Raw genomic sequence first — 230,686 nt, forward strand, 5'->3', positions numbered from 1 at the left:
GGCGGCGCGGTGGCCGTGCACTGGGTGCAGCGCGGCGGCGGACTGCTGCTCCAAGGCAGCGGCGACCCCGCGGTGAACGTCTACCTCAACACCGTGGGGAAGAACCTCGCGGCGCAGTCGGACCGTCCCACGTTGGAGTGGACCTTCGGCGTGCTGGCGGACTCGAAGAACTTCACCGCGCTGTCCTCGCCCGGTGGCTACGTCTTCGTCACGCACCGGCTCCTCGCAGGCGTGGAGAACGAGGCCGAGCTGGCCGGTGTGCTCGCGCACGAGATTGCTCACATCGTGCTCAAGCACGCCATCCACCAGTACACGGGCTCGAAGGTGAGCCTGTGCAAGACGCTCGCGGTGGGCAACGCGGTGGGCGGCACGGTGCTGTCGCCAGCCGCGGTGAACCTGCTGGTGTCCGGCGGCGACCACGGCACCCTGGACCTGGATGGGAACACGGGCCTCCTGGGCAAGCTGGCCGAGAAGACCATCGACGCGCTCGACAAGGGCAACAGCCGCGACGAGGAGCTGGAGGCGGACCGCATGGCCGCGCAGCTCATGATGTCCGCGGGCTATGACCCGCAGTCCTTCATGAGCCTCATCCGGCGCACGTCCGAGGCCGGCGGCGTCTTCGCCAACCACCCCAAGCGCGACGAGCGACTGAAGAACCTCGCCAGCTACCTGGAGACGGTCCGCGCGGCGGAAGGAAAGCAGGAGTTCGCGGGCCTCACCACGCAGGGGCTCAAGAGCCCGGCCCTGCCCCGCGAGGTCACCGCCCAGCAGGGCAGCGTCGCGCGGGATACGAAGTAGGACGGCCGCGTCGCCGGGCCGTCCTCGCGGACTTCAGCGCGAGGCGGCCTGGCTGAGCGCCCGGTGCACGGCCTCCAGCGCCTTGCGGGCCTCGAGCAGCTCGGCGCGCTCGGAGGTGAGCGAGGCCACCTGCTGCGCCAGCACGTCGCGCTCACCCTGGAGCGTCTCCACGGCGCGGCGCAGGGAAGCGGACTCGTCCTTGGCGCCCTCCAGCTCCGAGGCGAGGCGCTCCTCCTCCGCGAGGCTGTCCGCCAGGGCCTGCTTGCCGCGGACCACCTCGACCTCCAGGCTCTCGTGCTCCTTCGCCGCGGCCTGGAGCGCCTGACGCGACTCCTGGAGGGACAGCAGCGCCTCGTCGCGCTCGCCCTCCAGCGCCGCCAGCTCGCGCTCCAGGTCGGCCAGCAGCTTCACGCGGCCTTCCATCTCCGAGGACAGCCGGCGCGCCTCGTCCATGCGCAGGCGGGCTTCCTCGGTGGCCTTCTCGGCCTGACGCCGCGTGGCCTCCAGGTCCTGCGTGAGGGTGAGGTTGAGGGACTTCACCCGCGTCAGCTCGGCCTGGAGGGTGGTGATGCGCTCCACCGCGCGCTGGCCAGCCTCCGCCACCGTGGCGGGCAGCGGCTCCGGGCGCGGGTTCTCGCGCACCGCCTTGAGGCGGGCCTTGAGCCGCTCACGCCGGGAGTCCGCGTCCAGGGCCTCCTCGCGCGGCGCGGCGGGCTGCTGCACTTCCACCTCCGCGGGCGGCGCCTCCGTCCGGGCCACCGTCTCGACACGGGAGGTCACAGCGGTTTGCGCGGGAGCGAAGGTCATCATGGGCGCAACCTCGTGGACGGCGGGCGGGGCGGAGACGACCGGAAGCGCTTCAGCGGCGGCCCACGGCGGGGCGGGCGCGGCGAACGCCCTGGGAGCCGGCTCGGCGAACGCCATCGGAGCGGGCTCGGGCTCGGCCGCCATCGAGGGCGGCGGCGACGCGTACGTCACCGCCATCTCCCGTGCCGGCGCGGCCTCGCGCTCCCAGGTGGGCGCGACGGCGACGGGCTCCTGCCACGGCGTCTCGGGGACCTCCCACGACTCGGCGGGCGGGGACACCAGCGCGGACAGCGCGTGGGCCACGGGCGCGGGCATGGTCGGCGCGGGGGCGGGCTCGGCGGGCCGAGTCAGCAGGGCAGAGGGCACGGCCGGCGCGCGCAGGGCGGCCTCCATCGCCTCGGCGGCGGTGGGGCGCGGGGCGCGGTTGCGCTCGATGCGCGCGCGCACCTCGGCGGAGAGGTCCGGCGCCTCGGCCACGGGCGGCGGAAGGACCGCGGCGACCTCGGGCTCGGGCATCGCGGCCTGGGGCTCCACCGGGTCGAACGCGCCGGTCAGCGCCCCCAGGCGGAGGCGCGGCTTGGCGCGGGACACGTTCTGTTCGAAGGCTTTCTTCATCACGGGGTCTCAGCCTGCGTGGGTGGCGCCGTTCTTCGCGGCGGCGCCCGCTACCAGGCGGGGAAGGACATTGTCGAGCATGGCCTGGATATCAGTCGCGCCCTTGGAAGTGGGGTCCGCGACGAATACCGGCCGTCCCTCGCTGGAGGCCTGGGCGAACTTGGTGCACTGCCGGATGATGGTGGGCAGCAGGTACTCTGGGTAGTGCTTCTGGAGGGCCTCCAGCGCTTCCTTGGCCAGCTTGAAGGTCGCGTTGAAGGCATTGACCACGATGTAGACGTGGTCGAGCACGTGGTTCAGGTCCTCTTCCAGGCTCTGCACGGTCTCGAAGAGCAGCTTGAGGCCGTGGAAGGACAGGAAGTCCGCCAGCACGGGCACGAACAGGTCGTTCGCGGCCATCAGGGCGTTGAGGTTGAGCAGGCCGAAGGACGGCGGCGCGTCGAAGATGATGAAGTCGTACTGCGCCTCGACGTCCTTGAGCGCGTTGCGCAGCTTGAACTCGCGGCCGGCCATGGGCATCAGCGCGAGGTCCATGGTGGACATGCTGAGGTTGGACGGGACGAAGTCCAGGTTGGGCAGGGTGGACTTCTGGATGACCTGGACCAACGGCGTCTTTCTGACCAGCACGTCCAGCAGCGTCTTCTCGAAGTCCTCGCCCTCGTAGCCCAGGCACTTGGTGGCGTGCCCCTGGCTGTCGAGGTCGATGAGGAGGACCGCGTAGCCCAGCTCCGCGAGGCGCCAGGCGTAGGACGTGGAGAGGGACGTCTTGCCGGTGCCGCCCTTGAAGTTGAGGAAGAGCTGACGGCGGTGGCCCACCCGGGGCGGGAAGCGGTCCAGCGTGGTGCGCAGCTCCCAGATGTCGTCCGGACCGTACGCGTCCTTCCGCATCCCCTCGGGAATCTCCTTGGGGGACACGCCGAGCATCTCGGCCACCTGCTTCGAGCTGTACGTCGGCGCTTCCATGGACGACCCTTCGGATGAGGTGCGCGGCACCTGCAACTTGCCTCAAGCGGCGAAGTATTTGTGCCCCCTTCGCACAATGGCCCCCCGGGCCACCAGCAGGGCGAGAGCCTCCTGAGTCAACTCCGCGGGCGAGGACAGGCCGCCCGCCAGCTCCACCAGCGAGCGGCCCCGCACCGCCACGCGGACCTCCGACAGCATCGCGGCGCAGAGCGACTCCACCGGAGACGGGCCCGGGCGAGGCGCCACAGCACGCGCCTCGGGAGCACCTGCCTCGGGAGCGGGTGCGCGCACCACGGGAGGCGTGGCCCCCATCGCCACGAGGGCGGCCTGGACCGGGGACATCCGCGCGGCAGGCGGGCGCTGTACGCCACCTGACATTGGGACGGGCTGCGCATGCGCGGGCGGCATGGAGCTGCCAGCGACCGGCTGACGAGCACCGGCGTTCGCCTGCGGGGGAACCGCACCCGCCCGAGGAGCGCCCGGAGAAGCCTGAGCGGGCGCCTGCGCCACGACAGCGGGAGCGCCCTGACCGGGCATCGTTGCCCCGACCACCGGGCCCTGAACGCTTGAAGCCGGAGCCGCGCGCCCGCCCTGCGCCATCGCCACGGGAGCCTGCGCCACGACCGCATGAGCGCCCTGCGCCATCGCCACGGGAGCCTGAACCCCTACTGAGTTCGCGACCTGCGCCATCGCCACGGGAGCCTGCGCCACGACCGCGGGCGCGCCGACGGGCATCGCGACATTCGCCGGAGCCACCACCGCCTGCACGGCGACGGGCTGAGCAGCGCCACGCACCGCCTCGGCCTGCACGCTCCCAGGAGCATCGACGCTCGCGACGCCCACGCTCAGCGGTGCACGCTTCGCGACCAGCGGCGTTTCGAGACGCGCGCGCACCGGACGAATCGGCAGCGTCGCCAGCCGGCGAATCTCCCGACGACGGTGGGCATCGTCCAGCGCGACCACGAAGGACACGTCCTGGCCCAGGATGCGCGAGAGGCTCTGCGCGGCGGCCTTGCGCACGCGCGGCTCGGCGTCATCCAGCGCGCCCAGCAGGAGCACCCGGGCGTTCTCCCCTGCCCCAGCCCCCAGCGCCAGCGCGGCCAGCGAGCGCACTTCCGTGTCGGCGTCGTGGATTGCCTCTTCGCCCAGCCTCCGCGCCGTCTCGCCCTCCAGGCCCAGGGCCAGGAGCGACGCGCGACGACGCACCGAGCGATCCGGGTCCTTCATCGCCTGCGCCAGATGCGGCGCGGCATCCCGAGGCGCCAGCGTGAGCATCGCCTTGAGCGCCGCGATGCGAACCTCGGGCACCGGCGACGACATCAGCGGCGACACCACCGATGCGCCCTGCTCCTTGCATAGCCCCGCGAACGCCTGGAGCAATGCAACCTGAGCCGCGGGGTCCGTCTCCGCATGCAGCGCCGCGGCCAGCGCGGGCGCGGCGGCGGGCTGCGCCAGGGCCTTCAGGCGCTCGGCGGCGCGAACCCGGGCGGCTCCATCCGTCGCGGACAGCTCACGCACGGAGAAGCCAAAGAGCGTCTCATCCGACGAGCCCGCGAAGCCTCCATGCGCGCTCAGCTCCGCGAGCTGCTCCGCGCTCACGCGCAGCCGGCCTTCCTGCAACAACCGCTGTGCCTCACGCGCCACGGGCGACAGCGCCACCGCCCCATTGCCAGACGCCGACGCGGGCGCCACAGGCGTGGCAGCGGCATCAACGACCGGCCCCCACGGAACAGCCGCACCCTTCGCGACGGGCACCAGCACCGGCGCCGTCTCACCGCGCAGGATGGCCTCGCTGCGAAGCTGCGAGATGAACGACGCGAGATCAAACCCCAGCTCGTCGTCCACGTCCCGCGACATGCCCGAGGAGTGGATCCGGCTGGCATCCAGCAGCTTGCCCATGAGCTGATCGCGCTCCAGGCGCAGCGCCTGATTCAAGCGGGACAGCTCGTCGCGCTCGGCCTGCATGCGGCCGGTGCGCACCTCCACCTCGGCCAGCTCGCGGCGCATCTCCAGGTCACGCTGGCGCGCCTCGGACAGCTCGCGCTTGAGGTGCTCGATCTCCTCGCGCGTCCCGTCCAGCTCGCCGTGGAGCTGCTCCGCACGGGCCTCGAAGTAGACGATCTTTTCGAGTGCGCTCCTCAGCAGCGCGTCCGGACGCTCGTCACTCACGACCTGTGCTGGCCTCCCCGAGAAGCGCCTCACGCGCCCCCGGTTCGCGTTGCCGGATGGGGCTCCGGACACCCGGCACACACCGGGGTTGGGCACCTTACTTCAGGGGGACGTGCGACGTAAACCCCGGAAACACCAGGGGTTTTCCGTTCAGGTCCTCCGGAAAGATTGACAACGCGTCCCAGGCCGATTTTTCGGCCCCGCGCCGACTCGGTGGATCTCACGCCCCCCCTGCACATCCCGCGCGCGCCACCCCACGCGAGCCCGTCCACTCGGCACCCGCCGCCACGAGGCACGCCCGCTCGCGCGCCCCACGCGATGCCCCGCCGCACGTCCTCCGCGGGCCTCACCACGACTCAAGGAAGCCAAGAAACCCAGGTGCGACAGAAAGGGCCCGCGCACTGCGTTTTCACCGCGTTACGCACGCCTGCCCGCACGCGCCGAGATGTCAGACCCCGCTCGTAATGTCTGTGTCACGAGGTAGCGCATCACCTCCACTTCGCCCCGGAACCTCTCCGCTCTTTTCGCGGGGGGCGAAGGCCCTCTTTTCCCAGGTTTCCCAAGCCATGGAACAACGACTGGCAACCATCATTGGAAACGCTGTTCGCGCGGCCCGTCAGCGATTGGAGCTGACCCAGGCGGACGTCGCTGAGCGCGTCGGTATCGCGACCGAGGTGTATGGACGCCTCGAGCGCGGCCACATGCTGCCCAGCGTCCGCACGCTGCGGAAGCTGTGCCTCGTCCTCAACGCCTCTTCGGATGTGCTGCTCGGTCTGAGCGCGACGACGACGGTGGAAGGCAGCGCGCCCCAGCTCGCGGAGGATCCGCCCGAGTACCGCGAGCGCCCCGAGGTGCGTCGGCTGATGCGCACCGTGCGCAAGCTCGATTCCCCCCGGCTGCGGCTCTTGGGTCAGGTGGCGCACGCACTGGAGCGATGAGCCCGCCCGCCGCCTTGCGACGCCCTCGCCGCGTGCACGTCGTTCGCGCCGCAACAGCGCGAACAAGACACGCGCGGCGAGGGCAGGTCGTGAGCGCGGGAGGACGGTCTCCGGGCGAAAAGGAGGAGTTGCGCGCTGGCGCAATCGCTTGGCGTCCGGAGTGAAGCGAGCACCGCGGTGAGTCCGTACCCTGAGACGCATGCCGCGCGTCCGCTCGACCCCGCCTCGGTTTGACGTTCCCCAGCTCACGGCGCATGCGCTGTGGTGGCTGTGGTTCCTGGCCTTCACCGGAGGCTGGGCGCGGATGTCCGGGTCCCTGCGCGCGGGCCTGTGGCTCGTGGGCGTGGCGGTGACGTTCTGGAACTACGCCGTGCTGCACAATCACATGCATGTGGCCATCGCCCGTCCACGCGCGGCGCGCTGGCTGGTGAGCCGGACGTTGGGGCTGACGTGTGGCTTTCCGTACCGCGGCTACGTCATCCATCACCTCAACCATCATCGCTTCAGCGATGGCCCGGGTGACTGGGGCCAGCGTCGGCGCGGCGAGGGCGCGTTCGGCTATTGCGTGCGCTCGGTGCTGGCGCCGTGGCTGTGGCCGTTCGCGTTGATGAAAGAGGTGTGGCGCTCGGCCACGCGGCACGGACAGCGCGCGGAGCTGCTGCTGGATTTCGCGGTGGTGGATGGAACGCTGCTGGGGCTCATCATCTGGAGGCCAACGCTGGGCCTGTCCTTCTGGGCGCTGTTGCTCACGGGACAGATGTGTATTCACTGGCTCAACCTCGCGGCCCACTTCGGGACGGACCCCACCTGCCGAGACGCCTTGGCGGTGACCTCCACGTCCCGGCTCTACAACCATGTGTTCTTCAATGCGGGGCACCATCAGGCGCACCACGTGAGACCTCATGTGCCGTGGTTCGCGCTGCCGTCATTCACTCGTGAACTGGCGTCGCGAGGGCAGGTTCGTCCAGGACTGGTAAGCCCGTGGGCGCCCATCCATCCGCGCTGGGTGGCGCGCGTGGCAAAGCAGTATTCTGCTCGGCTGTGCGACGCGCGGACGGACTCGACGACTACTTCCGAAGCCCCCTCGGTCGATATCTCGTAGGGGACTGTTTCCTTCACTGGTATGCGGCGGCGGACCTCTGTGGGTTCGCGGTGTGGGGAAGGCCGGGAGAGCAACAAGCCCAGCGCATCGTCCAGGCGCTGGACGTGGAGCTGGAGCCCGCGCTGCCGCACGACTCGCTCGTCGACTTGCGCCGCGTGGAGGGAATCGACGCGGACGCCTTCGGCGTGATGAAGGACTACATGCAAGCCCACGCCGGCCAGTTCGCGCGCACGGTGCGCCGGCAGGTGCTGCTGCGTCCGGACGGGCTCGCGGGCGCCATCGTCGGAGGCTTCTACGAATTGGTGCAGGGCGGCTATCCCCACAAGGTCTTCACCGACGCGGCCGAGGGGCTGAGCTGGCTGGGTCGCGACGCGGACATGATTGGTCCGCTGGTGTCGCGGCTCAACACACTGGTGGCCGAGGCCACCGGTCAATCGCCGCTGCTGCGCGAGCTGCATCAGGTGCTGCGCGGGAAGCTGCCGGGCGCGAGCCTGGCGGACGTGGCCCGGACCATGGGCATGTCGGAGCGCACGCTCCAGCGCCGACTCAAGGAAGCGGACACGTCGTTCCAGACGGAGCTGAACACGGTGCAGGTGCGCACCGCGCAAGGACTCCTGCTGGAGACAGACATGAAGCTCACCGCCGTCGCGGTGGAGGTGGGCTGCGCTTCGCTCCAGCACTTCAGCAGCTTGTTTCGCAAGTGGGTGGGCGAGACGCCCAGCGGCTGGCGCGAGCGACACCGCGGAGGCACACCGACACCCGAGAGCAGCTCGGCCCCGCGCGCGGCGGAAGAGGCACCGCCGCAGGGAGAGCGCCCGCGCACGCCGTGACTCGCGCCACGGGCCTCACGCGTCCGCGCACGGGATGCCCGCGGGCGGAGTGGCCCGAGTCGGCACGGCGTGCGGCAGGTGGAGGATGAAGCACGCGCCACCTTCCGCGCGATTCTCCGCGTCGAGCGCGCCGCCCACGCGGGCCGCGTACTCGCGACACAGCGCGAGCCCCAGGCCCGTGCCCTTGCCCGGGGGCTTGGTGGTGAAGAACGGCTCGAACAAGCGCGCCCGCACGGACTCGGAGAGCCCAGGGCCGTTGTCCTGCACCTCCACGCGGACGGCCCCCGGCAACCCTCGCACACGGAGCAGCACACGCGCGGGGCGCGGCGGACTCGCGGACTCCATCGCATCGGCGGCGTTGAGCAGCAGGTTCACCAACACCTGGACCAGGTGACGCGGCGCCATGCGCACGCGCGGCAAGCCAGGCTCCACGTCCTGCGTCACCTCCCCCAAGCTGCGCAGCCGGACCGAGGCGAGCCGCCGCGCCTCGTCCACGCCCTCCGCCACCGAGCACGACTCTTCACCCGCCACCTCGTCGCGCGAGAAGCGCTTCAGGTCGGTGACGATCTGCTGGATGCGCAGCACGCCCTCCTGCGTCTCCTCCACCACCCGCCGAGCCTCCTCCGTGTCGAACTCGCCCGGCCGAAGCAGCTCCTGCTCCAGGTAGCCCAGGTTGGACTTCACATAGGCCAGCGGGTTGTTGACCTCGTGGGCCACGCCGGCCGCGAGCTGCCCCACCACCACGAGCCGCTCCATGTCGGCGCGCTGGCGCTCGGCACGGGCTCGGCGGCGCTCGCTCTCCGCGAGCTTCTGCATCGCCTCCACGCGCTCGTGATACGCGGCCTGCTGTGCGTCCCGCAACCGTCGGTACGTCTGCGCGCCGTATGCGGACACGAGCGCCACGATGGAGAACGACATCACCTGGGACACCAGCGTGCGCGTGTCCACGCGGCCCAGCACGCCAATGAGCCCCATGCAGGCCAGCGTCAGGACAATGGCCACCCAGACCGGGAGCCGGTCCTCCGGCGTGAACACCGCGACGATGAGCGGCAAGGTGTAGAGGACGGGGAAGAACGGGCTGGCGAGCCCACCGGTGAGATGAATCTCCAGCGTGAGCAAGACGAGGCTGCCCACCGTCGCCACCACGCCGCCCGCCGAGCCGCGCATCCAGGAGGCGCCCACCGCGATGCCGAGCGCGACGAAGACCGCGGCCCAGACGAACTCGAGGATGGTGAGTGGGAGCGAGAAGTGCCCGATGACCAACGGGTGCAGCAGCGGGCTCAGCGCGAGGATGCCACCACAGGAGAAGTAGATGCGCCGCTTGAGCCGGAGGGCAGCAGCGGACTCGCGCGGAGGAGAGACGGACAAGGGCACGGCGAACCAAGGCAGGTGCGGCGAGATGACCCACGGGGTGTGGGAACGGCCACCTCGGCTCAGGTCATCAGAACGGGGGCACCCGCGGGGACGAGGTGTCTCATGCACGGACTCCGGTCAGCGCCGCATGCGGCGGGACTTCCCCAGGCGGACGCCGTCTCGGGGTCTGCGCTTCTTCGCCTGTCCGACGCCAGCGGGCAAGATGGGGTCCGGGCACACCGACCGCAGCTTGCACGCCCTGCACTCAGCCCCGCTCCACACCGCCTCATACAGCGCCGTCACTCGGTCGATGACGTCGAAGTCCTCGGTGGCGAAGCCCAGCTCGAAGTTGCGCGAGTCCTCGCCCTTCGCTCCCAGTCCGGCTCCGGTGAGATTGGCGCTCCCCAGGTACGCCCACGCGCCGTCCACCAGCACGGTCTTGAAGTGAACCCGGGGACAGACCTTCAGCTCCAAGCCGCCCGACACCAGCCGCGCCCGCGCATCGAAGGCCGCACGGAACGGACGGCTCGGCAGCTCGGCATGCAAGAGGCGCAGGGCCACTCCGCGCGCCGCCAGTCCGTCCAGCACCTCCACCAGCGGTACGAACTTGCCCTTCTGCTCCACGAACATGGCCTTCACGTTGGCCGTGGCAATCCAGACGGACTCGCGCGCGTGGGCCAGCTTCTCCAGCACCACCTCCCGGTACAGCGCGCTGCCGGACAGCAACTCCGCGTCGATGGGGCGCATGGGGCCGAGGAGCGTCCCACACAATCCCACAGTCCGCCAGTGAGCGTTCCCCCAGAACTGACCTTGAGTCAGTTGACGACTGACCCGCGGTCACCTAGCAATATGACCCATGGTCAGCAAAGCGGCGGGCAAGGCGAGGCGGGCGGCGGTGCCCCAGCGGGCACGCAAGGCCTCGGACAAGGAGGCGCGCAGGCGGCGCATCCTGGATGAAGCGCTCGCGCTCTACCGGAGCACGACCTACGCGGCGGTGAAGATGGCCGATGTGGCCGAGCGCTCGCGGCTGGCCAAGGGCACGGTGTTCCTCTACTTCCCCACGAAGGAAGCGCTGTTCCTGGCGCTGCTGGAGGAGCAGCTCTTCTCCTGGTTCGAGCGACTGGACGCGCGGCTGATGCACGGCGAGGGGCGCTGGACGGGCCCGCGTGTGGCGCGCACCGTGGCGGAGTCGCTCGAGGGCGAAGAGACGCTGACCCGCTTGCTGGCGCTCCTCCAGACGGTGCTGGAGATGAACGTCACCGCGGAGCGCGTGCTCCAGTTCAAGGAGCGGCTGCTCGCGGCGATTGGACACACCGCGGAGCTGCTGTCGCGGCGCCTGCCCTTCCTCACGCTGACGGACAGTCAGCGCCTCATGCGTCACCTGTATGCGCTGGTGACCGGGTTGCGGCAGATGGCGGACCTGGCCCCCGTGGCGCGCGAGGTGCTGGCCCAGCCGCACCTGGCCCCGTTGCGCGTGGATTTCTCGGCCGAGCTGACGGCCTCGCTGACCCACCTGTTGCGCGGGCTCGAAGCCCGCTGAAGGAGACGTGCCATGTCGCCCCAGAGCAGCAGCGCGCCTGTGATTGAGTTTCCTGTCGCCCACGCGCCGGACCTCGCGCGGATGCGCGCGGTGTTCGACGCCCAGCGCGCCCACCGATGGACGATGTCCCGCACCACCGCGGCCGAGCGCATCACGCGACTGAAGAAGCTGCGCGAGGTCATCATGGCGCGCCGGGAGCAGCTCGCGGACGCCATCCACCGCGACTTCAAGAAGCCCGCCGTGGAGGTGGAGCTGACGGAGATCCACCCCACGCTGGAGGAGCTGAACCACACGGTTCGGCACCTCAAGGGCTGGATGAAGCCGACGCGCGTGAGCCAGCCGCTGCTGCTCGCGGGCGCGTCCAGCCACGTGCGCCATGAGGCGCGGGGCGTGGTGCTCATCCTGTCGCCGTGGAACTACCCGTTCCAGCTCCTGGCCGCGCCGCTCATCGCCGCCATCTCGGCGGGCAACTGCGTGGTGCTCAAGCCCAGTGAGAAGACGCCGAACACCTCGCGCTTCATCGCGCAGCTCGTCCGCGACCTGTTCCCTGAGAACGAGGTCGCGGTGTTCGAGGGCGGCGCCGAGGTGGCGGAAGGGTTGCTCCAGCTCCCGTTCGACCACTTCTTCTTCACGGGCAACCCGCGCATCGGCCGCAAGGTGATGGAGGCCGCGGCGAAGCACCTGGCCAGCGTGACGCTGGAGCTGGGTGGCAAGTCACCGGTCATCATCGACGAGTCGGCGGACCTGGCCGCCACCGCCGAGCGCGTGGCGTGGGGCAAGTTCATCAACGCGGGCCAGACGTGCGTCGCGCCGGACTACATCTTCGTGCACGCCTCGAAGGAGCGGGCGTTCCTGGACGCGCTCAAGGGCGTGCTCACGCGCTTCTACGGAGACACCGAGGCGGAGCGTCAGGCCAGCCCCGACCTCGCCCGGCTGGTGGATCCGGTCGCCTGGCGGCGGGTCAAGGATGTGCTCGACCGCTCGGTCGAGGCGGGAGCGAAGGTGGAGACGGGCGGGACGGGGGATGGGCCTTCGCGCTACCTGGCGCCCACGGTGCTGTCCGGGGTGAAGCCGGACATGCCCATCATGGAGGGCGAGATTTTCGGGCCGGTGCTGCCGGTGATGACGTACCAGCGCCGCGAGGAGGTGTACGCCCACATCAACGGGGGCGAGAAGCCGCTCGCGCTCTACGTGTTCAGCCAGGACAAGCGCGCCGTGGAGGAGGTGTTCCAGCACACGACCTCGGGCGGGGCCGTGGTGAACAACGTGCTCATCCACGTGGCGAACCCGAACCTGCCGTTCGGCGGGGTGGGAATGAGCGGGCTGGGGCACTACCACGGGCACTTCGGCTTCAAGACCTTCAGCCATGAGCGGGCCGTGTCGGTTCAATGGATGAAGTCGCTCGTGGCGGTGTTCTACCCGCCGTACCGCGGAAAGGCCCAGGAATGGGCCTCCCGCGCGACCCGGATGCTGGAGTAGGCAGGCAGCCGGACTGGGAGCGCGCGCCCACGGTGGGCGCGCCATCGCGGAGGAGCCGGCATGCGCGTGGTGAAGCAGGAAGAAGCCCTGGTTCCGAGCGGACTTCAGGAGGCGTTCGACCGCCTGAGGGCGCATCGCTGGGAGCTGGCGCGCACGGGCGCTCGGGAGCGGCTGGCCCGCCTGGACACGCTCAAGGCGCTCATCCTGGAGCGGCGCGAGGCCCTCGCGGACGCGCTGCACCAGGACTTCCGCAAGCCCGCCGCGGAGGTGGAGGCGACGGAGGTCCTCCCTGTCCTGTTGGAGCTGGCGCATGTGCGCAAGCACCTCAAGGGCTGGATGAAGCCGCGCCGCGTGGCCGCCCCCTTGCTGCTCGCGGGGACGGTGAGCGAGGTGCACCGCGAGCCCAAGGGCGTGGTGCTGGTGCTCTCGCCCTGGAACTCGCCCTTCCCGCTGCTCATGTCGCCCCTGGTGGCGGCGGTGGCGGCGGGCAACGCCGTCCTCTGCAAGCCGAGCGAGAAGACACCCCACACCTCGCGCTTCCTGGCCGAGCTGGTGCGCGATGCGTTTCCGCCCGAGGAAGTCACCCTGGTGGAGGGCGGCCCCGAGGTGGGCGAGGCACTGCTGCGCCTGCCGTTCGACCACTTCTTCTTCACGGGCGGGACGCGCGTGGGGCAGCGGGTGATGGCGGCGGCGGCGCGGCACCTCGCGGGCGTGACGCTGGAGTTGGGTGGCAAGTCACCGGCCGTGGTGGACGCGACCGCGGACGTGGAGACCGCGGCCGAGCGCATCATCTGGGGCAAGTTCCTCAACGGAGGCCAGACCTGCGTGGCGCCGGACCACGTGTTCGTGCACGCGTCGCGAGAGGAGGCGCTGCTGGACGCGATGAAGGCGGCGCTGGAGCGCTTCTACGGGAAGACCGAGGAGGCGCGCCGGATGTCGCCCGACCTCTGCCGGCTGGTGGATGACGCCGCGTTCACGCGCGTGCGCACGCTGTTGGACCAGGGCGTAGCGGCTGGGGCACGGGTGGTGACGGGCGGGGTCGCGGACGCGGAGGAACGCTATGTCTCGCCCACGCTGCTGACGGACGTGGCTCCGGACTCGCCGGTGATGGGTGAGGAGATATTGGGGCCCGTGCTGCCAGTGCTGCGCTTCGAGTCGCTCGACGAGGTGGTGTCGGAGGTGCGCGAGGGAGGCAAGCCGCTGGCTCTCTATGTCTTCAGCCAGGACGAGCAGGCAGTGCAGCGCTTGCTACAAGAGACGAGCGCGGGCGGCACGGTCATCAACAACGTGGCGCTGCACGCGGCGAATCCCAACCTCCCGTTCGGGGGCATCGGGCGCAGCGGCATTGGCGCGTACCACGGAGAGACAGGCTTCCTGACCTTCAGCCACGAGCGCGCGGTGGTTCGACAGGGGCGGACCACGTTCCTGCATCTGTTCTTTCCCCCCTACCGAGGCAAGGCGCAGAAGCTGGCGCGGCTCGCGAGCAGAATGTTCGAGTAACTCCAGACATTCCCGAACACAGCACCATCAGATTCGCGGAATCCGAGAGGCATTCACGGGGAAACTACTGGAGAGGATTCACTCTCAAGGCGTGGCCTTTCCCCTGGGGGGCGTGGTCACATCTGCCCCATGCGAAATCTTCTCGTGTGTCTTCTGGCGATTCCGATGTTGGCGGCCTGTGGTGGGGATGACTCCGACAAGCCCGATTCCTGCGGCAGCAACGCTGCGCCCACGACGTACAAGGGCGGCGCGATGAAGACCTGTTCCGGGACGGACAAGGATGCCTACGCGTGCTGTGTCTACGTGGCCGACAAGTGCGCGTACTCCGTCTGCCGTGAGAGCACCTGTGGCAAGTGGGAAGAGAAGGCCTGGAGCTGCGACTGATTGCAGTCTCGGATGAGCGCGGGAGCCGAAACTAGCGGCTCCCGCCGCTCTCCTGGAGCAGGGCGTCACATCCCAAGCGCGGAGAGCCAGTCATCCAGCCCTTGTGAGCCTCGAACATCGAGATCCACGGTCACAAAGCGACTGCGCTGGTCGCGAGTCATTGGCGAATCCTACTGTTTACTCTCGCATTTCCTGCTCGCGGATATCGACTCCAGTGTCTCGATTGCCTGAGAGGCTTCGTCGCTGACTGTCCCCACCCAACCAGGGACTGGCGTTTGGTCTGAGCACATTCGCTCAAGCGCCGGAAGGAGCGGTGGATAGCCGGTTGAGCCCAAGGCATTGACGGCACAGTACCGAACCTCGGGTGACGGATCCGTCAGTGATTCAAGCAACGCGTCCACTGCACTCTTGAAGTCGTCGGACGCGAAGGAGACGCGGTGGAAGAGATAGCTCAGATATTCCGCCGCCTGCCCTCTCACCTTCGAGGCCTCACTTCGGTCGGAAAGAATCCCGACCATCCGTTTCCATATCCCGAGATTGTCGTGCCAGGACAGTGCGTAGAGAATCGCGTGCCTCACGTCCGCACGCGACTCCCCGTCCAACAGGCCCAGCAGTTCGGGGGACGTCGCCGGGTCTGTCGATAGCAACCGTGAAGCCTGCACCCGGGCAACTCCCTCGCCCTGTGCGAGATCCCTCAAGGCATCGTCAACTTGGCTTTTCGACAGGACTCCCAACTGCCCCACAGTGCACCATCCATTCTCAATTGCCCCGCTGGAACGGTCCATCCCGTCCAAGTGCCTGCGCTACGAGTGGGTTTCTCAAGGCACCCCACGGGTCCTATGGTTGGTGGGGCTTCGACTATTCGCCCAACGGAGCATCCGCGTAGTCGCTGCCGATTTGAGCCTGTTCGCGGTACAGCGGCACGACCTCGACGGCGAGCAAGTCCTCGTAGAGCTGTCGGATGCCCGTAGTGTCCCCTGCCATCTTGAGCTTGGACTCCTCGCTCTGCGCCCGCATGAGTCGTCGGGAGCCCTCTCGGATGCGCCGGCTGGCCTCCACGAGCATGGCGAGGGTTGTCGCGGATGCTGCGAGAGCGGCAGTCGCATCAGGCTCGCTGACCCCGACCGTTGGAGCGACGCGCACAAGCAACGCGCGCACGGCATCCGTCACGTCGACCGCTTCGCCGCGCTCTAGTTGCCGCGCGACCGACCGCACCCCTTCCCAGTCATCCGCAAAGGGCATCATGGTTCACCGCCCTCGCCATGAACGAGGTCCTTCAACGCCTCATCAACTTGGCGTCTCGACAAGACTGCCCGCTTTCCCACAGCGCACCCACTCCTCTCAGATCGCGAGCGACTGTGCAGATAGGAACTACAGGACCGTGTTCACGGCGCGTACACCAGTACCCTAGGGGACAGTCCGAACTCTCGCTACAGGGTCGCTCACAGGTTCGATACGAACTGAAGAGCCCTTGGATTCCGCCCCCACTCCACTTCACACACTGCTCCCCTGTCCCGCAGTTCGAATCAAAAACACAATCAGAGGCCCCATCAACGCACGCTCCAGACAGGGCCAACGTCGCGCCCATTAGCCACCCAGACCACGAGCGGACCCTCCGGTCAGACATACGCTTCCCCCGCAATCGGTCGACGCCTCAACCTCGGCAGACCCAGACATTCGTCGGGTCCACGGTGGGCCGTCAACCCAGACGCTGCCGTGACTCTGGCGGCGGCTGCTTTGCGATTCTCGTCGGGAGGCTGGCCCCGGGGTGGGCCACTGGGTTCCGGAGACGGGCTCGGTGATTGGGGCCGAGCCCGCCTCGACGGAGGTCAATCTTAGCTGCGGAGGCCGGGGGCCTCGTGGCCCGTGCGCGCCACGTACTCCGTGTAGCCACCGCCGTACTTGTGGATGCCGTCCGGCGTCAGCTCCAACACCCGGTTCGACAACGCCGCCAGGAAGTGCCGGTCGTGCGAGACGAACAGCATCGTGCCCTCGTAGCGCGACAGCGCCGTGATGAGCATCTCCTTCGTCGCCATGTCCAAGTGGTTCGTCGGCTCGTCCAGCACCAGGAAGTTCGGCGGATCAAACAGCATCTGCGCCATCACCAGACGCGCCTTCTCACCGCCCGACAGCACCCGGCACTTCTTGTCCACCTCGTCACCGCTGAACCCGAAGCAGCCCGCCAACGCTCGCAACGAGCCCTGACCCGCGCGCGGGAACGAATCCGTCAGCGACTCGAACACCGTCCGCTCGCCGTTCAGGAGGTCCATGGCGTGCTGCGCGAAGTAACCCATCTTCACGCTGCCACCCAACGCCACCGAGCCCTCGTCCGCCTGCGTCGAGCCCGTCACCAGCTTCAACAGCGTGGACTTGCCCGCGCCGTTCACGCCCATCACGCACCAGCGCTCCGTGCGCCGCACGAGGAAGTCCAACCCCTCGTAGATGGTCCGCTTGCCGTAGCCCTTGTGCACGCCCTTCAGGCTCACCACGTCGTCACCCGAGCGCGGGGGCGGCTGGAACTCGAACAGCACCGTCTGGCGGCGCTTGGGCGGCTCCACCTTCTCGATCTTCTCCAGCTTCTTCACGCGGCTCTGCACCTGCGCCGCATGCGAGGCCCGGGCCTTGAACCGCTCGATGAACTTCAATTCCTTGGCGAGCATCGCCTGCTGGCGCTCGTACTGGGCCTGCTGCTGCGCCTCGTTCTGCGCGCGCTGCCCTTCGTAGAAGTCGTAGTTGCCCGAGTAGGTCGTCAGCGTTCCGCCGTCGATCTCCACCACCTTCGTCACGATGCGGTTCATGAACTCGCGATCGTGCGACGTCATCAGCAGCGCGCCCTCGTACCCCTTGAGGAAGCCTTCCAGCCAGATGAGCGACTCGAGGTCCAGGTGGTTGCTGGGCTCGTCCAGCAGCATCGCGTCCGGACGCATGAGCAGGATTCGCGCGAGCGCCACGCGCATCTTCCATCCACCGGAGAGCGCTCCGACGTCGCCGTCCATCATCTCCTCGGTGAACCCGAGGCCCGCGAGAATCTCCCGCGCCCGCCCCTCCAGGGCGTAGCCGCCCAGCTCCTCGAAGCGGCCCTGCACCAGGCCGTAGCGCTCGACGAGCTTCTCCATCTCGTCCGCCTTGTCCGGGTCGGCCATGTCGGCTTCGAGCGACTTCATCTCGGCGGCGACTTCGCTCACCGGACCCGCGCCGTTCATGACCTCGGCGACGGAGCTGCGGCCCTCCATCTCGCCCACGTCCTGGCTGAAGTAGCCAATGGTGACACCGCGATCGACGGCCACCTGGCCCTCGTCGGGGTGCTCCTGGCCGGTGATCATGCGGAAGACGGTCGTCTTGCCCGCGCCGTTCGGGCCCACCAACCCCACCTTCTCACCACGGTGGAGCGCGGCGGACGCCTCCACGAAGAGGAGCTGCTGACCGTGCTGCTTGCCGATGTTGTCGAGACGAATCATGTGGGTACGTGGGGCCTGGAGCGTTCGGGGGCGCCCTTATGCCACGGGCGGCGCTCAGGCGGGACTGTTCCGAACCCACGGCGCCTCCCGGTCCTTCCACCCGACCGGGCAGGCCGCCCCCTACCGCCCCTCTTGGAGGGCCGTCACGCGTCCCGGTGGACCGTCCCCGGCGAGAAGGCCGGCATGCAGATGGCGACGTACTCGGCGCCCTCCTCGTCCGGCGTGCTGTAGCGGACCCACTCCCCGGGCTCGCAGATGACGGCCTGCCCCGCCAGCACGTCGAGCGTCCCACCCTTGTGCTCCACCCGCAGGAGGCCATCCAGCACCAGGGTGATTTCACGGAACTCGGGCGTCTGGCCGGGCTCCTCCCACCCACCTGGGCTGCGCATGTGGGCCACGCTGAGGTGGGTCGTCTTCGAGTTCCGCCGACCGATGTATTCGTCGATGAGCTTCGGCTTGTTGCCCACCGCCGTGACACGGGTGGGGGCTGGAATCAGCGTCGGCATGACTCACTCCGGAGACGGGATGTCTCGTCCTCCGAGACCCTACCAGCGCCTCGCCTCGCCGAGCAGGGTGCGCCCGGCCCCGGCTCGGTGCGCATCGGGATGGCGTAGAGTGCCGCGCGTGCTGACCGTCGATCCCCATCCGCTCCTCGACCTCGTCGCCTTCACCTCCACGTTCCCCGCCCCGCTGAGCGCCCTGCCCTCTCCCGAGTGGCTCGCGGCCCTCCTCAAGGCGGACGCGTCCGCGCCGCTCGCGTCCGACGACGCCGTGCGAGGCGCCGTGCGAGACCTGCTGCGCCACGGCGGCTACAAGCCCACCGGCCGAGGCAAGCCCGCCTCCGAGTACCTGGTTCGCGCGGCGGGTGACGGCTCGCTGGGCACCATCAACGCCGCGGTGGACGCCTGCAACGCCGTGTCGCTGCACAGCGGATTGCCCATCAGCGTGGTGGACCTCGACCGCGCCCAGGCGCCCTTCCGAGTGGGCACCGCCATCACGGGCGACCAATACATCTTCAACGCCTCGGGCCAGACCATCGACCTGGAGGGTCTGCTGTGTCTGTTCGATGCCCAGGGTCCCTGCGCCAACGCCGTCAAGGACGCGCAGCGCACCAAGACGAACGCGGACACGCGCCGCACGATGACGCTGCTCTGGGGCTCGAAGGAGCTGGGGAGCCGCACCGAGCGCGCCTTCACGTGGTACCGCGAGCTGCTGGAGCGCCTGGGCGCCACCGTCGAGCGACTGCCCTGAAGCCCCTCGCTGTATGCCTTTGAGCCGGACCTGAGCCGAACCCCAGACAATCACCCGCTCGGCCCGGCACCAAGCCTTCCGCAATGACTGACAAGCTCGGGAGAGCGTCCGCGTGAGACTGCCGCGAACGCCCTCCCCGTTCCTTCACCGGCTCAGGCGCGCTCCACCCGGATACGCGCGGGCAGGCCGTTGAGGTTGAACTCCTCCTCCTGGCCCGTGAGGCCCTCGGGGCCCACGTGGATGTTCGCGGCGAGCGTCTCGGCGGCGATGAGGTCGTGGGACTCGCGCGTGACTCGCTTCACGCGCTCGTCGCCGTCCACCCACAGCCGGACCCGGTCCGCGTAGCCCAGGTTCATGTCCTTGCGCGCGGCCTGCACGCGGGCGAGCAGCTCGCGCACGAGCCCCTCGTCCACCAGGGCCTCGGTCAGCTCGGTGTGCAGCACCACCACGCCCACGCCCGCTCCCGCGGCGGCGTAGCCCGGGTTCGCCTCCACCAGCGTCTCCAGGTCGTCACCCGAGAACGACAGCGACTCGTCCCCGAGCTGGATGACCACCTTGCCCGTGGTCAGCAGCTCGCGGTGCAGCGCTCGCGCGTCGCCCGTGTCGAACGCCTTGCGCACCGGCGCCAGCTTGGGCCCGAGCCGTCCGCCCACCGCGCGCAGGTTGGGGCGCACCCGGAAGCGCACCACGTCCGCCTCCGCGCTCCCCGGCTCCACGAACTGCACCGCGTGCACGTTCAGCTCGTCCGCGATGAGGTCCCGGTACACCGCCACGCGCTCGCGCAGCTCGCTCCGCGCCAGGATGACGTCCGCGCGCCCCAGCGGCTGGCGCACCTTCAGCCGGTTGTCCGTGCGCACCTTCAAGCCCAACGACACCAGCTCGCGCACCGCGCCCATCTCCGAGGCGAGCGCCTCGTCGATGAGGCTCGCGTCCACCTCCGGGAAGCGGGCGAGGTGCACGCTCTCCGGCTGCGACGTGGGCCACGGCTTGCGCACCAGGTTCCCCCACATCTCGTCCGCGAAGAACGGGATGAAGGGCGCGGCCATGCCCGTAATCGTCGTCAGCGCCTCGTACAGCGTGAAGTACGCGTCGCGCTTGTCCTGCTCGAAGCCCGGCGCCCAGAAGCGCGAGCGACCGCGCCGCACGTACCAGTTGGACAGCGCATCCACCAACGCCACCATGCGCTGGGCCGCGTCGTAGACCTGATACGTGTCCAGCGCCTTCGTCACCTCGCGCAGCGTGAGGTGCACCTCGGAGAGGATCCAACGGTCCAGCACCGGCCGCGCCTTCACCTCGCGCCAGCCCTGGCTCCGAGCCAACGCCTTCCACGGCATGTCCGCCGCGTCCGCGTTGCCCGCCGCCGGGTTGAAGCCATCCAGGTTCGCGTAGATGGTGAAGAATGAATAGACATTGCGCAGTTTGACCTGGAAGTCCTTCTGCAACATGCGCACGTTCGACAGCGAGTGGCGCGTGTTCGACCACGTGGGGCTCGCCGCGTAGAAGAACCAGCGGAACGCGTCCGCGCCCGGCGCAGTGCTGGCCGGGTCCTGCATCGTCACGCGCTCCGAGGCCGCCAGCCGAGGCACCTCCACCGGCATGACGTCCGCCCCGCGCTTCGACGGCGCCACACCGAGCGTCGTCAGCTCGGCCGGGGCCAGCAACACCACGCGGCGCTTGAGCTTCTTGTGCACCTTCACCGTCACGGAGACCACGACGTCCGGCCGGTCCGGGCGGAACAACTTCACCCGCGCGCCCTCCTGGACGTCCAGGCCCTCCAGGTCCTCGCGCGCGATGAGCGCCACGCCCGCCTCGCCCTGCGCGCCGACCTCGGCGGCGGACAGCACCGCGAAGTCCATCCGCACGTCATCCAGGATGATTTCCGGCGGCGTGTAGTTGCCCTTGGACTTGGACTCCTTCTTGCCCTCCTTGTCCGAGACGTGGCCGAGCACGATGCAGCTCTTGTACGGCATCGGCAGGTCGCGCGGCGGCGTCACGCCCATGCGCTCCTGCGTCTCCTTGTCGAAGAGCAGCGTGCTGACCATGAGCAGCGAATAGAACCAGCCGCGCGTCTGGTCGATGGCCTCGGAGATGAAGTCCGCGGGGAACGCGCGATTGAACGCCTCGCGCGAGCCCGGCGCGTGAGGGAAGCCCCACTGCGCGAAAGGCATACAGCCCGAGTCAAACCAGACGTCCACCACCTCGGGCACGCGCTGGAAGCGCCCCGGCGTGCCCGGCTTCTCGTACGTCACCTTGTCGATCCACGGTTTGTGGACGATGAGGTGCTCGGCGTTGGACTCGTGCGGCTTGCCCTTGAGGAACGCGTGCAGCTCGGCCTCGACCGCCGCCAGGTTGTTGCCCGGCTTCGAGCGCAGCTCCTGGAGCGAGGGGATCGACTCCACCTCGCCCGTCTCCGAGTGGATCCACAGCGGCAGCGTGGTGCCCCAGTAGCGCTCGCGCGACAGGGCCCAGTCCACGTTGTGCGCCAGGAAGTCGCCGAAGCGGCCTTCCTTGATGTGCTCCGGAACCCAGTTCACCTCGCGGTTGTTGGCCTTGGCCTCCTCGATGACCGACGTGGTGCGGATGTACCAGGCGGGCCGCGCGTACTGGATGAGCGGATCCTCGTCCGCGCGCCAGCAGAACGGGTACTCGTGCCGGTACTGCTCGGCGAGCACCAGCAGGCCGCGCTCCTTCAGGTTGCGCTGCAGGTCCTTGTCCGCGTCCTTCACGAAGCGGCCCGTGACGAGCGGCACCTCCTCGGAGAAGGTGCCGTCCGGCTTCACCGCGCAGAACAGCTCCGCGTCATCCGGCTGGACGAAGCGCGCGCGGTCCTTGCGGAAGGCGTCGTAGTCGTCCTCACCGAACGCGGGCGCCGTGTGCACGATGCCCGTGCCGCTGCCCAGCGTGACGAAGTCCGCGCCCACCACGCGCCACGCCCGCGCATCCGAGCCCCCATCCTTCAGCGGCAACATCACGTCGCCGAAGCGCTGGAAGTACACGTCCGGGAACGGCGGCACGTAGCGCGTCCCCACCAGCGCGCTGCCCTTCTGCGTCGAGAGGATGGGCAGGTCCTTCTTCAGCTTCTTGGCCAGCTCCTCGCGTTGTCCCGCCGCCAGGATGAGCTTGCGGTCTCCCGCGTCCACCGTGACGTAGTCCAGCGACGGGTTGACGGCCGCGTACATGTTGGACGGCAGCGTCCAGGGCGTCGTCGTCCAGATGAGCAGCGCGGTGTCCGGCGTGTCGCGCAGCGAGAAGGCCACGTAGACGCTCGGGTCGTCCACCGTCTTGTAGCCCAGGCCCACCTCGGCGGCGCTGAGCGCGGTGCCGCCGCGCGGCCACCACCACACCACCTTGTGGCCCTGGTACAGCAGGCCCTTGCGGAACAGCTCCGCCAGCGCCCACCACACGCTCTCCACGAAGGTGCGGTGATAGGTGACGTAGGCCGTCTTCAGGTCCACCCAGAAGCCGATGCGCTCCGTCAGCCGCTCCCACTCCGTCGTGTAGCGGAAGACAGACTCGATGCAGCGCTCGGTGAACGGCTCCACGCCGTAGCGCTCGATCTCCGCCTTGCCGTGGATGCGCAGCTCCTTCTCGACCTCCACCTCCACCGGCAGACCGTGGGTGTCCCAGCCGGCCTTCCGAGGCACCTGGAAGCCGCGCATCGTCTGGAAGCGGGGGAACAGGTCCTTGATGACGCGGGTGAGGACGTGGCCGTTGTGCGGCAGGCCGTTCGCGGTGGGCGGGCCCTCGTAGAACACGAAGGAGGGGGCTCCCTGACGGGCCTCGAGCGAGCGCTCGAAGATGCGGCGGTCCTTCCAGAACGCGAGGATTCGGCGCTCCTCGGCGGGGAAGTCCATCTCCACGGGCACCGTGTTGAACAGGGGCGGGGACGAGTCAGGCATGGGGGCGTTGATACCACCCGGAGCACCCGTTTCCACCCTCTCCGAGCCCCCACGTCCACCAGTGCTCCTGTTGACGGTTGACAGGAGAGCCTACAGACTCCTGTCAGTGACTGACACCAAGAGCCGGCCCGACATCCCCATCGACCGCATCCCTGGCACGGTCGACATGCTCATCCTCCAGACGTTGACGGCGGGGGCGAAGCATGGCTGGGGCATCTCCCACCACATCCGAGAGACGTCGCGAGACATCCTCCAGCTCAACCAGGGGGCCCTCTACCCGGCGCTGCACCGGCTGGAGGACCGGGGGTGGATCCACGCGAAGTGGGGCGTGTCCGAGAACAACCGCCGCGCCCGCTTCTACACGCTGAGCGCCGAGGGGCGCCGGCAGCTCGAGCGAGAGACCGCGGGCTGGCTGGAGTTCGTGAAGGCCGTGCAGCGCGTGATGCAGCTCTCCCCCACCTGATTCGCCCCCCTCGCGAGCCCGCCATGTCCGACCTGTCCAATCTGAGACACCGACTGACGCGCCGCCTGCGTGCCCTCTTCGACCGGGGCGCGCTGGAGCGTGAGCTGGACGAAGAGCTGCGCTTCCACCTGGAGATGGAGGTGGAGCACCTGATGCGCCAGGGGCTGTCCGCCGAGGAGGCCCGCGCGCGGGCCCAGCGTGAGTTCGGCGGCGAGGCCCGCGCCAAGGAGGCGGCGCGCGACGCTCGCGGCCTTCGCGTGCTGGAGGACGCGGGCCGCGATGTGCGGCTGGCGCTCCGGTCGCTGCGGCGCAGTCCCGCGTATACGGCCGTGGCGCTCCTCACGCTCGCGCTGGGCATCGGGGCGACCGTGGCCGTGTTCTCCGGCGTGGACGCCGCGCTGCTGCGCCCCCTGCCCTTCCCGGATGCTGGACAGTTGGTGGTGCTCCACGAGACCAACCGGAAGTACGCCGAGATGCACTTCGCGGGCGCCAACTTCCACGAGGTGGAGGAGCACGGCACGGGGCTCGCGTCCGTGGCGACCTACGGGGAAGACACCGTCACGGTGCTGGGTGGCATGGAGCCACGGCGCTCGCCGTCCGCGCTGGTGAGCCCGCGCTTCTTCGATGTGATGGGCATCCGCCCGCTGTTGGGGCGCGGCTTCGCCTCCGACGAGGGCGCCAAAGGCCAGCCTCCCGCCGCCGTGGTGAGCCACCGCTTCTGGCAGCAGGTGCTCGGGGGAGATCCGAGCTGGGTGGGGCGCACGCTGCGGCTCGGCTCGGGCGAGACGCGCGTCGTGGGCGTGATGCCGCAGGGCTTCCAGTTCCCCGCGGGGGTGGACGTGTGGCTGGCCTACGTGGACACCAATCCACATCGCACCGCGCACAACTGGAGCGTGGTGGGCCGTCTGCGTCCTGGCGTCACTCCTGAGCGGCTGGGCGTGGAGCTGGCGCCGCGCTTCGCGAGCCTGAAGGCCGAGCTGGGGACGGAGATGGACGCGGAGGGCGTCACCGTCACGCCGCTCCAGACCTTCCTGTCCCGCGAGAGCCGCACGCCGCTGCTCGTGCTGCTGGGCTCGGTGGGGCTGGTGCTGCTCGTGGCTTGCGTCAACCTGACGAGCGCGGGGCTGGCTCGGGCGCAGGCTCGGCAACGCGAGCTGGCCATCCGCTCGGCGCTGGGCGCGGGACGAGGGCGGCTGCTGCGCCAGTTGTTGGTGGAGAGTCTGGTGTTGTCCTTCGCGGGCGGAGCGCTGGGCGTGGGGATCGCGGTGGCGCTGTTGCACCTGCTCGGCGCGGGTGTCTCTCCGCTGTCCACCTTGGCCGCGCCGACGCTGGATGGGCGCATGCTCGGCTTCGCGCTGGCGGTGTCGCTGCTGACGGGGCTCGCGGTGGGGAGCGCGCCCGCGCTGCACGTCACGCGCGACCTGCGCGGCGCCATGGCGCAGGGACCGTCCGGTACCGGGGGCGGCCGGCTGCGCGGGCGCGCGGTGCTCATCAGCGCGGAGGTGGCGCTGGCGCTGATGCTGCTCGTGGGCGCGGGGCTCCTGCTCAAGAGCCTGAATGCGCTGCTCGGCGAGGATCCGGGCTTCCGTCCCGAGCGCGTGCTCATGGCCGAGGTCTCCTTGCCCGAGTCCCGCTATGGCAAGGAGGGCAGCCCCTACGGTGACGGCGATCGCGTGCGTGACTTCTACGAGCGGCTGACGCGGGAGCTTCGCGCGCTGCCCGGTGTGGAGTCGGTGGGCGTCATCAACCAGGTTCCGCTCAGCGGAATGTCCATGACGTCGGGCTTCATGGTGGATGACGGAACGGCCGTCGCGGGCTCGGCGGGCTATCACATCGTGGACACGAACGCGTTCGCCACGCTGGGCGTGCCGCTCTTGCGCGGCCGGGCCTTGAGCGAGGAAGAGGACCGCCCGGGCTCCCCCCATGTCGCCCTCATCAACCGCGCCATGGCGGAGCGCTACTGGCCGGGCTCCGACCCGCTCGGGCACCGCATCCGCCTGCCCGGCATGGACGCGCACAAGACCGAGTGGATGACCGTGGTGGGCGTGGTCGGCGACATGCGCCAGGACGGGCTCGATGCCGCCCCCAAGCCGCAGCTCTTCGTCCCGCAGTCACAGCGCCCCGAGCGACTGATGGCCGGCGCCACCGTGCTCGTGCGCGCCGCGGGTCCGCTGGCCGAGCTGGGGCCTCGCGTGCGCGCCGTGGTGCGCGCGACCGACCCGGACGCGCCCGTGGAGGTGTCGTTCATGGCCGACCTGGTGACGGGCTCGGTGGCGTCGCGCCGGTTGCTCGCGGTGCTCATCACCGGCTTCGCCTCCCTGGCGCTGTTCCTCGCGGCCGTGGGCATCTACGGCGTGCTGGCCTACTCGGTGGCACAGCGTCAGCGTGAGCTGGGCATCCGCATGGCGTTGGGCGCGAGGCCTGGGGCCGTGCGCGCCATGGTGCTGCGCGACGCGATGCGGGCCGTCCTGCCGGGCGTGGGCGTGGGATTGGCGGGAGCACTGGCGCTGACGCGGCTCCTGCGCGGGCTGCTGTACGGCGTGAGTGAGACGGACCCGTCCACGTTCGTCGGCGTGGCGCTCGCGCTGACCACCGTCGCGCTGGCGGCGAGTTGGATTCCGTCTCGGCGCGCCACCCAGGTGGATCCGCTCCTCGCCATCAAGGGCGACTGACGTCCGGATGGGGCACGAGCCCCAGGCCATCGATGATGGCCTTCGCGACGTCGTCGGGCGGAGGCGTGACGTCGACGACCAGCGCGTCCGCGGGTGACTCGAGCAGCGCCAGCTGACTGTCCAGGAGCACGGGCGGCATGAAGTGGCCGGTGCGCTCGAACAACCGCTTCGCGATGACCTCGCGCGGCGCATACAGCGACACCCAACGCTGCTGGCCGGGGTCCACCGTGAGACGCGAGCGGTAGGAGGCACGCAGCGCCGAGCACGCCAGCACCAGGTCCTCTCCGCGGCTCAGCGCGTCCGTCACCCGGCCCATCACCCGGTCGAGCCAGGGCGCTCGGTCCTCGTCGGTCAGCGCCTGGCCCGAGGCCATCTTCCGCACATTCTCGGGGGGGTGCAGGTCATCCGCGTCCACGAAGCACCACCCGAGGCGCTCCGCGAGCAGGCGGCCCACCGTCGTCTTCCCCGAGCCCGAGACGCCCATGAGGGTGACCACCATGCCGGCATGCCTCCCGAAAGCCGCACCCGCGGCCCGCAAGGAGGGTGGCGCGCCTCGCCGTCCCGCGCCACCCCCGCGCACTCGGAGTGCCAGGGGAATGTCAGACGTGCTTGGTAATCTTTCTTCCATCGCCGCGAAGGACGCGGCACGGAGGGGAGACGCCATGGCCGACATCGCGGACGGTGAGCAGCACTTGATGCAGGGCTCGGGGTCGAAGCCGTATGTCCTGAAGAACACTGGCGGGGTGTACTCCTGCTCGTGTCCCGCGTGGCGCAACCAGTCCATCGCCATCGAGCGGCGCACCTGCAAGCATTTGCGGAAGCTGCGCGGTGACGCCGCGGAGGACGCTCGGGTGGGCTCGCCCGCGTCGCCCGCGCCCCGCGCGAGCACTGCTGCCTCGGGAGACGCGGAGGAGGCCGCGGACAAGGCCCCGCCCCTCCTGCTGGCCCACTCCTGGGAGAACGACGTGGACCTCACCGGCTGGTGGATGAGCGAGAAGCTCGACGGTGTGCGGGCATACTGGGACGGCAAGAAGTTCTGGTCGCGCCTGGGCAACGAGTTCCACGCCCCCGAGTGGTTCACCGCGAAGCTGCCGGACTTCCCGCTCGATGGAGAGCTGTTCGGCGGGCGCAAGCGCTTCCAGCGCACGGTGAGCATCGCGCGCCGGCAGGACAAGAGCGACGACTGGAAGGAATTGACCTTCGTCGTCTTCGACGCGCCCTCGGAGGAAGGGGTCTTCGAGGCCCGCCTGGAGCGCTGCCGCCAGTGGATGGAGAAGCACGCGCCGCCCTACGCCACGTGGCACAAGCACGAGCCGTGTCGGGGCACGGAGCAGCTTCGCCAGGAGCTGGCTCGCGTGGAGGGGTTGGGGGGTGAAGGGCTCATGCTGCGTCAGCCCGGCTCGCGCTACGAGGCGGGTCGCTCGCACACGCTGCTCAAGGTGAAGAGCTTCCACGACGACGAGGCGCGCGTGGTGGCGCACCTGCCCGGAGCCGGCCGACACAAGGGGCGGCTGGGCGCGCTGGACGTGGAGCTGCGCAATGGAAAGCGCTTCTCGGTGGGCACCGGCCTGTCCGATGCCGAGCGGCGCGAGCCGCCGCCCGTGGGCACCATCATCACGTTCCGCTACCAGGAGCTGTCCAACGACGGCGTGCCCCGCTTCCCGTCCTACGTGGGCGTGCGCATCGACGCGGCGCCCTTCCCCGCCAGCGCGGAGAAGGGCCGCAAGGCCTCGCGGGCCTGAGCACCGCCAGTTCGGGTGTGCGGTATCCGTCATCGCAATACCGCGAACTCTCGACTGCGACCGCCGTCCGGCCGCACTCGGCCCCGCGCGCGGTCTAGAGAACGACGGTACGGAGCCCGTGATGGCACCGGGGTTCACGTGTCCTGGTGTCTGCTCGGGGGGACCATGCACTGCGAACTGTGTCTGTCCGAGCACGCCGAGGACGTGGTGTGCAGCCATGTGGAGTGGCCCCAGGTCGGCGCGAGCGCACCCGCGTCCGCCGAGGCGCCTCCCGCATCCGCCTCGCCCGCGACCGCGCCCACGCCAGAGCCGGTGGACCTCACCGGCCGCACGCTCGGGCACTACCGGCTGGTGCGGCGACTGGGCGTGGGGGGAATGGGCGCGGTCTATCTGGGGGAGCAGACGCTCATCGGCGCGCGCGTGGCGGTGAAGGTGATGCACCCGCACCTGAGCTCGGACGAGTGGCTGTGCGCGCGCTTCTACGCGGAGGCGCGCACGGTCAACGTGGTGGGGCACCCCAACATCGTCCGCGTCTTCGACATCAGCGAGGAGCCGGGCGGCATCCACTACTTCGTCATGGAGTACCTGGAGGGCGTGCCGCTGTCCCAGTGCGCGCGGCCCATGCCGGCCTCGGCGCTGGTGCCGCTGCTGGCGCAGGCGTGTGATGCGCTGGACGCGGCCCATCGCCAGGGCGTGGTGCACCGCGACCTCAAGCCCGACAACCTCTTCGTCGTGACGCAGGCCCAGGCTCCGCCCGCGATGAAGGTGCTCGACTTCGGCGTGGCCAAGGCGCGGCGCGCGTCGGCGGGTGACGAGACGGCCGCGGGCATGGTGCTGGGGACGCCCGCGTACATGGCGCCGGAGCAGTGGGCGGGCCAGCCGGTGGACGGGCGCGCGGACATCTACGCGCTCGCGGTCACCGCCTACTACATGGCCACGGGCCAGCTCCCCTTCGAGCGCGGGCAGATGGCGGAGCTGATGCTGGCCACCGGCCCCGTGGCGCCGCTGGCCCCGCACGAGTTGGCGCCCCAGGTCTCCGAGGCGCTGTCCCACGCCCTGCTGCGCGCACTGGCGCGGCGTCCCGAGGACCGGTTCGACACGGCGCTCGACTTCAAGCACGCGCTGCTCGCCGCGGCCCAGGTCCCCGCATCCTCCACCCACGTCCCCGAGTCCGAGGCGCTCATGGAAACTCCCTCGCTGCAGACGCCGCCGCTCACCTGGAGCGCGAGGGTGAGCCGGCCCACCGGGCCCGGCTCGGTGGACGTGGACTGCACGGCGCTGAGCAAGGGCGGCCTCTTCATGTGCTGCGCCGAGCCCTTCCCGCTGCTCTTCACCCGCCTGGAGTTCACGCTCCTGCTGGAGGGTGAAGAGGTGCCCTGCGCCGGAGAGGTGGTGCGCCACGTGGACGCGCGGCAGGCGCGCGAGTGGGGCATGTCCTCGGGCGTGGGCGTGCAGTTCATCAACCCCTCCGAGCACCTGCGCATGCTCATCCACCGCGCGCGCACGCCTCGCCCCGGTTCCCTGGTGCGAGGCCGCCCACGCGAGGCGAGGCCCTGAGGCTCAGCGCACGGTGAAGGAGCGGGACGTGCCGGTGTAGGGCCGCACGCGCCCGTCCCATCCCGACTTCCAATCTCCCTCGTGCATGAGCCGGTAGATGCCCGGCACCGTGTCGAGGGGGATGCGCCAGCTCACCGCGACGCGAGAGCAGCCCAGCGTGGGCACGCAGTTCTCGCGTTCCCAGTGGTACTTCGTCTCCCAATCCCAGTCATAGGCCACGTCCACCCAGGTGCCGTCGTACATGCGGCGCTGCACCCGCATGAACGTGCCGCCGAGCTTGAGGTCGTTGCGCGGATGTCCGCCCCAGAAGGTGACGGTCACCGTGTCGCCCCGCGCCGCGGCGGGCTTCGCGTCGGTGATGACCTGACCAAAGTTCACCCACAGGAGCTTGTCGTCGAACATCACCCCGGGCTGGAGCCCCACCACCGCGCCACGCAGGTCGCGCGGCGCGGGCCCGGGCGCCAACGTCCGGCTGTCGCGCAGCGCGGAGGCCAGCCCATCGAAGCCCTGCTGCAAGGCCGCCAGCGTCCACGGACCGAAGTGCGTGGAGGCGCCCTCGTAGTCCTGCCGCGCGTACTCCTCCCGCGTGGCGACATAGCCCGCGTACGCGTTCGACAGCCCCGCGATGACGACCTCCGTCACCCCGGCCGGCGCCAGCCGCGCGGCCACGGTCTGGCGCAGCCGACGCCCCGACATGGTCGTCAGCTCGAAGGGCACCGCGACGAGCGCCACGTTGCCCAAGGTGACCAACTGCAAGGGCAACACCTCGGGCGTCCAGGGATAGGGGCGCATGCTGCCCATCTCCAGCACGATGGGCTTCTCCCCCTGACACGGCGTGGTGACGGCCGCGCAGGTGAACTGGCTCCACACCGCGTGCACGGAGGCGCAGGACGCGCCCTCGCTGCCAAAGCCCGGACCGTCCTCGGCGCCCGCGAGCATGGACAAGCCGATGGCGGCCGGACACGTGCGCCGGGGCACGCCATCCGTGAACGCCGGCGCCACGTCCACCGCGTCCATCTTCACGTACACGTGCCGGTAGTCCACGCCTCCCGTGACGGGCGTGCGCGCCTCCAGCCACAGCCGCAGGGCGAAGTCGTGCTGCTTGCGCGCGGACAGCTCCGTGTCCTCGAAGTCGTCGACGCCGCCACCGTTGGTGCCGCCCAGCACGTTGGGCGAGGAGTCCCCTTCATTGGCGTTGGCGAACGCGGCCACGAAGGCGTCCGAGTCCGGCGTGTAGCGCGTGCCTCGCGCCAGCTCGAAGAGGTACGCGGCGAGCCCCTTGTTGTCCCCGCTGATGAAGTGGTTCTCGTTGCCCATGGACGTGGCGTGCACGGCGAACCAGTCGATGAGCCCCACCTCCTTGCCGTCCGTCCGCGACAGGCGCAGCAGCGTCATGCGCGTGTCCACGTCCGTGGTGTAGCGCTCGCGCTCCTCGGGCGGGTTGAGCTGGTACGCCAGCGGTGAGCGGTTGCGACTGGCCCCGAGCAGCTCGCCCGCCGCCAGGCGCAGCGTGCCGGGTGCGAGCCGCGCGTGCGCTCGCGAGATGGAGTCCACGATGCCCGAGACGATGGCCTCGAAGTTCTGCGGCACGAAGCCGAACGTGGTGAGGTTGTAGAGCGTGTAGTGCGAGTAGCCGCCCGGCCCCGAATGCGTGTGCGTGGCGCTCAAGAGGACGTTGTCCTCCGTGTACAGGTCCCCGAAGCGCGCGCGCAGCCGCTCCACCACCTGCTGCTTCACCGCCTGGAACACCATCCCCAGGTCCGCGCTGACGAACACCACGCGCTTGCCATTGCACGGCGAGGCGATGACGAACGCGCGCGAGCGCAGCCGCAGGTGGATGCCCGCCGTCTTCTGGGCCACCTGCGCGTAGCCCATCATCCCCACCTCCGCCGCCGGGCCGGTGATGTCGGAGAGGGCGGCGCCCACGAGGAACTGGGTCGAGCCCACACATGGCGACTCCGCGAGTCCCGACGACGTGGGCGGCGCGGCGTGGCTCACGGTCGCCAGCCCGCAGAGCAGGAGACCGAGCGCCGGGCCGAGTCCGACGAGGTGTGTGCGCATGACATCCTCCGGGGCCAGGGGGACGGCCCCTTCGTCACGCGAGAAGGTGGCCACGGAGGATCTGCTCGGACAGGGGCGCGCGCGCCACGCGTCGTGAGCGTCACACTGACCCGGCCCCGGAGGGCGCGGCGGAATCGAGACCGAGGGTGCCGGCTACGCCACGCGCACAGCGCGAGACGGGCAGGACTCCAGCACCACGCGGAAGGTGGTGCCTACCCCGAGCGCGGACTCCACGGAGATGAGGCCGCCCAGCGCGCGGACGATGGTGTCGCAGATGGACAGGCCCAGGCCGGTGCCCAGCCCCGGAGCCTTGGTGGTGAAGAAGGGGTCGAAGATGCGGCGCAGGTGCTCGGGCGCGATGCCTCGGCCCGTGTCGCGCACGTCCACCAGCACGCGGCCCTGCGTGTCCTCGCGCGTGACGAGGCGAATCTCGTTCGCCTCCATCCGCCCCTCGTCGATGGAGTGCGCCGCGTTGATGACGAGGTTGAGGAACACCTGGAACAGCTTGCCCTCGTTGCCCCGCACGGGCGGCACCACGCCGTACTCCTTCACCAGCCGCGCGCGCGGGCGGATCTCGCTGGCCGCCATCTGCGTCACCGAGTCCAGCACGCGGTGCACGTCCACCGGCTCCTCGTGCGCGTCGTCCACGCGCGAGAAGACCTTGAGCTGGCGGACAATCTGCCGCATGCGCTCGGCGCCATCGCGCGCGTCGTCCAGCACCTGGCGGCACTCCACCAGGTCCTCCACCGCCAGCGCGCGGGGAAGTCCGCCGAGGGCCCGGTTGAGGAACTCCAGGTTGGAGAGCACGTAGGCCAGCGGGTTGTTCAGCTCGTGGGCGATGCCCGCCGCGAGCATGCCCATGGAGGCCATGCGGTCCCCCAGCATGAGCTGGGCCTGCACGCGCTTGCGCTCGGTGAAGTCGCGCGCGACGGTGACGCGAGCGGGCGCGCCGTCGAAGAGCACGCCCAACGTCACCAGGTCCGCCACCACCACCGAGCCATCCCGGCACTGCAGCGGCACCTCTTGCGCGCGGGCCGCCAGCGAGCCGTCCTGCGCCTCGCTCAAGTGGCGACGCGCCGCCTCGCGGTCCTCGGGGCGCACCAGCTCCAGCAGGTTGCGCCCGAGCAGCTCCGCTGGGTCCTGATAGCCCAGGTAGAGCACCATGGCCGGGTTGGCGGAGAGCAGCGTGCCTCCCGCCGCGTGCACCACCACGGGGTCCGGGAAGCCTTCGATGAGCAGGTGGAAGCCCGCCTCGGTGCGGCGCAGGGTGGCCTCGGTGCGCACGCGCAGCGCATCCGCGGTGCGCTGCTCCAGGGCCAGCGACAATGCGCCGGCCGCGCCCGACAGGAGGTTGACCTCCATGGGCGACCACGCGCGCGCGCCATCGCAGTTGTCGAAGCCGATGAAGCCGAACAGCTCGCCGTGCACCCACAGGGGCAGAATCAGCAGCGACTGGATGCCCTGCTCCGCCAGCACCGGCGCGATGCCGGGCGCGAAGTCCCAGGGCACGCCCTGCACCGCCTCGCCGCGCCACAGCCGCACGGACTGCTCGGCGCGGAAGGACTCGTCCACGGGGAAGTTCTGCGTGTCCGGGTTGTCCAGCTCGCGCGAGATGCCGGGGGCACACCACTCGGCGCGCTGGGACTGGAGCAGCCGGCCCTGACTGTCGCGGTGGAACTCGAAGACATACGCCCGGCTGGCGCCGGAGACCTGGCCCAGTGGCTCCAGGATGGCGTCGTAGAGCGCGCCAGAGGGCTCGGGCGCGAGCAGGCGCCGCTGCACCTCCACCACGGCCTCCAGGTAGCGCTCGCGCGTGGTGGCGGCATCCTCGGCGCGGCGGCGCGCGGTGACATCCACCAGGGTGCCCACCACGTCGCCCGCGCCTCCGGGCACGCCCGAGGCGGACAGCTCCACCCAGCGCACGCCCACGCCTCCGTCGAGGCGCAGCTCGCGGCGCACTGGCAGCGGGGCGCGCGTGCGGGCCGCCTCCAGCAGGGCGCGCGCCGTGTCGCGGTCCACCGGATCGAAAATCTCCACCAGCGGCCGGCCCTGCCACAGCGCCGCGGGCGCCCCCACCAGGTGCTCCCACGGCACGCCAACGAAGCCCAGGCGCCCGTCGCCATCCAGCTCGAAGATGACCTCGCGCAGCAGCGAGGAGGATAAGTGGGCGCGAACTCGAGCCGAGGGCGCGGCCGAGGCGTCGGGCGCGACGGCACGCGCACAGCCCGTGCAAAAAGGCTCCGGCTCGTCGCCGGACGAATCAAAGCGCCCTGTCTCGCGCTGCTCCTGCGACACCGCGGTCTCCTCCCCTGGGCCTGGGATGCGAAATCCCACTTCCGCCCGTCACCATCGGCCTACACAGGCCGTGTTCCCCGTCCCGAGAAACCTCGCCCGAAGCATAAGTCCCGCGAATGTTGCCAAGTCAATGGATGGGGGGGGAATCACTTGCTGTCCGGCGGTTCCCACCCACCCGGGGCTCCCGAGCGAGGCAGGTTTCTCCGGTCTCCCAGCACGCGCGCCGGAACGCCGCCCACGATGGCCCACTCCGGCACGTCCTTCGTGACGATGGCGCCCATGCCCACCACCGCGTGGTCTCCCACGGTGACGCCGTCCGTGATGCCCGCGTTCGCCCCCACCCAGACGTCCGAGCCGATCACGATGCCGCGCGACGTGACGGGCTGGTCGCGCACCGCGCGGTCCGGCGCCATGCCGTGGTCGAAGGCGTAGAGGGTCGCCCCGGTGGCGATGCGCGAGCCCGCGCCGATGCGGATGCCCGCCGCGCCGCCATCCACGCTCGCCCGCGCGTTGATGCTCACACCGGGGCCCAGCTCCACCGGCCCATGCACGAACGCCTCCGCCGCGATGCTGCACCCGGGGCCCAGGCGCACGGTGCGCCCCAGCTCGGCGAAGATGCGCGCCTGGGGGGCGATGAAGCAGCCCTCGGCGATCTCCACCGTCTCCAACTCGCGCAGGTTGTCCTGCACCTCGCGCTGCCACGCCGCGGCCCACTCGCGGTGGCGTGGCTTGAGGACGAAGTACAGCCACGGCATCCAGGACAGCCGCTGCTTGTGCTGCTCACGTCGGCGCGCATCGAGGTCCACGCCGCCTGCCTACCATGGCGCTCGCGGCGCTGGGGGCTCCGCCGTCACTCCCCGGCCTCCACTGTGAAGTGGCAGCGCTCGCGCTCCGCGGCGATGGTGGCGCTGTCGTCCTGCCCGGGCATGAGCCGAGACACCATGTCGTCTGGCTCCCAGCGGTACGGCTGGCCCAACAGGCGCACCCGTCCCTCCGCGAGCGCGCGCGTGGCCTCCACCAACGGCAGGGGTAGCAGGTCGCGCTGGAGCGCCTCGAAGCGCCCCTGGCGCGCGGGGTCCAGGAAGCGGAAGCGGGAGCGCGCCACCACGGCCAGGTGGAACCACATGGGCCGGAACGCCACGCCCGCCAGCCCCAGCCGCGTCGCCATGGTGGCCAGCATCTCCGTCGCCTCGCGGCCCAGCCCCAGGCCCGGCACTTCCTGGCCAGGGAGTTGTGGCCGCAGGTCGCTGAAGCGGGCGCGCGGGTGGCGCAGGCTGAGCCAGTTGACGAAGAGGAAGTCCTCGCCGCCCAGGCGACGGCGCTCCAGCACGCAGTCCGTCAGCAGGTGCTCCTGCCCCGCCGCATGCCCCAGCACCTTGATTCGGTCGCCCGCGCCTGTCGCGCTCACGTCCACGCGCAGCCGGCGGTAGCCCAGGCGCTCCACGTGCGACAAGAGGCCATAGCGGAACAGCGCGTACTCCACCGCCTGCGCCGTGTAGTAGCCCAGCACGCGGGGCCGCGTGTCCGTCGCGACGCCGAGCGAGCCCTCCAAATCCTCCAGCGTCAGCGGCTCCTCCATCGGCGTGCTCCCTTCCTGCGTCAGCAGGTGGGCGATGCGCTGGAAGCGCGCGCTCAGCGGGTCATACCGCGCGGTGATGCGCCGGCTCGCCAGCCCCGACAGCACCAGCACCGTCCCGGCGAACACCTTCCACGACTCGGCGTGGTAACCCCCTCCGGGCAACCACACGCTGGAGCGCCCTCGCAGCGCGGTGGCCAGCACCACGTCCCGCTTGCGCGCGCCGTCGAGCGTCAGCCCCACCCGCCCGAAGCGATCTCCCGCGAGCACGTCGCCGCCCGCGATGACGAACGTCAGGTCCGAGCGCGGCATGCGCGACAGCAGCCGCTCCACCAGCGAGACATACGTCGCGTCGTCACACGGCTCGGGCACCCGTGTCTCGTCCACGCCAGCGGGCAGCGCGCCCCAGTCACTGCCCGACACCGAGCCGAGCCACACGCGCTCGTGTCCCGCCAGGCACGCGGCCGTTCCATCCGGCGGGTGCGCGTCCAGGTCCAGCACCGCCACGCGTCCGTCGAAGCCCTCCGCGCGCAGCTCCGCGAGCGCCACCGCGATGTCATTGACCGCGCAGAAGCCCCCGCCGCGGTCCGGGCCCGCGTGGTGGAAGCCGCCCGCCATGTTCACCGCGGGGCCTCGGCGCAAGAGCGCCAGCCGCGCGGCGCCCAGCGTGCCGCCACACACCCGGCGCACGTTGTCGAGCAGCGTGTCCACCGGCACCTCGGACGGGTCCGCCGCGTAGATGCGCGCCAGCGTCTCCGGCTGCCCGAGCGACTCCAGGTACCGCGCCTCGTGCACCCGCGCGAGCTGCCCATAGGACACCGGCTCCGGATGGTGCACGTCCGATGCCCGCACCACGCCGGACTCCAGGAGGTACCACGTGGTGAAGTCCACGCCGCGCGGCTCGATGCCCACGGTGGACTCCACCGCGGACAACGGCAGCCGGTAGGCCTCGTCGTAGAAGACAGGCACCCGCTCGCGTCCCACGCCCAGCCGCGCCAGCCAATCCCGAATCATTCAGGCCTCGTCCCTGGCGAGGCTGCCGGACCCGAACGAGACGAACCAGGAGAAACACCGCAAACGGATGAGAGGGGCACGCGGCTCGATGTCCTGTCCTGAGAAAGCGGAATGGAGGGTTCTTTACAGATTTTCAGGCTGTTCCGTTGATTTCTAAGTCAAACCCAGAGTAACCCATGCGCCCGGCGGGACCGCCCTGCTGGCGGCCTGCACACCCAGGAGGTAGCCATGCACGCCGTTCGCAGCCTTTGTGTTGCCGTCGCCGCGTTGCTGTTCGTCTCCTTCCCGGCGCACGCCGCGGATACGTACACGAAGACCCGGTACCCCATCGTGCTCGCGCACGGCATGGCGGGCTTCGATTCGCTGTTCGGAGTGGTGGACTACTTCTACGGCATCAACCCGGGGCTCGCCTCGGGTGGGGCGCGCGTCTACGTGACGCACGTGCCGTCGTTCAACTCGAGCGAGGCGCGCGGCGAGGCGCTGCTGGCGCAGGTGCAGGACATCGTGGCCCGCACGGGCTGCGGCAAGGTGAACCTGATTGGCCACAGCCACGGCGGCCTGGACGTGCGCTACGTGGCGGCGGTGCGCCCGGACCTGGTGGCGTCCGTGACGACGGTGGGCACGCCGCACAAGGGCGCGGACCTGGCCACGTACCTGCGGTCCAACGTGAAGGGCGGCAGCTTCAGCGAGTCCGTGCTGGCCTACTTCGCCAACAGCCTGGGCACGGTGCTGGGGCTGCTGTCGGGCCACACGTCGCCGCAGGACGCGGTGAAGGGGCTGGATGCGCTGACCCAGGCGGGCACCGCGGCGTACAACGCGAAGTTCCCCGCGGGCGTCCCGGCCGCTTCGTGCGGACAGGGCGCGGCCACCGGCACCAACGGCCAGCGCTATTACTCGTGGTCCGGCACGTCCGTGCTGACCAACGTGCTGGACGTGGGTGACGGCTCGCTGGGGCTCTCGGCGTTCTTCTACAGCGAGAGCAACGACGGCCTCGTGGGCCGGTGCAGCTCGCACTTCGGCACGGTGCTGCGCGACAACTACGGCATGAACCACCTGGACGAGGTGAACCAGGTGCTCGGGCTCACCAACCTCTTCGAGTCGAGCCCGGTGTCCGTGTTCCGCGCGCACGCCAACCGCCTGAAGGCCGCGGGCCTCTAGGCCGTTTCGCTCCGGGGCGCGGCGCGGGAGGATGTGCCCGCCGCGCCCGCCTTCTCTTCCGCGCAGCCCGGGGAGCGACCACCGTGAAGCCTCGCGCCATCCTCGTGGGAGGCGTGCTCGTCGTCCTCGTGGGCGCCGCCACGCTGGTCCTGCGCACCGCGACTCCTGTGCAGGAGCGCGAGGCTGTCGCGACCGCGCCCCTTCCGAGCGGGCCCCCACCCTCGACCGCGCCGCTTCCGTCACGTCCTGGCGTCGCCGCGCCGATGGGCGCGACGGCGGGAACGGGAGAGCCCTCGACGGCGCCGGTCCCCGGCTCGCTGCAGGACACCACGGAGGACGGGGCGCTGCGCGTGGATGCAGCGGGCCACCTGGTGATGTCCGCGGACGTGCGGCGGCTGTTCGACTACTACCTCTCCGCCACCGGAGAGGAGTCTCCCGAGTCGCTGCGCGCGCGCATCCTCGCGTCGATGCGGGCGAAGCTGCCGGCCAGCGCCCTGGATGAGGCCATGCGGGTGCTGGACGATTATCTGGCGTATCGGCAGGCCGCGCGCACGCTGGAGGTCCCCGCGGGCAGCGGGCCGGAGGATGTCGCCGGACGACTCGAAGCCGTGCGCCGCTTGCGCCGCGAACAGCTGGGCACCGAGGTCGCGGACGCGTTCTTCGCCGAGGACGAGCAGCACGACGCCGTGGCGCTCCAGCGCATGCGACTGGAGAAGGACGCGACGCTGTCTCCCGAGGAGCGCGCGCGTCGCATCGAGGCCCTGGAGGAGACACTTCCCCCCGACATGCGCGCGCTCCGCCAGGAGGCCCTGCATCCCTTGAAGCAGCAGGCCGCGGAGCGCGAGCTGGTCGCCTCGGGCGCCAGCGCCGAGGACCTGCATCAGTACCGGCTCTCCACCGAGGGACCGGAGGCCACCGCGCGCTTGGAGGCGCTCGACCAGGAGCGCGCGCAGTGGCAACGAAAGCTGACGGCGTTTCGAGCCAGGCGGCAGGCGCTGACGGCGAGCATCGCGGATCCCTCCGAGCGGGCCGCCGCCGCCCAGCGACTCCTGGTCGACTCGTTCAGTCCCGAGGAGCGCGTGCGTGTTCAGGCCCTGGATGCGATGGACGCCGCGCAGGCCCAGCAGCCCACGCCCTGAGCACCCGCATCCACGCGAGTCCGGCCAGCCAGCCGCCCAGCACGTCCGAGGGGTAGTGCACGCCCAGGTACACGCGCGTGACGCCGATGAGCAGACACAGCATGAGCGCCACACCGCGGAGATAGGCGCGCGGACGTGAGTCCTCGGCGCGAGGGACCAGGACCCAGGCCAGCGTCAGGTACACGATGACGGACATCATCGCGTGGCCGCTCGGGAAGCTGAAGGACATCACCGCCGCGAGGTGCGGCACCACGGAGGGACGGGGTCGGCCCACCGCGAACTTGAACAGCGTGTTGAGGCCCCAGCCCAGCAACACCCCGCTGCCGAGCCACACCGCGTCGCGCCGTCGCCGCGAGCTCCACAGGAAGCCGCACGCGCCCACCGTGACGAGCGTCAGGACCGGCGCGCCCCCGAGGGACGTGACGTCGCGGGCGGCCTCCGCCATCCAGCGCGGGCCCCGAGGAACCGACACATCCTCCGGGCGACGCAAGGCCCGGACCGCGCGCTCATCGAGCGACTGCGTCGCACCCAGCGACACCGAGGTCGCCGCGGCCAGGAACCCCAGCGCGCTGACGATGATTCCGGTCCATCCCGCGATGCGCCGTGCTCGTTTCTCGCTGCCACCGGACACACCCTGCCGCTGCTCCATGCGCGAGGACACTGGCGCCCGCGAGGCCTGTCTGTCCATCCGAACGGCGCACGACCGTGCCCCGCACACGGCGCCAGACACAGGACGGCCTTGGCAGCCGGCGCACGAACAGTCGTTCCACTCCGTGCCCCGACTGGCACTGTTCGAGACGCGAGGCTCAGTGCGTGGGTGACGGCTCCAGCAACAGGCCGTCCACGACGCCGTAGGCATAGGCGGCCAGAAAGGCATAGGCCCCCGCGACCCAGGCCACGTTGAGCGCTCGGGCCGTGCCTGCATCGGCCGCGCTGTAGCGACCATCCGGACCGCGCATCGCCATCGCCGTCCCCAACGAGGCCCCCGACACCGCCAGACACACGCCCTGCGTCACCGCCAAGGCCGTGCCCACCGCAGGCCGCCCATGCCGGAAGTGCCCCACGCCCAACGGCGCCAGGTACCACGCTCGCGAAGGTCCCGGCATCGCGGCGGGCGTGACAGCCTTCGGACTCGTGGCTCCACCCATCGCGCTCACGACAGGGCGCGCGTCGGGAATGAGGCGAGGATGGCGCTCCATCGCGAGCGCTGCGATGCGTTCAGCCTGGGCTGTCCGCACGCGCTCGACGAAGGCGATGAAGTCGGGCGGATACTGGAGCGGATCCAAGCGCGCGGTCCCGTCAACGGCGGCCAGTCCGCGCACCACCTCGGTCTCCGCGCGCGTCGGATCCTCCTGCGCGTGATACGTCGCGGCCAGGAGCAGATGCGCCTCGGACTCCAACGCATCGCCATCCAGGCGCATGGGATAGAGCAGGGCCTCCAGCGACGTGCGCGCCTGAGCGAGGTCTCCGGATTCGTAGGCCGCTCGCGCCGGGTCGAGCACCGACGCGGCCAGGAGCACCGCCACCACGGGCAGCCCCATCATGGCGCGTCCTCCAACACCACCTCGATGCGCTGCCCCGCCACGCCCTCCACCTCGCGCTGCACCGGTGCCTCTCCCGAGCTGCGCGCCGTGATGAGGTGACGGCCATGCTCGACTCGGAGTGGCGCGGACAGGGGCGCGGTTCCCACCTCCACGCCGTCCACGAACACGCGCGCGCCCGGGCGGGCCTTCACGAGCACCTCCGCCTTGCGCACCGGCAGCACCACTTCCCGCGCGACCGTCTCGCCCGCGCCAAGCGTGACCGACAGTTCCACCGCGTCGCAGAGCGGATTGACGAGCCGGAGGTGGTGCGTGCCTGGAGGCAACGACAGCTCTCGAACGCGCGGCGTGTAGCCTCGGCTTTGACCTTCCACGAAGACTTCGGCCCAGGGGCGCGTCGTCACTCGCAAGGTGGCTCGGGCTGCCTCCGCTGTCGGCACCTCCGTGGGGGAAGGGCTTCCAGCGTTGGGGTTCGCGGGCGCGGCATCATGCGCATTCGCGCGAACCGCGTCGTTCGCGCTCACCGGCTGCACATCTCGCGCGCCGGCCATGCTCCCTCCCGCGCGCGAACCACCGATGGCCGCCGTCTCCACGGTTCCGGACGACGTTGAATCGGGTGCAGCGCCTCGCCCACTGGGAGCGCGCTCGGGCGATGCCGGACCTCGGCCATCGCGCGTACCCGTCCGAACCGGGTTCGCGGGCGGCACGGTGGATGTTCCATCCGCCGGGAGCGGCGCGGCCCCATTCGCACCGCCACCTTGCACCGCGTGGGAACCGGCTCGCGTCTCGTCAGCACCTTCGCCCGTGCTCGGGGACCCTGCCTTCACGCCGTCACGCGGAGCCGTGGCCCCTTCCACCCCGTCACTCCCCGGGACTGGCGGGGCGCGCGAACCTCTCGGCGCGGTGGGGGGATGGACTGCCTCCGTGGATGCCATGTCGCGTCCGGACGGCGCCGGCGCCGAGACATTCAGCGCGGCGTCATGAACCGACGACGCGACCACCCACCCGCCCACGCCCACCACGCACACGCCCGCCCCGAGCGCCACGCCCTTCCACGGGCCCCACGCTCGGCGCGTCCCTCGCCGTCCTCGCAGCAGGGACACCACCTCGGGCGAGCCGGGACGCAGGGCCATCGCCGCGTTCAGGACCCTCGCGGCCTTCGCGCCCTCGCCTCGGTCCAGGAGCGCGCGGCCCTCGGCCAGCAGGGAATCAAAGCGCGCGTGCCTCCACTCCTGGGCGCGTTGGGCCGGCGCCAGGAAGAACGACCGCGACATCTCCGCCGGCGGGCCCACCTGACGCGCGAGAACCTCCGCCAGCGCTTCCGCCAACGCGCCACCGTCCACCGGGCGCGCTCGCGCATCACGCGCCAGACACCTCGCCACCAGCTCCACCACCGAAGCAGGTGTCCCCGGCGCGACCTCCGCGAGCGACGGCGCGTCCTTCGTCATCACCGTCGCCACGAGCTGCGCCGTGCCCTGGCCCGCGTGCGGCAGCGTCCCCGCGCACAGCTCGAACAGGATGACGCCCACCGCATACACGTCCGAGGCTGGCGAGAACGCCCCCGTGTCGATGCGCTCCGGCGCCATGTACGGCAGCGAGCCGGTGATTCCTCCCGTGCTGGTCAGCCGCTCCTGGTCCGCCAGCGCGGCGATGCCGAAGTCCGCCAGCTTCAGCGGGCCTCCCTCCGCCACCAGCACGTTCTCCGGCTTCACGTCCCGGTGGACGATGTCTCGCGCGTGCGCCGCCCCCAGGGCCCGTGACAGCTCCCAGGCCAGGACCAGCGCGGCCTCCACGGGGACGGGCGCCAGGGACTCGGCCAGGGCGCGCAGGTGCTGACCTTGCACCCACTCGCAGACGAGGTACGGGCCGTGCGCCGCGTCCTCGCCGTAGTCGTGGACCTCCAGGACGTTGGGGTGCTTGAGCGAGGCCGCCAGCTCCGCCTCGCGACGGAAGCGCTCCGCGCGCCGTCCGTCGCCTCCGGGATGCATCCGCTTGACCGCCACGGGTCGAGACAGGCGCAGGTCGGTGGCCAGATACACCGTCGCCATGCCGCCCCGGCCCAGCTCACGCTCCAGGCGGTAGCGGCCCGCCAGCACTTCACCCGTCATCGCGGCGCCATTCTCCGGGAGCGCCCCCCGCCAGGCAACCCGGGACGGCTACAGCTTGCAGGCCTTGGTGGTCCCCACCACCTCACAGGCCCCCAGCGCCCCTCCCGGGCAGTCCCGGTCGAGCGCGCACCGCTGCCGGCACCGCAAGACGCCCCCGGCCTCCCCCGACGGCAAGCACGACCCGCACCGCGCGCAGTCCAGCGAACTCTCGCACGTCAGCCCCAGCGTCTCCGGGACCTCCATGCAGTTCTCCACGCAGACCTCGTCCGCCGCGCAGCGGTACCCCGCGGAGCACGTGGACGCGTTGGGGTTGCAGGTCTGCTCGCACCGCTCCCGCTCGGGGTTGCAGAACACGTGGAGCGGACAGTCGAACGTGTCCGTGCAGTGACCGCCAATGCGCTTTCCCGGCTCGCAGAAGCCTTGCTGCCCGCAGCGCTCGTCCAACGCGCACGTGAAGTCCGTGGTGCAGCGCTCCTCCTCGCCTCCATCGACCTCCGTGCCCCCGTCCGTCGTCGAGCCCCCATCGGTCCCCGTCCCCCCGTCCGTCCGGGCCACGGGCAGACACGCGAACAGCGGCCCCGTGCGATTGGGCACCTGGCCACACGCATAGCCCGCGCGCGTGCACTCCGAGCCGCATGCGCGCAAGCACTGCCCCAAATCCAGCGCGCACACGCTCCCCGCTGGGCAGCCCTGAGTCGCCGAGCAGCGCATCAGGCAATAGCCCCCGGGGAAGCCCCCGCCGCAGTCCATTCCCGGGCCACAGTCCTCGTCCACGCCGCACGCGGACCCCACGCGCTCGGCGCGCACCGCGACGCAGCCCCCCTGCACGCACGCCTCCCCTTCCGAGCAGGGAGCGTCATCATCACAGCGGACGCGGATGTCGAGCGGACAGCCCACCGCCAGGAGCAGCGCGGGGACCAGGACGAGGAGCGGAGCGAGACGAGGCATCGGAGCAGGGACCGACTCTACGCGGGCAGATGAGGAAGGGCAGCCTCGCGACGCGAGACCGCCCTCCCCCATTCACGCGTCGCGGTGAGCGTGCGTTACATGCACACGCCGGGCATGTTCGGCATGCCCTGCATGCACTGCTTGCTGAGGCACTGGTCGTTGTTCATGCACGGGAAGCCCGTCGAGCCCATGCTGCACATGCCCAGCACCTGGTTCGCCACGAACTTCACGCAGCTCCACTTGGAGGGGCAGTTCGCGTCCGTCTTGCAGACGCCCGGCATGCAGAAGCGGCCCTTGGCGGGGATGAAGCCATCGTTGCACACCGAACCGGCCAGGCCCGTGGGGCACACGCCGTCCGCCGGGCACGCCGGGAAGCTGGCGCAGTAGGGCTTCTTGGAGCCCTCGTCGTCCGGGTCCGTGCAGACGGAGTACTTGTCACAGCCGTCGTTGAACGTGTTCGTGTCCACGGTGCAAGAGGCGGGGGCCTCGGGCGGCTTCAGGCTGCACAGGCCCTCCATGCAGAACTGGTTGGACTGGCACTGGCTGTCGGAGGTGCACGTCGGCACCACCTTGTTCTTGCAGTAGGACACGCCGCCCCCATCCGACGTGTCGCAGTACTGGTCCGCCGCGCAGTTGGCGTTGGACTGACAGCCAATGGCGCACAGGCCGTTGAAACAGAACTGGCCGGAGGGGCACGCATTGCTCGCGCTGCACAGCCCGCCGCCATGCTGCGCGTTGTTGTCCTTGTCCCCACCACCGCCCTTGTCTCCACCATCGGAGCTGTCCCCGCAACCCACGACCGCCAACGCCAGGAACAGGCTCACCACCATGTGCTTCATGACCGGACTCTCCTTGAGAAATCGTTCGTGATGCGGCCGGCGCGATGCCGTCGCATGCCGAGGCACCCCCTTCGCAACCCGCGTGCCCACCGCGCCGCAGGGCCAGGCCGCGTGCGATATCGCGGAGTTACGCGAGCAGACGTGCGCGCTGAGGCCTCCGGCTCGGGGGAAACGTGCCAGGGTTGGCACGCGCGCGAGCGCTCCCTGTGGGCGGCGTGTCAGTCCCCCTCACCCAGGTAGCGGAACAGCGAGCGCAGGCCGATGCCCAGCGCCGCCGCCGCGTCCTTCTTGCTGCCGCCGCTGCGGGCAATGGCCTCGCGCACGTAGCGCTGCACGAAGGCGTCGCGCGCGTCCTCCAGCGGGACCATGGGCGCGCCGTCCGCCCCCAGCTCCAGGTCCTCGGGCCCCAGCAGCTCCCCCGAGGCGAGCACCGCCGCGCGCCGCACCCGCGAGATGAGCTCGCGCACGTTGCCGGGGAAGGGGTGGCCTCGCAGCGCCTCGGTGGCCTTCTGCGTGAAGCCCCGCGCCTTGCGCCCCTCCTGGCCCAGCACATGGTGCGCGAGCAGCAACACGTCCTCCCCCCGCTCGCGCAGGGGCGGCACGTCCACGCGCACTTCCTCCAAGCGGAAGAGGAGGTCCGCGCGGAAGGCGCCTCGCTCCACGGCGGCCTTCAAGGGCGCGTGGGTGGCGGACACCACGCGCATGTCCACGGGCCTCGGCTTGTGCTCCCCCAGCCGCGTCACCTCGCGCTCCTGCACCACGCGCAAGAGCCGCGACTGGAGCGCCAGCGGCATGTCCCCGATTTCATCCAGGAAGAGCGTGCCCCCGTCCGCCGCTTCCACCAGTCCAGCCCGGTCCGCGCCCGCTCCGGAGAAGGCGCCGCGCGCGTGGCCGAACAGCTCGCGCTCGATGAGCGTCTCCGGCAGCGCCGCGCAGTTGACCGCCACCAGCCGCCCGCGACGTCCGCTGTGGCGATGGAGCGCGCGCGCCACCAGCTCCTTGCCCGTGCCCGTCTCACCTTGAATGAGCACGTGCAGCGACGTGGGCCCCAGCCGCTCCACCTGCCGGTACAGCGCGCGCATGGCGGGGGACTCGCCGATGATTCCCTCGAAGGTGGCCGCCGCGATGCGCCGCGTGAGTCCCTCCACCTGCGCCCGCAGCTCGGTGAGTTCGCGCGAGGTGGCCAGGAGCATTGCCGCCAACGAGGAGACCGCGAGCGCCTCCTCCAGCTCCTCGGCCGTGAAGGCAGGAGCGCCCACGCATCGCCCCAGGTAGACCACGGCCTGGGGCGCGGACTCGGCGCGCAAGGGCAGCACCAGCGCGGACACCAATCGCAGCGCCACCACGCTGGGGGCTCCCGCCAACACCGCGTCCGCCGCGATGTCCGCCACCCGCACCGGCGCACCGGACGCCAGCACGCGATCCACCAGGCCGTCCGCCACGGCGGCCTCGGGCACCGGCCCCGTGGCGCACAGCACGCGGCGCTCGCGCCCCTCGGGGACCACCAGGAACGCGACGTCCGCGCTCACCGCATCCGCGAGGCCCCGCATCACCGCGTCGAGCAGCTCGCCCGCCGGACGACGCGCCAGGAGCAGCGACGCGAACCCCGCCATCACCTCCACGAGCCGCGCGCGCGAGCGGACCGGCGGACTCATCGCGACGGGCGCGGCCTCCGCCAGCTCCACCGTCACCGGGCCCACCGTGAAGCTGTCTCCGCTCGCGAGCTGCGCCACGTCCACGCGGCGCCCCCGCACCTTCACCTCGCAGCCCTTGCCCGCGGGCGACACGCTCCACCCGCGCGCCTCGCGGAACAGGAGCGCATGACTGGGCTTCACCCCCGGCGCGTCGAGCACCACGTCGCACGCGGCATCCGCGCCCACCGAGAGCACCGACTTGTCCAAAGGGAGACGGCGACCGTCGGGCAGGACGAGGACGAGGGACATGCCGCTCCACGTATAGAAGATGTGACACCTCCGGGGCGAGGCGTGCGCGCCTGGACTTCCGGCCTCACGCGGCGTTGTCTCGCGCGCCGGGACTGCTATCACCCGGCTCCCCCCTTTTCCCAAGGCCCGAGGACGCCTCCATGGCCATCGCCACCATCGACCCGACGACGGGCCAGACGCTGCGCACCTTCGCCCCCCATACGGACGCCGAGGTGGAGCAGCGCCTGCGGCTCGCGGCGGAGACGTTCCCCTCCTACCGGCGCACGTCCGTGGTCGAGCGCGCGAGCTGGCTGAAGCGCGCGGCGGAACTGCTGGAGGAGAACGCGGACCGCTACGGCCGGCTGATGACGCTGGAGATGGGCAAGCCGCTGGAGTCCGCGCGCGCCGAGGCCCGCAAGTGCGCTACCGCCTGCCGCTACTACGTCACGCGCGGCGAGGCCCTGCTGCGCGACGAACCCATCGACATGGGGAGTGGACAGGCCTTCATCCACTACCAGCCGCTGGGCGCCGTGCTGGCCGTCATGCCGTGGAACTTCCCCTTCTGGCAGGTGGTGCGCTTCGCCGCGCCCGCGCTCATGGCGGGCAACGTGGCGCTGCTCAAGCACGCGGACAGCGTGCCCCAGTGCGCGCAGGCGCTGGAGGAGCTGTTCCACGAAGCGGGCTTCCCGCGCGGCGCGTTCCAGGTGCTGCGCGTGGAGGTGCCGCAAGTGGCGGGCATCATCGAGGACCCACGCGTGGCGGCGGTCACCCTCACCGGCAGCGAGCGCGCTGGACGCTCCGTGGGCGGCACCGCGGGCCGAGCCATCAAGAAGGTCGTGCTGGAGCTGGGCGGAAGCGACCCGTTCATCGTCATGCCGAGCGCGGACCTGGACCGCGCGGTGGAGACCGCCGTCACCGCCCGCCTCATCAACAACGGCCAGTCCTGCATCGCGGCCAAGCGCTTCATCGTCGCCGAGTCGATCGCCGCGGAGTTCGAGCGCCGCTTCCTCGAGCGCATGGCCCGCATCGTGGTGGGAGACCCGACGGATCCGCAGGTGGAGGTGGGGCCGCTGGCCACGCTCTCCATCCTCGAGGGGCTGCGCGCGCAGGTGGACGCGAGCGTGAAGGCCGGCGCGCGGCTGTTGCTCGGCGGTGCGCCGCTGGAGCGCCCTGGATACTTCTACCCGCCCACCGTCCTGGCGGATCCACCGCCCACCTCGCCCGCCTTCCGCGAGGAGCTGTTCGGCCCGGTGGCCACGCTGCTGCGCGCGAGAGATGTCGACCACGCCATCCAGCTCGCCAACGCGACGCCCTTCGGATTGGGCGCCAGCGTGTGGACACGTGACGCGGCGGAGCAGCAGCAGCTCATCGACGGCATCGAGGCGGGCCTCGTGTTCGTCAACGAGATGGTGGCCTCGGATCCGCGCCTGCCCTTCGGCGGGGTGAAGCACTCCGGCCACGGGCGCGAGCTGGCCGCGCTGGGCCTGCGCGAGTTCATGAACGCCAAGTCGGTGCGCATCGGAGGGGGCACGGCGCGGGGGCCCTCGGCGGGCGCCGCCACCGAGTAGCCTCGCCGTCAGCGCGTGCGGACCCGACCACCCGAGGGTCCGCCGTGGACATCCTCCAGGGCCTCGGTGACGGCCTGCACTTCCGCGCCGAGCTGCTCCACGCTCTGGCGCAGACCCGCGCCCGCCACGTCCGCGCCGGACGCATCCGCCGAGCGCACGCGCAGCACCTGCGCGTAGAGGTTCTCCAGCGTGTACGACAGCCGCGTGTACTCGGCCTCCAGCCGGTCCGCGTCGACGCGCAGGTCCTCGCGCTGGCGACGCTGCGCATCCAGCGCGTTCAGCGCGCCCTGGAGCCGCGCGCGCACCACCTCGTCCGTCTCGGCGGCGAGCCGCGTGGTCAGCCGCTCGCGGTCCGCCGCCAGACGCTCGGCGTCCTCGGTCGTGAGGAGGGCGCGCAGCTCGTGCTCGCGGCGCACCAGCGCGTGGCAGCCCTCGCGCAGCGCCTGCACCGTGCGCTCGGGCGCGTGGACCACCTCGCGCAGCACCTCGGGCGCCGCGCGCAGCTCACCGAGCAGCTTGTCGCAGGTGGCATCCACGCGCGCCAGCCGAGGGTCCGCGGCCTTCGGCTCGGCCGGGCGCGGCGTGGCGACAGGAGCCGCGGCGGGCGTGGCGACTGGCGTGGGCTTTGTGACGACGGGCGCGGGCGGCGCGGCGACGGGCTCCTGGGTCTGCGCGGGCAGCGCGTCCCGCGTCGACTCGGGCGTGGTCTCTCCCGTGGGCTCGGGCACGGGGTCCGGCAGGTGCCGCGCGGCGCGGAGGAACAGGCCGAGCGCCACGAAGATGAGCCAGAACATGTCCCGGTCGCGCACCGCCATCAGCACGCACGCCACCGCGACGACCGTCAGCGCGCCCGCGACCAGCGGCTCGCGCTTCACGGGCGTGGACAGCGCGTTGCGCTCGGCGCGGCGCGCATCGCGCTTGGCCTGATGCCGCCACTTCTTGTCCCAGTGACGGCGCTCCTTGGCGGTGGGCAACCGGCCCATCTGCCGCACCCACGCCTCCAGGGCCGCGTCCTGCCGGGCCTGCCCCTCCCGCAGCGCCGTTTCCAGGCGGGTCAGCCGCTCATCCGTTGTCGTCGTGGGAGGGTTGGAAGAAGGCTCGGACGGAGAAGACGGAGGCACGTGGTGACGCTAACAACTCTCCGAGGTGTTGAGGGAGTGATTCGCTCGGAGCCCCGCCCGCCCGGCATGCATGTCCATTCGTTTGCAATCCCGAGGGGGCAGACACATTGAAGGGCGCGCGGCCGGGGGACGCGCAAGGGGACTGCCGTGGAGACCATGGACAAGCGGGAAGCGGGGCTGGCTCCGGCGGCCATTCGCACATTGCGGGGCGAGCTGAGCCGCGCGGCCTTTGCCCGCCGCCTGGGCGTCACCCCCCTCACCGTCTATCGCTGGGAACTCCCGGCCGAGGCCCCCCAGGCCCGCCGACCGCGCGGGCAGGTGGCCCGGGCCCTGCGACGTCTCGCCGAGGGAGGTGCGCCTGAGCCCCACCTCGGATCCATCCGCCCGCCCCTGAGCGACGAAGAGTCCGCGCGCCTGGCGCCGTGCCTGCTGCGGCTGACCCGAGCGGAGTGGCGCCCCGCCGAAGAGGAACTGCTCGCCCTGCTCGCCTCGGGCACGCTCGTGACAGCGGGGGCCCGCGCACAGGCGGCGGTCGCGCTGGCGTACCTTCAGCGCTGGGGACGCGAGGACAGCCGGGGCGCCTTCGCCACGCTGCTGCCCCATCTGGCGGAGGCCCACGCGGGCGTGCTGCCCGAAGCCGTGGAGGCGCAGGTCCACGCGCTCGCGGCGACCCTGTACGCCTCACCGGACGGGAAGCTGTTCGACGCGGACAAGGTCCAGGCACACGTGGCGCGCGCCGAGGCGCTCTTGTCACCGCAGGGTGACGCGGAGCTGCGGTGCCAGCTGCGCATGGCGGAGCTGGCGTGCGCCTTCTACCTGGGCGAGGCCGAGCGCGTGGCCCAGCAGTCCGGCCGCGTCGCCGAGTGCCTGCCAGAGCTGGCGGACCCCACGCTGCGCCTCATCGCGGCGGACGCCTGCGGACATGAGTCCCAGATTCACGGCGAGGGCTCGCACGCCACGCGGCGCTTCCGCGAGACGGCGCAGGGTGCCGCGCGCCTGGGCTATGCCTTCTTGGAGGCGCGCAACCTCGCCTTCCTCGCGCAGCGCCGCTTGGAAGAAGCCGGCGCTCCGGACGAGGCCCTCCGCATGGTGGGCCGCGCGCGCGACACGGCTTACGGCGGACGCATGGCGCGGGGCTTCTCGTTCGTCTTCTGCGGACGCGCGGAGGCCGAGGCCCTGCTGCGACTGGCGCGCTTCCCTGAAGCACGCGCGGTGCTCGACGAAGCGGACGCGGTGCTGGAGGAGCTGAGCTGGACGCCGTCGCTCCTCGCGGTGCAGCGCGCGCGCCTGGGCTGCCTCACCGGGCGAGCCTCGGACGTGCGGCGGCTGGCGGGGCGGCTGGCGGCCTACGCGGGCACCATCCAGCGACCGCTCACCGCCGCGTATGCGCGCTACGTGGAGGCGCTGGCGGATGAAGCCGAAGGACACGCGGCCCGCGCCGCCGAGGGCTTCCAGGTCGCGGGCGCCCGCGTGATGGAGCTGGGCGGCTGGCCCTTCCTCCGGCGCGAGTGCCTGGTGGCCGAGACGGGCGCGCGCGTGGACGCGGACCAACTGGTCGAGGCCCGCGTGGCGCTGCGGCGTGCCCAGGCCTTCCTGGAGCGGCTGCCCTCGGCCTGGTACACGGCGCTGCTCACCCGCCACGAGGGACTCCTGCTCGCTCGGGAGGGACGCGCTCGCGAGGCGCGCGAGAAGCTGGAAGCGTCCCTGGGCACCTTCCGGCTCGCGGGCGACCTGCCTGAATCCACCCTCACCCGGCTCGCGCTCGCGAGGCTGGCGCGCGCGGAGGGCGACCTCGCGGCCTCTGAGCAGTCCTCGACGTGTGAAGCAGAGCTGCGCCGCTTGGGCGTGGCGATTCCTCCCGAGCCTCCGGACGCGGGGACCCCGACTGCGCTCGCCGCCGAGCCACGCGCGCAGGCCGCCGGACCGCGACTGGGCGCCGAAGCGCTGGTGGTTCCGTTCGAGCGCCTGAGCGTGCGCGGCATGGGCGCGCCGCTGCTCCAGCGCGAGCTGCTCTCCATCCTGGAGGGCCTGTTCCCCGGCCGCGCGCCGCGCCTGGAGGAGCTGGACTCGCAGGGGGGCGCCACGCTGCTCCTGGGCGACAACACGACGGCCGCCACCGAGTGGGTGGAGTTCGGGGACGGCTGTGGCCGTCGCCTGCGGGTGGGGCTGGTGGGGCCCCTGCCCGTGGACGGCCGCGCGCTGCTCACGACGCTGTCTCGGCTGGCGGGCTTCGCGCTGGAGGTGGCGGCGCTGCGCGGCTTCGCCGAGGCCCCCTTGCCCGAGGCCCCCGCTGAAGCCGACGCCGAGGTCCCAGGCTTCATCGCGGCCTCGCCTCCCATGAAGCGACTGCGCGCGGAGCTGGCGCGCCTGTCCCCCAGCCGCGCCACCGTCATCGTCACGGGCGAGTCCGGCTCCGGAAAGGAGCTGGTCGCGAGAGCGCTGCACACGCTGTCCACCCGCGCGGATCATCCCTACGTGGCCTTCAACTGCGCCGCGGTGCCGCGCGATCTCTTCGAGGGACAGCTCTTCGGTCATCGGCGCGGGGCCTACACGGGCGCGGCCACGGACCATCCGGGTGTCATCCGCGCCGCGCACGGCGGCACCCTCTTCCTGGATGAGATTGGCGAGCTGCCGCTGGACGTGCAGCCCAAGCTGCTGCGCTTCCTGGAGAACGGCGAGGTCTTTCCGCTGGGCGAGACACGCCCCACGCACGTGGACGTGCGCGTGGTGGCGGCCACGCACCGAGACCTGGGGCAGCTCGTGCGCGAGGGGCGCTTCCGCGAGGACCTCTACTACCGGCTCCAGGTGGTGCCCGTGCGCGTGCCGCCCTTGCGCGAGCGCCGCGAGGACATCATCGCCCTGGCTCGGCACTTCGTGCGCCACCTCACGCCCGAGGGCAGCGAGGCGCCGCAACTGGGCCCGGATGCGCTGGCCGCGCTGGTGGCGCACCCGTGGCCCGGCAACGTGCGCGAGCTGCGCAACGTCATCGAGCGCTCCATGGCCTTCGGGCCGCTGCCTGCGGTCCTGGGGACCGAGCAGATGCGCATCGCGGGCTAGGCCCGGAGCCCGGCCCGCGATGCGCTCCACCCTTTTCCCCACACCCCTGTGGGAAGCCTCGGGCCGAGGAACACCCCAGGTCGGACAGGGGGGGAACCTCCGACCCGGGGTGCAACGACTGCTGCGTTCACGGCCTCGAAAAGACGCCCGCGGGTCGGCGAGGGGGGGGCACCGGCCCGGGGCAAGGAGGCGTCCAACATGACGCCTCCGAAATCCGTCACGAAGCCAACACAGAGCATCTCGCGTGCCAGCGCGCGGAGCCCGCTTCCTCGCGTTTGGAAATCATCCCGTGCATCCAAACGCGGTCTCGGGAGCATCCGACCGGGCGTATCCGGATACGGTGGACCGTTCGCGGGGAGCAGGCGGGCTGATGGACGGCCCATCGCGAACGTGGCGGCACGCGGCGCGGGCATGCGTTAGTGCGGGCCCCATGACGTTTCCCGCCTCGTCGCGTCGGTTCCGAGTCTTCAGCCATGCGGTGCTCGCCTACACCCTGGGCGTCATCCTCTGGGGCGCGTTCGTTCGGGCCACGGGCTCGGGGGCGGGCTGCGGCGCCCACTGGCCGGTGTGCAACGGCGAGGTGCTTCCTCGCGCGCCCACCCTGGCCACCGTCATCGAGTACACCCACCGACTGACGAGCGGCCTGGCCACCGTGCTGGCCGTGGCGCTGTGTGTCTGGGGCCTGCGCGCCCACGCCAAGGGCCACCCGGTGCGCCGCGCGGCGGTGATGTCGCTGGTGTTCATGCTGACCGAGGGCCTGGTGGGCGCGGGCCTCGTGCTGCTCGAGTACGTGGCGGACAACAAGTCCATGGGCCGCGCGGTGTGGATGGGCATCCACCTGGTCAACACGTTCCTCCTGGTGGGCGCGCAGACGCTGGTGGTGTGGTGGTCGGCGGGGCGCGCGCGCGCGACGTGGCGCGGACAGGGTTGGACGGGTGTGCTGTTGGCCGCGAGCGTGGTGGGGCTCCTGGTGCTCGGCGTGAGCGGCGCCGTGGCCGCCCTGGGCGACACCCTCTTCCCCGCGTCCAGCCTGGCCGAGGGCATTCGCCAGGACATGTCCGACACGGCGCACGTGCTGGTGCGGCGGCGGGTGCTGCATCCGTTGCTCGCGGTGGGCATGGGCGCGCTGCTCGTGCTGGCCAGTCGCGTGGTCGCGCGGCTGCGGCCGTCGGCGGAGGTGCGGCGCGCGTCGATGCTGCTCGTCATCGTCTACGCGGCGCAGCTCTGCGCGGGCATGGTCAATCTGGTGTTGCTGGCGCCGGTGTGGATGCAGCTCGTGCACCTGCTGCTCGCGGACTTCGTGTGGATTGGCGTGGTGCGGCTGTGCGCGTCCGGGCTCGCGGTGGATGCGCCGGGCTACGACGCGAAGCAAGCGCCGGTGCTATCGGGCGTCGCCTCGCAGGCGTAGTCCTCGGGGCACCACCCCGCGCTCCACGAGTTCGAACACGCCACTGACGAGCAGGGCCAGCAGGGCCGCGGGCACCGCGCCCTCCAGAATCAACCCCACGTCATCCAGGCGGATGCCTGTGAGGATGGGCTGGCCATAGCCACCCGCGCCCACCAGCGCGCCCAGCGTGGCGGTGCCCACGTTGATGACCGCCGCGGTCTGGATGCCCGCGAGGATGGAAGGCGCGGCCAACGGCAGCTCGATGCGCCACAGCCTCGCGCGCGGCGGCAGGCCCAGCGCCTCGGCGGACTCGCGCAGCTCCCCCGGGATGCCCGAGAGCCCCGCGGTGGTGTTCCGCACGATGGGCAAGAGGCTGTAGAGGAACAGCGCCGCGATGGCCGGCCGCGAGCCGATGCCCAGCAGCGGAATCATGAACACCAGCAGCGCCAGCGAGGGCACCGTCTGCACGATGCTGGTGAAGCCCAGCACGCCCTGCCCCAGCCGAGGCCGCCGCGACGCGAGCACCCCCAGCGGCACCGCGAGCGCGATGGCCGCCGCGAGCGACACCCCCACCAGGGACAAGTGCTCGCGAGTCCGCCGCCACACGCGCGAAACAGTCCCCTCATCGCGAACCTTCGCCGCCACGCCCAGTCGGCTCGCGAGGAAGTCGGCGGACACGCGCGCCTCGGGCACGCGCTCCAATCGCGCACGGGCGTTGAGCGCCACCATGTCCTGCTCGGACAGGCGGCCTTCGAGCCGCAGCACCGCGTCCGCCACCCGCGGCTCCCGCTCCGCCCAGTCCGCGCGGTACACGAGCACGGCGTCGTAGGCCGGGAAGTGATGCAGGTCATCCTCCAGCACGCGCAGCCCGTACGCGGCGATCTCCGCGTCGGTCGAGTACAGGTCCGTCACGTCGATGGCGCCCGAGTCCATGCCCCGGTACGCGAGGTCATGGTCGAGCCCGCGCACGTCGCGCTGCGGGAGCTGATAGCGCGTGCGCAACGCGGGCCAACCATCCGCGCGGTCCATGAACTCGTTGCTGAAGCCCACCTTCAGCTCGGGGTGCTGGCGCAAGTCCGAGATGCGGCGGATGCCCAACCGCTCGGCCTCCGCCTCCTTCATGCCCAGGGCGTAGGTGTTGTTGAAGCCCAGCGGGCGGCTCATGCGCAGCCCCTCCTCGGCGAGCGCCTTCGCCAGCGCCGCGTCGTCCGCGAGGTGGCGGCGCGAGAAGAGCTCCTGCCGCAGCGTGCCGGTGTACTCCGGATAGATATCCAGTTCGCCTCGGCGCAGGGCCTCCCAGAGGACGGTGGTGCCGCCCAGCTCGCGCCGGTGCACGGCGTTGGCTCCCGCACCGCGCGCGAGCTGCGTCACCATCTCGCCCAGGAGCACGGACTCGGTGAACTTCTTCGAGCCCACTCGCACCGGAGGCCCGCCGCCCTCCGTCACCGACGCCTCCGTGCACGCCACGAGCACCAGCGCGGTGAGCAGTCCGCACCACACCGCCCTCACGACGCCACCTCGCCCCCAGGGAGCGGCAAGGGTCGCTGCGCCTGGATGAACCGCGTGACGAACGGATCCGCGGGCCGAGCCTCCAGCTCACGCAATGCCCCCTGCTGCACCACCTGCCCCTCGCGCATGAGCACGAGGTCGTCTCCCAGGAACGCCGCCTCCGCGAGGTCGTGCGTCACCAGCACCACCGTCTTGCGCAGGCGCGCGAAGATGCCGCGCAGGTCCGCTTGCAGCTCGTGGCGCACCAGCGGATCCAACGCCCCCAGCGGCTCATCCAACAGCAGCACGTCCGGATCCAACATCAGTGCGCGCATGAGCGCCACGCGCTGCCGCTGTCCTCCCGAGAGCTGCGCCGGGTAGCGCGCCAGCGCCTCGGCGGGAAAGCGCGTCAGCTCCAAGAGCACGTCCAGGCGCTCACGCGTGCGCGCCGCGGGCCAGCGCAGGTGCTGAGCCATCAGCGTGACGTTGTGCGTGCCCGTGAGGTGAGGAAACAGCCCGCCGCCCTGGAGCGCGTAGCCCACGCGACGACGCAAGGCGAGCAGCGCCTCGCCGTCTTGGGGCAAAGGCTGACCCTCGAAGAGGACGCGACCTGTGTCCGGGCGCGACAGGCCGTTGAGCAAGCGCAGCAACGTGGACTTGCCGCAGCCACTGGGACCGAGGAGCACCGTGGTGCGGCCGGACGGCAGCCTCAGTGACAGCGGATGCAGTGCCCAGGTGGAGCCGAAGCGCTTGGACACGTCCTCCAGCTCGTACACGGGCACCGTCCTTCAGCGAGGGGTGAACACACCATTGCACGCAGCCGGAAAGCCCGGCGCGCTCGACGGGAAATCGCAGGCCGCGAAGAGCGCGCCGCCCTGCCACGTCACCTCGGCGGCCCACAGCACGCGCGCGCCCTGCGGCCCTGGCGTGGTGAAGCGGAAGCAGCGCGTGGGCCGCACCTCCAGCCGACAGTCCACCTCCTCCACGGGCCCCGAGCCGGGCAGCGCATCGTGCAGCTCCGCCACGCTCTGGTCGCGCCAGCGCGCGAGCCCCGTGGTGTTCTCGGTCGGAGCGAAGACGCTCCACGAGAACGTCGCATCCTCGCAGCGAATGCGCCCGGAGCGACTGGTGGAGCTGGCCAGACGACAGCCGGGCGGCACCGTCAGCACGCGCCACGGCAGGCGCGGCGGCATCAGCAGCGCGGCGGGGTCCAACACATCGCCCTCGGGGTTGCCATGCGCGGCGAGGAACTCGAAGCGCTCCAGGCAGCGCGCCAGCTCCGCGCGGTCCGCCCCCGGAACGATGCAGCCGAGCTGACGACGCCGTCCCGCCAAGGGAGACACCACCGTGACGTAGCCAGACGCGCGGCACGCACCATTCGGAGCACACGCGGCGAAGCGCAGCGCGGGCCACGACTCCCCTGCGAGCGGCAGCGACTCGCGCGACTCCGTCAGCCCCGAGGCGCCGAGTCGCGCGATGACCCGAGAGCGAGCCTCCGCGAGCGCCTGCGCGGGCTCCAGGTCCTGACGCTCCTCCAACCACAGGGACATCCCCGCGCAGCGCCAGGTGCGGGACGTGGGACTGTCCGGCAGCGGCGTGCAGCCCGCGAACAGGTCGCGCGCACCAGGGACGAAGGGGCCCTCGGACGTGGCGCCGACGAGCGGCACCGCCGGGGGCGGAGGCGCGGGGGTGGCACAGGAGAGGAACAGCGCCGTCGCCAGCACTGCCCCCGTCATCCAGGCCCCGGTCCGCATAAAGCCGGGATAGGCGCCGGGCCCGGGCCGCGTCAACCAGCCCGAGCCCCGGACGCCCACCGGACTACATCGCGAGGGCTACCGCATCATCGAGCCCTTCATCTGCTTCTCGAGCTGCTTCGCCGTGCTCTCGTGGCTGTCCACCACGGTCTCGGTCTTGTTGAGCAGCGCGAGGAACGTGGCGTCGTTCTTGTACTCACGACGGCCGTCGTTCAGCAGCTCGCGCCCGTCCTTCTGGTCGTCCGCGATGCGCGACAAGAAGGCCTTGTCGAACTCCTTGCCCTGCTTGGCCTTCAGCTCGTTGATTTCCTTGCGGTCCTCGTCGATCTGCTTGCCCAGCTTCTCGCCGACGTTCTTCATCTTGTCGTTGTAGCCCTGCTGAGCGCCGGAGCCACCCACGCCCTCCTGATTGCCGGAGAGGTCCACCGTGTCGATTTCGATCTGCTTGCTCTGTGCCCAGGCCTTCAGGTCCGACTGATTGCTCTGGTGGTCCTGGAGCAATTGGCTGGCGAAGGCCTTCACTTGTGGATCCGTCGCCTGTTTCTCGGCCAGCTGTGCCAAGGCGATCTGCTTGGCGTTGAAGAGGGCCAGCTTGCCCACGTACTTCTCTCGCTTGGCGGCGGCTTCGCCCACTTGCTTGTCCTGCTTCATCATCTTGTCTTTGTCGTCCGCGTGCGCGACGACGCCGACACCGAGCACCCCCGTCATCATCGTGGCCAGGACGGCTCGCTTGCTCCACGTGTTCTTGCGCATGTCTGCCTCCCATCGAGTGACGCCGAGGGAAGCTGGGAATGAGTGACGAGCCGCGGCAATCCGAGCCCGCCTGCCCGTCCCTCCCCACGGGGCAACGGAGCACCCGTGGGGAGACGCGCCCGGACACCACACCTCGGCGTTACAGCGCCTTGCGAGGCTCACCCGCCGACACGGCCGGTGGGCGAGCGGCCGGCGCGCCGTTCTTCACCGGCTCCTTCGCGGTCATCGGCAGGCCCTGCGTCGCCGCGAACATGCGCGCGAGCATCGCCTCGGCCAACCCGGACTGCCCGCCCTGGCCACCGCCCACCGCGATGTCCGGCACCAGCTTCACGCCGTGCTCGGCCAGCACCGTGGCGATCTGCATCGCGGTGTACGCCGCCGAGCCCAGCGCCTCCTGTCCCATGCGATACGCCTCCGCCTTCGCCAGACCCACCTGACGCACGGCCTCCGCCTCCGCATGAGCCCGCGCGGCGCCCACGCGGCCCACCTGCTCGGCCTCCGCCTCCGCCTTCGCCAGGCCCACGCACTTGAGCGACTCGGCCTCCGCCTCCGAGCGGGCTCGCACGGACGCGGCCTCACCCTTGGCCGTCTCCACCTGCGCGCGCGCGTTCTGCTCGCAGATGCGCACCTGCTGCTCGCTGCGCACCACCTCCGACTGGATGTTCGCGATGGCCAGCTCGCGCTGGAGGTCCTGCCGCTTCACCTCCGCCTCGCGCTGCACCTCGTACGTGCGCTGAAGCTCCTCGGCGATCTTCCGGTCCGTCTGCGTCTTCATCAGCTCCGCGGGCGGCACGATGTCGCCAATCAGCGTGTCGATGCACTCGACGTCGTACTCCTGCAACGCCACCTGGATGGCGTCATAGGCCTGCTGCTGCCGAGCGCTGCGCGCCGACAGGAAGTCCAGCACCGTCACCTCCTGCGCCGAGTTGCGGAAGTAGTTGCCCACCACCGGCTGGAGCACGTGGTCCACCAGGTTCTGCATGCTGCCCACGCGCGAAATCACGCGCGGCGCGTTCTTGGCGCCAATGTGGATGATTTGGGACACGTCCAGGCTGAACCCGAAGCCATCCTTGCTGCGCACCAGGATGCTGGACAGCTGCGAGTCGTAGTGGTGCGCCTCCGTGCGGTTGGCCCAGTTGAGGACGATGTTCGTCGTGGGCACCAACTCCACCTTCATCACCCGCGTGTTGAGCGGATGCTTGCCGGGCAACAGCGGCTCCACCCAGACACCCTTGCGCCCGCGCTCCACCAGGTCGCCGTGCGTGAACGTGTCACCCGACACGTCCAGGTGCTCGCGCCCCACGTAGGACACCACGACGCCCACGTAGCCGATGGGAATCTCCGTGAGCGAAATCAGCTCCACCTTCACGAACCACGGGTTGAGGTTCCACGCGCCCGCGAGCAGCACCTCCTCCTGCAAGCCTCGGCAACCGCCCGCGTCGATGAACGCCTGCGGACGCTGGAAGCTGTCGTGGTCCGGGATGATGGGACCGGCCATGTCACCCGCCGGCACCGGCCGACCATCGTTCGCCGTCACGATGCCCACGCGGTCCGGCGGCACGTGGAACACGCGCAGCTCCGTGGGGTCCACGCCGTGCCGCTTGGCGTTGGCCACGGTCACCACGTCGAACAGCGCGGGGTTGATGCGGTACGTGCCCGCCGTGAGGATGGAGAGCTGACGGCCGCGCTCACCGCCGTGGTCGAGGAACGCCTCGGCGTCCTGGAAGCCATCGGACTCCACCGCGCGCCCCAGGAGCCGCTCGCCGGGCAGCGGCTGGCCGTCATTGGCCACCACCAGAGCGACCTCGCCCGGCGGCACCACGATGAGCGGCACGCGCGTCACCTTGTAGCGCCAGCGCCACAGCCCGAGGTGCCAACCCGGAGACAAGAGTCGCGCCTGATAACCCGCCTCGCCGCTGCGCGCGATGAGGCGCCCGGGAGGGAGCGCCGCGCCGAAGCGCTTGATGACCAGTCCGGACTCACCCTCGCCGATGACGACGCAGCCCACCTTGAACACGAGCCAGAGCAGCACCACTGGCACGCCCACCACCAGCCCGAGCAGCACCCCGTGGGACTCCATGAAGTCCAACATCCGATGTGACCTTCCTTTCGAAGTCGCTTGCTCGTCACTGCATCCACCAGGCCACACGCCAACCTGCTGGAATCACTCGAAATGGGTGGTAGGGCCTCGGGACGAAACCGAATTGGATTTCCGCGCGACCGGTGGTTGATTTCGGTGCATGGCCAACATCCGGTGGGAGGGCCCGCCCCCTCCGTCGTCGCTGTCCGCGCGGCTGACGTCGGCGGGACACCAGCTCGTCTCGCGAGGCACGGTGGACGTGGTCGTGCTGCACACGGCGAGCGGCGCACGCGTTCCGTCCGCGCCCCCGGGAGGACGGCCCTGGGTCTGGGCGTCGCGAGCGAAGCTCTCACCCCAAGCCGCCACCGAGGCCGCGCTGGTGGGCGCCTACGACGCCCTGTGGCTGGGTGCGCCCACGGGGCCCGAGCGATTGATGGCGCGGCTCGCGGAGCTGGCGGTGCCGGTGACCGCGCCCACCGAGGCGAGCACCTTCGTGGCGCGAAGCGCGGCGGCTCGCGCGGTGCTGGAGCAGATGGCGCGCGCCGCACGCACGTCGATGCCCGTGCTGATCACCGGCGAGACGGGAACGGGCAAGGAGGTGACCGCGCGACTGCTGCACGTCTGGAGCGCGCGGCGCGAGGGCCGCTTCGTGCCCATCAACTGCGCGGCCATTCCCAATGAGCTGATGGAGGGAGAGCTGTTCGGCTACGCGAAGGGCGCGTTCTCCGGCGCGACGCACGGCTTCGATGGGCAGCTCATGGCGGCCGAGCACGGCACGGTGTTCCTGGATGAAATCGACGACACGCCGCTGTCGCTCCAGATGAAGCTCTTGCGCGTGCTGGAGGACCGCGTGGTGACGCGCCTGGGAGAGTCCGAGCCGCGCAAGGTGGACTTCCGCATCCTCGCGGCGACCAACCGAGACTTGCGCGAGCTCATCGCGAAGGGAGCGTTTGGCGCGGACCTGTACGAGCGACTGGCCATCGTGAGCATTCACCTGCCACCGCTGCGCGAGCGCGCGGAGGACCTGCCCGCGCTGGCGGAGCACTTCATCGCGCGCTTCCAGCGAGAGGAGCCCACCGCGCCGCAAGGCCCCTTGCACGTCACGCCCGAGGCACTGGCCGCGCTCCAGGCGTATCCCTGGCCAGGCAACATCCGAGAACTGCGCAACGTGCTGTTCGAGGTGCTCGTCTACAAGCGAGCGGGCGCGGAGATCCTCCCGTCGGACTTGCCACGCCGCGTGTTGAAGCGGGGCCTGGAGCACACGGCGCGAGGCTGCGTGGACGCAAGCGCGCTGTCACGCGCCATGGAGGCGGGCAGCTTCAACCTGCGCGAGGAAGTGGAGACACTGGAGCGACTGGCCTTGTCGGTGGCGCTGGAGCGCGCGGGAGGCAACGCCGTGCGAGCCGCGACCCTGCTGGGCGAAGTAGGCCGAGGCCGCAGCACGGACCCAGGAGCCACGGTGCGAGCCATGATGCGCCGGCTCACCGTGAACCGCGCCGACTGACACCGAGTCAGTGGGACGCTGCTCCCGCATCCGTGCTTCATCGAACCGGATGCGAATGCGTCGAGCGACCACACTCTGTCCACGAGCGTTGATTACTCAACCGTGCGGCGGGAGTGACTCAGCGCGCTTCGGGCTTCCCATAGGCGCGCTTGAGCAGCGCGTCGTTGGACAGGCCACTGGCCTTGGCCGCCTCCACGTCCAGGCCCTCACCGTGGCCTTGGCCTTGGCCCTCGAACACCACGCGCTCGCCGTCGAACGAGGCGCGCCGAGGGCACGCCAGCAACTTCAGCGCCGAGCGCAACAACTCACACGGCAGCGTGCGTGCGTCCTCGTATGGCGTCCCTGATTCCACCACGCCGCGAAGGTACAGCACGCGCCCTGCCTCGAAGCGCAGGGACACCAGCCCCTTCCCCAGCACCGCCTCCACCTGCTCGCGCCGGCGCTCCTCTCTCCACGGCTCATCGCCGCCCTGGGAGAACGGCAACCACGCATCCCAAGGCAGCGCCGGCAGCGACAACGCGCGCGTCTCTTCCTTCTTCGCCCGCACGGTGCCTCGGAAGGCCTGACAGTGCGTGGTGTCACAGATAGCGCGGTCTGGATGTCGACTGTGCCGCTCGTTGTGCGCCACCACGCGCGCCAGCGCCACGCGCGCCTCGCCCGACAGCGATGCGTCCTCCGCCGTCACCACGCCCGCGACGTACTGGAGCCGTGTCGTGCGGAAGACGAAGTCCGAGCCCCGCCGCGCCTTCAAGGCCCGAGGCGTCGTCGGCACTCCTGGCGGCGGTCGATACGCTGGCGGCACGTCCCACGTGAACACCCCCGCGTAGTCGCGCCCCTCCTCCGCTCCGTCAGGGAAACGCACGCGCCACGGCATCCCCAGACATACCGCCGACCCCTTCTCCACCAGGCCCGCCAGCGAGGAGAACTCTCCCGGCACCGCGCGCGGAACCCCGGCCTCCAGCGCGAACCCGAGCCCCGGACACCGCGCCTCGATGACATTCGGAGCCACCAACCCCAGCACCTGCACGCGCGCGGCCTCCGTGCCTCCGTGCCCCTTCCCTCGCGCCAGGACCTTCGAGACCTCATCCGCGAACTGCCGAGGCATCTTCCCGGGCCGCAGCAGCACCGCCACCACGTCCGCGTCCACCGCGACAATCCACCCGAGCTGCGGCCGGCTCGCCGCGTCGCGCACCGTGCCCGTCTTGGTCGCCACGCCCACCAGCGCCGAGGACGCGGGCAAGTCACTCAACGTCCCTCGCGCGGCATTGTCCGCCAGCAACGCCATGACGTCCGGACGCGCCTCGGCCAGCAGCCGGTACGCCTGAGCCATTCCCCACGGAGACACTGCCCGCGTCGAGCGCAGCCCGATGGCCTCGGCCATGTCCACCGAGCCCCCCACAAGCCCCAGCGCGGACAGCACCGGCCCCCACGCCCCGAACGACCGGGGCGCCGAGCCCGCTGCCTCCCAATCCAGGAAGTACCCATTGCACGAGCGCAGGAGCGCCGTGCGCGCATCCAGCGCGTCGGGCAAGCCCGGCCCACACGCCCACTCCTGCACGCCGTCGCGACGCGGCAGCACCGGATGCTCACGCGCCGCCGCATACACGAAGGGCTTCAACGTCGAGCCATACGGCAGCGCTCGCCGCACGTCGCCCTCCGCCACCAGCACCTCGCCCGAGTGACGACTGAGCACCAGCGTCGCGGGCGCGGCCTCGCGCACCGCCACGTCCGCCAGCTCCTCCAACGACAGCGGCACCAGCCACCGCGCCCCGTCCTGACACTGGCGCAGCCGGCGCGTCAGCGCCGCGGGGAAGCCCTGGCTCTCTCCCAGGATTCGCGCCAGCGCGCGCCGAGCCCGGAGCGTGTCCACGGAGGGCGCGCTCGCCACCTCCGCCGCCGCGCGCGACAGCGACTGATACGGCGCCTCGCGCCACGCGGACAGCTCGCCGCTCGTCATCAGCGCGAACGCTTCATGGAAGAGCCGGTCCTCACTGGACGCGGGACAGGCCCACCACAGGAGCTGATGCGCCAGCTCGTGGCGCAGCGCCACGCGCAGCCGCTCCTCCAGCACGCCCGGCGTGTTCTGCCGCAGCTCCACCAGCCCTGGGCGCCCCTGCGCGTTGCGCTCGGGGGCCATCACGCTGCCCTTCTGGAGCACCACCGTGCCGGGAGCCCGCGAGGGCGCGCTCCCGGCCTGGGCGACGTACACCGCCTCCACGGACGCCCAAGCGGCCTCCGCCTCGCGACGAAGGTCCGCCTCGGGCGTCACGTCGCCCCGCGTGACGAAGGTGGGAGAGGCCGCCAGCAGCGTGGCGACCACGGCGGCCCACCCCATGAACTACAGGTCGCCCTGGGGCTTCTGCGAGGGCGCCACCTTCAGCACATCCGCGGCCGTGCGACCGTGGATGCGCGCCGCGTACATGTCCTCGATGGTCGCCGGCGGCGCCGAGAACGTGCCAGCGAACTGCGCACGCATCACGTAGCCCATGACGCGCGGCGTGTTGCTCCACCACGCGGGCTCCTCGAAGAAGAACGTGGCCCGCTCCGGGCTGAGCTGCCGGCGCTTGAGCGCCTCGGGAGCCAGCGGCAGCGCGTGCGGCGGACCGCGGAAGGCCTTGTCCTCCTGGAGCGGCACGAAGCCCGCGGGCACCGCGTCCTCCACCACGTAGTACGCCGACCGCGCCCGGTTCTCCCCGCGCGCATCCAGCGTCAGCTCCACGTAGACCTCCTCGCCTTGGGACACGGCGGTGCCGGACTCCAGCTTCACCTTCCCGCCCTCGCGCAGCACGTAGTACGCGCGCTGGATGGACATGCCCTCGGACTTCGCCTGCACCGAGGACAGCGGCGTCAGCGCGGACGCCCGCAGCGTGGCCACGCCATCGAAGCCGCCCACGTCCACCGTGCGAGTCCCCGGCGCCAGGGTGGCCACCAGGCCCATGCCGCGCGGCGAGAACTTCACCGCGCCCTTCGCGCCCTTCACCTCGGGCGGCGTCATCCCGCGGAACGCCTTCGCATCCCGCTCGATGAGCCACAGCGAGTGCAGCAGCGCGGTGCTCCGGTCGAACGTCGACAGGTCCGGCTCGCTCAGCAGCTCCAGGATGCGCTTGCGAGCGCGCGTGACATCCAGCGTGCCGAACGACGCCGCGTGCGCGGTGATGGCCGTCAGGCCCACGCGCCGCAGCGGATAGCGGAAGAACGCCTCGGACAGCTGCGGCTCCTGGCCCTGCTTCAGGCTGGCCAGGGTGGCGAAGCCCTCCGTGCTCCGAGCCACCAGCGCGTTGATGCGCTCCTGGAGGGCCGCCTCCTTCATCACGCCCGCCTTCTCCGCCGCGAGCACCGCGAGGGCCAGCGAGTACAGGTCGCCCGGCTGCGCGCCCTGCACGAGCGCACGGACCCGCGCCGCCTGTCGCGGCCCCTGCAACCGAGCCAGCACGTAGGCACGGGTGGCCTCGTACTCCGGCGGCAGGTTCTGCTGTCCATCGAGCCACGTCGCCGTCTCGGTGATGCGCGGGTCATCGCGGTCCGCCAGCCCCGCGTCGACCGCGTACGCCAGACCATCCATGGCGATGAGGGTGAGCGGCAGGCTCGGCTCGCTGTAGCCACCGAACCACGTGAAGCCGCCACCACGGACCTCCAGCGCCAGGATGCGCGCGGTGCCTTGCACGGCGCGGCTGCGCGCCTCCGCCAGGAGCGCCTGCGTGTCCGTGTCCAGCTTGTCCAACGTGCCCGCCTTCTGGAGCACCTGGTAGAGCGCCACGTTGGGCACCGTGGTGGAGACGAGCTGCTCCAGGCACCCGTACGGATACGTGAGCAGCTCCCGCACGTTGGTGAGCGCCGCGTCCACCACCGAGGGCTGGAGCACGAGCTGCACGCCCGTCAGCGTCGCCGAGTCCGCCGCGGGGAGCGCCAGCGCGCCACCGCCCCACGCGCTCACCTGCACCTCGTCCTCCACCGCGGCGGGCCGCACATCGAAGCCCTTCGTGTCCCGCAGCGGATCCTTCCCACCCGTCACCGCGACCGCGAGCTGCGCGGCGCCCGTGGCCGAGGCCTTCAGCGTCACCGGCACCACCTTCTCGCCGCCCTTGGCCAGCTCCACCTTGACCTGCGACTGCTCCGCCTTGAGCGCGCCCGCCGACGCCAGCTTCACGTCGAGCACCTGACTGCCCTCGGACTTCTCGCCCGCCGACAGCCGCACGGACGCGAGCGCCTCGTCACCCTCGCGGAGGAACTGCGGCAACGCGGCGTACAGGTTGACGCCCCCCCGCGTGGCGAACTCGGACGTGCCTTCGCCGAAGCGACCGGACGTGTCCGCGGCCACCGCCGTAATCACCCACAGCGTCTGGTTGGACGGCAGCGTGAAGCGCACCGTCGCGCGCCCATCCCGGTCCGTCACCACCGCCGGGTCCCAGTGCGCGGTGTCCTTCTCCAGGTCGCGCGCCTGACGACTGGGCGGCTTGATGGACGCGAAGGCGTGGTCCGGCAGTCCGGACAGCTTGCGCGCCAGCGCCTCGCCGTAGCCGTAGCCCTGGAACTCGGACGAGTAGAAGTTCGACACGTTGTTGCGCGCGGGCGGATAGAAGAAGTCCAGCACCTTGGGCCGGAACTCGCTCTGGATGGCGTAGACCGCCTTGTCCACCACGCCCACGGACACCTGCGCCACCACGCCTCGGCCCTCGCTGTCGGTGACGCGCAACTCGAGCGACTGGTCGCTCAGCGGCGCCGTCTCCGCGCGCTGCGGCTGCACCGACACCGTGAGCGTGCGCTCGCGCGGCACCACGCGGAACGCCACCGTGCGCTCCTCCCAACGGCCCGAGGCCGTGGGGTACGCAACGGACGCGTACACCGCGCTGCCGAAGCGCTTCTCCACGTCGAAGGCGTGCACCAGCGTGCGGCCCTTGAGCGACACGAGCTGCGTGCCGTACAGACCCGCGCCCGTCAGCGTCACCCACACCGAGCCCGCGTCACGGCCATCCGGACCCCAACCGTCCGGCAGCAGCGCCACCAGCCGAGCTGTGTCCCCCGGTTCCAGCGCGCCCGAGAGCGACGCCAGCGTGAGGTTGGGCACCTGCGCCACCGGCTCATCCTCGGCGCCGATGACGAGCAGGGACTCCTCGCCCGTCCACGCCTCGCCGCGCTTGTCCTTCAACGTCACGCGCGCCAGCACCGCGCCCACGTCACCGGTGGGCACCTTCTCGCGGTGCGTCCCGTCCGCCGCCGTGGTGAACGAGCGCTTGCCCAGGCTCTTCTCCTTGCCGTCCGCGCGCCGCAGCACGAACTCCACCTCGCCCTGCGTGGCGCCGTAGGCCTTGCCCGACAGCGTGGTGGCGCGCAGCGACAGCATCGCCTCGCCACCCTTGGACACCACCGGCTCCGAGTAGCGCGCCGTGCCCAGCACCTCCACCTTCGACAGGAAGAAGGCCGCGGTGGCGTTGGCGAACGTCTCCTGGTCGTCCCGCGCGCGCACGGTCAGCGTGTAGCGGTACGGCAGGCGCTCCTCGCCCGGCTTCAGCTCGGGGACGGCGATCTCGATGGAGGCATCGCCATTCGCGTCGAACGCGCTCGCGCTCGACCACGGGTCCTCCGTGGCGCTGCGCTCCGCGACCGACGAGTACAGCCGCTCGGGGACGCTCAGCTTGCCCTCCGTGGTGGAGGCGGTGCCGTACGTCACCGCGCTGCCCTGGCCACCCTTGCCCGCGTCATCCACCCAGGCCGGCGCGTCCAGCAGGCTGCGGTAGAGGAACACCTCGTACTTCGCGCCCGCCGGGATGCCGCCCGCGTAACGGCGCGCGTGCACCTTCGCGCGCAGCGTCTTTCCGGGTGTCACCGTCTCCGAGTCGGGCTCCACCTCCAGGTAGAACGTGGGCTTCACGTAGTCCTGCACCCGGGCCTCGCCCTGGTACGGATGCGTGTCCAGCTCCGCCTCCACGCGCAGCACGCCCGTGCCCAGGTCCTCCGGCACCTTCAGCGTGCCGTTGAACGCACCGAAATCGTCCACCGTCGCGCGCGTGGTGAGGGCACGCCCCTCCTGGGACACCAGCTTCACCAGCACGTCGCGCTTCTTCGGCGTGAACAGGCGCGCCAGGAAGGTGTCCGGCTGCCGCACGAGCCCGCGGAACTTCACCTCGTTGCCCGGCTTGTAGATGGGCCGGTCGCTGTAGATGAACACGTCCGGCGCCACCGCCAGCGCGGAGTAGAAGTCCGTGTCCACGATGGCCGTGTCCCCGTCCACCGTCGCGGTGGCGATGAGGCGCGGCTCATCCACCGCCAGCGTCACCTCCCCCTTCGCGTCCGTCGTGCCCGTGGGCCCCTTGCCCTTGGCCAGGTACACCTGCACGTTCGCGCCCTCGCGCGGCTTCTGGTCCCGACCCGCCACGCGCACCAGCACCTGTCCGTCCGTCTGCTTGAGCTGCACGGACAGGTCGCTGACCACGAGCACCACCTGTCCCTCCACCCGCCCCTGCACGAGTTGGAGGACGTAGGTGCCCGGCGGCAGCGGCGCGAGCACCACGCGGCGCTCCTGGAAGCCGCCGCTGTAGCCACTGGTGTCGAAGCCGGGGACGTTGAAGTCCCGCTCCGCGCCGCCCAGGTCCAGGTTCAGCCACTGGCTGCGCACCACGGAGAAGCCCGGAGGCGTGCCCACCAACTTCTCGGGCCCCTCGGACACCTTCGCGAGCTGCTCGCCCGAGGACGAGGCCGCAGGAGCCTGGGGCAGCACGCCCACCAGGTCCTCGCGGATGGGCAGCGACATCGAGTTGAGCAGCCACCGCCCCGGCGAGTGCACCGCGTTGAGGCCCCGGCTGAGCGCGCGGCCCGGGTTCACCAGGGTGGGCGGCGCCTGATACGCGCGCCGCAGGTCCGTCTGCGCGCGGATGAACGCGTCCACGTTCTCCGGCTTGAGGACGCGCAGCTCCACGGGGCCCTTGTCCTCGAAGGCCACGTCCACGCCCACGGGCTCCTGGCTGCCATAGGAGCGCGGCACGGTGATGTAGAGCGGCTTGGCCGCGGCCACGCCGGACAGCGCGAGCGCGACGAGCGCCACGATGCGATGAGCAATCTTCATGACCCGAAACCTCCAGGAACCAGCGCGTCGCCCTTCACCGTGCCGTGCAGGCCCAGGTACGGAAGCGACTCCAAGTCACGGCGGGCCGCCTCGATTTCGGGCGGCACGGCCTTGGGAAGAGGCGCGTCGCGACCCGCGCGCACCTCGGATGCATAGCCATCTCGCGTCAGGCCGCTGAGCAGCCGTCCCAGGTTGACACCCAGGGACACGGACGCGGGCGTCCGCAGGCCCGCCACCACCGGGCCCGCGGCGTTGAGCAGGTTGGGGCTCTTGCCCTCACAGGCGCGGCGCAGGCGCTCCAGCTCCTCCGCCGTGCTGGCCAGCGCCACGTGGTTGCACAGCGTGGCGCGCTGAAGCGTGTGCGAGCCACCCGTGAAGAGCTTCTCCAGCGCGGGCGCGTCCTCCTTGCGCCCCCAGAGCAGCGACAGCGCCATGGGCAGCGACGAGTCTCCGCGCGGCGTCCACACCACCGCCACCTGCCGCGTGACGGTGGGGCCCTTGCCGCCACCGTCCACCTTCCAGAAGGTCTTGAGCGCGTCGGGCTCCAGGGACGCGGGCAGCTTGAGCTGGAGCGTCAGCAGCACCGGCGCGTCCTCGGGAATCAGCCGCAGCAGGTCATCCGACAGGGGCGCGCTGTCCAGCCGCGCGGGCCCATCCATCAGCTCGCCCGCGATGCCCTTGCCCACCAGACGGTCGCCCTCGACGGCGAACTGGAGGCGCGTGTGCTCGCCCAGGCCCAGCACGTGGCCGAGCAGCTGCGCCTCGCGGCCGTAGGACTTCGCGTCGAAGCCCACCTCCACGTCCACGCCCGAATCACCGTCGAGCTTGGGCAGCCCCGTGCACAGGCCCTGGAGCACCACCACCGGGTGCCGCGCGAGCACCAGCCGGTCCTCCGACCGCGCCGCCCACAGCGTCTGCTCCGCCACCAGCCAGCGCGACAGGTGGAAGCCGCCCGCGGGGGCCTGGCCCTCACCGCCCGGGCAGCCCTCCGCGGTCATCTCGCTGCGACGCGCCACCTTGTCCAACGCCTGCCAGGCCGACGCGGAAGCCGAGTCCGGGCGCGGCAGGATGAACGCCGGAGTGCCCGCGCGCGCATCGCCGCTGAACCACACGGCCCGGAAGGGCACGTCCAGCAGCCGGCCCGCCACCACATCCAGCACGGCGCCCTTGAAGTCCGCCTTCAGGTCCTCGCCGGTCGTGCCGAAGAAGGCCGCCCACCCGCCGATGAAGCCCTTGCCCACGGGCTGGGAGAGCGTCTGCTTCAGCCACGCGTTGCGCGCCATCGCGTCGCGCACCTTTCCGGGCGCGTACACGTCCACCCAGACCGCGGCGGGGGCGGCGCTGCCCGGGACGTCCATCTTCACGGCCTCGGTGGGGACCTCCGGCATGCCCTCCACGGTGGCTCCCGCGGTGGGAGGCCCCTGGCGCTCGCCCGTCGAGAACGACGAGCCCGAGCCGCTCCCTGTCCCGCTGCGGCGGCCCATCACGAAGGCGCCCGCGACCAGGGCGCCGATGAGCACCGCGCCCGCGGCAATGAACACGCCCTTGGGAGGTCCACCGGCCTTGCGGGGACCCGAGGGCGGCGCCGCGGGAGGCGGCGTGCCCGAAGGGCTCGTGGGAGATGTCATGGCATCCACTCCTTGAATCGGAAGAAGCCCAGGAACGCAGCGTTCTGGGGCACCGGGCGCCACTCCAGGGGCGCCTCGGCAGAAAGGGTGTCGAGCACGCCGGTGCGCACCGCGGCGCCCGGCTCGCCCGGGTGATAGACGACGCGCGCGGGCGCGTGGGCCCGGTCCTCCGGGCGCACCACCAGCATGAGGTGGAACACAGGGCCCGCGTCGTGCTCCTGGCGGAAGGCGAGGATGTCGCCCGTGCGCAGCGACTCGCGCGCGGCGGCATCACGGCCCAGCGTCGCGAAGCTGTGCGTCAGCAGCGTCTCCGCATCCGCGAAGTCCGCGGGCGCCCCCCGCATGTCTCGCCACAGCGGCGAGCCGAGCCGCCCCGCGTCCACGCGCTTGTAGGCGACGCGATAGGCGAAGCGGATCAGGCCCGCGCAGTCCCGCTGTTCCGGGTGCCACGTCGCGTCCATCCGCTGCACCTGCGCCAGCGCGACGCGCGCCACTTCCTGACGCAGGCGCGCGGCCCGCGACTCGACTGGAGTCAGCGGCACCGGAGGCGGCGCTGCGGCCACCGGTTCGGCGGCCATCAGGGACAGCAGCAGGGACAGGGCAAGCATGGGGAGCGCGACCGGGACGGTGGGGCCCAGGTTCAGTAGTCGCCCTCGCCGCCGGAGTCGCCGTTCGCCTGGAGCGCCTTGAGCGCCGCATCCAGATTCGTGGGCCAGCCGGAGCCCCGAGGCTTCGGGTCCTGCGAGGGCACGTAGGTCTCCGCCTGTCCGTCGCCCAGGATGTTCACCCACGCGAGCACGCGGGTGGTGCCGGGCGTGGCCAGCGGGATGCGCACCATGCGGCGGATCTCGTGCGGCGTGCCCTCGAACAGGACGAGGTTCAGCGTCGCCACGGTGTGCGCCTTGTCACCGCTGGGCCAGTAGTTGGTGGCGATGAGGTAGACGCCCTTGGGCGGCGCGCGGTGGACGTAGAGGTACGGGCCGTAGGCGGGCTGGTCGAAGTCACCGCCCTGCTCGTTGAGGAAGAAGGTGCCGCCCGAGGGGCTCGCCGTGTTGGCCCAGTACACGTGGGCCATCGTCTTCACATCGAGCGTGCTGCCCGACTCGCTCTTGTCCGTGGGCTCGTAGATGTGGAGGTCCGTGTACACGCCATCCGTGTCGCTCGTGAGGATGGCCTTGAGCGGCACCGAGGGGACCTGCGCGTAGCTGGTGGCCTGCGTGCGCGCCGTGCCGGCCTGATTCGTCGCCATCACCGTGACGATGTTCTTGCCGCTGGCCGCGGGGAACTTGCGGCTGAAGCGCCCGTTGTACGTGCGCATCAAGTAGCGGTCGCCGTTGATGGAGACGACCACCGGATCAATGGTGGTGTCGCTGAGCGTGCCCTCCACCAACATCATCCGGTCCACCGTCCAGCCCCCAGACGGGGCGGACAGCCGCACGGTGGGCAAGGTCTTGCCCTTGCCAATGGGCACCCCGTGCTGACGAGAGGGGGCCTCAGGCGCGGCTTGCGACAGGAGCACGGCGAGAAGAACAGGAAGCATCGCGGGGCTCATCCAGGTAGGCAAAAGGGCGACAGGAGCGTCGTCGAACGGACAGCGTGGGGCAGCACCGTCGCCCATTTCAAGCCGTCTGCCAACTGACTCCCGGCGGGCCGCGCGCGCCAGGTGAGTCCCGGACCGCACGGACCGAGGTCGCCCAGCCACGCCCACATCCAGGTGCGTGGCTGGAGCCCCACGGGCCGTGGCGGTGCACGGCGGGTCTACGCGGGCGGACGCTCCCAGTCCTGTCCCTGGACCAGGCCCGCCACCATCGCGGCGATCTGATCGCGAATCTTCTGCACCTCATCCTGGGACTTGCCGGCGGGGTCCTCGAGCGGCCAGTCCACGCGCTGGAGCGCGGGCGGCGCGTTCGGGACGGGACCGAACGTGCCCAGGGCGATGAGCATCAGCGCCTCGCGCGTCATCGCCTCGGTGAGCTTCTGGGGCTTCACGCTCGACAGGTCCACGCCGATGTCCGCCATGGCCGCGAGCACTTCCGGGCGCACCTTCTGGCCAGGCTCCGACCCCGCCGAGAGCGCACGAGCCTTCGAAGGGTCCGCCAGCAGATTGAAGAAGGCCGCCGCCATCTGGGAGCGACCCTCGTTGTGCACACACGCGAAGATGACAGTCTTCATCCGTACCGCCTCCAGAGGAGCGTTGGCAGTCATTGCGTCCCGCCCGTCCGTTCGAACTAGCACATCCAGCGCGAGTCCGGGCGTCGAAGGCAACGGAGCGTGAAACAACGTTTCAGAGCGCCGCTCCGACCATGAGTGCGTCATGCCCCACGGGGTGGGTGATGGTTCCAGGTGGACACTGCCCCGCTGAACATCCGACCAGGACGGGCCCCGTCGGATCCTCGTGGTGCCTAGCTTCGTGGCGGACATGGCGCACACGCCGGCATGGATGTGGTGGGTCTTCTGGGCGCTGCTGCTGACGCTGCTCGGCGTGGATCTGCTCGCTCACCGGGGGAGCCGGGGACAATCTCGCGGGGCGGCACTCGCGTGGACGGGGGTCTGGGTGGCCGTGGGGCTGGCCTTCGGTGGCTTCGTGTGGGCCGCGCGGGGCGGCGAGGCGGCCAGCACATACCTGGCGGCGTGGCTCATCGAGAAGAGTCTCAGTCTGGACAACCTCTTCGTGTTCCTCGTCATCTTCCGAGGGCTCGGCGTGCCCCCCTCCCTGCAGCACCCGGTGCTCTTCCTGGGCATCTTCGGCGCGCTGGTGCTGCGCGCGGGCTTCATCTTCGCGGGCGCGGCGGCGCTGGAGCGCTGGTCCTGGGTGTCCTACGTCTTCGGCGCCATCCTGCTCGTCACCGCGTGGCGCGTGCTGCGCGAGGACCCCGCGAAGCAGGGCGACAGCCGCGTGGTGCAATGGCTGTCACGGCGCCTGCCCGTGACGCGGGAGCTGGACGGCGCCCGCTTCGTGGTGAAGCACGAGGGTCGCAGGCTGGCCACGCCGCTCCTCCTCGCGGTGGTGGGGCTGGAGGTGACGGACATCCTCTTCGCGGTGGACTCCGTGCCGGCCGCGTTCTCCGTCACGCACGACACGTTCCTGCTCTACAGCTCCAACGCCTTCGCCATCCTCGGCCTGCGCGCGCTCTACCTCGTCATCGCCGAGGCGGTGGGCTCGCTCGAGTACCTGCACTACGGGCTCGCGGGGGTGCTCGGCTTCGCGGGCCTGAAGATGGTGGTGGCCCGCTGGGTGGAGATTCCCCCGCTGCTCTCCGTGGGCATCATCCTCGCGCTCCTCGGCGCCGCGGTGGGGGCCAGCCTTCGCCACGCGCGGCGCCATCGCCCCACGCCACCCACGCGGCGTGAGGCGGAGGCGTAAGCCGACCTACTCCTTGTGCTCGGCGGTCGAGTCCTCGTTGGCGTCGTCAGCGTCGTCCGAGTCCGAGTCAGCCTCGGTGGCCTCCTCGTTGCCCGGCATCGCGCCCGCGCCGTTCGCGGTGAACAGGTCGAAGGCCGGGTTGGCCACCTTGGCGATGCGCGCCTCCAGCGGCTTCATGAGCGCGAGGTTGGCGGCCATCGTCGCGCGCTGCTCGGGGGACGCGCCGTTCTCCTGGGCCTCGTGCAAGTCATTGAGCTGTTCCTGGAGGCCCGCGCGAAGCTGCTCCGCCTGGGTGCGCGCCTCGCCAGTGAGCGCATCACCCGCCAGCTCCTTGTCGAGCTTGGCCACCTGCTGCTCCAGGGCGGCGCGGCCCTGACGAGCCGCCTCCTCCTGCGCCGTGCCCATCGCGGTCACCACGGTGGACAGGTAGATGGCCTGGGTGATGGTGGTGAACTCAGCGGGGGACATCTTCTGCTGCGTCAGGCCGGTCAAGTAGGCCTCGCGGCAATCCGCCACCAGCCCCGACATGGCGTTGGCCATCTGGAGCAGCTCGGTCACGCCGGGCCGGTGTCCCTGGTCGCGCTTCGCCTCCAGCTCGTGGCTCTTCTCGGAGAAGGCCGTGTAGGCCGGCAGCGCGCCCTCGCGCACGGCGAGGTAGGCCTCGAGCCGGGCGGCGTCCAGCTTCATGACCTGCCCGTCCGCTGGCGCGGTGAACGCGTACGTCGTCTGGAGGCGGCTCAGCGCCTCCTCCTGCTTCTGGAAGCGCGCCGCCGCGGTCCCCAGGTTCGACGACTCCACGGCCTTCTTGCCCACCATGAACAGGCCGATGCCCGCCATGAGGCCCAAGATGAGGAGCGCTCCACAGCCAATGCCGACGCCAATCAGGACCTTCTTCATGATCTCCCCCTCCCGGTAGGGAAGCGCTGACGTGAGGGGCCGTAGCTACCCGGGCTCGCAGTCCGGAGCAAGCCACGGGCCGGCCGGGAGCCCGGAGTCCAGGCGGCGCGGCAGTGCCACCCGGAAGGACGTGCCCTCTCGCTCGGTGGACCGGACCCGCACGGAGCCGCCATGCGCGTCCACCACGTGCTTCACGATGAACAGGCCGAGCCCCAGCCCATGCCCCTGGCTCGGCCCCTGGGCGCCACCCGCGCGCTTGAGGGGCTCGAACAGGTGCGGCATCAGCTCGGAGGGGATGGGCGGTCCCTGGTTGTGCACGGACAGCACCACGGACTGGGCCTCGCCCCGCGTGCGCACGAACACCGGGCACTGCGGGTAGCCATACGACAGCGCGTTGTTCACCAGGTTGGTGATGACCTGCGCCAGTCGGTCGGCGTCCCACACCCCGTGACCATCCCCCAGGCACTCCACGTGGAGCCGCCGCGTGGGATGCGCCAGCTGCACTTCATCCATCACCTGGCGAACCAGGTCGTGCAGGTCCACGGGGCGCGGCTCCATGCGGATGCCGCCGCCCAGTCGCGCCTGGGTGAAGTCGAGCACGTCGCGCAGCATCCGCGAGGCGCGCGCGGCGCTGGAGCGGATGCGAGCCACGGCCTTGCGCCCACGCTCGTCCAGTTGGTCCTGCCGCTCCAGCGTGCCGGCGGCCATGGTGATGGCGGAGATGGGGTTGCGCAGGTCATGGCCCACGATGCCGATGAGCAGCTGCTCGAACCCGGCCCGCCGCTTCGCCTCCTCCTCGGCGGCGCGGCGCTCGGTGATGTCCTGGAGGGCCCCCACCATGCGCACCGGCTGGCCCCGGGCATCGCGCACCAGGCGGCCTCGGTCCTCGATGACGGCCCATGTGCCGTCGCCGCGCAGGAAGCGGTACTCGGCGTTCCAGTCTTCGCCGCCTCCGTCGAGCACGGCGCGGAAGCCCTGGCTGATGCGCTCGCGCTCGTCGGGATGGATGCGGCTGGTCCACCAGTCCAGGTTCGCGGGCACCGAGCCCCCGTCCGCGATGCGGAACACCCGCGGCGCCAGCTCGCTCCAGCGCATGATGCCGCTCACCGGGTCCCAATCCCAGATGACGTCTCGCGTGGCCTGGGTGGCCAGCCGATAACGCGTCTCCGAGGCCCGCAGCTCCTCCTCGGCGCGTCGCCTGTCCGTGATGTCCACGGACAGGCCCGACACGCTCGTCACGTTCCCGTTGAGGCCGCGCACCGGAGAGAAGCGCACCTCGAACCAGACGTCGAAGAGCTTCAGCTCCGCGGTGAAGGACTCGCCCGCCAGCGCGCGCAGCGAGGCCTCGCGCACGTCCTCGCGCCCTTGGAAGATATCGAAGATGGAACACCCCAGCAGCGAGTGGGGATCCATCCCCACCGAGCGGACCCCCTCGCCCTCGAACAGCGTCATCACGCCGCGCGTGTCCATGGCCCACAGCACGATGGGCAGATGGGTGAGCACGCGCGTGAGCTGCTCGCGCGCTTCGTCCCGCTCTCGCTGGGCGCGCCGCGTCTCCAGCAGCTCATCCGCCGCGACCTTCGCCTCCTCGATGCGCCGCGCCAGGTCTCCCCGCGCGAGGCCGGGCTCCGGCAGTTCATTGTCCAGCGTGCGCGCCACGGCGTGCGCCAGGCTCGTGTCGATGGCTCGCGACAGCACGCGGAACGCCGCCACGTCCACCACCCGATGCTCCTCCTCCAGGACATCCAGGACCACGTCGCGCAGGAGGCCGTACTCGCGCACCAACACCGCCGCGTCGGCGCCGGCCCGCGAGCGCGAGCGGCCCTGCTCGCGGGTGAACGCCTCCACGGCCTCGAAGGCGTCTGGGTCTCTCAGCGCCGCGAGCAGGGCGTCCATCAACCGAGGCAGGCCCACGTGCTGAGGCGGAGGACTCGCGCCGAGCAGCACGCGCACGCGCGCCTCCCAACGGCGGAGGATGTCCGCGCGTCGCGCCTCGACCCGGTCGGCGAGTCCGTCGGAGGTCACCGCCTGCGGATTCACGGCGAGCCCTTTCTCCACGAGCACGACGCGGTCACCGGCGCCCCGCGACGCGCGCAACCGCTTCTTGCCGCAGGAGTCTTCGTCACGCGACCTCGTCTCCCCCATGGCCTGCCCGAAGTGGATGGAAGATGGTCACGACCGCGCGGGCTTGGATACAGCCGCTGGGGCATGTGCGCACCCCATCCTCCTGACAGGCTCGGACACGAAAGGCTGCCATCCCCCCGTGACACTTGCCAACCAGCGCCTCCCGTGTGGGTAGGCCGTGAAAGAGGCGACGTGTAGGTACACTGGGCTCCTACCCGGAGTCTGGGTCAGACTGCGGGGTCACACAGTGGCGGGAGATGCACACCATGGGACTCGCTGAACGCAGGGCCGCGAAGAAGTTCGAGGACACGCTCTATCCCCCTCTCAAGCAGCAGGTCGAGACCGCGGCGCACTTCGCCGTCCCTGTCGACGTGAACTGGCAGAGCCTCGCGACGGACGAGCAGGCCCATCTGTACGATGAGTGCTGGCCCAAGGTGTACTTCACCCCACTCATCGAAGCCCTCGAGGGCATCACCACCGACGACATGGGACGTGACGCCCTCAAGGCGGGCCTCCACCGCATCGTCATCCGCAACACGGGCGGCATCTACTCAGCGAGTGGAGCCTTCGTGACCTTCGAGGGCGGCGTGCTGACGCTGGACCACGAGCCGTGCACCAACGTGGATGACACTCGAGATCGCCGTGATGCCATCCAGAAGACGCTGGAGAAGGCGCTCTAGCCATGGCCTCGGGCACGGACGTGCTGGCGCCCCTGGGCACGTGGGGCACCTGGAGCGTGGGCGAGGTCCTCGAGGCCCTGTCCGCGCTGGCCGAGCGGCGCCGGGCGGGCCTGCCAGTGCGCCTGCCGTATGTGACGCTGCACCTGCGCAGCGGAAGGGACGCCGAGGGCTTCGTCCGCGACCTGGTGGAGACCCGGCAGGGCCACACCGTGGTGCTGCACACGCCGGGACCGGATGGGCGCATGCCCCGGGCGGACGCGACGTTCATCCCGGCCGCGACGGTCGAGGCCCTCACCGTGCACGAGGTCTCCGTGCTCGACGCGGTGGACACCGAGACGCCGGCACCCACGCCGCTCGCGGTGAAGCGGAGCCTCGCCGCGCTGGCGGAGCGGCTGGGTCGCGCGCTCGGCTCACCCCTCCGGGTGGAGCTGGAACCGAGCCCTGACCCCGAGCGGCCCAGCGATGCGCACGCGCTCGCGTCTCTGGCGGAGCGCGCGACGGAGGTACTCGACGCGATGGCGATGAGCGCCGACTCGCGCGATGCCCTGCGCGAGAAGGTCCACCAGGTCCGCCTGCGCGTCGGCCAAGGCTCCGCCGTGGCGCTCACGGATGGAACCCTGGTGCTCACCACGGGCCCTCGTCCGCGAGACTGGTTCACCCGCGCCGAGCTGTCCCAAGCCGTGGCGGCCACGCTGTAGCGCCGCAGTTCGCTCATTTTCGACACGCCTGGGGACACGCCGACCACAGGCCGAGGCCCGCTCGCCGGGCCTCGGTCTCCAGCGCTTCGAACTCCGCGCGACGGGCCTTCCCAGCCGGAGGCACGAAGAGGGCACACCCATAGCCGCGCTCCACCAGCAGCGCGTTGACGTCGCGTCCATCCACGCTGACGTACGCGAGCCGTCGTCCATAGCGGTCCTCGCAGGCCTCGCCGTCGGACAAGCGCACCACGCGCCCCGCCACGAGGCTCCGGTTGAACGCCTTCGCCTCCGCGCCGAAGCACTCGTGCGCGCCTCGGGTCGTCTCCGGCGTGTCGACGAGCAGGTAGCGAACCCGCTCGCCACCTTCGAGCACGAGGGTGTCTCCATCGATGACCTCGGCGACCACGCCCGACTCGGGCCCGCAGGGAGCGCCACCACAGGCCGCGAGCCCCAGCCCCAGCACGAGCATCACGGCGCGCATGCGACGTTCTCCCGCCCCGGCGTGCCCCGGTCTCCCGCGCCATAGCGCGCGCTCACTGGCGCGAGGCAGAAGCTGCTCGGTGCATCGTTCCCCACCGCGTCCCGCACACCGGGCCGAAGCTGCGAGGCCACACCCGGGGTCGCCACGCTGGAGTACGTCACCGTGTCGAGCATTCGCCCATCGAGCGACAGCCGCAGCCAATGCGCTCCCGCGCCGTTCACGAGGTTGAACCCGAAGGTCCCCAGCACCGCGGGCAGCCCACCGTTGAGCGCGGACTCGTCACTGCGCGCGATGACGCCCAGGGCTCCCGCCCTCAAAGTCAGACACAGCGGTGAAGACAGCAGGCTCGACCCACTCTCGCTTGAGAGCACCAGTCCGTTGAGGTCCACTTCGCGCAGGGCCAGGACCTCCACCCATTCCCCCACGGTGTCCGCGACCGCGCTGGGGTCCGCCATGAACTCCGTCAACACGAGCGACCCTGGTTCGGGACTCCGAAGCGCGCGGGCCTTCCCCGTCGTCCGGTCGATGCACGTCGGCCCCGTGACGCCTGCATCACTCCCCGCATCCAGGAGACCAGCATCCACGCCCGCGTCGCTGGAGCCTTGCGCCGAACACTCGCGATTGGCGCGTCCGGGAGTCCCGAGGTCACCGCGCGCACCGTAGGGCTCCGTCGCCCGACACCATGCATCCGGAGCGTCGTTGTCTCGCGCGTTCGCGTGTGACGCGGACACCTGGATTGAGACTCCGTCCTCCGCGCCGCCCAAGCTGACGCCATCGATGAGCGTGTCTCCGGAGCGAAGCCACACGCTCCCGCCCGCGTTGCGCAGGTCCACTCCGAACGTGGCCACAGGCACAGGCAATCCACCGTTGAGCGTGGCCTCCCGCTGGCGGGCCAGCACCGCGTACTCCCCCGCCGCGAGCGACAGACACCGCGACGACTCGAACGTCGTCGCCGCCGAGTCCGTTCCCAAGCTCAAGCCGTTGAGGTCCACGGGCTCGGTGGCGAGGACCTCCACCCATTCACCCAAGGTGTCGTCCCCGCGCGGGTTCGCCATCACCTCGGTCAACACCAACGAACCGGATCGAGGACGCAGCAATGCACGCGGCCCCACTGCACCCGGTGGCACGCACGTCTCTCGCGTCCCGGCATCCACGCCCCCATCGCGGATCACGCCTCCATCCGAAGTGCCTCCATCCGGAGCCGCCGAGACACAGGGCGCGTTCGGCTCGCCAGGGCTCCCACGAAAGCCACGCGTGGCCTCACCCGTCGCGTCACACCAGCGCGAGGCGTCGTCATTCGCTTCGGCGTCGGGCACGAGCCGCCCGTCATAGGTTCGAGCCACCCCGGCCTTCCCGGGGGCGGAGAGCGACACCTCGTCCAACACACGCTCACCGCACCGCAACCCGAGCACCCCACTGGTGTTCCCCAAGGCCCCCAGCGCATCTCCGTACGCGTGGTCCACATGCTCCGGCAGCGGCCCTTCGCGCACATCGCCGAGCACGAGGTAGCCATTGGCTGGAATCACCACGGACTCGGTGAAGGCATGGTCTCGCTCTTGCGAGCCATCCGCTCGCGCCGCGTAGAGCATCACCCCGCGCAAGTCCACGGCGGCACGCGACGTCGCATGGACCTCCACGTACTCATGGCCAGTGTCCGTTCCCTCGGGATCATTGAGGAACTCGGTGATGACCGCGTCTCCGGGGAGCAAGCCCGCGCAGACCTCGCTCACCGCACCGTCCTTCGCGCCCCCACACCCCAGTCCCCACGCCATCACCAACACCCCACCCACGCTCCACATCGGACGCATCACGCTCACGCACCTCTCCCAACAGCCGCGCCTCCCAGCGCGTCAGAAACGGCACTCCCACTCCAGCTGGAACACGTGCCGAGACGCCGTGGTCGGCACGCGCGAGGCCCCCGATTCGAGTTCCCACGCGTAGCGCGCTCGCACCGAGACCGCGCGAGGGGCGTCCCACGCCACCTCGGCGCTGGCCCGTGTGGCGCGCCGGGGCCGCGTCCAGCTCAGTCGTCCGCGCAGACGCAGGGACTCATGGGGCCGCAGCCGGACATCCATCACCGCACGTGCTTCATCGCGAGCCGACCTCGTGTCTGAACCACTCGCGTGGGCGATGCCGTACTGCGCGGCCAGCGACACCGCTTCACCGAGCTTCGACTCCACGCGACCCGTGATGCGCAGCCCCGCGTCCGCACAAGGCGCTTCGCCCGCACGCTCGACACAGTCTCCCGATTCCCCCACGCCCGAGTCCTGGTACTCGCCCCAGAGTGACGGCTGGAGCCACGGCACCTCGGTCCAGTCCACGCGTGCCGATGCACGCAGGCGCACCGTGCCCGCGGTCCCTGGCAGCGAGCCATCCTCGGGGAGCGCCCACGCATCCACCTGACCTCGCGCGCGCCAGCTCCTTCCGAGGCGCTGCACATAGCGGGCTCGCGCTCCCAACTCATTGCGCGCCCGCGAGCCCTCCAACGAGTCCGGTCCAGCAGGCGCTCCCGTGTAGGGATTGGCGAAGCCCCGTGCGTAGTAACGCAGCAGCAGCTCCAGCTCGCGCGCTTCCGCGGAGAGCACGGTGCGCTGGACCATGCCTACTCCACCTCCACCCTCGGGAGCGGAGTCGAAGCTGCGCGCCACTTCCAGGAAGAGGTCCACCGGCCCCGTGCCCACGGCCGCATCCACGCCCGCCGCGCCGAAGCCACCTCCCATCGGGTAGCCCGCGCTGGGACGGAAGTCGAGCGACGCCCCTTCGACGTTCCACACCGGCCGCGCGGCCCATGCCGTCGCGCCCACGCGCACGCGCGAGGACCATCGCAGCGTCGCGTTACCACCGCCTGCCCACTCTCGAAACATGCTCGGCAACAGGCGCGCGCTCAGCTTCCCTTGTGGCGTCCGCTCCATCCCGCCCCAGACAGGCACCGCGCGACAGGCCGAGCCCGCACACGGCCCCGCTTCGCGCAACGCGGAGGAGGACAGCGATCGGGACTGATAGGAGCCGAATGCGGTCAGCACCAGCTCCGCGTGCTCACCCGCGGGGCCTCGCACGGTGGCCGCGACGCCACGGAAGCCTTCGCTCCAACGAAAGTCCGGGGTGACTTCCTCCTCTCGAGACTCCGCGTCGCACGCGCCCTCTCCCAGGAAGCACCACCGCTCCGGAGTTCCCGCGCCACGGACCTCGTCATCCGGCACGAAGCCCTCGGGCGTGGGCAGTCCCGTCGTGTCCAGCGTGAGCCGCTGACCGAAGCCCACTCGATACGCGCCCACCAGCATCCGTGCACGCGCGAAGGTCCCCTGCACGTAGAGCTTGGGGATCACGACCGCGAGATGCGGCGGGCCCACGATGAGCACCTTCCGGCGCGGCTCCCACGTGGGCGCCTCGAACCGACGACGCGCGAGCGTGGCCAGCAATCCCACGCTCCATCCATCCGGGCTTCGCGCTCGCGCTTGAAGCGCCAGAGGCGGAATCAATGGATCCGCCATCGCGAAGGCGGTCAGGAGTCGCACGTCTCCAGAGAAGTGCTCGGGCCGCTCTCTCGCCCAATACGGCCGCAGGGTTCGCCGCTCGTCTTCAGAGAGCGCGGCGATGAGTCCTCCGGGCGCGGACGACTCCGCTCGCAGGAGCGCATCCACTCGCGCGTACGTCAGCCCAGGCAACGCGTACAGCAAGCCGCGCGTCGCGGACCGGGGCTCCACTCCCGTGCGCCGCAGCAGGCGCAGCGCTTCCCACGTGCCCTCCGACGTGGCGCTGTCCTCATCCATGGACTCCGGCTCTCGCGCTTCGTCCGACTCGGGCTCCAGCACGTAAGGCGCCGCGTGCCCTCGGGACGCGGTGAGCAGCAGCAACAATCCCAGGCAGAGAGCCAGACGCACGCTCCGGCCCTCTGCAGGACCGAGACCACCCTTCCCTACAAGAAGGGACGCGGTGCGGGCATCCCATCCGCGAAGCGAGCGTCCATGCGCGAGACGCGGACCGGGCCGACCGCGCCATCCATGTATGCTGGCGGGCACGCCACACGCAGCGACCGGGGTGCCCCCGGCCCGTGGCTCGCCATGGGATACGTCCACATCGTCCGAGACTTCCCCTCGACTCCAGAGGGCTTCCGCCGCACCGTCCGCATCTACACTCCGGACGGGTACGACGCGGCGGCGGACCACCGCTTCCCGGTGCTCTACATGCACGATGGGCAGAACGTCTTCGCCCATCCCGAGTCCGCCCTCTTCGACACGTGGTGCGCCAACCTCGTGCTCGAGTCGATGGTGAACGAGGGCCGCTCGGAGCCGTGGCTCATCGTCGCGGTGGACTCGGGCACGGGCCGGCTTCAGGAGTACTCGCCCTGGGACGAACCCCGCAGCGGCGTGAAGGCGCGCGGTGAGGCCTATGCGCGCTTCCTCGTGGAGGAGCTGAAGCCATACATCGACAGCACCTACCGCACGCGGCCCTCCCCCGAGTGGACCGCCACCATGGGCTCATCCCTCGGCGGACTCTTCTCGCTGTACCTGGGCCTGCGCTCACCTGAGGTCTTCGGCCGCATCGGCGCGCTGTCCCCCACCGTCATGTGGAGCGGCAACCGGCTGTTCGACCAGTGGACTCAGCACAGCCGCCACTGGACGCGCATCTATCTGGACGCGGGCAGCCACGAGTTCATCCAGCCCGCGGGCGTGCCGCTCAACTACGGCGAGGCGACGCGCGAGTTCTACTTCCACCTCAAGCGCCTGGGCTACGCGGACCACGAGCTGTTCCTCGTGCTGGAGCCCGGCGGTGGCCATCACGAGCGGGACTGGCAGCGGCGCCTGCCCTTTGCGTTGCGGTGGCTGCTGGGTTGAGGCGCCTCGCGTGAGCCCTCGCCGTCCGCTGCCCTACGAGCAGCGCCTCGTCTACGTCCAGGTCGTCGAAGGGCTCCTCACGCATGGGCTCCAGGGTCGCGTATCCCTGCGACTCAAGGAGCGGCTGCGCCGCGCGGGCATCGACTTGGATCGCCCGCTGATGCCGGCCTACTCCGTCCCGCTGTGGATGTATTGCCTGTCCATCATCGTCGAGGAGACCCATCCCGACGTGCCGCTCGAGGAAGGCTACCGCCAGCTCGCCATCGCGCACGTGGAGGGCTACGGGCGCACGCTCATCGGGCGCGCGGTGTATGGGGTGATGCGCTTGCTGGGGCCGCATCGGTTCGTGCAGCGCATCCCGCAGCTCCTGCGCGGCACGGACAACTACACGGAGGCCGAGCTCACCGAACGCGAGCCCACGCGCCACGAGCTGAGACTCAACTCGAACCTCCCCGCGCCGGGCTACACGGAGGCGCTCCTGGAGGCCATGCTGCGACTGGGTGGCGCCGCCGCTCCGCATGTCACGAAGCTGCACGGCGACGCGGACAGCACCGTCTTCGAGCTGCGCTGGCAGGAGCGCTGAGCGTCAGGGCGTGGCCTGGATGAAGCGCGCCGCCGCGTGCATCGCCTCCAGGTCCGCGTGCCGCGTCAGGTACATCTCGTTGCCCAGGAGGCTGTGGTAGACGGCCGGCAGCTCGCGGTGCAGCAACAAGTCGCGCCCCAGGTGTTCCACGATTTGCGCGTGCGAGTGCAGGTACTTCCGCTCGGCGCGCCGCGCGCTGTGACACACGTGGAAGCGCGGCGTGTAGCGAAAGTCTCCCACGGGGTCACCCGTCACCACGCGGGCCCAGAGCCGGTACACGTCGATGTCGCACGTGTAGTTCATCATGTCCGTCATGAAGCCACCGGGTGGCCGCAGGTTGGCCTCCAGCGCCACGAAGCGCCCGTCCGGCAGACGGAAGAACTCCAGGTGGAACCAGCGCTCGCGCAGCCCGAACGCCGCCACGACCTGCCGGCCCAGCACATCCAGGGCCGGAGGAATCTCCTGGAGGCTCCAGAACGAGATGTCGCGCTGCTCCAGCACCGTCTCCATGCCCCCATCGCTGTACTGATGGCTGAGCGCGAAGACGATGGCGCCATGACGGTCCACGATGCCGTCGTACGTGACGATGGTGCCGCGCACGAAGCGCTGCGCCACGTATGACGTGGGCAGCGGCTGCGCGAGCGCGGTGTCGACCTCGGCGTCGCGGGTGACCTTGAACGTGTGCGCGGCGCCCACGCCCACGTCCGGCTTGAGCACCAGCGGATAGCCCACGCGCGCGGCGAAGGCCTTCACCTGCTCGGCGTCGCGCACGCGCTCCAGGTCCGGGTGCGCCACGCCCGCCTCGCGGAACACGTCCGCCATGCCCGACTTGGAGCGCAGCCGCGCCATCGCGTCCGGCAGGAGCCCCGGGACATGGAAGTCCTCGCGCAGCCGCGCCTCGGCCTCCAGCCACGACTCGTTGAGGGACTCGATGCGGTGGATGCGTCCGTGACGCCACGTGAGGTAGCCCGTGGCGCGCAAGAGCGCGTCGTCGTCATGGAGGGTGGGGACGAAGAAGTACTCGCGCATCGCCTCGCGCAGCTCGGGGCGCAGCGAGTCGTAGGGCGCATCGCCAATGCCAAGCACGGTGACGCCACGCTCGCGCAAGGCGGTGACGAAGTGGAAGTAGTGGGGCGGGAACTGGGGGGAGATGAAGACGAAGTTCATGGCTCCTGTCGGGCGCGACCCCGCATCGCCACCATAGCGCGCTCTCCGCGCCGCCTGAACGGCCGAGGCCCCCTGGCGCCCGACTCCACGAATCCGGACAATCCACCGCATCAACCCCCGACGTGGAGGCGGCATGCAGCTCAAGCATTGGGTCGTAGCGACCTGTCTTGCATTGGGAGTGACGGCCTGTGGCATCGAGGCGCCCGACAGCACCTCCGACGCCACGCCCGCCACGGAGTCATTGGACCAGAGCCACAGCGCGCTCGTCCTGACCTGTGACTACGACGGGTGCCCCGCGGGGACCTGCGTCACCCGCTTCATCGTCGACAAGCGTTGCCCTGGCGGCTACCGCTACGTCTGCGAGGCGCCTGCCCCGGGCACGACCTGCAGCTGACGCCGCGTCAATCGCGCCGCGGAGCGAGGTCCTTCACCGTGCTCACCGCCACGTCCACCTCCGCGAGGATGCGGCGCGCGTGCGTGAGGAACACCTCGCCCGCGGGCAAGAGGCGCATGCCTCGGGGAACGCGCTCGAACAGGCGCGTGCCCAGCTCATCCTCCAGCGCGAGGATGTGACGGCTGAGGGGTGGCTGGGTGAGGTGGAGCCGGCGCGCGGCGCGACCCACGTGCCCCTCCTCGGCCACCGCAACGAAGGACTCCAGGTGCGTGATGCTCACGGGCGCAAGGCTAGCCCGAGCCGCGCCCACCTCGCACGCCCCGCCCGCGTCATGCCGAGACAGCATTGGACCGGTCAACACAGCGGGTGCCACCTTGCCCGCATGAACATCCCCCTCTTCAAGGGACAGGAACTGGAGCGCATCCGCCGAGCAGGCGACGCCGCCGCGCGGACGCTGGCCCACGTGGCGGAGCGCCTCACCCCGGGCATCACCACGGCGGACATCGACACGTGGGTGCGCGAGGACACGGCACGCCGCCAGGGCACGCCCAGCCAGCTGGGCTACAAGGGCTTCCCCGCCTCGGTGTGCACCAGCCGCAACCAGGTGGTGTGCCACGGCGTCCCGCGCACGGACGAGCGGCTTGGGCTCGGGGACATCATCAACGTGGACGTCACGACGTGCCTGGACGGCTACCACGGAGACTGCTCCGCCACGTTCTGCGTGGGCGAGGTGTCCGAGGACGCGCGTCACATCGTGGACGTGGCGCGACGGTGCCGGGACGCGGGCATCGCGGTGCTGCGCCACGGCGTCCGCATGGGGGACGTGGGCGCCGCCATCGATGACCTGGCGCGCGCGGAGGGGTGCAGCGTGGTGCAAGAGTTCGGGGGACACGGCATCGGCCGGAGCATGCACGGCCCGCCGCAGGTGTCCCACGTGGGGCGCCGAGGCACGGGCATCACGCTGCGCTCGGGCATGGTGCTCACCATCGAGCCCATGGTGAACCTGGGGCGCCCGGACATCCGCATCCTCCCCGACGGCTGGACGGTGGTGACGGCGGACGGGAGCCTCTCCGCCCAGTTCGAGCACACCGTGCTCATCACCCGCGACGGTTACGAAATCCTCACGGGCCCGGTGCCTCCCGTGGCGTGAGGCCGCAAGTTCTCCGGCGGGAAAAACACGCGGGTCGTACATTGGGCCTCGATGAAAGGACCCGCGATGACGTCACTGGACGACCTGTTCCCTTCCGACGCGCAGATTCCCGAGGCCGTGCGACTGCCGGCCTACCTCGAGCAGCGGGAGTACCTGGTGGACGGCGAGCTGCGCCGCTGGGAGGGTGAACTCAACCCCGTGCAGAGCCCCGTCTACGTGCGCACGGACCAGGGCCCTCAAGCCCGCGTGATTGGCGCCACGCCGCTGCTCACCTCGCGCGAGTCGCTCGCGGCCCTGGACGCGGCGGTGAAGGCGTATGACCTGGGGCGCGGCGTGTGGCCCACGCTGCGAGTGGCCCAGCGCATCGAGCACGTGGAGCGCTTCCTCGCCGCCATGCGCCAGCAGCGCACCGCGGTCGTCAACCTGCTCATGTGGGAGATTGGCAAGACGCAGGGCGACTCGGAGAAGGAGTTCGACCGCACGGTGGACCTCATCGTCGAGACCATCCGCGCGCTCAAGGAGCTGGACCGCACCTCGTCCCGCTTCGTCCAGGAGCAGGGCATCATGGCGCAGATTCGCCGCGCGCCCATGGGCGTGGCCCTGTGCATGGGCCCGTACAACTACCCGCTCAACGAGACCTTCAGCACGCTGTTCCCCGCGCTGCTCATGGGCAACACCGTGGTGTTCAAGCCCGCCAAGTTCGGCGTGCTGCTCATCCAGCCGCTGCTGACCGCGTTCCGCGACTGCTTCCCGCCCGGCGTCATCAACATCATCTACGGCAAGGGCCGCGAGACGGTGGGCGCGCTGATGGAGAGCGGCAAGGTGGACGTGTTCGCGTTCATTGGCACCAACAAGGGCGCCAGCGAGCTCAAGCGCATGCACCCGCGCCCGCATCGCCTCAAGGCCGTGCTCGGCCTGGACGCGAAGAACCCGGCCATCATCCTGGAGGACGCGGACCTCGACAACGCGGTGAAGGAGTGCGTCACCGGCACGCTGTCGTTCAACGGCCAGCGCTGCACGGCGCTCAAGCTGCTGGTGGTCCACCGCAGCATCGTGGGGCCCTTCCTGGAGCGCTTCACCGCCGCCGTGGAGAAGCTCAAGCCCGGCATGCCGTGGGAGCCGGGCGTGTCCATCACCCCGCTGCCCGAGCCCGGCAAGGCCACCTACCTCCAGGGGCTCGTGGATGACGCGGTGGCCAAGGGCGCGCGCATCGTGAACGCGCGCGGCGGCCAGTCCGCCCGCTCGTTCTACGCGCCCACCATCGTGTATCCGGTGACGAGCGACATGCGGCTGGCCACCGAGGAGCAGTTCGGGCCCGTGGTGCCGGTGATGGTCTTCGACCACGAGGACGAGGTGGTGAAGCTGGTGGTCAACTCCAGCTTCGGCCAGCAGCTCAGCCTGTTCGGGCGAGACTCGGCGCGCATCGGCCGGCTCATCGACGCGTTCTCCAACCAGGTGGGCCGCATCAACATCAACTGCCAGTGCCAGCGCGGCCCGGACACGTTCCCCTTCAACGGCCGGAAGGACTCGGCCGAGGGCACGCTGTCCGTGGCGGACGCGCTGCGCGTCTTCTCCATCCGCACGCTCGTGGCGGCGAAGACGACGCCCGACAACACCGCGCTCGTGCAGTCCATCCTCACGCGGCACGAGTCCACGTTCCTCACCACCGACTTCCTCTTCTAGTCGGAGTGGCGTGCCGGCTCCCTCGCGACAGGGGAGCCGGCGTCACCGCGGCTCGCGTCAGTTCTTGTTGAGCGGGCGGTAGCGGATGCGGTGCGGCTCCAGGGCGTCGGGGCCCAGGCGCTTCTTCTTGTCCGCCTCGTAGTCCTCGAAGTTGCCCTCGAAGAAGAACGCCTTGCTGTCGCCCTCGAACGCGAGGATGTGCGTGGCGATGCGGTCGAGGAACCAGCGGTCGTGGCTGATGACCACCGCGCAGCCGGCGAAGTTGAGCAGCGCGTCCTCCAGGCTCCGCAGCGTCTCCACGTCCAGGTCGTTGGTGGGCTCGTCGAGCAGCAAGAGGTTGCCGCCCGCCTTGAGCATCTTCGCCAGGTGCACGCGGTTGCGCTCACCGCCGGACAGGTCCTTCACGCGCTTCTGCTGGTCCTGGCCCTTGAAGGCGAAGCCCGCCAGGTACGCGCGGCTGGGCACCTGCCCCGCCTTGCCCAGGTCCAGGTGGTCCAACCCGCCGCTGACCTCCTGGAACACCGTCTGGTCGCCGTTGAGCGCGTCGCGGCTCTGGTCCACGTAGGCCATCACCACCGTCTCGCCCACGCGCAGCTCGCCCGCGTCCGGCTTCTCCACGCCCGTCATCATGCGGAACAGCGTCGTCTTGCCGGCGCCGTTGGGGCCAATCACTCCGACGATGCCGCCGGGGGGCAGCTTGAAGTTCAGGTCGTCGATGAGCAGCCGGTCGCCGTACGCCTTGCGCAGCCCCTTGGCCTCCACCACCAGCCCGCCCAGCTTCGGGCCGGGCGGGATGATGACCTCGCCCGTGGCGTCGCGCTTGTCCTGCGTCTGGTTGAGCAGATCCTCGTACGCGGAGATGCGGGCCTTGCTCTTGGCCTGACGCGCCTTGGGCGATGCGCGCACCCACTCCAGCTCGCGCTTGAGCGTCTTCTGCCGGTGGCTCTCCGACTTCTCCTCCAGCTCCAGGCGCTTCTGCTTCTGGTCCAGCCAGCTCGAGTAGTTGCCCTTCCAGGGCACGCCCTCGCCGCGGTCCAGCTCCAGGATCCACTCGGCCACGTTGTCGAGGAAGTACCGGTCGTGGGTGATGCAGACGATGGTGCCCTTGTACTCCTTGAGCGCCTGCTCCAGCCACGCGACGCTCTCCGCGTCCAGGTGGTTGGTGGGCTCGTCCAACAGGAGCAGGTCCGGCTTCTCCAGGAGGATGCGGCAGAGCGCCACGCGGCGCTTCTCACCGCCGGACAGCTTGGACACGTCCGCGTCGCCGGGCGGCAGCCGCAGCGCGTCCATGGCCATCTCCAGCGTGCGGTCCAGCTCCCAGCCGTTGCTCGCGTCGATGGCGTCCTGGAGGCGGCCCTGCTCGGCCAGCAGCTTCTCCATCTCCTCGTCGCTCATGGGCTCGGCGAACCTGGCGCTCACCTCGTTGAAGCGATCCAACGCCGCGCGGATCTCCTTCAGGCCCAGCTCCACGTTCCCCTTCACGTTCAGCGAGGGGTCGAGCTGTGGCTCCTGCGGCAGGTAACCCACCTTCGCGGTGGGGTCCGGCTTCGCGATGCCGAAGAACTCCGTGTCCACGCCGGCCATGATGCGCAGCAGCGTGGACTTGCCGGAGCCGTTGGGACCGATGACGCCAATCTTCGCGCCCGGGAAGAACGACAGGTAGATGCCCTTGAGAATCTCCTTGCTGTTCTTGACCTTGCGCAGGTCCTGCATCGTGAAGATGAAGTTCTGGGCCATCGCGGCTCTGCCTGTCTCCGGAGGGTTGGGGGTCCTGCGGATACTAGGGAGGGCCAGCGGGCGCAAGGCGGGAACTCGCGACCCCGCCACGCCTCGGACAGTCCCCGGTGACCCGAGGGGCGCGGTGCGTTGGCGCACTCTGCCCTGACGCCTGGGCGCCGGGGTGTTAGAGGAAGCGGCGCCATGTCCGAGCCTCCTTCTCCCGCCCTGGAGCTCCAGGGTCTCTCCAAGCGGTACGGAACCTTCACCGCGCTCCAGTCGGTCGACCTCTCCATCCGCCCCGGAGAAATCTTCGCGCTCCTGGGTCCGAACGGCGCCGGCAAGACGACGCTCATCGGCAGCGTGTGTGGCCTGGTGCGCAAGACCGCGGGCACCATCCGCGTCTTCGGCCGGGACCTGGACGCGGACCCGGTGGGGCCGCGCTACGAGCTGGGGCTCGTGCCGCAGGAGATCAACTTCGACCCGTTCTTCACCGTGGCCGAGTCCCTGCGCATCCAGCAGGGCTACTACGGCCGCCCGCGCGACGACGCCCGCGTGGACGAGGTGCTCACCGCGCTCAACCTCCAGGGCAAGAAGGACTCGCTCACGCGCGCCCTGTCCGGAGGCATGAAGCGCCGGCTGCTCATCGCCAAGGCGCTGGTGCACAAGCCGCGGCTCGTCTTCCTGGACGAGCCCACCGCGGGCGTGGACGTGGAGCTGCGCCGCGACCTCTGGACGTACGTGCGCAAGCTCGCGTCCGAGGGCACCACCATCGTCCTCACCACGCACTACCTGGAAGAGGCCGAGGAGCTGGCGGACCGCGTGGGCATCATCAACGAGGGCCGCCTGCTGATGGTGGAGGACAAGGCCGCGCTCCTGCGCCGCTTCGGCGAGAAGCGCCTGGTGGTGACGTTCGCCACGCCGCTGCCCGCGCTGCCCGAGGTGGGCCAGCGCTTCTCCGCGCGACTGTCCGAGGATGGCCGCACGCTCACCTACGTGGAGCGCGATGGCTGCGCGCCCGCGGGAGACCTGCTCCGCGCGCTGTACGCGGACGGGCTGCCCATCGCGGACGTGGAGACGCGCCGCTCCCGCCTGGAGGACGTGCTCATCGAAGTGCTGCGGGGCCGCCCCTCCGCCTCCGCCGCCTGAACACCCTCTTCGCGCGAAAGTCCTCCGCCGCCATGAACGTCCTTGGGATGCAGACGCTGTTCGTGAAGGAGGTCCGGCGCTTCATGCGCGTGCCGGGCCAGACCGTCCTCTCACCCCTCATCAGCACCACGCTCTATTTCATCGTCTTCGGCTACTCCATCTCCGGCCGCGTCCACGAGGTGGAGGGCCAGCCCTACCTGCACTTCATCGTGCCGGGGCTCGTCTTCCTCGGCATCGCCAACAACGCCTTCCTCAACAGCAGCTCCTCGCTGTTCATCACCAAGATTCAGGGCACGGTGGTGGACCTGCTCGTCGCGCCGCTGGGGCCCGGCGAGCTGATGGCCGGCTTCATCGGCGGCGCCATGGTGCGCGGGCTCGTGGTGGGCGGACTCACGTGGGCGGTCGCCGCGCTCTTCTCCGGCTTCAGCCTGGAGCACGCGCTGGTGACGGCCTACTTCCTGTTCATCTCCAGCTACGTCTTCAGCGTGCTGGGCATGCTCGCGGCCATCTGGGCGGAGAAGTTCGAGCAGATCAACTTCTTCCCGACCTTCGTCATGCTGCCGCTCACGTTCCTCGGCGGCGTCTTCTACTCGGTGCGCGAGCTGCCCGCGCCGTGGAACACCATCAGCCTCTTCAACCCCATGGTCTACATGGTGGAGGGGCTGCGCTACGGCATGCTCGGCTCCAGCATCTTCTCGCCCGCGGTGGGCGGCGCCATCCTCGCCGTCGTGGCCGCGGTGGCCACGGTGGTCGTCTACGTCGTGCTGCGCTCCGGCTACCGCATGAAGGCGTAACGCGCGCCCGCCCCCGCTCCGCCACGGCGCGGGGGCGCACAGCAGGTCACATTCGAGCCGCCCTCACCACCTCTGTATTTCCCGTCCGGTGAGAAAGAGGGATATCCTCCGGGGGCTCATGGCGGTGCCTTTCGGGAAGTACGAACTGCTGCGAAAAATCGCCTCCGGCGGGATGGGCCAGGTGTTCCTGGCGCGCGAGCATGGAACGGGCTTCGAACGCCTGGTCGTGCTCAAGCTCATCCTCCCGCACCTGGCCGAGGACGAAGAGTTCCTCGACATGTTCCTGGAGGAAGCGCGACTGGTGGCGCGCCTGTCCCACCCCAACCTCATCACCATTCTCGACCTCACGGAGATTGAAGGCCGGCACTGCCTGGCCATGGAGTACGTGCAGGGCGAGGACGTGCGCCGGCTGGACAAGTTCGCGCGCGCGCAGAACCGGCCGCTCCCCGTGGGGCTGGTGCTGCGCGTCATCGCGGACGCGGCGGCGGGCCTGTCGTACGCGCACAACGCGCGTGACGCGCAAGGCCAGCCGCTGCGGCTGGTGCACCGCGACGTGTCACCGCAGAACGTGTTGGTCGGCTTCGACGGGGGCGTGAAGGTCATCGACTTCGGCGTGGCCAAGGCGGCCACCAGTGGCCAGCAGACGGCCACCGGCGTGCTGAAGGGCAAGTACCCGTACATGTCGCCCGAGCAGGCCAGCGGCCTGTCCGTGGACGCGCGCAGCGACCAGTTCGCGCTCGGCGTGGTGATGTGGGAGCTGCTCACCGGCAAGCGCCTCTTCAAGGGCGAGTCGGACCTGATGACGCTGCGGCTGGTGAAGGACTGCCAGGTGCCGCCTCCGTCGCAGCTCAACCCGGCGGTGCCCACGAGCCTGGACGCCATCGTCCTCAAGGCGCTCGCGCCCACCGCGGACGGACGCTACGCGGACTGCGCCGCGTTCCGCCTGGCGCTGGAGGACTACGCGCTCAACGAGCGGCTGCCCTCGAGCAGCGCGCACCTGGCCGCGTACCTGCGGGAGCTGTACACGGACCGCATCACGAAGGAGGCGGACCCGGCGACGTTGGATCAGCTCGCCGAGGACGCGGACCTCGACTCGCGCTCCAACTCGTCGCGCAGCGGCGTGCCCAGCGCGATGCCGCGCCCCACGAACTCGCGCGCCCTGCCCCGGCCCCCGGGCGTGCCCTCCGCCACCCGCTCGCGGCAGTCGACCCCGCCGCAGGCGCCGCAGCCCGTGGCGCCCGCGCCCGTGAAGGAAGCCACGCGAGGGACCGCGCGGCTGCCTCGGCCGGACTTCGAGTCGCGCAAGCCCCGGTGGCTGCCGGTCGCGGCGGGAGGCGCGGCGCTGGTGCTGGCGGGCGCGGCGGTGCTGCTGCTCCGCGAGCCCGCTGGTGCGGCGAGCGTGACGCCTCCGCCCCTGCCGCAGACGCAGGCCCAGGCGCCCGCGACGCCCGGGGAGCAGGTCCCCACGAAGCCGGAGGCGGTGGAGCCGACGCCTCGGCCCGAGACGCCGGAGTCCATCTCGCTGCTCGTGACGAGCGAGCCTCCTGGCGCCGCGGTGCAGGTGGCGGGCGAGGCGCACGGGACGACGCCCGTGCAGCTCCCCATGGTGCCCGGCGCGCCCGCGGTGCCAGTGACGGTGGCGCTCAACGGCTACGAGCCGGTGACGCGGCTGGTGTCCGCCGCGGACGCGCCCCAGGTCCGGGTGGAGCTGCCGCGCCGCGCGGTGAAGACGCCCGGCGGCACGAAGCGCTCGCCGGGCATGGGCCCTTCGCTCGGCATCAAGACGGGGCGCTGAGGCCCCGCCTCGGTTGCCGGGCTACCGCTTGAAGTGATCCGCCAGCACGCTCGCGACGCTGGCGGTGAGCTTCTTGCCGGTGGGGATGTGCAGGAACTCGTTGGGGCCGTGCGCGTTGCTGGACGGCCCGAGCACGCCGGTGATGAGGAACTGCGCTTCCGGGAAGCGCTCGCCCAGCATCCCCATGAACGGGATGGAGCCGCCCTCGCCCATGGCCATGGCCGGCTTGCCGAAGCAGTGGGTGGACGCCGACTGCACCGCGCGCGACAGCCAGGGCGCCAGCGGCGGCGCCTCCCAGCCCGCGCCGGCCTTCTCGCCCTCGAACGTCACCTTCGCGCCGTAGGGCGGGTCCTTCTCCAGCGCGTTCTTCAGCGCCTGCGTGGCCACCTTGGAGTCCACGCGCGGCGGGATGCGCATGGACAGCTTCACCGCGGTGTAGGGCCGGAGCACGTTGCCGGCGTTCTCCAGCGACGGCATGCCCTCGATGCCCGTGAGCGACAGCGCGGGACGCCACGTGCGGTTGAGCACCAGCTCCGCGCCGTCCTCCGTCACCGGGCGCGCGCCCTTCACCCAGGGGAACTTCCCGTACACCTCGCTGCCCAGGGACTGGGCGGCGGCGTGGGCCTGGTCGCGGCGCTCCTGCGGAATCTCCGTGTGCAGCGCGTCCAGGAGGATGCGGCCCGTCTTCTCGTCCTCCACGCGCGACAGCACCTGCCGCATGATGCGGAACGAAGACGCCGCCACGCCGCTGGCATCACCCGAGTGCACGCCCTCGGTGAGGATGTCCACGCGCAGGTTGCCGCCCACCAGGCCGCGGAGGCTGGTGGTCATCCAGAGCTGCTCGTAGTTGGCGCAGCCCGAGTCCAGGCACACCACCAGCGAGGGCTTGCCGATGCGCGGCGCCAGCGCCTCGATGTACGCGGGCAAATCGTAGCTGCCGCTCTCCTCGCACGCCTCGATGACCACCACGCAGCGCGCGTGCGGCACGCCCTGCTCCTTCAGCAGGCGGATGGCCGCCAGCGAGGCGAAGGCGGAGTAGCCGTCATCCGCGCCGCCTCGGCCAAAGAGCTTGTCGCCCTCGCGCACGGGGGTCCACGGCGACAGGCCCTCGCGCCAGCCCACCATCTCCGGCTGCTTGTCCAGGTGACCGTACAGCAGCACGGTGTCATCCGAGCGCGTGCCGGGAATCTCCATGAAGATGACGGGCGTGCGGTCCTTGCCGTCCGGCGTCTTGAGGCGAACCACTTCCACCGTCAGCCCCGGCAGGTGCGCCGCCTGCGCGCGGCACCACTCCGAGATGAGCTGCACCGCCGCCTCCATGTGACCGGAGCGGACCCAATCCGGATCGAACGAGGGCGACTTGTTGGGGATGCGGATGTAGCGCTCCAGCGCGGGAATGATTTCCTGCTCCCAGATGCGCTCGGACGTAGCGAGGGCGGTGTTCACGTTCATGGCGGCGGCATGCTGTACACGGGCCCGCGTCCGTGTCGATTGGAACGCGCCATCGGACTCCAGAAAGTGAAGCATTCCGTTCCATCTCGGTCGCCCGGAGCGCGAGCGACCCGGCTGCTTCCCCCTAAGGCTGGATTTCGCGGACGCTCAGCCACTTGAAGTCCACGTCCAGCGCGTTGTCCCAACGGAACGTTGCAATGGGACCGCCCCAGGTGATGGGCATGGCGGCCATGGTGCCGCCGCAGTGCTGCGCGTCACCGCCCCAGCTGCCGTCGTCCACCATCTCGTAGATCTTCTTCCAGGTGACGCCGTCCGCGTTCTCGTTGACGTACATCTCCAGCCGCACGCCGAGCTGCGTGCTGGACAGCGTCACGTTGCGCATGACGGCCTTGAGGCCCACCCACCGCCCCAGGAGCGAGGTGGTGGCCAAGACGAAGGGCGTCTGCTCGTACGAGACGTGCCACGTCTCCTTCTGCCAGCGGGCGCGGCCGTCGTAGTGCAGGCCCGCCTTGTAGCTGCTGCCCTCGCAGCCCAGGTGCAGGTCGTTGTGCTTGCCGCCGCGCGCGTACCAATCGAAGTTGTCCGCCGGGTCCAGGGTGGAGTTGAGCTTCACGAAGCCCGTCATCTCGACGTTCTTCCAGTCGTTGGGGGACTGCATGTAGCCCCGGCTCGCCAGCACGTCGCGGTCGTAGGTGGCGATGAGCTGCGCGTTGTAGCCCGTGGACGTGAACACCCCCATGCGCACCTGCTGCTTGCTCATCTTCCACGAGCCATCCGGGTTGCGGGTGATGGTGCCCTGCGGATCGAACCGGCCGTCCCCCGTCGCGTTCTCCGCCAGGAACCACCGCTCGCCGCCGACCTTGCTCGGATAGAGCATGGTGACGCCAAACGGGTCCTTGCCCAGATCGGACTCGGGGTCTGGCGCGAGGGGCGCGACGGCCAGCTCGGAGATGCGCGCGGGCTCGGCGGGGGCATCGCCCAGCACGGTGATGCGCACGTAGCGCGCGTCGCGGGGCGCGAACGTGTAGCGCTCCAATGCGGCCGTCGTGCCGGACGACGCGCCGGAGAACACGCGCGTGTAGGTGATGCCGTTGGTGGAGAGGGCCAGGGTGAAGCGGCTCGCGTGCGCGTCGCCATGGAGCCACGCGATGTCCACCGCCGCCACGGTCCGCACATTTCCCAGGTCCGCGCGAAGCCACGGTCGCGGGCCCTGACAGGCCCAGTACGTATCGAAGTCTCCGTCAATGGCGGCGACGGGCCGGTGGCCATCATCCCCACTCGCCTTGGCGGCCACGAAGCCTCCGGCGGCCCGCGCCTGCGCGCCGAGCGCCAACATCAGGACGAGCCACCTCGCGAGGCGTGGCGGCCCGCGCCGGCGCGCGCAAGGCAGTGCCCTGGCGGGGTGGCCGCCTCGGTCGGGATGCGTGGGATTGCCCATCCGTCCTCCTCGCCCCGACCTCCCCGTGTCGCACCGCTCAACGGCTCCACCGCACCACGGCGGCCGAGGGCCCCTGGAGCTGGAGCCTCCCCGCGTGCAGCGGCGACTCGGAGACAGCGCCGCCGAAGCGAGGGGCCTCGCTCCACAACAGCAGCTCCGCGGAGGGGAACGCCTGGTCCAGCGTGCCGCGCAGGTTGAGAACGACCGAGAGCCGGTGGTCCCCCACCCACCGCTCCAACAAGAGTGCGTCCGGGCCCAGGGCGCGCGCATCGTGGAAACCCCGGTGTCGGTCTCGGAGGCTGGGCTCGGTGGCGCGCAGCCGGAGCAACTCTTGATAGAGCGCGCGCACCTCGCGATGCCCCGGACGCTCGGCCTCGCTCCAGTCCAGCCGTGAACGCAGGAAGGTCTCCACGGCCTGTGGGTCTGGCACCTCGGCGCCGGCGAAGCGCGCGAACGCGGCGAACTCCTTGCGGCGTCCCTCCGTGACCAGGCGTCCCAGCGCCTCGTGGTGGTCCGTGAAGTAGAGGAAGGGAGTGGTCGCGTTCCACTCCTGCCCCATGAAGAGCAGCGGCGTGTGCGGCGCCAGGAGCAGCAGCGTGCTCATGGCGCGAAACGCGGCGGCGGAGACGTCATGGCCCAGCCGCTCGCCTCTCGCGCGGTTGCCCACCTGGTCGTGATTCTGGAGGCAGATGACGAAGCGCCACGGCTCCAGTCCCTCGGCGGAGGTGCCACGCGCGCGCCCTCGGCTGGGTGAGCGCTGGCCCTCGTAGAACCAGCCCTGGCGCAGGGTGCGCGCGATGTCCTCGGCGCTGCCGGTGTAGTCCTGGAAGTAGCCGTCGCTGTCGCCCGCGAAGGCGCGGCGCAGCTGGTGATGGAGGTCATCCGCCCAGACGCCATCCAGGCCGAAGCCGTCGTCAGAGGGAGGCCGCAGCAAGCGGCGCTCGTTGCGCTCGTCCTCGGCGATGACGATGACGCGGCGGCCCGGCGCCACCTCGCGCGCTCGCGCCGTCAGCTCCGCGAGCAGGTGCGGCTCCCCGTCGTCGAAGAGCGCGTGCGTGGCATCCAGGCGCAGGCCGTCCGCGTGGTAGTCGCGGATCCACATCTCCACGTTGGAGAGCACCAGCGAGCGCGCCATCGCGGACCGCGCGCCGTCGTAGTTCACCGCGTCGCCCCAGGGGGTGTGGTGGCGGTCGGTGAAGTAGTCGTGGGCGAAGGCGCGCAGGTAGTTCCCGTCCGGCCCGAAGTGGTTGTAGACGACGTCCACGAGCACCGCGAGGCCATGCGCGTGGGCTGCGTCGACCAGCCTGCGCAGCCCTTCGGCCCCACCGTAGGTCGACGACGGGGCGAAGAGGTCCACGCCGTCGTAGCCCCAGTTGCGCGAGCCGGGGAAGCTGGCCACGGGCATCAGCTCGAGCGCGGTGACACCCAGCTCGCGCAGGTCGCGCAAGCGCGGGATGAGCGCCTCGAAGGTCCCTTCCGACGTGGCCGTGCCCACGTGCACTTCGTAGAGGACGAGCGACCGCGGCTCGGGCCCTTCCCAGTCCGCGTCCGACCAGGCGAAGGCATCCGGGGCCACGACCTCGGAGGGCCCATGCACGCCCTGCGGCTGCGAGCGCGACCAGGGGTCGGGGAAGGGGCCCTCGCCGTCCACGCGCAGCTTGTAGCGGGTGCCGGCGCCCTGGCCGTCGAGCACCGCGCCGAAGCAGTCACCGGGCTCGGGAAGCAGGGGGAGCGCGGCGCGCTCGGTGCCGTCCGCGTCGAAGAGCACGACCTCCAGCCGAGCATGGCCTGGAGCCCAGACGCGCCAGCGCACCCGAGGGCCCGCCTCCACCCAGGCGCCCAACCTGGGCGCGCGCGACCGTGACTCGTCGGACAGGACCATGCTCGAACCAGTTAGCGCAGGAGCCTCGCCCACGGGAGGAATCCCGGCGGCGCGCCCCCGCGTGGCCCATCCCGGTGTTCACCGCTGGACCCCCGGGGTGCCCGCGAGTGGGCATCGACCCGAGCCCACGAACGCCCCTTGCCCGGCGCGCCCGATGCCTGTGCCAGGGAGCAACGCAGGGCCCGCCACGCGATGGCCCGCTTGTCGCGCCCGCACGCGCCCGAGACAATGCGCCCGTGCGAGGCCGCGCATCGCGGGCCCGCCCACTCCCGGAGCCTCCTCGGATGAGCCACCACCCCGCTGGTGCCCCCCGTCAGCCACTCGACGACGATGCCGACGTGCCCTCGCGCCTCCGCTCGCTGGCGGTGCTGTCACCCCGGGACATCGATGCCCGCTTGTCCGAGCATGGCTACCGCGGCCAGCCCGAGGCCCGCCGCGCCGCCTCGGTGCTCGCCTACCGCCACATGCAGCGCCTCCGCCGCCTCCACCTCGATGGCATCCCGCCCGAGCCTGGCACGCGCGAGAACTGCCTCTTCCTGGGCCCCACCGGCTCGGGGAAGACCTTCCTCGTGGAGCTGCTGTTCCGCGAGATTCTCGGCGTCCCCACCGTGCTCGCGGACAGCACGCAGTTCTCCGAAACGGGCTACGTGGGCGATGACGTGAACACCCTCCTGTCGCGCCTCCACGAGGCCGCCGGGCAGGACTCTGAATGGGCCGCGTGCGGCGTCATCTGCATGGACGAGTTCGACAAGCTCGCCACCCACCGCTCCGACAGCCGCTTCGCCGGACAGCAGACCACCAAGGACGTGACGGGGCTCGGCGTGCAGCGCAGCCTCTTGCACCTGCTCTCCTCCGCGCGGGCGGACTTCCCGCCGGACTTCGGCTTCACCAGCCGCACCCGCGCGCAGACGCTGGAGATGTCCTGCATCACCTTCATCGCGTGCGGTGCCTTCAGCGGGCTGAAGACCACCGTCGAGGGCCTCGCCCACGAGGAGCGCCTGGGCTTCGGCCGCACGCCCGGACGCGACACCGCGTCCATCGCCTCGCGCGTGTCGGATGAACAGCTGGAGAACACCACCGCGTTCGCGCGCTTCGGCTTCATCCCCGAACTCATCGGCCGCTTCAACCGCATGGTCTCCTTCGCGCCGCTCGACGCGAGCACCCTGATGGACATCCTCCAGCACAACGTGCTGCGCGCGTACGAGCGCGAGTTCGAGCTGGAGGGCCTGCGTCTCCAGGTCCCGCAGGACGTGCGCGAGCACGTGGTGGCCCGCGCCCTCAAGCGCGAGACCGGTGCGCGCGGACTGCGCGCCACGCTGTCGCCGCTGCTGGAGCGCGCCGCCTACGAGCACTTCGGACAGCCTCGCGCGAGCACCGTGCGCCTGGTGCTGGAAGGCACCGAGGTGCGCGCCCTCTCCGCCTAGCCCCACGCGTCCCGGCAGCCGACGCGGCAAGGGCGCGTCCGCAGTCCTCCCGACGCGACGGGTGAGCAAGCCCGTCGCTCACCGCGGGCCCACGCGCCTTACGGTTGGCCATGAAACGGGAAGCGGAGGCACCTGCATGCACCACACTCGTGAAATCCCCCGCTCGGGCTGGGCGGACTATCTCTCCCTGCTGAGCAGCCTCGAGCGCGACCACTGGGTGCGCATCGAAACGGACAGCGAGGACACGGGCGAGCAACCCCTGGCCCAGCGGCTGCCGCTCATCGAAATCGCGCTGGAGGAGAAGGGCAGCGACCAGGGCGCCATCGAGGTCATGGTCGGCCGCCCAGGCGACGAAATCACCCACCGCATCTTCTCGCCGAACCACATCTACGCGGAGGAGAGCGACAGCGGCGAGCTGGAGTGCCTCGACATCGAGGACGCGGACCACGTCAAGACGCTCATCTACTTCGATGAGCCGCGGGCGAGCGAGGAGCTGCCCTCCACCACCTGACCCACCTGTCCCCACGAGCGACGCCCGAGGGGCGGGCATCCTCCATTCCCGGAGGGTGCCTGCCTTTCTTCGCCGTCCTCGCGCACGATGGGGTCCATGGACGTCGTCACCTGGGCAGTCTCGCTGTGGCCCCACGTGGTGGCCCTCCTGACCGTGCTGGTCAGCGTGCTGGCCACGGCGCACGCGGTGCTGCACAAGCGAGATGTCCGCGCCACGGTGGGCTGGGTGGGCGTGGTGTGGCTGGTGCCCGTGGTGGGCGCCGTGCTGTATCTGCTGCTCGGCATCAATCGCATCCGCCGCCGCGCGCGCTCCCTCACCCTCAGGCAGGAGCACGGCCGCTACCCTTCCGCGCCCGCCGCCCCGCCCCTCACCGCCGAGCGCGTGGGCCTCCAGCAACCCGCCGCCGCGCACCTCGCCCCGCTCGTGCGATTGGGCGACGCGGTGATGCACCGGCCGCTGCTCCCGGGCAACCAGCTCACCGTGCTCGAGTCCCGCACGGACGCCTACCCCGCCATGCTGGAGGCCATCGCGCAGGCCCGGCACACGCTGTCCCTGGCCACGTACATCTTCGACAACGACCCCGCGGGCCATCTGTTCGTGCGCGCGCTCTCCGCCGCCGTGGGGCGCGGCGTGGAGGTGCGCGTGCTCGTGGATGCCGTGGGCTCGCGCTACACGTGGCCTCCCATCATGGGACGCCTGCGCCGCGCGAAGGTGCCGGCCGCGCGCTTCCTGCCCTCGTGGGCGCCCTACCGGCTGCCCTTCATGAACCTGCGCAACCACCGCAAGCTGATGGTGGTGGACGGCCGCGTGGGCTTCACCGGCGGCATGAACATCCGCAAGGACTTCCTCCCGGGCGAGCACGCCGCCAGGGACCTGCACTTCCGACTGGAGGGCCCCGTGGTGGGGCAGCTCCAGGAAATCTTCGCCGAGGACTGGGCCTTCACCACCCACGAGCACCTCCAGGGCGAGGCCTGGTTCCCGGTGCTGGAGCCTCGGGGCGCCGTGCTGGCGCGCGGCATTCCCGACGGCCCCGACGAGGACTTCGAGACCCTGCGCATGGTGCTCCTCGGCGCGCTCGCGACGGCGCGGACGTCCGTGCGCATCCTCACGCCGTACTTCCTCCCGGACGCCGCGCTCATCACCGCCCTCAACGTGGCCACGCTCCGCGGCGTGCAGGTGGACATCCTGCTGCCCGAGCGAGGCAACCTCCCCGTGGTGCAGTGGGCCAGCACCGCGCAGCTCTGGGAGGTCCTGCGCCCCGGCTGCCGTGTCTTCCTCACCGCGCCCCCGTTCGACCACTCGAAGCTCATGGTCGTCGATGGCGTCTGGTCCCTGGTGGGCTCCGCCAACTGGGACCCGCGCTCGCTGCGCCTCAACTTCGAGTTCGATGTGGAGTGCTACGACCCGGCGCTGGCCGCGACGCTGGGGGCCCTCATCGACGCGCGCCAGCAACGCGCGCGGCAGCTCCCCCTGGAGGAGGTGGACGGCCGCGCGCTGCCGGTGCGCCTGCGCGATGGGCTGGCGCGCTTGCTCTCGCCCTATCTGTGAGGCCGCGTCACAGGAGCACGCGGCGCGCTCGCCAGTAGGTCTCCTTGGCCGTCCGGAAGAACGCCGAGTCCGCGGGCACCAGCGAACGCAGCAGCTCCGCGGACTGCGTCTGGAGCGGACGGATGCAGTGCGTCTCCACCTGCGAGCGCAGGAAGCCCAACGGGTCCCTCCGGCGATACTCGCCAAAGTATTCGCGCAGCTCGTTGCGCGTGCGCGCCTGACCGTTGTCCGCGTACTTGGCCACGTAGGGACTGAAGTCCGGATAGAGGCCCCGCTGCCCGAACTCTCCGTGCAGCGTCGTCTTCATGAAGTTGCCGATGAGCAGGTCATCGAACACCCGATAGCGCACCGCCGTCGCGAGCGACTGGCGCGGCGCCTCGAAGGTGATGCCGCGGCGGAAGTGGCGGCGATGGAACTCGATGACATGGTCCTGGCCGCCCACGCGGAAGCGCACGAAGTCCAGCGCGTCCTTCAGGTGATGGATGGCGCGGAAGTACTCCTGGAGCGCCTGGGCCTCCTCCTTCTCCAGCAGCTCGCCCCAGTCGTCGCCGAACTCCTTGGGGTCCACCGGGTGGAGGGCCCGCTCGCGAGGATGGAGCTGCTCCACCGCGTTGCGAGTGAAGTCGCGGCGGATGAACGCGGGCAACAGCGTGCACGTCTGGGACTCAAAGCCCCGCGCGTAGTCGTCCAGCGTGGTGGTGTACGCGGAGGCCCAGACGCTGTCGGCGCGCTGGTACTTGTGCATGGAGCTGAAGGGCACGAAGTAGCGCACCCCGTATTGCTCCGCCTGCCGCGCGATGGTGCGCCCCACGGGCGTCTTGCGCGCGGCGTAGGGCGGGATGCGCTGCCCGTCCTCGGTGAAGAAGTTGATCATGTCCGCGTCGCCGTAGCCGGACAGCGCCAGGAGATAGGACTCGTCGTACTCGCGGACGACCTTGCGCACGAAGCGGCCCCAGCCTCGGTCTCCCGCGTCGTTGAGGTTGACGAGCAATCGCCCGCCCACGTCCACGAGCAGCACCGAGTCCTGGTTCACATCGGGGATGCACAGCACGCGGATGCGCGGCGACAGCTGCGTCCACACCCGGTCCGGCAGGACGTGCACGGAGAAGCCCATGCCGCGCAGGTCATCGCGGATGCGCCCGCCAAAGTGATTGGCCACGAGCAGCGTCCGGTCCCGCAGCTTCTCCAGCGTCTCCATGCTGAGGTGATCCGGGTGCCCGTGAGACAGCCAGACGAAGGGGCACTGCTGGATGGCGGCGCGTTGCTCGGGAGGAACCTCGTGCGACAGGGTCCAGCTTCCGAAGTACGCGCTGCCATCCACCCATGGATCCGTGACCAGCACAGGTCCATGGTCGTGACAGATGAGCGTGGCGTTGCCGATCGTCTCGAAGCCCAGTTCCATCGTGCGCCCCTCCTGCCCGGGTTTGGAGCCGAAAACGTGAAGCCGAGGGTGCCCCCACCCCACTGCCCCGGCGGACCGGGGCCATGACTCCGCGTCTGGTCGTCCGCCCTGCCCTCCGTCGAGCGGGCCGAGACGTTCCACGCTTGCCGCCTTCCCTCGGGACACGCGGAGCAGTGCCGGTGGAGCAAGTGGGTGCGCCCCGTCTCATTCGGGCAAGGCAACCCGTCCATCGCGGGCCGCCCTGCCCCCGGCCGCCCGCCCCCTGTCGAGCGGGCACGAGCCTCGACACTGAACGATGCGTCACTGAGGTTCATGCCAGGGATTGCGACGCGCGGAGCACGCTCACGTCATGACAGGGTCAGCGTGAGGTGACTCGGTGACAGAGGAGCGGAGGCGGATCCGTCAGCGCCAGGCACGGTGCGAGCGGGCATAGAGTGCGCGCACCATGAAAGAGCGCTTCCTCTACGCCGATCTCTGGACCAGCTCACCCTTGTCCCATCTGCACGAAAAGGTTGCGGAGGCCGCCGCGTGGTGTGAAGCCAACGCGGTGCTCGGCGACAATGAGCGGTGCCTGCGCAAGCTTGAGAACCCGCTGGATACCGAACGGTTCGGCATCTTGAGCCAGACACCGGACTGGCTCGTCAGAGACATCGACGACCAGCGCACGAAGGCCCTCTTGACCCACCGCATCCCAGTTTCCCCTATCGAATGGGACAAGCTCCCAGGCCGGCTCCTCGTCTACTGGCCCGAGGACAACACCAGCGACGGGGGCGCAGCCAGCGTCACAACGGACTTCTTCGATATCCACAACACCCCGCCCTGGGACACGTGGGTGAGCTACTTCATCGACTCGAAGTTCTGCGATCCGCTTGAGACCGAGGCGATGCGGGGCTACGTCCTGGCGTACATCCCCGCGGCATTCGTGGACCTCGTCGAGGAGGGCATTGGGGTCAACCCCGAGTACTGCATCATGTGGCTGGAGGACTCGAAGACGACCCTGTCCCGAATCCTCGCTGAGGCGGGCTATCGCTGGCGTGGTGCTCCCGGCTCATCCACGCCGGGCCACCAGTGAGAGCAACTGCGCGCCGTAGCGCTCCGTGAGCGCGGGCCCCACGCCGTGAATCGACATCAGCTCGGCGCCCGTGGCGGGCCGAGCCGAGGCGATGGCCCCCAACACCCGGTCCGTGAGGATGCGGAACGCAGGCACGCGCCGCTTCCGCGCCTCCGCGAGGCGCCACGCCTTCAGTGACTCGACGAGCACCGGAGAGGCCTCGGCGGCCGCCGCGCCCCGTCCTCCAGCACGGCGCGAGCGCGCGCCCTCGTAAGCAACCTCTTCGTCCCCAGAGGGCTCACTCCACTCCTCTTCGTCCGCCGCGAGCCGAGACGCATTCCACGAGGCTCGCTGCGGAGGCGCCTCCGGCAACGCGCCCTTGCGCCATCCCGCGGGCGCCTTCGCACCAGAGCCGCGTGGCGCCGCAGCATCCTCCGAGCGTCCCTCGCTCGCGCCAGCACGGGTCCGAGTGCCCGCGCGCCCCTTCGCCGCGCTCTTTCGCGACGCGCGCTTGGGCGTCTTCTCCGCGCCTTTGCGCGCGCCCTTTCCCTTGCGCTTCTTGGACGCGGAGGGCTCCTGCGCCGCGGGGAGCACCACCTGTCCCGGAGCAATCGCGCGCGTGCGGCGTCCTGTGTCCGTCAGGGCCAGCCGCTGGAAGTGGATGACCTGTCCATCCTTCTCGAACGAGTCCTCCTCCAGCCGCGTCAGCCCCGCGCGAACGAGCCCGCCCACCAGCCGCTCGAAGTCGCGACGAGACAGCGACTCGCCATACAGCTCGCGATGCATGCGGCCCGTGGCCTGGGCATCTCGCTCCTGCAAGGACTCCAGGATGCGTCCCAGCGCATGGGCCTCCACGGCGGAAGGCTCGCTGAAGCGCACCATCGCGCAGGAGTCGGGCGCGCAGACATCACACAGCCCGCACGCGGCACCCGAGTCCTGCACGTCACCGAAGTGCGCCACGAGCTGACGCATGCGGCAGCCATGGGCCTCCGCGTACCGGCCCATCTGCTCCAGGTGCAGTTGCTTGCGCTCGCGCTGCGCCACATACGCGGGCACCCAGGACGGCCGCCCGCGCTGCACCGTCTCATCCGGCGTCATCTCCACGCCGCCATGAATCCAGAGCTGTTCCAGCGACTTGTCGAAGACGTCCGGATCCATGCGCACGCGCGCCTGGAGCGCGACCTTCGGCTCCGGCACGGCCGCAGTGGCTTGATAGAGCCGCTCCAGCACGCGGGGCTCGGGGTAGTCGCGCTTGTGGAAGAACTCGTGCGTGCGCCGGTCCACGAAGGAGTGCAGCAGAACCGCGCGCGAGGGCTTTCCATCTCGACCCGCGCGCCCCAGCTCCTGGTAGTAGCCCTCGATGCTCGCGGGCAGGGCCGCGTGGATGACGGTGCGGACATCCGGCTTGTCGATGCCCATGCCGAAGGCCGTCGTCGCGACGATGACCTCCAGCGAGCCCTTGAGGAATGCGGCCTGCACGCGGTCGCGTTCCGCGGGCGAGAGACCCGCATGGTACGCAGCGCACGGGAACTCGGCGGAGAGCGCTTCCGCGTACTGCTCGGCGTGCTTGCGCGTGGCCGCGTAGACGATGGCGGGCCGGTGCTCGGGCTCCGCGAGCAGCTCGCGGATGGCATCTCCGCGTCCGCTCGGATTCAGCTCACGAACCTCGATGGCGATGTTGGTGCGTCGGAAGCCGTGGATGAACGTGCGCGCCGGACCGTTGCCGCCACCAACCCCACGCAGTCCGAGCTGCTGAACGATGTCCTTCTGCACATCCGGGGTCGCCGTCGCGGTGAGGGCCACGACGGGCGAGGGACGCAGCAGGGGCAAGCGCGCGCCCAGCAGTCGGTAGTCAGGCCGGAAGTCATGGCCCCACTGCGAGATGCAGTGCGCCTCGTCGATGGCGATGAGCGCGGGCGTGCGGCGCGCGAGGAACTCTCCGAACCCGGGCACCCCCAGGCGCTCGGGAGCGATGAAGAGGAAGTCGAGCTTGCCTTCCAGATAGTCCGCACAGACCTGCCGAGACGCGGCGCGGTCTCGGCCCGAGTGGATGCGGTCCGCCGCGAACCCCAAGGACTGGAGTCGCAGGACCTGATCCTCCATCAGCGCGATGAGCGGGCTCACCACCAGGGTCGTGCCAGCCCGTGCGAGCCCCGGGAGCTGGTAGCACAGCGACTTGCCCGCGCCCGTGGGCATCACGAGCAGCAGGTCCTCACCCTCGGTGGCCGCGCGACACACGGCCTCTTGGTACGGACGGAAGTCCGAGAACCCGAAGGCGGCCTTCAACAGTCCGCGAAGCTGATTCGAGGGCGTGGGTGCACGATGAACCCTATCGGGCCGGCTCGCCTCGGTCTGCGCGCGGCGGCTCTTTCGCGCAGGCGTGGGCGCGTCGTCGTCCTCCTGCTCCTGTGCGCGGCGCTGATCACGCGACGGCGTGCGCCCATCCCATCCCGCCGACGGAGCTGCACCTGCGCCCCCCGTTGAGGCCCGAGCACCAACGCTCGCGTCCGCAACGAGCAGCCCGCCGCGCTGTCCCTCGCGAGGCGCATCCACAGAACCCGACACACGAGACGCCACGTCGGCGGAGCCACCGCCCGCGAAGCCGGGCCGCATCTGCGTCTCCGACTCGAATCGCGCCCCGTCGCTCCCTACGCGCGCGGCCTGAGCAAGCCTCTCCCCAAGGGAGTTCGTCCCACTTCGAGCCTCCTCGGCGCGAGCGAGTCCCAACCCACCGTGCGGGCGCGAAGGATCCGCACCACGCAAGCCATCCTCGGCATGAGTGCGCCCCATCGTCCCGTGCTGGCGCGAAGCATCCACGCCGCTAAAACCCTCATCGAGACGGGCGCGTCCCTGGGCTCCATCCATGCGGTGCGCCTGCCCACTCGACGGCGGCGGTGCATACGCGGGGGTCGGCAGGCCTCGCGCCGAGCCCGTCACCACGCGGCTGTCAGAAAACGCGGCCTCGGCAGGGCGACGGGCCGGGGGCGGAGACGACGCGGGCGCGGGCCCTTTGGGCATGCGGCCCACGACCTCGATGACGTACTTCTCGATGCCGCGCAGGAACTCGTCGAGCCGTCCCTCGCCGCGCTCGATGCGCTGGAGCCACGCTTCCCACTGACCCGTCATCGCGGGCGTCTTCACGTCCGCGTGCACCACCTGGATGAGGTGGATGCCCTTCTCCGTGGCCTCCAGCCGCTTGCCCTGGCGCAGCAGGTACTCGCGCTCCAGCAGCACTTCGATGATGGCGGCGCGCGTGGCGGGCGTTCCCAGCCCTGTCTCACGCATCGCGTCCGCCAGCTCCTTCTCATCCAACGAGCGACCCGCGGACTCCATCGCGGTCAGCAGCGTGGCGTCCGTGAAGCGCGGCGGCGGACGCGTGCGCTTCTTCACCGCCTTCACGTCCTCCACCGTCTGGGGCTGTCCCCGCTGGAGCATCGGCGGCAGCACCTGCGACTCGTCCTCGGGCTCGTCGTCCTTGTCGTCGCCCTTGCGCGAGTCCCGGAGGCGCGGCGCCTTCTGCCCGCCTCCAATGTCGAGCACCTTCCAGCCCACCCGCTCCACCTGCGTGCCCGCACTGTGGAAGCGATCCACCAGTGGACCCGACGCGCCCGGTGACGACACCGCGGTGATGACCGTGGTCACCTGCCACACGTGGTCCTCATGCCACGCCTGGAGCAAGCGCCGGCACACGAGGTCATAGAGGCGCTGCTCGTCCGGAGACAGCCGCACGGACTCCGGCGACGTGAGCGTGGGGATGATGGCGTGGTGGTCGGTGACCTTCGCGTCGTCCACGTACCGCTTGCCCAACGGACGCGTCCCCGTGCCGGGGGCGAGGTCCTCCTCGTAGGGCGCACGGATGGCGCGGACCACTTCCGGCAAGGTGTCCGCCACGGTCTGGGACAAGTGGCGACTGGACGTGCGCGGATAGCTCAGCAGCTTGTGCTTCTCATACAGCGCCTGGGCGATCTCCAACGTCCGCTGCGCGCTGAAGCCATACAAGCGGTTGGCGTGGCGCTGAAGCTCCGTCAGGTCATATAGGAGCGGCGCGGGCATCCGCTTGGTCTCGGAGTCCAGCGACTCCACCGCCGCGCGCCCGCGCTTCACTCGCGCGATGACGTCTCCGGCCTCGGCGCCGTCCGCGTCCAGACGCCGCGACTCGCGCACGCCCTCCATGCCGGGAGGAATCACCGGCTTTCCATCCGGCCCCGAGCGGAACCACGTGCCCTGGTACTTCGTCCCCGGAGGCACGTCCTTGCCCTGTGGCGCGAAGGTGGCCACGACCTCCAGGTAATCGCGCGGGACGAAGTCGCGGATGGCCAGCTCTCGCTCCACCACCATGGCCAGGGTGGGCGTCTGCACGCGCCCCACGCTGAGCACGTCGTCGTGCGCCAGCGAGTACAGGCGCGACAGGTTCATGCCCACCAGCCAGTCCGCGCGGCTGCGTCCCATGGCCGCCGCGTACAGCGGCTCGTAGGCGCGGCCGTCCTTCAGCTGGCGGAAGCCCTCACGGATGGCCTGCTCGGTGAGCGAGGACACCCACAAGCGCCGCACGGGCTTGCGGCATCCGGCGGCCTCGTAGATGTAACGGAAGATGAGTTCGCCCTCGCGACCGGCGTCCGTGGCACACACCACCTGGGACACCTCGGCCGCGGTCAGCACGCGCCGGACGATCTCGAACTGGGAGCGGGTCTGCTCGGAGACGACCAGCGGCCAGTCACCGGGCAGAATGGGCAGGTGCGAGCGATTCCAGCGCTTCCACTCGGGCCGGATGTCATGCGGTTGAGCCAGGCCCACCAGGTGGCCAATGGCCCACGTCACCAGGTAGCCGTTGCCACGGAGGAAGCCCTCGCCGCGCTCATGGGCGCCGAGCACGCGGGCGATGTCGCGTGCGACGGAGGGTTTCTCCGCCACCACGGCGGTGATGGACCCGCGACCCGCGCGGGACGCCGAGCCTTCCGCGCCCACGTCCCGGGAATCCGACCTGTTCCACCCGGGCGACTCGCCCATTGCGTCCCACCTCACGGCATCTCCCCTCCCGCCCTGCCCGTCCAACCCCGGACGGACCCGCGCCACACGCGGCCCACCTGCACCCCTATCGCCTCAGGCTGACATGAGGGAGGCCCCTGTGTCCCTACTCAAGAGGGCTGCCCGGGCAGCGAACAGCCAGCCGACTCGCCCCGTCGCCTCTCGGAGGCCAGCAAGAACACCTTCAAGGCCGCCCCGGAAAGGTGACCGAGCCGCCCACGTCGCCGAGCAGGAGGGACCATTGCATGCACGCCGTCACTGAGCGTGCCGGGCAAGTGCAGTCGAGGTGCGACGCTCCTCTGTTAGGAATCGTCGAATGGTCGCGCGACTCCGTGCTGGCGCCGCGATCCTCCTCTTCCTCACGGCATGCGCGACGCCGCCGCCGCGCCCAGAACGCCCGACATCGCAGACCTCAAGGAGTGCGAACCTCCAGCGAGCAGCGCCGCTGCCCTGGCTGGACGGTGGGCGGTGCGTCGTGCGCGAAGCTTCCCAACCCTGGCCGGTGTTGGTGGAGCGGTGTTACCAGTCCCTCGACCACGAGCGGATCGAGTTCCACGACACCACGGGACGATGCGCGATCGCTTCCGCGGGCGCCGCCGCCGTGGGCGTTGGCCTTTGCGTGTTGACGGCTCCCGAGATTGTCGTGGGCGCAGGCATCGTTCTTGGGGGGGGGTGGTGGTCGCCATCGCCATCAAGGAAGAGCTGGATGCGTATGAACTGCACCACGCCTATCTCGAGGAAGCAGGAACCCCGCGAGGAACGAAGGTCTCTCCTCGTGAGGCCGTAGCGCAGCGGAAGCCCAAGCGGGAGCCTGAGCCCGCGGGGCAGGACTGGCAGCCTCCCGTGCCTCCTATCCCTACGGACCGGACGAGCCGCGCCAGTTGCGAGCCAATCCCAGTGCCACACCGCGGGGGCGATGCCGCGCATGACAGGTGTGCCGATAGGGTTCCGCCCAACCGGTATCCCGGGATGGACGTGCTCGTTGACGGCAAGCACTTCGACGCGCTGCAAGTGGGCGCGCGCGTGCTGTGGGAAATCAAGACCGACCAGCTCGATACGTACTCGCTCTTTCTTCAGAATCAGGTGGCCATCGACGGCGTGGAGGAACTGCGGGAGGAGCGCGACATCGCTTCGGCTTGTGGATATGGCTTCGTGGTCGGGGTAAGCAGCGCCGCGCACAAAGCCGCGCTGCGGCAACGAGAGCCCAGGCTCACCATCGTCGTCACGGGATGCGAACGATGACCGCGCAACGTCGCCTTCTCCTCGCGGTCTACGCCCCCGCGCTCACGAGCGACGACGGCCGTCCGCTTGCTGCCGTCGAAGGACTGGAGGAGGCACTCCCTGGCGTGCGTCTGGAGTGGCAGGTCTCCAAGGACGGACGGCTCGTTGCCCTACCGGAACGCGGTGCGTGGCTTGCTGAAGCAGCGACACGCGGGAAGTTCCCATTGCTCTGCAACGGTGACGAGCGCTCCCCGGTGACAATCGCCGGATTGAAGATGCCCGCCAGCCAGGCCCCCGGAGGACAGGCGCTGCTCGATGTCCATGCCGACCTGCCATTGGACGCGGCCGTCATCACGGCCGCAACGAATGTGTTGGTGAACGTGGCGGAAGGCACGCGTGCGCTCTGGGGCCGCGCGACACCGGACCGTGCCGCGCTGGATATCGCGGAGCAGATAGCACCCACGCTGGCTGGGCCACCGTCGCCGCCCCGAGGATTGCCCGCACTCAAGCGCTTCGAGCAGCTCCTCGCACCCGAGCTCCCCTACTACCTCGGCTGGCTGAACTACTGGTCAGCAGCGACCGCACGGGTGCTCGGGTTCCCGGATCCCGCTCGCGACGCCGAGCTGCTGTCACGGTCACAGCGCACGGCATCGGGCGGCTGGGTCGTGCAGCTCACCGACGCGCCGCTCGACCTGGAGAACCCCGCCCACTTGGATGCGCTCCAGCGCGCCTACCAGCGGTTTCCGGAGATCGGTGGACGGGCAGCGCGTTGACCTCGCTGGGAGTTTCCTCAAGATGACTGCGCGAGACGGCGCGCCCCATCGCTCAGTCGTCCTCGTCGTCTCGCTTGGGCGAGGGCGGCATCTCCGTGGAGAAGAGGGTGATTGACCCCTCTTCGATCTTCTTCTTCGAGCCGAAGGCGAGGGTCTCCAGCTTCGACGGGAACACCTTCTTGGGAAGATGCATGCCCGACGCGGCCCAGTAGTGCCCGAACGCGTCCGTGGGCAGGATGAGCTTGTCGCCCAGCACCCGCGACGCGTCCTGGAGGACCTCGTAGCAGGTGCGGCACGGCGTCTTCACGCCGCCGACGAACGCAGGCGAGAACAGGCTCATCTTCCCCGCGCCATTGAGTTGCATCAGGATGGGGTAGAAGAGCTGCTCGGCGTGGATCTTCTTCTTCTTGAAGTAGGTCTGCCCCTCGCCCTTCGTGAGCGCCTTGGGGAGCACCACGTAGACCTTGCCCGTCTCGATGGTCGAGTCGACGCTCCAGTGTCGGTAGCCGTCCTCGTCCTCGTCCTTCGAGATGGTGAGCCCCTCGATGTTCGCCTGGGTCCACCGCATGGCGAGCCGCAGCTGGTTGAAGTCGTTCTCCCACTTGAACCGGAAGTAGTCCGGGTACGTGTTCTTGACGATCTCCTCGCGATACACGCCGAGCTTCGCCTTGTGCTCGTTGCCGAAGTTGCGCAGCGCGGTGTCGTAGCTGCCTGACGTCGTGTCCGGCAGCTTGAGCTTGCCCAGGAACGCCGCCACCGTCCCTTCTGTCTGGAGCGCCTCCAGCAAGGACTTGGAGAACGTGTAGTTGTTCGTCGACAGGAAGAGCGACCCGTTGACCCACATGGCCTGGACTTCCACCGGGTTGTTCGAGTCCCCGCCCCCGTTGAACTCCACCACGTACACGAGCGAGCAGAGGCGCCGCAGGAACGAGTTGGGCCCCAGCTCGCGGTAGTCCCACGTCACCGACCGGTCGATGAGCTTGGCCCCGTTCACGATGACCGGCGAGGACTTGCTCATCTTCGGGTACTTCACGCCGTCGATGGTCTCGGTGTGCCCCATCTCCTTCTGGTACTGCGAGAACGGGACCGACGTGCCCACGTGCGTCGTCGTCTTCATCGGGTTGCGCTGGTCGGAGAGTTCACCGAAGCGCTTGTTGAACGCCTTCCGGAACTGCTTCTTCGCCTGGTAGTGCGACTCGCTGCGCGCCAGCTTCGCGCTCGAGGAGGTCGGCTCCAGCTTGAACAGGCGCACCTGGTCGTCCTCGTCCTGGAACGGCTCCAACGTGCGCTTGCCCTTCTTGACCGTCTGCAACAGCTCGTCGTCGGCGGTCTCCTCCAGGTCCTCGGTCTGATAGAGCCCCAGGTCCGTGACCTCGTCGGGCGGGAGCAGCCCCGGGTTCTTGCGCTTCTTCAGCCGCGCGGGCTTGTCCTTCACGTGCGGTTTGACGAAGTAGACGTCCTCCACCTTGGCGCACTTGGGGCATGGTGGCCGGATGCCCTTCTGCGTGGGGTAGTCCAGCGCGGAGCACATCCCCGACGTGTAGTCGCACTTCCGGCAGTGGAAGACGTAGTAGTTGACCGCGATGCGCTCGACCTTGTTGCTCGGCCCGAACTTCTTCGAGCACCGGGAGCACTGCGGTGTCTCGTCAGGCAGCTCGCTCTCGGGGATGAGGTCGCTGACCTTCTTGCAGCTCTGACACTCGAAGTAGAAGAACATCCGGTCGCTCCCTGGCTCGCGCGCCCATGCTTGAGGCGCGTCCGCCAGGCGTCAAGTGTCGAACAGGCCGAGCCTGCCCCGCCCGCCCCCGCTCGAAGGTCTGCGGCGCGCGGGCACCATCGTGTCCAGTTCTTCACGGAGCAGCCTCGCCACCGCTCCGCGAAGAGGACACACCATGGCACTCAAGGAATACCCTCGGGGCAGCACGTTCCCCGGCGTCATCGGCCGCACGTGGGAGCAGTCATCGCCCGCCTGGCCCGCGCCCATCCGCGCGCGACAGGGCGCGCCCAACGTGCTGTTCATCGTGTTGGATGACACGGGCTTCGGGCACCTGGGGTGCTACGGCTCGCCCATCCGCACGCCGAACCTGGACCGGCTCGCGCGCGGCGGATTGCTCTACAACAACATGCACACCACGGCGCTCTGCTCGCCCACGCGCTCGTGCATCCTCACCGGTCGCAACCATCACTCCAATGGCATGGCGACCATCACCGAGGTGTCGCTCGGCTATCCCGGCTACAACGGCACCATCCCGTTCGAGAACGGCTTCCTCTCCGAGATGCTGCTGGAGCACGGGTACAACACGTATGCGCTGGGCAAGTGGCACCTCACGCCCGCGGAGCAGACCAGCGCGGCCGGGCCCTACAGCCGCTGGCCCCTGGGGCGCGGCTTCGAGCGCTTCTATGGGTTCCTGGGCGGTGACACGCACCAGTACTACCCGGACCTCGTCCACGACAATCACCCCGTCCCGCCGCCGCGCACGCCCGAGCAGGGCTACCACCTCACCGAGGACCTGGTGGACCGCGCCATCGGCTTCATCGCGGACACCAAGCAGGTCGCGCCCGACAAGCCCTTCTTCCTCTACTTCGCCACCGGCGCCATGCACGCGCCCCACCACGTGCGCAAGGAGTGGTCGGACAAGTACCGCGGCCAGTTCGATGACGGCTGGGACGCCTACCGCCAGAAGGTCTTCCAGCGCCAGCTCGAGCTGGGCGTCATGCCGCCCGGGACGCAGCTGTCCCGGCATGACCCCGACGTGCAGGACTGGGACACGCTCCCGCCCGAGGAGAAGCGCCTCTATGCGCGGATGATGGAGGTGTTCGCCGGCTACCTGGAGCACACGGACCATCACATCGGCCGACTGCTCGACGCGCTGGAGGAGAGCGGCGAGCTGGAGAACACGCTCGTCATGGTCATCTCCGACAACGGCGCCAGCCCCGAGGGTGGTCCGCACGGCTCGGTGAACGAGCTGAAGTTCTTCAACAACACGCCCGAGTCCTTGCAGCAGAACCTCGAGGCGATGGATGAGCTGGGCGGCCCGCGCTACTTCAACCACTACGCGTGGGGCTGGGCCTGGGCCGGTGACACGCCCTTCCGCCGCTGGAAGCGCGAGACGTATCGCGGCGGCACCACCGACCCGTTCATCGTCCACTGGCCGCGAGGCATCCCCGCGCGCGGTGAGCTGCGCACGCAGTACTGCCACGCCATCGACATGGTGCCCACGGTGCTGGACTGCCTGGGAATCACCCCGCCCGAGCAGATTCGCGGCGTCACGCAGGCTCCGCTGGAGGGCGTCAGCTTCAAGCACACCTTCGCGGACGCGAAGGCGCCCAGCCGCCACGTGACGCAGTACTTCGAGATGTTCAGCAACCGCGCGCTGTACCACGACGGCTGGCGCGCGGTGTGCCCCTTCCCGGGCCCCTCGTTCAAGGAAGCGGGCGAGGAGTTCGGCGCGTCGAAGCTCGATGAGGACCGGCTGCGCCGGCTCGACGCCGAGGGCTGGGAGCTGTACCACGTGGCCGAGGACTGCTCCGAGACCCGCAACGTGGCCGAGCAGAACCGCGGCAAGCTCATCGAGATGATTGCCCTCTGGTACGTGGAGGCGGGCAAGTACCAGGTGCTGCCCCTGGCCTCTCCGGACCGCGCGGTGTTCTCCGCCGAGCGGCCCCAAATCTCCCCGGACCGACAGCGCTACGTGTACCGGCCCAACACCTCACCCGTGCCGGAGAACGTCGCCGTGCACGTGCTCAACCGCCCGCACACCATCACCGCCGACGTGGAGGTGACGGACGGCGCCGAGGGCGTGCTGCTGTGCCACGGCGGCATCACCGGCGGCTACAGCTTCTTCATCAAGGACCACAAGCTGCACTACCTCTACAACTTCGTGGGCGAGCGGGAGTTCCACCTCGAATCCGCGGTGGAGGTGCCTCGCGGACACGCGGAGCTGCGCTTCGAGTTCGAGCCCACCGGCCAACCGGACCTCGCGCAGGGGCGCGGCACTCCGGGGCTCGGGCGCCTGTACATCAACGGCGACCTGGTGGCCCAGAGCGACATCGACGCGACCATGCCGCTGGTCATCAGCCTGGGCGAGGGCCTCACCTGCGGCCGCGATGACTACTCGCCCACCAGCTCGCTGTACGAGGCGCCCTTCCACTTCACCGGCGACCTCCATCAAGTCGTGGTGGACGTGTCCGGCGAACACCTCCACGACGAGAAGGCCGAGCAGAACGCGCTGCTGGCGCGGCAGTAGCACATCACCCCGAGTCACCCCGAGGATGCGCCGACGCAAGCGCATCCTCGGGAGCGGCGTCACTGCGCCTTGGCGGAGCCCTGCTGCTGGCGCCACGCGGCCAGCACCTCGCGCTCGCGCGCGTCCGCGATCCCCGCCTCCAGCTTGGCCTGACGCGCGGGCGGCAGCGTCTTGAACCACGCCAGCGTGTCGCGCACGGTGTCCGCGGTGGGCCGGAAGGTGAGGCCCTGCGCCAGCGCCCGGGTGATGCCCACGCGGCCCATGCCCTTCTCCTCGCTCGTGCGCGAAATCCACACGGGCATGTCCGACCACGCGTTCACCTTCTGCTTCGTCAGGAACGCGCTGTCCGCCCAGGTGAAGCGCGCATCGCTGCCCGTGGCCTGCTTGCACGTGTCCAGCAGCGCGCGCATGGGCACCGGCTCCTGTGGGCCCGTGGCGTTGAACGTCCCCGTCAGCTTGCGCTCCACGCCGTGGATGAGCCACGCGGCCAGGTCGCGCACGTCGATGAACTGCACCGGGTCCTCGCCATCGCCCGGCGCGAGCACCTCGCCCCCGCGCGCCACGCGCACCGGCCAGTACGTGAAGCGGTCGGAGGGGTCATCCGGCCCGACGATGAGCCCCGGGCGGACGCTCAGCGACCGGCCCGGCATGGCCGTCTCCGCGGCCTGCTCGCACAGCGCCTTGAGCGCGCCGTAGCTCTCCTCCGTCACCTTCTCCATCGTGGGATCGGCGATGGTGGCCACGGGCGAGCGCTCGTCGATGCCGTACTCGCGCAGGTCCTTGTAGACGGAGATGGAGGACACGAAGACGTAGTGCCCCACGTGCGGCGCGAGCAGCTCCGCCGAGGCCTTCACCAACCGGGGGAAGTAGCCGGACGTGTCGATGACGGCGTCCCAGGTGCGGCCCTCCAGGGCCTTGAGTCCCTCGCCCTTGCTGGGGTCGCGGTCGCCGCGCAGCTTCTCCAGGTCCGGGAACAGCTCGGGCCGCGTCTTGCCGCGGTTGAACAGCGTCACGACGTGGCCGCGAGCGCGCGCCGCGTCCACCAGCGCCGGGCCCAGGAACTCCGTCCCGCCGAGGATGAGGATGCGTTGGGACTTCGCGGGGCCCGAGGCCTCCGCGCCTTGCTCGCGCGAGGCCGGGGCCTCCGCGCCGCCCGTCTTCGTCGTCGCACAGCCCAGGGCCTGGGCCGCGCCGAGCACCATCGCGCCCTGAATCACACCTCTGCGAGTCCACCTCATGTCGGGGTTCCTCCGGGGTCCAGCAAGGGACGCTGCATGCCCGCCTCAACGGGCCGGCGCATTCTCCACCGGAGCGACCATTGCGGGCGATGCGGATTCGACACGCGCGCGCTGACGTCGGGCCAGGAACATCGACACCCCCAGCCACAGCCCCGCCACCGGCACCGCCACCAACGACAGGCCCACGTTCCCCAGCCCCAGCGAGGTGAGGCCGCCCTGGAGCCACGAGCTGACTGTGTCGCTGCCCCGGTACACCACCGTGTCGATGAAGCTCTTGGACTTGTAGCGAGCCTCTCTGTCCACCGTGGTGAAAAGAATCTCGCGCGAAGGTCGCTCCAGCGCGTAGTGGCTCGCGCCGCGCAGCGACTTCACCGCGATGAGCATCCACAGCACGGGCACCGCCGCGAGCGCCAGGAACCCGAGCGCGGTGAGCACCGGCGCCACCGCCATGGCCACCGCCAAGCCCAGCTTCGAGATGATGCGCCCCGTGACGAGCGCCTGGAGCCCCAGCGTCAGCACCTGCACCCAGAAGTCGATGTCCGCGAACGCCGCCGTGCGCGCCGCCGCGTCGCTCGCGTGCGCCGCCACCAGCTGCACCTCCTGGTAGTACAGGAACGTGGAGGTGGCCGCGTACAGCAACACCTGGAGGCCCATGGCCAACAGGAAGGGCGAGGTGAACATCAGCCGCAGCCCCGCGAACATGCCGCCGCCCACCGGGCCCTCGGACGTGGGCGCCTGGTGCTGCACGTCATGCGCCCATCGGCTGAGCCGGCGCACGCACAGCGCGCTGACCTCCAGCATCACCGCCGAGACGAGGATGAGGTTGAGCGGCCCCACGGGCTCGGCCAGGCGGCCCACCAGGAACGGGCCGGCGATCATCCCGGCCGTGCCGCCCGCCGCGATGAAGCCGAAGAGACGCTTGCCCTGCTCGCTGGCAAAGACGTCCGACATGAAGCTCCAGAAGATGGAGACGACGAACAGGTTGTAGACGCTCAGCCAGACGTAGAAGACCCGGGCCACGTGCTCGCGCGCCACGCCCAGGCGCAGCAGCACGAAGAAGCCCACCAGGTTGACGAGGAAGAAGCGGTAGACGCGCGGGATGACGATGCGCCTAGGCCACCGCGACACCAGCGCGGAGAAGGCCGGCACCGCCACCAGCATCACGAGGAACGTGGCGGTGAAGAGCCACGACAGGTGCTTCACGTCACCCGCCGTCCCCATCTCGTTTCGGATGGGCCGCAGGATGGCGTAACCGCACATCAACGTGAAGAAGTAGAGGAAGGACCAGAGGACCGCTCCGACCTCCTCGTCCCGAACATCCACGAATCGCTTGAGCATGGGTGAAGGTCGCGCGTCTCGCCGTTCTCGGTGAGCCGGCTCAAACCCTATCCCAAGATAGCTATTCCCGGATTCCACTGAAGGAAGCGCGGCGTCGTCTCCGTGTCGGGAGTGGGACGCCGCGCCCCTCGTGTCCCATCAGCGCGCCGCGAGGACCTCGCGCACGGTGGCCTCCACGCGGGGGAGGGCCTCTTCGATTTCCGCCACGGACGTGGCGCCCACCGAGAGGCGGAACCAGCCCGAGTCCTCGTTGAGGCCGAACGCCTGGAACGGCACCACCGCGAAGCTGGCCTTCTCCAGCAGCCGCTTGCGGATGTCGTCGTTCGTCTTCAGGTCGCCCTTGCCCACCAGGTCGAAGCGGACGGACAGGTAGATGGCGCCCTGCGGCGCGATGGCGCGCACCGGAAGGCCGGCGGCGCGCATGCGCTCGAAGCCCTGGTACAGCGCCTCCAGTCGCACGTCCACGCTGCGGCGCATGGCCTGGAGGTACGTCTCGCACGCGGCGGTGTCATCCAGGTAGCGCGCCGTCGCCACCTGCTCGGCCTTGGGCGCCCACGCGCCCACGTGGCCCAGCACGTCGCGCATGCGCGAGATGATGGACGGCGGACCCACGCCCCAGCCCACGCGCACGCCCGTCGCCGCGAAGGCCTTGCTGATGCCATCCACGAACACCGTGTACGGGGCAATCTCCGGCACCAGCTCCACGGGCGTCACGTGCTTCGTCTTCCCGAAGGTGAGCACCCAGTAGATGTGGTCGTACATCAGGATGAGCGGCTTCTGCCCGCGCTGCTCACGCGACTTGTTCTCATCCACGATGCGCTGGGCAATCGCACGCAGCGCGCCCGGGTCCACCATGGTGCCCGTGGGGTTCAGCGGGCTGCACAGGCATAGGAGCCGCGCGGTCGCGAGGTGCGGAGCAAGTTGCTCCAGCGTGGGCATGAAGCCCTTCTCTGGGTCCGTGGGCACCACCACGCTGCGGGCCCCGAGCATGTGCGCGTAGTGGTTGTTGTTCCACGAGGGCACCGGGTAGATGACCTCGTCGCCCGCATCGAGCACCGCCCGATAGGTGCCATAGATGATGGGCCGCGCGCCGCCGGCCACCACGATTCCCTCCAGCGGATACTTCAGGCCCAGCGAGCGCTCATAGAAGCGCTGCACCGCCTGACGCAGCTCCAGCACACCATCCGAGGGCGGGTAGTTCGTCTCGCCCGCCTGGAGCGCGGCGCCGATGCCCTGCCCCAGCCCCTGCGGGATGGGGAACTCCTTGGGGCTGAAGTCGCCCACCGTGAGGTTGCACACCTTGCGCCCCTTGGCGACCAGCTCGCGAATCTCCGCCGCGATGCGGAGGATTTCGCTGCCAACGAGCCCACGCACCATGGTGCCGACGGTCGAGTCGTCACGCGTGGGGCGCGGAAGGGAAGTGAGGTCCAGGGCCATGAGAGGGTCTCTCCAGTTCCGGAGTCGGTAGAGGGGGCGCGATACGCGGCCCGGCGGACCCTACACGCGGCGCGCCCCGCCTGTCTCAGCCACCTGCATGCCCGAGGGCCTCCGAGCGCGGGCATGGGGACGACGCCCCGTTCCGCTCGGGCGCGGGGCGGCCGGGCGCGGGTATCGGACACGTCACGCACACGCCGCAACGATTTCCGGGCGAGCCCCGCGAGGCCGATATGCCCCGAAAGTCTCCCCGTTCCAGGACATGCGACATCCACTCCATCCTGGAAGGGAATCTGCTTGAGCGGGCGCTCGAGGCGGGGGCCCTTCTGCATGCCGAGGCTCCGCCATGAAGCACCTGACGCAGCGCCTGCTCCTCCTCTCTTCCTTCCTCATGCTCGGCGCGGGTACTGCGCAGGCCGCACCGCCCAAGTCCATCAACACGCGCATCTTTGGCACGCGCGCCATCGTGGCGTGCGACCCCGTGGGACATCAGTGCGGCATGGCCGTCATCTCGTTCCCCACGGGCATCACCTCCCTGGTTCCCTATGGGCGCTCGGACATCGCCGTCGCCACCATGGCGCTGCCCTCGGTGGATGACGCCCAGGCCATCATCGCGCGCATCGACGGCGGCGCCACGCCCCAGGCCGCCATCGACTCGGTGATGGCCGAGGACCCCTATGGTCCCATCCGCCAGCTCGCCGCGGTGAAGCTGCACCCCGACGGGAGCATCACGCTGGGCCAGACCTCCGGGAACCAGACCGCGGACGCCACGTGCGCCGTGAAGGGCGCCACCTACGTCGTCCAGGCCAACAGCATGTCTACTGGCACCATCTGCCAGGCCATGGCGGATGGCTTCGAGCAGGCCACCGGCAGCTTCCCCCTGCGCCTGCTCCAGGCGCTCAAGGCCGGCGCGCGCGTGGGCGGTGACGTGAACGGCGAGCGCTCGGGCGTCGTGCGCGTGTGGAACACCACCGCGGACAGCTCCTTCTACACGCACGTGCTGGCGGACGCCGTCGTCAACAGCAGCTACAACGCGCTGGACGAGCTGGACGTGCAGCTCCACCGATACCTGGGCGTGCTCGCCGCGCAGGACCCCGCCGACCGCATCCCGCTCGACAAGCCCACGGTGAAGCACCTCAAGAAGGTGCTCCACCGCACGGGGTACTACAACGGCCCCATGGACGGCACGTGGACCGACGCGGCGGACACGGCCCTGGCCGGACTCGTCTGGAACAACTGCTTCTTCGAGAAGCCCACCACCGTGGTGAATGGGACGCGCATGGTGGACGGCCCGCTCGTGCGCTTCATCCGCGACGTGGACCCGCGCGCGCTCGCCCCGGCCGCGGCGGCGCCGTGACCCCTCACGGCTGAGCTGGGCCGATTCAGGACTCCCCCCTTCGGCCTCGCCTCCCCCCGCCACCATCGCCGAGCATGCTCCAACCCGGAGCATGTTCCCGTCGGCGCGAGTGACAGAACGCACGCCCCAAGACGTCACGCCGCGGCAAGGCGGGCGAACTGTCTCGGCGCCTTCCCGACGTGCCGGCTGAACGCGGTGCTGAACGTACTCGCGGAGCCGTAGCCGACCGCTTCAGCGACCTCCGCGATCCCCGCGTCCTTGCGACGCAGCAGATTTCGCGCGAGTGCCATTCGCCACGCGAGCAGATACTCCATCGGCCTCATGCCGACCGCCTTCGTGAAGCGCGCGAAGAACGCCGAGCGCGACAGGGCCGCCACCTTCGCGAGCTGCGGCACGGTCCACGGATGCGCGACGCGGGCGTGCATCTGACGCAGCGCTGGCGCCAAGCGAGGGTCCGCCAGCCCGCGCAACAGCCCCGGCGGCGCGTCGTGCTCCGGGGCCACGCGGAGCGCTTCGATCAACAGCACCTCGACCAGGCGGCGCAGCACGAGCTCGCGGCCAGGGCGCCGTTCCATCGCCTCATCACCGACCCACTGCACGAGCTGCGACAGCCGCTCGACTCCGCGCACGTGCACCACCGTGGGCAGGAGCGACGCGAGCAGCGACGCGTCGGCGGAATCGAACTCGAAATAGCCGCCCAACAGCCGCACATCGGGCCGGCCACCCCGTTCGCCGTAGCGCACCTCGCCCCCCGTCGCATTGCTCGCCCGCGCCGACACCTGCGAGGGCTTCACGGGCATGACCCCCGACTGCACGAAGCCTGGGGTCGTGGGCAGCAACACGAAGTCCCCCTGCTCCAGGATGAGGGGCCCCGCGCCATCGACCGCGAGCCGGCAACGGCCCTCGAGGACGGCGCAGAAGCTCGGATGACCGAATGGCGGAGAACGCACACCCCACGCGCCCGCCCCGCTGATTCGCTTCGAGTGCACGGCACGCGGCTGCAGCAACGCGATGATTTCCGAGATGGGATCGCTCATTCAGGACTCCTGCAAATGAAACACGGACTCCGCATCGTAGAGAGTCCTGTTCTCGAAACCTATCCTTCCTTCAACGCTGCAATGACGCGGCGCTCGAAGGAGATACCCATGTCCCGCATCAGCCTCGACCCCCGCATCGATCCCCGCCTCAAGGCGGCCTTCGGTGCCATGCCTGACGCCCCCAACCCGGGTGACGTCAGCAGCCGCGAGGTCATGCTCGCCGAGCTCCAGAGCGAGGCGGCGAAGATGGCGTTCGCTGCGCAGTCCGCGATGTTCGACATGATGGACAGCGAAGACGTCGCCCCCTCGAAGGGGCTGCGCATCCGCACCGAGCAGTTCGTCTCGGCGCCCGACGGCAACACCGTCAAGGTCCTCTTCATCCGCCCGGACTCGGACGAGCCCGTGCCGTGCATCTGCTACCTGCACGGCGGGGCCATGCAGTTCTGGTCGGCGTTCGACGGGCTCTACCGCGCGTGGGGCCGGCTCATCGCCGCGCAGGGCGTCGCCGTCGCGATGATCGACTTCCGCAACGCGCTCCTCCCTTCGTCCGCGGCCGAAGTGGCCCCGTTCCCCGCCGGCCTCAACGACTGCGTCTCGGGCGTGAAGTGGGTGCACGCCCACGCGGCCGAGCTGAACGTGGACGCATCGCGCGTCATCGTCGCTGGCGAGAGTGGTGGCGGCAACCTCACGCTCGCCACGGGGCTCAAGCTGCTCCGCGACGGCGACATCGGCCTCATCAAGGGGCTCTACGCGCTCTCGCCCTACCTCGCGGGCCGCTGGCCGTCGGCCGAGACCCCCTCCTCGACGGAGAACAACGGCATCCTCCTCGAGTTGCACAACAACCGTGGGGCCATGGCCTACGGCATCGAGGCGTTCGAGCAGCGCGACCCGCTCGCCTGGCCGGCCTTCGCGAGCGAGGCCGACGTGAAGGGGCTCCCTCCGACGACCCTCTACGTCAACGAGTGCGACCCGCTCCGCGACGAAGGCGTGCGCTTCTATCGCCTGCTCGCGCGGAGCGGCGTCACGGCGCGTTGCAAGGAGAGCATTGGAACGGTGCACGGCGCGGAGCTCTTCGCGGCGGTGTGCCCGGACGTGAGCCGCGACGTGGCGCGAGACCTCGCCGCGTTCGCCCGCTGAGCCACCAACCCACACGGGAGAATGAACATGAAAGCCACGTATGGATTCCGCGCGACGATGAACGCCCTTCCGGGCCAGGGCGACACGCTGACCGAGCTGCTGTTGAGCGCGGTGAGCGACGGCGGGCCCGCCTCGAACCCGAGCTGCGTCTTCTTCCTCGTGACGCGCTCGGCCTCCCATCGCGACGTCGTGCACGTCACCGAGGGCTGGGTCTCGAAGGAAGCGCACGCCGAGAACTTCAGCCGCGAGGTCTCGCGCGCCTTCACCGCGAAGGTCGGCGCGCTGGTGAGCGACGCGCAGTATGGCGACGACGTGCCGGCCGGCGGCAAGTTCCCGCGCTGAATCGAGGAGGAGCCACCCATGGAACGCCTGCGCTCGCTCTTGGGAATCCTGGCCGCGGTCTCCGCCGTCGTCGGGCTCGAACACGTCTATCTCTGGGAACGGCTCGTGCGCGCCACGGGCCTGTCGCCACCGATGCAGCTCGCGCTGACCACCGGCCTCTGCCTGTTGGGCGCGAGCGTGCCCATCGCCGTCATCACCAGCCGCGTCGTGCCACCGAGTGTATCGACGTGGTGGGTGACGCCCGCGTACACGTGGCTGGGCGTCTCGCTGCTCATGACGGGACTGTCCCTCGTGTTCGAGGGGGTTCGCGTCCTCGTGCCGGCACTGGACCGGGGAACCCTCGCGGGGGGCGTCGTGCTCGCGAGCATGGCACTCAGCCTGTGGGCGGCGCTCGAAGGTCGGCACGTGCGCGTTCGCCGCGTCGAGCTGACGTTGGACAGACTCCCCGCCGCGCTCGATGGGCTCACCCTGGTGCAGCTCTCCGACGTGCACCTCGGCCCGACCGTGGGTCGGCGTTTCATGGAGCGAGTGGTCACCCAGGTGAACCAGCTCGCGCCCGATGCGGTGGTGGTGACGGGAGACCTCGTCGATGCACCTGTCGAGCAACTGGAGCGCGCCGTGGAGCCGCTCTCACGCCTCCGCACGGTCTTCGGCACGTTCTTCGTGACGGGCAACCACGAGTATCACGCGGGCCCTGCGCGCTGGTGTGCCCACCTCGAGACGCTCGGCGTTCGCGTGCTTCGGAACGAGCGCGTGGCGCTCGAGCGTGGAGGCGCGGTGTTGCAACTCGCGGGCACCGACGACGCGGACCCCGCTGGGCGCGCCGAGGGCTTTGGAGAGGACCTTGACCGCGCGCTGTCGGGTCGCGAGGTGAGCCAACCGCTGGTGTTGCTCGCGCACCAGCCCAAGACGGTGCACGAGGCATCGCGACGCGGTGTCGATCTTCAACTATCGGGTCACACGCACGGCGGTCAGCTCTGGCCACTCGGCTGGCTCCTCCGGTTCAACCAGCCGGTGCTCTCGGGCCTGCGTCGCTTTGGCGCCACCCAGATCTACGTCAGCAATGGCACGGGCCACTCCGGGCCACCGATGCGGCTGGGGAGTCCGGCGGAGATCACCCAGTTCGTGCTCCGCGCGTCGCGGGCTTCCGTCGACGACACCGCCAGCGCGCCCCACATCGGAGGTCAACCCGGAGCCTCCGTCGAGACACCGTCGGCACCGCGACCCGGAGTGGGCAGGCTCCGGTCTTGAGCTGGCCTCCAGGTGCCCTCCTATGCGAGAGGAGGGCACCGGCCTCACCCGGAGGGCCGTTGGGAGAACACGCGATGCGGCGGTCTGGACGTGGGATGCGTTCGCTGTGGCTCGTGAGTGCGTTGCTCGCGACGGTTGGCTGCTCCAAGAAGGATGAGCCCGCGCCCGAGCGCACCGTGGTGCCCGCGCCAACGCCGCCCGTTGGCACCATCCCTCGCGAAGGCGAAGCCGAGGCCCGTCCACCCGTCCACGTCGCCTCGGGCAGCGTGCTCCCCCACGCGCCGACGACGCCTCCGGGCTCGGACGAGAACGCTCCCGCCGCCGACTCCTCCGCTCCCGCGTGGACCTCCAGTCCCACCGAGGTGAAGCGCCGCGAGCAGCCCCAGGCCACGCTCGTCTCGGTGCGCACGGGTCCCCACGAGGACTACGACCGCGTGGTGTTCGAGTTCGAGGGCTCGCAGCTGCCTGGCTATCAGGTGGCTTACGCGAAGGAGCCCGCGGTGCAGTGCGGCTCGGGCGATGCGGTGAAGGTGGAGGGACAGGGCCCGCTGGAGGTGCGCTTCATCCCCGCGCGCGCGCATACGTCCGAGGGCAAGGCCACCGTGAGCGAGCGGACGCTGAAGCCCGCGCTGCCCATGGTGCGCGAGCTGGTCCGCACCTGTGACTTCGAGGCCGAGGTGACGTGGCTGCTCGGCACCGCGCGGCCCACGACCTACCGCGTGCTGGAGCTGAAGGACCCGTCACGCATCGTGGTGGACGTGAAGCACTGAGGCTGGGCGCACGGCGTTGTCTCGGGCCCGCTGGCGCGCGATGAGTTCGCGCGCCTCGGCTTGCGAGTCAGCGAACTCGAGCGGCACGCGCCACCGGCCCAGCAGATAGAGGGCGAGCATCAGCGCCTTGGCGCCCGCGCGCTCGACCGGGCCCGTGCCCACGTAGACGTGCCCCTTGAACCACGCCTCGCTCGCGTGGTGGACGAGGTGGTCGCGCGCCTCTCGCTCAAGCGTCGAGTTCGCCACGTCGGAGATGACGTAGAGCGGCTGTCGCGCGCTCAGCTCCTCGCAGATCTCCAACACCCGCTTCGAGTCCTCCAGCCGCGAGGGCCCGACGAAGCGAAAGACGAGCAGGTCCGGCGCCTCGAAGGTCGCGCGGTGCGTCCCGAATGCCCACTCACGAGGGGTCGTCACGGCGAGGCTCAGCTCCATCTCGAAGGCCAACGGCGCTCGAACTGTTCTCTAGATAGAAGATATCGGCGCCCCACGGAAGACGGGCTCCCTCGCGGGCAGGTGGGTCGCGCGAGACAGGAGCCCGCACGTCGCGGGTCGCGCCCTACTCCCCCGCGCGGGACAACTGGTCCAGTCGGCGCAGGAGCGCGGCGTGACGGGTGCGTGACTCGGGGCCCCGTGCGCGCAGGGCCAGTGCCAGCACACGTGGCAGGTCCAGGGCCGCGCCCACGCGCAGGCGCTCGCGATAGCGCAGCTCCCAGTCCTCGGGCACGCGCAGGGACCAGTTCCGCGCGTCCACGGTTCCCGGCACGTTGTAGGTCTCCTGCATCCCGAGCAAGTCAGCGAAGAAGACCATCACGTTGCGCGCGCGGCAGGCGAAGAGGTCCGCGAACTTCGCCTGCGCCAGCTCCGCGGGGTCCTCCGCGAGGCGCCTCGCGAAGTCCTCACGTCCCTCGGGCTCGGGATGCAGGCGCTGGGACAGGTACTCGGCCTGCGCACGCGCGGTGCCACGCCACTGCCATGTCCCCACCCAGCGCCACAGGGATGGGGTGTCGTGATTCCCCACCATCACCCAGTCGTCCGGCGCCGCGTTCTCACTGCGGTACACATCCGAGGGGTTGTCGAGGTCCGCCTTCTGCGTCACGCGGAAGCGGCCCAGGCCGTGGCGCGCGAGTACGCGCCCCAGCTCATAGGGCATCGTGCTGAGCACCTCGCACAAGAGGTCCTCCTTCGCGCGGCCCTGGCGCTCTGCGGTCCGCACCACCGCGTCGAAGAGGATGCTGTAGCGCTCCAGCTGCTCGGGCGTGAGGGAGCGCACCCAACCATCCGCGTGCCGGGATTGCGTGCGATCCAGTTGCTCCGGCCCGACGATGGCATAGCGAGCCAGCTCGGGATGGTCCGGCAGGTCCGGCGAGGAGAAGAGGCGCGCGCCCTGCTGCACCGCGCGCAGCGCATCGGGCTCACCCGCGCGGTACACCCACGGGCACACAAGCCCATGAGGATGGTCGATGCGCAGGCCATCGTACTCGCCCAGCATCTTTCCCAGCCGCGCGTCCATGAAGCGCAGCACGGGCCCAGGTTGGCGCGCATCGGCTTCGAAGTAGTGCGCGGGATCCATCACGGGATAGTTCCAGGGCTGTCCCTCCGGATTCGTGCGACTGGGCGGCGCGCCCATGAGGTCCGTGCGCAGGAACAGCCCCTGCCACGCCCACGCGTCCCGCGGCGAGAAGCCAATCTGGAGGTCACCGTAGAGCTTCAGCCCCCAAACTACCGCGCGCTCGCGAAGGTGCGCGTGCTGCGCGTGCACCAGGAACTGGAAGAAGGCGTAGCGGTCCAGGGCGGAAGCGTGCCGTGTCTCCAGCTCGCGCACGCGCGACTCGGCGGCGTCAGCCTCTTCGAGACGAGGACTGAACAGGCGCGCGTCGAGCGACGGTTCCCAGTGTCGCCAGTCCGGGTCGCCGCGCTCGGCGCCGAGCACATCGAAGAGCGAGTCCGGCGTGAGCCAGGAGGCGTTGTCCTGTTGGAACGAAGCGAAGGCTCGCGACAGCTCGGTGGGCTGTTCTCGCTGGAAGGTGGCCCACGCTTCGTCGAGCGCGGCGAGCTGGGCACGAAACGCGAAGGCGTAGCGGACGTCCGGGCGCGAGGTGAAGGGACGCTCGGAGACGAGTCGGGCCAGCGTGTCCGGCGAGAGCAGTCTTCCCCAAGGGCCGTGCGCATCGGTGAGTGGCGCGAGCGCGACGTTGAGCACGTTGCGAGAGAACAGCGTGCCGTCGTACGGCGACGCGTTGTACTCGGTGGTCTGCCCTTGGGGGCCGAGCTGGACGCCCGTGAAACCCAGGTCGCGCGCGAAGGAGAACAGGCGCGCCGCGCCCTCCGAGTACGGCGAGCCACGGCCCAGGTCCTGCCCTGGGAGGCCCGGGAAGCTGGGGTCCTGGATGCTGAGCACCCAGCGCGTGACGCCCAGCGCCGCCAGGGCCTCGGTGACAACCTCGCGATGGTCTTTGGGCAACGGGGCCAGGGCTGCGTCTCCAGGGAGCACCGACCCTAGAACCCCGGCGCGCTCACGCCAACCGCTCAGGCGCGCGGACGTTCAGCAGCGACACTGCGCGACCGCGAGCACATCACGCCGCGAGGGGATGGACGCGCACGACGCGGCCGATGACGTCTCGACGAGGCACCCAGCCATTGATGCGGCCCACGTTGTTGCCGATGAGCAGTTGCTCCTCCGTGGCTTGCTTGACGAGGTGCAGGAGGACTCCGCCCTTCCACCGCACCAGCACGATGTCGTCGACCTGAACTTCTCGCGGATCCACCGGGCTCAGCGTCACGCGCTGATTGTCCTCGATGCGACCTCGCATGGACCCACCTCGGGGCCTCACCTCCACGCGCGTCCCGCGTGACAACGCCTGCACTGCCTCAGTCGCCCAGCCCATGTTTCGACTCCGTCGTCCGAAGGAAAGACGGGCCGACGCCTGGACTGGAAACGACTGACAGGCGCGTGCGTCGACAAGCCACGCGCATCGCGACAAATTGTCCGTGACCACTGTCGTGCTTGGACGGGATTGCGCTCGCGGCGGAGATGCGCGCGTCAATTCAAGCGAACCCAAGAGGGAGAAGCGTTGCGGCACACGCCTTGAAATGGGCGCGAGTCATGGCCACTCCGACGCAGTCCTTCGCCCGCATCGCCCGCAACATTGGACTCACCTTGGTGGGGCTGTTCGTGCTGCTCCTCATCACCGTCGCAGTCGTCCCCTCGTACGACGAACTCCCCGAGGACTCAGCGGTAATGGACCTGCGCGCCATTCGCTCAGCGCTGAAGCTCTATTACAGGCAGCAGCGGCACTTCCCATCCACCCAGGAAGGCCTCTCAGCCCTGGTGGCGACCCAGAACCTGGAGAAGATTCCGACGGACCCGTGGCACCGCGAGTACCACTACGTGCTCGATGACGAGGGCCCGCGCGTCTGGACGAACGGGGCGGACGGAGTGCCCGGTGGTGACGGAGAAAACGCGGAGTTCACCATGGCGCGGTTCGACACCGAGCTGCTCTGCGAACCCCAGGTGAGCATCACTCCTGCCGCGAGTGGGGTGCGGGACGCGACTCCCACCCACCCCGTGGCTCCCGCCTCACATCCTCCGCATTGAACACGCGGCGCAGCCGACTCAGCGGTCACGCACATCCACTCGCGAAACTCGCATGACCATCTCCAATCCCTCTCGCCCACCGTGCTCGCCCTGGCGCTCCCTCCTGTCCTTCCTCCGGAACATCCTGGCCGTGTTCGGCGGACTCGTTGTCCTGCTATTCATTCTCAGCACTACTGGAATCCTTCCGCACCTGGGCGAAACGCCCAAAAGCGAGCGAGCGATGAAGGACCTGTGTGCCATCCGCACGGCACTGAAGCTCTATTACGAGCAGCAGGGGCACTTCCCCTCTACCCAGGAAGGGATCCCAGCGCTGGTGGTAACACGGCATCTGGACAGGATTCCCACGGACCCATGGGGCCGTGAGTACGACTACTTACTCGACGACAAGGGCCCACACGTCACGGCGACTGGCGCGGACGGAGCCCCGGGTGGTGAGGATGTCGACGCGGACATCGACATGGACCCACTCGAGGCCGAGCCCATCAGTCGCACTCCGGCGAGCGTCACTCCTGCCGCGAGTGGGGCGCGGGACGCGGCTCCCCTCCCCCATGAGGCTCCCGCCTCGCACCCTCTGCATTGAACACGCGGCGCAGCCGACTCAGCAGCCACGCGCGACCGTCGGAGAGAATCTCGTAGACGGTTGGAATCACCAGCAGCGTGAGCAGCGTGGAGGTGATGACGCCTCCAATCACCGCTCGGCCCAGCGGTGCTCGAAAGTCGCCGCCCTCGCCGTGCCCCAGCGCCACCGGCACCATGCCCGCGATGAGCGCGAACGTCGTCATGATGATGGGCCGCAGGCGGATGCGCCCCGCCTCGATGAGCGCCTCGCGCAACGGCGTCCCGCGCGCATGAGACCACTTGGCGAAGTCGATGAGCAGGATGGCGTTCTTCGCCACGATGCCCATCAGCAGGATGACGCCAATCAAGCTCATGATGTTCAGCGTGTCGCCCGTCACCAACAAGGCCAGCACCACACCAATCAGCGACAGCGGCAGCGACACCAGGATGGCCAGCGGATCCACGAACGAGCCGAACTGGACGACGAGGATGAGGTACATCAGCAACACCGCCACCCCCAGCGCCAGGAACACCCGGCCAAACACCTCGCGCTGGTCCGCGGACTCCCCGCCGAGCGACATCACGTAGCCCTTGGGAATCGTCACGCCCTTGAGCCTCGCTTCGATGTCTCGCGTCACCTCGGAGAGCGAGCGCCCCTGCACGTTCGCCTGGACGTTGATGACCTTCTCTCGGTTCAGGTGATTGATTTGCGCCGGGCCCAGCGTCTGTCGCACCGACGCCACCTGTCCCAACGGCACCACGATGGGCGCGCCGTTGAGACCCGCTCCAATCACCAGCGGGAGCTGTGCCAGATCCGAGGGCTGCGTGCGCGACTCGGGCGCCAGGCGCACCATCACGTCTCGCGTCTTGCCTGAAGGGTCCACCCAGTCCCCCGAGTCGAGCCCCGCGAAGGCCGGCTGTAGAGACTGCGCCACCTGCCCCACTGTCACGTTGAGCTGTCCCGCCAGTCCTCGGTTCAGCTCCACCTCCAGCTCGGGCTTCTGGCCGCGCGTGGACAGGCCCACGTCCACCGCGCCAGGAACCTGGCGGACCGCCGCCATCACCTTCTCCGCCAGCGCGTTGAGGGGCTGTGTCTCCGGGCCGCGCAACTCCAACTGGATGGACTTCAGCGCGCCTCCAAAGCCGCTGGTGAAGACAGAAGCCGTGGCCCCGCCCACTTCGAGCAACTCCCGTCGGAAGACGCGGCCCAATGCATCCTGGTTCTGCTTGCGCTCGGTCCTTGGCTTCAGCCGCACGTACACCAACGCTTGATCCACGCCCGGCGCGCGCAGCGGCAGCGGCGTCCCGATGGTCGAGTAAGTGTAGGCCACCTCGGAGTGCGCACGAATGCGGCGGGACACCTCATCTACCTTGCGCCGCGTGTACTCCAGGCTGGAGCCCGGCGGCGTCTCCACCAGCACCTCCAGCTCGCCTCGGTCACTCACCGGGACGAAGCCCGCGCCGCCAATCGTCGCCTGCAGCATCACCGCGCCCACGAGCGAACCCACCGCGAGCAGCACCATCACCAACCGATGGTCCAGCGCCCACGCAATCACGCCCTTGTAGCGATCCGCCTGTCGGTCGAACCAGTGATTGAAGTGCGCCAGCCCTCGGGAGATGAATCCTCTGCGTGCGCCGGACTCCGTCTGGGGATCGGCCCAGTACGCGCTGAGCATCGGGTCCAACGAGAAGCTGACGAACAACGACACCAGCACCGAGCACGCGATGGTGAGCGCGAACGGCTTGAACCACTGCCCCGCCACTCCGGACATGAAGGCCACGGGGATGAACACCGCCACGATGGAGAACGTGGTGGCCGCCACCGCGAGCCCGATTTCATGCGTGCCCTCGCGCGAGGCGGTGAAGTGGTCCTTCCCCATCTCAATGTGGCGCACGATGTTCTCGCGCACCACGATGGCATCGTCGATGAGGATGCCGATGGCCAGCGTCAGCCCGAGCAGCGACATGGTGTTGAGCGTGAAGCCAAACACCCAGACGCTGATGAAGGACGCCAGCGCACTCACGGGCAGGGCCAGCCCCGTGATGACCGTGGAGCGCCACGAGTTCAGGAACAGGAACACCACCAGCACCGTCAACAGCGCGCCCTCCACGAGCGCCTGCTGCACGTTCACCACCGCGGCGCGCACGCGCTTGCCCGCGTCTCGCACCACCTCCAGCCTCGCTTGTTCGGGCAACCGCTGCTGAAGCACCCGCACGCGCTCGCGCACGGCGTCCGCCACCTCCGTGGTGCTGTAGCCCTTGGACTTCAGCACGTCGATGCCCACCGCCTTGCCCCCGTTGAACAAGGCTTCGGTGCGTGGCTCCTCAGTGCCGGCGAAGACATCCGCCACTTCCCCCAGTCGCACCATGCGCCCGCCGCGCTCGGCCACGGCCACGCGCGCGAAGTCCTCCGGTGTCTCCAGGCGGCCTCGCAAACGGATGGTGCGCTCCTCCAGCTCCGTGTTGAGCCGCCCCACTGGCGCGGCGAGGTTTTGCGCTTGCAGCGCCGCGACAATCTGCGCGACGGACAGGCCTGCGGCTTGAAGCGCGGCGGGACGCACCTGCACCGTCATCTCTCGGTCCAGTCCCCCCACCACCGTCACCTGGGCCACGCCCGCCACGGAGCGCAGCTCGCTCACCACCAGCGGATCCGCCAGTCGTGACAGCGCGGGCACATCGAGCGAAGGCGACGTCAGCACCAGCGACAGGATGGGCTGCTGCGAGGGGTCGAACCGCGTGAGGATGGGCTCCTTCATCTCCTGTGGCAGGTCCGCCCGTTTGCTGGAGATGGCATCGCGGATGTCCTGCGAGGCCTGCTGCACGTCCTTCGAAAAGTCGAAGAAGACGGTGAAGGTGGCCAGGCCATCCGTCGCGCTGGAGGTCGTCTTCTTCGCGTCGACGCCGCTGATGCTGAAGATGGCGTCCTCGATGGGCTCGACGATCTCTCGTTCCACCGTGTCGGGCGAGGCTCCCAGGTAGACGATGGACACGGCAATGACCGGCTGCTGGATGTCGGGGAACTCGTCCGTCTCCAGGTTGAGGAGCGCGACGATTCCGAAGACGACCAACGCCACCATCACGGTGATGGTGACGATGGGACGCTTGATGGCGAAGTCCGAGATGAACACCGAGCGACTCCCGTGAAGATGAAGGCCCGAGCTACGGGGTGCGCTCCGGAGCCGAGCCTTGTCCCGCCCCGCCCACGCCTTGGCCTGAGTCGCGAGGTTCGGGGGACGGCGTCACCTTCACCGGGGTCCCCTCGGCCAGCTCGCGCGCGGAGCCGAGCAACACGAGGTCTCCGTCCTCGAGTCCGGAGCGCACCTCCACGGCTTGCGCCACCTCGTCACGCAAGCCCAGCGTCACGGGGGCTCGGGCAACCTTGCCGTCGTGGATGCGGAGCACGGAAGGCGGATCGCTGCGCGGGTCCACCGCATCCAGCGGCACGGCCAATCCCTGACGCGCGATGGACGCCACGCGCCCCTGGGCGAAGAGCCCCGAAAGCAGCGCCCGCGAGTCATTGGGGACGTCCACGTAGATGCGCACCTGTCCCGTCGCGGGATCCACCGCGGGGTTGATGTGCTCCACCTGTCCGCGAAACGTCCGCGCACCGTAGCCGGTGACACGGAACTCCACGGGTGTGCCGGCCTTTACCTGCGCGAGCTGCACGGCGGGAACAGCGGCCTCCAGCCGAAGCGAGCGCGGATCCACCACCGTGAAGAGGGGCGAACCCACCTGGACGATGTCGCCTGTGTGCACCGCGCGCTCGCTGATCACGCCATCGAACGGCGCGACCACGCGCGTGCGCGTGAGCTGCTCGTCCGCCAGCTTCAGACGCGAGCGTGCATCCGCCAACTGTCCCTCTGCCTGCGTCCGAGCGAGCTGCGCGCGCTCGAAGTCGCGCTGGGTGATGACGCCCGCCTTCGCCAGCCTCGCGTTGCGCGCCTCATCCGATTGCGCCACGCGCAGCGCGTTGTCCGCCACGCGCAGCGAGGAACGGGCCGCGAGCACCTGGGCTCGCAGCGTCCCCTCGTCGATGCTCGCGAGGGGCTCGTCCTTGCGCACCGGCTGACCGGGCTCCGCCTTCACGTTCAGGACGCGGCCACCCACCTCCGCGCGCATGTTCGCGGCCCTCGGCGCTTGCAGCGTGCCAGAGAGGACTGGACCGCTGCGCAGCTCGGCCGGCTGCACTTTCACCACGTTCTCCGGCCCCAGGGTCACCGCGGCAGGAGTCGCCGGCTCCACTTCGCTGGAGCGGGCGTGGCAGCCCGTCGACAGCATCGCGAGCACCGACAGCCCACCGCTCCATGCCCACCGCCCACCCATGGCGTGTCTCCTCGCGCTCTCAGCCACCGCTGCTCCACCTGGAGGTGCCACCGGCGGGGTAATCACCGAGTCCTGGCGCGCCCACTGGAGGGCCCGCGCGCGCTTCGCCAGCGAACGAAGCGCGCGCCCAGGCCGTCCAAGGGCAGACATCGCGGTGCCGGCCCTCGGCCTTGCGTCACGGGGTGGCGGTAGGAATGGCACCCAATGGCGACTCGCTCATGAGGAGCGTGCCCGTTTGGAAATGGGCCGACACGCCGCAGTCCGGGCGATTCGTCCGTCCCGGGCAGCTCACTTCTGTGTGCGCGCGCGTGACGGCGGTGAAGCAGCGCGAGCCAGTCACGTCCCACTCCGCTTCAGGGACCCACGGCTCGGTGTCCTGCTGCACGCCGATGGCGTCGTACACGTTCACCCACTGCCCATCTTGGGTGTGCGAGTCACCATCGCCGCAGAAGTCCGCGCGCACCATGCGCGTGCAGGCTTGATGGTGCGCCGCCAGGCTCCGACCGTCCGGCCTCAGCGTCCACGGCTTGTAACCAAAGTGAATGCACTTCGCGATGGCCGCGCCCTCGCACGCGAAGGTGAACGCCGAGGGGTCGTCCAGCTTCGCGCCGCCCGCGCCGGGGACACCTTGCCGGTAGTCCCAGCGTCCCGCCACGGCGATGGCGCGCAGCGGCTCGTCGTTCGGGCCCCGGCAGATGGAGCGCCACTGTCCATCCTTGTCGAGGAAGGACACCGCATAGGACCACACGTCGTGCTCGACGCCAGCGCCTGGGTCGGCATCGTCCACGCGCAACTCCACCGCGCCACCCTCCCCCAATCTGCCCTTGAAGCGCACGCCCACGAAGTCCGCACCCGACAGCACGTGCGTGCCGATGTTCCCCACGAAGCCGGAGCCCACCAGGCGCACCGAGTCGAGCGGGCGCAGCGTGGGTCCTTGCCGCGCGTTCGCGTAGTCCACGGCGATGAGCATGCCGCTCAAGTCCGTGCCGTTGAGGTTGCGCCCATTCAGGTTGCGGCCGTTGAGATTGCGGCCGTTCGGCGTCGCCAGCTCCGACCCTTGCGAGGACGTCGCCAGGGGCACCGGCGGCCCCCACTCGCTCCCGCACCCCCACAGCATTCCGGCAACGGCTACCGCTCCCAGCACCTTGCTCGCGCTCACGGTACACCTCCCGACGCCACTCCTCCGTCTTGCGTCCTGCGACCTCCAAGGTTTGCAGCCGAGGTCCGCGGAGCAAGGTGCGAGCAATCCCCAGTACGGTTGCGATGTCCGTCACACGTCAATCGTCTGGCACGCCCGGACAGCCCGGCGCGCCGAGAGACCTGCGCGGGGAGCGTGGATCAGGGAGAGGACGGCGGCGGATCCGCGCAGACGCGCAGCCCCAACGCCACGTCGCGCAGCGAGGGCTCGGGCAGCTCGCGGTTGCTGGAGCGCGCGGAGGTCGATGCGAACGAGAAGCTGCCACCTCGCGCCACGGGACGCCCGGGCTCCAACCACGAGCGGGTCCATTCCCAGACGTTGCCCGCCATGTCATCCGCGCCGAACGGGCTGCGCGACGCCGCGTGACTGCCCACTTCGTCTGGACCGAAGCCCCCGGGCTCCTTGCCGTACGTCGTGTCGACGTTGGCCTCGTCGGGCTCCAGGCGATCTCCATGCGGGAACTCGCGCCCATCGACACCGCGCGCGGCGCGCTCCCACTCCAGCTCCGTGCACAGCCGCGCACCCGGCACGCGGCCCGTGGTCGCGAGCCACGACGCATACGCCTGCGCGTCCGCGAACGTGATGCCACTCACCGGGAAGCGCAGCCAGTCCTGCTCGGCGCGACGCTCGCGCTTCGCGTAACGCAGCGGCTCACCCATGCGCGCGGTGTATGGCGTATCCCCGGGCTGGAAGCGCAGACGCCAGGTGCCCTTCTCGGGCTCCAGCGTGAGCAGTCCGACGTAGCCTCCGCTGCCTACGTGCGGGCGGCGCCGCGCGCGCTCCGCTGCGGGCAGCGCCTCCAGGTACTCCAGCCACTCCGCGAAGGTGGTCTCGTTCCGCGCCACCAGGAAGCCTGGGACCTCCACGCGATGCTGAGGCACGGTGTTGAAGAACTCGCGCACGCTCGCCTCGGCGGCGCTGCCGAAGCGCACCTCGCCGGGCGGGACATAGGTGAACCCGTGAGGCAGCGCGCCCGCGCGCAACATGGGCACCATGAGTCGCCGCGACTCTCCGCGCTGCAACAACACGGGCTGCACCGCGTCCTCATGGCCGGGCGCACGAACGGTGAGCTGATAGCTCCCTGGCGGAACGGGGACCTCGCGCCACGGGCCCACGCCCACGGGCATCGGCGGACCGAGCACCTCGCGGCCCTGGGCATCGCGAGACACAGGCCTCAGCTCCACGGTGGCGTTCGGTGTCATCCCCTCCAGCGCGAGGCGCGCGGGCGCGGTCCATCGGCGCCATCGATCCCCGCTCGTGTCGTAGAGGCGCAGGCGCTGCAGCAGCGCGGGCAGTCCGCCGGGCTCCCCCTCGACCTCGGCCCACAGCGCGCGCTCCAAGAGAAAGTCCGCCAGCGCCGCGCGCACATCCGAGCGCGTGGGCGCCAACGCCAACGCACGCTCCAATCGGTCCGCCACCGCGTCGAAGCGACGATGCAGCCGCAACGCGCGCGCCGAGGCCCGTGTCCACGCCTGATCCGCCTCCGCCTTCTTTCCGGTGTCATAGAGGTGAAATGCCTCGAGGCGCTCGACCTCCAGGGCCTCCTGTTCGTTGCGGACCTCTTCATCGGAGCGCGCGGCCTCGGTGAGCTCATGGCGCACGCGCGCATCCAGCCGCCAGCGCTCACGAAGCTGGAGCCCGCCATAGAGGAGCGCGAGGGAGAGCAGGAACCCCACCGCCAGCACCTGCCGCACCCGTCGGCTGCGCACCATGGTGCGACGCGACTCCTCCAGGAAGTCGCGCTCACGGCGCGTCAGCTCGCTGTTGTCCAACACCGCCGCTTCAGCGAGCTGGCGAGGTCCCCACAGCGACTCGCGCGCGAGCCCCAACCGCTCCCACTGCGCGGCGGCCGCCTCCAACCGAGCCTGCACCTCGCGCCGCTCACCCGCGTCCGCCAACCACCGGGCCAAGGTTCCCCAACCCGTGAGGAGCGCTTCGTGCGCCACCTCGTAGGCCGTGCCCTCCTCCGCCTCGCGCGCCACCAACAGCCGTGCTTGGACCAGGGCCTCCAGCGCGGCGCGGTAGCGCGGATCATTTCCCACCAACTCCCGGTCCGTCTTGCGCGCGCGCGTCCCATCCGCGGTCACCAGCCGCAACAGCACACCCCGGGCCGCCGCGCGACGCTCGGGCAACAGGAGCGCCACGGCTTCGTCCGCGTGCCGCGCCAGCGCCCCCGCCACGCCGCCCATCGAGTCCAGCGCGGCCTGGGTCATGACGCCCGCTGCGCCGTCGCGCGCATCCCACAGCTCCGCGAGCGCGAACTGGAGCAGTGGCAGTCCGCCATCGGCCGCAGAGGAGGCCACCAGCGCATCGACCAGCGCCTCCGACTCGAATCGAACCCCCTTCACGCGCGCCGGACCGACGATGGCCTCGCGCGTCTCCTCGGGCGACAAGGCGCGCAGGAGGTACAGCGCGCGCGGCACCTCCGAGCCCAAGCCCGGCACCGACGTCAGCCGCGTCAGAAAATCACTGCGCCCCGTGGCGAGCACGCGCAGCCCACTCGGTCCCTCCACCAACGCGCCCAGCGCCGAGCCCGCGAGGTGCGCCTCCTCGGGCGAGGCCAGGGTGATCAGCTCCTCCAGCTGATCCACATAGAGCACCAGCCCCTCGGCCGCGCCGAGCCGCACGCGCAGCCAACGCACCAGCGAGCTTGGGTCGATGTGCATCGCCTCGGCCAGCGCCTCATCCTGCAACTGGAGCAACGGCGCCACGGCCGCGGCGAGCGCCGCCACGGGCCGCCGGCCGGGCACGAGTCGCGCGACATGCCACCGCCGTCCATCTTCCAGCGCGCCATCCGCCACGGCCGGGAGGATTCCCGCGAGACACAGCGAGGACTTGCCCACGCCCGAGTCGCCTGTGATGAGCAGGAACGTCTCGGCCTTCAGCCGCTCCAGCACCGCGCGCTGCTCTCGGCGCCGGCCGAAGAAGAGGGCCCGGTGCTCGGCCTCGAAGGCCTGGAGCCCGCGATAGGGATTGCCCTCGGGCACCTCGACGGTCGCGTCCTCGCGGGCCAGCAACTCGAGCGCATCGAGCAGTTGCGTGGCGGAGGCGAAGCGCTCGGCGGGGTTGCGGCGCAGACACCGGTCGACCGCGGCGGCGAACGACGCGTCCACACTCGGAGCCGCTTCGGCCAGGGGGCGCACCTCGCGGGAGCGCACGACCTCGGACAGCTCGCGCCACGGCACGTCGCGAAAGGGCCCCACGCCCGCGCACAGCTCGTACAGCACGATGCCCAGCGAGTACACGTCACTGCGCGCCGTCAGCTCGTCACCGGCCCACGCCTCCGGAGACATGTAATAGGGCGTGCCCACCAGCGCGCCGCGCGGGAGCGAGGGCAGGAACAATCCTCCCAGCGAGCGGGCCCCCAGCATCGCGCCCGGCTCGCTGGCCAGGTCCAGCGGCAGGCCCTGTGCGCCGAAGCCCGCGGGCCGCTTCGGCTCATCCGGCACCGCCGCGTGGTCCAGCAACTTGGCGAGCCCGAAGTCGAGCAGCTTCACCTCGCCGCCCTCGGTGAGCACCGCGTTGCCGGGCTTGATGTCGCGGTGGAGCACGCCTCGGTGATGCGCGGCTCCGAGCCCTCGCGCGAGGTCCCGTCCCATGGCCAGCGCGCGCTCCCAGGGAACGGGCCGAGGGAGCTGATCCAAGCTGACGCCCCGGATGAACTCGGACACGAGGTAGGGCTGATTCTCCAGCTGGCCCACGCGATACAGCGTCACCACGTTGGGGTGCTGGATGCGCGCCGCGGCCCGCGCCTCCACGAGAAAACGAGACAGCGCGTTGGTGCCCAGCGCGGGGATGAACTTCACCGCGACGGGGCGCTCGAGCAGCGTGTCTTGAGCCAGATACACCCGACCGGTCCGCCCCCGACCAATGGGCCGCACCAGACGGTACTCATCGAACTCCTTGGGAGGAGTCCACGTGTCGGACGAGGAGCTGGCGGCGGGTGGGCCCACACGGGGTGGCCTATACATCTGCCCCGAGAGGAGCAACCCGACCATGGGAGGAAGCGAGGCGCGCGAGGGCACATCCGCCGGCGTTGTCCGCTGGCCGGCAGTCGCGGTGTTCCGGGGCTCACTCCGGGCTCACTCGGGAGTGAAGCGCCCCTTGGCCTTGCTCGGCTTGAGCATGTCTCGAATCTTGTTCTCCAGGTCCTGCGGCAGGCAGGGCTTGGCCACGAACTCGTCCGCGCCCGCGCCCAGCGCGTTCTCCGCGTTGCCCGCCAGCACGTGGCCCGTGAGCGCCATCACCGGGATGTCTCGCGTGCGCGCGTCCTGCTTGATGCGCCGCGTGGCCTCCCAGCCATCCATCACTGGCAGCGACAGGTCCATCAGGATGATGTCTGGCTCACCCTCTTGAGCCTTCTCCACCGCCTCCACCCCGTTGCGAGCGGTGTCGACCTCGAAGCCCACGAACTCGAGGTACTCGGCATACATCTCGCGGGCGTCGTCGAAGTCATCCACCACGAGGATTCGCTTTCGCGCGCTCGCCGAAGAGGAAGCGTCCTCACCCAGGGGAACTCCCGGAGCGGTCATGGCCGTGTTCTTCATGGAGCGAGGGCCTCGCATGTGGGGAAAAGGCGGCGCTGAATCTATTCACGCGCCGCCCAACGTGCCCACGCTCCGCGCTTCTGTGTGAGAGGCACGGCGGAGTCATCCCGTGTCCGAAATCCAACGACCGAGGCCGCAAAAGACAGCGCCCCCGTGGAGACATCTCCACGAGGGCGCCGGACTTCAGGCTGCGTCGCGAGCCGAAAGAACTACGGGGCCGGCGTCGGGATGGGCAGCGCGGTGATGGTGGCGAACGTGAGGTCCGTCTGCTGCTGGATGCCCCACGCCGTGAGGTACACGGACGACTGCGGGCTCACGCGCTTGAACTTGATGGTGGCCGTCGGGAAGAGCAGCGACGGGTTGAGCTGCTTGCCGCCATACGTGAACGCGAACCGCGTGGTGTAGCCCGTGGCCGGGAGCGGGAAGACCGGCGTCTCGGCGGGGGTCTTGGTCTGGATGGGAGCGCTCGGCTCGGCCGGGAAGATCGGGAAGCCCTGGCTGAAGCCCAGCTCGCCCGGCGCGTCGCCCACCTTGTTGCTGGCGTTGAAGTCCGCGTTGAAGAAGACCTCGGACGCGACGCCCGACTCGAGCGTCATGACCTGGTTGAAGGTCACGTAGATGGGCTCGCCCGGATCCAGCAGGCCGTTGGTGCCGCCCGCGACCTCCTCGTAGTTCGCGCTGACGATGGCCACGTTGTTCGGCGGCGTGGAGACATCACCGCCGTAGAACGAGTGCGTCTGCGTGACGGAGTTGCTGCCGGAGAGCGAGGACGCGCGGATGTAGAGCTGGTACTCCTGGCCCACCGCGATGCTCTGCGCCGGGGTCACGGTGAGCACCGTGTTGCCCATGGACAGGGCCTTGTTCACCGACAGCAGCTCGCGGCCGTACTCGTCCGTCATCTGCACGACGAGCGAGGCGGGCTGGATGGGCTGGTTGAAGGAGAAGTAGAGCGAGTCACCCGGCTTCACCAGGTTGAACTGGGGACGGTACGAGCCGCCCGAGAACGACCGGAGCGAGGAGTAGCTGATCGCCAGACCCTGGTTCGGGTCGTACGCGTACGGCAGCTCCAGCGGGTGGACGTAGCCATAGGAACCCGTCGCGATGTCCGCGCCGGAGAAGTTCCGCACGATGCCGCCCGTGTCGATGAGGCCGTCGCCGTTGGAGTCCGTCGCGTTGACGACCAGGCGATAGGAGCTGCCCAGGCGATCCATCTCATTGGGAGACGGAACCTTGTCGAAGGTGACGATGCCATCCGCGCCAGACTCGGACTCGACGACGACGGTGCTGTTGGCGCCGCCGGCGTTGCTGGAGACGATGCGGCCCGCCGTGTCGATGGACAGGGTGGCCTTCGCCTGCGCCGCCGGGCGGCCGTTCGGACCGATGAGGCCGAACTTCACCGAGCTGTCCGACGAGCCGAGGATCACGGCGCCGATGTTCGCGTTGCCGTTGTTGAGCGGCACGTTGCCGGCCGTCGACGGAACCGTCGCGGAGGTGCGCAGGGGCGCGAAGCCATTGCGCGTGAACGTCAGGAGGACCTGGGCACCGCCCGGCACGTCCGCGAACACGAAGTTGCCCGTCGAGTCCGTCGCCGCCGTCTTCGCCTGCGCCGAGCTGCCAATCGTCATCGACACCGTCACGCCATCCAGCGGCGCATAGCGGCTGTCGAGCACCTGCCCGGAAACGGTGCCCTTCGGCGTGGCCGGAGCAACCACCGAGACGTTGTTCGGGTCGTGGATGCCATCGGCGACACCGTCACCGTTCGCGTCCGTTGGATCCTTGCCACACCCGATCGCCAGCAGCGGCACCACGGCCATCACCAGATGCTTCTTCATCGTCCCCGCCTTGTTTGCTTGAATTTTCACGCCCGGGCTTCCCCCAAGGGCGCAATGGCGGACACTCTCCGACCCGGCCCTGCCGCGTCAAGACACCCACCCGAGCACGCGTCATGGGTGGTAGCATGTCGCCTCATGTCGGACGTCAATTCGCCGTGCCTGGGCTGCGCCATCGTCAGCGGTACCACCCACCCCGTGGGTGGGGTCCTCGCGCGGGCCCCGGGATGGGTCCTCCATGGCGTGGCCGGCCCCAGCCCCGTCCCTGGCTGGGTGGTCCTCTCCAGTGAGCGCCATGTGCGGGGTTGGTATGACTTGGAGGATGACGTCGCGCGAGAACTGGGGCCGCTCACCGCGAAGGTGATGCGCGCCCAGCGCGCGGTGCTCGGCGCGGAGCACGTCTATGCCTTCGCCATCGGCGATGTGCTGCGGCACTTCCACCTGCACCTCGTCCCCCGCTACGCGGACACGCCCCAGCGGCTGTGGGGACGCGCCGCCTTTGACGCGCTCCCGGGCGATCACCTCGCCGTGGAGGAACTCGAGGCCGCCGCCCGCACGCTGGCCGCCGCGCTCGCGCGCTGAAGCACGCAGCTCCGCACGGCTTCGCTGTCAGTGCGGCCCCGTCCACGCTTCGGTCGCGGGCCGCCCCACCTTGGATTTCGCCCTCTCGCCGTGCCTACGCTTCAGGTCGGGCACCAGACTGGCAACCTGGACCGAACATGGACCGGGCCGAGCGGAGAGGGAAGAATGGCTCGCGCCCCATGTCATCGTCCCGTCTGGCTCCGTGGCTGCTCTTCGTGTTTCTCACCGCCTCCGTCCCCGCGCTCGCGGACAACACGGCGGACGAGGCGGATATCGCCTTCGAGCTGGGCAACGAGGCCTACTCCCGAGGCAGCTACACCGAGGCGCTGCGCTCGTACTTCAACAGCTACCGCCTGGTGCCCAACCGCAACGTGCTCTTCAACATCGCCCGCTGCTTCGAGGCGCTGGGGAAGTTCAACGAGGCGTACCGCTACTACAACGACCTGCTGGGTGAGAGCCTGCCGGACGAGGACGCCTCGGAGGTCGCGCGCTCGCTGGAGCGGCTGCGCCCCAAGGTCGCCCTGGTGAAGGTCACCACCAGCCCCAAGGGCGCGGACGTCTTCGTGGACCGCACGGACCTGGGCAGCCGGGGCCGCTCGCCGCAGACGCTCGCGCTGGCGCCCGGTCGCCACAAGGTGATGGTGAAGAAGGAGGGCTACCGCCCCACCGAGTCCACCGTCACCGTGGCGCGCGGCCGTGAAGTCCCGCTCGAGTTCGACTTGAGCCTCATCACCGGCGGCGTGGAGCTGACCGGCTCGCCCGAGGGCGCGGAGGTGCGCGACTCGCCCAATGGCCCCGTGCTGGCCCGCGTCCCGGGCAAGCTGCGACTGCAGCCTGGGCAGCGCGTGCTGTACCTGCGCGCGCCCGGTCATGCGCCGGGCCAGTACGTGGTGGACGTGCCCGCGGATGGCACCGCCACGCTCGCGGTGGCCCTCAACGTCCAGTCGCGTCCCACGGGCCGCGTCGTCGTCACCGCCACGCGCGACGGCGCCTCGGTGCGCGTGGACGGCAAGCCCGCGGGCTTCACTCCCGCCGTCGTCACCCTGCCCGAGGGTGAGCATGTGCTCGAGGTGGAGAGCCGCGACGTGCGGCCCCTGAAGCAGAAGGTCACCGTGGTGCCGGACCAGGAACTCAAGGTCCACGCCGACCTGCACTACGAGCCGCCGCCCGTGCGCGCCGCATCCAAGAGCCTGCTGTCCGTGGACGAGGCCCCCGCCTCCACCACCGTGCTCACCCAGGAGGAGCTGCGCGCGTTCGGCTGGCACACGCTCGCGGACGCCCTGGCCGGCGTGCGCGGCATCTTCCTCACCGACGACCGCACGTACACGTACCTGGGCGTGCGCGGCTTCTCTCCGCCAGGAGACCTCAACACGCGCGTGCTCATCCTCTGGGATGGCCACTCGATGAACGACGTGTGGGCAGGCCAGGGCTACGCGGCGCACGACCTGAGCGTGGACCTGGACGAGGTGGAGCGCATCGAAGTCGTGCGCGGCCCGGGCAGCGCGCTGTACGGCACCGGCGCCTTCTTCGCCGTCATCAACGTGGTGCCGCGCGAGTCGCTCGGCCCGGACCGCAACCTGGAGCTCACCGGCGCGGTGGGCGCCCTGGGCGTCACGCGCGTGCACGCCACCGCCGCGTGGGAGGGCGACGACCGCTCGGTGCTCTTCAGCCTCGCGGGGATGAAGTCCGTGGGCGCGGACACCACGCGGCTGGGTGAAGGAAAGGACAACCTCGTCTCCGGCCTGGATGGCGAGAAGGCCGCCACCGGCTCCTTGCGCGCACGCCTGGGCAACCTGTCCCTGGTGGCGCATCTGCACGCCCGTTCGAAGAACGTGCCCACCGGCCCCTATGACTCGCTGGTGGGCGTCCCGGGCACGCGCGTGGAAGACCTCCGCGCCTTCACCGAGGCCCGCTACGAGCGCTCCCTGTCCGAGCGCATCACCTTGTCCCTGCGCGGAGCCGCCGACTTCAGCCGCTATCACGGCTACTTCGTCTACACCCAGGACGCCAACGGCAACTCCGAGCCCAACACCGAGGCCGGCGCCGCGGACTGGCTCACCGGCGAGGCCCGCCTGGGCTTGAGCCTGTTCGAGGGCAATCACCTCGCGGTGGGCATGGAAGGACAGGCCCAGCTCCGCGTGGACCAGAAGAGCATCGGGCCCGCGGGCAGCGCGGCGCTGGAGACGAAGCAGCGCACGCTCCTGTCGCTCTACCTGCTGGACGAGTGGCGCCTGCATCCGCGCCTCTCGCTCTCGGTGGGCCTGCGCGTGGACAAGTACCTGGACCTGGACACCGTGCCGCTCACGCCCCGGCTCGCCGTCATCGGGCGGCCCTACGACGGGGGCCTCACCAAGCTGGTGCTCGGTCGCGCCTTCCGCGCCCCGAACTATTACGAGCTGTACTTCCAGGACAACTTCGTCACCCAGCGTCCGGCGGACAACCTCAAGCCCGAGACCATCACCACCTTTGAGATTGAGCACTCGCACGACCTCACGCGCGAGCTGCGCGTGACGGTGGCCGGCTACCACAACCGCATCTCCAGCCTCATCGCCACGCTCAAGGAGAGCACGGAGCCGGCCCGCTGCGGCTCGCCCGTGGGCAGCTCGCAGTGCCTCGTCAACGTCAACGGCGACGGCACCACGCTCGCCTGGGGCGCGGAAGCCGGCCTGCACTGGCAGCCGGGCCGCTGGCTGCTCGTGGACCTGAGCTACTCCTACGTCACGCTCCGGCATACGTCGGAGGACGTGGCCGCCGCCACGCCCTCGCACCTCGCCTCGGGCCGGCTGCTGATGCCCGTGGGAGAGGGCGACCTGCGCGTGGCCACGCAGGCCACCTACGCGAGTGCCCGCCACAGCGGCCCCGGCGGCGCCGCCAGCGGCGAGGCGCTGCTCATCGGCTTCGGCGTGTCCGGCGACTACGGCCGCCTGCGCTACTTCGCCGGCGTGAACAACCTGCTGGACTCCCAATACACCGTGCCCGTGGGCGCGAACTTCGCCGCCGCGCCGGTGCCCCAGTACGGCCGCACCTTCAACTTGCAGCTCACCGGAACCTTCTGATGTCCGCGCTCGACTTCATCCACCTCGACCACCCTCTGTACGCCCGCGAGCTGGACCTGCGCTTCCGCGTGCTGCGCGAGCCCCTGGGCCACACGCGCGAGCAGGTGGTGTTCCCCTTCGAGGCGCAGAGCCTGCACCTCATCGCGCACGAGGGCGGCGAGGTGCTGGGCTGCGTCCTCTTCCACCCCGAGGACGCGCACGGCGGGCGCTTGTTCCAGATGGCGGTGGCGCCGCGGCTCCAGGGGCAGGGACTGGGCGCCCGGCTGGTGCGCACGCTGGAGGCGGGCCTGCGCGAGCGAGGCTTCACGCACGTGCACCTGCACGCGCGCGCCCAGGTCGTCCCCTTCTACGAGCGCCTGGGCTACGCCGTGTCCGGCGAGCCCTTCATCGACGTGGGCATTCCCCACCGTCACATGAACAAGACGCTCGCGCCGTGACTCACGTCGAGGGCACGGGGCGAGCCACGCTCCCTCGCCCTCGCAACAGCGCGAGCAGGCCCACCACCGACAGGGCGATGCCCACCGCGCACACGCCGCCCCAGCCGAAGCGCGCCCAGGCCGTGGTGCCCAGCCACGCACCGCTGGCGCCTCCCGCGAAGTACGACACCATGTAGAGCGTGTTGAGCCGGCTGCGCGCCGCGGGCTGGAGCGCATACACGCGCATCTGGTTGGACAGGTGGTTGCCCTGCGCCCCCAGGTCCAGCAGCACCACGCCCAGCCCGATGCCCCACAGCGAGTGGCCCATCGCCCACATCACGACGAAGGACAGCCCCAGCACGCCAATGGACAGCGCGTTGATGCGCCGGTCTCCCCCGCCCTGGTCCGAGTACCGCCCCACCACGGGCGCCATGATTGCGCCCACCATGCCCACCACGCCGAAGAGCCCCGCCACCTGCGCGTCGTAGTGCTGCGGGAGGCTCTGGAGGTACAGGGCCAGCGTGGCCCAGAACGCGCCGAACGCACCGAACGTCACCGCGCCCAACAGCGAGTGCAGTCGCAGCGCGGGCTCGGTGCGCGCCAGGTGCCCCAGCGAGCGCATCAACTCAGGATAGGGCATGGCCGCCGCGGGTGGCTGCGCGGGCAGCGTCAGGCGCAGCAGCGCGGCGAGCGCCACCATCAGCGCCGCGGCCATCCAGAACATCGCGCGCCAGCCCAGGTGCGTGCCCACGAAGCCGGCCGCCGTGCGCGACAACAGGATGCCGATGAGCAAGCCGCTCATCACCGTGCCCACCACGCGTCCGCGCTCGGCGGGCAAGGCCAGGTGCGCCGCGAAGGGCACCAGCAGCTGCGGAATCACCGTGGTGGCGCCCACGAGGAAGCTGGCCAACACCATCCACGCCAGACTGGGCGCCAGCGCCGCGCTCACCAACGCCAGGCTGACCAGTCCGCACATGATGAGGATGATCCGCCGCCGCTCATGGCTGTCCCCGAGCGGGACGATGAAGAGCATCCCAATGGCGTACCCCACCTGCGTCATCGTGGGGATGAGCCCGAGCGCGCTGCCCGACGCCGCCAGGTCCCGACCGATGTCACCGAGCAGGGGCTGGTTGTAATAGAGGTTCGCGGCGGTCGCGCCCGAGGCGGCGGCCATGAGCCACACGAGCGAGCGGCGCATGCCCGCGGACGCGACCGAAGAGGAATCTGAAGGTGTCGTGGACATGGAGAGGCCGCGCACGGATAAGCCGCGCGTGGGAGCGCTTCAAGCAAGAGTGGCGCGTGGAGCCCTCGAACCACCCCCGTCTGTCCGAGCAAGCAGCGAATGCCCCTTTGCGTGGTGCGCCTCGCGCAGGCAGGCTCTCGCCCGACCCTTTCCTCTGCCCCCTCATGAAGAGGCCCCGCCCGATGCTCCGAGCCCTGACCCTCTGTGCGTTCCTCCTCGCCCTGCCCGGCTGCGGCTCCAGCGCCGACTCGGGTGACCCCACGAAGGTGACGTACGCGGCGGAGCTGGGCGTGGACCTCACCGCCATGTCGCGCCAGGAGAGCGGGCTCTACATCCAGGACCTGGAGACGGGCACCGGCACCGAGGCCGTGAAGGGCAAGGTCGTGCAGGTCCACTACACGGGTTGGCTGCCCGATGGCCGGCGGTTCGATCAGAACACCGCGTCGGACAAGCCCTTCTCGTTCACGCTCGGGCGCCGCCAGGTCATCGACGGTTGGGACGAGGGCGTCGCCGGCATGCACGTGGGCGGCAAGCGGCGGCTCGTGATTCCCTCCGAGCTGGGCTACGGCGGCGACGGCGCGGGGGGCATCATCCCGCCCGACTCGGTGCTCGTCTTCGACGTGGAGCTGGTGAACGTCATCTAGACGGATGAATCCAGGCCCGGACCTGGAGTAGGAGCACACCCCATGGGCGCTCAGTGGAAACACAAGGGCCGTACCGAGCACGCGGCCGCGAAGGGAAAGCTCTTCACCAAGCTGGTGAAGGAAATCATGGTGGCCGCCAAGGCGGGGGGCTCGGATCCGGAGAACAACCCCCGGCTGCGCATGGCCATGGACGCCGCGAAGAAGGCCTCCATGCCGCGCGACACCCTGGAGCGCGCCATCAAGAAGGGCGCGGGCGAACTCGATGAGCAGGTGAACTACGAGCTGGTCACCTACGAGGGCTTCGCGCCGCACCAGGTGCCGGTCATCGTCGAGTGCCTCACCGAGAACAAGAACCGCACCGCCACCAACATCCGCATCCTGTTCCGCAAGGGGCAGCTGGCCACCAGCGGCGCGGTGTCGTGGGACTTCAACCGCCGGGGCGTCATCGAGGCCACGCCGCCCGCTCCTGGCACCGACGCGGAGACGGCCGCCATCGAGGCCGGCGCGCAGGACGTGGAGCCCGCGGATGAGGGCGCCACCCGCTTCGTCACCGAGGCGGCCGAGCTGGACACGGTGAGCAAGGCGCTCGCGGGCCAGGGCTGGAAGGTGACCGCTCAGAGCCTCGCGTGGCTCGCCAAGAACCCCGTGCAGCTCGACGGCGCGGCGCGCCCGGACGTCGAGGCGTTCCTCGAGGGACTCGACGGCGACGACGACGTGCAGAACATCTACGTGGGGCTCAAGGACTAGCGTCGGGCGGCGGGGGCGGCACGCGCTTCCTCGGGAAGCTGGAGCGCCGCCACGGCAGCCCGCGAATGGCCACGCTCAAGAGCATGGAGACGGGCAGCAGCATGCCCACCACCTGCATCGTGTTCGTGGGGGGATGGGCCACCATGCCCAGCCCCATCACGACGACGAGCACGCCACACACCAGCCGGATGAAGATGTCGCTCACGCAATGCGCCCCGTCACGTCGAGTGGCCCGAACATAACGCGGGCTTCGGACACTGCACGCCAGCACCGAGCCCGTTAAGGTGCCTGCCCGTGAGCCTCCCTTCCCACTTCGAGCCCGGACACGAGCCCCCTCCCCGCCCCCGCGACAGCGCGCTGTTCTTCCTCGCGCGCGGGCTGGACCTGGTCATCGAGGAGCGCGACGGCGCGGTGGTCCTCCCCACCGGCGCGAACTTCCCCACCCTGATGGAGGACGCGCACTTCCTGGGCGTCCTGGACTCGGACACGACGACGGACTGCTACGCCGTGTCGCTGCCGCCGGACCACCCGCTCCCCGAGGGCATGAAGCTGGTGCCCGCTCGCAGCCTGTTCAAGCGGGTGGACGAGGCGCGCTTCGCCGTCGTCGGCCGCGCGCTGGCCATCGCCGAGTGGGACCTCACGCACCGCTTCTGCGGACGCTGCGGCTCCGCCACCCAGCTCGTCCCGGGGGAGCGCGCGCGCCGCTGCCCGGTGGACCGGACGCCGTTCTACCCGCGCATCTCTCCGGCCATCATCGTCCTCATCACCCGAGGCGACCAGATGCTGCTGGCGCGCAACGCGACGTTCGCCGAGCCCATGTACAGCACGCTGGCGGGCTTCGTGGACGCGGGCGAGTCCCTGGAGGAGACCGTCCGGCGCGAGGTGAAGGAAGAGGTCGGACTGGAGCTGCGCGACGTGCGCTACTTCGGCAGCCAGCCCTGGCCCTTCGGCCGCTCGCTCATGGTGGGCTTCACTGCGGAGTACGCCGGCGGGGAAATCACCGTGGACGGCAAGGAGATCGCCGAGGCCCGCTGGTTCTCGGTGGATGACCTGCCGCGCATCCCGCCCCCCCTCAGCATCGCCCGGCACCTCATCGACTCGTTCATCACGCGGGTGAAGGCCACCCGGTAAGTCCCGGGAATCCCACGGCCCGCGCCTCCTGTTCGTCAGCAAGGCCGGTGTGCCCTTGACCCGGCCCCCTCGGGTGCGCTTGATGCGCCCGCTCCCGTACGCCCATGCCCGCAGCGCGCCCGCACATCGAACCCCGCCGTGTCCCCACCGCCGACTCCGTGGTGGTGAAGGAAATCTATCTCTCCGTCCAGGGGGAGTCCTCGCACGCGGGGCTGCTCTGCGCGTTCGTGCGCCTCACTGGCTGCCACCTGCGCTGCTCGTATTGCGACAGCGAGTTCGCCTTCCGCGGCGGCCAGCGCATGCAGAACGCGGACGTCGTCGCGCAGGTGCGCGCGATGAACACGCCCATGGTGGAGGTGACGGGCGGCGAGCCCCTGCTCCAGCCCGGCGTCTATCCGCTCATGGAGTCCCTCCTGGACTCGGGGCTCAAGGTGCTCCTGGAGACCAGCGGCGCCATCGACGTGCGGCTCGTGCCTCCGGACGTGCACAAGATTGTCGACATGAAGACGCCGTCGTCGGGCGAGTCCAGCCGCAACGACTACCGCAACTTCGCCTCGATGAACGCGCGGGACGAGCTCAAGTTCGTCATCGGCTCGCGCGAGGACTACGAGTGGTCGCGCGCGCTCGTGGCCGAGCACGACCTCACCCGCCGGCCCTACGGCGTCCTCTTCTCCACCGTGTTCGACAAGCTCCACCCGCGCCAGCTCGCCGAGTGGATCATCGACGACCGGCTCCCGGTGCGCTTCCAGCTCCAGATGCACAAGTACATGTGGGAACCCAACGCGCGCGGCGTCTGAGCGCGGCCCGTCACCCGACCTTCCACAGCATCGCTCCCACCACCACCGCGAGCCACACGAGCGTCAGGCCCAGGTTGACGCGCGCCACCCCGCGCAGCACCCGCACCCGGTTGAAGGCGCGCGAGTTCCACGGGGTGTCGGGCACGCGCCGGACCTCCTGCTTCGCGCACACCAGGCCCCCCGCGCCGCCCACGAAGGCGAGCAGCGGGAACAGCAGGCCCAAGAGCAGCGCCAGCCCCAGGAAGTTCACCACCATCCACGCGGTCACCGCGCGCGAGGGCGCACCGTGCTGGCGCAGCCACACCCCGCACGCGCCGCACAGGGCATCCTCGGACTGCACCTCGAGGCAGTCACCACAGAGGAAGCGACCACAGCGCGCGCAGGTGACGACCGCTCCGCGCTCCGGGTGCTCCGCGCAACGGGCGCCGGTGAGCAGGACCGAGTCGCCGGAGCCCATGGCGCGAGGCCCCGCTCAGAAGCTGGAGGGCGCCACGTGCGCCGCCGCCGAGGCCACGCCGTGCGCGCCCATGCCCAGGAACACCGCGGCCAGCACCGAGCAGGCCATGAAGCCCGTGACGATGAGGTTCTTGCGCGGGTGCTCGAACTGACTGAAGGCGTAGAACAGCACGTAGAAGGGGATGAGCAGCACCATCATCCCCGTGCCCACGCTGCGGCGGAAGGCATGCACCAGGAGGAACGCCGCGCACACGAGCGCGAGCACCGCGAACAGGATGGCGAAGGGCAGGACCGACACGGCCCCAACCCTTAGCATGCTTGCCCCCTGGCGTGTCCTCGGTGCGCGTACTAAGGACGGCCCGCCGCTCAGTGAGCGAGGAGGTCGCCGCCATGTCCGCCGTGAAGACGTTCCTCAACTTCATCTTCGGCTTCGCCCTGCTGGGAATCTTCGTGGCGTCGCTGATGGCCCCGAGCTTCCTCGAGTGGTACAACAGCACCCCGCTCGCCACGCAGACCATGTGCAACCTCCCCCAGGTCGTCCGGGAGGTGACCCATGAGCTGATGCGCTACCAGATCATCGGTGCGTCGGTGGGCGCGGGCGTCGGCCTCATCCTCGGCATCCTGCTCGCCGTGCGGGCCCGCCGAGTGGCCCGCCGCGACGATGCAGCGACGCCGCCTCCTGCCTCGGCGGCGTAGCGCTTACCCCTTCGAGACGTAGATGGGCGCGGTGCGGCCCAGCAGGCCGCCCCCGTTGCCGTCCTGCACGTTGACGTAGATGAAGAGGGGCGTCTCGGGATGGTCCGCGTTCTGCGGGGGGACGACCCACGTGGGCGCGCGCGCGTGGGGATCCGAGAACTCCCCCGCCGGAGTCGCCGGCTCCTGGCGCCAGTTGAACTCCAGCGTGTCGCCGTCCTCGTCATCCACTTCGAGCTGGAGTTGGACGGTGGTGCCCTCCATCACCCGCACCCCGCCCTCGGAGACTCCGGCGAGGGACAGCCGCGGCCCCACCGTGATGCGCGGCAAGTGATTGCCGTCACCGCACCCGATTCCAACCGCGCCCACCGCCAGCACGACGAACATGGACGTACGCACTCGAGACATGGACATCTTCTCCCTGCAAGGAACGACCGAACCCTAGAGCTGCCCTCCGAGGCACCGCACTGGTCCTCGGGAGCAGGGTGTCCGCGACTTCACGATGAACCGCACCGGCCAGCGTTCCATGAGCGATTGGGCGGGCGCCAGTCCCATCCCCACCGCGCCAGGCTCCCCGGCTGCTCGGACGGAGGGAAGAACGATGGACACCGCACGACATATCCCTCGAACCGGAGGCTAGGGCTTCCGCGCGCGGGGCGGCAGCAGGAGCAGCTTGTCCGCCCGGGTCAGCCGCTTGATGGCGGCCTCTCGGCGGAGCGCGGCGCTCCGGTCCTTCGCGGGCTCGCTCCACACCAGGGTGACGGGCAGGCGGGCGCGGGTGTAGGCAGCGCCGCGCCCCTTCGCGTGCGTGGCCACCCGGCGTGGCAGGTCGTTCGTGGCGCCGGTGTACAGCGTTCCGTCTCGGCAGCGCAGCATGTAGACGGTCCAGCCGGGGGATTCGCGAGGCACGGGGCGCGGCACTCTATCCGCGACGCGGACCCCACCTCCAGGGGCAGCCTGGGTGTCGAGCATCCGGAATGGGCGCGGCAACGTCCCCGGGTCGGACGTAGACTCGGCGCCGTGACACGAAGACAGGTAGCGCGGCTGGGTCGGATGGCGGATCTCTTCTCGCGGGCGATGGACCGCGGCAAGGAGGGGCTGCTCACGCTCAGCTTCCGGCCCGACGAGCTGTATCGAGTTCCCACGGATGACGGCGCCGCCATCGCGCTCGGCCGCTATCACCCACGCGGAGAGCGCCGCCACGCCGAGCCCGTCATCCTCTGCCATGGGCTGGCCGCCAACCGCTTCCACCTCGACTTCAACGAGCACTACAGCATGGCGCGCGCGCTGGCCCGCGCCGGCTTCGAGACCTGGGTGCTGGAGCTGCGCGGCCGAGGGCTCGCGGGCGAGTGCGGCGACTTCACCTTCGACGACCAGGCCGACTACGACGTGCGCGCCGCCCTGCGCACGGTGCTGTCCACCGGAGCCAAGCAGGTGCTCTGGGTGGGCCACTCCAAGGGCGGCCTGATGATCTACGCGCACCTGGCGAAGAATCCCCAGGCGCCCGTGCGGGCCGCGGCGGCGCTCGGCAGTCCGTTCACCTTCGCGGTGCAGCCAGGGCTGCGCTCCTTCATCCGCCGCATGGAGCCGCTGCTGAGCCTCAAGGCCATCCCCACCCGCCGCATCACCGGCATCGCCCTGTTGGGCGCGCCCCCGGGCCCCATCAGCCGCTACCTCATGCTGGCGGAGAACATGGAGCCGGAGGTCATCCGCCGCGCCATGGCCAACGTGCCCTCGGACATCTCCGGCGGCGTGGGGCGCCAGTTCGCCCGGTGGATCGTCACCAACCAGTTCACCACCCACGACGGCAGCTTCGACTACCGCCCGCCGCTCGCGCAGGTGCGCATCCCCTTCCTGCTCCTGGCCGGCAGCCGCGACCTGCTCGCCCCGCCCATGGCCGTGGCGCGCGCCAAGGAGCACCTGGGCGGACCGGTGAAGTTCCTCGTCGCCGGGCGAGCCCACGGCTTCGGCGCGGACTACGGCCACGCGGACCTGATTCTGGGTCGGCGCGCGCCGGACGAAATCTTCCCCCTGGTGGAGGCGTTCCTGTCCTCGCACGCGACCCGGGCCTGAGCGGCCGGGTGCCCCCTCCTCCGGTTGTCCGGGCTCCCCCGCCGTGCTAGCCGGAATCCGCCGCCCATGCCCCTCTCCGCCCGCCCCCTTGCCCTCGCCCTGCTGGCACTCGCCGCGTGCGAGCGCGCGCCGGCGGACGGGCGCGCGGTGATGGACCTGCGCCACACCCGCAACCCCAGCGCGCCCCCGGCCGTGAGCTGGGCCGGCGACGCGGTGACCACCGACGAGGTGGCCCGGCGCTTCCGCGAGATGAGCCCCGCCTTGCGCGAGCGCTACCAGTCACCTCAAGCCCGGCGCGAATACGTCGAGGCGCTCGCCCGCTTCGACGTGCTGGTCCGCGAGGCGCTGTCGCGCGGACTCCAGGACGACCCGGAGGTGGTGGAGGCCACCAAGCGCGCGCTGGTGAACCGGCTGATGCGCGCGAAGCTGGAGGAGGCCTCCATCGCGGTGTCCGACGCGGACGTCGAGGCCGCCTATGCCGCGCGCCGCGAGGACTTTGTCCGCCCCGAGGTCGTTCGCCTGTCGCATGTGTTCCTCGCCGCGCCCCGCTCGGACGTGGCCCGCGTGGCGAAGGCGCGCGAGCGGGCCGAGGCCGTGCGCGCCCAGGCGCTGGCGCTGGCTCCGGATGACTTCGCCGCCTTCGGGAAGCTGGCGCGCGGCGTGAGCGAGGAGCCCCGCACCGCGCCGCTCGACGGTGACCTGCGTTTCCTTTCGGACGCGGAGCTGACCCAGGAGCTGGGCCCCGAGGTCACCGCCGCCGCGCGCGCGCTCACCACCGAGGGCGCGCTCAGCGGCGTGGTGCAGACGGACGCGGGCCTCCACGTGCTGAAGCTGCGCGCGCGGCGACCCGCGCTGGACGTCCCGCTGGAGGAGGCACGCGAGGGCTTGCGCGTGCGCCTGGAGGGCGAGCAGCGGGCCCGCAGCTGGGCCTCGTACCTGGAGGACGCCTCTCGCCGCCTGGCGCTGAAGGTGGACACCGCCGCGCTGGACGCGGTGCCCTTGGATGTGGGCGGCCCGATGGAGAAGCCCGTGGGTCCGCCGCCCGGAACGGTGCCTCCCCCGTGAGCCCCCGCTTGCCAGCTCGCCTTCCCGGCACCACCTTCGGGGGGACTCTGTCCTCCCCCACCCCGAGGCCCCCGCGCATGCGCCCCGCCTTTGCTCCCACCACCTGGTTGCTGTGGTCCACCCTGGTCCTGGGCGCCAGCCTGGCCGGCTGCCACAAGCCCTCGCAGGAGGCTCCGGACCCGTCCGTGGTGGCCACCGTGAACGGCGAGGTGCTCAGCCGCACCGACTTCGAGCAGGAGCTGTCGCGCGAGCTGGCCTCCACCGAGGGCCCCGAGCGCACCCCGGAAGAGGTCGAGCCCTTCAAGCGGGCGCTGGTGGACACGCTGGTGAAGCGGCTGCTGCTGCTCCAGGCGGCCCGGCAGAACAACGTCACGGTGACGCCGGAAGAGGTGGACCGGGGCGTGCTGCGGCTGTCAGGCGACTACCCGGCGGGCAACTTCAACGAGGTGTTGGCCCAGGGCCAGCTCTCCATGTCCGAGCTGCGCGCTCGCGAGACGAGCCGGCTCACCATCGAGAAGCTCTTCACCCACCACGTGTACTCGCGCGTCGCGGTGACGGAGGAGGAGCTGCGCGCCTTCTACGCCACGCGCGAGGCGGACTTCCACGAGCCGGAGGAGGTCCACGCCGCGCAAATCGTGGTGAAGGGCCTGGACGAGGCGCGCCGGCTCCAGACCCAGCTCAAGACTGGAAAGAAGTTCTCGGACCTGGCGCGCAGGTACTCGCTGAGCGCGGACGCCAAGGTGGGAGGCGACCTGGGTTTCTTCCCCCGAGGCCAGATGCCGCCCGCGTTCGACGAAGTGGTATTCAAGCTGGGGGTGGGGCAGGTTTCGGACGTGGTCTCCACCGAGTACGGCTATCACCTGTTCAAGGTGTTGGAGCGCAAGCCGGCCCGCAAGCGCGAGTTCGCGGAGGTGCGGCAGGTGGTGGAGACCCGGGTGCTGGAAGAGAAGCGGGCGCAAGCCCAGGAAGCCTTCGAGAAGGACCTGCGAGACAAGGCGCAGGTCTGGGTGAACGAGGCCTCGCTGCAGGCCATCCGCGGGCGGCCCACGCCGCACGCGGCCACGGGTGATTGATTGTTCGGGCTTGGGGTACCAGCTCGATGATGGCGAGGACTTGAGATGAAGAAGCTGTTGGCGTTCATGGCGGCGGTGGCGCTCCTGGCGGGCCCGACGGCCGCGCGCGCGGAGCTGGTGGACAAGGTGGTCGCGGTGGTGAACCGCGACGTCATCTCGCTCTCGGAGCTGGAGCAGCGCGCCGCGCCGGAGATGCAGCGGTTCAACGCCGAGCGCGATGCGCGCAAGCGCGCGGAGGCACGCAGCCAGGTGCTGAAGACGACGCTGGACACGCTCATCGGCGAGAAGCTGATGGAGGGTGAAATCCAGCAGCTCGGCATCACCGCCACGGACGCCGAGGTCGAGGAGCTGGTGGCCGACGTCCGCAAGCAGAACAACATCACCGACGCGGCCCAGTTCGAGCAGCTCCTCGCGGGCGAGGGCCTCACCCTGCCCCGCTACCGGGACATGATGCGCAAGCGCATCCTGCGCGACCGCCTGCTGCGCATGAAGGTGGGCCCCAAGGTGAAGGTGACCGAGGAGGACCTCAAGGCCGCCTACGCGCAGTACTCGCGGCTGGAGGGCGAGGACACCGAGGTCCACGCCCGCCACATCCTCGTGCAGGTGGACGCCAAGGCCACGCCCGAGGTGGTGGAGGCCGCGCGCAAGAAGGCCGAGGGCATCGCGCAGGAAGCCCGGCGTCCCGGCATGGACTTCTCGGCGCTCGCGCGCGCGCGCAGCGAGGGCCCGAGCGCGGCGGATGGCGGTGACCTGGGCTTCTTCAAGCGCGGCGTGATGGTGGCCGCCTTCGAGAAGGCCGCGTTCTCGCTGAAGGACGGCGAGGTGAGCGAGCCCATCCGCACCAACTTCGGCTGGCACATCCTGAAGGTGGAGGAGCGCCGCAACGTGAAGGTGGCCTCCTACGACGAGATGAAGCCCAAGCTGGAGTCCAAGCTGCTCCAGGAGAAGACGGAGAAGTTCCTGGACCAGTACGTCCAGGAGCTGCGCTCGAAGGCCAACGTCGAAGTGAAGCTGTGACACGCGGCGCGGGGAGCGACCGCCAGCGGCCCGTGGTGGGCATCTCGCTGGGGGACGTGTCGGGCATCGGGCCGGAGGTGACGGCCGCCGCGCTGGCGCGCCCCTCGGTGCGCCGGGCGCTCGTTCCGGTGGTGTTCGGAGACGGCCCCACGCTGGAGCGCTTCCCGCAGTTCCGCGACTACCTGCGCGCGTCCCCCGAGGAGCTGGGGCGCGTGCATGGTCCCACCGTGGTGGAGGTCACCCGGCTGGCGGCGAAGGACCGCGTGCCGGGCAAGCCCTCGCGCGAGGGCGGGCGCGCGCAGTACGCCTACGTGACGGCCGCCATCGCCGCCATGCGGGAGCGACACGTGGATGCGCTGTGCACCGCGCCCGTGTCGAAGGAGCAGATTTCGCGCGCGGGCATCCCCTTCATGGGCCACACGGAGGTCCTCGCGGAGGCCTTCGGCGTGGAGGTCCTCATGATGATGGATGGTCCGCGCGTGCGCATCGCGCTGGCCACCAACCACGTGCCGCTGGCCTCGTTGTCCTCGCGGCTCACGGTGGAGGGGCTCACCGAGCAACTCCAGCTGTTGTCGCGGAGCCTCGCGCCCGTGGTGGGACGCCGGCCGCGGCTCGCGGTGTTGGGGCTCAACCCGCACGCGGGCGAGGGTGGCCTGCTGGGGCGCGAGGAGGTCGAGGTGATTGGCCCCGCCATCCAGCGGGCGCGGCGCGCGAAGGTGGATGCGCACGGGCCGCTCGCGGCGGATGGCCTCTTCGCGCAGCCGGAGCGCGTGGGCGCCGAGTACGACGCGGTGCTGGCCATGTACCACGACCAGGGACTCATCCCGGCCAAGGCGCTGGACTTCGAGCGCACGGTGAACGTGACGCTCGGGCTGCCGGTGCCGCGCACGTCGCCGGACCACGGCACCGCCTACGCGCTGGCGGGCACGGGCAAGGCGAGCTGCGTGCCCATGGTGGAGGCGCTGCTCAAGGCCGCGACGCTCGCGGCAGTTTCGCCTCCAGGTGCGCGACGAGGTCCTCGCCGTCCCGCTCGGGGTCGATGAGCGTCGAGTGCGAGCCCCGGCCGGTGGAGTCGGGGATGACGAGCACCGTCACCTGACCGGTGGGGCAGCGCCCGAGGCACGGGGCGGGAATCACGCGCGTGCGCTCACCCAGTCCCCGCGCATGGAGTGTCTCGCGCACGCGGCGAGGCAGGTCCACCCCGCCCGCGTTCGCCTCGAGGCGAACCAGGCAACGGTGACACAAATGCAACTCCGTGGTGTCTGTCACTCGGATTCCGGGGGGCACATGACGTCAGGCGGCGAAGGATAGCCGCGAGGCCCGGTGAAGACACCGGGCCCGTGCACACTCCGGCACCCGTCGCGCCGTGGCGTGCACGGGCCCTCTGGACCCGTGCACGCCACCCGCCCACGCCCTGCCCCTCGCCCGCCACTCAACCCTCCCACCCTCCGCCAGGGCATCAAGCTAGGTCGACCTCAGACTCCCGCTACCCCGCCCGTTGGCTCTTGAACGCCGAATCCTCACAAAGCGGAAACCACCCGTGAGGACTGTCCGGAACCTCACCGCTGGGCGCGCTACCAGCGCTCCGCGTCCGAGCGGGGCGCCATCGGCGAGGGCGGCGCCTCCACCCCGTTCACCGAGAGCCCCCCGTGCATGTAGATGGGCGTGGCTCCGATGAAGGCCGCCGGGAACCCCAGCGTGGGCGTGGAGGCGTCATCCAGCGCCTTCACCTGCGCGTCCGTCAGCTTCAGCTCCAGCGCGCCCAGGTTGTCATCGAGCTGCGCCAGCGTGCGCGCGCCAATGATGGTGGACGACACGCCCGGCCGCCCCTGCACCCACGCGAGCGCCACGCGCGCCACCGTCGAGGACTGCTCCTTCGCCACGCGCTGGAGCACGTCGAGGATTCCGTAGGTGCGCTCGGTGAGCGAGGCGTCCAGCCGCGCGCCCCGGTCCGACTTCAGCTTGCCCGCGTTCTCGCGCGTGAACTTGCCGCTGAGCGCGCCACCCTTGAGCGGAGACCACGGCGTCACCCCCAGCCCCAGCTCGCGCGCCATGGGGATGAGCTCCCCTTCCACCGTGCGCTCAATCAGCGAGTACTCAATCTGCAACGCGATGAGCGGCGCCCAGCCTCGGAAGGAGGACATCACCTGCGCCTGCGCCACCTTCCAGGCCGGCGTGTCGGAGATGCCCGCGTAGCGAATCTTGCCGGCGCGAACCAGGTCGTCCAGCGCGCGCAGCGTCTCCTCGATGGGCGTGTGGATGTCGTAGCAGTGCATCCAATACAAATCGATGTAGTCCGTCTGCAGCCGGCGCAAGGACTCCTCGCACGCGGCCACCAGGGACTTGCGACCCGCGCCGCCTCCGTTCGGATCCGAGGCGAACAGGTTGCCGAAGAACTTGGTCGCGATGACGAGCCGGTCGCGCTTGTTCGGATGGCGACCGAGGTGGTCCCCAATGATTTTCTCCGAGTGGCCGCGCGTGTAGAGATTGGCCGTGTCGATGAAGTTGCCGCCGCGCTCGATGAAGCGATCGAGGATGGCCGCGGACGTCTCGACCGAGCTGCCGAAGCCCAGGTCCTCTCCGAACGTCATCGCGCCCAGACAGAATGGACTGACACGCAGACCGGAACGACCCAGGGCGAGGTAGTGCTGGAGCGACATGGAACTCCCCATGAGAGGACTCAGGAAAAGGCGGTCGCAGAGCTAATCCGACCTCCTGGCTCCCGCCACTCAACCCCCGCCCTTTCTCCTGGGTGGGTCCGCGAGACGCCCGCTGTCGCCACCGCGCTGCGTCGCGGAGCACTCCCCTCGGAGCCCTGCTAGGCTCGCGCCCGGGGAGGCATTCACATGGCAAACGTCCACGACCACCGCCGCTGGCTCCTGCCAGCCCAGTCCACGGATTGGCTCATTGTGTCATCGCTCGACACGGAGGCGCGGACCTCGGAACGGACCCGCGTGCCCGAGGTCTTCGTCACCTCATTCCTGGACCGGTGGCTCGCCACCCCCGCGGCGCGAACCCTGGATGCCATGTACGAGACGCTCGGAGGCCATCGCCCCCTGGGGCTGACCGGGCTGGAGCGCAGCCGCTACGAGCAGCGCCTGAAGCAGCGGCTGGAAGAAGCCTTCGCTCGCGGCGAGCTGGTGGCGCTCCAGCTGGACCGCCCCACATTGGTGCCCCCCGTCTGGCCCGAGCCGCCGAAGGAGAAGGCGGAGGAGCTGGTCCCCCAGGAGCTGACCTTCCTGGCCATCGAGCTGAAGGACGAGTCCGGCAAGCCGGTTCCCAACGCGCGTTACGTCGTGACGCTGCCGGACGGCAGCAAGCGCGAGGGCACGCTCAACGCAAACGGTCATGCCCGCGAGGACAATGTCGTCCCGGGCCAATGCCAGGTCTCCTTTCCAGAACTCGACGGACAGAGCTGGAGTTGAGGCCCCCCCGCCAAGCGCGTGGACCAGGGTTTGGGCTAGTGTCCGCGGCGCCATGGACGCCTCGGACAACGAGCGGTTGACCTCGCCCGCATGGACGTTCCTCACCAACCACGCGCATGTCTTGCTTTGCATCGCGGCAGACCCGGAGATTCGACTCCGCGATGTCTCCGAGCGCGTGGGCATCACCGAGCGGGCCGTGCAGCGCATCGTCAGTGACTTGGAGGAAGCGGGCTATCTGCTCCGCGCGCGGGAGGGACGGCGCAATCACTACACCGTCCGAGGAGACCTGCCGCTGAGACACCCGGTCGAGCAGCACCACAACGTCTCGGTCCTCCTCGCGCTGGCCACTCCCCCCTTGGAGGCGCAGCCAGCGCGAGCGGTGAATCAGGTGGGGCGCCCGACGCGCTGAGCCCCGTGCCGGACATCCCGTCCGCACGCGGCGCGGGGGCTCACGGCGAGCCCGCCCGCATCGCGGCCTCTACGTCCGCGACTTCCTTCGGAATGGCCGCGGTCAGCACCTCGCGACCCTGCTCCGTCACCAGCACGTCGTCCTCGATGCGGATGCCGCGCACGTCCGAGAAGCGCGCGAGCACCGTCCGGTCCAGGCGGTCCTTCGCCACGTCCATCAAGCGCGCATCCGCCAGGATGGCGGGCACCTGATACACGCCCGGCTCGATGGTCACCGCCATGCCCGGCACCAGGTCGCGGTCCAGCCGCAGGTACGCGAGCCCGAACTCCTTCGAGCGCGTGCGGCCCGGCGCGTAGCCGGCGCGGTCACCCAGGTCCTCCATGTCATGCACGTCGAGGCCCAGCAGGTGGCCCACGCCATGGGGGAACAAGCGCGCGGTGACGCCATCCGCCACCAGCTCCTCCGCGTCCCCGCGCAGGATGCCCAGCGCCAGCAGCCCCTCGGCCGTGGCGCGGTGCGCGGCCAGGTGCACGTCGCGGTAGCGCACGCCGGGACGAACGGTGGCGATGGCGGCCTTCTGCGCGCGCAGCACCACCTCGTACAGCTCGCGCTGCGTCGTGCTGAAGCGCCCGCTCACCGGCCACGTGCGCGTCACGTCCGCGGGCCAGCCACCCGGGCTCTCTCCGCCCACGTCCGCGAGCAGCAGGTCCTGGGGCTGCATCACGTGGTGGTACTTCACGTTGTGCAACACCTCGCCGTGCACCGTGACGATGGGGTTGTAGGCAGGGGCCACGTCGCGCGCGAGGAACTCGGCCTCCATCGCGGCGCGCACCACGGACTCGCGCAGGCCGGGCCGCGTGGCCCGCATGCCCGCCAGATGCGCGGCGCGCGTGACGTCCGCCGCCAGCCGCATTTGAGCAACCGCCGCGTCGTCCTGTCGCAAGCGCAGGGCAATCATCGCGTCCGCGAGCGGCTCGTCTCCGGGCGCCAGCCACCCGGGCTTCACCTCGCGACCGAGCAGCTCCGCGAGGTCCAGACAGGTCTCCAGGTGCGCCGTGGGAATCGTGGCCACCAACCGTCCGCGCAGCGCGGCGGGCAGCGCCGAGCGCGGCTTCACCGGAACCGCGAGCGCCTCGGAGATCTCCGCGAAGGAAGGCACCGCGCCGTCCCACAGCACGTCGTCCGGGGCGGGCTCGGGCAGATACAGCGTCCACGTCTGGCCGTCATAGAAGGCCATCGCGTCCGGCAGCCCTGGACCGAACAGGTAGAGGAAGTGACTCGACGCCCGGAAGGGGAACTGGTGGGCGGCGTAGTTGCGAGCGCGCGGTCGACTGGACGCCAGCAGGGCCGCGGTTCCTCCCAGGGCACGGGCAAGCAGGTCACGGCGCCGCAGGAAGGCGGCACGCTCGGTAGCATCGGGCAGCATCGAATCTCCGTTGAGTCAGCAGAGCGGCTGGCCCCGAAACACTACCCCACGGGCTTCATTTCGAAGATTCGCGCGCGGCGACCCTCACATCGCGTGCGAGGGCATCAGCTTCAACAGGAACGCGAGCAGCTCGTCGAAGCGCCCGTCCTTGCGGAACAGCGCATCCGCGGTGGGCGACAGCCGCGCGTCCTCCTTCCCGGTGACGAAGACGACCTTCGCCTCGGGCATCACCTGGCGCACCAGCGGCACCAGCGCGCTGCCCACGCCATCGCCCAGCTCCTGGTCCAGCAACACCACGTCAATGGCGCGCGGGCGCTGCAACAGTCCCGCCGCCTCGCGATACGAGCCCGCGGTGATGACGGCGAAGCCCACGTCCTCCAGCAGCTCCGCGAGCGCCAGCCGGATGAACTCATCGTCCTCCACCACCAGCAGGCAGCGTCCCATGGCCCACGACGCATCCATCACATGCCTCCCTTCAAGAAGACGTCGCCCACGCACTTCGTCGCGGGCCCATCGCCCACGGCGCGCGGCGAGGGATGGAAGGGGGAGGGAATCCGGACGCGCGGGGCGCTCCGAAGCGGGCGGGGAACACACGCCGCTCCCTGGCGCGACACGCTCAGCGGAACGGTGGGAGGGAGTCAGCGCCGCCGCCACGTCGAGCGCAGCCACCGCGTCATGCCCCGCCAGTCCGTGAGCCCGCGCGCACTCCTGGACCCGCTCCCCGCGTGGTGGAGACGGGCGCCTCGGGGGGCCGCCGCGGCCCCTCGTTGGCTCCGCCAGTGTAGCGTCGCGAGCCGTGAGACGGGACCCGGGGCCCGAGCCCGAGTGTTCAGTGTCCGTCGGATGCGCGCCAGACACAGCTCGGCCGCGCCACCGCCCCGAGCGAACAGGAGCGGCGCGCGGCCGGAGAGAGGACGCGAACTTCAGCGGCGATGGCCGTGCAGGGCGTCCGCGTAGTGTTGGAGTTGGCGGCGCGCGGCTTCGAACGCGGCGCTCACCGCCTGGTAGGCATCCGCGTGGGCCGTGCGCTCGTGCGAGTCATTCCCCACCACGATGTCCTTGCCCGGCACGTGCAGGTCGACGCGCACGTGAAACGGATTCCCTTGCTGCTTGTGGCGGTGAGGCTCTTCCACCACGACGTGGCACCCTACGATTCCATCGAAGAACTGCTCCAGCTTCTCTGCGTGGTCACGGATGTGTTCGCTCAGGGCATCGCTCGTCGCCATACCCCGGTAGGTGATTTGCAGCGCTCGGTTCATCGTCCGCCTCGGATGGGGCTCCGCGTGGAGCCGGTTTGCACCGTCTTCCCAACGCCTTCGCGCGACTTGCGAATGCCTCGCTCTCTGATGGGGCGGCGGAAAGTGCCACCGCCTTGTGGGTCAGCATATAATGGCCTGCACGGGCCTGCGCAGGGCCCGCGCGAAGCCCACGCGAATTCGCACGGGTCGCCACGTGACGGCGGCACGCAGCGAGCCGTCTGACCTCGCACCGCGCGATGTCTGTCCATCAATGGCTGACGGTGAAGTGCCCTCGCGCGAGGAAGACGTGCGCGTCGTCGATGAGCACCTCGGCGCCCGGCTCGCCACGCCACAGCGTGATGAGTTCGCCCATGCGCTCCGGCGTGACGGGCAGGATGTTTCCCGCGGGTGGCTTCTCCACCAGCACCCAGTCGTAGACGAGCGAGCCCTCGGCCTGCGGACCGCCCACCGCGTACACCTCGTCGCGCGTGACGAGGTCCGCCACCAGGTTGCCTCCGAGCAGCGCGCGCCCCTCCGAGCGCGACGCGAGCACGTCCAGGCCCCGCCGCACGCTGGCGAGCCGAAGCGCGTCCGCCGGGCAGACGCGGGGGAAGGACTCGGGCCGGGTGAGCGTGCGCACCCCGTCCCGGAAGTTCACCTCGTTGGTGGTGAAGAGCAGCACCGCGGTGGACACGAGCACCCACGCGGGAGGACGGCGCGCGCGCAGGAGCGGCAGCAACGCAAGCACGCCCACGGCGAGCACCGGCGCGCCGTAGTGCTCACGCCACGCCATGGCCGCCACGCGGATGGCCACGAGCGGCAGCAGCATCAACAGCCAGGGCACGTCGGGCTTCCACTTCTCGCGCCAGGCCCACACGCCCAATGGGACGAAGAGCAGCAGCAGCGTGCCCATGCGCCGCAGATGCCACGGCGCGAAGCGCGAGTGCAGATACGCGAGCCAGTCCTGATCCGGCGCCGGCAAGAGCCGCCCGCGGTAGTCCACCGTGGGCCCCCACCACCAGGGCCGCACGACCAGGACGAAGGCCATCCACGCCGCAGACAGCGCGAACACACCCAGCGCCAGCCGCCGCTCCCCGCGCCACCACAACCCCACCGCCAACATGAGGCCCGCGAGGGGGAACTCCTCCTTGCACGCGAAGAGGAGCACCAGCGCGACCATCATCAGGCCGTGCTTGCGCAGATGGTACGCCACGGCGAGCAGCACGCACGGCAGCACGGACCACGTGGTCGGGTGGATGGGGAAGACGAGCGCCTCGACGATGCTCGTGTTGAGCAGGAGCAGCGCGCACAGGAACGCGGTGGACACGCGGTCCAGCAGCCCTCGCGCCTGCATCCACACGAGCGGCGCCACCGACAGCAACACGAAGAGGGCCTCGGCCAACAGGCCCGCGTGCAGCGGAGAGAGAAACATCCCCAGCGGGCGCGCGAGCCAGAGGACCGGGTCGAAGTGGTCGTTGAAGATGAAGACCTGGCGCGCGCTGAGCCACGGGTTTGGGTCGCGCAGGGACAGCCGCGCCAGCGCCTGCGTGTAGATGCCAAGGTCGTAGTGCGTGAAGCAGTGCCGCGCGGCCTGGAGCCAGACGGGCGCCACCACCAACACGAACCAAGTCAGGAAGACGACCGGCAACGCCAGCATTCCCAGCCAGCGCGACACATGAGACGTCCCGGAGTCGGGCGAGGATGACATGAAATTCCACGGGGTGGGCCCCCCATGGCGCCGCTTCCCCGGGCCCTGCTCTATCGCGTCCCGAACGGCGGCGCCACTGGACGCCCCGTGCTACGCGGGAACCTCCAGCACCGCGGCGCCCTTCACCTGCCCGTGACGGAGCGCGGCGAGCGCCTCGTTCGCGGCGGCCAAGGGAAACACTTGCACCTGCGTGCGCACCGGCACCCGAGGCACGAGCGCCAGGAAGTCCATGGCGTCCATCCGCGTGAGGTTCGCCACCGAGCGCACCTGCCGCTCCTCCCAGAGCCACGCATACGGGAACGAGGGGATGTCACTCATGTGGATGCCGCCGCACACCACCACGCCAGACTTGTCCACGGCGCGCAGCGCGGCGGGCACCAGCGCCCCCACCGGCGCGAAAAGGATGGCCGCGTCCAGGGACTCCGGAGGCAGCACGTCCGAGCCGCCCGCCCACGCCGCCCCCAGCTCCCGAGCGAAGGCCTGCCCGCTCGCGTCTCCCGGGCGCGTGAAGGCATACACCTCGCGCCCCTGATACCGCGCCACCTGGATGAGCACGTGCGCCGCCGCGCCAAAGCCATACAGGCCCAGCCGCTTCGCGTCGCCCGCGAACCGCAGGCTGCGGAACCCGATGAGCCCCGCGCACATCAGCGGCGCGGCCTCGACGTCCGAGTAGCCCTGAGGCAACGGGAAGCAGTAGCGGTGATCCGCCACGGTGTACTCGGCGTAGCCACCGTCGATTTGATAGCCAGTGAAGCGCGCCCGGTCGCAGAGGTTCTCGCGCCCGGACAGACAGAAGCGACACGCTCCGCAGCTCCACCCCAGCCACGGCACCCCCACCCGCTGCCCGAGCGGAAACGCTCCCGCGCCCGGCCCCGCGTCCACCACCGTGCCCACGATTTCGTGGCCCAGGACGAGTGGCCGCTTCGCATCGGGCAGCTCGCCATCCACCACGTGCAGGTCCGTGCGACACACGGCGCAGGCCGACACGCGCAAGAGGAGCTGTCCGGGCCCCGGCGAGGGAATCGGCCAGCGCTCCTCGCGCAGGGGCTGCCCCGGCTCGCGGAGCACCATCGCGCGCATGGTGCCAGTCATCGCGTCCTACCTCCCGCCCGACCCACGCCGGGCGCGCACACGAGGATAGGAGTCACGCGCGGACGGCTCGCGCGCACCGGGTGAAGCTCCGTCCACCACGGGACGCCCGCGACGTCAGGTGGCGCGCGCGCGTCCGCTGGGACACGCGCGTCTGGCCTCAATGGCGGACGAGCTTGCCGCTCCCGCTCACGCGAACCGTCCGCACCGCGGCATCGCCCCACAGCTCCACGTTCCCCGAGGACCCGATGAAGACGTCGACGGAGCCGCCCTCCGCGCGCGCCCGAATCCCACCCGAGCCCTCGGATGACAGGTCCGCGCTCGTCGCCCGCATCGCGCTCGCGTCCAGGTCGCCGCTGCCGCCCACGCGCGCGCGCACTTGCTGCGCTTCGCCCTCGAGGGTGATGCCTCCCGAGCCACGCGTCTCCGCGTCCATGCTCCGTGTCAGGCCAGACCAGCGCAGGGTGCCCGAGCCCGACGCGGTCAGCGACACCGACTCCGAGGCCGAGCCCTCCGGCGAGCACAGCGTCACGCTGCCCGAGCTGGACAGCTCCGCGGTGAGCGTGCGCGCCGGGCCGCAGAAGCGCAGGTCCCCCGAGCCGCTCGCCACCAGCCGCACGTCCTCCTCGCGCGTCAGGTCACCCACCGTCAGCGTCCCGGAGGAGGTCAACGTCGCGCCCAGGAACCGGGGCAGGCCCACGCTCACCGTCCCATCACCGCGGAAGGAGAGTCGCCCTCCGCTGTCGATGATGAGCGTGTCGCCGTCCACCCACGTCTCCAGCTCGTCTTGGAGCTGGCGCTCCAGCGTCACGCGGACCTCGGCGCGCGCGGCCTCGTGGACCTCCACCCGCATGGACGTGCGGTTCTCCACGCGGGTGAAGCCCTCCAGCGCGCGCGACTCGGTGACCTTGAAGCCGTCCTCCTCGTCGTCCACGTGGAGAAGACAGCCCGACAGCAACGCGGCCGCGACGGCCCCCACCCCCATGAGCTTCCACATGCGCGACTCCCTTTCCTGGCAATGCGCCAGGGGAACACCGCGCAGGTGAAAAGCTGTCACCTAAATCTGCACGCCCAACAGGAACCCCGGCCACACGCGCACAGTGGTGCGTCCGTTGTCGGACACGTTCTTCCACTCGGGCCCGATGCCCAGCTCCTCCCAGCGGTCGCTGCCGTGCATGGTCACCAGCGTGTTGCCGGTGATGCCGCCAATGAGCGCCAGGCGCCGCGCCACCTGCCATCCGCCCACGAGCCGGAGCTGGCCGAGGATGTTCTCGCCGTCGCCGTCCTTGAACAGCCGGTCATCGTGGACGCTGCTGCCCATCACATCCATGTCGATGAAGAAGCGCTCCATGGGGATGTGCGCGCCAAAGGCCGCGCCCAGGAGGTAGCGGCGGCGCCGCGTGTCCGAGCCCGGGTTGAAGCCCACCGTGAGCAGCGTGTACAGGTGCTTGCCGCCGAACTTCACCGCCGCGTTCATCGCCGCCAGGTCGCCGCCCCAGAGCTGGAAGTTGCCCTGGCCGTTGCCGACGAAGCTCAGCAGGCCCACCGACTCGCCCTCGGACTCGCGCGCCACGTTGATGACGCCGAGCTGCAGTCCGTCCACGCGCCCCCCGACGTTGACGATGCCCACCTGCGCGCCGTCGATGTCGCCGCCCACGTTGATGATGGAGAGCTGGGCGCCGTCCATCTTCCGCGCGTAGCTGACGCCCGAGGACATCTGGAGGCCCGTCATCTCCTGCGCGACGTTGAGGCCCGCGGTGGCCTGGAGGCCGCGAAAGGTGCTGCCAGCGATGTTCGCGCCCACGCCGAGCTGCGCGCCCACGCCGCCCGCGCTCGCGATGTTCGCGCCCGCGCTGAACTGCGCGCCGTTCATGAGGCCGCCCGTGATGTTCGCGCCCACGCCGAACTGCGCGCCCTCCATCGCGCCGCGCACCACGTTGATGCCCGCGGTCTGCTGGATGCCCACCAGGTCCTGGGTGGCCACGTTGGCGCCCACCGCGAACTGCGCTCCGGACACCGGCCCGCGCGACACGTTGGCGCCCACCGTCATCTGCACGCCGGAGAGGCCCGCCTCCACCCAGTTGGCGCCCAGCGACGTCGCCAGACCGTTCACCCGCTTCGCGTGGGTGGCCAGCAACCCGAGCGAATAGTTGGTGACCACGTTGCCGGTGTGCATGCCCGCGGTGCTGATGTTGGGCAGCAGCGTCAGGCTGATGGGCACGTAGACCTCATCCGGCGTGGCCTGGGCACTCGTCGCCACCGCGGGCGCGGCGGACGGCGCGGCCACCGTCCCGGCCCCCGTGGTGGCGGCCACCAGCGGCGCGGGAGACAGCGGGGCCTGGGCCACCGGGAACTCCACGGGCGCGCTCGCACCCACACCCTGCTCCGCGGCCGGCGCGGCCGGCGCCTCCTCGGCCCGGGCCGAAACCGCGACCACCGCCGCCATCACACCCGCAACCACCGAAATCGTGCGCTTCATCGCCGGGACCTTCCTGAACAGAGACGAGCGGGGCCGTGTCGCCGCCCCTCGCGACAGGAAACACCCGTCCCTTCCAGAACTGTCACCGCGCGGATTCAGACCTCGCGCCCGAGGCCCGGACGCTCAGAGCTCCGGGTCCGGCGTGTAGTCCAGCTCCCCGCTCGGCGCGAGCACCAGCCCGGTGCCAGGCTCGCCGGCCTCGTCGTCGCGGCCCACCTCGAGCGTCTCCTCTTCGGTGTTCCACTGGCCCAGGTAGTACTCGCCCCCCGCGTTCATGCACGCGCGGCCATCCGACACCACCGTCTCCACCACTTCCTTCTTGTCGCTGGTGAGCCGGTAGAGGGTCCACGTCTTGCCCTCTTCCCGGAAGCCGCCCACCAGGTCCTTCAGCTCGGCGTCGCGCGGCTCTCCGCCCACCGTCAGCTCGCGCTTCCACTGGCGAGGCTCCTTGGCGGGCTGACGCTGCTGCCACGCGCGCGCCAGCTCCACCAGCTTCTCCTCCGCCGCCGCCTGCTGCGTCTGCATCTCCGACGGCAGCTCGATCTCCTCGAGCGCCAGCAACGCCGTCTCCAGTTGCAGCGCCTTGAGGCTCCACTCGTTCCACGCTGTCTTCAGCATCCGTGTCGCTCCTTCCGCGTCATCCCCGGCCGCGCGCCCGGGAGCATCCGGGCACGCACCTATCACACCGCCCGCCCGCCCTGGCTCCGGCCGGGCCCGGGCTCGCTGCCGGCCACCTCCCCGCTGTGCACCTTCAGTGCACAGGGTGCAGTGCACAGGGAGACAGCCATGGCCAGTCAGCAGAAGGACCCACGAGACGCGCTCGACCACCTCGACGCCCTCATCCAAGAGCTGCGCGTGGCCATGATGACCACGGTGGAGGAGGACGGGAGCCTGCGCGCCCGGCCCATGTGGACCCGAGGACGCGACGCGGAGGGCGCGCTCTGGCTCTTCACCCGCGAGCACGCCTCCAAGGTGGGTGAAGTGACCCACGACCACCACGTGAACCTCTCCTACGCGGATGCCGCGCGCGAGCGCTTCGTGTCCCTCAGCGGCCGTTGCCAGCTCGTGCTCGACAAGGACAAGGCCCGCGCCCTGTGGAACCCCGCGCTCCAGGCCTGGTTCCCGCAAGGCCTGGATGATCCCGAGCTGGCCCTGTTGAAGGTCTCCGTGGAGAAGGCCGAGTACTGGGACGCATCCGCTCGCCGCATGGTCCACTGGGCGAAGCGCGTCCGGGCCGCCATCACCGGACACGGCGCCGAGGAGGCCGGAGACAACGCGCGCCTCACCTTCGACGACCGCGGCGCGCCCATCTCCTGAGTCCTCCGCCGCGCACCGTCCTCCTCTGAACACGCGGCCCCGCCAGGTCGAGCGCAGCGCGCCCACGTCCTGGGGCGGCATGCGGGCCCTCGCGCGTCCGACTCCTGGCTGGCTGCCCTTCAGGCAACAGACCGCACCTGGGCACCTCGCGACGGACATCGCCGCTGAGAAACCCACGTCTCGCGGAGATCCTGGGACGCGTGCGTCCTCGCGCCCTCATGGGTGGGGATGGCGCCGCCAACCTGATGTTTCTCTGACAGCCGCGTTCGTCCTGGCTTGTAGCTGGGGACTCCGTGCGCCATTCACGTGGCGACCTCCGTGGTAACGAGGCGCCGGACCGCACATGACGTTGAAGTCACGAACGCTTTAGAGTATCAACCATCCGCATTCGAGATTTTCCGCATTCCCGCCCAGCGAAGCCTGCGCGGTGATTGTGGGCTCAGGTCATCTAACGGGGCGGGCTCAGACTTCCGCTCTTTTTGAAGGAACCAGACGATGGAGACCAAGAAGTCGGTGTCGAAGCCCGAGGGCAAGCTGGCAGTGCTCATCCCGGGGCTGGGCGCGGTGTCCACGACGCTCATGGCGGGCGTGGAATTGACGCGGCAGGGCAAGGGCGCTCCCATCGGGTCCCTGACGCAGATGGGAACGGCGCGCCTGGGCAAGCGCACCGACGGCCGGACCGTGAAGCTCAACGAGCTGGTCCCGCTGACGGAGCTGGGCGACGTGGTTTTCGGCGCCTGGGACATCATCAGCGAGGACGCGTACCAGGTGGCGGTGCGCTCCGGCGTGCTGAACGACAAGCACCTGGAGCAGGTGAAGCCCTTCCTGCAGGGCATCAAGCCCAAGAAGGGCGTGCATGACGCCGAGTTCGTCCGCCGCATCGAGGCGAACCACGTCAAGGCCACCAAGACGCACCGCGAGAGCATCGAGGCGCTGCGCCAGGACATCCGCGACTTCAAGAAGGAGCTGAACGCGAAGCGCGCGGTGATGGTGGTGTGCAGCAGCGTGGAGACGTTCCGCCCGATGCCCGCCGCCTTCCAGTCGCTGGCGAACTTCGAGAAGGCGCTGGACGCGAACAGCCCGGACATCAACCCGACGGCGCTCTACGCCTACGCGGCCATCAAGGAGGGCGTGCCCTTCGCGAACGCCACCCCGAACGCCAGCGTGGACACGCCGGCGCTCCAGGAGCTGGCCAAGCAGGAGAACGTCCCCGTCGCGGGCCGTGACCTGAAGAGCGGACAGACGATGATGAAGACGGTCATCGCCCCCGCGCTCAAGGCGCGCATGCTGGGTCTGGAGGGCTGGTTCTCCACCAACATCCTGGGCAACCGCGATGGTGAGGTGCTGGACGATCCCGCCGCCTTCAAGGCGAAGGAGGTCACCAAGTCCAGCGTGCTGGACACCATCCTCCAGCCGGACCTCTACCCGGAGCTGTACACCAAGTACTCCCACAAGGTGTCCATCCACTACTACCCGCCCCGCGGCGACGCGAAGGAGGGGTGGGACAACATCGACATCTTCGGGTGGCTCGGCTACCCGATGCAGATCAAGATCAACTTCCTCTGCCGCGACTCCATCCTGGCGGCGCCGCTCGTCCTGGACATCGCGATGTTCCTGGACCTGGCCAAGCGGATGGAGTGGCGCGGCATCCAGGAGTGGATGTCGTTCTACTTCAAGAGCCCCATGGCCCACCCGGGTCTGCCCGTGGAGCACGACCTGTTCATCCAGCTGACGAAGCTGAAGAACACGCTGCGCGTCGTCGCGGGCGAAGAGCCCATCACCCACCTCGGCCTCGACTACTACGGGGATGACCTCCCAATCGCCCGCTAGACCGAGCGCGTTCATGTGGCTCACCACCGTCATGGCGGTGGGCCACCTGGCGTTCGTGACCGCCGCCGGGCGGCTCCGGTGGGAGCACGCCGTGGTGGATCTGCTCGTCGTGGGGCTGGCCTGGATTGGCCCCCGGACGCGGCGGTTCCTCCGCGGCGGGTTCCCGCTGTGGCTGTCCGGCATGCTGATGGACAGCCAGGGCCTGTGGTTGGGTTGGCGTGGCGACATCCACACCGGGGATTTGTTCGCCCTGGACGGTCGGGTGTTCCCGGCGCCCGCGGGCGCGGCCAACTGGCCCGCGTACCTGGCCGAGCGCAGCCATGTCGTGCTCGACCTGTTGTGTGGATTTGGCTACGCGACGTACCTCTTCGAGGTCTTCGCAGTCGTCATCATCTTCTTCGTGGCGAAGCATCCGCGCTTCGAGCAGTTGTGCTGGAGCTTCCTCGTGGTCAACGTCGTGGGCGTGGCCACGTACATGCTCTATCCGGCGGCGCCACCCTGGTATGTGCTGACGCACGGCCTGGGCCCGGCGGATCTCGCGGTGGCTCCGAGCGCGGCAGGCGCGGCGCGCTTCGACGCGTTCTTCGGCATCCAGTACTTCCACAATTTCTACTCACGCAACCAGAACGTCTTCGGCGCCATGCCCTCCCTGCACTCGGCCTATCCGGTGTTGGTGTTGTGGCACACGTGGCACCGCGGGCCGTTGTGGCGCGTGGGCGCGGGGCTGTTCTCCGCCCTCATCGCGTTCTCTGCTGTCTACCTGTCGCACCATTACGTCCTGGACGTGACCGCTGGCATGACCGCCGCGCTCCTCGCCTGCATGGCGGTGGAGCTCGCGTTCGCCCGCCAGCTGGCGCCGGTGCCTGTACCGGTGCCCCTGACTCCTGGAGGAGACACCCGTGCATGACAACCTCCTGGCGTGGCTGACGGGCGACCTGTCCCCGTCGGCACGCATCTGGTCGGCGCTCGCGCCGGCGCTGCTGGCCTGTTGTTACTTCCTGGGCGGTCTCGTGTTGTTCTGCGTGCGCTGCGCCTTCAAGGGCATCCCGCGCGACGCGGAGACGCTCACCCGCGGCAAGACCGTGCTGGTGGGCTTCTTCCTGCGGCACTACTTCTTCTGGGTCATCCAGCCCCTGTGGCAGCTCCTGCTGCGCTCGGGGCTGCCGGCCAACGCGCTGTCCATGCTGTCCGGCCTGCTGGGGGTGTCCTCCGGCGTGGCGGTGGCGGCGGGGCGCTTCGCGCTGGGCGGCTGGCTGTTCCTCATGGCCGGCATCCTGGACGTGATGGACGGCCGCATCGCCCGCACGCGCAAGGAGGCCAACCCGGCCGGCGCCGCGCTGGACTCGGTGCTGGACCGGTATGTCGACTCGGCGATGCTCATGGGCCTGGCCTGGTACTACCGGGACACGTGGGTGCTCCTGCCCGCGCTGGTGGCCTTCCTCGGCTCGTCGCTGGTGCCCTATGTCCGGGCGCGCGGCGAGGGCCTGGGCGTGAGCGTGCGCGACGGCGCCATGCAGCGGCTGGAGCGCGTGCTCTTCCTCGGCGTGGGCACGGCGCTGTCTCCCATCCTGGAGGCCATCTTCTGGCCCGAGCACAAGCACCCCATGCACTGGCTGGCGGTGGCGGGGCTCGTCTTCGTGGCGGTGATGAGCAACGTCACGGCGCTCTCGCGCTTCCGCAAGCTGGTGGAGGCGCTGGCGCCGAAGAAGCCGCAGGCGGCGCGCTCGGGCGTGGCGCTGGTGGGCCTCAACGCGGCGTCTGGCGCGGTGGCCACCGCGGTGGACTTCGCCGCGGTGCTCGCGATGGTGGAGTGGGGCGCGATGTCCCCGGCGTGGGCCACGGTGGCGGGCTGCGTGCTGGGTGGCGTGGTGAACTACTCGCTCAACCGCGTGCTGACCTTCCGCAGCAGCGGGGCGGTGGCGCCGCAGCTGGCGCGCTACACGGTGGTGAGCGCGACGAGCGCGCTGCTCAACGCGGGCGGCGTGGCGCTGATGACGCTGCACCCGCAGCTGGCGTACACGCTCGGCTGGTGGGTGGTGCGCGGGGTGGTGTACTTCGCGTGGAACCTGCCCCTGCAGCGCGACTACGTGTTCAACGACTCGCCGGACGCGCTGCTGGAGCAGCGCCCCCATGCGGCGTGAGACGCGGCTGACGTCGCTGCTGCTGACCGCCCTGCTCGCGCTCGCGGGCACGGCGGCGCGTGGCGCGGCGTTGGAGCCCACGTTCTCCACGAACGACAACTACGGCGAGAGCTTCACATTCATTGGCGACCTGGACGACGGCGGCTTCGTCCTGGTGCAGCTGTCGATGACGAACATCGGGCCCGGCTCGCGCACGGGCATCTGCCGGGCGACGGTGCTGCGGCCCGGCCAGCGGGCCTGGACGCCGCAGAATCGCGTGGGCGGCAAGCAGTGGCGCTATGACCCCGCCACGGCCACGCTCCAGGTGGGTGACTGCTGGGCGCGCTCGAGCGCCACGGGGACCCAGGTGGAGGCGCCGCTGGACGGCGGCCGCGTGGCGCTGACGTATGACGCGCCGCTGTCGCCCCACTCGCCGGATGGCTCCGTGGTGGAGGTGGGCAGCGAGCGCTACCGCCACGAGGTGCTGGTGGCCACCAGCCCCGTGAAGGTCACGCTGCAGGTGCCCAAGTCCGCCGAGGAGACGCTGACCGGCGGCGGCTACGCGGACCACACCCGCTCGACGATTCCGCCCGCGAAGCTGGCGCGCCGCTGGGTGCGCTTCCGCGCGCTGCGGGGCGGCCAGCACCTGGTGCTGCTGGCGCGCGAGGGCCAGGACGGCGAGTTCGGCCCCGTGTACTTCTGGGAAGAGGGCCAGGCGCCGCGCCGGCTGGAGTCCTTCACGCTCAACCGCGAGGGCTCCAAGGAGCGCAGCGTGTGGCGCGCGGAGTTCACCGGAGACGACGGGCACATGGCCATGGCGCTGCGCTCCACCTCCATCCTCCAGCGCAACGCGCCGGTGGAGCAGCTGGGCATGCTGGCCGGGCTGGTGCGGCCGGTGGTGGGCTCGCCGGTGACGTACCTGCACCGCGGCGTGCTGGAGCAGGCGGGCAAGACGCCGATTCAGGGTTTGTTGGAAGTGACGCTGGAAGGCGAGTAGGAGCGCGGAGCGTGAGCGAGTCGCTGCTGCGGTCGGTGCACCATGTGCCGGGAGTCCGAGGCTGGGTGCGCAAGCAGGTGCTGCGCGGGGTGGCGCGCGGCGTGGAGTGGACCACCAAGCTCCCCGGTCGGCGCGCGCTGAACGTGTCGCGGGTGAACGCGTGGCTGCACGTGGGTGGCTCGGTGCCCCGCGCGCGGTACGCGGAGCTGAAAGCCCAGGGCATCACCGCCGTGATTGACCTGCGCGCCGAGCGCCAGGACGACGCGGAGGCGCTCGCGGCCCTGGGCATCGAGCTGTTGCACCTGCCGGTGACGGACCGCTACCCGCCCTCCGTGGAGCAGCTGTCGCGCGGGGTGGAGTGGGCCCTGCCCCGGCTGGACGCGGGAGGTGTGCTGTACACCCACTGCGAGCACGGCGTGGGCCGCGGGCCGCTCATGGGCCTGGCCGTCATGGTGGCCCGAGGCTGGGACGCGCCGGACGCGTACCGGGCGCTGCGCGAGGCGCGCTGGCAGGCGACGCTGAACGACCGGCAGCTCCGCGGGCTGGCGGACTTCGTGACGGCGTGGACGGCGCGCGAGGCGGGCCGGGCCGCGTAGGACGTGCGCGGGCGCACGGAACTCCGGCCGCCGCGTTGACACCACCGGCAAGGCTGGGTAGGCACAGTCCAGCCACCCAGCGCCTCGATGGCGGCCCGCGCGACCCCTCGCGGACCGTAGAGTGCGCCTCCCGGGTGGCGCGCATGGCCCCGCCCCGCTGGAGGCATCCTGGGCCACGCACGAGGCGACGACACATGCTGGCACTGCTGGGTGGCTGTCTCTTGGGACTCATGCTCGGGATGCGGCACGCGCTGGAGCCCGACCATCTGGCCGCCGTCTCCACGCTGTCCGTCGAGCGCTCGCGCCCGCTGCGAGAGAACCTGATGCTGGGCGCGGTGTGGGGCGCGGGGCACACCCTGGCGCTGTTCGTGGTGGGCGGGACGCTCGCGGCGCTGCGCACGCAGATGCCGCCCCAGGTGGAGCAGGGCCTGGAGCTGTGCGTGGCCGTCATGGTGGCCACGCTGGGGATGCGCGCGCTCATGCAGGCCTTCCGCGAGGGCACCAGCGGCGCGCCCGTGCCGCACCACCACGGCGCCACGAAGCACACGCACTCCGGCCACGCCGAGCACGTGCACGTGGGGCGCTGGACGCTCGCGCGGCGCCCGCTGCTCGTGGGGCTGATGCACGGACTGGCCGGCAGCGGCGCGCTCACGGCCCTGGTGCTGGCGGAGCTGCCCACCGTGGGCACGCGGCTGCTCTACATCCTCGCCTTCGGCCTGGGCTCGGTGACGGGCATGGCCGCGCTCACCGGGCTGGCGGGACTGCCGCTGCGGCGGCTCGCGGGGAACGGGAGCGCGCGGGCCGCGGTGCTGGGGCTGGCCGGCGCGCTCTCCGTCTTCATCGGGACGTGGTGGGGCTGGGAAGCCGTCTCCCACTGGAGCTGAACCACCGGAGCTGAGCGCCTGGCAGAGGGCGCCCGGCTTCAGTTGCCCTGCAGCCGCTGGTCCGGCGGCACGCCCGAGGGAAGGCGGTCATCCTCCGGCATCGCCGTGGGCCCCTTCGAGCACTGGCAGACCTCGCAGCCGCGCTTCTTGTCCATCGAGCACTCGACGGCCGTGAGGCAGAAGCGGTCTTGGGACTCGGGGCACCGCGCCACCTCGCGCGGCCGCTCGTGGACACAGCCCGTCCACAGCAGGCCCGCGGCCACACACCCCAGCACTCGCATGGACATGGGGCGCATTCCTCAGGCCTCCGGCGTGGTGGCGGGCTGCTCCGGGTGCTCCGGCACGTTCCCGTGCTTGCGGCGCCACCGCTCGACGATGAGCAGCAGCGACGGGAAGCCCAGGAGCACGATGAGCATGTTCACGCCGAAGCCCAGGTTGGCCAGGTCGCCAATCGAGTTGAGGCCCGGGTGCTTGGCCATGATGAGGGCGAGGAAGCCGATGGCGCTCGTCAGCAGGCCACCGGTGATGGCGCGCCCCGTCTCCGCGTAGACCGAGACGAAGTCCGCGCCGGGTTCTCCCAAGCGCTCTACCAGGTGCACGCCCGCGTCCACCGTGGTGCCCACCAGCACCGGCAGCACCACGATGTTCAGGTAGTTGAACTCCAGGCCCAGGAGCGACATCAGGCCCACCAGCGCCGCGATGGACAGCAGCGTGGGCAGCATGCAGATGAGCGCCGTGCGCAGCCGGCCCATGGTGACCCACATGGCGGCCATCACGCTGAGCACCGCGGCGGCGAGGATGCGGGGCCCTTCGCGCGCGACCATGTCCAGGATGTCCGCGAGGATGAGCGCCTCGCCCGCCGCCGACACGCGCGTGCCGTCCGGCAGCGACATGTCGCGCACTTCCTTGGCGAACTTCCGCGTGCCCGCGCCGTCCGACAGGCTGATGCCCGCGTACACCAGCACCACGCCGCCGGTGCTGCCATCCAGGCTCTCGAACTGGTGGCGCACGCCCTCGGGCATGTCCGCCTGCGTGAAGGGCTTGGCCAGCGACATGCGCTGCGCCCGCTCCAGGTCCGTGCGCGTCTGGCCCTTCAGGTGGGACGAATCAATCTTCCCCAGCTTCGACGCGATGGCATCGAGGATGACCTGCTTCTCACCCTGCCGCGTGGGGACCAGGTCCTCCAGCGCGCCCACGAAATCGATGGTGGAGTCCTTGCCGCGCGACTGCTTGCGCGCCTCCAGCTGGCGCACCACCTCGCGCTCCATGTTCTGCGAGTCCGTCAGCACCACCACCGGCGTCTGCGAGTAGCCGAGGATGTGGTTCACCTTCTGGTCCAGCTGCACCGACGGCAGGCTCACGTCATCCAGCTTGGACATGTCGTAGTTGAAGGACACGCGCCACGCCTGGCTGATGAGCGCCAGCGCGCCCACGCCCACCACGATGGCCACGCCCCGGTAGCTGCGCGGCAGCCACCGCGCCAGCATCGCCATGGGCCCGCCCGACGCGTGGTGCACCTTCGGCGTCCAATTGAACCGCGCCGCCAGACCCAACAGCGCCGGGAGGATGAGCACGTACGTCAGCACGCTCACCACCATGCCCACCGCCGCGATGACGCCGAACTCGCGGAACGCTCGGAACTCGGACAGCGAGAGGCTGAGGAACGTCAGCGCCGCCACCAGCGCGGAGATGAGCGCCGAGTAGCCGGTGTGCCGGAAGGTCTCCTCCACCGCGTCCTCGGACTTCACGCCCTCCGAGCGCAGCGCGCCATAGCGTCCCAACAAGTGGATGCCGTGCTCCACGCCCAGGCCCCCCAGCACCGCCGCGAGGAACGCGGTGAGCAGGTTGACCTGTCCGTACATCAAGCCCACGAAGCCATAGGTCCACGCCAGGCCCGCCATGACCGGGGCCATGGTGAGGCCCACGGACACGCCGCTGCGGAAGTGGAAGATGAGATAGAGGACCAGCAGCACCATGGCCACCGTGCCCGTGGTCGCCAGGTCGTTGGAGATGACGCCCTGCTGATCAATCTTCTTCTTGAACGTGCCGGTGATGGCCGTCTTGAAGCCGGGCCCGTACTTGGACAGGTCCTGCTTGCCGAGGAAGTCCTCCACCTGCGCGATGGTGCGCTTGGAGTAGCCCAGGTCCGCGGAGCTGCCCTTGGGCTTGAGCATCATCACCACCATGCGCGCCTTGGCGTCCAGGTAGTAGAGGTCTCCGCCGCCGGACAGGCGCGTGTTGGCGCGGCCCGCGTACTTGTGCTCGATGTCGGAGAAGTCCAGCGACGGCGCCGGGGAGTCGTCCAGCCGGACGAAGAGCGGGTTGGCCTGCTCCTTCTCCCACGCGATGCGCGAGTCGATGCGCTCCTGCACCGCCTTCAGGTCATCCACGTCCAGGTAGTAGAGCGCGTGCTCTTCGAAGAAGGCGCGCGGACGCTGCGCGTTGACGTAGCGGATCTCCGGCAGCTTCGCGAGCTGCGGGGACATGTCGTCCACGAAGCGCTTGAGCGCCTCCGCGTCCGCGCCCATGCCCACCACCACCACGTTGCCCTGACCACCGAAGCGCTTGCGCAGCTTCTCGATGTCCTGAACGCTCTGGAACGACTTCGGCAGCAGTCCCACCAGGTCCGCGTTGAGTGACAGGGATTGGGCGAAGTACCCACCAATCGCCGTCAGCACCAGCGCCACGAGCAAGGCCCTCCAGGGCCTCTGGTGGCTCCGGGCAGCCGTCTTGCCCATCGCCGCCTGGAACCGCTCGGACCAACGCATCTCAGCCATGTTGCGACACCCGCTGTGTTGACTTCCGACCGAAAAAAGGCGGCCCACCTTGGGCACGGCCAAACCAGGGAGTCAACGCGTTTATGCCGCATCCCGGAAGGTAAGGCCCCGAATGACCGCACCATCTAACGACCCGCGGATTTCGTTGCACGGGATGCATTTCGGGCGAGCGAGCATTCACTGGCGCACGCGGGGAGTGGGGGCGTCCCTCCGCTTTCCCTGACACCTGACAACCGGGCGACGCCCCGTGCAGACGCCGTGCGCCGTGGCCACGTTCCCCCGCAGGACAGGCGGCTCGTGCGGCGAGCGCCCAGGGAAGGGGTGACCGCCTCGGGCGGTCAGGACGACATGGCCTCGGACCCGTCGGAGTCTTCACCCGGGGAGCGCCCGTGGATGCATCGCGTGGAGTTCGCCGTGGGCAACGTGGCCGTGCACAACCACCGGCGCCCGTGGTTGGCGCTGCTGGCGACGCTGGTGCTCAGCGCGGTGGGGCTGGACCTGGCGCGCACATTGACGCTCAACGCCAACCTCGCGGACCTGCTGCCCGAGTCCTTCGAGAGCGTGCAGGACCTGCACACCTTGGAGCAGCGCTTCGGCGCGCTGGGCTGGGTGGTGGTGGTGGGCGAGGACGCGGACCCCGCCGCGCTCCAGCGCTTCTCCGATGAGCTGGCGCCCAAGCTGGAGGCCCTGCCGGGCATCCGCTACGTGGAGGCGCGGCGGCCCGGCACGTTCTTCCGCGACCACGCGCTGTACTTCCTGTCTCCCGAGGACCTGAAGGAAGTGCACCGTCGACTCGACGCGCGCATCACGTGGGAGAAGGAGCAGGCCAACCCGCTCTACGTGAACCTCACCGACGAGGAAGCGCCCTCGCTGGACTTCTCCGACCTGGAGTCGAAGTACGGCGGCAGCGGCGCACGGCGCCTGTCGCGCGGAACGAGCGACGCTTATTTGGATCCGCAAGCGCGCCGCGTGGTGCTGCTGGCCAAGCCCGAGCAGTCCTCCGCGGACCTCACCTATTCGCAGCGCATCGTCGGAGAGGTGCGCGGGCTGCTCGCGAAGCAGGACCTGTCTCGCTTCGGCCCGAAGTTCCACGTGGCCATCACCGGCACCTTCCAGAAGAAGATCGATCAACAGGCGCAAATCACGCGCGACGTGGCGGTGTCCTCGACGGTGGCCACGGTGTTGGTGCTGCTCTACCTGTGGTTCCACTTCCGCAGCGCGCTGGCGGTGGGGCTGGTGTTGGCGCCCGTGGGCGCGGGGCTGGCGTGGACCTACGGGCTGGTGGGGCTGGCCTACGGACAGGTGAACCTGCTCACCGCGTTCCTGGGTGCCATCCTCGGCGGGTTGGGCGTGGAGCACGGCATCCACCTCTTGGGGCGCTACATGAACCTGCGCGCCGAGGGCGAGACCTCCGAGGAGGCCACACGCGAGGCCTTCACACACACCGGCGGCGCGGCGCTCATCTCCGCGCTGGTGGCGGCGCTCACCTTCTTCGTGCTCGGCAGCTCGCGCCTGCGCGCGTTCCGTGAGTTCGGCGTCATCGCGGGCACGGGCATGATTGTGCTCATCGCCGCCTATGTCCTGGTGCTGCCGGCGGTGCTGGGACTGGCGGCGCGCTGGGGTTGGCGCGCGCGTCCTCGCCGCGAAGCCTCCGAGTCACCGCGGTTCTCCGTGGGCCGCATCATCCTGCGCCGCCGCGTGCTCATCACCGGCGTGTCCGGCGTCGTGCTGCTCGCGCTGCTGACCCAGTTCCCACGGCTGAGGTTCGACTACGACTTCAGCTCGCTGTGGGACGAGGACCTGCCCTCGTTCGTGCTGGACCGCGCCGTCAACCAGCTCATCGGCTACTCGCAGTCTCCCGTGGTGGTGCTGACCAACTCGGCCGAGGAGGAGCAGGCCGTGGTGCACGAACTCACCGAGCGAAAGAAGCGGCTCGGCAAGGACTCCACCGTCGACTTCGTCATCTCGCTCTCCAGCCTCGTGCCCACCGAGCAGCAGCGGAAGCAGGTGCTGCTGCGAGACATCGGGAAGGTGCTGGAGGACGTGCCCGAGGAGTCCCTCGACCCCAAGCAGCGCGAGCAGCTCACGAGCCTGCGCGAGCAGGTGAAGGCCCGGCCCTATACCGAAGAGGACCTGCCCCCGAGCGTGCGCCAGCAGTTCCTGGACCGCCGCGGCCACCAGAGCGGCTTCGTGCTGGTGTACCCGAGCGTGAGCCAGTCCGACGGACAGGCCATGCGCGCCCTGGCCCGCGAGGTGCGCGGTGTACAGCTCCCGGACGGGCGCCGCGTGTCCGCCGCGGGCGAGCCCATGGTGCTGGCGGACATCATCAACCTGGTGACGCACGAGTCGCCGCTCATCCTGGGGGGCACCACGCTGGCCGTGCTCGGGGCCATGTGGCTGACGCTGGGGGGGCTGCGCATGGCGCTGTTGTGCCTGCTGCCCACCGTGGTGTCCCTGCTCGCGCTCCTGGGATTGATGCCGCTGTTGCACATGCCATTCAATTACTTGAACATCCTGGTCATCCCCGTGCTCATCGGGACGACGGTGGACGCGGGCGTGCACCTGCTGACGCGGCTGGCCTCGCCGGGCAGTGACTTCGAGCAGGTGTACTCGGAGACGGGCAAGGCCATCGCGGGCGGCCTGCTGACCAGCGCGGTGGGCTTCGGCGCGCTGCTCATGGCGAACCACCCGGGACTCAAGTCAATTGGCGTGCTCGCCAACCTGGGCTTCGGCACCAACCTCGTCGTCATGTTGGTGTCGTTCCCCGCGCTGCTCTTGGTGGTGTCCGAGCACCGCCGCCACCGGACTCGGGCGCCGGACACGGGCACGGGCGGTCAGCGGACCACGCCCGTGAACTGACGTGTCACCACTGGAGGCTCGCACGCGAGGAGGCAGGGCATGGGGATGCACGGAGGATGGGGGAGCGCACGGCTTGGCGGGCTGGCGTGCGTGGTGCTGCTGAGCGGGGCGTGCAGCGCGACGCGGACGGCGCCCACGCGGCTCGCGCAGGTCACTTCTGGGATGGCACAACAGCAGTCGGGCGAGCCCGGCATGACGACGGGGCTGGCGCCGCCCACGCCACCGCCGTCGTATGGACAGACGGACGCGGGCACAGGCGGCTCGGGCGCGCTGCTGCCTTCGCCCTACTCCGGCGGCGGTGACGCGGGCCTGAGCTCCAGCGCGGTGCTGCCTCCAGGCTCGGGCACCGCGGCGCCGGGCATGGGCGGGGCCGGGACGACGGTGGGCCCCGACACCAACACCTCGGGAGAGTTCCTGCCCGCGCCGAGCGGCTCGATCATCGATGGAGGCATGGGCCGCTGAGGCCCTCCGAGAGGCGCCGGGCATCGCGCGTCGCTGGACACGCTGCCCGGTGCCTGCTTTGTCGCCGGGACCATGGACTCCGCCGCGCCTCGAATCCTCTCCCTCTGCGTTGGGCTGGTGCGCGAACACGGCGTCGCCGGCGCGGTGGAGCCGCTGGAGCGGCCGTGGGTGAGCGGCACGTTCAAGGAGCCCGTGACGGGCCCCGTGTGGCTCACCCGCACGGGACTGCGCGGAGATGGGCAAGCGGACCTGAAGGTGCACGGCGGCCCCGAGAAGGCCGTGCTCGCCTACGCGGAGCTGCACTACGCCTTCTGGCGCGAGCTGCTCGCGCGCGAGGACGTGGGCCCGGGCGCCTTCGGGGAGAACTTCGTCCTCTCGGGCGGCGCCGAGGACGGCGCGTGCATTGGCGACCGCGTGCGCGTGGGCACCGCGCTGCTCGAGGTCTCTCAGCCGCGTCAGCCGTGCTGGAAGCAGGCGCGCAAGTGGCACCGCAAGGACCTGCCCCTGGTGATGCAGCAGTCCGGGCGCACCGGCTGGTACTTCCGCGTGCTGGAGGAAGGCACCGTGGCGGCGGGTGACACCTTGGCGTTGCTGGAGCGCCCCTTCCCCGCGTTCACCGTGGCGTTCGCGAACCACGCCATGCACGCGCAGGACCGGGAGGCCGCCGCGGCGCTCGCGGAGTGTCCGCTGCTGACGCCGGGGTGGCGCGAGTCGCTGGCGCGCCGAGCCGCCGCGGCGCCTCGCAAGGATGATCGCCCCCGACTCGTGGGCCCCAACGACGGCGACTGACGAACGTTCGCGCCCTGGCGCATGCGGACTGGAGGCCTCGCGCATGCGGCCCCGGGCGCGGACGGCCAGGGGAGCGCCCCCTGCGCGTGCGGGACCGGCTGCCCACGTTCGGGCGAGCAGTCGGACCCTCACAGCGGGAGAGTCGCAATGACGAAGTTCTTCAAGACCCAGCTCACCGTGGCCAGCCTCCTCGTCGGCGCGCTCGCGCTCGGCACGGGCTGCAAGACGAACAAGTCGGCGGAGCGCGGCACGGAGCCCATGCCCCCCGCGACGGACTACACGGGCACGGACCAGGGGCCGGGTCAGGCGCCCACGGAGACCGGCACCCCGCCGCCCAGCAGCGGCGGCTCCGGCTACGAGCAGCCCAACCCGCCGCCTCCGCCCGACACCAGCGGCATGGGCAATGAGCCCGTCACGCAGCCGCCGTCCTCCCTGCCGCCGGACAGCGGGGGCTCCGGCGCCAACAGCACCGGAGAGTCCGAGCCGGGCGTGCACCATGGCGACATGAACTCGCCGAGCACCGGTGGCTCTGGCCAGGACATGAACCCGCCGCCGTCCTCGGGTGACACGACGATGCCGCCCAACTCCGGCGGCTCCGGCAGCGACATGAACACCCCACCGGCGTCCAACTGCGCGGGCCAGGGCACGATGGACCCCTACGCGCCGAACACCAACAACCCGCCGCCCAAGGACAGCACCACCCGCTAGTCCAGGCCGGCTGAACACTTCCACGGCGGGGCCCGCGCCCATCTGAAGCACGGGCTCCGCCCTCTGGAAACGGCGAGCGCGGCCGTGGCAGCGTGAGGCCCCGGAGTTCCCTTCCCCTGGAGCCCGCTCGCTCATGCGCCGCCGCCGCGCGCCTCCGCTGGCACGCCCACCAGGAGTCGCAGGAAGTGCCCGGGTGCCACACGCCCGGTGTTCAAGGCACGAAGGGCGGGCGAAGCGACTGGCTCCGCGACATATCCGCGACGCCCCGGCCCTTCATCCGGGGATGAACCCGATGCGTGAGGAACCCGAGACATGAAGCTGTTGCTGGCGGGCCGACGAGGCCACGGCGAAGTCCCCCTCTCCGCGAGCGACTCCGCGCGAGACTGGCTGCGTCAGGTGGAGCGATGGTTCCACGACGCGTGCGCGGGCGAGTGGATGGAGGGCTCCCGCGTGGAGCCCGGCCCCCACGGCGCGCCCATGCTGCGCCTGCGGCTGCACCCCGCCGCCAGTGACGTCCGCATCGTGGCCGCGAGCGAGGGCCGCGTCGTCGTCTCCGCCGAGACGTCCGCCGTGGGCCCCGGCTACCACCGCTATCTCTGCGACCACCTGCTGCGCATGGGCGACGCGCACGGGATTTTCTGGGCGGACCCCGACGAGGGCTCGGGCGTGGGCGACCCCACCGGCTACTTCCACTCGAGAAACGCAGACGCCATCGAGCCGGGGTTCCTCGCGTGGCTCCACCTCACCGTGGGGCGCCTCGTGCAGCGCCGGAGCGTGGGCGAGTCCGGGCTCACGCTCTCGCTGCCCTCGGACCGCGTCTTCGAGCATCCCGGCGCGCTGCTCACCCCCATGGGCCCGCGCGACGAGCAGTGGATGCTCGGCGTCCTCGAGGAGCCGAGCCGGGGCCGCGACGTGTTCCCGTGGTGGGAGCCCACGGTGAACGCGCACGTGCGGCTGGGCCGCGCGCTGTGCCGGCTGTGGACGGACGTGATGTGGCGCCCGCCGCTCTTGGACGATGAGCGACAGCTGCTCCGCGACGTGACCCGCACGCTGCAGCGGGCCTGGCGCGAGGACCCATCGCTGCCCTACCCCTGGCGCGAGTGGCAGGAGGTGCTGGGCTATCTCGGCGTGGGCGGCACGCTGGCCGAGGAGGTCCATCGGCGCGCGGGCGAGGTCTCCGGAGGACCGCCGCTCGGTTATCGCCGTGGCACGGTTCGGGTGGGCCTCCCGGGAGGCTGGCAGGTGCGCATCCCCGGCGCGTTCTCGGAGTCGCGGCTGGCGGACGGGAGCTGGGTGGCGCGCGACCATCGGCGCAGCGTGCGCGTGCTGAACATGGAGGACCTGGAGGAAGGCGCGCCCGAGCCCGGCGCCGCCGAGCGTCGCGCGCTCGACCTGGAGCACCAGACCGAGCGCGTGACGAGCCGCGCGTCGTTGCACCTGGAGCCCGGCCTGTGTCGCCTCACGGCCCTGTGCCGCGCGGGCACTCGGCGCGCGGTGTGCGTCGTCAGCTTCGACGACCCCGATGAGCAGGACTGGGCGCTGGAGACGTGGCGCTCGGTCGACTTCCCCACTCCCTGAACATGAGGCTCCACCACGCCAGGGCGCGCACGGAGGCCGTGCTACCGTGAGCCCCCGCATGTCCCGCGATGCGCAGCACGAAGACGCCGTGCGGCAGGTATACGAGGAGATTGCTCCCGCCTACGAGGCGCTCTTCCCCGTGCTGCACCGCTACGGCGACCGGGTGGAGCGCTTCCTCGACGACGCCGTGACGCCGGGCTGCCGCGTGCTGGACGTGGGCTGCGGCCCCGGCCCGCACACCCGCGCGCTGGCGTCCTCGGTGGACGTGGTGGGGCTGGACCTCTCACCGGAGATGCTGGCGCTGGCCCGGCGCGCGCGCCCCAGCGGAACGTGGCGCGTGCACAGCTACCACCAGCCCGTGCCCGCGGAGCTGGGCCGCTTCGACGTCGCGCTCGCCATCGGCTGTCTCGACTTCTGCCATGACCTGCCGCGCGTGCTCGGGCACTTCGCCGCCGCGCTGAAGCCCGGGGGACGGATGCTGCTCACCATTCTGGAGCGGCGCCCGGGCCTGGAGGCGCACGAGTCCCCCACGCGCGTGATTCCCACCGCGGGCCCCCAGGTCACCCTGCACCTGTACTCCTTCGAGGAGACCGCCCGCGCGCTGGCGCAGGTGGGCTTGCTGCCCCGCGCCTACGCGCACGCCCCGGGCTGGGTGCACCTCACCGAGCAGCGCACCATGTGGTTCGGCTGGTGGGACGTCGTCGCGCGAGGTGGCGCGGCGCTCTGACTCGCGAATCAATCTCGGGTAGCCTCGGGGCCCTTCTGGAATCCCCCGAACCCGGCCCGCGCGGTGCGTCCGCGGGGTCGTGAGGAGCCTGAGATGTCGTCGTCGCACCACTACACGCCCAACCTCCGCGACCTCCAGTTCAACCTCTTCGAGTTCCTCGACATCGGGAGGACTTCGCTGGGCCACGCGCCCTTTGGCGACCTGGACGAGACCGCGGCGCGGCAGATGCTGGAGATGTTCGCCAAGCTGTGCACGGAGGAGCTGGCGACGAGCTTCGACGAGGCGGAGCACAACCCGCCGAAGCTGGAGAACGGCGTGGTGACGCTGCCGCCGGGAATCAAGCGCGGCATGAACGCCTGCTACGACGCTGGCATGCACCTGTTGGAGCAGCCGCCGCACCTGGGCGGCATGGGCGCGCCGCCGACGCTGGGCTGGGCCGCGTTCGAGCTGCTGGTGGGCGCCAACGCGTCGCTGGCCTTCTACACACTGGGCAACTTGATGGCGCGCATCATCGACCGGCTGGGCACCGAGTCGCAGAAGCGCCGCTTCCTGCCGCACATCCTGGACAAGCGCTGGGGCGGCACCATGGTCCTCACCGAGCCCGACGCCGGCAGCGACGTGGGCGCGGCGCGCACGAAGGCGCGTCACGTGGAGGGCGACCTCTGGGAGATTGAAGGCGTCAAGCGCTTCATCACCAACGGCGACTCGGACATGTCCGAGAACGTCATCCACATGGTGCTGGCCCGCCCCGAGGGCGCGGCGCCGGGAACGAAGGGCCTGTCCCTCTTCATCGTGCCCAAGTACTGGGTGGACGAGCAGGGCAACATGGGCGAGCTGAACGGCGTCGTGTGCACCAAGCTCGAGAAGAAGATGGGGCTCAAGGGCTCCGTCACCTGCGAGCTGACGTTCGGCGACGGGAAGCCGGCGCGCGGGCTGCTCGTGGGCGAGGTGCATGACGGCATCCGCCAGATGTTCCACGTCATCGAGCAGGCGCGCATGGCGGTGGGCGTCAAGTCCATGGCCGCGCTGTCCGCCGGCTACATGCGCGCGCTGTCCTTCTCCAAGGAGCGACTGCAGGGCGCGGACCTGATGAAGGCGCGCGACAAGGCGGCGCCGCGCGTGCCCGTCTTCCAGCACCCGGACGTGCGCCGCATGCTGATGGCGCAGAAGTCCCACGCCGAGGGCATGCGCGCGCTGTGCCTCTACACCGCGTCCATCCAGGACCAGGTGGAGCGCATGGGCGGCCACCGCGCCACCGAGGCCGGCGAGGCGGATGTCCTCAACGACATGCTCCTGCCGCTGGTGAAGGGCTACTGCTCGGAGAAGGCGTACGAGATGCTCGCCCTCTCGCTGCAGGTGCACGGGGGCTCGGGCTACCTGCAGGACTACCCGGTGGAGCAGTACATCCGGGACCAGAAGATCGACACGCTCTACGAGGGCACCACGCACATCCAGGCGCTCGACCTGCTGATGCGCAAGGTGGCGCGCGACGGTGGCGCCACGCTCCAGGGGCTGCTCGCGAAGGTGCGGCAGACGGCCGAGGGGGACGAGGGCGGCACCGAGCTGAAGACCGAGCGCGAGGCGCTGGGGGAGGCGCTCGGCCACCTGGAGATGATGCTCGGCACGCTGATGGGCAAGCTGGGCGAGTCCGTCTACCACGTGGGCCTGCAGGGCAACCGCGTGCTGTTCGCCGTGGCCGAGGTGGTGGTGGGCTGGCTGCTGGTGCGGCACGCCGGCGTGGCGCTGGAGCGGATGAAGGAGAACCCCGGCGACAAGGCCTTCTACGCCGGCAAGGTGGCCAGCGCGCGCTGGTTCTGCCACGAGGTGCTGCCCGCCATCGCCCACGCCGCGCGCATGGTGGAGCGCGGCAACCTGGACCTGATGGACGTGCCCGAAGAGTCCTTCTAAGGGCCACAAGCCTCCGCGCGCGGCGCTCGCAAGACCGAGCCGCCGCGCGCAGGAGCCTTCAGCGAGCGCGGGCCGCCAGTTCGCGCTCCACGTAGAGCCGGAGGATGTGCATGAAGTCCTGGGCGTTGGTCACCACGCCGAAGGCCTGATGCGTGCCCCGGTCCTTCAGCTTGCTCACCACGAACTCGGACGAGTCCACGCAGATGGTGGGCAGCTCGCGCAGCGCGCCGTCCGACTCCGTGACGAAGGCGGGCAGCATGTTGCCCGTGGCGATGGCGTGCAGCGCCGTGGCGATGAGCACCGCCATGGTGGCCTTCACCGCGTGGCGGCGCATGGCGTCCTGCGCGGCCAGGTTGTCCGTCACCACGTCCGGCAGCGGGCCGTCATCCCGGATGGAGCCGGTGAGGACGAAGGGCACGTTGCGCGTCACGCACGCGTGCATGATGCCGTTGGTGACGACGCCCGCCTTCACCGCCGCCGCGATGGAGCCCGCCGCGCGCACCTTGTTGATGGCGCGCATGTGCAGGCCGTGGCCGCCCGACGTCGCCTCGCCCGAGCCGCTCATGCCCAGCGTGGTGCCGTAGATGGACGCCTCGATGTCGTGCACCGCCACCGCGTTGCCCGCGAGCAGCGCGCCCACGAAGCCGTTCTCGATGAACCACGTCATGTCCGCGCGCGCCCGCGAGTGCACCAGCGCCGGCCCCGTCACCCACACGGGATAGCCGCCGCGCTCGCGCTCCTCCACCAGCAGCCGGGCCATGTGCGCGTAGTCGATGGGCTTCTCGCGCGACACCTCGGACGTCATGAACTTGAACTCGCCCTCGCCGCCCTCGGTGAGGTACGCCATGTTCACGAAGACGCCCTCGCTGCCGTCCTCCGCGCGCCCCACCACCACGCGCTCGCCCGCGCGCACGCGGCGGCCCTCGCGGACCCAGAGCACGCCCTGCGCGTCCAGCACCAGCGCGCCGTCCATGCGCGGCTCGCGCGGCATGCGCCACTGCCCTTGGAGCCGCACGTACGTGGGCAGGTTGGTGGTGGTGAAGAAGCCCTCGGGCAGGACGCCGTCCGCGGGCGCCGGCTCGAAGCGCGCGTCCGGGAACTGCGCGAACCGCGCGGCCGAGAAGTCAGGATGAGCGATGGAGGTCACCGCGCCACCATGCGCGGCCCCTCCGCACCGTTCAAGCGCCGCGACATTCCCGCGTCCCCCACTCCACCCTCGCGTGTCCCTCAGGACTCTTCCACCGGGGGTGGGTGGCGCAGGTGGCTGTAGGCCCGCTCCGCCAGTGCTTCCACCGAGGGCACCGCCCAGGACACCGCGTGCCCCTCGCGCCACCGCGCCGTCCACGCACGGAACGCCCGAAGCTGCGTCTCACTGGGCGACACCTGCCACCGCCGCGCCTTCGCGTTCGCCAACGCCTCCAGCGGCGCCTCGCCTCGCGCCACCATGACGCACAGCGCCAGCAACACGCTGCGACCCGCGCCGTGCTCGCAGTGAATGAGCACCTTCTCTCCGCGCGCCAGTCGCTCGGACACCCAGGCCACGCCGTCGTCCAGCCGGTTCAGGTGGAGGGCCCCGAGGTCTTGAGCGGGCAGGTGCAGGAACGCGATGCCGTGCTCGCGCAGGGCGCGCTCGTCGTCGCGGGCCTCGCCTCGCACGTCCACGATGGCGGAGATGCCCAGGCCTCGGGCCAGATGGTCCGCCGCCTCGATGGGGAAGCGTCCCCCCACCGCGAGCGAAGGCGTCACCCAATCGAGGTTCAGCTTCCCACGCGGCGTGCTCATGCCTCGCAACCTAGGGCCAGCCCCGCTAACTCGCGAGTTTTACAGTCCCAGCTGATCCGGTGACAAATGCGTCGCGGGACGCAACAAAGCCGCGCCATCTCAGAGAATGAAAACAATCGCAGCAATTGGTAACTGACCCCATCTGCTCTCTCCCCGGAGCCTCCCATGAGCATCAAGATCAAGTCCGGCGACACCCTGTCCGCCCTGGCCCAGCGCTACAACACCAGCGTGGGCGCGCTGATGAAGGCGAACCCGCAGATCAAGAACGCCGACCTCATCTACGCCGGCAAGTCCCTGAACATCCCGGGCAGCAAGGACGGCTTCGACTCTCCGTCGCTGCGTCCCGGCGGCAACAAGGGCGGCCCGGGCGGCGTGGATGGCTCCGGCCCCATCAACTCGGGCCCCGGCACCAAGGGTCCCAAGGGCAGCCCGTTCGACATCGCCCAGGCGCAGCTCGGCAAGAACGCCGGCTCGCTGAAGCTGGAGAAGACGGGCGTGGGCTCGGACATGGATGACGGGATTCCCAACAACGTCAACTGCGCCAACTTCGTCTCCGCGTGCCTGGAGCAGGCGGGGCAGATCAGCAACAGCCAGCACAACAACTCCGTCTACGGCCTCCAGTCGAACCTGGACCGTGACCCGAACTTCAAGCGCGTGAGCCTCAAGGACGCCAAGCCGGGCGACGTGGTCAGCATGAAGACCAACGGCGGCGAGCACGTGGTGATGTTCGCGGGTTGGAAGAACGGCCAGCCCCAGTTCATCGGCTCCAACAACGTGAACTCGGATGGCTCGCAGCGCATCACCATCAGCTCGATGAACTACCCCATCATGTCCGTGCACCAGTACCGCGGCTGAGCAGGGGCACCACGCGGCAGCAGTCCTTCCGGGGCGTCCGGCTCGCGCGATGCGAGTCGGGGGCCCCGGAGTCGTTTCAGGCTCAGGGCGCGCCGCGGCCGGCGTAGAGGCAGTCCATGGCCTCGTCCAGCAGGCACAGCGCGCTGTCGGACCAGCCCCGCAAGCGCACCTGCGCGGTGGGCGCGGAGACGGGCGGCACCAGGTGGGCCTCCACCGCGTCCTGGATGAGCTGCGCCTGCTGCTCGGGGTTCAGCTCGGCCCAGCGCCGCCGCTGCGAGACGGCCTTGCGCCAGTCGTAGCCATCCCCCAGGAACTGCGCGAGCAACGCGGCGCTCAAGTAGGCCGTGCCGCCGTGCTGGTGCTGCCACACGTGCGTCAGCTCATGCACGAGCAGCCCGAAGTCCTCGGCCGAGTCCCCCGGCGGCAGGAAGACGGTGTCGCCATGCGCGAACGCGCGGCCCGTCACGCCCAGGAGCCCCAGCGGACCTTCCTTCACGCGCACGGCGCCGTAGTCCAGGCTGCCGCCGAAGATGGGACGCAGCCGCGCCACCTCGGCGTCGGTGAGGCGGCGGCCCAGGGTCTCCAGGCCGGCGATGACCTGCGCGGCGCTCAGCACGCGCACGCTCACCATCAGCACCACGTCCACGGGGAGCTGGGCCATGCGCCACAGCCCCTGCTTGAGCTGGGGCAGCCCCTCGCGCGAGCGCCCCGAGGCACAGCGGGCCATGCCCCCCGCCAACGACGCGAGGGCGAAGATGGCGCTGCGCGCCGCGCCCGCCGAGGCGCTGATGAGCCCGGTGACGAGTCCATGCCCGGCGTCCAGGCACCGGTCGCTCAGCGAGACCGGGGACGCGGGCCGGCCTTCATGGGCTGCGTGCGGCGGCAGGAAAGCGGGAGATCCCAAGCACCGACTCCACGAGCAGGCGCAGCTCGCCCGGGCGCCAGGGCCGACCGAGTGCGAAGTGGGTGACGCATGACGCCCGGACCCGGGCGGCGGCCTCTGTACGGAAGCCGGCGGACAACAGGATGCGGGGTCCACCAAAGCCCCGCTCCACCAGCCGGGCCAGGAACCCTTCCAGGATGGGGCGGGCCGTGCAGTCCATGTCCAGCACCAGCAGCTCCGGCGTGGCCCCCGCGTCCAACCGCCGCTCGGCGGACGCCGTCCCCAGCGCGTGCAGCATCTCGCACTGGGAGACCAGCTCTCGCCCCACCGCGAGTCGAATCAGCGGCAGCTCGGACACCACCATCACCCGAGGCGCGCCTGACCCGGTCCGGTTCCGAAGCCCCACGCCCGGCCGCTCCCAGCCTCCCGGCACCATCCCCCCCACGGGCAGGACGGACAGCGGGGAGGGGGCGGTCACATACGGGAGGGGAACAGTGGACACACCCCAAGAGTAGACAGCAATAGTGGAAATATCAAGTTTTGCTTCAATCCAAGCCCTGTCCGGACCCGGTCAGCGGGCCTCGGCGGGGACGAGGGTCAGCTCGGCGATCTCCGGCGAGGGGCCCAGGCGCAGGGGCGGGCCCCAGTAGCCGGTGCCCCGGTGGGTGTAGACGCGGACGCCGGCCACCCGCGCAAGCCCGCGAACCACGGGCTGCTGGAGCTTCACGAAGAACATGAAGGGGAACACCTGGCCGCCGTGCGTGTGTCCGGAGAGCTGGAGGTCCACGCGCAGCCCCTGGAGCGACAGCGCCGAGCGCGGCTGGTGCGCCAGCAGCACGCGCGGCACGTCCGCCGGGGCGCCCGCCAGCGCCAGGTCGGGCCGGCTCGCGTGCTCGGCGTCGATGCTGCCCGCGTTGTAGTCGGTGACGCCCGCCACCACGAGCCGCGCCCCATCCCGCTCCACCACGCGGTGCTCGTTGCGCAGCACGGTGAGGCCCAGGCGCGCCACCTCGGCGGACCAGGCGCGACCGCCGTGGTAGTACTCGTGGTTCCCCGTCACGTAGAAGACGCCCAGCTTCGCGCGCAGCCCCGCGAGCGGCGCCACCTCGTCGCGCAGCGCCTCCACGCTGCCGTCCACCAGGTCTCCCGTCACCGCCACCACGTCCGGCGCGAGCGCGTTCACCTGCTCCACCACGCGCGTCAGCCACTTCCCATCCAGCGTGGGGCCCACGTGGATGTCGGAGATCTGCACCACCCTCAGGCCGCTCAGGCCAGCGCCCAGTCCCTCCACGGGAACTGTCACCCGCTCCACCCGGGCCCGCCCGCGCGCGGTGAGGAACGCGAACCCCACCGCGGGCAGCGCCGTCAGCAGCACGCCCAACGCCTTGCCTCGCGCCAGGGACTGCGCGTCGGTGACGGTGCCTGTCCAGCGCAGCACCGCGGCCACCAGGTCGGCGGCCACCGTCGTGGTGAAGAACACGCCGAGCGAGCCCAGCCAGATGAAGGCCACCCACTTGAGCACGCGCAGGGCGCCGGAGGACTCGTGCCGCCCCAGCAGCATGCCCGCGGGCAGCATCACGAAGAGCGCCCCCAGCACCAGCTCACCCAGCAGGGCCCAGGGCGCGGGCCACGCCGGATCCGCGAACAGCCGCAGGCCCACGTACGCGTGGAACCCGCCCAACAGGCTGAGGATGATGCCCACCCGCACGACGAAGGCCCACACCACGCCCGCGGGCAGCCGAGGCTCCCGCTCTGACTCAACCCCAGGGGACAGCTCCGCCACGGCACGCACCCTTTCGCCGCCCGAGACGGGGCCGCTGGGGCTGGACGATAACGCCCCCCTCCCCCACTCGCTCGGCAACCCGCCCGCTCCCCGGGGCTCCTCCGCCCCGGACTCCAGGCAGGCGGCCCGAGGCCCCCGCCCCTCCCGCCTTGCGTGGGGAAGGCCGGGCCTACGTTTGGGCCATGAAGACCTCCACACTCCTCGTCGCCAGTCTGCTGCTCGGGGCCGCCGCGCCCGCGCTCGCCAAGGACCACCCGAAGTCCGACGACGCGTCGCAGTCGCAGTACCTCACCCTGCGCACACCGAGGCAGGACATCACCGCGAAGGTGACGCCCACGGACATCAGCAGCCCGCAGTTCCAGCTGGGGATGGACTCGAACAGCATGCGAGGCCGCGCCTATGGCCGCACGGTGGACCTGTCGCTGAACCAGGAGAAGGGTGAGGTCACCGGCTCGTTTGGCCAGTCGCCCGTCAACATGAAGGTCACCGAGAACGCCAGCACGCTGGAGGCGAAGGGGTTCTTCGCCGGGCAGCCCTCGAACCTGAAGATTTCGCCGGACGCGCTCACCGGCACCGTGGGGCGCTGCAGCTACCAGCTCAAGCAGCAGGACTCGCTCTACCAGGGCTCGCGCTCGTGCGGCCATGGCGTGGAGAACCCGGTGAGCGTGTCCATCCCGCCCCTCATCGCGGACTCCAGCGCGCGCGCCGTGGCCGCCTTGTCCGTGCTGCTCTCGAAATAGCCGCGACGCCTCGAGCGACTATCGTCCGCCCCGTCGCGAGCTTATCCAGCGAGCGGAGGGTGTTCATGGCGCGCATGCACGAGGTGGACTTCCAGGTTCACGGCGACGACTTGCAGTTCGTGGAGGTGGAGCTGGACCCGGGCGAGGCCGCGGTCGCCGAGGCGGGGGCCTTCATGTACATGGAGGACGGCATCGAGATGGAGACCGTCTTCGGCGACGGTTCCAAGCAGAAGAGCGGCCTGTTCGACTCGCTGCTCGGCGCGGGCCGGCGCCTGCTGACGGGCGAGTCCCTCTTCACCACCGTCTTCCTCAACCGCGCGGGCGGCAAGCGCAAGGTGGCCTTCGGCGCGCCTCACCCGGGGAAGATCATCCCCGTGGACCTGGGGCAGATGGGCGGCGAACTCATCGCGCAGAAGGACAGCTTCCTCGCGGCCGCCAAGGGCGTGACGCTGGGCATCGCGATGCAGAAGAAGCTGGGCACGGGCCTCTTCGGTGGTGAGGGCTTCATCATGCAGCGCCTCCAAGGCGACGGCCTCGTCTTCATCCACGCGGGAGGCACGCTGCACGAGCGGATGCTGGGGCCGGGCGAGCTGCTGCGCGTGGACACCGGCTGCATCGTCGCGTTCCAGCCCACCGTGGACTTCGACATCCAGCGGGTGAGCGGAATCAAGACGGCCTTCTTCGGAGGCGAGGGCTTCTTCTTCGCCACCGTGCGGGGACCGGGGCGCGTGTGGCTCCAGTCCCTGCCCTTCAACCGGCTCGCGAGCCGAGTGCTCGCCGCCGCGCGCCCGGGAAGCTCGTCCGAGGAGGGCTCCGTGCTGGGCAACCTCGGGCTCGGCAACCTGGGGCTGAGCGACGACCCCTAGCCGCGCCGGGCTCGCCGCCGCGACAGGGCGAGCAGCCCCAGCCACGCCCCCGCGCTGGCCAGGCCCTCCAGCGGGGTCGCGCCGCAGCCACAGCCCACGTCCAGCGCGGTGGGGCCTCGCACCTGGAAGTCCACCGCGCTCGAGCGCGCACCCGCCACGCCCTGCGTCTCCACGGTGCGCGCCACCACGCGGTGGTCACCCAGCGCCAGCGCCTCGGCCGAGCCCACCTCGTGGCGGAAGACACCCGCGTCATCCGTGGTGACCGTGGCCAGCGCCACGCCGTCCAACTCCAAGGCCACGGACGCGCCCGCCACCGCCACGCCCGCGAACGTCGGCGTGGGGTCCACCACCTCGCCCTGCTCGGGCACCACCACCACGGGGACCAGCGGATCCCTCACGCCTCCGTCTGGCCGCGTCCCCGCATCAGCGGTGCCGCCCGCATCGGGAGTCTGTCCGGTCCCCGCGTCCACCTCACCCACCACGACCTCGAAGGTGGTCGCGGAGGATGAGGGGCCGTTGTTGCCGTTCTCGTCGTGCGCGTGCACGCGAGCGCGGTGCGGGCCCGGCGTCATCGGCTGATCCCCCGGCCGCACGTAGCGGAAGCGCCCCTCCAGGTCCATGGAGAGCACCACCTCGGGCTCATCGTCGATGTCCAGACCCACCGAGACGCCGTTGAGCGCGGTGCCGGCGAACAGCGGCGTGGGGCTCACGGTGTCGCCCGTCGCGGGCACCACCAGCACCGGCGCCACCACCACGCCGCCATCCGAGAGCACCACGGGCGTGGTGAAGCGCACGGGCGTGGCGGGCGCGCTGCCCATGCCCAGCACCTCCGAGAAGACCTCCACCAGGTGCTCGCCCGGAGGCAGCGGCTGGCGCGGGGTGACGGAGAAGCGTCCGCTGCTGTCCGGCACCACCGCCGACAGCCGCACGCCGTCCACGGACACGTACACCACGGGGCCCACGGGATCCGCCGTGCCGTCGATGCGCGGCTGCGGGTTCGGCACGAGGCTCCCGTCGCGCGGCGAGGTCACCACCGGCGTCACGAGCACACGGAAGGGCAAGAGCAACGGCTGCGAGGTGCCTGCATAAGGCGCCGAGTCCGTCACCCACGGCGAGGCCATGTCCACCCCGCCATCGGAGATGACGGACATGCCACCGCGCCCGGCCTGCGCGGACGACGAGCACGTCACGGCCGTGCCCTGCAACAACAGGCGCCCGCCCGCGCCACCACCGCCCGCCCCGAGCAGCTCCGACGCGAAGGGCGTGATGTCTCCGCCCTGCCCGCCGTTCGCCTGCGCGGCGCCACAGTTGAGCTGGGTCGCGCTGCGCAGGATGACCGTGCCTCCCGCGCCACCCCCGCCGGCCCCATCCGAGCCCGAGGTGAACGCCGGCGCCGCGCCGTTGGCCGAATAGGTCCCCGAGCCGACGAAGAGCGCCGCGCGGGTGAAGACCGCACCGCCGCCTCGCTCTCCCCCCGTGCCCTGGGTCTCGTCGCCCTCGCCCGCGCCACCGCCCCCGCCGAAGAGGAAGTGGTCATAGAGGGTATACGTGAGCGACGCGCCGCCCAGGCCGCCCTCGGCGCGCCGGCCGTCGCTCTCGGCGGTGCGCCCGCCCGCGCCGCCCACGCCACCATGGCCTCCGCCTCCGCCGCCCGCGTTGCGGCAGTTGGCGCCACCGCCGCCGTTGGCGACGTTGCCTCGGCCCGTGCCCCGCAGCGCCACACCCTCACCGCGCTCGGTGCCGCCCTGCGCGAAGGACAGATTCAGCCCGGTGCAGCCCAGCGGCCCCGTCGAGTGGTCGCGCTGGCTGCCGCCCTCGAAGCCCTTGCCGTCCGCGTGGATGCGCCCCGCATTGGAGAGCGTGCCGGACACGAGGAACGCGAGGATGCCGCCCGTGGGCGACTTCCACGGCGGCGCCGCCAGCGAGCCGGCTTGCGTCACCGTCACGTCCTTGTACTCGGGGACGCGCACCACCTGCCCGCCGACCTGGAAGCCGAACCGCAGCGGCGCGGTGAGCGTCATCCGGCGCAGCACGCCGTCCACCTTGCTGACGCGCGCCAGCTCCCACTGGCCCAGGTTGCGCGGCCCCAGGTCCAGCGAGGAGGTCCCCACCGGCGCGGCCCAGGCGGGCTCGGTCGTCTGATGGAACAGCACCAGGTCGCCCGCGGCGAAGCCCGTCACGGTCGAGAGCCGGGCCACCGTGCCGCCCGCGACGACATCCGTCGAGATGGCGGCAAAGGCCGTGTTGACGACGACGTCCTGGGTCGAGACGGACAGCGAGCCATCCCGGCCCGTCCCCAGGCCAAAGGAATCCGGCTCGGCCAGCGCGAGGCCCGCATGGAGAAACACGAGCGCGATAACAAGGGCGATCCGCATGTCTCCCCATGCTGCCCCAGCAGGCCGGTCCCGGTCGAGAGAGCGGCCACACTCAGGGCATGAGGAGCACCTGGAGCTCGCAGCGGGGCGCCCGGTGATGCATGCACTGCTGCTCGTGCACGACGACGCGCTGCCCCATCTCCCGTGCCAGCCCCCGGATGAAGCCGATGCCCACGCCACACAGCCGGCGCGGTGAGCCATAGGACACGAGCACCACGTCCTCCTCGCGGCGGATCCGCAGGTTCGAGGGCGGAGGCTTCGCGTCCTGGCGCACGCTGCGGAGGATGTGCTCGGCCCGCTCCACGATGTCGAGCACGCTCCAGTTCGGCTCCAGGAGGACGCGGTACTTGCGCAGCAGGCTGGGCGCGATGAACTCGCCAAAGTCCTCCAGCACCAGGCGCGGCGCCTGTCCCAGGAGCTGCGCGGTGGCGGCGACCAGGGCCGTCACCTCCTCGTCTGGGTATTGCTGGAACGCCAGGTAGATGCGCTGGGGCAGTCCGGCCTTCTCCAGGAGTGACTCCCAGCCCTGGGTCCCCAGGCGCGACTGGGCGTAGCCCCGCAGCTCATGGAAGAGAATGCCGTGCATGGAGCGCCTCCGGGCCCGAGGTTCCCCTCGGCCGTAGCATGCCCCGTGACTCGCGTGCGACCCGGGGGCGAGAACCCGGTCCACCGCTGAACATCAACGCGCTGAGACAAGCCCTCGGAGCTGTTCGAGGTTGAACGGCGCGAAAAATGTCTGCTTTAGCAGTCGCGGCAGGGCTCGTTTTTCCACACACACGAGCTGATACGCGTCCTCCCACTCCCCCAGCAATACAATCACTCGCACGTCCGGGGCCGCGCGGTAGAGGTCGTTCAGGTTGTGCGCGAGCGCGGCCACGTCCTCCACCTCCCAGCGCTCCTCCACGCCCTCGGACTCCACGTGCAGCGTGAGCACGGGCCGCTCGCGCACGTCGGTGATTTTCAGCCGCCGCGCCGCGCCTCCCATGGCGGCCGTGAGCGGGCCCACCAGCTCATCGGGCCGCACGCCGTACGCCACGGACAGCCCTCCGGCCAGCGCCCCCGCGTCGCACAGCCGCAGCAGCGACACATGGGGCGGCTCTCCGGCTCGCACGTGCTCCGCGGCGACCGCGCGGTTCTTGAGGAGGTGCTCGTGGTCGAGCGCATCGAGGAGGGAAGCCATGACCGGCGCACCCTACCTGATGCGCCCCCGTCACGACTCCTCGCCCGTCCAGTAGTCCACCTCCGCGGCGAGCGGCAGATACGCATGCAGCGTGCGCGCGGCCTTGTCCCCACCCGGCGCGGCCCCCGCGAAGACGCCCACCTTCCCCGAGTCCGGGTACATGACGACGTCCGGCGCCTCCATCGTGGAGAAGGCCAGGTAGCGCAGCGGCTCGGGCCCCGCGTTGAAGACCTGGTGCGCGGAGCCGGGCCCCGGAGGCAGCGCTACATAGTCGCCGGCCTTCACGGGGAAGCGCTCGGAGCCCAGGCGCACGACGCCCTCGCCCGAGAGCACATAGAGGGCCTCCTCATTGGCCAGGTGGTAGTGAAACGGCCACGAGCGCTTGCCGGGAGGCAACTCCATGAGACTGCACCCGAGCTTGCGTCCCTGGGCGAGCGCGCCGAGCTGCTTGCGCCGCATGGCCACGCGCGACCCATGCGCGAGTTCAGTCCAGGCCACGTCGTCCGCGTGGATGAGGTGAGGATGAGAGGACAAGGTGGGCTCCAGGGTCAGGGCCGCGTGGCGATGAGCGCGAACACGCGGTGGGGAATGGACAGCGTCTCTCCGGGGAAGCGCTCCGCGAGGCGGCGTGCCAGCTCCGCGTCGAAGCGGGCCACCTCCTCGGGCGGCAGCGACGCGCCCACCCGGGCACTCGCGCGGACACGACCGAGCCACGCCGCGCGCGCGTAGGACGTGGGCGCGTCGAACGAGAAGGACTCCAACTGTTGGAAGCCCGCCGCCGTGACGTCATGAAACCACTGCGGATAGATGCCGGCGGCGTGGCCCCACTGGACGTACTGCGGCAGCGGGCCGGGGTTGAACGCGTTGATGAGGTCCTCGGTGGCCTCCGCGACGCTGCCGGGCGTGGGCAACCAGTCGAAGTGAGCGATGACCAACCGCCCTCCCGGAGCCACCAACCGGAACGCCTCGCGCGCGGCGGCCTCGCGCTCGAACCAGTGCCAGCACTGGCCCGCCACGTACAGGTCCACCGAGCCCGTGGGCAGGCCCGTCTCCTCGGCGCGGCCCAACCGGAAGTCGATGGAGAGCCCGGCGCGCACAGCGGCCTCGCGCGCGGCGTCGAGCTGGGGCGCGGCCGGGTCGAGCGCGATGACAGCGCAACCGCGCGCGGCCAGTCCCCGCGCCACGGTGCCAGTGCCGGTGCCCACGTCCAGCGCGCGCAGGCCCGAGCGGAGCACACCCTCGCGCTCCAGCCGCGCGAAGAAGGCGTCCGGGAAGCCGGCGCGATGCTTCAAGTAGTCCGACGACGTGCGTCCGAAGTCCACGTGCATGGCGGTGCTCCTCTGGGCCTGCTGGAGACTTCAACTCGACGGGATGTCGAGTCGAGTCGACAATGGCGCGCCAGGAGGCTCGTGACGCATGGTGGGTCGCAAAGGCGGTCGCTCTCAATCTCGATTCGACCTTCGACGTGAGGAGGAGCTGATGTCCGCGGCGGAGGCCGCCACCCTGCTCGGCGTGAAGCGGGCCACGCTGTACACGTACGTCAGCCGAGGGCTCGTGCGGTGTGTGCCCGAGCCGGGCACCAAGGAGAACCGCTACGTGCGCGCGGACCTGGAGCGGCTGAAGGCACGGCACGACGCGCGCGCCGGTCACGCCGCGGTGGCCTCGGGCGCGCTGCGCTGGGGTGAGCCCGTCATCGACTCGTCCGTGTCACGCGTGGGCGCGGCGGGGCTCGCGTACCGAGGCCACCCCGCCGTGTCGCTCGCGTTGGAGGGGCGCGCGTTCGAGGACGTCGCGGAGTTGTTGTGGACTGGCACGCTGCCGACCACGTCCGCGCGCTGGGCCCCTCCGGAGCCTCCCCCGTGGCCCGCCTCCACGCTCGCGGCGCTGCTGCCGCGCGACACGCCTCCGCTCGCGTCCTTGTCCGCGCTGGTGGCCCTGCTGGGCGCGCAGGACACCGCGCGCTTCGCCGCCCCGCCCGAGCAAGAGAAGGCCCGCGCGCGGCGGCTGCTGCGTCACCTGGGTGCCTGGGGCGGCGTGGCGCGCGCGCCGGGACGGGTGGCGCGGGCGCTGGAGGAGCCGACCGTGGCCGCGTCGCTCGGTCATGCGTGGGGCGCGAAGGGCCGGCACGCACCGGGGCTGCTCAACCGCGCGTTGGTGCTGTGCGCGGATCACGAGCTGAACGTGTCCACCTTCGCCGCGCGCGTGACGGCCTCGTCGGGAGCGGATCTCTACGCGTGTCTGAGCGCGGCGCTGGCGGCGCTGTCCGGCCCCAAGCACGGCGGCGCGTGCGACCGGGTGGAGGCCCTGCTCGCGGAGGTGGGCCGCCCCGAGCGCGCGGCCTCGGTGGTGCGCGAGCGGCTCCGGCGCGGCGAGGCCCTCACGGGCTTCGGACACCCGCTGTACCCGGACGGAGACCCGCGCACGCCGCCGCTGCTCGACGCCGCCCTGGCCCTGCGTCCCGAGGCGCCTGGCGTGCGCGTGGCGAAGGCCGTGCTGGAGGTGGTGCGCGACGCGGGCCACCCCGCGCCCTCGCTGGACTTCGGGCTGGTGACGCTGGCGCTGGCGCTGGGACTTCCCGCGGGGGCCGCGGCCACGCTGTTCGCGGTGGGGCGCGCGGCGGGCTGGGTGGCGCACGTGCTGGAGCAACGCGAGCAGGGACACCTGCTGCGCCCGCGGGCTCGCTACGTGGAGACACCGCGCGCGGATCCGCGCGGGTGACGCGGGGGGAAAAACGCTCGGGGCGCGGTGGTCCCCATCTCCCCACGGGAACCACCGCGCCTCGAACTCCGCGCCCGCCCCGTCTCCCCTCGGAGCGGTCGCGTTACCGCACTGCGACTGCAACTGCTGTACTGATGTGCCTGCGGTCACCCGCCGTGAGACGGCCGGGTGACCCGGAGATTCCCACGACCGCGACACGTTTCACAGTCCGTACGCGCCAGAGAATCATTCCGGAATACTCGCGGCCATCAGCCCGGGGCTCCTGCCAGGGCGGAGAGGCCCGGTCCTGCCCCACCCCGGGTGTGTCACCTGCGAGGCATCCCCGCCGCGAATCCGGTTGGAGGCAGGACACCCGGCGGACAGACTGGCGGGCGTGAATTCGCGCCCGCCCCTGCCCGTGCCCGTCCTGATGCTGCTCGGAAACATCGCCTTCATCGGGGCCTGGGTCGTGGTCCTCATGCACCCCACCGGCTGGCAGGTGCTGGGGCCCGTCCTGCTGGGCCTCTTCCTGCTCATCCGAGTGGGCGGCGCTTGGCTCTATGCGTCGCGGACGCCGGACCCCTCTGGCCGCGTCCGGCGCTCCGCTGTCGCCACCACCGTCATCGCGCTGTTCGCGGTGGGGCTCTGGGTCTTCACGCTGCTGCGAGGGCCCGGCTAGGCCCCCACAAAGCGAAAGCGGGCGCCTCCACGAAGGAGACACCCGCCGGGTAGGCCGCGCTCGCGCGACGCCTCAGACGTTGAAGCGGAAGTGCATGCAGTCGCCGTCCTGGACGACGTACTCCTTGCCTTCCACGCGCAGCAGGCCCTTCTCCTTCACGGAGGCCTCGCTGCCCAGCTTCACCAGGTCCTCCCAGCGCATCACCTCGGCCTTGATGAAGCCGCGCTCGAAGTCCGAGTGGATGACGCCCGCCGCCTGCGGCGCCTTGAAGCCCTGGTGGATGGTCCAGGCGCGGCACTCCTGCTCGCCCACCGTGAAGTAGGTCCACAGGCCCAGGAGCTTGTAGCCGGCGCGCACCACCTTGTGCAGGCCCGGCTCGGTCAGCCCCGCGCTCTCCAGGAAGCCCGGACGCTCGGCCTCGGGGAGCTGTTGGATTTCCGACTCCATCGCGGCGGCCAGCACCACCACGCCCGCGCCTTCCTTGGTGGCCATGTCGCGCACGGCCTGGACGAACTTGTCGCCCTCGTCCTTGCCAATCTGCCCCTCGCTGATGTTCGCCACGTACAGCACGGGCTTGTCCGTCAGCAGGAACATGTCGCGGATGGCCGCGCGCTCATCATCCGTGAGCTTCTGCGCGCGCACGGTGGTCGCGTTGTCCAGCCCCGCCTTGATGCGGTCCAGCAGCACCAGCTCGGCCTTGGCCTCATCGCCTGCCTTGCCACCGGACTTGGCGTTGCGCTGGGCGCGCTCGCGGCGCTTCTCCACCGTCTCCAGGTCCTTGAGGCACAGCTCCGTGTCGACGACATCCCGGTCCCGCACCGGATCCACGCCGCCCTCGACGTGGGTGATGTTCTCGTCCTCGAAGCAGCGCAGCACGTGCAGCACGGCATCCACCTGGCGGATGTTCGCCAGGAACTGGTTGCCCAGGCCCTCGCCCTTGGACGCGCCGCGCACCAGCCCGGCGATGTCCACGAACTCCAGCGACGTGGGGATCTTCTTCAGCGGCTTGATGAGGGCCGACAGCTGGTCCAGGCGGTCATCCGGCACCGGCACCACGCCCACGTTCGGCTCGATGGTGCAGAACGGGTAGTTGGCCGCCTGCGCGCCCGCGGCGGACAACGCGTTGAACAGGGTGGACTTGCCCACGTTGGGCAGTCCGACAATGCCGATGGAAAGAGCCATGTTGGATTCCTGGAACAGGCGAGCCCGGGGGCGCGCTTCCCGCTAGGCCGACTTGCGTGCGCCCTGCACCGGCAGGGACTGCACGAACTGCTCGGCCAGCGCGCGGTGCTTGCTGTCGTCCATGCGCTCGTTCAGGAGCTTGCCGGCCACTTCCATGGACAGGTCCACGGCCATGGAGCGGACCTCCGCGATGGCCTTGGACTTCTGCTCCTCGATCTCCCGGCGAGCAGAGGCCTTCAGCTCCTCGGCCTCCTTGCGGCTCTTGGCCATCAGCTCGTCGCGGAACTTCTCCATGTCCGCCTGGTTGCGGCGCATCATGTCCGCGGCCTCGCGGCGCGCCTCGGCAATGGCCGTCTTCTGGTCGGCGAGCAGCTTCTCCGCCTCGGCGCGCTCACGCTTGGCGCTCTCGATGGCGTTGGAGATCTGCTTCTCGCGCTCCTCCACCAGCTGGAGGATGGGGCCCCACGCCTTCGCCCGGAGGACGACGAGCACGAGGATGAAGGTGACGATGGTCCAGAAGATGAGTCCCGGGCGGACCTCCACGAAGCTGCTGGAGGCGAGGACGGAGGGCAGGAGCATGGCGTGTCCCGAGGCGTGAAGGGAGGAGGGCGGGAACTGCGGGTGAGACGGGAACTGCACCGACCTGGCGCCCGCGGACTCAGGCCCGGGGCGCCAGTGCGGCGTGACGAACCTGCTTAGGCCTTGATGGCGAGCAGGATGCAAACGACCAGCGCGAACAGCGTGGCGCCTTCGATAAGGGCCGCGGCGATGATCATCGTGGTGCGGATGTCGCCAGCGGCGGCCGGCTGACGGCCCGTGGCGTCCATGGCGGCGGCGGCGAGCTTACCGATGCCGAGGGCGGCGCCGATGATGGAGAGGCCAGCGCCGATACCGGCGGCGAGGAAGGCAAGAGCGAAGTTGGTCATGGAAGCACTTCTACTTTCAGAGCGAGGACCCGCTTGTGGGGGGGTCGTGAATTCCCTTTAGGACTACCTCTGGCGACCTTTCGAATCGCCAGGTCTTCAACCGGGGCGCCGTACCGCCGCGCCCCGTCAACTTGATTGGACCGCTACCGGCTCAGGCGTGCGCCTTGCCGTGGGCGTCGTCCTTGTGGCCGTGCCCGTGGTCACCCTCGTGGCCGTGGTCATCGTGGTGGTGGCCCATGGCCACGCCCATGCCGATGAAGAGGGCCGAGAGCATCGTGAAGACGTACGCCTGCACGAAGGCCACGAACAGCTCCAGCAGGTAGATGCCGAAGGCGAACGGCACGCTCACCAGGGCCACCGCGGGGTGGGCCAGCATGAAGATGAGGCCCAGCAGGAAGAAGATGACGATGTGGCCCGCCAGCATGTTGGCGAAGAGACGGATGGTGAGCGCGAAGGGCTTGGTGAACAGGCCCAGCACTTCCACCGGAATCATGATGGGCCACAGCCAGGGAGCCACGCCGCCCGTCAGGTGCTTCAGGTAGCCACCGAGGCCCGCCGCGCGGATGCCGGCAATCTGGGTGACGACGAAGGTGCACACCGCCAGGCCGCAGGTGACCGCGACGTTGCCCGTGGCGGTCGCCATCCAGGGGAACAGGCCCAACAGGTTCATGAAGAGGATGAAGAAGAACGCGGTCAGCAGGTAGGGCGTGTACTTGGGACCCTCCTCCTTGCCGATGTTCTTGATGGCCAGCTCGTCACGCACGAAGAGGACGAGCATCTCGAAGAGGTTGGCCCCGGCGCCGCGCGGCACCAGCTTCGACTTGTCGCGGTTGCTCCACAGCATCAGCGAGCCGATGAGGAGGACCGCCGCCAGCCACATCATCACCGTGTGCTTGGTGATGGAGAGGTCCAGGCAACCGGCGCCCAGGCCCGGCGTCACCTCGCCGTGCTCGGAGGCCACCGGCGTGCATGCACCCTCGTGGAAGGGGATGAACAGCCGGGGGAGGTGGATGACGTGCTCCTCGGAGCTGAGCGGCACCTCGAACTCGTACTCATTCGAGTCCGCCACGTGGTGGAGGATGTAGCCGGCCACGTCCTCCTTCCCCGCCGCCTCATGGCCCCCCGCGGGGGCCTCGTGGCCCGCGGACTCGTGCCCCTCGGCCTCATGCTCCGAGGCCAGCACGGTGCCCGCGAACAGACAGGCGAACAGCACCATAGCCTTGCGCATCACTCGTCTCCGCCCGCCGCGCCTTTCGACGCGGCCATCACGTAGCTGACTTCAATCCACTGCAGCGCGAAGTAGACGCCAAAGAAGCCGCCAACGAACGGCACCGCGCTCAAATCTCGAGACACCACCCACGCCAACCCCAGCCCCACGCACACCCCGCGCAGCGCGAACACCAACCCCACGACCTTCAGCGCGGCCTTCAGGTCCGCCTGCCGCATCGCCCGTCGCTTCAACAGCAGCGCCAGGACACCCGCCACCGCAGACAACCCCACGCCCAACAAGGCCGCCAGCCGGTCATCCGCCGCCTTCGGCATCGCGGCGGCCACCACCGCGCCCACGACCATCACCCCCGCCGCCAACCCCGCGTGCGACCGGAACGGGTCGCTTCCAGACTCCCGCGTCACTTCCGCTTCCCCAGTCGGGCCATCTCACGGAGGAAGCCGTAGAAGCCCACGCAAATCCCCACCAGGCTCAGCCCCAGCAGCATCCACGGCGCCGTCCCCAACCACCGGTCCAGCCCCCACCCGCCCAGCACTCCCACCACCGCGCCGCCCACCAGCTTCCACACCGCCGAGATGTAGGGCTCCGCGGCCCTCATCTGCCGGGCCGTCTCACCCAGCTCCCGGTCATCGGGGCGCTCGTTCGAGGGTCGTCGCTCCGCCATGTGGACGCCTCACCAAACCCTGGGAAAACCATGGGTTTCACCATCACCCCACCCTGCCCCATTCCACGCGCGGGCGCCGCTTAGCACCGAATGCGCGGCAGGCGCAACCGCTACCATCCGGGGGTGGACAGTCCCTCGGGAGAGGGGGTTGCGGCAGGCGTGAGTTCTTCTCTCGCCGTTCTCTCTCATGGAGGATCTGCCGCGCTCGTCCGCCCGGCGGACGCCAAGGCCAGGGCCCGCCTGGCCGCGCCTCGCCGCGACGGCTCCCGAGTCGCCAGCTTGCCTTGCGCACCGCATCGTTTCCGCGCGTCGCCCCGGAGGAGCCGAATGCCCAAGCCGCTCGAACTCACGTCCCCGCGCTTCAAGAACGGCGGCCCCATCCCCATCGCCTACACAGGGGAGGGAGAGGACAAGGCGCCGTCCCTTCACTGGGAGAACCCGCCCGCTGGGACCAAGAGTCTGGCCCTCATCGTCGAGGACCCGGATGCCCCGGACCCACAGAACCCGAAGATGACCTTCTGCCACTGGGTCCTCTACAACATCCCCCCGGGCGCCCAGGACCTCCCGGACGGCGCCAACGCGGACGTGCTCCCCGCCGGGGTCCGGCAGGGGCTCAACGACTTCCACCGCTCGGACTATGGCGGGCCCATGCCGCCCATCGGAAACCACCGCTACTTCTTCCGGCTGTACGCGCTGGACACGGTGCTGCCAGACCTGGGGCGGGCCACGCGCGCGGAGCTGCGGGAGGCCATGAACGGCCACGTGCTCGGCGAGGCCGAGCTGCTCGGCACCTACCAGAAGGTGCACCACCGCGGCGCGACGCACTGAGCGCGGCGACGGACTGGCTCCGGGCCTACCCGCGCACCAGCACGGCGGGCAGGCCCGGCACCTTCAGGTACTCCACGCGCGTGGGGCGCGGCGCCACCTCGGGCCAACCCGGGCGCGCCAGCGCGGCCAGAATCTCCAGCACCGGATAGGTGAAGGACTCCACCCGCGCGCCTTTCGTCATCGGCTCCAGGCCCCAGGCGAGCCCGAGCCGCAATCGCTCACACCGCGCCAGCTCCGACACGTAGGCGGGCAATCCCTCGGGCCGCGCCTCCAGGTCTCGGCAGAAGGTGATGGCCTCCTCGCGGTTGAGCAGCTCGGGCAGCGCTTCCGTCATGAAGCGCTGGAGCCGCGGGCCCAGCTCGGGGCGCTTCGATGCATCCACCCAAGGGAGCTGCTCGGTCACCCGCGCGCCCCGGTGGTAGTCCATCATCCGCCCGGCTCGGTCCACCACCACCGCGTCCGCGCGCAGGAGCGCCTCGCGCTCCCGAGGCGTCAGCGCATAGCCCGACAGCGCCGCGCTCGCGTCCTGTCCCCACGCCCGACGGAAGCGCGGGTCCACGTGCAGCCGCGCCAGCACTTCCAATGACTGGGAATAGCTCATGGCCAGGTCTCCATCAGGCCGTGCTCGCGCCATGGCGTTGCAAGATGGCCCGCGCCCGCGCCAGCTCCTCCACCAACCGCGCGAAGGGCGGAAAGCCGCTGTCCATCTCGAAGTTGACGCCGCGCACCGGGCAGCGAGGCACCACGTACTCCAACAACTGCCACACCTCCTCCGGAGAGGGCGCCGAGTGGCTGTCCAAGCGCAGGCCCTCGGCCGTCGTGCCGCCAGCCAGGTGAATCTGGACCACCCGCTCCAATGGCAGACGGTCGATAAAGCGATACGCGTCGTAGCCGTGATTCACCGCGTTGCAATAGACATTGTGCAAGTCCAACAACAGGCCGCAGTCCGCGCCTTCCACCACGCGACGGATGAAGTCCGCCTCGTCCAGCGTGTTCAGGTCGGTGTGGAAGAGATAGGCGATGTTCTCCAGCACGAACGGCACGCCCAGATCGGCGCGCACCGCGCGGGCGTTGCGCACGCAGGTCTCCACCGCCTCGTCCGTCAGCGGCACGGGCGTGAGCGCGCGCAAAGGCAGATGGCCCACGCGCGTGAAGCACAGGTGGTCCCCGTGCCACACGCTCTTCGTCCGCGAGAGGATGCGCCGCAGGCCATCCCGGTAGCCCGGCGCGTCCACGCCGTCCGAGCCCACGCTCAACTCCAGACTGTGGCCCACCAGCGGATAGCGCCTGGACAAGACATCCAGGCGCCGCTCCGCGTCCTCCGTCAGCGGCAGGAAGTGCTCGGGCGTCACCTCCAGCCAGTCCACGCCCGGGTTGCCTCGTGCGAGGTGAGGGTTCAGGTCCCAGCGATAGCTGAGGCCCACGCCCAGATAGGGAAGCCCCATGGCGCGCTCCTCACGCCTTGCGGCGCGCCATCACCTGGAAGTGCTGCCCCAGCACCGCGAAGCCCTCGTGCGCCAGCCGCTCCTGGAGCGCGAGGATTTCGTCGCGCGCCGCCCACGCGTCCCACGGCGTCCCGGGCGTGCCGCGCGCGGCGGCCATGGCCTGGAGCATGTCGAAGAACATGACGGGCTTGCCGAAAATCTCATCCAGCTCCGCGCCCGCGTCAGCCACCGCCTTCTCCAGCTCGCGCACCGTGAAGGCATGCACCGGCAAGCCGTAGGGACACGAGGTGCGGCCATCGAGCAGGGATTGAAATGCCTCGGCGGGCTTGCCCATCTTCAGCGTCCCGGCGAACGCCTCGTAGCGGTTGTCCACGCCCAGCACCACCGGCGCGCCCGGCTTCGCCACGCGCACCAGCTCCTGCACCGCGCGCGGATACGCGTCCAGGCAATACGAGACCGGGTCGCCCTCGCAGAAGACCAGGTCGAACGTGGCGTCGGCGAAGTCCAGCGCCGCCACGTTGCCCTCCACGAAGGTGGCCCGCTCGAGCAGGCCCTTCGCGGAGAACTGCGCGCGCGCGCCGTCGAGCATCCCGGGCGAGATATCCAACACCGTGACGTGGTGCCCGGCCTCCGCGAAGCGCGTGCCGAACTTGCCGCCGCCACCGCCCGCGTCCAGCACCCGCCAGGACCGCCCGTCCTTGGGCAGCAGCGCCTCCACGGGCTTCCAGGTCAGGTGCTCATACGCCAGCCAGAACAGCTTGATGGCCACGTGGTTGGGCGCCGTCTGCTCATACTTGGGCGACACCTCGTCATAGCGGCTCTTGAGGGCCGTGGGGTTCGCGGAGCTCATGCAGCGTGTCCTCAGTAGTTGAAGGAGACCTTGGAAAGGATTCGCCGTTCCTGTGAGCCATTGAAGGGCTGATCCGTATAGACGAGGAAGATGTCGCTCCACTGGCGGTAGTGCCACCCCACCATCGCGTCGAGGAACGTGCCCTTGACGCTGTTGTAGTCCGCCAGCTCGAACACGTTGCCCTTCTGGAAGGTGACGCGCGCGTAGAGGTCCGGGCTGAAGTGGTAGCGGAGCTGCGCGTAGCCGGACCAGCTGTAGCCATCCCCCGACGTGCCGAAGAGCTTGCTGCCCTCGGGCACGTCGAAGTTGCGCGTGTAGAAGCCGCTGAACTTCGCGACGATGTGCGGCCCCAGCTTCAGGTTGAAGGCGCCGTTGAGGCCGCGAATCTGCCCGCCCAGGAAGCGCCCGCCGATGCCCGTCAGCGTGAAGCTCTGCCAGTCATGCGGGAAGAGCGTGAAGCCCGCCGTGGCCAGCCGGTTCCGGAAGCCCTCGTTGTCGTCGTAGATGCCGTCGAAGTAGAGCGCGAAGTTGTGGTGCAGGTAGGGCTGCACGTTGAGCCGCTGGCGGTAGCGCGTGCGCGCGCCCTCGTGGTTGCGCCGCCACAGCGTGTCCCACGTCATGTCCAGCCGAGGCAAGAAGCGCCACTTGGGGAACGGGTTCAGGAACAGGTGCGTGTTCCAGCCCTGCTTGTCCACCACCGGCGTCCAGCCCAGCGGGTTCGCGTAGTTCTTCCCGATGTCCTCGAACTGGATCCAGAACTCCGACAGCGTGTCGAAGCGGTGGAGGCCCACGTGGTAGGCGTCCGCGTCCACGTTGCCCAGCGGGCTCCAGCTGCGCAGGGCCTCGGCCTGGATGAAGAACTCCTCGTAGATGTGGATGTTCGCGTCCATGCCCAACGTGGAGAAGTCCGAGTCGCCGTAGAGGCCGCCCCGCCCGCTGCGGTTGAGCGCCACGAGCGCCAGCATCGAGCGCTTGCCCAGGTCCTGCTGGAGCCGCACCACGCCGGAGTTGACGTTCTCGTACACCTCGGAGCCATCCGGGTTGCGGCCGGAGAGGTCACGGTGCTGCACGTCGAGCAGCGCGAAGTTGAGTCCGCCCAGCTTGCCGGTGAGCTGCAGACCGCCCCAGACGCGGTCATGCGGGCGCAGCGCGATGCGGCGCGAGGTGAACACGTTGATGGGCGCGATGAAGAGGTGCTCGCTCTCCAGGAAGAACTCGCGGCGCTCCGGCAAGAGGGGCTGCTCGGTGTCCAGCAAGAGGAAGCCCTGGTCCGCCTCCGCGTCGCTGAAGTCCGGGTTGGCCGTCAGCTTCATGGACAGCCAGGGCGCCGGATCGATTCGCCCGTCCGCGCCGATGTTTGGACGGAACACGCCGCGCCCATCCTCCGTCTTGAGCGCCACGGTGGCGGCGACGTACGGGGTGACGCTGAACACGCTGCGCGGGTTGATGCCCTGCAGCCCATCCAGGTGGGGATAGCGGCTGACCTTGGCGCTGTTGACGCCGTCGGGCGTCCAGTTGCTCCACTCCTGATTGCGCGACTGCTCGCGGTCCAGGAGCATGCCGAACGTCACCACGTCCTTCTTCGGGAACTGGAAGTTGGCGAAGGGGATGCGCAGCTCGGCGATCCATCCGTCCGAGACGACGGTGGACCGGGACTCCCACTCGCCCTTCCAGTTGGTGGAGAACGCCTCGCCGTCATCCACGATGCGCCCGTCGGTGCGAACACCGAGCGTGTTCGTCCAGAAGTAGTACGCGTTCCGGTGGTCCAGGAACGTGTCGAGGATGATGGTGATGTTGTCTTCCTGGTGGAGGAAGCCCTCGTTCTGCACCGTGTAGCCGGTGATGCGGTCCGGCTGTGAGTCGAGGCAGTGGAAGAGGAAGTAGAGGTTGTCCGCGTCGTAGAGGATGCGGACCTTGGTGTCATCGCGCGCGGGCTTGCCGTAGTCGATGCGGGTCAGGTGCCAGCCAGAAATCTCTGGCGCGGTCTGCCACGCGGGCTCGTCGCCCTTGCCGTCGATGGTGATGTGCTCGGTCGTCTTGGTCGCCTGGACCTGATAGGTCGAGTCGCCGAAGGCCGCGGCGGGCACGAGGAGGGACGCCAGCAGCGCGGCGCCCCGGAGACAGGCCTTGCTCCACGTTTTCATCCGGGCTCCGAAGTAGGAGTGAGGCTGAGCGCGGGTGTGGCGGGAGCGCCGCGAGGCTCCCTCACCCGTGCCACACAGACGAGGGCCAACAGGAAGGCCCCCGAGGACAGAAGGAACGCGGCGGAGATGCCCAGCCGCTGGGCGACGGCGCCGTAGCTGATGGGCGCGAGCACCTGCGCCAGGGCCGCGCCCGAGCCCAGGGCGCCCATGAAGCGGCCCCGCTCGGCGGCGCTGGGCACCTGCTCCACCACCAGCGCGGCCGCGGACGAGCGATGCAAGCCGTCCGGCACCGCCAACAACACCCAGGCGAACAACAGCGTGCTCAATGCCAACCGCGGCGGCATCCAGCCCGCCACGCCCAAGAGCGCGCTCGCCACCACCATGCCGCCCAGGCCCACGGTGATGAGGCCCACGCGCCGAGGCAGCCGGTCCGACAGCCGGCCACCAAAGGGCTGCACGAAGGCGAAGACGAGCCACGAGGCGGCGACCAGCGGCCCCACCGCCTCGCGCGGCGCGCCCAGCTCCACCACGTACAGCGGCATGTACGTGGGGAAGAGGCCCAGCGCGAAGGTGAAGAAGAACTGCCACAGGAACAGGCCCGCCAGATGCGGCTGCGCCCGCACGTACGAGAAGGGCGCCACCAGCCCCTTCAGCGCCAGGCGCCAGCCGGCCTGCAGGGAGGACTCGGGCGGCGGCGTGACGGTCTCTTTCGAGTCGAGCGCCAGCAACACCAGGCTGCTGATGAGGAACAGCCCGCCCGCGAGGAAGAAGGCCCCGCTGATGGACATCCAGCGGACCACCGCGGAGGACGCGAACAGCGACGCGACGAAGAAGAGGTTCGACGTCGAGTCCAGCATCGCGAAGATGGTGGCGCGCTGCCGCGTAGGGGCGAAGTCCGCCACCATGGCGTTGGAGACCGGCGCGGCGCTGCGGGCCAGCAGCATCTTCAGCACCATCACCGCGGCCAGCGGGCGGGCGTCATCGATGAGCGCCACCACCGGCACGAGCAGCGACGTGGCCAGCGACAGCCCCACCACGAAGGGCTTGCGCCCATAGCGGTCCGACAGCGAGCCCAGCATGGGCTGGACGAAGATGGGCAGGAGCGAGCCCGCTGTGTACAGCGTGCCAATCTCCTGGAAGCTCAACCCGCGCGAGCGCAGGTAGAGGCCCATGACCGGGTTGAGCAGACCCGAGGCCAGCATCCCCAACAGGCCCGAGGCGAGCAGCACGCGCAGGTTTCCCAGGCCGCGCGTCAACCCATACATCTCCCGGATGGCCCGGACGCCTTGGCGAATCATGCGCCCTCCTTTCGAGGCGACAGCCCCAGCACCTGCGCGACGGCGTCGGTGAGCGTGGCCACCGGACGCACGTCCAACGCCGTGAAGGGCGCGGGGTCATGGCCACTGCCCGCGGGCACGTACACCGGCACCGGCAGGGACGCGGCGAAGCGCTGGCGCGCGTAGGCATCCGCCACGCCCAGCTTTCCTTGCAGGTATTCGCGAGGCGCCGGGGCCAGCTTCTCGCCGTGCTCATCGAGCGCCACGCCCGTGGCCAGGAAAGGCGTGGGCAGCGGCTGCCCGCAGAGGAGCGCCACCCAGGCCACGAACAGCGGCAGGGAGGCACTGCGACCGTCCAGCGTCACGCCCTTGCCACGCGGCGACACATGCAGGTCCGTCTCGTCCCACGCCAGCGCGTAGTGCCGCCGGCCGAGCGCTCCAAGGTGACGCACGTGCTGCTGCCACGACGACGTGAAGGCATTGTCGCGGGACAGGTCGACCCAGAGTCGGCCCTGGCCCTCTCTCACCGCCACGTCCACCGGAACGGTCCGGAAGAGCGTGCGGCCACCCAGGTCCGCCTGGGTGAAGAGCAACAGCGAAGTGGATGCGGAAGGCACGGCGCGGACCAGGTCGGACGCAAGAGGAAACACAGCCGGGCGGAAGGGACCTGCCCTTCCGCCCGGCCATGGACGACTAGAGCCCCAGCCCGGCCGTCCCGGACGGGACAGCCATGCCGCGACAACAGCGAAGCGGCACCGTGACAACGGCAACGCGGGCACTCACGGATGGACGGTTCATGGAATGTCTCCCGAAAGGTTTCGCGTGACTGGGGTGCCCCGGCTCACCGGTCCGCAAATGCAGACACTCGGGTGCGTTCGAAGGGGAGGAACCCCTCGAGGCTCCGCGTGAGCGAGGCGGGAGGGACTACTCGGCGCGCACCGTGGTGTCGCTCGCCATACCGGTGGAGCAGGTGCACTTGTCGGCAGCCGCGGAGACGCGGACGATCTCAGACTGGATGTACATGGTGTTTTCCTTGAGAGCGGCGCGGACTACTGCGCCACCTGGTCGGTGGAGAGGATGACCATGCCGCTGGAGCAGGTGCACTTGTCGGCGGCGGCGGAGACGCGAACGATCTCGGACTGGATGTACATGGTGTTTTCCTTGAGAGCGGCGCGGACTACTGCGCCACCTGGTCGGTGGAGAGGATGACCATGCCGCTGGAGCAGGTGCACTTGTCGGCGGCGGCGGAGACGCGAACGATCTCGGACTGGATGTACATGGTGTTTTCCTTGAGAGCGGCGCGGACTACTGCGCCACCTGGTCGGTGGAGAGGATGACCATGCCGCTGGAGCAGGTGCACTTGTCGGCGGCGGCGGAGACGCGAACGATCTCGGACTGGATGTACATGGTGTTTTCCTTGAGAGCGGCGCGGACTACTGCGCCACCTGGTCGGTGGAGAGGATGACCATGCCGCTGGAGCAGGTGCACTTGTCGGCGGCGGCGGAGACGCGAACGATCTCGGACTGGATGTACATGGTGTTTTCCTTGAGAGCGGCGCGGACTACTGCGCCACCTGGTCGGTGGAGAGGATGACCATGCCGCTGGAGCAGGTGCACTTGTCGGCGGCGGCGGAGACGCGAACGATCTCGGACTGGATGTACATGGTGTTTTCCTTGAGAGCGGCGCGGACTACTGCGCCACCTGGTCGGTGGAGAGGATGACCATGCCGCTGGAGCAGGTGCACTTGTCGGCGGCGGCGGAGACGCGAACGATCTCGGACTGGATGTACATGGTGTTTTCCTTGAGAGCGGCGCGGACTACTGCGCCACCTGGTCGGTGGAGAGGATGACCATGCCGCTGGAGCAGGTGCACTTGTCGGCGGCGGCGGAAACGCGGGCGATCTCGGACTTGACGTACATGGTGAGTCTCCTGTGTGGAGTTGCGGGTGGGACTACTGAGCCACGTTGATGACGTCGATCTTCACGGTCGCGTTCATGCCGTTGCTGCAGGTGCACTTGTCAGCGGCGGCGGACACGCGGGCGATCTCGGACTTGACGTACATGTTGATTCTCCTGGTTGAGGGTGAATGCCTGTCACGTCGAGACCCCATGTCTCAGGCAACAGGCGGCCATGTGTGTCTTCACACGCAATCAAAGACACACAGTTGTCGGGGCCCCTCTGGGCACGGCGCTGCCGTCCCCCGCGCACGACGCGGGGCCCCACGATGGAAAAGTCTCCGCCCCGGTCAGGTCCTCAGGGGGCGGGATGGGGCTCGCACAGCCCCAGCTCCTGGAACTGCTCGACGGTCCTCCGCACGTCCGCGCGGATGTCCGCCTCCTGGCCCGCGGCGTTCAGGCTGCTCGCAAGCGTTTGCACCGCGGCATCCAGTGAGACGCCGCTCTGGCACAGCCCGAAGATGCGGGCCGCCGTCTCGTTGACGCGGAAGACCTCGCCACCTTCGGTATCCATCAAGAAATAGGCATCATCTTGTTGCTGCACGATGACGCCGGGCGCCGCGGGAGGCAGGTTCAAACGAAATCCCCCTCATGTGGGCGGCTGTCTCGATGTGCCCAATTACCGCTGAGACCCGATAAACCGCGCCTTGATGTGATTTCATTTTTAAAACCATTCCATCACAAGTGTCAACACGCTGAACACTTTTCAAAATCGCTGTACGCAATGAGTTTCAAGACAGAGCCATGCGACAAAACGTGTCTGGTCGTGGCGCGGTGCGCGAGCGGATGTGCGGTGGTGGGCGGATCCAGGCGGACTTCGTTCGCACCGCGCGGCAGGTGATGCGATGGTGCGTTCCGTGACCCGTTCCGACGCCCAGAGCCCCTCCGCCCGAGTGAGAACCGAGGACGCGGAGGCCTACCGACTCTTCGACGCCATGCCCCTGGGCGTGGCGGTCCTGAGGGACTGCCAGGTCGTCTACGTCAATGCGTCATTGCTCGACCTCTTGGGTCGAGACCAGGGCGAAGTGGTGGGGTGTCCAGCACTCTCGTTCTTGAGCAGACCCGACGCGTCGGACGTCCGGAAGTGGCACGGGTCCGGAGCGACGAAAAGGCCCCTGGAAGCGTGGCTGCGCACCCCTCGCGGCGAGGTGCGGGTGGAGCTGTCCGCCGTGGAGCACGGCGACGCGTGGCTCGTGCACGTGCGCGACATCACCGCGCGTGCCCGCCGGCGCGAGCTGCTGGAGCAGTTGGCGGAGCTGGGCGCGGAGCTGCCCACGCGACGAGACGAGGCCCAGGTGCTGGGGCGCATGTTCGAGGGACTGGAGGCCATGTCCCTGGCGTTCGCGTGGGTCGTCCCGGGACAGGAGGGCCCGCTGCTGGAGCGCGGCTTCGCGCCGGGGAGTCCCGAGCCGCTGTCCGCCCGGCGGGGCACGTGGACTCCTGGGCTCGAGCAGGCGTGGAGCGAGGGCTGCGCCTACGTGGAGGACGCCACGCGGGAGGCAGCGCGGTTCCTCGGCGCGGATGCGGAGGCGCTCCGCGCGGCGCCGCTCCCCGGCGTGATAGCGCGCGTGGATCTGGAGGGTGCCCCCCGGGCGCTGCTGGCCGTGGCGGCGATGGGGCTGCGTGAGGAGGACCGCGCGCCGGTGCGGCGCTTCGCCACGCAGGTCTCCGCCGCGCTCGATGCGGCGCTCACCATCACGCGTCTCAGCGCGCGCAATACGGCCTTGGCGGCGCTCAACCGGCTGGCCTCGGCGGCGGCGTCCGCGCCCCATCCGCGCGCGTTCTTCGGGCCCGGCACGGCGGAGATCGCCGGCCTTTTGGGCTGCGACGCGGTGACGCTGCTCATGCCGGAAGAAGGGCGGCTGGAGGCCCCCGAGTATCTGGAACTCATCCACGCGTATGGCTTCGCGCGGGAGGTGGTGGCTCGGCATCCGCGCACGCCGGTGGCGGGCACGGTGAACGGCGTGGTGTTCCTCTCCGGTGAGGCGCGGGTGGTGGACACGGAGGACTGCCCTCCGCCCACGCGCGAGGCGTTGATTCAGCAAGGCTTCCAGACGTTGGCGGCGGTGCCCGTGCGCGTGCGCTCGCGAGTGGTGGGCACCTTGGGCGTGCTCTTCCGCGTTCGTCGGCGGCTCACCGCGCTGGAGCTGGAGACGCTCCAGGCCATGGGCAGTCACTTCGCGGCGGCGCTGGAGTCACACCGGCTGCTGGAAGAGGTGCGCGGGCGCGCGGAGGACCTGGCGCTCATGCACGAGGTGGGCAAGGCCCTGGCCGCCACGCTGGAGCCCGCCGCATTGCTGTCCACGGGCGTCACCAGCCTGGCGCGCATCGTGGACACGCCAGACGCCTACGTGATGCTGCCGGACGCCAGCGGCGAGCGGCTCATCGTCCGCGCGGCGACGGGCGGACATCCGGCCATGGTGGGCCAGTCCATCCCCGTGGAGCCGCCGCCGCACTCCTTCACCGCGGAGGTGTTCCGCACGCGGCAGCCGCTGCGCGTGGAGGATGCGCGGGAGGACCGGCGCGGACACGAGGAGCTGCTGCGCATCTCCGAGGGGTTGGCTTTCCTCGTGCTGCCGCTGGCCGTGCACGAGCGCATGGTGGGCGTGGCCATGGTGGTGGAGACGCGGCGGACGCGGCGCTTCACCGCCGCGGAGGTCGAGCGGGCCGGAGCCATCGCCAGCCAGTTGTCGCTCGCGCTCGAGGGCGCGCGACTGGTGGAGGACTTGAAGAAGAGCTACGCGGAGCTGGCGCGGGCGCAAGCGCAGCTCGTGCACCGCGAGCGACTGGCCGCGCTGGGCGAGCTGTCCGCGGTCGTGGCCCATGAAGTTCGCAATCCCCTGGGCGCCATCTTCAACTCGGTGGCGACCATCCGGCGCATCGTCGGACCGGAGAGCCCCGCCTCGCCGCTGGTGGACATCGTGGGAGAAGAGGCGGACCGCCTCAATCGCATCGTCGCGGACCTGCTCACCTTCGCGCGGCCCCCCTCGCCCCATCCGTATCCCGTGTCGGTGTCGCAGCTGCTGGAGGAGTCGGTGCGCGGTGCGCTCTCGGACCAGGGCGCGCCTCGCGACCTCGCGGTGCGCGTGGAGTGGAACGTGGCGACCGACGTTCCGCCCGTGACGGTGGATGAGCGGCTGATGCGTCAGGCGTTCCTCAACCTGGCCCTCAATGCCGTGCAGGCCATGCCCCACGGCGGGACGCTGAGCGTGTCCGCGAGCCGCGCGTTCCTGGACCGAGACGGCGTGCAGGTGGACTTCACCGACACGGGCGGCGGCATCCCCGTGGATGTGCGCCCGCGCATCTTCGAGCCCTTCTTCACCACCAAGGCGCAGGGCACGGGCCTGGGCCTCGCGGTGGTCAAACGCATCGTCGAGTCACACCTGGGGCAGCTCTCGCTCGTGTCGACTGGCGCCGACGGCACGACCTTCAGGCTCTTCCTGCCGGTGGACGCGCCCGCGCCCGGATAAGCCTTACGCGCGGAAGAGCCAGCCGAGCAGCCACACCCCGCCGAAGCCCAGCGCGCAGGCGGCGGCGAACAGCGCGACCCAATGCCAGACAGGCCGCGCGCGGAATGGCTCGGCGGGAGTGGGCGCATCCTCGCCCGAGATGGCGCGGACGAGCGCGAGGCGTTGAGCCACCTCCACCGCGGACGACTCCAACGTCTGGGAGATGTCCACGCCGAAGCCCACCTGGGTCTCTCGCGGGCCCGGCGTGACACGAGGCCGCATAGAAGCGCTCGCGGTGCGCGCGATGGCCCCGAGAATCTGTGAGGCCGCCAGGGCCTCGGTCGCATCGCCCACGGAACCGTGCGTGTCGCCTCCGGCCCCATGGGCCCCGGAAGCAATGGGTGCGTCGCTGCCGGGTCCGCGCATCGGCGGATGACCGTGCGCATCGCCCGAGGCTCCGCTCCTGGCCGGAGCACCCTGCGCGTCGACTCCACCGCCGCGCATGGCCGAAGCATCGCGGCCAGCGCCGCTCGTTCCGGGCAGACGTGGCGCCACCGCGGTCTGCGTCACCTCCGCGTCATCGTCCGAGGCGAGGCGGGCCTTCGCGGCGGACCGGGCGGACTCGTCCGCGGGGGCCAGGAACTCCTCGGGAGCCTCCAGGCCCGAGTGCTCGAACGCGAGCGCCGTGGGCGGCGCGTGCACGGCGGGGAACTCCTGCTGCGTGCGCGATTGCGTCGAGTCCTCGCGCAACAACTCCGCGAGCACCTTCGTCTCCAATTGCTTCTCACGCGGGAACGCGTCACCCATCAGCCGAGCCAGGTCCGCGTCCCCGATGCCCGGGGCGAGCTTCGCCTTCAGCTCGCCCAGCGCCGCGCCCATGGCCGCCGCGTCGGGAAAGCGCTCGGAGGGCTCGGCGGCCAGCGCGCGCAGCAGGAACACGTCCACGCTGCGCGGCAGCCCCGGCCGATAGCGCCCCGCCGATTCCCACTGCGGATAGGCCGCGCGGCGCCAGCGCTCCGCGGGGTCTCCGCGCTGCGGCAGCGGCTTCCACGCGAACAGCTCCCAGAGCAGCGCGCCCGCGGCATAGACATCCGCGCGACGGTCCACGAAGCGCTTTCGCGCCTGCTCGGGCGCCATGTACGTGAGATTGCCAATCACCACGCGCGGAGAGGTCTGCTGCTCCTTCAGCGTGGACTGCGCCGCGCCGAAGTCGATGATCTTCACCTCGCCCGCATAACTCAGACAGACATTGGCGGGAGACAGGTCCCGGTGCACCAGGTGCAACGGATGGCCTGTCTCATCCAGCGCGTCGTGCGCATACGCCAATCCCTCGCACAATCGCTGGCCCAGGTGCAGCAGCGCGCCCAGCGGCATCATCCGCCCGCGCTGACGCAGGCGATACGCCAGCCGGCTGAGCGTCTTGCCCTGCACGTACTCCATGGCGAGGTAGAGCTGCCCCTCGGCCTCGCCCATGGCGTACACCCGGGCGATGTTGGGATGCGCCAGCCGCACCACCACGCGCGCTTCGTCGCGGAAGCGCCCCACGAACTGCCGGTTCGCCACCAAGCCCGGCAGGACCTTCTTCACCACGACGGCCCGGCCCAACGCCTCCTCGCGCGCGAGGAAGACCTCCCCCATCCCCCCGGCGCCAATGCGGCGCACGAGGGTGTAGGGGCCGAAGCGGACGGGCCCCGTCAGGGGCTCTGGCTCAACGGGCCTCGCCAAGCGCGCGGAACGCCTTGCGGGCCGCGGCGAGGACGTGCGCCACCTCCGGCTCGCCGATGGCCAGTGACACGAACGCCGCCTCGAACTGGCTGGGCGGCAGGTACACTCCCTCGTTGAGCATCGCGTGGAAGAAGCGCCCGAAGCGGGCCGTGTCTGCCTTCTTCGCGGACGCGTAGTCGAACACCGGCTCGCCCGTGAAGAAGACGGTCAGCATGCTGCCCACGCGGTTCACGGTGACGGGCACGCCCGCCGCCTTCGCCTCGGCCACGAAGCCCTCCTCCAGCGCCCGGCTCACCTGCTCCAGCCGCGCGTAGATGCCCGGCGCCGCCAGCGCCTTCACGCACGCCATGCCCGCGGCCACCGCCACCGGGTTCCCGGACAGCGTGCCGGACTGGTACACCGGCCCCTCGGGCGCCACCTTCGACATGATGTCGCGCCGGCCGCCGTACGCGCCCAGCGGCATGCCGCCGCCCACCACCTTGGCCATCGTGGTCAGGTCCGGCGACAGGCCATACAGCTCCTGCGCGCCGCCGCGCGCCAGCCGGAAGCCCGTCATCACCTCATCCAGCACCAGCAGCACGCCGTGCTTGCGGCAGAGCGCCTGGAGCCCCTGGAGGTAGCCCGGCTTGGGAATCAGCACGCCCATGTTGCCCACCACCGGCTCGATGATGGCGCAGGCAATCTCACTCCCCTTCTCCGCGAAGAGGCGCTCCACCGCGTCCAGGTCGTTGAACGGCGCGGTGAGCGTCAGCTTCGCCAGCGCCGAGGGCACGCCCGGCGAGTCCGGCAGGCCCAGCGTCTCCACGCCGCTGCCCGCCTTCACCAGGAACGGGTCACCCGCGCCGTGGAAGCAGCCCTCGAACTTGAGGATGTAGTCCCGGCCCGTGAAGCCGCGCGCCACGCGGATGGCCGCCACGGTGGCCTCGGTGCCGCTGGAGACCAGCCGCACCTTCTCCACCGCGGGCATGGTGGCGCAGAGCAGCTCGGCGAACTCCACCTCGTCCGGGTGGGGTGCGCCATACGAGGTGCCCCGCTTGGCCGCCGCGATGAGGGCCTCCACGATGGGCGGGTAGGCATGGCCGAGGATGAGCGGCCCCCAGCTCCCCACCAGGTCGACGTAGCGGTTGCCGTCCACGTCCGTGAGCCACGCGCCCGCGCCCTCCCGGAAGAAGACGGGGTCACCTCCCACGCCACGGAAGGCGCGCACCGGTGAGTTCACGCCACCCGGAATGCGCACCTGCGCGCGGGTGAACAAGGCCTGGCTCTGAGCGTGGTTCATGGCGCGTTCCATAACACGCGAGCGGCCTCCACCTCGCGTCCGCTCCTTCCGCCAGCATGCCCGCTGCTTCTCACCGGCGCAGGCCCAGGTGATGGACCAGGGCCAACGGAGCGCCGAGTCACGCAAGCTTTACACGGTTTAGGACAGACGCGAGCGCCGGGCCCGGCCAGTGTCCGCTCGCCCGGGAGTCCGCCGCCGCGCCAGCGCTGTTTCAGTCGCCTGGAGGGCCGGGCATGGGTAATACCGGCGCATGCGAATCCTGCACACCATGCTCCGCGTCGGCGACCTCGAGAAGTCGCTGGATTTCTATACCCGTGTCATCGGGATGAAGCTCCTGCGCCGCGAGGAGTTCCCCGACGGCAAGTTCACCCTGGCGTTCGTGGGCTTCGGCCCCGAGTCCACCCACCCCGCGCTGGAGCTGACCTACAACTGGGGCACCTCCCGCTACGAGCTGGGCACCGCGTATGGCCATGTGGCCCTGGGCGTCAGTGACATCCATGCCACGGTCAAAGCCATCCGAGACGCGGGGGGCAAGGTGGTGCGCGAGCCGGGGCCCATGAAACATGGCACCACCGTCATCGCCTTCGTGGAGGACCCGGACGGCTACCGGGTGGAACTCATCCAGCAAGGCGCCTGAGACCCAAGGCGGGCAGGCGGGCGGGAATCGTCACGAAGTCACCCGCCTTCCGCTCGCCGCGCTGCCCGAGCGGGTGTAGAGAGGCCGGCGTCATGGTGGAGAGCCCCCAGAGCCAGAACGCGTTGTCCATCGAAGAGCTCCACGAGGCCTGGCCGGTGCTGTCTCCCGACGAGCGCATCGAGGGCTTCCGACTGCTGCCCCCCGCGGTGGCGGACGACTTCTTCCTCGACCTGTCTGCCCGGGACCAGGCGGACCTCATCCTCAGCCTGCCGCCGGGCGAGCGCCGCACCTGGGTGCGCTTGCTGCCGCCGGACGACCTGGCGGACCTGGTGCAGGCCGTGGAGCCCGAGCAGGCGGAGGCCATCCTCTCGCAGCTCGACGACATGAGCCGCCGCGAGGTGAACGTCCTCCTGGCCTACGCCGAGGATGACGCCGGTGGCTTGATGAACCCGCGCTTCGCCCGGGTCCGTCCGGAGATGTCCATCGACGAGGCCATCGGCTATCTGCGCAAGCAGGCGCGCGAGAAGGTGGAGACGGTCTATTACGCCTACGCGCTCGACGCCGAGCAGCACGTGGTGGGCGTGTTGTCCTTGCGCCAGCTCTTCCAGGCCGCCCCGGACAAGAAGGTGGCGGACGTCATGCAGCGCGACGTGCGCGTGGTGGCGGAGAACACCGACCAGGAAGCGGTGAGCCGGCTCATCACCGAGCACGGCTTGATGGCGCTCCCGGTGGTGGACGAGCACAACCGGATGAAGGGCATCGTCACGGTGGATGACATCGTCGACGTGGTCCAGGAAGAGGCCACCGAGGACATCCAGAAGGTCGGAGGCATGGAGGCGCTCGACGCGCCCTACTTCGAGGTGGGCTTCTTCGCCATGCTGCGCAAGCGCGCCGGCTGGCTGATGGTGCTCTTCCTCGGCGAGATGCTCACCGCCACGGCGATGGGCTACTTCGAGCACGAGATTGCCCGCGCCGTGGTGCTGAGCTTGTTCATTCCGCTCATCATCAGCTCGGGCGGCAACTCGGGCAGCCAGGCCACCACGCTCATCATCCGCTCGCTGGCGCTGTCGGAGATGCGCTTGAAGGACTGGTGGCGCGTGGCGCGGCGCGAGCTGGGCACGGGCCTGGCGCTGGGCACCATCCTGGGCCTCGTCGGCCTCACGCGCGTCATGGTGTGGCAGACGCTGTTCAACAGCTACGGCCAGCACGCGCTGCTCGTGGCGCTCACCGTGGGCGCCTCGCTGGTGGGCGTGGTGATGTTCGGCACGCTGTCCGGCTCCATGCTGCCGTTCATCCTGCGCCGCGTGGGCTTCGACCCCGCGAGCGCGTCCGCGCCCTTCGTGGCCACGCTGGTGGACGTCACCGGCCTCATCATCTACTTCACCGTCGCGAGCCTCATCCTCCGCGGCACCTTGTTGTAGCGGCGCGCCCATCCGCCTCGGGCGCGAAAGGCAATCATGATTCGCACCACCCGGCGGCGCACCCTCACCCTGGCCTCCTCCGAATCCCCTGGCCGCGCCGCGCACGTCTCCGCGGCCAGCGGGCTGGTGCGCGTGGGGAACTGGCTGCACGTGGTGGCGGATGACTCGCTGTGCCTCGCGGTCTTCCCGCTGCACGGGGACGCGCCGGGCCAGCTCGAGCGGCTGTTCCCGGGCGAGCTGCCGGAGGCGCCCGGCCCTCGCAAGGCGGCCAAGCCGGACCTGGAGGCGCTGTGCGCGCTGGGGCCGCTCGCCTTCGCGCCGCATGGGGCGCTGCTCGCGCTGCCCTCGGGCTCCACGCCTCGGCGGCGGCGCGGGGCGGTGATACCCCTGGCGGCGGATGGCTCGCTCGCGGGTGAGCCCAGGACGGTGGACTGCACCGCGCTCTACGCGCAGTTGGAGCGAGAGTTCGGCGTGCTCAACATCGAGGGCGCGGCGCTCGCGGGGCCCCGACTGCGGCTGTTGAACCGGGGCAATGGCGAAGGCGGCGTGGACGCGCTGGTGGACCTGGACGCGGAGCGGCTCCACCGCGCGGTGGAGACGGGCGCGCTGGGCCCCGAGGTGGTGCGCACCACGCGCCGCTGGGAGCTGGGCCACGCGGGGGGCGTGCGGCTGTCCTTCACGGACGCCTCGCCGCTGCCGGATGGGCGCATGGTGTTCACCGCCGCGGCCGAGGACTCGCGCGACGCGGTGGCGGATGGAAAGGTGACGGGCTCCGCGGTGGGCCTGCTCGCGCCGGATGGGACGCCGCTGTTCCTGGACGGCGTGGACGTGCCCGTGAAGCTGGAGGGCGTGGACGCGCGCATCGAGGGGGGCCGCATCCACCTGCTGCTGGTGGCGGACGCGGATGACCCGACGGTGGCCGCGCCGCTCCTGGAGGCCGTGCTGCCCGTGCCCGCGTGAGGCACGGGGAAGCGCATCAGGGGCCGCGCTTGATCGGCAGCGGCCCGAACGACTGCACCACCGGCATCACCGACAGCACGTTGACGTTGACGTGCGCGGGGCGCGTGGCCACCCAGTGCACCGCGTCCGCGATGTCCTCGGGCGTCAGCGGCTGCGTGTTGGCGTAGGGCGCGGCGGCGCGCGCGGCGTCGCCCTCGAAGCGCACCTGGGAGAACTCGGTGCCGCCCACCAGCCCCGGCTCGATGTCGGTGACGCGCACCGCGGTGCCATGCAGGTCCGCGCGCAGGTTGAGGCTGAACTGGCGCACGAAGGCCTTGGTGCCGCCGTACACATTGCCGCCCGGATAGGGGAACTCGGAGGCGATGGAGCCCATGTTGACGATGTGGCCCCGGTTGCGCGCCACCATGCCGCCCAGGACCGCGTGCGTGCAGTACAGGAGCCCCTTCACGTTGGTGTCCACCATCACGTCCCAGTTCTCCGGACGCGCGGCCTGCGCGGGCTCCAATCCCAGCGCGAGCCCGGCGTTGTTCACCAGGACATCCACCTCGGCGAAGTCCGCCGGCAGCGATTGCACGGCGCGCTCCACCGCCTCGCGGTCGCGCACGTCCATCGTCACGGGCAGCACCTGCGGGCCCAGCTCCGCGCGCAGTGCTTCCAGGCGGTCCGTGCGGCGGCCCGTGGCGATGACGCGAGCCCCGTCCTTCACGAAGCGCCGGACAATGGCCAGACCAAAGCCCGCGGTGGCACCCGTTACCAAGACAATCATGTGTCACTCCTCATCGTGCTGATCTAATCGCCGTGCTCGCGAGACGCTTCCTCAGCGGAGCCACCCATGGCCTCCAGCGAGGTGCGCGCGACCTTGGAGCGATCAAAGGCGGCTTCCTTCCCCAGACCGTCCGGCGTGGTGTTGGCGAGCCGCCGCCGCGCCCGGGCGATGGAGTCCTGCACCATGGCCGGGTCGGGATGCGTCTTCAGCGTCTCCACCCACAGCTCGATGGCCTTCTCGTACTCGTTGGAGTCCGCGCGCAGCTTGCCCATCTCATACAGGGCATAGGGCGCCAGCTCGGAGTCCGGGAAGCGGCTGCGCAGGTCCGCGAACGTGCGCGACGCCTCCTGGCGCTTGCCCTCCACCATGGACAGCGCCTGCGCCTCCAGGAAGAGCGCGTCGTCCACGAAGGCGCTCGCGGCGAAGCGCTCCGTCAGCTTGCGCGCCTCCAGCTCGCACTGCGGATAGTCCTGCAGCTCGAAGTAGAGCTTGGCCACCTGGTACTGCAGCTCCGCGCCCTGGGGTGGGTTGCGCTGGAGCGCGGCGGTGAGTTGATCAATGGCACCGCGCAGGTCGCGGTAGTGCGCGCGCAAGAGCTCGGCCAGGATGATGCGGGCCTCGAGCGCCTCGGGAGACTCCGGGCACTGCTGCACCAGCTCCTTGTAGACGCCCACCGCCTCCTTCACCTTGCGCTGCTCCAGCCAGTACACGTCGGCGGCGCCCTTGAGCGCGCGGGCGCGCAGCACCAGGGCCTCCGGCGAGTCGTCGCGGCGGAGCATGTCGAAGGCCTTGCGGTACTCCACCAGGGCCTCGTCCGGTCGCTTCTCGAAGACGGCGTCGTGGGCGCGCTGCATGTGGTCCACCGGCTTCTCCCGGCAACCCGTGGCGGCCAGGAGCCAGACACTCAGCAGGGGGACCAGTCGCCTCACTCGCAAGCCTCCGGGACGATTCGTACGCAGCGCGTCTCCTCGCAGCGCACACACTCGCGCTGCGGAGACACGTCCGACACGCACAGCGAGACGCGCGAGGTGCGGGGACAGTCCTCGGAAGTGACGCAGCGGTAGACACCTCCGTCGGAACGGTCGATGTCTATCGGCGTGGAGCCGCAGACCTCCAGGTCATTGCATCCCAAGAGTCCGCTCACACACACGACCGCGAGCGCTCCGAAACCAGCCCGTCTCACGTCGGCGGTTCTAGCCGGATTCAGTGGCGCCGTCACGGAACCATGTGGCTGCCTGCCTGCTTCACCCACAGGGCGCTACAGGCTCGCGAAGTGTCCCGAATCAGGGACTCACAGCGCGTGGCGGCACTCTCCCAGGAAGCGCGTGAGTTCGTCATGGAACCACTTGGGGGCATCCAACATGAGCCAATGGCTCGCGTGCGGCGCCAGCGAGCGCACCAGCTCGGGGCGCTGGGCCACGAGGGTGTCGGGCGTGGACGTGGCGGCCAGCGCGTGGGTGGGCCCCGTGAAGCTCGCGAAGGCCTCGCCCGGGTCATGGTGGAAGAGGGACTCGAGGTTGCCCGCGATGGCTTCGCGGCGTGACGTGCGCATGGCGCCCAACACGCGCGTGCGCGTGGAGTCCTTCGCGTTCACCAACAAGGGCAGCAGCCACTGCTCACGGAACGCGCTGAAGTGCTCGACGGTGAAGTGACCGAGGAAGGCCGCGACCTCGTCGGCGGGCGTGGCGCGGAAGTCTCCCACCGCGTCGACGTAGAGCAGGCCCGCGAGCCGCTCGGGGTAGTAGGCCGCGAAGGCACCGGCCACCGCGCCCCCGAAGCCGTGCCCCACGAGGACGAACTTCATGGGGAGCTGCGCGTCCGCGAAGGCGGCGATGTCCTCGACCGCAGCCTCGATGCCGAAGGGGCCGTGGCCTCCCGCGCTCTCGCCCAGGCCGCGCAGGTCGAGCGCGGCGGTGCGCGTCTCCATCCCGTGCTGCGCCTCGGCCCAGTGCGTGCGGTCCGCGGCGAGGTCATGCACGAAGAGGACGGGGATGCCGCCCTCACCCTCCACGGTCGCCACCAGGCGTCCCGCGGGTCCCTGGACGGTCACCGTCGACGGCGCTTTGTGTTTCATGGGCTCGGCTCCTGGCCCCCCCGACTTCCGCGCCCGTGGGCGCTGGGCCTTGCCGTGCAGTCTGCCCTACTTCGCGAGCCCACACCTCGCGCCCGCCGTGTCGCACCCCGTCAGAGGCCCGGTGTTCCGTCTGACTCCGAGCCGAGGAGCGCCGCGAGGAACAGCGCATACGTCAACTCGGCGACAGCGCGGCGCTCGCGTCGCGCCTGGGTGCGCAGGGCCTTGGGCAAGGAGCACGGCCGCCCGCGCTCGCCGTCGCGCAGCTGCACGTAGCCGCGCTCGGAGTAGCCCACCACCTGCCACCCTTGGGTGACCAGCGCCTGGCTGAGGTCATCCGTGAGCTGGTGATGCACCGCCCGAGCAAGCGGCGCGGGCCGGAAGCGCGCGTGGGCCCAGCCCCCCTCTTCCTCGCGCCAGCCGCGCGCGCGCAGGTAGTGGACCTTGCGCGCGAGCGACAACCCTCCGACATGGCGCTCCAGCTTCATGCGACTCCGTGCGGGCGGCTCCCGGGGTACTCCCCGGTTACTCCCCGGTTACTCCCCGGTTACTCCAAGGAAAGCTTCTGCCCGGCGGCCTGCTTGCGCACGGACTGGATGATGGCGGTGTCGAGCGTATCCGCTCCCGCGCTCGCGGGGCGCACCGCCTTCTGCTCGGCGAGGTACTTCTCGCGCTCGCCCTTCAGTTTCACGATGCGGTCCTGAATGGCCTCGCGCTCCTTCGCCTTCGTGGCCACCACGGCCTTGCGCTCCTCCACCGACTTGCCCTGAAGCTCCGCGGGCAGCTCCTCCTCCTTGAGCGTGTCGAGCTTCACCGCGCCCGACTTGGCGCCATCCACCAGGTCCCAGCTCGAATTGTCATACAGGCGGCTGGCCTTGGACACGGCGCGCGTGGCGGCGACGCTGGGGCTGGGCGCCGCGTTGGTGTCCTGCGCCACCTGACGCGCCTTGCCCGCGCTGCCTCCGGAGCCGTAGCCCAGGTACGTCTGGTTCAGCTCGCCGCTCAGCCGCGCCAGCTCCGCGTCCTGGGGCGTGGTGACCTGCGCCACGGCGCGGTTCTGGTCGATGTTGAGCGCCTGTCCTTGCGCGAGGGCCGCGGCGGCCGTCCACCCGTCACGCGCGCCCACCTCCGAGCCACCGCAGTGCACGGTGTTCACGATGATGCCGTGCTCCTTCGCGTTGGCGATGGCGGTGGCGAACGCGACCGGCCCTTGATTGAACGGCTCGTTGCCCGCGATGTAGATGAGCTTCAGGTCGTCGTGGGACTTGCTCCACGCGAGCTGCGTGGTGGCCTTCTGGATGACCATCCCGCAGTACTCGTCTCCGCCGTTGGTGCGCAGCGCGAAGAGCTTCTCGGAGACGCTGTCCAGGTCCGTGGTGAAGGGCAGGATTTGACGCATGTAGCCCGCCTCGGCGGCCAGGTCGCTCTTGCCGTACTCATAGAGGGCGATCTCCAGCCGGGCGAGCTGCTCTCCGCGCCGCGCCTTCTGGAAGGTGTTCACCACGGTCCACATCTGCCGGCGCGCCTGGTCGATGAGTCCGTCCATGCTCCCGCTCGTGTCCAGCAGCAGGGCGATCTGCACGCGGGGCGCGGACGTCGCCTGGTCCACCACGGCGGGCGGGGGCTTCACAGGCGTCCCCGCGAGCGCGACGTGAGGAAGAGCGAACAGGCCGAGGCCAAGGACGAAGGGCTTGAACATGGGGATTCTCCCGCGCGAGTGCGCGAGCGGCGCGGAAGGGTGATGCGCCGCCGGATTCCCCTGATACGAACCGGGTCGGCAAAAGGTTTATCCGTGCCAGGATGACGGCCCGTCCATGTCCTCCCTCGCCGCGCCGACGCCCCCTCCCCTCTTCCTCTTCGCGGACAGCGCCCTGCTCTTCTGGCGCGTGGAGGGCCGTCCCTTCCTCGACTGCCTGCGCGTGCTCACCGGCGCCGAGCTGCGCGTCCCGCCCGTCCGCGCCGCGTACCTCGGCGCCTCCAATGGGGACGTGCCCGCCTTCTACGAGGTCTTCACCGCGGCCATGGAAGGCATCGGCATCACCCACTGCCGCGCCATCCCCGCGAGCCCCACGCCGCAAGACCTGGAGTGGCTGGCCCACGCGGACATCGTCCTGCTCGCGGGGGGCGACCCGCGCGTGGGCTGGGAGGCGTTTCGCGCCCACGGCGTGGACGCGCTGCTGCAGGAGCGTCATCGCGCCGGCGCGGTGCTGATGGGCGTCTCCGCGGGGGCCATGCAGTTGGGTCAGGGCCTCTGGGGCGAGCCCCTCCCCATGGAAGACGAGCCGCTCCCCACGCTGGGACTGGCGCCCTTCCTGGTGGGCGTCCATGAGGCGCCGGAGTGGCCGGGCTTGCGGCGCGCGCTCCAGCAGGCTGGCTACCCGCACCGCGCCCTGGGCATCCCCCTGGGTGGAGGACTCCTGGTCCACGCGGATGGGAGCATCGAGCCCATCCGCCATCCGGTCATCGACCTGGGACTCGACCCCGAGGGCCGACTCCATGAGTCCCTGCTGTTGCCTCCCGTCAATTCCTACCAGGGAGAGCGGCCCGCACCCGCCGAGGCCCCCAAGCTGCTGCAATGACTCACGTGGCCCGTGACACAACGGGCACAATGTCAAACATGGGACAGCGTCAATCCAGACCCCGGGTCTGCATTGACGAGTCTATTTTTTAAAGACTCAACGTTTCATCCGTCTCTTTTGACGGCCGGCCCCCTGCCCGTTCCCCTCGACGGTCCGGCCAAGAGAGCCGCGTCACCATGAAACGCCTCGGAAAGAACGCTGCTCGGGTCACCAGTATCGCGGTCCGCCCCACCACGGCGCATGCCCTCACCTCAGCGGCCGCTTCGAGTGGCAACGCCTCTTCGCTCGCCACGCGCGCGGCCGCGAGCAGAAGACAACGGACAGCTCGCCCGGCCCGGAAGACGGTGGCCACGCCCGTGGCGAACACCACGACCGCGGCATCCAACACGGCGGCGGCCCGTCACCCCACGGGCGCGGCGGCAGCAGCGGCGGCGACCCCCACCGACATGAGCGCGGCGGGCGCTGGGCGCGGCAACGACAACAGCCCCCTGCCCGCCTTCGCGGGCATCGCGGTGCCGAACCACGCCTACCCGCCCGCGGGTGCCCCCTACTTCGCGGGTAGCTACGTGCCGGTGTTCATCGCGGGACGCCCGTACTTCCCCCTCAGCAACCAGCTCTCGGTGCCGGGCATGACAGCCGTCAGCACCGCCAGTTCGAGCGGCGCCGTCGGGTCTTCCTCGGGTGGAGCCGCGGCGGGTCAGGCCATCCTCGGCGCCACCTTGCGCAGCGCGGGCATCACGCCCACCGCCGTCACTCCCGCGGTCCGAAAGACGGCCGCGGGACTCCTCAGCGGCTCTCGTGGCGCGAGCGCCGGGACCGCGCTCACCCGCCGCGCCTCGCTCCCAGGCGGATTCTCGCCAGCCCGGGAGATCCACACGGACCGAGACACGAGCAATCACAGCCTCTTCACGGCCCTCCGCCGAAAGGCCAGCGCCCTGCCCGAGGTGCTCTACCAGGGACCCTCTGCATCGGACGTCACGTCCGAGTCGCCCCGTTGGCGCATCCCGCTCCGCCAGGCCACGCTCCACGCGCTCGGCGTGCTCCAGGGCCTGGATTCCTATTCGCGAAGCGCCTGGGGCGACGGGGCCCAGGCCACCTTGATTGCCCACGCCATCCGGGACGAGGCTGCCGCCCTCGACGATGCACTCCCGCCAGGGATCCCCATCGCGGACGTCCCCCTCCCGGAGCTGCTGCGCCTTCTCGCGGCTGAACTCAACAGCCCGACCCCCGACGTGGACAGGCTGCTCACATGGGCCAACACCGCGTGCTTCGAGGCGCGGCGGATCGCGGCGGAGGCCCCGCTCTTCGCCGTCGACGAGGCCGGCGTCCAGGACTACCGCCTCATCCTGCGCATGCTGGACGAGGCGAGGAAGAGCTCCCTCGCGAGCGTCAAACAGAACTACTGCCGAGAGCTGGCGGCACGAGTCCTCCCTCGCTGCGAGACGGACATCTCGTTCCTCCAGGGCATCTCGATGTTGGCGGGATATCTCGACCTCCCCGCCGGGCTCAGATTCCCCTTCACCCCACGGACCTCCCTCCTCCTTCCCCTCGAGCATCAATCGAAGGTGAGCAAGACGCGGACCCTGGTCCTCAAGCACATCGTGCTCCAGACGGGAGGTCGCTACGCGGGCGTCCGGCAGCAGTACTACGAGGGCCGCGACAAGGACGACAACTTCTCCGGCCTGCTCATCATCAACTCGATGGGGACGAACTCGGACGGAGCCAACCGCGACGTCGTCTTGAAAGCCAAACAGGTCGCGACCGGTGCCTTGGCGAATATCGACCCCCGGGGCGTCGGCTACACCGCCTCACAGGCGGCGGCGCCCCGGCAGCGCGAACTCCTCGAGAACTATCCGGAGGACACCGTCGTCGTCAGCACCGGCCACAGCCTGGGCGCGTCCGTCGCGGTGGAGCTGTTCCACCTCCTCCACCTGCAGGGCTTCGTGAACTCCTATCTGGCGGGCTTCAACGGGGGCGCCATCAACCACGACGTCCCCGAGGAGGTGCTGCGCGCCGCTCGCACGAACGCCCGGTTCGTGCAGAACCAGGGGGATCCGGTTCCCTACGGTGGCAGGCACCTGCTCCCCGGCGTGGAGAAGATCCACACCGCCCAGACCGTGGGCACCATCGCGCGCGGCACACCGCATCCGATCATCCCCAACCTCCCCGACGTCATCAACCA

General features: G+C 70.4%; 191 protein-coding genes and 1 pseudogene (2 of these 192 cut by a window edge). 85 read left to right on the forward strand and 107 right to left on the reverse strand.

Annotated features, from left to right (window positions below; all coding sequences use genetic code 11):
• A protein-coding gene (locus JGU66_05430; protein MBJ6760194.1) for a M48 family metalloprotease crosses the window boundary here: on the forward strand, positions 1-798 show its 3' portion. Its footprint begins 207 nt before the window's first position; the window shows 798 of its 1,005 coding nt (coding positions 208-1,005); the start codon falls outside the window, past its left edge; its stop codon occupies positions 796-798.
• Positions 799-831: 33 nt separating this feature from the next.
• On the opposite strand, the gene JGU66_05435 is transcribed toward JGU66_05430, so the two are convergent.
• From JGU66_05435 to JGU66_05445, 3 genes are read right to left on the reverse strand one after another with little or no spacing between them, the layout of a single operon-like run.
• Positions 832-2,220, reverse strand: a complete 1,389-nt coding sequence (locus JGU66_05435) for an extensin-like protein (protein MBJ6760195.1) — start codon at positions 2,218-2,220, stop codon at positions 832-834.
• Positions 2,221-2,229: 9 nt separating this feature from the next.
• A complete protein-coding gene (locus JGU66_05440) occupies positions 2,230-3,183 on the reverse strand; it encodes a ParA family protein (protein MBJ6760196.1) in 954 nt (317 codons plus the stop codon).
• Positions 3,184-3,225: 42 nt separating this feature from the next.
• Complete coding sequence (locus JGU66_05445; protein MBJ6760197.1) at positions 3,226-5,352, reverse strand: HEAT repeat domain-containing protein; 2,127 nt, start codon at positions 5,350-5,352, stop codon at positions 3,226-3,228.
• Positions 5,353-5,918: 566 nt separating this feature from the next.
• Between JGU66_05445 and JGU66_05450 the strand changes: the two genes are divergently transcribed.
• The 3 genes from JGU66_05450 to JGU66_05460 all read left to right on the forward strand — a co-directional run bounded on the left by JGU66_05450 (position 5,919) and on the right by JGU66_05460 (position 8,222).
• A complete protein-coding gene (locus JGU66_05450; GenBank protein MBJ6760198.1) occupies positions 5,919-6,290 on the forward strand; it encodes a helix-turn-helix transcriptional regulator in 372 nt (123 codons plus the stop codon).
• Between the two features lie 199 nt (positions 6,291-6,489).
• Positions 6,490-7,392, forward strand: coding sequence for a fatty acid desaturase (locus JGU66_05455; GenBank protein ID MBJ6760199.1), 903 nt, complete (start codon positions 6,490-6,492; stop codon positions 7,390-7,392).
• Entirely contained in the window at positions 7,332-8,222 is an 891-nt protein-coding gene (locus JGU66_05460) for a helix-turn-helix transcriptional regulator (GenBank protein ID MBJ6760200.1), read from the forward strand. The genes JGU66_05455 and JGU66_05460 overlap by 61 nt, the downstream gene beginning before the upstream one ends.
• A gap of 15 nt (positions 8,223-8,237) precedes the next feature.
• Here JGU66_05460 and JGU66_05465 read toward each other — a convergent pair whose 3' ends face one another.
• Both JGU66_05465 and JGU66_05470 read right to left on the reverse strand, forming a co-directional pair.
• Positions 8,238-9,590, reverse strand: coding sequence for a hypothetical protein (locus JGU66_05465; protein MBJ6760201.1), 1,353 nt, complete (start codon positions 9,588-9,590; stop codon positions 8,238-8,240).
• A 123-nt stretch (positions 9,591-9,713) separates the two neighbouring features.
• A complete protein-coding gene (locus JGU66_05470; GenBank protein ID MBJ6760202.1) occupies positions 9,714-10,322 on the reverse strand; it encodes a phospholipase in 609 nt (202 codons plus the stop codon).
• A gap of 109 nt (positions 10,323-10,431) precedes the next feature.
• Here JGU66_05470 and JGU66_05475 point away from each other — a divergent pair, with 109 nt between their 5' ends.
• The 4 genes from JGU66_05475 (at position 10,432) to JGU66_05490 (ending at position 14,478) form a co-directional block, all read left to right on the forward strand.
• A complete protein-coding gene (locus tag JGU66_05475; protein ID MBJ6760203.1) occupies positions 10,432-11,115 on the forward strand; it encodes a TetR family transcriptional regulator in 684 nt (227 codons plus the stop codon).
• A gap of 12 nt (positions 11,116-11,127) precedes the next feature.
• Positions 11,128-12,594, forward strand: coding sequence for an aldehyde dehydrogenase family protein (locus tag JGU66_05480; GenBank protein ID MBJ6760204.1), 1,467 nt, complete (start codon positions 11,128-11,130; stop codon positions 12,592-12,594).
• Between the two features lie 60 nt (positions 12,595-12,654).
• Entirely contained in the window at positions 12,655-14,094 is a 1,440-nt protein-coding gene (locus JGU66_05485; protein MBJ6760205.1) for an aldehyde dehydrogenase family protein, read from the forward strand.
• Between the two features lie 129 nt (positions 14,095-14,223).
• Positions 14,224-14,478, forward strand: coding sequence for a hypothetical protein (locus JGU66_05490; GenBank protein MBJ6760206.1), 255 nt, complete (start codon positions 14,224-14,226; stop codon positions 14,476-14,478).
• 170 nt (positions 14,479-14,648) lie between these two features.
• On the opposite strand, the gene JGU66_05495 is transcribed toward JGU66_05490, so the two are convergent.
• The 4 genes from JGU66_05495 to JGU66_05510 all read right to left on the reverse strand — a co-directional run bounded on the left by JGU66_05495 (position 14,649) and on the right by JGU66_05510 (position 18,442).
• Entirely contained in the window at positions 14,649-15,176 is a 528-nt protein-coding gene (locus JGU66_05495; GenBank protein ID MBJ6760207.1) for a HEAT repeat domain-containing protein, read from the reverse strand.
• Between the two features lie 160 nt (positions 15,177-15,336).
• Complete coding sequence (locus tag JGU66_05500) at positions 15,337-15,720, reverse strand: DUSAM domain-containing protein (protein ID MBJ6760208.1); 384 nt, start codon at positions 15,718-15,720, stop codon at positions 15,337-15,339.
• A gap of 593 nt (positions 15,721-16,313) precedes the next feature.
• Positions 16,314-17,936, reverse strand: coding sequence for an ABC-F family ATP-binding cassette domain-containing protein (locus JGU66_05505; protein MBJ6760209.1), 1,623 nt, complete (start codon positions 17,934-17,936; stop codon positions 16,314-16,316).
• A 143-nt stretch (positions 17,937-18,079) separates the two neighbouring features.
• Positions 18,080-18,442: a cupin gene (locus JGU66_05510; protein MBJ6760210.1), complete on the reverse strand. Its 363-nt coding sequence runs from the start codon at positions 18,440-18,442 to the stop codon at positions 18,080-18,082.
• 118 nt (positions 18,443-18,560) lie between these two features.
• Here JGU66_05510 and JGU66_05515 point away from each other — a divergent pair, with 118 nt between their 5' ends.
• A complete protein-coding gene (locus tag JGU66_05515; GenBank protein ID MBJ6760211.1) occupies positions 18,561-19,187 on the forward strand; it encodes a hypothetical protein in 627 nt (208 codons plus the stop codon).
• 152 nt (positions 19,188-19,339) lie between these two features.
• Here the strand turns inward: JGU66_05515 and JGU66_05520 are convergent, their stop codons facing one another.
• Positions 19,340-23,086: an isoleucine--tRNA ligase gene (locus JGU66_05520; protein MBJ6760212.1), complete on the reverse strand. Its 3,747-nt coding sequence runs from the start codon at positions 23,084-23,086 to the stop codon at positions 19,340-19,342.
• A gap of 133 nt (positions 23,087-23,219) precedes the next feature.
• Between JGU66_05520 and JGU66_05525 the strand changes: the two genes are divergently transcribed.
• Together JGU66_05525 and JGU66_05530 are read left to right on the forward strand one after the other, a co-directional pair.
• Positions 23,220-23,549, forward strand: a complete 330-nt coding sequence (locus JGU66_05525) for a PadR family transcriptional regulator (GenBank protein ID MBJ6760213.1) — start codon at positions 23,220-23,222, stop codon at positions 23,547-23,549.
• A 23-nt stretch (positions 23,550-23,572) separates the two neighbouring features.
• Entirely contained in the window at positions 23,573-26,221 is a 2,649-nt protein-coding gene (locus tag JGU66_05530; GenBank protein ID MBJ6760214.1) for an ABC transporter permease, read from the forward strand.
• Here the strand turns inward: JGU66_05530 and JGU66_05535 are convergent.
• Positions 26,208-26,720, reverse strand: coding sequence for a gluconokinase (locus JGU66_05535; GenBank protein ID MBJ6760215.1), 513 nt, complete (start codon positions 26,718-26,720; stop codon positions 26,208-26,210). The genes JGU66_05530 and JGU66_05535 overlap by 14 nt on opposite strands.
• Positions 26,721-26,883: 163 nt before the next feature.
• Between JGU66_05535 and JGU66_05540 the strand changes: the two genes are divergently transcribed.
• Together JGU66_05540 and JGU66_05545 are read left to right on the forward strand one after the other, a co-directional pair.
• Positions 26,884-27,963 (forward strand): DNA ligase, encoded by a 1,080-nt coding sequence (locus tag JGU66_05540; protein ID MBJ6760216.1) that lies wholly within the window; start codon positions 26,884-26,886, stop codon positions 27,961-27,963.
• 165 nt (positions 27,964-28,128) lie between these two features.
• Positions 28,129-29,520, forward strand: coding sequence for a protein kinase (locus tag JGU66_05545; protein ID MBJ6760217.1), 1,392 nt, complete (start codon positions 28,129-28,131; stop codon positions 29,518-29,520).
• A gap of 3 nt (positions 29,521-29,523) precedes the next feature.
• On the opposite strand, the gene JGU66_05550 is transcribed toward JGU66_05545, so the two are convergent.
• From JGU66_05550 to JGU66_05565, 4 genes are all read right to left on the reverse strand, one after another.
• Complete coding sequence (locus JGU66_05550) at positions 29,524-31,581, reverse strand: neutral/alkaline ceramidase (GenBank protein MBJ6760218.1); 2,058 nt, start codon at positions 31,579-31,581, stop codon at positions 29,524-29,526.
• A gap of 153 nt (positions 31,582-31,734) precedes the next feature.
• Complete coding sequence (locus JGU66_05555) at positions 31,735-33,876, reverse strand: PAS domain S-box protein (protein MBJ6760219.1); 2,142 nt, start codon at positions 33,874-33,876, stop codon at positions 31,735-31,737.
• A 146-nt stretch (positions 33,877-34,022) separates the two neighbouring features.
• Entirely contained in the window at positions 34,023-34,682 is a 660-nt protein-coding gene (locus JGU66_05560; GenBank protein ID MBJ6760220.1) for an acyltransferase, read from the reverse strand.
• 44 nt (positions 34,683-34,726) lie between these two features.
• Positions 34,727-36,466, reverse strand: a complete 1,740-nt coding sequence (locus JGU66_05565) for a histone deacetylase (GenBank protein ID MBJ6760221.1) — start codon at positions 36,464-36,466, stop codon at positions 34,727-34,729.
• Between the two features lie 228 nt (positions 36,467-36,694).
• Between JGU66_05565 and JGU66_05570 the strand changes: the two genes are divergently transcribed.
• Complete coding sequence (locus tag JGU66_05570) at positions 36,695-37,624, forward strand: triacylglycerol lipase (GenBank protein ID MBJ6760222.1); 930 nt, start codon at positions 36,695-36,697, stop codon at positions 37,622-37,624.
• Positions 37,625-37,887: 263 nt separating this feature from the next.
• Complete coding sequence (locus JGU66_05575; protein MBJ6760223.1) at positions 37,888-38,763, forward strand: lipase chaperone; 876 nt, start codon at positions 37,888-37,890, stop codon at positions 38,761-38,763.
• On the opposite strand, the gene JGU66_05580 is transcribed toward JGU66_05575, so the two are convergent.
• The 6 genes from JGU66_05580 to JGU66_05605 all read right to left on the reverse strand — a co-directional run bounded on the left by JGU66_05580 (position 38,687) and on the right by JGU66_05605 (position 46,142).
• On the reverse strand, positions 38,687-39,412 hold the full coding sequence (locus tag JGU66_05580; protein MBJ6760224.1) for a phosphatase PAP2 family protein: 726 nt from the start codon (positions 39,410-39,412) through the stop codon (positions 38,687-38,689). The two genes, JGU66_05575 and JGU66_05580, sit on opposite strands and share 77 nt — an antisense overlap.
• A 157-nt stretch (positions 39,413-39,569) precedes the next feature.
• A complete protein-coding gene (locus tag JGU66_05585; protein ID MBJ6760225.1) occupies positions 39,570-40,307 on the reverse strand; it encodes a hypothetical protein in 738 nt (245 codons plus the stop codon).
• Positions 40,304-42,412, reverse strand: coding sequence for a protein kinase (locus JGU66_05590; protein ID MBJ6760226.1), 2,109 nt, complete (start codon positions 42,410-42,412; stop codon positions 40,304-40,306). Before JGU66_05590 ends, JGU66_05585 begins: the two co-directional genes overlap by 4 nt.
• 48 nt (positions 42,413-42,460) lie before the next feature.
• Positions 42,461-42,766, reverse strand: a complete 306-nt coding sequence (locus JGU66_05595) for a hypothetical protein (GenBank protein MBJ6760227.1) — start codon at positions 42,764-42,766, stop codon at positions 42,461-42,463.
• 689 nt (positions 42,767-43,455) lie between these two features.
• Positions 43,456-44,199 carry a hypothetical protein gene (locus tag JGU66_05600; protein ID MBJ6760228.1) on the reverse strand — a complete coding sequence of 248 codons (744 nt, stop codon included), beginning with the start codon at positions 44,197-44,199 and terminating at the stop codon, positions 43,456-43,458.
• Positions 44,200-44,417: 218 nt separating this feature from the next.
• Positions 44,418-46,142 (reverse strand): sigma 54-interacting transcriptional regulator, encoded by a 1,725-nt coding sequence (locus JGU66_05605; GenBank protein MBJ6760229.1) that lies wholly within the window; start codon positions 46,140-46,142, stop codon positions 44,418-44,420.
• Between the two features lie 140 nt (positions 46,143-46,282).
• Here JGU66_05605 and JGU66_05610 point away from each other — a divergent pair, with 140 nt between their 5' ends.
• Entirely contained in the window at positions 46,283-47,689 is a 1,407-nt protein-coding gene (locus JGU66_05610) for an NAD-dependent succinate-semialdehyde dehydrogenase (GenBank protein ID MBJ6760230.1), read from the forward strand.
• 8 nt (positions 47,690-47,697) lie between these two features.
• Here the strand turns inward: JGU66_05610 and JGU66_05615 are convergent, their stop codons facing one another.
• On the reverse strand, positions 47,698-48,810 hold the full coding sequence (locus JGU66_05615; GenBank protein ID MBJ6760231.1) for a hypothetical protein: 1,113 nt from the start codon (positions 48,808-48,810) through the stop codon (positions 47,698-47,700).
• A gap of 156 nt (positions 48,811-48,966) precedes the next feature.
• Between JGU66_05615 and JGU66_05620 the strand changes: the two genes are divergently transcribed.
• Entirely contained in the window at positions 48,967-51,867 is a 2,901-nt protein-coding gene (locus JGU66_05620; protein MBJ6760232.1) for a sigma 54-interacting transcriptional regulator, read from the forward strand.
• Between the two features lie 430 nt (positions 51,868-52,297).
• Entirely contained in the window at positions 52,298-53,275 is a 978-nt protein-coding gene (locus JGU66_05625; protein ID MBJ6760233.1) for a COX15/CtaA family protein, read from the forward strand.
• Here the strand turns inward: JGU66_05625 and JGU66_05630 are convergent.
• The 5 genes from JGU66_05630 to JGU66_05650 form a co-directional block, all read right to left on the reverse strand.
• Positions 53,249-54,763: an ABC transporter permease subunit gene (locus JGU66_05630; GenBank protein MBJ6760234.1), complete on the reverse strand. Its 1,515-nt coding sequence runs from the start codon at positions 54,761-54,763 to the stop codon at positions 53,249-53,251. The genes JGU66_05625 and JGU66_05630 overlap by 27 nt on opposite strands.
• On the reverse strand, positions 54,760-55,518 hold the full coding sequence (locus JGU66_05635; GenBank protein ID MBJ6760235.1) for an ATP-binding cassette domain-containing protein: 759 nt from the start codon (positions 55,516-55,518) through the stop codon (positions 54,760-54,762). The genes JGU66_05630 and JGU66_05635 overlap by 4 nt, the downstream gene beginning before the upstream one ends.
• Positions 55,519-55,530: 12 nt before the next feature.
• Complete coding sequence (locus JGU66_05640; protein ID MBJ6760236.1) at positions 55,531-56,478, reverse strand: hypothetical protein; 948 nt, start codon at positions 56,476-56,478, stop codon at positions 55,531-55,533.
• 96 nt (positions 56,479-56,574) lie between these two features.
• Positions 56,575-57,249, reverse strand: coding sequence for a DUF4142 domain-containing protein (locus tag JGU66_05645; GenBank protein MBJ6760237.1), 675 nt, complete (start codon positions 57,247-57,249; stop codon positions 56,575-56,577).
• A gap of 139 nt (positions 57,250-57,388) precedes the next feature.
• Positions 57,389-59,341: a hypothetical protein gene (locus tag JGU66_05650; GenBank protein ID MBJ6760238.1), complete on the reverse strand. Its 1,953-nt coding sequence runs from the start codon at positions 59,339-59,341 to the stop codon at positions 57,389-57,391.
• A 148-nt stretch (positions 59,342-59,489) separates the two neighbouring features.
• Here JGU66_05650 and JGU66_05655 point away from each other — a divergent pair, with 148 nt between their 5' ends.
• Positions 59,490-60,833: a sigma 54-interacting transcriptional regulator gene (locus JGU66_05655; protein MBJ6760239.1), complete on the forward strand. Its 1,344-nt coding sequence runs from the start codon at positions 59,490-59,492 to the stop codon at positions 60,831-60,833.
• 118 nt (positions 60,834-60,951) lie between these two features.
• Here the strand turns inward: JGU66_05655 and JGU66_05660 are convergent, their stop codons facing one another.
• From JGU66_05660 to JGU66_05685, 6 genes are all read right to left on the reverse strand, one after another.
• On the reverse strand, positions 60,952-63,168 hold the full coding sequence (locus JGU66_05660; protein ID MBJ6760240.1) for a SpoIID/LytB domain-containing protein: 2,217 nt from the start codon (positions 63,166-63,168) through the stop codon (positions 60,952-60,954).
• 3 nt (positions 63,169-63,171) lie between these two features.
• Complete coding sequence (locus tag JGU66_05665; protein ID MBJ6760241.1) at positions 63,172-67,893, reverse strand: alpha-2-macroglobulin; 4,722 nt, start codon at positions 67,891-67,893, stop codon at positions 63,172-63,174.
• The gene (locus JGU66_05670; protein ID MBJ6760242.1) at positions 67,890-69,521 is read right to left on the reverse strand and encodes a hypothetical protein; all 1,632 of its coding nucleotides are present in this window, start codon (positions 69,519-69,521) and stop codon (positions 67,890-67,892) included. The genes JGU66_05665 and JGU66_05670 overlap by 4 nt, the downstream gene beginning before the upstream one ends.
• Positions 69,518-70,129 carry a DUF1175 family protein gene (locus JGU66_05675; protein ID MBJ6760243.1) on the reverse strand — a complete coding sequence of 204 codons (612 nt, stop codon included), beginning with the start codon at positions 70,127-70,129 and terminating at the stop codon, positions 69,518-69,520. Before JGU66_05675 ends, JGU66_05670 begins: the two co-directional genes overlap by 4 nt.
• A 32-nt stretch (positions 70,130-70,161) precedes the next feature.
• On the reverse strand, positions 70,162-71,061 hold the full coding sequence (locus tag JGU66_05680) for a DUF2135 domain-containing protein (GenBank protein MBJ6760244.1): 900 nt from the start codon (positions 71,059-71,061) through the stop codon (positions 70,162-70,164).
• 218 nt (positions 71,062-71,279) lie between these two features.
• Complete coding sequence (locus JGU66_05685; protein MBJ6760245.1) at positions 71,280-71,693, reverse strand: arsenate reductase ArsC; 414 nt, start codon at positions 71,691-71,693, stop codon at positions 71,280-71,282.
• A 247-nt stretch (positions 71,694-71,940) separates the two neighbouring features.
• On the opposite strand from JGU66_05685, the gene JGU66_05690 reads away from it, so the two are divergent.
• Entirely contained in the window at positions 71,941-72,885 is a 945-nt protein-coding gene (locus JGU66_05690; protein ID MBJ6760246.1) for a TerC/Alx family metal homeostasis membrane protein, read from the forward strand.
• 6 nt (positions 72,886-72,891) lie between these two features.
• On the opposite strand, the gene JGU66_05695 is transcribed toward JGU66_05690, so the two are convergent.
• On the reverse strand, positions 72,892-73,782 hold the full coding sequence (locus JGU66_05695; protein MBJ6760247.1) for a hypothetical protein: 891 nt from the start codon (positions 73,780-73,782) through the stop codon (positions 72,892-72,894).
• A 45-nt stretch (positions 73,783-73,827) separates the two neighbouring features.
• Positions 73,828-75,927 carry a PAS domain S-box protein gene (locus JGU66_05700; GenBank protein MBJ6760248.1) on the reverse strand — a complete coding sequence of 700 codons (2,100 nt, stop codon included), beginning with the start codon at positions 75,925-75,927 and terminating at the stop codon, positions 73,828-73,830.
• A gap of 245 nt (positions 75,928-76,172) precedes the next feature.
• On the opposite strand from JGU66_05700, the gene JGU66_05705 reads away from it, so the two are divergent.
• Both JGU66_05705 and JGU66_05710 read left to right on the forward strand, forming a co-directional pair.
• A complete protein-coding gene (locus JGU66_05705; protein MBJ6760249.1) occupies positions 76,173-76,586 on the forward strand; it encodes a hypothetical protein in 414 nt (137 codons plus the stop codon).
• 2 nt (positions 76,587-76,588) lie between these two features.
• Positions 76,589-77,284: a hypothetical protein gene (locus JGU66_05710; GenBank protein MBJ6760250.1), complete on the forward strand. Its 696-nt coding sequence runs from the start codon at positions 76,589-76,591 to the stop codon at positions 77,282-77,284.
• A 13-nt stretch (positions 77,285-77,297) separates the two neighbouring features.
• On the opposite strand, the gene JGU66_05715 is transcribed toward JGU66_05710, so the two are convergent.
• From JGU66_05715 to JGU66_05725, 3 genes are read right to left on the reverse strand one after another with little or no spacing between them, the layout of a single operon-like run.
• Positions 77,298-77,765 carry a thermonuclease family protein gene (locus JGU66_05715; protein MBJ6760251.1) on the reverse strand — a complete coding sequence of 156 codons (468 nt, stop codon included), beginning with the start codon at positions 77,763-77,765 and terminating at the stop codon, positions 77,298-77,300.
• A complete protein-coding gene (locus tag JGU66_05720; protein MBJ6760252.1) occupies positions 77,753-79,573 on the reverse strand; it encodes a lamin tail domain-containing protein in 1,821 nt (606 codons plus the stop codon). Before JGU66_05720 ends, JGU66_05715 begins: the two co-directional genes overlap by 13 nt.
• A 42-nt stretch (positions 79,574-79,615) precedes the next feature.
• Complete coding sequence (locus JGU66_05725) at positions 79,616-81,613, reverse strand: hypothetical protein (GenBank protein ID MBJ6760253.1); 1,998 nt, start codon at positions 81,611-81,613, stop codon at positions 79,616-79,618.
• Positions 81,614-81,826: 213 nt separating this feature from the next.
• On the opposite strand from JGU66_05725, the gene JGU66_05730 reads away from it, so the two are divergent.
• Positions 81,827-82,600, forward strand: coding sequence for an alpha/beta hydrolase (locus JGU66_05730; protein ID MBJ6760254.1), 774 nt, complete (start codon positions 81,827-81,829; stop codon positions 82,598-82,600).
• 10 nt (positions 82,601-82,610) lie between these two features.
• Entirely contained in the window at positions 82,611-83,183 is a 573-nt protein-coding gene (locus tag JGU66_05735) for a DUF2378 family protein (protein ID MBJ6760255.1), read from the forward strand.
• Positions 83,184-83,186: 3 nt separating this feature from the next.
• Here the strand turns inward: JGU66_05735 and JGU66_05740 are convergent, their stop codons facing one another.
• Positions 83,187-84,350 (reverse strand): ATP-grasp domain-containing protein, encoded by a 1,164-nt coding sequence (locus JGU66_05740; protein ID MBJ6760256.1) that lies wholly within the window; start codon positions 84,348-84,350, stop codon positions 83,187-83,189.
• Between the two features lie 133 nt (positions 84,351-84,483).
• On the opposite strand from JGU66_05740, the gene JGU66_05745 reads away from it, so the two are divergent.
• A complete protein-coding gene (locus tag JGU66_05745) occupies positions 84,484-84,744 on the forward strand; it encodes a hypothetical protein (protein MBJ6760257.1) in 261 nt (86 codons plus the stop codon).
• Between the two features lie 7 nt (positions 84,745-84,751).
• Here JGU66_05745 and JGU66_05750 read toward each other — a convergent pair whose 3' ends face one another.
• Positions 84,752-85,024, reverse strand: a complete 273-nt coding sequence (locus JGU66_05750; GenBank protein MBJ6760258.1) for a LysR family transcriptional regulator — start codon at positions 85,022-85,024, stop codon at positions 84,752-84,754.
• Positions 85,025-85,126: 102 nt separating this feature from the next.
• On the opposite strand from JGU66_05750, the gene map reads away from it, so the two are divergent.
• Complete coding sequence (gene map, locus JGU66_05755; GenBank protein ID MBJ6760259.1) at positions 85,127-85,894, forward strand: type I methionyl aminopeptidase; 768 nt, start codon at positions 85,127-85,129, stop codon at positions 85,892-85,894.
• Positions 85,895-85,960: 66 nt separating this feature from the next.
• Complete coding sequence (locus JGU66_05760) at positions 85,961-87,577, forward strand: NADP-dependent glyceraldehyde-3-phosphate dehydrogenase (protein ID MBJ6760260.1); 1,617 nt, start codon at positions 85,961-85,963, stop codon at positions 87,575-87,577.
• Between the two features lie 57 nt (positions 87,578-87,634).
• Here the strand turns inward: JGU66_05760 and ettA are convergent, their stop codons facing one another.
• On the reverse strand, positions 87,635-89,314 hold the full coding sequence (gene ettA / locus JGU66_05765; GenBank protein MBJ6760261.1) for an energy-dependent translational throttle protein EttA: 1,680 nt from the start codon (positions 89,312-89,314) through the stop codon (positions 87,635-87,637).
• Between the two features lie 183 nt (positions 89,315-89,497).
• On the opposite strand from ettA, the gene JGU66_05770 reads away from it, so the two are divergent.
• From JGU66_05770 to JGU66_05780, 3 genes are all read left to right on the forward strand, one after another.
• Positions 89,498-90,442, forward strand: a complete 945-nt coding sequence (locus tag JGU66_05770; protein MBJ6760262.1) for an ABC transporter ATP-binding protein — start codon at positions 89,498-89,500, stop codon at positions 90,440-90,442.
• A 32-nt stretch (positions 90,443-90,474) separates the two neighbouring features.
• On the forward strand, positions 90,475-91,236 hold the full coding sequence (locus tag JGU66_05775) for an ABC transporter permease (protein MBJ6760263.1): 762 nt from the start codon (positions 90,475-90,477) through the stop codon (positions 91,234-91,236).
• A gap of 118 nt (positions 91,237-91,354) precedes the next feature.
• The gene (locus JGU66_05780; protein ID MBJ6760264.1) at positions 91,355-93,031 is read left to right on the forward strand and encodes a protein kinase; all 1,677 of its coding nucleotides are present in this window, start codon (positions 91,355-91,357) and stop codon (positions 93,029-93,031) included.
• Between the two features lie 21 nt (positions 93,032-93,052).
• Here JGU66_05780 and JGU66_05785 read toward each other — a convergent pair whose 3' ends face one another.
• The 3 genes from JGU66_05785 to treZ all read right to left on the reverse strand — a co-directional run bounded on the left by JGU66_05785 (position 93,053) and on the right by treZ (position 97,803).
• Positions 93,053-94,483: a M20 family metallopeptidase gene (locus JGU66_05785; GenBank protein MBJ6760265.1), complete on the reverse strand. Its 1,431-nt coding sequence runs from the start codon at positions 94,481-94,483 to the stop codon at positions 93,053-93,055.
• Between the two features lie 124 nt (positions 94,484-94,607).
• On the reverse strand, positions 94,608-95,819 hold the full coding sequence (locus JGU66_05790) for a discoidin domain-containing protein (GenBank protein MBJ6760266.1): 1,212 nt from the start codon (positions 95,817-95,819) through the stop codon (positions 94,608-94,610).
• 139 nt (positions 95,820-95,958) lie between these two features.
• The gene (treZ, locus tag JGU66_05795; GenBank protein ID MBJ6760267.1) at positions 95,959-97,803 is read right to left on the reverse strand and encodes a malto-oligosyltrehalose trehalohydrolase; all 1,845 of its coding nucleotides are present in this window, start codon (positions 97,801-97,803) and stop codon (positions 95,959-95,961) included.
• 284 nt (positions 97,804-98,087) lie between these two features.
• On the opposite strand from treZ, the gene JGU66_05800 reads away from it, so the two are divergent.
• The 3 genes from JGU66_05800 (at position 98,088) to JGU66_05810 (ending at position 101,286) form a co-directional block, all read left to right on the forward strand.
• A complete protein-coding gene (locus tag JGU66_05800) occupies positions 98,088-99,227 on the forward strand; it encodes an AAA family ATPase (GenBank protein MBJ6760268.1) in 1,140 nt (379 codons plus the stop codon).
• Positions 99,228-99,363: 136 nt separating this feature from the next.
• Positions 99,364-99,738, forward strand: a complete 375-nt coding sequence (locus tag JGU66_05805) for a DUF5335 family protein (protein ID MBJ6760269.1) — start codon at positions 99,364-99,366, stop codon at positions 99,736-99,738.
• A gap of 87 nt (positions 99,739-99,825) precedes the next feature.
• Positions 99,826-101,286: a PLDc N-terminal domain-containing protein gene (locus JGU66_05810; protein MBJ6760270.1), complete on the forward strand. Its 1,461-nt coding sequence runs from the start codon at positions 99,826-99,828 to the stop codon at positions 101,284-101,286.
• A gap of 7 nt (positions 101,287-101,293) precedes the next feature.
• On the opposite strand, the gene JGU66_05815 is transcribed toward JGU66_05810, so the two are convergent.
• Positions 101,294-102,688 (reverse strand): MBL fold metallo-hydrolase, encoded by a 1,395-nt coding sequence (locus tag JGU66_05815; GenBank protein MBJ6760271.1) that lies wholly within the window; start codon positions 102,686-102,688, stop codon positions 101,294-101,296.
• Positions 102,689-103,133: 445 nt separating this feature from the next.
• Here JGU66_05815 and JGU66_05820 point away from each other — a divergent pair, with 445 nt between their 5' ends.
• Complete coding sequence (locus tag JGU66_05820) at positions 103,134-103,760, forward strand: hypothetical protein (GenBank protein ID MBJ6760272.1); 627 nt, start codon at positions 103,134-103,136, stop codon at positions 103,758-103,760.
• On the opposite strand, the gene JGU66_05825 is transcribed toward JGU66_05820, so the two are convergent.
• Positions 103,737-108,746, reverse strand: a complete 5,010-nt coding sequence (locus tag JGU66_05825) for a DNA topoisomerase 3 (GenBank protein MBJ6760273.1) — start codon at positions 108,744-108,746, stop codon at positions 103,737-103,739. The two genes, JGU66_05820 and JGU66_05825, sit on opposite strands and share 24 nt — an antisense overlap.
• A gap of 334 nt (positions 108,747-109,080) precedes the next feature.
• Here JGU66_05825 and JGU66_05830 point away from each other — a divergent pair.
• Positions 109,081-110,006: pseudogene (locus JGU66_05830) on the forward strand (hypothetical protein).
• Positions 110,003-110,758, forward strand: coding sequence for a hypothetical protein (locus tag JGU66_05835; GenBank protein ID MBJ6760274.1), 756 nt, complete (start codon positions 110,003-110,005; stop codon positions 110,756-110,758). Before JGU66_05830 ends, JGU66_05835 begins: the two are co-directional and overlap by 4 nt.
• A gap of 52 nt (positions 110,759-110,810) precedes the next feature.
• On the opposite strand, the gene JGU66_05840 is transcribed toward JGU66_05835, so the two are convergent.
• A complete protein-coding gene (locus JGU66_05840) occupies positions 110,811-112,475 on the reverse strand; it encodes a hypothetical protein (protein ID MBJ6760275.1) in 1,665 nt (554 codons plus the stop codon).
• Positions 112,476-112,650: 175 nt separating this feature from the next.
• On the opposite strand from JGU66_05840, the gene JGU66_05845 reads away from it, so the two are divergent.
• A complete protein-coding gene (locus JGU66_05845; protein ID MBJ6760276.1) occupies positions 112,651-115,005 on the forward strand; it encodes an arylsulfatase in 2,355 nt (784 codons plus the stop codon).
• A 59-nt stretch (positions 115,006-115,064) separates the two neighbouring features.
• Here the strand turns inward: JGU66_05845 and JGU66_05850 are convergent, their stop codons facing one another.
• From JGU66_05850 to JGU66_05860, 3 genes are all read right to left on the reverse strand, one after another.
• On the reverse strand, positions 115,065-116,243 hold the full coding sequence (locus tag JGU66_05850) for an NAD-dependent epimerase/dehydratase family protein (GenBank protein ID MBJ6760277.1): 1,179 nt from the start codon (positions 116,241-116,243) through the stop codon (positions 115,065-115,067).
• 45 nt (positions 116,244-116,288) lie between these two features.
• The gene (locus tag JGU66_05855; protein ID MBJ6760278.1) at positions 116,289-117,581 is read right to left on the reverse strand and encodes an MFS transporter; all 1,293 of its coding nucleotides are present in this window, start codon (positions 117,579-117,581) and stop codon (positions 116,289-116,291) included.
• 138 nt (positions 117,582-117,719) lie between these two features.
• Complete coding sequence (locus JGU66_05860; GenBank protein ID MBJ6760279.1) at positions 117,720-119,018, reverse strand: aminotransferase class I/II-fold pyridoxal phosphate-dependent enzyme; 1,299 nt, start codon at positions 119,016-119,018, stop codon at positions 117,720-117,722.
• Between the two features lie 343 nt (positions 119,019-119,361).
• Between JGU66_05860 and JGU66_05865 the strand changes: the two genes are divergently transcribed.
• Complete coding sequence (locus tag JGU66_05865) at positions 119,362-120,372, forward strand: DUF1028 domain-containing protein (GenBank protein ID MBJ6760280.1); 1,011 nt, start codon at positions 119,362-119,364, stop codon at positions 120,370-120,372.
• A 134-nt stretch (positions 120,373-120,506) separates the two neighbouring features.
• Here JGU66_05865 and JGU66_05870 read toward each other — a convergent pair whose 3' ends face one another.
• Positions 120,507-121,409 carry an AraC family transcriptional regulator gene (locus tag JGU66_05870; GenBank protein MBJ6760281.1) on the reverse strand — a complete coding sequence of 301 codons (903 nt, stop codon included), beginning with the start codon at positions 121,407-121,409 and terminating at the stop codon, positions 120,507-120,509.
• A 108-nt stretch (positions 121,410-121,517) separates the two neighbouring features.
• Here JGU66_05870 and JGU66_05875 point away from each other — a divergent pair, with 108 nt between their 5' ends.
• The 4 genes from JGU66_05875 (at position 121,518) to JGU66_05890 (ending at position 124,909) form a co-directional block, all read left to right on the forward strand.
• Entirely contained in the window at positions 121,518-122,546 is a 1,029-nt protein-coding gene (locus JGU66_05875; protein MBJ6760282.1) for an alpha/beta hydrolase, read from the forward strand.
• Between the two features lie 57 nt (positions 122,547-122,603).
• Positions 122,604-122,888 carry an antibiotic biosynthesis monooxygenase gene (locus JGU66_05880; GenBank protein ID MBJ6760283.1) on the forward strand — a complete coding sequence of 95 codons (285 nt, stop codon included), beginning with the start codon at positions 122,604-122,606 and terminating at the stop codon, positions 122,886-122,888.
• 273 nt (positions 122,889-123,161) lie between these two features.
• Positions 123,162-124,139, forward strand: coding sequence for a metallophosphoesterase (locus JGU66_05885; GenBank protein ID MBJ6760284.1), 978 nt, complete (start codon positions 123,162-123,164; stop codon positions 124,137-124,139).
• A 74-nt stretch (positions 124,140-124,213) separates the two neighbouring features.
• Positions 124,214-124,909 carry a hypothetical protein gene (locus JGU66_05890; protein ID MBJ6760285.1) on the forward strand — a complete coding sequence of 232 codons (696 nt, stop codon included), beginning with the start codon at positions 124,214-124,216 and terminating at the stop codon, positions 124,907-124,909.
• Here JGU66_05890 and JGU66_05895 read toward each other — a convergent pair.
• From JGU66_05895 to JGU66_05905, 3 genes are all read right to left on the reverse strand, one after another.
• On the reverse strand, positions 124,880-125,323 hold the full coding sequence (locus JGU66_05895; GenBank protein MBJ6760286.1) for a hypothetical protein: 444 nt from the start codon (positions 125,321-125,323) through the stop codon (positions 124,880-124,882). The two genes, JGU66_05890 and JGU66_05895, sit on opposite strands and share 30 nt — an antisense overlap.
• Before the next feature lie 142 nt (positions 125,324-125,465).
• Positions 125,466-127,370, reverse strand: a complete 1,905-nt coding sequence (locus JGU66_05900; protein ID MBJ6760287.1) for a 4-alpha-glucanotransferase — start codon at positions 127,368-127,370, stop codon at positions 125,466-125,468.
• Between the two features lie 112 nt (positions 127,371-127,482).
• Complete coding sequence (locus tag JGU66_05905) at positions 127,483-127,674, reverse strand: hypothetical protein (GenBank protein MBJ6760288.1); 192 nt, start codon at positions 127,672-127,674, stop codon at positions 127,483-127,485.
• A gap of 338 nt (positions 127,675-128,012) precedes the next feature.
• On the opposite strand from JGU66_05905, the gene JGU66_05910 reads away from it, so the two are divergent.
• Together JGU66_05910 and JGU66_05915 are read left to right on the forward strand one after the other, a co-directional pair.
• A complete protein-coding gene (locus JGU66_05910; protein MBJ6760289.1) occupies positions 128,013-128,504 on the forward strand; it encodes a type II secretion system protein GspG in 492 nt (163 codons plus the stop codon).
• Positions 128,505-128,556: 52 nt separating this feature from the next.
• A complete protein-coding gene (locus JGU66_05915) occupies positions 128,557-129,084 on the forward strand; it encodes a type II secretion system protein GspG (protein MBJ6760290.1) in 528 nt (175 codons plus the stop codon).
• Here JGU66_05915 and JGU66_05920 read toward each other — a convergent pair.
• The 6 genes from JGU66_05920 to JGU66_05945 all read right to left on the reverse strand — a co-directional run bounded on the left by JGU66_05920 (position 129,008) and on the right by JGU66_05945 (position 140,992).
• Positions 129,008-132,190 (reverse strand): efflux RND transporter permease subunit, encoded by a 3,183-nt coding sequence (locus tag JGU66_05920; protein MBJ6760291.1) that lies wholly within the window; start codon positions 132,188-132,190, stop codon positions 129,008-129,010. The genes JGU66_05915 and JGU66_05920 overlap by 77 nt on opposite strands.
• A gap of 31 nt (positions 132,191-132,221) precedes the next feature.
• Positions 132,222-133,385 carry an efflux RND transporter periplasmic adaptor subunit gene (locus JGU66_05925; GenBank protein ID MBJ6760292.1) on the reverse strand — a complete coding sequence of 388 codons (1,164 nt, stop codon included), beginning with the start codon at positions 133,383-133,385 and terminating at the stop codon, positions 132,222-132,224.
• Positions 133,386-133,560: 175 nt separating this feature from the next.
• The gene (locus tag JGU66_05930; protein MBJ6760293.1) at positions 133,561-134,502 is read right to left on the reverse strand and encodes a hypothetical protein; all 942 of its coding nucleotides are present in this window, start codon (positions 134,500-134,502) and stop codon (positions 133,561-133,563) included.
• Between the two features lie 221 nt (positions 134,503-134,723).
• Positions 134,724-138,536 carry an SUMF1/EgtB/PvdO family nonheme iron enzyme gene (locus tag JGU66_05935; protein MBJ6760294.1) on the reverse strand — a complete coding sequence of 1,271 codons (3,813 nt, stop codon included), beginning with the start codon at positions 138,534-138,536 and terminating at the stop codon, positions 134,724-134,726.
• A gap of 129 nt (positions 138,537-138,665) precedes the next feature.
• A complete protein-coding gene (locus tag JGU66_05940) occupies positions 138,666-139,130 on the reverse strand; it encodes a response regulator (protein MBJ6760295.1) in 465 nt (154 codons plus the stop codon).
• A gap of 209 nt (positions 139,131-139,339) precedes the next feature.
• Positions 139,340-140,992 (reverse strand): carboxypeptidase regulatory-like domain-containing protein, encoded by a 1,653-nt coding sequence (locus JGU66_05945; GenBank protein ID MBJ6760296.1) that lies wholly within the window; start codon positions 140,990-140,992, stop codon positions 139,340-139,342.
• 105 nt (positions 140,993-141,097) lie between these two features.
• Here JGU66_05945 and JGU66_05950 point away from each other — a divergent pair, with 105 nt between their 5' ends.
• From JGU66_05950 to JGU66_05960, 3 genes are all read left to right on the forward strand, one after another.
• The gene (locus tag JGU66_05950) at positions 141,098-141,541 is read left to right on the forward strand and encodes an HIT family protein (GenBank protein ID MBJ6760297.1); all 444 of its coding nucleotides are present in this window, start codon (positions 141,098-141,100) and stop codon (positions 141,539-141,541) included.
• A gap of 137 nt (positions 141,542-141,678) precedes the next feature.
• Positions 141,679-144,597 carry a TonB-dependent receptor gene (locus tag JGU66_05955; protein MBJ6760298.1) on the forward strand — a complete coding sequence of 973 codons (2,919 nt, stop codon included), beginning with the start codon at positions 141,679-141,681 and terminating at the stop codon, positions 144,595-144,597.
• Positions 144,597-145,034, forward strand: coding sequence for a GNAT family N-acetyltransferase (locus tag JGU66_05960; protein MBJ6760299.1), 438 nt, complete (start codon positions 144,597-144,599; stop codon positions 145,032-145,034). Before JGU66_05955 ends, JGU66_05960 begins: the two co-directional genes overlap by 1 nt.
• Position 145,035: 1 nt before the next feature.
• Here JGU66_05960 and JGU66_05965 read toward each other — a convergent pair whose 3' ends face one another.
• Positions 145,036-146,256, reverse strand: coding sequence for an MFS transporter (locus JGU66_05965; GenBank protein MBJ6760300.1), 1,221 nt, complete (start codon positions 146,254-146,256; stop codon positions 145,036-145,038).
• A gap of 182 nt (positions 146,257-146,438) precedes the next feature.
• On the opposite strand from JGU66_05965, the gene JGU66_05970 reads away from it, so the two are divergent.
• Positions 146,439-146,900 (forward strand): FKBP-type peptidyl-prolyl cis-trans isomerase, encoded by a 462-nt coding sequence (locus JGU66_05970; GenBank protein ID MBJ6760301.1) that lies wholly within the window; start codon positions 146,439-146,441, stop codon positions 146,898-146,900.
• Between the two features lie 42 nt (positions 146,901-146,942).
• A complete protein-coding gene (locus JGU66_05975) occupies positions 146,943-147,647 on the forward strand; it encodes a YebC/PmpR family DNA-binding transcriptional regulator (GenBank protein ID MBJ6760302.1) in 705 nt (234 codons plus the stop codon).
• Here the strand turns inward: JGU66_05975 and JGU66_05980 are convergent.
• Positions 147,637-147,852, reverse strand: a complete 216-nt coding sequence (locus JGU66_05980; GenBank protein MBJ6760303.1) for a hypothetical protein — start codon at positions 147,850-147,852, stop codon at positions 147,637-147,639. The two genes, JGU66_05975 and JGU66_05980, sit on opposite strands and share 11 nt — an antisense overlap.
• 89 nt (positions 147,853-147,941) lie before the next feature.
• On the opposite strand from JGU66_05980, the gene nudC reads away from it, so the two are divergent.
• Together nudC and JGU66_05990 are read left to right on the forward strand one after the other, a co-directional pair.
• Positions 147,942-148,778 (forward strand): NAD(+) diphosphatase, encoded by an 837-nt coding sequence (gene nudC, locus JGU66_05985; GenBank protein ID MBJ6760304.1) that lies wholly within the window; start codon positions 147,942-147,944, stop codon positions 148,776-148,778.
• A 104-nt stretch (positions 148,779-148,882) separates the two neighbouring features.
• On the forward strand, positions 148,883-149,575 hold the full coding sequence (locus JGU66_05990) for a radical SAM protein (protein MBJ6760305.1): 693 nt from the start codon (positions 148,883-148,885) through the stop codon (positions 149,573-149,575).
• A 10-nt stretch (positions 149,576-149,585) separates the two neighbouring features.
• On the opposite strand, the gene JGU66_05995 is transcribed toward JGU66_05990, so the two are convergent.
• Positions 149,586-150,032, reverse strand: coding sequence for a hypothetical protein (locus JGU66_05995; protein ID MBJ6760306.1), 447 nt, complete (start codon positions 150,030-150,032; stop codon positions 149,586-149,588).
• A 15-nt stretch (positions 150,033-150,047) separates the two neighbouring features.
• Positions 150,048-150,329 (reverse strand): hypothetical protein, encoded by a 282-nt coding sequence (locus JGU66_06000; protein ID MBJ6760307.1) that lies wholly within the window; start codon positions 150,327-150,329, stop codon positions 150,048-150,050.
• A gap of 92 nt (positions 150,330-150,421) precedes the next feature.
• On the opposite strand from JGU66_06000, the gene JGU66_06005 reads away from it, so the two are divergent.
• The gene (locus JGU66_06005; GenBank protein ID MBJ6760308.1) at positions 150,422-150,727 is read left to right on the forward strand and encodes a hypothetical protein; all 306 of its coding nucleotides are present in this window, start codon (positions 150,422-150,424) and stop codon (positions 150,725-150,727) included.
• A gap of 3 nt (positions 150,728-150,730) precedes the next feature.
• Here the strand turns inward: JGU66_06005 and JGU66_06010 are convergent, their stop codons facing one another.
• On the reverse strand, positions 150,731-151,132 hold the full coding sequence (locus JGU66_06010; protein MBJ6760309.1) for a hypothetical protein: 402 nt from the start codon (positions 151,130-151,132) through the stop codon (positions 150,731-150,733).
• A 228-nt stretch (positions 151,133-151,360) separates the two neighbouring features.
• Positions 151,361-151,696 (reverse strand): GIY-YIG nuclease family protein, encoded by a 336-nt coding sequence (locus JGU66_06015; GenBank protein MBJ6760310.1) that lies wholly within the window; start codon positions 151,694-151,696, stop codon positions 151,361-151,363.
• A gap of 81 nt (positions 151,697-151,777) precedes the next feature.
• Between JGU66_06015 and JGU66_06020 the strand changes: the two genes are divergently transcribed.
• The 5 genes from JGU66_06020 (at position 151,778) to pdxA (ending at position 156,995) form a co-directional block, all read left to right on the forward strand.
• Positions 151,778-152,797, forward strand: a complete 1,020-nt coding sequence (locus tag JGU66_06020; protein MBJ6760311.1) for an alpha/beta fold hydrolase — start codon at positions 151,778-151,780, stop codon at positions 152,795-152,797.
• A gap of 66 nt (positions 152,798-152,863) precedes the next feature.
• Positions 152,864-153,862: a peptidyl-prolyl cis-trans isomerase gene (locus tag JGU66_06025; GenBank protein ID MBJ6760312.1), complete on the forward strand. Its 999-nt coding sequence runs from the start codon at positions 152,864-152,866 to the stop codon at positions 153,860-153,862.
• A gap of 77 nt (positions 153,863-153,939) precedes the next feature.
• A complete protein-coding gene (locus JGU66_06030; GenBank protein MBJ6760313.1) occupies positions 153,940-154,935 on the forward strand; it encodes a peptidyl-prolyl cis-trans isomerase in 996 nt (331 codons plus the stop codon).
• Between the two features lie 45 nt (positions 154,936-154,980).
• Positions 154,981-155,952: a peptidylprolyl isomerase gene (locus tag JGU66_06035; GenBank protein ID MBJ6760314.1), complete on the forward strand. Its 972-nt coding sequence runs from the start codon at positions 154,981-154,983 to the stop codon at positions 155,950-155,952.
• A complete protein-coding gene (gene pdxA / locus JGU66_06040) occupies positions 155,949-156,995 on the forward strand; it encodes a 4-hydroxythreonine-4-phosphate dehydrogenase PdxA (GenBank protein ID MBJ6760315.1) in 1,047 nt (348 codons plus the stop codon). The genes JGU66_06035 and pdxA overlap by 4 nt, the downstream gene beginning before the upstream one ends.
• Positions 156,996-157,526: 531 nt before the next feature.
• On the opposite strand, the gene JGU66_06045 is transcribed toward pdxA, so the two are convergent.
• Entirely contained in the window at positions 157,527-158,612 is a 1,086-nt protein-coding gene (locus JGU66_06045; protein MBJ6760316.1) for an aldo/keto reductase, read from the reverse strand.
• Between the two features lie 186 nt (positions 158,613-158,798).
• On the opposite strand from JGU66_06045, the gene JGU66_06050 reads away from it, so the two are divergent.
• Together JGU66_06050 and JGU66_06055 are read left to right on the forward strand one after the other, a co-directional pair.
• A complete protein-coding gene (locus JGU66_06050) occupies positions 158,799-159,377 on the forward strand; it encodes a carboxypeptidase regulatory-like domain-containing protein (protein ID MBJ6760317.1) in 579 nt (192 codons plus the stop codon).
• A gap of 52 nt (positions 159,378-159,429) precedes the next feature.
• On the forward strand, positions 159,430-159,786 hold the full coding sequence (locus JGU66_06055) for a winged helix-turn-helix domain-containing protein (GenBank protein ID MBJ6760318.1): 357 nt from the start codon (positions 159,430-159,432) through the stop codon (positions 159,784-159,786).
• Positions 159,787-159,826: 40 nt separating this feature from the next.
• Here the strand turns inward: JGU66_06055 and JGU66_06060 are convergent, their stop codons facing one another.
• The 8 genes from JGU66_06060 to JGU66_06095 form a co-directional block, all read right to left on the reverse strand.
• Positions 159,827-161,212, reverse strand: a complete 1,386-nt coding sequence (locus JGU66_06060) for an aminopeptidase P family protein (protein ID MBJ6760319.1) — start codon at positions 161,210-161,212, stop codon at positions 159,827-159,829.
• 84 nt (positions 161,213-161,296) lie between these two features.
• The gene (locus JGU66_06065) at positions 161,297-161,674 is read right to left on the reverse strand and encodes a response regulator (GenBank protein ID MBJ6760320.1); all 378 of its coding nucleotides are present in this window, start codon (positions 161,672-161,674) and stop codon (positions 161,297-161,299) included.
• 461 nt (positions 161,675-162,135) lie between these two features.
• The gene (locus JGU66_06070; protein ID MBJ6760321.1) at positions 162,136-162,471 is read right to left on the reverse strand and encodes a ribosome-associated translation inhibitor RaiA; all 336 of its coding nucleotides are present in this window, start codon (positions 162,469-162,471) and stop codon (positions 162,136-162,138) included.
• A gap of 247 nt (positions 162,472-162,718) precedes the next feature.
• Positions 162,719-164,104, reverse strand: coding sequence for a DUF2079 domain-containing protein (locus JGU66_06075; GenBank protein MBJ6760322.1), 1,386 nt, complete (start codon positions 164,102-164,104; stop codon positions 162,719-162,721).
• Positions 164,105-164,248: 144 nt separating this feature from the next.
• Positions 164,249-165,250 carry a zinc-dependent alcohol dehydrogenase family protein gene (locus JGU66_06080; protein ID MBJ6760323.1) on the reverse strand — a complete coding sequence of 334 codons (1,002 nt, stop codon included), beginning with the start codon at positions 165,248-165,250 and terminating at the stop codon, positions 164,249-164,251.
• Between the two features lie 157 nt (positions 165,251-165,407).
• Entirely contained in the window at positions 165,408-166,244 is an 837-nt protein-coding gene (locus JGU66_06085) for a DUF2807 domain-containing protein (protein ID MBJ6760324.1), read from the reverse strand.
• Positions 166,245-166,304: 60 nt separating this feature from the next.
• Positions 166,305-167,726 (reverse strand): hypothetical protein, encoded by a 1,422-nt coding sequence (locus JGU66_06090; protein MBJ6760325.1) that lies wholly within the window; start codon positions 167,724-167,726, stop codon positions 166,305-166,307.
• 123 nt (positions 167,727-167,849) lie between these two features.
• Positions 167,850-168,344 (reverse strand): hypothetical protein, encoded by a 495-nt coding sequence (locus tag JGU66_06095; protein MBJ6760326.1) that lies wholly within the window; start codon positions 168,342-168,344, stop codon positions 167,850-167,852.
• 168 nt (positions 168,345-168,512) lie between these two features.
• Between JGU66_06095 and JGU66_06100 the strand changes: the two genes are divergently transcribed.
• The 7 genes from JGU66_06100 to JGU66_06130 all read left to right on the forward strand — a co-directional run bounded on the left by JGU66_06100 (position 168,513) and on the right by JGU66_06130 (position 175,470).
• Positions 168,513-169,043, forward strand: coding sequence for a pyridoxamine 5'-phosphate oxidase family protein (locus tag JGU66_06100; protein MBJ6760327.1), 531 nt, complete (start codon positions 168,513-168,515; stop codon positions 169,041-169,043).
• A 495-nt stretch (positions 169,044-169,538) separates the two neighbouring features.
• The gene (locus JGU66_06105) at positions 169,539-170,873 is read left to right on the forward strand and encodes an inositol-3-phosphate synthase (protein ID MBJ6760328.1); all 1,335 of its coding nucleotides are present in this window, start codon (positions 169,539-169,541) and stop codon (positions 170,871-170,873) included.
• Complete coding sequence (locus JGU66_06110) at positions 170,851-171,780, forward strand: inositol phosphorylceramide synthase (GenBank protein MBJ6760329.1); 930 nt, start codon at positions 170,851-170,853, stop codon at positions 171,778-171,780. Before JGU66_06105 ends, JGU66_06110 begins: the two co-directional genes overlap by 23 nt.
• Positions 171,773-173,014, forward strand: a complete 1,242-nt coding sequence (locus JGU66_06115; protein ID MBJ6760330.1) for a GtrA family protein — start codon at positions 171,773-171,775, stop codon at positions 173,012-173,014. Before JGU66_06110 ends, JGU66_06115 begins: the two co-directional genes overlap by 8 nt.
• Positions 173,004-173,990, forward strand: coding sequence for a hypothetical protein (locus tag JGU66_06120; GenBank protein MBJ6760331.1), 987 nt, complete (start codon positions 173,004-173,006; stop codon positions 173,988-173,990). Before JGU66_06115 ends, JGU66_06120 begins: the two co-directional genes overlap by 11 nt.
• 11 nt (positions 173,991-174,001) lie before the next feature.
• Entirely contained in the window at positions 174,002-174,586 is a 585-nt protein-coding gene (locus JGU66_06125; protein ID MBJ6760332.1) for a dual specificity protein phosphatase family protein, read from the forward strand.
• A 194-nt stretch (positions 174,587-174,780) separates the two neighbouring features.
• Positions 174,781-175,470: a hypothetical protein gene (locus JGU66_06130; GenBank protein ID MBJ6760333.1), complete on the forward strand. Its 690-nt coding sequence runs from the start codon at positions 174,781-174,783 to the stop codon at positions 175,468-175,470.
• A gap of 38 nt (positions 175,471-175,508) precedes the next feature.
• Here the strand turns inward: JGU66_06130 and JGU66_06135 are convergent, their stop codons facing one another.
• Positions 175,509-175,757 carry a hypothetical protein gene (locus JGU66_06135; protein ID MBJ6760334.1) on the reverse strand — a complete coding sequence of 83 codons (249 nt, stop codon included), beginning with the start codon at positions 175,755-175,757 and terminating at the stop codon, positions 175,509-175,511.
• Positions 175,758-175,769: 12 nt separating this feature from the next.
• On the reverse strand, positions 175,770-178,247 hold the full coding sequence (locus tag JGU66_06140; protein MBJ6760335.1) for an MMPL family transporter: 2,478 nt from the start codon (positions 178,245-178,247) through the stop codon (positions 175,770-175,772).
• 348 nt (positions 178,248-178,595) lie between these two features.
• On the opposite strand from JGU66_06140, the gene JGU66_06145 reads away from it, so the two are divergent.
• The 7 genes from JGU66_06145 (at position 178,596) to JGU66_06175 (ending at position 187,278) form a co-directional block, all read left to right on the forward strand.
• The gene (locus tag JGU66_06145) at positions 178,596-181,106 is read left to right on the forward strand and encodes an MMPL family transporter (protein ID MBJ6760336.1); all 2,511 of its coding nucleotides are present in this window, start codon (positions 178,596-178,598) and stop codon (positions 181,104-181,106) included.
• A gap of 39 nt (positions 181,107-181,145) precedes the next feature.
• Positions 181,146-181,568: a hypothetical protein gene (locus tag JGU66_06150; GenBank protein ID MBJ6760337.1), complete on the forward strand. Its 423-nt coding sequence runs from the start codon at positions 181,146-181,148 to the stop codon at positions 181,566-181,568.
• Positions 181,569-181,640: 72 nt separating this feature from the next.
• On the forward strand, positions 181,641-182,357 hold the full coding sequence (locus tag JGU66_06155) for an MOSC domain-containing protein (protein MBJ6760338.1): 717 nt from the start codon (positions 181,641-181,643) through the stop codon (positions 182,355-182,357).
• Positions 182,358-182,504: 147 nt separating this feature from the next.
• On the forward strand, positions 182,505-183,065 hold the full coding sequence (locus JGU66_06160) for a hypothetical protein (GenBank protein ID MBJ6760339.1): 561 nt from the start codon (positions 182,505-182,507) through the stop codon (positions 183,063-183,065).
• Between the two features lie 312 nt (positions 183,066-183,377).
• Positions 183,378-184,643: a hypothetical protein gene (locus JGU66_06165; GenBank protein MBJ6760340.1), complete on the forward strand. Its 1,266-nt coding sequence runs from the start codon at positions 183,378-183,380 to the stop codon at positions 184,641-184,643.
• 58 nt (positions 184,644-184,701) lie between these two features.
• A complete protein-coding gene (locus JGU66_06170) occupies positions 184,702-185,370 on the forward strand; it encodes a class I SAM-dependent methyltransferase (GenBank protein MBJ6760341.1) in 669 nt (222 codons plus the stop codon).
• A 93-nt stretch (positions 185,371-185,463) separates the two neighbouring features.
• Positions 185,464-187,278, forward strand: a complete 1,815-nt coding sequence (locus tag JGU66_06175; protein ID MBJ6760342.1) for an acyl-CoA dehydrogenase — start codon at positions 185,464-185,466, stop codon at positions 187,276-187,278.
• Between the two features lie 58 nt (positions 187,279-187,336).
• On the opposite strand, the gene JGU66_06180 is transcribed toward JGU66_06175, so the two are convergent.
• Positions 187,337-188,425 carry a hypothetical protein gene (locus JGU66_06180; GenBank protein MBJ6760343.1) on the reverse strand — a complete coding sequence of 363 codons (1,089 nt, stop codon included), beginning with the start codon at positions 188,423-188,425 and terminating at the stop codon, positions 187,337-187,339.
• Positions 188,426-188,505: 80 nt separating this feature from the next.
• Positions 188,506-189,060: a dual specificity protein phosphatase family protein gene (locus JGU66_06185; protein MBJ6760344.1), complete on the reverse strand. Its 555-nt coding sequence runs from the start codon at positions 189,058-189,060 to the stop codon at positions 188,506-188,508.
• A gap of 165 nt (positions 189,061-189,225) precedes the next feature.
• Between JGU66_06185 and JGU66_06190 the strand changes: the two genes are divergently transcribed.
• On the forward strand, positions 189,226-189,915 hold the full coding sequence (locus tag JGU66_06190; protein ID MBJ6760345.1) for a LysM peptidoglycan-binding domain-containing protein: 690 nt from the start codon (positions 189,226-189,228) through the stop codon (positions 189,913-189,915).
• Between the two features lie 82 nt (positions 189,916-189,997).
• On the opposite strand, the gene JGU66_06195 is transcribed toward JGU66_06190, so the two are convergent.
• The 3 genes from JGU66_06195 to JGU66_06205 all read right to left on the reverse strand — a co-directional run bounded on the left by JGU66_06195 (position 189,998) and on the right by JGU66_06205 (position 192,581).
• Entirely contained in the window at positions 189,998-190,753 is a 756-nt protein-coding gene (locus JGU66_06195; protein MBJ6760346.1) for a DUF4157 domain-containing protein, read from the reverse strand.
• A 25-nt stretch (positions 190,754-190,778) separates the two neighbouring features.
• Complete coding sequence (locus tag JGU66_06200; protein ID MBJ6760347.1) at positions 190,779-191,162, reverse strand: hypothetical protein; 384 nt, start codon at positions 191,160-191,162, stop codon at positions 190,779-190,781.
• A gap of 207 nt (positions 191,163-191,369) precedes the next feature.
• Entirely contained in the window at positions 191,370-192,581 is a 1,212-nt protein-coding gene (locus tag JGU66_06205; protein MBJ6760348.1) for a metallophosphoesterase, read from the reverse strand.
• Positions 192,582-192,763: 182 nt separating this feature from the next.
• On the opposite strand from JGU66_06205, the gene JGU66_06210 reads away from it, so the two are divergent.
• Positions 192,764-193,321 carry a hypothetical protein gene (locus JGU66_06210; GenBank protein MBJ6760349.1) on the forward strand — a complete coding sequence of 186 codons (558 nt, stop codon included), beginning with the start codon at positions 192,764-192,766 and terminating at the stop codon, positions 193,319-193,321.
• A gap of 65 nt (positions 193,322-193,386) precedes the next feature.
• A complete protein-coding gene (locus JGU66_06215) occupies positions 193,387-194,187 on the forward strand; it encodes a TIGR00266 family protein (GenBank protein ID MBJ6760350.1) in 801 nt (266 codons plus the stop codon).
• Here the strand turns inward: JGU66_06215 and JGU66_06220 are convergent.
• From JGU66_06220 to JGU66_06240, 5 genes are all read right to left on the reverse strand, one after another.
• Positions 194,184-196,562, reverse strand: a complete 2,379-nt coding sequence (locus JGU66_06220; protein MBJ6760351.1) for a carboxypeptidase regulatory-like domain-containing protein — start codon at positions 196,560-196,562, stop codon at positions 194,184-194,186. The genes JGU66_06215 and JGU66_06220 overlap by 4 nt on opposite strands.
• A 52-nt stretch (positions 196,563-196,614) precedes the next feature.
• Positions 196,615-197,148 (reverse strand): heme NO-binding domain-containing protein, encoded by a 534-nt coding sequence (locus tag JGU66_06225; protein MBJ6760352.1) that lies wholly within the window; start codon positions 197,146-197,148, stop codon positions 196,615-196,617.
• A 93-nt stretch (positions 197,149-197,241) separates the two neighbouring features.
• Positions 197,242-197,742: a hypothetical protein gene (locus tag JGU66_06230; protein MBJ6760353.1), complete on the reverse strand. Its 501-nt coding sequence runs from the start codon at positions 197,740-197,742 to the stop codon at positions 197,242-197,244.
• 30 nt (positions 197,743-197,772) lie between these two features.
• Positions 197,773-198,276: a cupin domain-containing protein gene (locus JGU66_06235; GenBank protein MBJ6760354.1), complete on the reverse strand. Its 504-nt coding sequence runs from the start codon at positions 198,274-198,276 to the stop codon at positions 197,773-197,775.
• A gap of 14 nt (positions 198,277-198,290) precedes the next feature.
• A complete protein-coding gene (locus JGU66_06240; protein MBJ6760355.1) occupies positions 198,291-199,070 on the reverse strand; it encodes a class I SAM-dependent methyltransferase in 780 nt (259 codons plus the stop codon).
• 88 nt (positions 199,071-199,158) lie between these two features.
• On the opposite strand from JGU66_06240, the gene JGU66_06245 reads away from it, so the two are divergent.
• Together JGU66_06245 and JGU66_06250 are read left to right on the forward strand one after the other, a co-directional pair.
• Positions 199,159-200,460 carry a helix-turn-helix domain-containing protein gene (locus JGU66_06245; GenBank protein ID MBJ6760356.1) on the forward strand — a complete coding sequence of 434 codons (1,302 nt, stop codon included), beginning with the start codon at positions 199,159-199,161 and terminating at the stop codon, positions 200,458-200,460.
• Between the two features lie 409 nt (positions 200,461-200,869).
• Entirely contained in the window at positions 200,870-201,118 is a 249-nt protein-coding gene (locus tag JGU66_06250; protein ID MBJ6760357.1) for a hypothetical protein, read from the forward strand.
• A gap of 72 nt (positions 201,119-201,190) precedes the next feature.
• Here the strand turns inward: JGU66_06250 and ychF are convergent, their stop codons facing one another.
• The 6 genes from ychF to JGU66_06280 all read right to left on the reverse strand — a co-directional run bounded on the left by ychF (position 201,191) and on the right by JGU66_06280 (position 205,118).
• Entirely contained in the window at positions 201,191-202,300 is a 1,110-nt protein-coding gene (gene ychF / locus JGU66_06255; GenBank protein ID MBJ6760358.1) for a redox-regulated ATPase YchF, read from the reverse strand.
• A gap of 42 nt (positions 202,301-202,342) precedes the next feature.
• Positions 202,343-202,879 (reverse strand): F0F1 ATP synthase subunit B, encoded by a 537-nt coding sequence (gene atpF, locus JGU66_06260; protein MBJ6760359.1) that lies wholly within the window; start codon positions 202,877-202,879, stop codon positions 202,343-202,345.
• Positions 202,880-202,995: 116 nt separating this feature from the next.
• On the reverse strand, positions 202,996-203,226 hold the full coding sequence (locus JGU66_06265) for an ATP synthase F0 subunit C (protein ID MBJ6760360.1): 231 nt from the start codon (positions 203,224-203,226) through the stop codon (positions 202,996-202,998).
• A gap of 151 nt (positions 203,227-203,377) precedes the next feature.
• A complete protein-coding gene (atpB, locus tag JGU66_06270) occupies positions 203,378-204,454 on the reverse strand; it encodes a F0F1 ATP synthase subunit A (GenBank protein ID MBJ6760361.1) in 1,077 nt (358 codons plus the stop codon).
• Positions 204,454-204,858: a hypothetical protein gene (locus JGU66_06275; protein ID MBJ6760362.1), complete on the reverse strand. Its 405-nt coding sequence runs from the start codon at positions 204,856-204,858 to the stop codon at positions 204,454-204,456. The genes atpB and JGU66_06275 overlap by 1 nt, the downstream gene beginning before the upstream one ends.
• Positions 204,855-205,118: an AtpZ/AtpI family protein gene (locus JGU66_06280; GenBank protein ID MBJ6760363.1), complete on the reverse strand. Its 264-nt coding sequence runs from the start codon at positions 205,116-205,118 to the stop codon at positions 204,855-204,857. Before JGU66_06280 ends, JGU66_06275 begins: the two co-directional genes overlap by 4 nt.
• Before the next feature lie 327 nt (positions 205,119-205,445).
• Between JGU66_06280 and JGU66_06285 the strand changes: the two genes are divergently transcribed.
• Complete coding sequence (locus tag JGU66_06285; protein MBJ6760364.1) at positions 205,446-205,946, forward strand: YbhB/YbcL family Raf kinase inhibitor-like protein; 501 nt, start codon at positions 205,446-205,448, stop codon at positions 205,944-205,946.
• A gap of 25 nt (positions 205,947-205,971) precedes the next feature.
• Here JGU66_06285 and JGU66_06290 read toward each other — a convergent pair whose 3' ends face one another.
• From JGU66_06290 to JGU66_06320, 7 genes are all read right to left on the reverse strand, one after another.
• Entirely contained in the window at positions 205,972-206,547 is a 576-nt protein-coding gene (locus tag JGU66_06290) for a hypothetical protein (GenBank protein MBJ6760365.1), read from the reverse strand.
• A 13-nt stretch (positions 206,548-206,560) separates the two neighbouring features.
• Positions 206,561-207,391, reverse strand: coding sequence for a DUF692 domain-containing protein (locus tag JGU66_06295; protein ID MBJ6760366.1), 831 nt, complete (start codon positions 207,389-207,391; stop codon positions 206,561-206,563).
• Positions 207,392-207,401: 10 nt separating this feature from the next.
• Positions 207,402-208,241 carry a methyltransferase domain-containing protein gene (locus JGU66_06300; protein ID MBJ6760367.1) on the reverse strand — a complete coding sequence of 280 codons (840 nt, stop codon included), beginning with the start codon at positions 208,239-208,241 and terminating at the stop codon, positions 207,402-207,404.
• Between the two features lie 11 nt (positions 208,242-208,252).
• Positions 208,253-210,385 (reverse strand): carbohydrate binding family 9 domain-containing protein, encoded by a 2,133-nt coding sequence (locus JGU66_06305; GenBank protein MBJ6760368.1) that lies wholly within the window; start codon positions 210,383-210,385, stop codon positions 208,253-208,255.
• On the reverse strand, positions 210,382-211,683 hold the full coding sequence (locus tag JGU66_06310; protein ID MBJ6760369.1) for an MFS transporter: 1,302 nt from the start codon (positions 211,681-211,683) through the stop codon (positions 210,382-210,384). The genes JGU66_06305 and JGU66_06310 overlap by 4 nt, the downstream gene beginning before the upstream one ends.
• Entirely contained in the window at positions 211,680-212,279 is a 600-nt protein-coding gene (locus JGU66_06315) for a hypothetical protein (protein MBJ6760370.1), read from the reverse strand. The genes JGU66_06310 and JGU66_06315 overlap by 4 nt, the downstream gene beginning before the upstream one ends.
• Before the next feature lie 1,636 nt (positions 212,280-213,915).
• Complete coding sequence (locus JGU66_06320) at positions 213,916-214,194, reverse strand: PqqD family protein (protein MBJ6760371.1); 279 nt, start codon at positions 214,192-214,194, stop codon at positions 213,916-213,918.
• Between the two features lie 358 nt (positions 214,195-214,552).
• Here JGU66_06320 and JGU66_06325 point away from each other — a divergent pair, with 358 nt between their 5' ends.
• Positions 214,553-217,087, forward strand: coding sequence for a GAF domain-containing protein (locus JGU66_06325; protein ID MBJ6760372.1), 2,535 nt, complete (start codon positions 214,553-214,555; stop codon positions 217,085-217,087).
• 3 nt (positions 217,088-217,090) lie between these two features.
• Here the strand turns inward: JGU66_06325 and JGU66_06330 are convergent, their stop codons facing one another.
• Together JGU66_06330 and hemL are read right to left on the reverse strand one after the other, a co-directional pair.
• Positions 217,091-218,791, reverse strand: coding sequence for a serine/threonine protein kinase (locus tag JGU66_06330; GenBank protein ID MBJ6760373.1), 1,701 nt, complete (start codon positions 218,789-218,791; stop codon positions 217,091-217,093).
• Positions 218,775-220,070: a glutamate-1-semialdehyde 2,1-aminomutase gene (gene hemL, locus JGU66_06335; protein ID MBJ6760374.1), complete on the reverse strand. Its 1,296-nt coding sequence runs from the start codon at positions 220,068-220,070 to the stop codon at positions 218,775-218,777. Before hemL ends, JGU66_06330 begins: the two co-directional genes overlap by 17 nt.
• 250 nt (positions 220,071-220,320) lie before the next feature.
• On the opposite strand from hemL, the gene gloA reads away from it, so the two are divergent.
• The 3 genes from gloA (at position 220,321) to JGU66_06350 (ending at position 223,088) form a co-directional block, all read left to right on the forward strand.
• The gene (gene gloA / locus JGU66_06340) at positions 220,321-220,707 is read left to right on the forward strand and encodes a lactoylglutathione lyase (protein ID MBJ6760375.1); all 387 of its coding nucleotides are present in this window, start codon (positions 220,321-220,323) and stop codon (positions 220,705-220,707) included.
• A gap of 92 nt (positions 220,708-220,799) precedes the next feature.
• On the forward strand, positions 220,800-222,128 hold the full coding sequence (gene mgtE, locus JGU66_06345; protein MBJ6760376.1) for a magnesium transporter: 1,329 nt from the start codon (positions 220,800-220,802) through the stop codon (positions 222,126-222,128).
• Between the two features lie 36 nt (positions 222,129-222,164).
• Positions 222,165-223,088, forward strand: coding sequence for a hypothetical protein (locus tag JGU66_06350; protein ID MBJ6760377.1), 924 nt, complete (start codon positions 222,165-222,167; stop codon positions 223,086-223,088).
• 16 nt (positions 223,089-223,104) lie between these two features.
• Here JGU66_06350 and JGU66_06355 read toward each other — a convergent pair whose 3' ends face one another.
• The 5 genes from JGU66_06355 to JGU66_06375 all read right to left on the reverse strand — a co-directional run bounded on the left by JGU66_06355 (position 223,105) and on the right by JGU66_06375 (position 227,624).
• On the reverse strand, positions 223,105-223,854 hold the full coding sequence (locus JGU66_06355) for an SDR family NAD(P)-dependent oxidoreductase (protein ID MBJ6760378.1): 750 nt from the start codon (positions 223,852-223,854) through the stop codon (positions 223,105-223,107).
• A 23-nt stretch (positions 223,855-223,877) separates the two neighbouring features.
• Entirely contained in the window at positions 223,878-224,708 is an 831-nt protein-coding gene (locus JGU66_06360) for a tetratricopeptide repeat protein (protein ID MBJ6760379.1), read from the reverse strand.
• A gap of 437 nt (positions 224,709-225,145) precedes the next feature.
• On the reverse strand, positions 225,146-225,928 hold the full coding sequence (locus JGU66_06365) for an alpha/beta hydrolase (GenBank protein MBJ6760380.1): 783 nt from the start codon (positions 225,926-225,928) through the stop codon (positions 225,146-225,148).
• A 110-nt stretch (positions 225,929-226,038) separates the two neighbouring features.
• Positions 226,039-226,413 carry a hypothetical protein gene (locus JGU66_06370; GenBank protein MBJ6760381.1) on the reverse strand — a complete coding sequence of 125 codons (375 nt, stop codon included), beginning with the start codon at positions 226,411-226,413 and terminating at the stop codon, positions 226,039-226,041.
• Positions 226,414-226,472: 59 nt separating this feature from the next.
• A complete protein-coding gene (locus JGU66_06375) occupies positions 226,473-227,624 on the reverse strand; it encodes a VWA domain-containing protein (protein MBJ6760382.1) in 1,152 nt (383 codons plus the stop codon).
• A 115-nt stretch (positions 227,625-227,739) separates the two neighbouring features.
• On the opposite strand from JGU66_06375, the gene JGU66_06380 reads away from it, so the two are divergent.
• Complete coding sequence (locus JGU66_06380) at positions 227,740-228,504, forward strand: Type 1 glutamine amidotransferase-like domain-containing protein (GenBank protein ID MBJ6760383.1); 765 nt, start codon at positions 227,740-227,742, stop codon at positions 228,502-228,504.
• A gap of 176 nt (positions 228,505-228,680) precedes the next feature.
• Positions 228,681-230,686: the 5' portion of a hypothetical protein gene (locus JGU66_06385; protein ID MBJ6760384.1), read on the forward strand. Its footprint extends 259 nt past the window's final position; 2,006 of the gene's 2,265 nt are visible here — the first part of the coding sequence; the start codon lies at positions 228,681-228,683; the stop codon falls past the right edge of the window.

The organism is Myxococcaceae bacterium JPH2, from assembly GCA_016458225.1.
GTDB lineage: Bacteria > Myxococcota > Myxococcia > Myxococcales > Myxococcaceae > Citreicoccus.

Bases quoted from the DNA above. Each gene is read 5' to 3' on its own strand.
- JGU66_05435 (MBJ6760195.1), bottom strand. From the start codon at position 2,220: ATGAAGAAAGCCTTCGAACAGAACGTGTCCCGCGCCAAGCCGCGCCTC.
- JGU66_05440 (MBJ6760196.1), bottom strand. From the start codon at position 3,183: ATGGAAGCGCCGACGTACAGCTCGAAGCAGGTGGCCGAGATGCTCGGC.
- JGU66_05450 (MBJ6760198.1), top strand. From the start codon at position 5,919: ATGGAACAACGACTGGCAACCATCATTGGAAACGCTGTTCGCGCGGCC.
- JGU66_05455 (MBJ6760199.1), top strand. From the start codon at position 6,490: ATGCCGCGCGTCCGCTCGACCCCGCCTCGGTTTGACGTTCCCCAGCTC.
- JGU66_05470 (MBJ6760202.1), bottom strand. From the start codon at position 10,322: ATGCGCCCCATCGACGCGGAGTTGCTGTCCGGCAGCGCGCTGTACCGG.
- JGU66_05475 (MBJ6760203.1), top strand. From the start codon at position 10,432: ATGGTCAGCAAAGCGGCGGGCAAGGCGAGGCGGGCGGCGGTGCCCCAG.
- JGU66_05480 (MBJ6760204.1), top strand. From the start codon at position 11,128: ATGTCGCCCCAGAGCAGCAGCGCGCCTGTGATTGAGTTTCCTGTCGCC.
- JGU66_05485 (MBJ6760205.1), top strand. From the start codon at position 12,655: ATGCGCGTGGTGAAGCAGGAAGAAGCCCTGGTTCCGAGCGGACTTCAG.
- JGU66_05490 (MBJ6760206.1), top strand. From the start codon at position 14,224: ATGCGAAATCTTCTCGTGTGTCTTCTGGCGATTCCGATGTTGGCGGCC.
- JGU66_05500 (MBJ6760208.1), bottom strand. From the start codon at position 15,720: ATGCCCTTTGCGGATGACTGGGAAGGGGTGCGGTCGGTCGCGCGGCAA.
- JGU66_05505 (MBJ6760209.1), bottom strand. From the start codon at position 17,936: ATGATTCGTCTCGACAACATCGGCAAGCAGCACGGTCAGCAGCTCCTC.
- JGU66_05510 (MBJ6760210.1), bottom strand. From the start codon at position 18,442: ATGCCGACGCTGATTCCAGCCCCCACCCGTGTCACGGCGGTGGGCAAC.
- JGU66_05520 (MBJ6760212.1), bottom strand. From the start codon at position 23,086: ATGCCTGACTCGTCCCCGCCCCTGTTCAACACGGTGCCCGTGGAGATG.
- JGU66_05530 (MBJ6760214.1), top strand. From the start codon at position 23,573: ATGTCCGACCTGTCCAATCTGAGACACCGACTGACGCGCCGCCTGCGT.
- JGU66_05535 (MBJ6760215.1), bottom strand. From the start codon at position 26,720: ATGGTGGTCACCCTCATGGGCGTCTCGGGCTCGGGGAAGACGACGGTG.
- JGU66_05540 (MBJ6760216.1), top strand. From the start codon at position 26,884: ATGGCCGACATCGCGGACGGTGAGCAGCACTTGATGCAGGGCTCGGGG.
- JGU66_05545 (MBJ6760217.1), top strand. From the start codon at position 28,129: ATGCACTGCGAACTGTGTCTGTCCGAGCACGCCGAGGACGTGGTGTGC.
- JGU66_05550 (MBJ6760218.1), bottom strand. From the start codon at position 31,581: ATGCGCACACACCTCGTCGGACTCGGCCCGGCGCTCGGTCTCCTGCTC.
- JGU66_05565 (MBJ6760221.1), bottom strand. From the start codon at position 36,466: ATGATTCGGGATTGGCTGGCGCGGCTGGGCGTGGGACGCGAGCGGGTG.
- JGU66_05570 (MBJ6760222.1), top strand. From the start codon at position 36,695: ATGCACGCCGTTCGCAGCCTTTGTGTTGCCGTCGCCGCGTTGCTGTTC.
- JGU66_05575 (MBJ6760223.1), top strand. From the start codon at position 37,888: ATGGGCGCGACGGCGGGAACGGGAGAGCCCTCGACGGCGCCGGTCCCC.
- JGU66_05580 (MBJ6760224.1), bottom strand. From the start codon at position 39,412: ATGGAGCAGCGGCAGGGTGTGTCCGGTGGCAGCGAGAAACGAGCACGG.
- JGU66_05585 (MBJ6760225.1), bottom strand. From the start codon at position 40,307: ATGATGGGGCTGCCCGTGGTGGCGGTGCTCCTGGCCGCGTCGGTGCTC.
- JGU66_05590 (MBJ6760226.1), bottom strand. From the start codon at position 42,412: ATGACGGGTGAAGTGCTGGCGGGCCGCTACCGCCTGGAGCGTGAGCTG.
- JGU66_05600 (MBJ6760228.1), bottom strand. From the start codon at position 44,199: ATGAAGCACATGGTGGTGAGCCTGTTCCTGGCGTTGGCGGTCGTGGGT.
- JGU66_05605 (MBJ6760229.1), bottom strand. From the start codon at position 46,142: ATGTCCCTCGTCCTCGTCCTGCCCGACGGTCGCCGTCTCCCTTTGGAC.
- JGU66_05610 (MBJ6760230.1), top strand. From the start codon at position 46,283: ATGGCCATCGCCACCATCGACCCGACGACGGGCCAGACGCTGCGCACC.
- JGU66_05620 (MBJ6760232.1), top strand. From the start codon at position 48,967: ATGGACAAGCGGGAAGCGGGGCTGGCTCCGGCGGCCATTCGCACATTG.
- JGU66_05625 (MBJ6760233.1), top strand. From the start codon at position 52,298: ATGACGTTTCCCGCCTCGTCGCGTCGGTTCCGAGTCTTCAGCCATGCG.
- JGU66_05640 (MBJ6760236.1), bottom strand. From the start codon at position 56,478: ATGACGGGGGCAGTGCTGGCGACGGCGCTGTTCCTCTCCTGTGCCACC.
- JGU66_05645 (MBJ6760237.1), bottom strand. From the start codon at position 57,249: ATGCGCAAGAACACGTGGAGCAAGCGAGCCGTCCTGGCCACGATGATG.
- JGU66_05650 (MBJ6760238.1), bottom strand. From the start codon at position 59,341: ATGTTGGACTTCATGGAGTCCCACGGGGTGCTGCTCGGGCTGGTGGTG.
- JGU66_05655 (MBJ6760239.1), top strand. From the start codon at position 59,490: ATGGCCAACATCCGGTGGGAGGGCCCGCCCCCTCCGTCGTCGCTGTCC.
- JGU66_05660 (MBJ6760240.1), bottom strand. From the start codon at position 63,168: ATGGGGTGGGCCGCCGTGGTCGCCACGCTGCTGGCGGCCTCTCCCACC.
- JGU66_05665 (MBJ6760241.1), bottom strand. From the start codon at position 67,893: ATGAAGATTGCTCATCGCATCGTGGCGCTCGTCGCGCTCGCGCTGTCC.
- JGU66_05670 (MBJ6760242.1), bottom strand. From the start codon at position 69,521: ATGACATCTCCCACGAGCCCTTCGGGCACGCCGCCTCCCGCGGCGCCG.
- JGU66_05675 (MBJ6760243.1), bottom strand. From the start codon at position 70,129: ATGCTTGCCCTGTCCCTGCTGCTGTCCCTGATGGCCGCCGAACCGGTG.
- JGU66_05680 (MBJ6760244.1), bottom strand. From the start codon at position 71,061: ATGCTTCCTGTTCTTCTCGCCGTGCTCCTGTCGCAAGCCGCGCCTGAG.
- JGU66_05685 (MBJ6760245.1), bottom strand. From the start codon at position 71,693: ATGAAGACTGTCATCTTCGCGTGTGTGCACAACGAGGGTCGCTCCCAG.
- JGU66_05690 (MBJ6760246.1), top strand. From the start codon at position 71,941: ATGGCGCACACGCCGGCATGGATGTGGTGGGTCTTCTGGGCGCTGCTG.
- JGU66_05695 (MBJ6760247.1), bottom strand. From the start codon at position 73,782: ATGAAGAAGGTCCTGATTGGCGTCGGCATTGGCTGTGGAGCGCTCCTC.
- JGU66_05700 (MBJ6760248.1), bottom strand. From the start codon at position 75,927: ATGGGGGAGACGAGGTCGCGTGACGAAGACTCCTGCGGCAAGAAGCGG.
- JGU66_05705 (MBJ6760249.1), top strand. From the start codon at position 76,173: ATGGGACTCGCTGAACGCAGGGCCGCGAAGAAGTTCGAGGACACGCTC.
- JGU66_05710 (MBJ6760250.1), top strand. From the start codon at position 76,589: ATGGCCTCGGGCACGGACGTGCTGGCGCCCCTGGGCACGTGGGGCACC.
- JGU66_05715 (MBJ6760251.1), bottom strand. From the start codon at position 77,765: ATGCGCGCCGTGATGCTCGTGCTGGGGCTGGGGCTCGCGGCCTGTGGT.
- JGU66_05720 (MBJ6760252.1), bottom strand. From the start codon at position 79,573: ATGCGTCCGATGTGGAGCGTGGGTGGGGTGTTGGTGATGGCGTGGGGA.
- JGU66_05730 (MBJ6760254.1), top strand. From the start codon at position 81,827: ATGGGATACGTCCACATCGTCCGAGACTTCCCCTCGACTCCAGAGGGC.
- JGU66_05740 (MBJ6760256.1), bottom strand. From the start codon at position 84,350: ATGAACTTCGTCTTCATCTCCCCCCAGTTCCCGCCCCACTACTTCCAC.
- JGU66_05745 (MBJ6760257.1), top strand. From the start codon at position 84,484: ATGCAGCTCAAGCATTGGGTCGTAGCGACCTGTCTTGCATTGGGAGTG.
- map (MBJ6760259.1), top strand. From the start codon at position 85,127: ATGAACATCCCCCTCTTCAAGGGACAGGAACTGGAGCGCATCCGCCGA.
- JGU66_05760 (MBJ6760260.1), top strand. From the start codon at position 85,961: ATGACGTCACTGGACGACCTGTTCCCTTCCGACGCGCAGATTCCCGAG.
- ettA (MBJ6760261.1), bottom strand. From the start codon at position 89,314: ATGGCCCAGAACTTCATCTTCACGATGCAGGACCTGCGCAAGGTCAAG.
- JGU66_05770 (MBJ6760262.1), top strand. From the start codon at position 89,498: ATGTCCGAGCCTCCTTCTCCCGCCCTGGAGCTCCAGGGTCTCTCCAAG.
- JGU66_05775 (MBJ6760263.1), top strand. From the start codon at position 90,475: ATGAACGTCCTTGGGATGCAGACGCTGTTCGTGAAGGAGGTCCGGCGC.
- JGU66_05780 (MBJ6760264.1), top strand. From the start codon at position 91,355: ATGGCGGTGCCTTTCGGGAAGTACGAACTGCTGCGAAAAATCGCCTCC.
- JGU66_05785 (MBJ6760265.1), bottom strand. From the start codon at position 94,483: ATGAACGTGAACACCGCCCTCGCTACGTCCGAGCGCATCTGGGAGCAG.
- JGU66_05790 (MBJ6760266.1), bottom strand. From the start codon at position 95,819: ATGTTGGCGCTCGGCGCGCAGGCGCGGGCCGCCGGAGGCTTCGTGGCC.
- treZ (MBJ6760267.1), bottom strand. From the start codon at position 97,803: ATGGTCCTGTCCGACGAGTCACGGTCGCGCGCGCCCAGGTTGGGCGCC.
- JGU66_05800 (MBJ6760268.1), top strand. From the start codon at position 98,088: ATGAGCCACCACCCCGCTGGTGCCCCCCGTCAGCCACTCGACGACGAT.
- JGU66_05805 (MBJ6760269.1), top strand. From the start codon at position 99,364: ATGCACCACACTCGTGAAATCCCCCGCTCGGGCTGGGCGGACTATCTC.
- JGU66_05810 (MBJ6760270.1), top strand. From the start codon at position 99,826: ATGGGGTCCATGGACGTCGTCACCTGGGCAGTCTCGCTGTGGCCCCAC.
- JGU66_05815 (MBJ6760271.1), bottom strand. From the start codon at position 102,688: ATGGAACTGGGCTTCGAGACGATCGGCAACGCCACGCTCATCTGTCAC.
- JGU66_05820 (MBJ6760272.1), top strand. From the start codon at position 103,134: ATGAAAGAGCGCTTCCTCTACGCCGATCTCTGGACCAGCTCACCCTTG.
- JGU66_05825 (MBJ6760273.1), bottom strand. From the start codon at position 108,746: ATGGGCGAGTCGCCCGGGTGGAACAGGTCGGATTCCCGGGACGTGGGC.
- JGU66_05835 (MBJ6760274.1), top strand. From the start codon at position 110,003: ATGACCGCGCAACGTCGCCTTCTCCTCGCGGTCTACGCCCCCGCGCTC.
- JGU66_05840 (MBJ6760275.1), bottom strand. From the start codon at position 112,475: ATGTTCTTCTACTTCGAGTGTCAGAGCTGCAAGAAGGTCAGCGACCTC.
- JGU66_05845 (MBJ6760276.1), top strand. From the start codon at position 112,651: ATGGCACTCAAGGAATACCCTCGGGGCAGCACGTTCCCCGGCGTCATC.
- JGU66_05850 (MBJ6760277.1), bottom strand. From the start codon at position 116,243: ATGAGGTGGACTCGCAGAGGTGTGATTCAGGGCGCGATGGTGCTCGGC.
- JGU66_05855 (MBJ6760278.1), bottom strand. From the start codon at position 117,581: ATGCTCAAGCGATTCGTGGATGTTCGGGACGAGGAGGTCGGAGCGGTC.
- JGU66_05860 (MBJ6760279.1), bottom strand. From the start codon at position 119,018: ATGGCCCTGGACCTCACTTCCCTTCCGCGCCCCACGCGTGACGACTCG.
- JGU66_05865 (MBJ6760280.1), top strand. From the start codon at position 119,362: ATGAAGCACCTGACGCAGCGCCTGCTCCTCCTCTCTTCCTTCCTCATG.
- JGU66_05870 (MBJ6760281.1), bottom strand. From the start codon at position 121,409: ATGAGCGATCCCATCTCGGAAATCATCGCGTTGCTGCAGCCGCGTGCC.
- JGU66_05875 (MBJ6760282.1), top strand. From the start codon at position 121,518: ATGTCCCGCATCAGCCTCGACCCCCGCATCGATCCCCGCCTCAAGGCG.
- JGU66_05880 (MBJ6760283.1), top strand. From the start codon at position 122,604: ATGAACGCCCTTCCGGGCCAGGGCGACACGCTGACCGAGCTGCTGTTG.
- JGU66_05885 (MBJ6760284.1), top strand. From the start codon at position 123,162: ATGACGGGACTGTCCCTCGTGTTCGAGGGGGTTCGCGTCCTCGTGCCG.
- JGU66_05890 (MBJ6760285.1), top strand. From the start codon at position 124,214: ATGCGGCGGTCTGGACGTGGGATGCGTTCGCTGTGGCTCGTGAGTGCG.
- JGU66_05910 (MBJ6760289.1), top strand. From the start codon at position 128,013: ATGGCCACTCCGACGCAGTCCTTCGCCCGCATCGCCCGCAACATTGGA.
- JGU66_05915 (MBJ6760290.1), top strand. From the start codon at position 128,557: ATGACCATCTCCAATCCCTCTCGCCCACCGTGCTCGCCCTGGCGCTCC.
- JGU66_05925 (MBJ6760292.1), bottom strand. From the start codon at position 133,385: ATGGGTGGGCGGTGGGCATGGAGCGGTGGGCTGTCGGTGCTCGCGATG.
- JGU66_05930 (MBJ6760293.1), bottom strand. From the start codon at position 134,502: ATGCTGTGGGGGTGCGGGAGCGAGTGGGGGCCGCCGGTGCCCCTGGCG.
- JGU66_05940 (MBJ6760295.1), bottom strand. From the start codon at position 139,130: ATGAAGAACACGGCCATGACCGCTCCGGGAGTTCCCCTGGGTGAGGAC.
- JGU66_05950 (MBJ6760297.1), top strand. From the start codon at position 141,098: ATGTCGGACGTCAATTCGCCGTGCCTGGGCTGCGCCATCGTCAGCGGT.
- JGU66_05955 (MBJ6760298.1), top strand. From the start codon at position 141,679: ATGGACCGGGCCGAGCGGAGAGGGAAGAATGGCTCGCGCCCCATGTCA.
- JGU66_05960 (MBJ6760299.1), top strand. From the start codon at position 144,597: ATGTCCGCGCTCGACTTCATCCACCTCGACCACCCTCTGTACGCCCGC.
- JGU66_05965 (MBJ6760300.1), bottom strand. From the start codon at position 146,256: ATGTCCACGACACCTTCAGATTCCTCTTCGGTCGCGTCCGCGGGCATG.
- JGU66_05970 (MBJ6760301.1), top strand. From the start codon at position 146,439: ATGCTCCGAGCCCTGACCCTCTGTGCGTTCCTCCTCGCCCTGCCCGGC.
- JGU66_05975 (MBJ6760302.1), top strand. From the start codon at position 146,943: ATGGGCGCTCAGTGGAAACACAAGGGCCGTACCGAGCACGCGGCCGCG.
- JGU66_05990 (MBJ6760305.1), top strand. From the start codon at position 148,883: ATGCCCGCAGCGCGCCCGCACATCGAACCCCGCCGTGTCCCCACCGCC.
- JGU66_05995 (MBJ6760306.1), bottom strand. From the start codon at position 150,032: ATGGGCTCCGGCGACTCGGTCCTGCTCACCGGCGCCCGTTGCGCGGAG.
- JGU66_06005 (MBJ6760308.1), top strand. From the start codon at position 150,422: ATGTCCGCCGTGAAGACGTTCCTCAACTTCATCTTCGGCTTCGCCCTG.
- JGU66_06010 (MBJ6760309.1), bottom strand. From the start codon at position 151,132: ATGTCTCGAGTGCGTACGTCCATGTTCGTCGTGCTGGCGGTGGGCGCG.
- JGU66_06015 (MBJ6760310.1), bottom strand. From the start codon at position 151,696: ATGCTCGACACCCAGGCTGCCCCTGGAGGTGGGGTCCGCGTCGCGGAT.
- JGU66_06020 (MBJ6760311.1), top strand. From the start codon at position 151,778: ATGGCGGATCTCTTCTCGCGGGCGATGGACCGCGGCAAGGAGGGGCTG.
- JGU66_06025 (MBJ6760312.1), top strand. From the start codon at position 152,864: ATGCCCCTCTCCGCCCGCCCCCTTGCCCTCGCCCTGCTGGCACTCGCC.
- JGU66_06030 (MBJ6760313.1), top strand. From the start codon at position 153,940: ATGCGCCCCGCCTTTGCTCCCACCACCTGGTTGCTGTGGTCCACCCTG.
- JGU66_06035 (MBJ6760314.1), top strand. From the start codon at position 154,981: ATGAAGAAGCTGTTGGCGTTCATGGCGGCGGTGGCGCTCCTGGCGGGC.
- JGU66_06045 (MBJ6760316.1), bottom strand. From the start codon at position 158,612: ATGTCGCTCCAGCACTACCTCGCCCTGGGTCGTTCCGGTCTGCGTGTC.
- JGU66_06050 (MBJ6760317.1), top strand. From the start codon at position 158,799: ATGGCAAACGTCCACGACCACCGCCGCTGGCTCCTGCCAGCCCAGTCC.
- JGU66_06055 (MBJ6760318.1), top strand. From the start codon at position 159,430: ATGGACGCCTCGGACAACGAGCGGTTGACCTCGCCCGCATGGACGTTC.
- JGU66_06060 (MBJ6760319.1), bottom strand. From the start codon at position 161,212: ATGCTGCCCGATGCTACCGAGCGTGCCGCCTTCCTGCGGCGCCGTGAC.
- JGU66_06065 (MBJ6760320.1), bottom strand. From the start codon at position 161,674: ATGGATGCGTCGTGGGCCATGGGACGCTGCCTGCTGGTGGTGGAGGAC.
- JGU66_06070 (MBJ6760321.1), bottom strand. From the start codon at position 162,471: ATGAACCGAGCGCTGCAAATCACCTACCGGGGTATGGCGACGAGCGAT.
- JGU66_06080 (MBJ6760323.1), bottom strand. From the start codon at position 165,250: ATGACTGGCACCATGCGCGCGATGGTGCTCCGCGAGCCGGGGCAGCCC.
- JGU66_06085 (MBJ6760324.1), bottom strand. From the start codon at position 166,244: ATGTGGAAGCTCATGGGGGTGGGGGCCGTCGCGGCCGCGTTGCTGTCG.
- JGU66_06090 (MBJ6760325.1), bottom strand. From the start codon at position 167,726: ATGAAGCGCACGATTTCGGTGGTTGCGGGTGTGATGGCGGCGGTGGTC.
- JGU66_06095 (MBJ6760326.1), bottom strand. From the start codon at position 168,344: ATGCTGAAGACAGCGTGGAACGAGTGGAGCCTCAAGGCGCTGCAACTG.
- JGU66_06100 (MBJ6760327.1), top strand. From the start codon at position 168,513: ATGGCCAGTCAGCAGAAGGACCCACGAGACGCGCTCGACCACCTCGAC.
- JGU66_06105 (MBJ6760328.1), top strand. From the start codon at position 169,539: ATGGAGACCAAGAAGTCGGTGTCGAAGCCCGAGGGCAAGCTGGCAGTG.
- JGU66_06110 (MBJ6760329.1), top strand. From the start codon at position 170,851: ATGACCTCCCAATCGCCCGCTAGACCGAGCGCGTTCATGTGGCTCACC.
- JGU66_06120 (MBJ6760331.1), top strand. From the start codon at position 173,004: ATGCGGCGTGAGACGCGGCTGACGTCGCTGCTGCTGACCGCCCTGCTC.
- JGU66_06130 (MBJ6760333.1), top strand. From the start codon at position 174,781: ATGCTGGCACTGCTGGGTGGCTGTCTCTTGGGACTCATGCTCGGGATG.
- JGU66_06135 (MBJ6760334.1), bottom strand. From the start codon at position 175,757: ATGTCCATGCGAGTGCTGGGGTGTGTGGCCGCGGGCCTGCTGTGGACG.
- JGU66_06140 (MBJ6760335.1), bottom strand. From the start codon at position 178,247: ATGGCTGAGATGCGTTGGTCCGAGCGGTTCCAGGCGGCGATGGGCAAG.
- JGU66_06145 (MBJ6760336.1), top strand. From the start codon at position 178,596: ATGGCCTCGGACCCGTCGGAGTCTTCACCCGGGGAGCGCCCGTGGATG.
- JGU66_06150 (MBJ6760337.1), top strand. From the start codon at position 181,146: ATGGGGATGCACGGAGGATGGGGGAGCGCACGGCTTGGCGGGCTGGCG.
- JGU66_06155 (MBJ6760338.1), top strand. From the start codon at position 181,641: ATGGACTCCGCCGCGCCTCGAATCCTCTCCCTCTGCGTTGGGCTGGTG.
- JGU66_06160 (MBJ6760339.1), top strand. From the start codon at position 182,505: ATGACGAAGTTCTTCAAGACCCAGCTCACCGTGGCCAGCCTCCTCGTC.
- JGU66_06165 (MBJ6760340.1), top strand. From the start codon at position 183,378: ATGAAGCTGTTGCTGGCGGGCCGACGAGGCCACGGCGAAGTCCCCCTC.
- JGU66_06170 (MBJ6760341.1), top strand. From the start codon at position 184,702: ATGTCCCGCGATGCGCAGCACGAAGACGCCGTGCGGCAGGTATACGAG.
- JGU66_06175 (MBJ6760342.1), top strand. From the start codon at position 185,464: ATGTCGTCGTCGCACCACTACACGCCCAACCTCCGCGACCTCCAGTTC.
- JGU66_06185 (MBJ6760344.1), bottom strand. From the start codon at position 189,060: ATGAGCACGCCGCGTGGGAAGCTGAACCTCGATTGGGTGACGCCTTCG.
- JGU66_06190 (MBJ6760345.1), top strand. From the start codon at position 189,226: ATGAGCATCAAGATCAAGTCCGGCGACACCCTGTCCGCCCTGGCCCAG.
- JGU66_06200 (MBJ6760347.1), bottom strand. From the start codon at position 191,162: ATGGTGGTGTCCGAGCTGCCGCTGATTCGACTCGCGGTGGGGCGAGAG.
- JGU66_06210 (MBJ6760349.1), top strand. From the start codon at position 192,764: ATGAAGACCTCCACACTCCTCGTCGCCAGTCTGCTGCTCGGGGCCGCC.
- JGU66_06215 (MBJ6760350.1), top strand. From the start codon at position 193,387: ATGGCGCGCATGCACGAGGTGGACTTCCAGGTTCACGGCGACGACTTG.
- JGU66_06220 (MBJ6760351.1), bottom strand. From the start codon at position 196,562: ATGCGGATCGCCCTTGTTATCGCGCTCGTGTTTCTCCATGCGGGCCTC.
- JGU66_06225 (MBJ6760352.1), bottom strand. From the start codon at position 197,148: ATGCACGGCATTCTCTTCCATGAGCTGCGGGGCTACGCCCAGTCGCGC.
- JGU66_06230 (MBJ6760353.1), bottom strand. From the start codon at position 197,742: ATGGCTTCCCTCCTCGATGCGCTCGACCACGAGCACCTCCTCAAGAAC.
- JGU66_06240 (MBJ6760355.1), bottom strand. From the start codon at position 199,070: ATGCACGTGGACTTCGGACGCACGTCGTCGGACTACTTGAAGCATCGC.
- JGU66_06245 (MBJ6760356.1), top strand. From the start codon at position 199,159: ATGGTGGGTCGCAAAGGCGGTCGCTCTCAATCTCGATTCGACCTTCGA.
- JGU66_06250 (MBJ6760357.1), top strand. From the start codon at position 200,870: ATGCTGCTCGGAAACATCGCCTTCATCGGGGCCTGGGTCGTGGTCCTC.
- ychF (MBJ6760358.1), bottom strand. From the start codon at position 202,300: ATGGCTCTTTCCATCGGCATTGTCGGACTGCCCAACGTGGGCAAGTCC.
- atpF (MBJ6760359.1), bottom strand. From the start codon at position 202,879: ATGCTCCTGCCCTCCGTCCTCGCCTCCAGCAGCTTCGTGGAGGTCCGC.
- JGU66_06265 (MBJ6760360.1), bottom strand. From the start codon at position 203,226: ATGACCAACTTCGCTCTTGCCTTCCTCGCCGCCGGTATCGGCGCTGGC.
- atpB (MBJ6760361.1), bottom strand. From the start codon at position 204,454: ATGCGCAAGGCTATGGTGCTGTTCGCCTGTCTGTTCGCGGGCACCGTG.
- JGU66_06280 (MBJ6760363.1), bottom strand. From the start codon at position 205,118: ATGGCGGAGCGACGACCCTCGAACGAGCGCCCCGATGACCGGGAGCTG.
- JGU66_06285 (MBJ6760364.1), top strand. From the start codon at position 205,446: ATGCCCAAGCCGCTCGAACTCACGTCCCCGCGCTTCAAGAACGGCGGC.
- JGU66_06290 (MBJ6760365.1), bottom strand. From the start codon at position 206,547: ATGAGCTATTCCCAGTCATTGGAAGTGCTGGCGCGGCTGCACGTGGAC.
- JGU66_06295 (MBJ6760366.1), bottom strand. From the start codon at position 207,391: ATGGGGCTTCCCTATCTGGGCGTGGGCCTCAGCTATCGCTGGGACCTG.
- JGU66_06300 (MBJ6760367.1), bottom strand. From the start codon at position 208,241: ATGAGCTCCGCGAACCCCACGGCCCTCAAGAGCCGCTATGACGAGGTG.
- JGU66_06305 (MBJ6760368.1), bottom strand. From the start codon at position 210,385: ATGAAAACGTGGAGCAAGGCCTGTCTCCGGGGCGCCGCGCTGCTGGCG.
- JGU66_06310 (MBJ6760369.1), bottom strand. From the start codon at position 211,683: ATGATTCGCCAAGGCGTCCGGGCCATCCGGGAGATGTATGGGTTGACG.
- JGU66_06325 (MBJ6760372.1), top strand. From the start codon at position 214,553: ATGCCCCTGGGCGTGGCGGTCCTGAGGGACTGCCAGGTCGTCTACGTC.
- hemL (MBJ6760374.1), bottom strand. From the start codon at position 220,070: ATGAACCACGCTCAGAGCCAGGCCTTGTTCACCCGCGCGCAGGTGCGC.
- gloA (MBJ6760375.1), top strand. From the start codon at position 220,321: ATGCGAATCCTGCACACCATGCTCCGCGTCGGCGACCTCGAGAAGTCG.
- mgtE (MBJ6760376.1), top strand. From the start codon at position 220,800: ATGGTGGAGAGCCCCCAGAGCCAGAACGCGTTGTCCATCGAAGAGCTC.
- JGU66_06350 (MBJ6760377.1), top strand. From the start codon at position 222,165: ATGATTCGCACCACCCGGCGGCGCACCCTCACCCTGGCCTCCTCCGAA.
- JGU66_06355 (MBJ6760378.1), bottom strand. From the start codon at position 223,854: ATGATTGTCTTGGTAACGGGTGCCACCGCGGGCTTTGGTCTGGCCATT.
- JGU66_06360 (MBJ6760379.1), bottom strand. From the start codon at position 224,708: ATGCAGCGCGCCCACGACGCCGTCTTCGAGAAGCGACCGGACGAGGCC.
- JGU66_06365 (MBJ6760380.1), bottom strand. From the start codon at position 225,928: ATGAAACACAAAGCGCCGTCGACGGTGACCGTCCAGGGACCCGCGGGA.
- JGU66_06370 (MBJ6760381.1), bottom strand. From the start codon at position 226,413: ATGAAGCTGGAGCGCCATGTCGGAGGGTTGTCGCTCGCGCGCAAGGTC.
- JGU66_06375 (MBJ6760382.1), bottom strand. From the start codon at position 227,624: ATGTTCAAGCCCTTCGTCCTTGGCCTCGGCCTGTTCGCTCTTCCTCAC.
- JGU66_06380 (MBJ6760383.1), top strand. From the start codon at position 227,740: ATGTCCTCCCTCGCCGCGCCGACGCCCCCTCCCCTCTTCCTCTTCGCG.